This is a genomic window from Paenibacillus montanisoli (genome assembly GCF_003268025.1).
GTDB lineage: Bacteria > Bacillota > Bacilli > Paenibacillales > Paenibacillaceae > Paenibacillus_Z > Paenibacillus_Z montanisoli.
Window position 1 is genome coordinate 1 of the sequence record NZ_QLUW01000004.1, and the last position, 230686, is coordinate 230686.

Below are 230686 nucleotides of genomic sequence, written 5' to 3' on the forward strand. Positions count from 1 at the left end.
GCCTGCGCGCGCTTTACGCCCAATAATTCCGGACAACGCTTGCCCCCTACGTATTACCGCGGCTGCTGGCACGTAGTTAGCCGGGGCTTTCTTCTCAGGTACCGTCATTCCAAGGGCAGTTACTCCCTTGGCTGTTCTTCCCTGGCAACAGAGCTTTACGATCCGAAGACCTTCATCACTCACGCGGCGTTGCTCCGTCAGACTTTCGTCCATTGCGGAAGATTCCCTACTGCTGCCTCCCGTAGGAGTCTGGGCCGTGTCTCAGTCCCAGTGTGGCCGATCACCCTCTCAGGTCGGCTATGCATCGTCGCCTTGGTGAGCCGTTACCTCACCAACTAGCTAATGCACCGCAGGCCCATCTGTAAGTGACAGCTTGCACCGTCTTTCCCAGTCCGATCATGCGATCAGGCTGCGTATCCGGTATTAGCATTCGTTTCCGAATGTTATCCCGGTCTTACAGGCAGGTTGCCTACGTGTTACTCACCCGTCCGCCGCTAACCTTCCCCGAAGGGAAGATCCGCTCGACTTGCATGTATTAGGCACGCCGCCAGCGTTCGTCCTGAGCCAGGATCAAACTCTCCATAAAAGTGATCCGAAGATCATTTATGAATTCGCTTGTTAGCTCATTCAAAAACTAGCTTGTTTTAAAACCTTTTGACAGGTCGCTCATTGTTCAGTTTTCAAGGAACAAATTCAGTTCTTTTTCCATCCGGCTTGCGGCCGGAATTAGAATATATCATAGTTCGAAACCGAATTGCAAGCATTATTTTTTAACTTGTTTTTCGTTTCGACCACCGCGTCCTTGCTGCTCTCAGCGGCGGAATTAGAATATACCATGGTTCGACACGATATGGCAAGCCTTATTTCAAAAAAACTTTCGAACCGCCAGAAAGAGGCGCCAAAGACGCCCCCATTTCAGCTATTGTGCTCTATAACGTTGAATGAGATCGAGTTTTAGCTGCCATGCTTCGACACTGCTGTTCACGCGGTACATCTCCGGATTGAGCTTGCGAAGGTACTGCGGCCAAAATAATCGCAACTGCTCCTCATGATACTGTCTGATCTCCGCCAAGCTTGGCAGCGTATAGACCAGCTCGCCTGCTTGAAAGATCGGCTGCAGCAGGGGCACGGCCTTATAATCCGTGATTACTTTATGAATATAAGGATGCAGCGGATCATGCAGCTTAATCGCTTCGCCGCGCCGAACGGCTTCATCATGCCGAAGAGCGATATAATCGCCGTCAGCCATACCGGTTGCGCGGTTCACGATGCGATAGACCTCTTTGACGCCGGGCATGCTTACCTTCTCGGGATTGCCGGATATTTTGATCACGGGGACGAGCTCCCCATCCTTCTCGCGGGCGACAAGCTTATATACGCCGCCAAGAGAAGGCTGGTCGCCGGCGGTAATGAGCTGCGTGCCTACGCCCCAGACATCGATTTTTGCCCCTTGCGCCTTGAGATTGAAAATGATGTTCTCATCCAAATCGTTTGAAGCGACAATTTGCACATAAGGTAGGCCCGCTTCATCGAGCATCGCCCGGGTTCGCTGCGATAAATAAGCCAGGTCGCCGCTATCGAGCCGGATCGCGTTCATCCGCTTACCCTGTTGTTCAAGCATGTGCCCGATTCGAATGGCATTCGGCACACCGCTTCGCAGCGTATCGTAAGTGTCCACCAGCAGCGTCACTTGATCCGGAAGCACCTCCGCATACTTGCGGAAGGCTTCCTCTTCCGTATCATGCCCCTGCACCCAAGCATGCGCGTGCGTGCCTTTGGTCGGGATGCCGAACAGCATGCCGGCCCGCAGATTGGAGGTCGCATGGAAGCCCGCAATATAGGATGCGCGCGCGCCCCAAACCGCAGCATCCGCTTCCTGCGCGCGTCTCGTGCCGAACTCCAGCAGCGCGTCGCTGCCGGCGACCTGCTTAATGCGCGACGCTTTGGTAGCGATCAACGTTTGATAGTTCACGAAGTTGAGCATAGCCGTTTCGATCAACTGCGCCTCGAACACCCGCGCTTCCACGCGAATCAAAGGCTCATTCGGAAAAACGATCGTCCCTTCGGGCACGGCTGCCAGATCGCCGGTAAATCGAAAGCGGCGCAGCTCCTGCAGAAACGCTTCGTTATACTGCTCCTCCTGCTCGCTCAAATAAGCGATTTCCTCCTCCCCGAACCGGAGATTGCGGATATAGTCGACAACACGCTCCAATCCGGCAGCCACCGCATAGCCGTTGCCGAACGGAAGCTTGCGGAAGAACAGCTCGAATACCGCTTTCTCGTTCATCGAGCCGTTCATCCAGTGCGCATACATCATGTTGATTTGATACTTATCCGTATGAAGCGCCAAATTGCCGCAGCTCATGCGCGCTCACTCCTTCCACCAATCATCATAGACCGTAACCGGACCGCGGCGTTTATGCTCCGTCAGTTTGTATCGCGCCTCGATTTTGCCGCTTAACTCCGCCGGAACCGTCTGGCCTTCCAAATAATCGTCCAGTTGCACATAGCTCATGCCAAGCGCCTCCTCATCGGGAATGCCGGGCTTCAAGTCCTCCAAATCCGCCGTCGGTTTCTTCGTATAAAGATGTTCCGGACAGCCCAGCTCGATTAGCATCGAACGCCCTTGCCGCTTGTTCAAGCCATAAATCGGCACTAAATCGCAAGCCCCGTCCCCATGCTTTGTATAGAAGCCGGTGACCGCTTCCGCCGCATGATCCGTACCCAGCACAAGCAGGCCGTAATGGGCCGCCAGATCGTACTGCGCCTTCATCCGCTCCCGCGCTTTCACATTCCCTTTATGAAAATCGCCCAGCTTCTCGCCCGTCGCTTCCTCAAACGCCGCAACAGACGCATCAACGGATGCTTTTATATTAATCGTAACTGTGCGAGTAGGTTCGATAAACCGGAGAGCGTCCTGGCAGTCGTCTTCGTCCCGCTGCACGCCATAAGGCAGCCGAACGGCAACAAACATCGCCCGGTTCGACTCGTCATGCTCGGCATTCCACTCATTCACGGCCAACTGCGCAAGCTTGCCGGCCAAGGTGGAATCTTGACCGCCCGAGATGCCGAGCACGAAGCCTTTAGACCGCGTATGCTGCATGTACGCTTTCATGAAATCGACGCGCCGGCGAATTTCCTCCCCAGCGTCAATGGCCGGCTTTACTTTGAGCTCGGCGATGATTCTCTTTTGCATCAGATCGTCCATCCTGCATCCATCTCCTTATATTGTGATTGGCTGATCGTCGATTCTCAGTTCCGCTCCGAGCGACCGCTGAAAATGCTGAAGCGCCCACTCATGTCCTTGCGGATTAAAAGAAGCAGCGCAGTCCGCATGCACGACGATTCGAAAGCCTCGATTGTATGCGTCAACCGCCGTATGCAGTACGCAAATATCGGTACAAACGCCAACCAGGTGAATCTCCTGCACGGCTCTCATTCGAAGCTGCAAATCCAGATCGGTTCCGGCAAAGGCGCTGTATCTCGTTTTGTCCATCCAATAGATGCGCTCTTTCTCCGCCTCGTAAACCTCGCTAAGCTTGCCGTACAGCTCACGCCCTGACGTCCCCCGAATATTGTGCGGAGGAAACAGCTTATGCTCGGGGTGAAGCGCATCCTGCTCGTCATGCACATCGACAGCCATCACGACAAAATCGCCCTGCTTCACGAATTGCCGCGTTACGGCCGCTATACGGTCCTCGATCGCGATGGCCGGCTGCCCTACCGGCAACCGGCCCTCTACGAAATCAAACGTGTAATCGATGACGACCAATGCTTTCATCTTTTCCACCTTCCTTAAATGAATTCAAGTTTTATATTATGTCATTACGACAATATCAACAGCGATAAAGAATGCCTAGCTGTAAATGGACAGCTGAGGCGAAAAGCCGGTAAAACGATAGAGCTGCGCGGCCCGCTGGGAATACCGGCTGGACATCTTCAATTCGCCGCGCGAATCCCGGACTTCTTCAATAATGCCTTTGCGGCTTCGGGTCGACGTGATCTTGCGGATGAAGTTCCGCTCCACGAATTCGGGAACGACGGTCTCGATGACCTGGTACAGCTCGCCGATCGTAAACTCCTCGGGAAGAAACGCTCGCGCAATAGTCGTTGTCAGCATGCTGTGCCGAATGTGCTTCAGCGCATCATGCAGAATCTGCCTGTGGTCAAAAGCAAGCTCCATCTCCAACGCCTCCTGGACCGGAAACAGCCGGACGTCAGCGGCATCATCGGCGGCTCTGCGACTCGCGAGCGTATCCTCATGAACGAGCGCGCAGAACGCATGCGAGATCATCCATCCCCGAGGATCCCGCCCCGGCTCGCTGTAGGCATTGAAATATTCAATGTGTACGTTCTCGACGCCGGTTTCTTCTTGCAGCTCCCGTTTGGCGCTGGCTAGCAAAGTTTCCGTTTCTTTTGAAAAACCGCCAGGCAGTGCCCACTGACCGGCAAACGGCCAGCTTTTGCGCTGTATGAGCAGTACCTCCAGCCTTCGGGAGGGAAGCGACTTTTTCGACGTATTCCGCTCCGTTGATGTAATCGTGAAAATAACGATGTCAGCAGGCGCGCCATCGGGCGTTCGGTAGTTTCGGGGGGAGTAGTTGGCAGCTGTTTCTGCATCGAAATTAGGTTCGGTCATAACGTCTACACCTGCTTTGAATTTCTCATACTGTCATTATGACATTATTAAAATCATTGTCAAGGGGGGAGAGGCCCAGATTATGCAATACCGCATTGAGGGCAAGTATGGTACTATAGCGTTTGGCAAAATCAGTTTATTCATTACACCAGGAGGTCTTCCACCGTTGTCCAACATCATTCAAGTCCATGAAAGGCCATCGCTTGCGGCCAGTATCCCGCTCAGTCTGCAGCATTTGTTCGCTATGTTCGGTTCGACCGTGCTCGTACCGATACTGTTCAAGGTTGATCCTGCAACGATTCTATTGATGAACGGAATCGGGACGCTTATCTATCTTCTCATTACGAAATTTAAAATCCCTGCTTATCTGGGCTCGAGCTTCGCTTTCCTTTCGCCTGTATTCGTAGTGCTCGGATCAGAAGGCGGGGGCTATTCGGCTGCGCTAGGCGGCTTCATTGTGGTCGGTGTCATCTTCACGCTTGTTGCCTTGCTGATCAAGCTGGCCGGTACCCGCTGGATCGACGTCGTGTTTCCGCCGGCAGCCATGGGCGCCATTGTCGCCGTAATCGGGCTGGAGCTGGTGCCGGTTGCCGCGCAAATGGCAGGCTTGATTGCGAAACCCGGCGCGCCGGCGGATTGGTCGCCCGACGGGGCGACCATCGCCGTTTCGATCGTGACGCTGAGCATTGGGGTCGTGGGCTCTGTGTTGTTCCGCGGCTTCCTTAAAGTCATTCCGATTCTGATTGCCATCGTCGTCGGTTATGCGCTTGCGTCGATCCTCGGATTGGTCGCAGTGAAAGAGGCCATCAGCGCAGCCGCGTGGTTTCAATCGCCGACTTTCTACTCGCCGACATTCGACTGGTCCAGCATCGCCATTATCGCGCCTGCTGCGCTGGTAGTCATCGCCGAGCATATCGGCCACTTGATCGTAACCGGAAACATCGTCGAGAAGGATCTCACGAAGGATCCGGGCTTAAGCCGATCGCTCCTTGGCAACGGCGTTTCGACGGTACTGTCCGGTTTCGTCGGTTCCACGCCGAATACGACGTACGGCGAGAACATCGGCGTCATGGCCATTAGCCGCGTGTATTCCGTCTGGGTTATCGGCGGGGCGGCGGTCATCGCGATCGTGCTGTCGTTCATCGGCAAGCTGTCCGCCTTGATTCAAACGATTCCAGAGGCCGTTATGGGCGGCGTTTCTCTGCTGCTCTTCGGCGTTATTGCCGCTTCCGGTATACGCATGCTGGTGGAAACGAAGGTGGACTACTCCAAGCCGGCCAACCTGATGCTGACGACTGTTGTGCTCGTCATTGGATTGAGCGGCGCCGCATTGAAGTTCGGCAATTTCGAGCTGAAGGGTATGGCGCTTGCGACCGTTTCCGCGATTGTGCTGAGCTTGTTCTTGAAGCTTATTGAAGTGTTCCGATTATCATCGGAAGAATAAATACAAAGGGCGTCCCGATATTGGGACGCCCTTTGTGTTTTGGGGAAGCTTAACGGACATGGATGTCCGTTAGAGACATTTATTCGCCATTATGAATTTTTAACGGACATGGATGTCCGTTAGGGCCGGAGAGCCTACTCGCCGGTAAACCGCGGCGGCCGTTTCTCACGGAATGCGGCGAGCGCTTCCAGCCGGTCCTTCGTCGGAATGACCGCTTCGTAGGCTTCCGTTTCAAGCTCAAGGCCCGCATTGAGGTCTGCCGCATCCAAGCCCCGATCGATCGCCAGCTTAGCTTGATAGACTGCTAGCGGCGCATTGGCCAGCAGCTCTTCCGCCATCCGCCCGGTAAACTCGCGCAGCTGCTCCGGATTCTCGGCCACTCCGTTCACTAGGCCGAGTTCAAACGCTTGCCCCGCCGTAATCCTGCGCGCGGTCAGGATCAGCTCCTTCGCCCGCGCGGGGCCGATGAGCCGCGGCAGCCGCTGCGTTCCGCCGGCGCCGGGGATGATGCCGAGGCTCACCTCGGTCAGCCCCAGCTTCGCGCCCAGGACGGCGTAGCGGAAGTCGCAGCACAGCGCCAGCTCCAGTCCGCCGCCGAAGGCCAGACCGTTTATCGCGGCGATCGTCGGCTGCGGCAGCCGTTCGAGCGCGGAGAACACGGCCTTGCTCCATTCGAGGCGCTGCCGGATTTGCTGCGGATCGGTCAGCATGCTGCGTTCCTTCAAGTCGGCGCCGGCGCAGAACGCGCGCCCCTCGCCTTCCACGATGACGACGCGGATGCCCCTCGGATCGGCGGCAATGGCGCGCAGCACTTCCTCCAGCGCGGCGAGCATCCCGCCGTTGATCGCATTGAGGCTCTCCGGCCGATGGAGCCGGATGTAGCCGATGTGGTCCCGCTGCTCCCAGCGAACGGGCTCCTCTTTCATCGCCGTCATGCCGTTCCCTCCCGCTATACCGGATAGACCGGGTGCTTCCGGTCCGTGAACGTGACGTTTTTGGACGTGTAGGCATCGAACCGTTTGATTAACTCCCTCCGCAAGGAATGAGCGGGCACGATCCCGTCTATCACCATATCGGAGGCCAGCTGATAGAGGTCGATATCCTGGCGATATTCCTCGCGCTTGGCGGCGATAAATTCGCTTCGCTCCGGCTCGGGCAGCTCCGCGATCTTGTTCGCGTAGACGGCATTGATCGCCGCTTCCGGCCCCATGACGGCAATTTGCGCGGAGGGCAGCGCGAGGCAGCAGTCCGGCTCGAATGCCGGTCCGCCCATGGCATAGAGTCCCGCACCGTACGCTTTGCGGACGATGACGGATATTTTCGGCACGGTCGCTTCGGAGACGGCGGCGATCATCTTGGCCCCGTGCCGGATAATGCCGGCCTGCTCCACCGCGGTGCCGACCATAAAGCCCGGCACGTCGGCAAGAAACAGCAGCGGGATATGGAACGCATCGCAAAGGCTGATGAACTTGGCCGCTTTGTCCGCGGAATCGTGGAACAGGATGCCGCCCTTCGTCTTCGGCTGATTGGCGATAATGCCGACGGGTTGCCCGCCGAGCCGAGCCAAGCCCGTAATCAGCTCGCGCGCGAACAGCCGCTTGATTTCGAAGAAGGAGTTCTCGTCGATCAAGCCGTCGATGAGCTGATACATATCAAACGACGTATATTGATCGCTCGGTATAATGGCATCCAGCGGCACGCGCTGATCGGCAGGCGGACGCGGCTCTCGGGAAGGCGGCGGCGAAGCGTAGTTCGCGGGAAAATAGGCCAAATACTGCCTCGCCAGCGCAATCGCTTCCTCTTCGCTCTTCGCGAGCACATCGCCGCAGCCGGAGACGGAGCAGTGCATCCGAGCGCCGCCGAGCTGCTCCAGCGTCGCCTTCTCGCCCGTCACCATCTCTACGATCCGCGGCGATCCCAGGTACATGGAGGCATTGCCGTCTACCATTATGACAATATCGCAAAATGCCGGGATATACGCCCCGCCAGCGGCGGAGGGGCCAAACAGCAGGCAGACCTGCGGGATTTTGCCCGACAGCTTGACTTCATTGTAGAAAATCCGCCCCGCCCCGCGCCTCCCTGGATACATCAGCGCCTGATCGGTAATGCGCGCTCCCGCCGAATCGACGAGATAGAGCAGCGGGATCCGAAGCTTATCGGCCGTTTCCTGCATGCGGATGATTTTCTCGACCGTCTTCGCTCCCCATGAGCCGGCCTTCACGGTCGAATCGTTGGCGATGACGCCGACCGTCACGCCATGGATGCGGCCAATGGCCGTCACGACGCCGTCGGCCGGCAGTCCATATTCCGTGCAGTTCGCGAACATCGCGTCCTCAAGCTCGAAATCCGGATCGAAGAGCAGCTTCAGCCGGTCACGGACGAACAACTTCCCCTGCTCCTTGTTCTTCGCATGGTATTTGGAGGCGCCGCCCTGTTTGATCTCCTCGATCTGCTCCTGCAGCCTATCCATCGCCGGCTCGCGTTCACGCTCCATAATCTAAGCAGCTCCCCTCCTAAGCTAACAGCCGATTTGGGCGGCGATGACGATGCGCTGGATTTCCGAAGTGCCCTCGCCGATCTCCAGCAGCTTGGCATCGCGCATGTAACGCTCCACCTCGTATTCCTTCATATAGCCATAGCCGCCATGGATTTGGACCGCTTGATCGCACACCCTCATGCACATTTCCGTCGCGTACAGCTTCGCCATCGCCGCCTCTTTCTTGAACGGCCTCCCTTGATCCTTCAGCCAAGCGGCTTTGTAAACCATGTTCCGGGCCAACTCGATCCCCAAAGCCATGTCCGCCAGCTTGAACTGGATCGCCTGAAACGCGCTCAGCGTTCGCCCGAACTGCTTGCGCTGCTTGGCGTAGCGCAGCGACTTGTCGTACGCGCCTTGAGCGATGCCGACGCCCATGGCGCCGATGCCGATCCGGCCGCCGTCAAGCACGGCGAGAAATTGCTTGAAGCCGTTTCCTTCCGTGCCAAGCAAATGCTCCTGCGGCACCGCCACTTGATCGAGCACAAGCTCGGTCGTGTTGGAGGCGTGAAGCCCCATTTTCTCGTAGCTGCAATTCACCGTGAAGCCGGGCGCATCCGTCGGCACGATAAACGCGCTGATGCCGCCCGTTCCCTTCGATCGGTCGGTGACTGCGGTAAGCGCGAGATGCTTCGCGTAGCTGGCGTTCGTGATGAAGCATTTCGATCCGCTGATGATCCATTGATCGCCGGAGCGCACCGCCGTCGTTCGGGTGCCGCCTGCGTCCGAGCCGGCATCCGGCTCCGTCAAACCGAACGCGCCAAGTGATTCCCCCCGGCAGATCGGCGTTAGGAAGGCAGCCTTCTGCTCCTCCGTGCCGAACAGCGAGAGCGGCGCTCCCCCTAGGGACACATGCGCAGAATACGTAATGCCTGTCGAGGCGCATACCCGGCTCAGTTCTTCCACCGCAATTGCGAAGCTGACCGTATCCGCCCCGCCCCCGCCGTACTCCTCAGGGAAAGGCAATCCCATCAGGCCAAGCTTGGCAAGCTTCTCGAACACCTCCGCCGGAAACGCGCCGGTACGGTCCCGCTCGATCGCCCCGGGGGCCACCTCCTCATCGGCAAAATCCCTGACCAAATCCCGAATCATCGCCTGCTCCGCCGTTAAATCGAAGTTCATCGCAAGCAACTCCTCTTCTGCTTAAGTCGTGGTGCGCGGACCGGGTTCGCCTACCCGCCCAATGTAGCTCACTACGTGCGCTTCTTTTAACTAGAACCGCTGATTCCGCCCAATGTAGCTCCCTACATGCGCTTCTTTCAGCCAAAACCGCGAATTTCGCTTAATGTAGCTCACTACGTGCGCTTCTTTTAGCCAAAACCGCGGATTTCCGCCCAATGTAGCTCACTACGTGCGCTTCTTTTAGCCAAAACCGTAAATTCCCGCCAATGTAGCTCACTACGTGCGCTTCTTTTAGCCAAAACCGCGGATTTCGCCCAATGTAGCTCACTACGTGCGCTTCTTTTAGCCAAAACCGTAAATTCCCGTCAATGTAGCTCCCTACATGCGCTTCTTTCAGCTAAAACCGCGAATTTCGGCCGATGTAGCTCACTACATACGCTTCTTTTAACTAGAACCGCCACGGATTACATCCGTCCCACCAGCTTCCCCTTCATCGCCTTCACCAACATCGGCCCCGTCATCGGCGCCATCGTCGATTTCAATTTCCAGCCGCATCAAATTCGCCCCATAGCACTTGCCCAAATTGTCCATGCGAAGCGTAGCCGATCCGCCTCCGCCCAGCGCCGCCCGGCACACAAAGTTCATTGCGAGCAGGCCCGGCAGCTCGTAGCGGATCACTTCCCCCTCCACCATTCCGGTAAAATGCAGCTTCACCCGTTCAGCGGTCAGCTCTCTCAGCAGCGCGTCATAGATCCCTTCGTTCGGCGCAAATACGGCGATATTGACCGAGTTGCCTTTGTCGCCGGATCGGGCCTGAACAAGATGGCGCAGCTGCACACGCTTGGTTTTGCGGTTACTCATGGCTGCTGCACCTCCGAAACCGTCACTTGCACGCGGCTCTCGATCAGCCCGCGCGGAACGAGAGAGGACCACATGCCGAGCAGCTCGCGCGGCTTCATCAGCCCGAGAAAGGCTCCCATCGCAGGGGGGCCGCTAAGCATTAGCGGCGGAACGAGCCGGCCAAGCCGGGCTGCTTCGTCCTTGCTCTTCGTTCGCACCGCGATGCGCAAATAAACTTCGTTGAGCGTCTCCTCATCAGGCAGCTTCGCAAGCGGGCCATGCAGGGAATTATAGCCTAGGTAATCGGTGCGTATATCGTCGTACAGGAGGCCGCCCCGCTCCATCTGCTTGCGAATAATCCGGTCCGCCGCCTGGGCTTTCGCCAGCGCATCCGGCCACGAATAGCCCCAAATAGCCTGCCCGAGCCAGCCGTCCGAATAGCCCATGACGACCTTCAGCGTCTCCGGCCTCGGCTTGCCCTTAGCACCTGAGACATGCACCCGGTTTGAGCCTGCGTCCTGCAAACGCACCTCCGTCAGATCGAGCACCACGTCGGGCGTTACATAGGCGGCAGGATCATGGATTTCATACAGCAGCTGCTCTTTTACCGTATGGACGGAAACTAGCCCGCCGGTGCCCTCCGCCTTCGTCACGATGAACGTTCCGTCCTCGCAAACCTCCGCGATCGGAAACCCGATCTCTTCCAGCGACTCGACCTGCTGCCAATCGCCGCTATAATTGCCGCCGGACGCTTGCCCGGAGCACTCCAGCAAATGCCCCATCAATACGCCCTGCGCCAGCCGCCCCCAGTCGTCCGGCTGTATGCCGAACTCATGAATCAGCGGCGCCAGGAAGAGCGCCGAATCCGTCGTGCGTCCCGTAAGAATGACGTCCGCTCCTTGGCTCAGAGCATTTACGATCGGCCCCGCCCCCAGATAGGCATTGGCGAACACGATTCGCTCTTCGATCTCGCCGATCGACCGGCCGTCTTCCATATGTCGAAGCGCTGCCCCTTGCTCGATCAATTCCGGTATGTCCGCTCGAACGTCATCCCCCGTTACGACAGCGATCCTCAGTCCCGTCAGCCCCAGCTCCCGGGCAATCCGCTCCGTTTCCCTCATCGCCCCAAGCGGATTCATCCCACCCGCATTCGTAATGATGCGGATGCCCTTCTCCCGCGCAATCGGAAGCAGCTTCCTCATCGCAGCTCCAATGTCCGCAGCGTAGCCCCGGGCAGCATCGCGCTGCCGGTCCTTCTGCAGAATAGCGAGCGTCAGCTCCGCAAGGCTGTCGAAGCACAGGTACTGCACCTGCCCTCTTCGGGCCGTCTCCAAAGCGGGCAGAACGGAATCGCCGTAAAATCCTTGACCCGCTCCAATCCTTATCGTTTTCATGCAAACCTCCTTTCAGGCGAGGCCGGTGAGCAGAAAGCGCGTCATAGTACAATTGTATGGTCCTGGAAAGTGAGCTAGACGTGAGCTTTTGCCGGGCAGCAAAAAAGCCCCCCGCATCCCGGGAGGCTTCATCCTTCATGGTTGACTATTCATTTACGTTTTCGGCATACTTCTTGAAATTATCCATAATGGCCTGCCAGCCAGCCCGCTGCATATCCACGGCATTCGTCGATTCCGCCTCGAACGTTTCGATGACTTTCGTCGCGCTGCCTTCGCTAACGAACTTGATTTGAACTTCTCTCCCGTCGCCGAGCGTATACGCGATCGCCTCATTGGCTTTCACTTCATCGTATACCCCGCCAAAGTCAAATCCAAAGCTGCCGTCCTTCGCTTCCATTCTGGAGGAGAATTTACCGCCGACGCGCAGATCATTCTCGGCATGCGGCGTATGCCAGTCGTCGGAAGCGCTGTTCCAGAGCTTGATATGCTTCGGCTCTGTCCAGTATTCCCATACTTTCTCAACGGGCGCTTGCACGGTTGCTTCTACAGTTACTCTTTCAGAACCTGTTGCCACTTGACGATCAGCCTCTTTTCCGTAAATTTAGATTTAACCAATTTCAAGCATATTCTACCAGAACGGTTGTCCCCGCTCAACCACCGAAGGACCTTAGGCATGAATCTTAACAATTGTACCGGTCGGTACCGTATTGTACAGCCATTCCACATCCTTGTTCAGCATCCGGATGCATCCGGCGCTGGCATTGGTGCCGATGGATGCGGGCGCATTCGTGCCGTGAATCCCGTAAGTCCTGCCTTGGGTATTCGGAACGTTAAGCCCTAGCCACCGGCTGCCTAACGGATTTTTCGGATCACCGCCGGGAATGTCTTTGGCCGTATACCAGGGATTCTTGATCTTCGTTATGATTTCGAAGCTTCCGGTCGGCGTTTGCCCTTTGCGCTTGCCGCTGGCAATGTCGAAGCTTTTCGCTAGCTTTCCGCCGGATCGGACATAGAGTTTATTTTTCGTTATATCGATTTCAATCGAAAATGGCTTGGATGGAAGTGCCGAAGCAATCGTCACTTCTTTACCGGGACTATCTTCCAAGACAACATAAAACGGATTGGGAATACGCAAAACTTGCCCCGCTTTGATCGCCCCCGGCGTTTCCTGAATCTCGTTGTAACGCGCGATTGCCTGCTGATAGTCTATGGACTTAAAGTATTTGGCCGATAAGCTATACAGCGTATCCCCTGCATGAACGACATGACGCTGCTCCCCGGAAGGAATCGGAACGATTAGCGCCATGCCGATTTTCAAACCCGTATTGGGGTCCGATATCCCGTTATACTCCATTAGCGCATTCTTATATTGGCTTCGATTGAAGTAGCGGTTTGTAATCGCAAACAACGTATCGCCGGCGTTGACCGTATAGTGATCCAAAATCAGCGGATTTTTCAGTTTCAATACAGCTCCCGCTTTCAGGCTTGCCTTCGGGACCCATCCGTTTAAGCGCGCGACCCGCTCGTAATCCCCGGTCAAATAGTACTTCTTCGCGATGCTGTATAACGTATCTCCTGATTTAATGCTGTACGTAATACTGATGGAGCTCTTGTTATCCTCCTTGGCGCTCAGAGGATTAGGACAACTCAATAGTAAAACCAATAATGCTGCGATACTTAAGACCCACTTCGACTGCATACCCAACGATGATCACCCTTCTGTCTGTATAAATTGCGGCTCAGAGATTCGTCGCCATTCGTCAGGAATCCTTCTTTTCCAGCATCGGGAATAGTAAAATAATCCAATTGTAGGAGAGAAAGAAAAAAACCCGCTCTAGGCGGGTTCTTGGGTACCAAGCAGTTTGGCATATGCGCATCGTCATGCAGCAGGGTGAAAGTCCCGGTTACGCGTTAATGAACCGGCTGGGACAGTTTGCGCAGCTTGCGCTCAAACTCGACGAGAGAGGCAGCCGCGGCGCCGCAGCCCCAGTCAAAAATCGTAAACTCGCCGAGGCCCTCGACAGCCGTACCGTCGTGATGATTGAAGTTTTCCATATGGAAACCATAGTCGTTCTCGTCAAACTGCGGATGCACGCGCTCGTACTTCGCTTTCACTTCCGGGTTGAGCGGGCAGTACATCATGTAGAACGAGGCTCTCATCGCCCAGAGCGCTCTGGCTCTGTAATCGGTCCGGCCGGTCAGGCGATAATAGTCGAGATACGTTAAAGCGAACAAGCTCTGTCTTGCGTCATTCCACTCGTCATCGGAGGTCATGACGCCGAAGCCGCCGACAGTCGGTACCGGGAAGAAAGCCGGCTGCCAAATTTGCTGATAAAGCGACGCCTCGGCCAGCACCTGCTCGCCCGCATCAAGCCATTTTGCGATGCCGGTCGTTTCATATAGATCCTTAAAGGCCTCCGATGTCCAATACAAACCGAAATTACACTGGTTATACAGCCCGCTTCGCGCATCAAGAACGCCGTACTGCTTGCCTTCCCACTGTCTCGAGCAGGACCAATAGGTTTCGAAATCCTCCCATCGCCCTTTCTGGACGACATCGCGGAGCACCATTTCGGCCGCGCGCTCTGCGGCAGCGATATAGCGGGGATCCGGTTCGATTTGATTCAATAAGCAAAGCAGCATGATATGCATCGAAGACTCCGGACTTTCCAGCAAGTACGGGGAGACCTCCGACGTGATCGGGTTCACCCATGCCGGAAAACCGCCGCTTTCCAGTTGAAGCGATAACAAGCGGTTCACGTATTGGCGGACAAATGGCAGGATCCTCTCGTCCGCGCGTACGTCGCGGTGCCACTTGAGCAGCCAGTAACATGTCCAAGAGGCGTCCAGCAAATGGACGAATGGATCGTGTCCCTCAGGGCGGCGCGGACCTGACATGTACCAGCGTCCGGTTTCCCAGCTGTTATCTTCGCCTGCCTGGAAATAACCCGGGAACAGCCCGTCCGCTTGCGGCGCGCTAAGCGCGAAGTTCAGCGCTTTCTCCGACTTCCGAACCCAATCCTCACGTCCGTTGCTGCGACCCCACTGAGCATAGCCGTATGCGGTGCGAAGGCCGCAGAACCACGCTTGATTCCATAAGCTCTTCGGCTCCCGCCATTGGTCTTCTTCGCCAAGACCAGGCTTCTGCCGGGCGCGAACGATAAAGACGACCCCGCCGACCTCTTCCCCGTCCAGCGCGAATTGCTGCCACGTCACGTCCTGCCACCGGTCCAGCGCCCAGCCGTACGCATATTCGGCATAAGGCTTGAGCGTTTCCACCGTCTGCAGAGCATCGCCGACCGTCATACGCTCTTCGGCGAAAGTCTCCCATAGAAACTGCTCTACGAAGCGGTAATCCATTGCTCTGGCATCAGCTTGTTTCGTCCACTCGATGAGATAGAAGCGGACAAACAGGGGATCCGCCAGGACAGTCGGCGACGGCGTCAGCTTATGGTACACATGTCCTGTTTCTTCGTATTTGCATAAACCGTACATCAACGAGTGATCATCTAACGTGTAGTCCATCATATGCGGGATCAGGCGATCCGTCTCGAGCACGGCAATGTCCGGCACAAGCGCCGTCATCCGTTCCGCGTTCTCGAAGATGATGGCCGGCGAACGGAACATTTTATCCCCGATGGCCATATCGTCCTTAGGCGCAAGCTGCGGCTTCCAAACGCAGGTTTGGTCCGCCCCCACAGGCATCATCAGCTGTATGCCGCTTACTGCAGCTTCGGCATGCTTTGGCGCAATGCTGATTTCGGCCTCATGGCACGTACTGACTCCCGTTGAACGGTCTGCGGAATATCTGATGCAAACAGCCACTGTCACATCGGGCAGGTCTGCTGTATAACGTTTTTTCGAAACCTCGTCCGAGTCAACAAGCTGAAGCGGATAGCTCTTCCATTCATTCTGCGTGAACCACTTGATTGTCCATTCTTGCTTGAGCCAGCTTGCCATCGTTGAAGTCATCCTCTCGCTGATTATCTTACTCTAGTGCGGATTATATCATGAATACGCTTACAATATGAAGGAGATAGCTGTAAAAGCTATCGATTACCATTAACATCTTACATGCTTGCGTTTAAAACCAATCTGCCCTTTATCAATGGCTTTCTGAATATTCGGGGAAGAGTGGATGGTCTTCTTGCCCTGTTGGACTTCTACCGGGCCTACCGCCTTGGCGATCTCGACCGCTTTATCATGGAGCGGCAAATAGGATACCGCCACGGTGGTGATGAAGTTATTCATCGAATACTTCGCTCGTTCGGGAGCATCATGAATCGTATTTTTCACCCGTTCAAGCATACCTGCAAGTTTGTCTTTGGAAAATTCATTATCCTTGCGGTTACCCAAAAGCCAGCAGTAACAGCTCCAGCCCGCCGACATCTTCAGATCCTCACCGCTTGCGATCCATTTATCCGCAACGTCTTGCGCGATATCCGCTTCGGCCAAGGTCACCGAAACCACGAAATCGGAAATCATATAGAAATAGGCTGCATCGATCCAACGATCAAAATCCGCTGCCGTCATCGCTTTGGGATCCGCAATGATACCGGCAAAATACATCGCATCATAATTCCCGGTAGCATAAAGCTCCTCTGCCAGCTGCTGATTGATTTTGGTTTTCTTGAAAATCGGCTTCATCTCGCCCGTAGCCACGCCAAAAAGCGGTTCGTGCGCCCCGTTGGAGACATACATTTTCTTGAGTCGTTCCTTGCCGAGCCCTTCCAGCTCCTGCATAACGGCTTCTGCGTTCATGGTTTTACACTTCCTTCTACTTGGTCTCTATTCAATCAATCTGCCCAAATTCGATGAATGCTAGGCATTTCCTTAACGAAAGATAGATGAAAAACATCCGGGTTGGACATCGACTCCCACTCCCTAAACCCAATACGGTCATCAAAATGCTTAAGCAGGAGGGAGATCAGGTTTCCATGGGAAACGAGCGCAATGTTGTTGTGCTTGCTATTCAGGGCTTCTCTTACTACGCCGATGGCACGATTCATCGCGGCGTTGCTAGACTCCCCGCCTTCATAGCGTAAGTCCAGGTCATCGAATGTGTTAAGCAGCATGTCGCGCCAGTCCGGATGGTTGTCAGCCAATAAGACCCGCTCCGTTAATCGTTCATCCAACATGATGTCCACGCCAAGCTTCTCCGCTAGCGGTGCTAGGGTTCGGCAAGCTCGTTCGAAAGGGCTTGCGATGATCGAATCGATGTTTTTATCCGCGAGGAAATCCGCAAGCTTCTCCGCCTGCAGTACGCCTGCAGCGGTTAGCGGAGCATCGGGTGCTTGTCCTTCCGCTTTGCAATGCCGCACCACATAGAGGTTTTTCATGTACGGGTTCCTCCTTCTGCTCGAACAACACTTCTCTCAGAACCTATCATATCATCATGCGGCGATACAAAAAAAGAGAAGACCTGTCGCCTCGGCCTCCCCCTTCTAACGATCCGCTTGCTTCCCTACTACTCGCCAACGGTCTGACGGTCAGGCGCGGAATAGGCAATGATCATCCTGCACGGCTCCCAGCTGGTGGTTGTCGCATTATGCGGGACGCCGCGCGGAATGCGGAGCATCATCCCCGGCTTCAGATGGTACGTTTCGTCGCCTAACGTATGATCGCATTCGCCGGAAAGCACGAAAATCACTTCCTCGCAATTCGGATGGATGTGTCTCGGATTGGACTGTCCCGCATGAATATAAACCATGCCGAACGTCATTTCGGCATCCGGGTCGATATCGCGGCCGCACAGCCATTGAATGGTCCCCCACTCTTGCTCGAACAATCGAGCCGGATCTTGTTCGGACAGATCTGTTATCGTAGCCATTTTGCTCATTCTCCCCATAATCGGATTTTAGTTGGCGTTGATGACGGCCTTTTCGCCTTCCGGCGTGCTGCGGTACGCTTCGAAGAGCTTCATGATCTCGAGCGAATCCTCAAGCGTCCCTTTCTGCGGCGGCCGGCCTGCTAGAATGCTCTCGCAGAAATGAAGCACCTCCGGCACATAGCCCAGCAGGAAAATGTTCTTGTTGTACAGCTGCCCTAACGAAAACTCCGGTTCCCAATGCAGCGGAGCCGCTGCATCGTCGACCAAATACGTCGGTGTTCTTCCGTAGCCCCCGCGGCTCGCTTGACGGTAGTAGGTCAAGTTGACCCCGTTATCGACCACGACGTTGCAGCCGCTGCCGACAACCTCCAGCCGCTCCAGCGGGCTGCTGCCGGATATGCCGGCCGTCATATGCATCGTACCTACCGCTCCGGACGCAAATCGGAAGTTCGTGACCGATCCGCCGTTGAACGGCTCGCTTTCGAAGCTCATGGTGGCAACCTTGCCCATTAAATAATGGATAATTGCGGCAGGATGGTAGATATGATCGAGAAAACCGGTCAGTCTTCTTAAGTCCTTGCGCTCCGCGAGCGGCGGAATGTTCTGCGGATAACGGATGTAGAGCGATGATGGCGTGCCGAACTCCGGCGAGCTAATAATCTCTTTTACTTTGGCGATTGCCGGGAAGAATACTTTTTTCAGCCCTGTCATTACATAGCGGTTATGTTCCCGGCTCGCATTTATTAACTGCTCTACTTCGCCAACGCTTGCAGCCGTCGGCTTTTCCATCCAGACATGGACGCCTTGGCGCAGCGCTTCAAGGGCGATATCCGTCGCCTGTACCCGGCCGTCCGGATGATAGGAGGTGACGATGAACACGGCTTCGGGCTTCTCTTTCTCCAGCATTTCGCGATAGTCGGTATAGGCGGATTTCGCCCCGAACTGTCTCGCATAGGTCGCGGCTCGTTCGCCGTTGACGTCGCAAATCGCCGCCAAATCGACCGGCGCATATTGAAAGGTCGGGTACACATTGCGGAACGAGTGTCCGCCGGCGCCGATAAAGCAAACCTTCAGTTTGCGATCGTACTCGAAATTGTATTTGATATGCTGATGCTCCAAGCTGTTTACCTCCCCGCTCGATTTTCAACACGTTTCATTTTATTCAACTTAGTTGAACCACATTCATTATATCGTGCCGCTTTCCTCGTCGGCAATCGCTTTTTACGCTAGACAACAAAAAAAGTTAGACAGCAGATGCTGTCTAACTCCGATTGCAGAGAAGCCCACCATCGTTTTAACAGTCGGGCTTGTCGGCTTCTATATGGTTAGCGTGTGCGCGGAAGCATGAGAGAGCGCCTCCGGACTCGCGATTGCTCCCTAACTCTCCGTTTTCGATTGCGTAAACAAGGATATATATTTGACCTCCGGCGTGATCGGAGATAACGAATGCTTCTCGATCGCGTCAAAATACAAACTGTCCCCAGGCCCTAACTTATATTCCGAAGCGCCGACGGTATAGCGCATTTCGCCTTCCAGAACAAAAATAAACTCTTCGCCGTGGTGGCTGAAGCTTTTCCGATGATCCTCTTCGCCCTTCCTGGCCACGAACAGATACGGCTGCATCAGCTTCTCTCCGCGCTCGACGGCGAACGCATGAAACGAGTAGCCTTTTTCCGTTTTCACCAACTGGTTGTGACTCTTATCCTGCGGCGTATAAATCGTTCCCGACCGTTGCTCATCATCCAGCAAAATGGACACCTTGGTGCCGAGCGCATCCGCGATTTTCACCAGCGTAGCGATGGGAGGAATGGTTTTGCCGTTTTCGATTTTCGAGAGCAAGCTCTTGGAGAACCCGCATACTTCGGCGATTTCCGCAATCTTCCGATTCTGATCCAATCGCAACTTCTTGATTTTGTCCCCTAGCTCCATGGTTGTTCAATCCCCTATACTCGCATTCAACTTTGTTTATTATAGATAAACAAGGTCGATTGTACAAGGAATACTCTTAACTCGTTTCTTGAGCGAGTGCTTTCGTTTCATGAACTGTACCAAATGGATGCTCGGGCGGGGCATAGATAACGTAAACTTTAAGAGGGCGGTTGCCTGTATTGGTTACATTGTGCCATTTTCCAGCAGGGATCATAATTGCATAGTCATCGTACGCCATGACTTGAAAATCCAATTTATCTCTGCTATCGCCCATTTGAACAAGCCCTTGGCCTTCTTCAATCCGTATGAACTGATCCGTCGTCGGATGGACTTCCAAACCTATGTCTTCGCCAGCATGAATACTCATCAAAGTGACTTGAAAATGTTTACCCGTCCATAAAGCGGTGCGGTAATTGTTGTTTTGCTTGGCTGCTTGGTGAATATTCACTACAAATGGACTTGTTCCGTAATCTTGCAACGTGATGTTTCTATACGGATTATAGTTGTGACTATTCCAGTCGTAGTAGCGGGGATTCCAATCATAACTCCATATGTTATTCCAGTGGCATTGCATTGGATAATGCCATTGATGATAGCATGAATTAGGATACATACTCATGCACCTCTCATTGATTTTTATTAATAACCATTTATCCTATGCAACTGCCTAGTGACAGGTAAGCAAAATGGGCAATCGTCCACATAACGAAAAACACCCCCTATAGTTTTCATCGGTTAAACACCAGGGTGGTGTTTTTCCAATGTCCACTATAAGGGGTGCACTGCATCAAGCCTGACTATCTATTCGTACTGCCGTTTATAGCTCCTGCTTCTTCAGCAAACGCGCCAGCACCGCCGCCGCCTGGGCACGCGTCGCGCGGCTGTCCGGCGAGAAGCTGCCGTTCGGCATGCCTTGCAGCAGACCGGTCTGCACGGTCAGCGCGACAGCGTCCTTCGCCCAGCTGTGGATGCGGGCGCTGTCCTTGAACTCGAGCAGCACGCTGCGATCAGGCGCTTCCGTCCCTTCCGGATTCAGAAGCCGATAGGCTCGGCTAAGCAGCAGCGCCATTTCCTCTCGGGTGATCGGCCGCTGCGGCGCAAAGTGCTTCGCGTCGACGCCGCTTACCAGGCCGAGCGCAACGGCCGTCCGAACGTCCTTCTCGTACCACGCGCCCGGTTCGACATCCGCGAACACGGAATCGGATGGCGCATGGTTCGGCTTCATGCCGATCGCACGCGTGAGCATCGCGGTGAATTCCGCGCGGGTCACCTCGTTCTCCGGACGGAATTCGAACGGCGTCACGCCGTTCACCAGCAAGCGTTCCGACATCCAGTCGATGTCCGGCTTCGCCCAGTGGCTGGCCGTATCCTTAAAGCGGTTCTGGAAGCGGATCGCCGCATAAACGCCAGGGGTGCTCATGTCAAACTGAAGCCCCTTGCCGCCGGCAACCTTAGCGCCGCCCGCAAACAACCATTGTCCAGTGGCAGGGTCATACCGGTATACCTTCGGCATGGACCCAGCCGACGAAGCGTCCAAAGTGCCTGTAAAGACGCCTTCGATGCCTTTCTTCTTGCCGAACGTCACCGGAACGGCGCTTCCGCCGCTGACCGTCTCGACCGTGACGCTCGCCGTTCCGAACGACATCAGCGTCCATTCACGGTTTAGCAGCTGGACGGACGTCTCCGCCTCCTTGCTAAGCCCTTGCGTCAGCACGATCGACATGCGCAGCATTGCGCCGTCCGCGGGCTTCGCCGTCGGCATGGCCGCCGGATCCAGCGTCACATTCAACCCGTTCAGCCGGAGACTTATGACCGCTTTGGCCTCGGCCAGCATGCCGGCCAGCTCCGCCGGGAACTGCAGCGCCGCCTCGTCCGCCGTTTCCTTCACATCAACGAAGAGCGTCCGGAGCGCGCCATTGCCTGCAGCCTTGTCAAGCGCCGTCACAATCGCGTCCTTGCTGAGCGCAACGGACACCGACATGCCGCCTTGACCGTTCGGCTTCCGCACGAAGAGTGCCCGCCCGGTCAGATCAAGCGGATCCCCTCCTGTTGCCGGAGGCTTCGGGTTTGGATCCGGCGGCGTGTTGCCGCCGTCCGTTTCGCTCGTATACTCGGCATGAATCGTATACGTTCGTGCCGGCGCCCCGCTCAAGACGACCGTAACCCGCACAAGATTATCCTCAGGAATCGTAATCGTCTGAGCCAGCCCGCTTACAGCCGGCGCTCCGTTGATCAACAGCGCGGCATTCGCATCCGCCGCCGTCGGCGTCACCGTCAGCGTCTTCGTTCCCGTCGGCAGCTTCACGCAGTAGACCAGCACCTCGGGGTTAAACGGCGAACACAGCGCATACTGCCCCACCGTCAGACCGGACAGCCGTGGATTGCCCGCCGGAGCCAGGCTTACGGTCGCCTCTACGGAGCCGTTGCCCGCCAGGTCCTTTACCGCACCGGCCGGCAGCGTCAACGCTGCGGCGCTAGTGATCTCGCCGTCCAGCGTCAGCAGCAGTTCCCGCGGCGCCGAACCGTCCCGGTTCACTTCCGCGACAGCCGAACGGACGAAGCCCGCCTGGCCGTTCAAGGCCAGCTTCGCGGTATCCGCTTCCGTCAGCGAGGCCACCGGTTCATTGAAGGCGATCCGGATGATGCGGCCGCCGCTCTCGAGGCGAACCGATGCCACCGCAGGTCCTGTCGTATCAAGCGCTTCGGCAATAAAGTTCAACGGCGTCGAGGCATCGGCGAGCGTCATTTTCACGCCGGCATAGCTAGTCATGTAAATGCTGTTCGCCTGCACCGTGTACGAGCCGCCTGCCGTCAGCGGCTGCTTCGTCGTCAGCCGGATCGTCCGCGCCAGCTGAACATCCGGGTTCGCGGCGCTCGGCTCCTTGCCGATCCAGGTCAGCGTCGATTCAAGGACACGACCTTCCGCATCCATTAGCGTGACCGCTTCATCCTTCAGTTCGACCGCTTCCAGGTAACGCGTAAATGTAAGGTCTACATAGCTGCTTTCGCCAGCATAGCCCTTCACCGTCTCGATCCGTGGCGCTGCCCGCGTCACGAGACCCGCGTTCACTTCCGTCCGCGGCGGCGGTACGTCGAGCTCCGCGCTGGAAGCCGTCTCGTACCCATCCTTCATCCAGACGACCTTCCACTTGCCCGGCGGCACATCCCAGCCGTATTTGCCCTCGGCGTCCGTCCGCTGCGGATTCACCTGGTCATACTCGTCTGCGTTCCATACCTTCCAGTCGCCCTTGAGCGGGTCTTTCATCATGACCGTCGCCGTCACGTCCGAAATCGGGTTGCTCTTCACCGCTTCGTACACATAGCCGCTCGGATCGTAAATCCACTTCGGCTTGGCAACCTTCTTGCCGCGCTTGCGCATCTGATTCGTATAGTAGTCCGAATCGGAATCGTCGTTGCACTGGTTGTAGCCCGTGCCGATCGCATCGATCTGCTCGTCGACGTAGTTGTCGATTTTATCCTCGATCACGTCGGTTGCATAGCCGGCGATGATGGCCGGCGCTCCCGTCAGCGCCATTGCGCCGGTCCATGCGCCGAGCGCGGTTTTCGCGACCTCGCCGACGACTAGCGACGCCAGCGCCTTCCCGCCCTGCTTCACCGTGGTAGGCAGCTCCGAGAGGCAATCCATGCCGCTCGTCTCGACGTTATACATGATCTTGTTGACCTTGCCGGCGAAGCCCATGTAATTGTCCCGCTGCTCCTCGAACTCGCCCTTGTATTCGTCGATCTGATCTTTCACTTCGTCCACATCGGACTTGATCTCCATAAAGTACTCTGCCGTATGGCCCCAGTCTCCCGCCTTGGCCGGACGGCCAAGCTTGGCGGCGATGCGGCTAGAGGAGACGAGACCGGCGGAGACAGGGAACGTATCGGCAACCAGGTTACTCGGCATGTAGCCCTGAATCGTAATGCCGAGCGACTTCGGCTGTTCGACGATATCGAACCGTTTTTGAATGGCCGGTACGCCCGATTTCGCGGCGAGCGCCTTCTCCGCTTCCGTTGGCTGGTAAGTCGAGTTCGGGTTCAGCTTCAGCGTAATCGACATCCGCTTGCCCCCGAGCGATGGGAAGCGCAGCACTACCGTACCGGTGAACACGCCGTCCACCGTTTCGAAGTCCGTCTTGGAGACGATCTCGAAATCCCGCATCGAAACCGGCAGCGAAGCGCGGAACTGCTCGAGGTCCAGCCGCTCCCCGTCATACTCTTTCTCCGGCTGCTTCACGTCGTAATCGACCCAGATGCCGCCCAGCGCGTCGCGCGTTGTCGGCACCGTCACCCGGAACAGGTCTCCTGACCGCACGGCCGTAACCGGCTCGCCCTCCTGGCCTTCCAGGTAGACGCGGACATTCTCCACGTCATCCGGCTTCGAGAACTCGAAGTCCATGAGGAATGGGTCCCCCGGATGAACGGAATAGACGAAATCGTTCGCGTCCTTGCCCGATTCCATCATCACCCACTTGCCGGCCGGAGCCTGCGCCATCGCCATCCGCAGCAGTTCGGGGCCGTTCAGGTCGTACTGGACGTACGCCTTGTCGCTGCGCAGCGCTATGCCGTTCGAAGTCGCCTCGGCCCAAAGCGCGTGATAGCCGGAGTCGCCAAGATCGATCAGTGTCACTTCCGCTTCCCAGGTGCCCGCCGCGTTCGCCGTCGCTCCGCCGATGCGCACGTCCGAATCGTACAGCACCAGCGCGCTGCCCGCCGGCGCATAGCCGCTCAGCACCGTCTTCCGCTCCGGATTTCCCAGCCGGCTTGGAGCGTCCAGCGTCACCCGCGGCGTATCCAAGTATGCCGTACCCAGCGTCTCCTCGACATTCACCGTCCCTAGCTTCGCCTTGATACGGGCGGACGCGGCTGCCGTCTGCTTCTCATAGGCTTCCGACACTTGCAGCTTGTAGGTGACCACGCCGCCCTGGTCCTTGGCCAGATTGCCGACCGGCACGCGCAGCGCGCCTCCCTCGATAACAGCCGCGCCGACACCGCCCGTTACCGCCAGGCTGCCCTGGCCGTCCCCGACAACCGTCATTCCTTCCGGAATGTCGAGCACCAGCATGGCGTTCTCCGCCGTCTCCTCGTTCGTGTTCCGGTAGCCGGCCCGCAGCGTCAACGTCCCGCCTGGCGTGACTCGCGACGACTGCGCCGAGAAGAAGTTGCCTTTCTTATTGGTAAAATACCGGGACGGACTGAACGCGATCGTCCCGATGTTTTTGATTTGATTTTCCTCGATCGTGAATTCCGCCGTTGCATATTCATACCGGGTCCGGTAGTCCGCGCCCTCCGAGCTGCGGCTGAACTCGATCCGGTACGTGCCGCCTTCCGGCACGTTGATGTTGAACGGATCCGTCCGGAAGCTGTCGTTCCAAACATTGTCCACGTACGACTGCTGTCCGTCCGGCTTAATTTGATAAATCTCAGCGCTGTAATACATGTCCGCGCGGCGCTCCACCTTTCCCTGTACGCGCGCGCCCTTCTCCTCCAGCCTGATTTCTGCCGTCGCGTTCGAATGTTCGTCGAGCGTCACGCTCTTGCACTGGCTGACATAGGCGTAGATCGCTCCTGACACGCACACGCTTACGGGCGTACCCGGTCCGCCGGCGACATTGAACGCATTCGAGTAATACGAGCTCATCCAGCCGAATTTCGATTCGACGCGGGTAAGGAACGCTTCGTTCGCCAGGTTGAGCGGTCCCAGCCAATCGGTGTCGAGCGCTTTCTTGTAAACTTCAAGCTTGACAACGCCCGTGTCCGGTCGCTTCACCGGAATGTCGAGGCTCGCCGTCGCGCCTGAAGGGACGGTCACATTTACCTGGCCCGAGCTGTATAGATCCGACGAGAGCGTCGCTTCGATAACGGCATTACCGGCGAACAGCTCCATCCGGACCCTGCCGTCCAAGCTGGTGACCGCATTCGTTACGACCGGCCTTCCCTTATATGTCTGCGTTGCCGAGACGTACGCGTTGAACAGCGGCTTGCCGTCAGGGTCCTTGACGGTCAGCTCGAGCGTTCCTCGCTCAGGCGACGCCAGCGGCACGCGGAGCACGTTTACGCCGCCTGCGAGCGTCTTCGTCAGGACCGCATCCGGCGCCAGCTCGTAATAGAGATTGCCGAGCTCCAGTTCCGCCGTCACGGCCTGGCCCCGCAGCAGTCCTTCATGCGTATACGTGACGCCATCCGCGTTCGTCGTCGTCGCCAGCAGCAGATTGCGGTCGGCGTCGTATAGCGATACCGGCACATTCGCCACCGGGGCTCCATTCGCATCCACCGTCAGGACGCGGACCTGCGCCGGGACCACGACATCCAATGAGACCTCTGTCGTACGGCCGGCCCTAACCGTCAGCCCCTCGAGCCGGCCCATTTCATATTGATAATCCGGCGTCCGTAGCTCCACCACGTAGTCATCACCCGGAAACAGCCCGTCGAAAACAGCGCTATCGCCATTCTCTCCGTCTTCGCCGAGCACAACCGTCTGATTGCGGCTCTGACTGCCATAGACGCTAAGGATAGCCCCGGCCAGCTCCTCCTTCGACGCCCCGGCGAAGGTAACCGACAGCGCGCCGCCGACCGGTACGGGCAGCCCATCCGCTTTCTCCTCGGCCGTCGTGCCGTCCGACCTCTTCTGCTTCAGCGTAATGTCGGTCAGTTCCGTCGCGTTTGCGGGCAGCTTGAAAGATCCGGTAAACGATCCCTTCATTCCCGCAGACTCGGTCAGAACAACCGCTGCGGTCTTCGGAGTGATCGTGCCGGCCACGTCTTCCTTGTAAGCGAGCTCGACCTGAGCCTCAACGCCCGAAGTCCCAGTGGCCTTCAGGTCAATCGCGCTCTCCGGCTTCAACGGTCCGCCCGCGTCGGTCCGATCGCCGCTCCAGAGCAGGATGAGCGGCAAATCTTCCGGCGGCGGATTCTCGCCTCCCGTATCATTCGGCTCCCAAGTGTAGGACGGACCGTCAAGCGTCCAGTGGTAATTCGCGTCGATGGCCTCGACCTGGAACAGATCGCTTATTCCTTCAGCCCTCACCTGCCCGGTTAGGGTCACCGAAGGCGATGCGCCACCGGCCGGAACGTAGCGAACCGGCACGCCGTTCTTGTAAAGCGCGTATCCCTCTGCGCCGGCAACGGTCGGCCAGCCGAGCGTGATCTGATCCGCGCCTGCGTTCGACGCTTGCAGCGCGCTTCCGGACGGCCAAACCGGCATGGTGCCGGTCGAGGCGATAAAATAATCCGGCATCGCGATTTGATGGCCGCCGATGTCCTCTTGCGACATGCCATAGAAGCTTACGGTCCCCGAATCGCTAACGGACGGCCGCTTCAAGGACGGGATTAGCGTGACCGCCGCGCCCGGCACCTCCAGCTTCGCGTTCTGCAGTCCCTGACTGTCCGCAACGTACACCGCCGTTTCCTCGCTCACGTCGTCTCCCGTCCCGACGGTAACCTCCGTCTCATAGGCGACGTAGGCGCCGTTCGGACTGATAGACGGATAGAGGCTGTTACGTTCCTGCTCCCCGCCGTTCGGCAGGCGCGAAACGCGGCTGTAGCTATCCGACGTCCGGTCATAGACGTAAATATCGTCTTGGCCGTTGGCGTCGCCATCCGCAAGATCGTCGCGGTAGGTCGTGAATGCCATGTACCGGCCGTCCGCGCTCAGAGCAGGCGTATAGCCTTGCGTAATGCGCTGAAGCGCGCTGCCTGCCACATTGTAGAGGTATAGGCTCTCGGTGCCGATGTAATCCTCCAGATCCGTCAACTTCGCTGTGGAAACAAAGGCAATCGTGCCGCCGTCCGCGCTGATGACCGGGTCGAAGCTTTCGTCGTTCCAGCCTGCTTCCAGCGGTACGCTGATCCGCCGCAGCTTGTCGCCGGATGCTTCGCGATCGAAGAGATAGACGTCCCGCTTCCCGTCGTTATCGCCGGATACAAGACCGTCCGCCGCCGTATCGAACGCGACGTAACGGCCGTTCGCGCTGACCGATACCGTATTGGCGTTGAACGAACCAAAGCCGCTGGCGGCACTCGTCCCGTTCACCGTTTCCAGCGTGTCGGTCGTCCGGTCATACAAGTAGACCTTGACGGCCGGACTCACAAGGCTCTCGCCGTAGCTGTAGACGACATAACGGGCGTCCGGCGTCATGTCGAAGTGGTGCACCCAGCCGGTTGCATCCGGCGTCTTGACCGTGAGCAGCTCTCCCGTGCGCCGATCATGGAGTTGAACCACGGTACGTCCAGTATCATCTTGCATGATGTAGCTCATGTAGGCCAAGTACCGTTCGTCCGCGCTTAGCTTGGATACCGGTCGTTGGCTTGCCGCGTACATCAAGCTCAGGAAGCCCCGGCTCAGCTTGCCGAGCACGGTCCAGGAAGGCGGCGCGGCGGCTGCCTGGATGCCGGCTGCTTCGTTGACCGCCGAGACGATGTCGACGGACCCGGGATCCGAGGTTTCCTCTGTCGCGGCCGCCGCCGGCAGCGCCGACGTCACGAGCAGCAACAGCGCCAGCAGCATGGCCAGCTTACTGCGAAGGAACAGCATTGCGCTTGCGAATTTCATAGAATCACTACGCTCCCGAATATGTATTTTGAAAAAAGTCCCAAAAATGATTATACATACCGTAGCACTCTATGTTTGTCGAATTTTGATGTCGAATGACGAATATTTATAGCTTGCGGCAGTAGACGGGGATTAATCGAAGGGCTTGCGGCATACGGCGGCACGCTGCTTAGGCATAAGAAAAGCACAACCATTTGGATGTGCTTTTAAATGAAACTTTATTGAGACTTGTCCACCGCTAAATCGAGAGATAAACATCAATAGCGAAAGCCAGTGCTGCCGGATTAAACGAGGGCGGACTAATAGAATAGTTAACGGCTGCGAACGATACGACAAGCTGAAAGGTATGTCCGTTACGTGAAGCAGGAACGGATGTACTGAATTGAGAATAGTAGCGAACATTTAGCCAGTTAAAGGGTACATCATCGACAACTCCGGTATTCGGATCTAATAATCCATCGGTAAGATTGCCTGCGGGAGTGAGGGACGTAAATAAGTCCCCGCTAGTATTATCGAAAAGGTCGATCTGTACGTCATGTGCATTATCGCAAAATACTGTTAAATTTAAAACAACCTGATTGTCAGTGTTCAATCCGAAAACGCTGGGTGAAACAGCGAAAAAAAGGAGTTGGGGAGTGGTAGTAGACGAGCCCCAAACATAGGATGGAGGCGCCTTCGTAAAGCTGCCGCTATTATCGTTCGCGTACGGCAGCAATCGCGGCCATTGTGCCGCAACACGCCCCACGTCGGTTGCTAAGGTACCCGAATTGGCTCTTGCATTGGCAATTGCCGTTGCTCTATCCGTTGCTACGAAAGTCGTAGAGTTGCTGCTAATAATTCTCGTTCTTTCTAACATAGTCAATTTAAGTCACCTCCTTGATGCTTGATCCTTTATTGTATGACTTTTGTATCAAGGAGGGACGGGCTCCTGGGTTAGATTTTTTATAAAAGAAAAAGGAGATCTCTGAAAAGATCCCCTCTTGAAGCAAACGTTTAAACCCTTAGCGACCCACGGAACCCTCTAGCCGCATAGTAGGACTCTGCTCCATTGTGGTACACGAAGACAGTGTCATAGCGACGATCGCAAAAGATGGCTCCGCCGAGTTTTCGAATGCTAGCGGGCGTTTTCACCCAGCTCGACGTTTTCAAATCGAAGTTTCCAAGGTTCTGCAGCTCCCGGTATTGGTCTTCCGTTAAAAGGTCAATACCCATGTCGAATGCCATCTCCACCGCATTGTTTTGCGGCTTATGTTCTTTCCTCGACTCCAGCGCTTCACGGTCGTAACAAAGACTTCTGCGGCCCTTAGGACTTTCCGCTGAACAATCGTAAAACACGTACTCGTCCGCTTCGTTGTCAAGACCAATGACATCCGGTTCGCCGCCGGTACTCTCCATTTCATTCAGCGACCATAATTTTTCCGGTTTAGCTGCTTCGAGCTTTGCTTGTACGTTAGCCCATTTAAGGCCATCATGGCGGTTCATGTTTTTCTCAAAACGAGCTTTCAATGTTTTAAGCAGTCCTTCTCGTTGTTCCGGAGATAACTCCTTTTTACTGCTGATGGGACTCGTTGTCATCATCATTTCTCCCTTCAAATAGGCTTGCTCCTAGTGAGCAACACACATCTTCTCTCTCCGTTTCAGACAATATCATCCCAATTATAGCGCAAAGTGAGGGGGAATAAAAAAGCCCTTCCTTGTTAAAGGAGGGCATGGCAATTGGTCATTGGTGCAGTGTCGCTCGCGTTCAAATAAAACCGGTTTCTCAGCCACGAGGTGCCTGTAAAGCATCTCATTCGCTTCTTCCGCCGGTTTCTCAGCCAAGAGGTGCCCGTGGAGCACCTCTTTCACTTCTTCCGCCGGTTTCTCAGCCAAGAGGTGCCCGTGGAGCACCTCTTTAGCTTCTCCCGCCGATTTCTCAGCCAAGAGGTGCCCGTGGAGCACCTCTTTCGCTTCTCCCGCCGAAAATTCCGTCGTCATCAGTTTTCCATATCAGCGGGATCTTCGCCGATGAGCTATTATGCTCACCTTCACGGCCGACCGAAAACCGTAAACTCCCATACGCCGATACGCATCCCCCGCGGTGCGGCAATGATGAACAGCCGGGCAAAGCGGGCCCGCTTCGGTCCCCAAGTGTCATACACGATATGCTGGTCGATCGTATTATCGGATTTATCAATTAGGGTGAACCATTCTACCCCATCGATCGAACCTTCGATCCTGTATGGATACGGACCGGGTGCGATCCCCGCATCATAATCCAGCCCTCTGTCGGCAAACAGTGTGCGTGCTGAATAAACCTCGTATTCACGTCCCAGGTCAACGCGGATCCACTGCGCTGTACGCGAATCGGCCGCTTCCCACCACGTACGGATATAGTTATCGATCGCATATACCGGCTCATGACCGGGCGCATAGCTGGAGGCCTTAACCGACCACCGCGCTGTCTGTAATTGCTAGTTTTAGGGTCATCCTTTTGCAGGATGGCCCTTTCTTTGATCTCGCTTGTTCAACTATCGTTCTAGAGGAAATAGAACAAATTTAACGAATAGATATTTTTGGTAATATAACCAAGCTAAAGGAGCTGTGAATTTTGGCTTTTAAAGATGCGACCAGAAAAGGGAAATTTGAATTAACGTTCCCAGTACGTCTAGTATCCGATGTTAAAAAGTCTCAGGAATGGTTTCGCGATGTGTTGAAATGTAACGATATTAGCGGGTGGGGCCATGCTACAAGGGAAGGCATGGGGATTATTTTATTACAGGCTGCTTCACCGGAGGATATTCGTCCAAACACTGTGCCGAAGAAGCACTCCGATTATCCTACAGAATGGGATGGCCCGGATTATGGTTGGGATTCGTTGATTTACGTGAAGTGGGAAAACCTGGATTACATTGTCGAGGAAGTTCGCAGTAACGGCGGTAAAATCGCGATTGAACCTTTTGAGTACTCGCACGGAGGCCATACTTACAAGAAAGCTCATATTTCTGACCTGGACGGATACAACATGGTTTTAAGCGCGAGGCGTCTTCAGACAGACGAACAAATGAATCACGATCAAGAATCTATATTTAAAAAGACGTATCAAGTACGTCTTGTCTCCGATTTGAAGAAGTCAATGGAATGGTACAGCAATGTATTAGGATGCGATGAGGTGAACAACTGGGGATATGCAAGACGCGGCGAAATGGAAGTGATTTTACAGCAGGCAGTATCACCGCATGATGTACGACCCAATGCCCTTTCCGCAAAAATTAAAGGCATCCCCAATACGTGGGAAGGCCCGGATGAACCCTGGGATACTTTCGTTCATACGCCATGGGAAGATGTGGCTCTTATCGTTGATGAGGTACGAGGAAAAGGCGGTACGATTGGAATGGAACCAACTGAAAGTTCAGAGGATGGCTGGGACTTTGTAAATGCACAAATTTTAGATCCAGACGGGTATAGCATTATTCTTGGAGGAATGAGAAGAAGTAATATCTCCTAAGTAATGAACTGCACGTTAGCTTAAAAACGGTTCAAGCAATCCCATGCCGCTCAACACGCTTTAACAGGCTCCTGCACGTTTTACCCCAAAAAACTTGCCATTACTTGTGGTACGGTTCTCCGCGCTGTCTGTAACGGCAAGTTTTAGAGCCATCCTCACGGGATGGCTCTTTCTTTATCTCTCTTATTCAATCATCGTTATCCAGTAGGTATCGAGCTGTACTGCGGACCATCATTTCCCGTCGTACGAAGCCGTACTTCTCATAGAGTCCATGCGCGTCTCGTGTACCGAGATAAATAGACGTATGGCGAATGCGAGGATGGTCGACCAAAACAGCCATCATCCATTTGCCGAGTCCTTTTCCGCGATATCCGGAGTCAACGATCACGTCGCACATCCAGGAAAAGGTTGCTCCATCCGTTACAATCCGCATGAAACCTACTTGAAGCCCGTCCGCGCTGTAAACTCCAAAACAAAGCGATTCTTTCCAGCTTTTCATGATGGTTTCTTCCGACCGTTCCGCGGCCCAATAACTGCTCTTCAATAATGCAATGATCATATCCGGCTGCAGCTCTTCCACACTGTCACTGATTCTGTAAGGCAGGCTATCATGAATCCACTCCATCTGTATACCTCCTATAGTTCACCATTCGTAATGCGTATAGTATAATGGTAACAGTTGGAAGTGGATAATGAATTATTTAGCGACTATACCCATACAGATTAGGGTGGAAAAATGACTAAATACGAGAATGTGAAGGACGATCTGAAACAACAGATTAACAGCGGGTCGATCAAGCCGGGCGGTAAATTACCGTCCATCCGAGAGCTTAGTGAACATTGGAAGTGCAGTAAAAACACCGTAATCCGAGCCATCGATGAATTGGAAAAAGAACACCTGATTTACTCGGTACCGAAGAGTGGCCACTACGTTATTGTTCGTTCCTCCAAGTCTGAGGATCGGCCGGGAGGGCGAATTGATTTTGCCGTGGCTGCTCCGGATCCTGGTATTATCCCCTATGATGAAATTCAGCACGGGTTGAACCGAGCGGTACAGCTATACGGAGATCGCCTCTTTACATACGGCGATCCGCTCGGATTTCCATCTCTACGAGAGGCTATATCCCAGCACCTGGCGTCTTCTCAAATTTTTGCTGGACCCGAACGAATCTGCGTCGTCTCCGGCGCCCAACAAGCTCTTCACTTGCTTGCCTCCATGCCATTCCCGAATGGGAAATCGGCGATCTTGGTCGAACAGCCCTGCTATGCCGGAATGTTGAAATTAATGAGCCTCCTCGGGGTAACCGCAATCGGAATTGCTCGAACGGAATCAGGCCTTGACCTTGATGAACTGGAACGGCATTTTCGGAACAATTCCATTAAGTTTTTTTATACGGTCCCCCGATACCACAACCCGCTCGGAACCAGCTTGTCACGTCGGGAGAAAGAAGCAATCGCATCCATGGCGGAGAAATACGATGTGTATATCGTGGAGGACGACTATCTCGCAGACTTGGAAACGGACAGCAAAGCCGATCCCATTTGCAGCTATGATTATTCGGGCCGCGTCATCTACATCCGAAGCTTTTCCAAAATAATGCTGCCCGGCCTGCGACTCGGTGCCGCTGTACTACCCGAAGCCTTAACCACTTTGTTCCGTATGTACAAATCGTCGTGCGATTTAGGCACAGCCGCCCTTTCGCAAGCCGCTTTGGAGATTCATCTGGGCAGCGGATTGTTTCAGCGCCACGCCGCCATGATGAGAGAACGCTATGGCATTCGAATGAAGGCTCTGCAGCAGGCATGCAGCCGCTATTTGAACGAGGGTTTTCGTCTAAGCAAATCAACCGGCGGTATATTTGCGCAACTCGAGCTGCCTCATCATCTGGCGGCAGAGGAGCTGGCCGCGGCCCTTCGTCAGAAGGACGTGCATGTTTTTCCTACGATGCATTGCTACCTTCCTAGTGTGGAAAGCGCGAACAGCTGGCGCCTCAGCATTATTCGCACGAATGAACAAGAGATTGAGGACGGCATCCGGATCGTTCGCCAGACGGCCGACGAGCTAATGAGCCAAAGAAGTACAATCAAATTCAGCCGATCAGCCATTACTTGGATTTAGAAGTCGTCGCTAAAGCCCCGCAAGGAATCCTGCAAAAACTTGCCGTTACTTGTGATACGGTTCAGCATATCATTCTAAAGGCGAAATTCTATAATCATCAACTAATTTTTATTTCGTTTGTTAACTTCAATCGCAATGAACTCCGGCAAATAATTGGGGGTACATCCCTTTGATACCATTTCATCTTTATAAAGACCCGTTTTCTCACCAAGTTTAATACAACGTGCTCGATTCTTTTGATCATAAACGCCAATCCAGCCTACGGTGAAATTCATAGCCCATTGAACTTCCGGTTCTTCCTGCGTAATATTAGCTTCAATCGCAGATAGTAAGTCTGCGTTGTTATCAGGCGGTGTTTGTCCAGTCCATCTCAATCGCGCTTTATAATACCAGAAGGCTCGCCTTTGAAGAGCATAAGGACTATTTTCCCATAACTCCATCAATGCAATTCTCTTCTTGTCTTTGGTGAGCTGATTAGCCATTAACCAATCCATTAAGTTATTTCGCTCATCAAATGTGTGAATCTGCATATCCTTATCAAGCGTATTTAGCACATCTTGTGAAAGAAGGTTTTTGTCCATAATTAAGATTGCCAATAGTCTGGGCAAAAACTCTTCGGTTGACCAAAGTTCCATAGCTAGTTCGTGATTTGTATTAATGTCCTTTGCGATTTTTCGTAAATCGCCTAGCTTAGTTTTACTATTGATCTGTGATAGAATGTTTTCTGCTTTTGAAGAGCGTTTCATTTCTGTACTTTTATTCTTATTCATTTGAAACAACTCCTTTATTTAAAGCACTGGTTCATATATGTCCTTGGCGCGATATATCAATAACTTAATTTCGTTATAAGTCTTATTGCATACAATGCTGTTCATAGTGATAACCTCTTTATTGTTACATGGGTCTACAAATTCTGCTCGATTACTCCCATTACCGGATCGAAGGTCAGCATCTTAGTCCCGATCTTATCAATGAAGAAGCGATCATGGCTTACCGTAATGACGGCGCCGGGGAAGTGAATCAGAGCTTGCTCCATGACCTGAATGCTCGTGAGATCCAGATGGTTGGTGGGCTCGTCCAAGATGATAACTGCCGCACCCGATAAAAGACACTTCGCCAGCGCCACTCGAGCCTTCTGGCCACCGGACAGATGGCCGATCTTCTTGCTCAGATCTGCCTCCGAGAATTGCAGCATAGACAGGAACTTATTCACCTTTTTACGCGGAGCATCCAGTCCCAATCCATATGTATTCACCGCGTGGCTGACAGTATCCTTCGGATCAAGCTCTTCCCACATTCTGTTGAAGTAAGCGTAGCTAACGGATTTCTCCCATATAACCTCTCCGGACTCCGGATTCTCCTGCCCGGTAAGCGCCTTTATGAGCGTGGATTTCCCGCTTCCGTTCGGTCCCACGATGACTAAGCGATCTTCCTTCTGAATATCGAAGCTAACGTTCTCGAAGATCTGCCGCCCCTCATAGGTTTGTCCGATCTGCTTCACTTCGCATAGCTTGTCCGGGAAACGCAGTTTCTCATAGATATCAGTAATCAGCACGTTAACGGGATGAGGCTCGATCCGCTTCTTATTATCCGCCAGCTTGCGCGAGAGGCGGTCCTTGGCGCCAGACTTCCTGCTCGCACGGTCGTCGATCGCCTCGGATTCCATGAGAAGCAGCTCTTCTTCCCACTCGAACTGCCGGTCCAGCTCCTTTTTGCGCATTTTCTTCTTACGGATGTAGTCGGTGTAGTTGCCTTCATATTCTTGAAAATGATAGTTCTCGATCTCGATTGTACGCGTAACAACTTTATCGATAAATTGCCGATCATGCGACACCAGAATCATGGCGCCTTTGAATCGGTACAGCCACTGCTCCAGCCACGAGATGCCTTCTATATCTAAGTAATTTGTCGGTTCGTCGAGTAGAACGACGTCGGGTAGCTCGATTAACATCTTCGCGAGCGCCGCGCGGTTACGCCATCCTCCGGACAACTCATCAATCGGCTGATTGCGAGATCGATCGTTAAACCCTAGCTTCGTAAGCACCGTGTTTATCTCGACAGACACGTTCCAGCCATCGAGATGATCCATTTGCTCGAATAGCTCCGCCTGCCTCTCCAGCAGCCTGTCCATTTCGCTATCGTCGGTTACCATCCCCAGCTTATCTCCAACCTCTTGCAGCTCACGTTCAATAAGGGCAACCTGCTCGAAGCATGCTTCCAGTTCTTGCTGGACGGACAGGCTCCCTCTTAGTTCCGAGAATTGAGAGAAATACCCGAGTCTCACATTCGGATCTATCTCTACCTTGCCAGATGTCGGCTCTTCTTGGCCCATGATGAGCTTAAATACCGTCGACTTGCCGGCGCCATTCCGTCCGATTAGGCCGATGCGTTCCCCTTGCATAACGCGAAAATAAATATCTCGAAAGATCATGGACTCTTCGTACTTCTTTGTGACATTCTCCAAACGTATTACGCTCATGGCAATCACCCATTTCTGATTTCAACGCTCTAGCGTGATTATACCATTCCCTTCTTACGAATTCTCCTCGAGAGTGATCTCCATTAAAGAGCTTGCACTTTAGCTTCAACTACTGTAGTATGAGAGACCTAACCAACGTTAAAGACCAATATGCTTTGTTATTCTATCGCGGGGTGGAGCAGCCCGGTAGCTCGTCGGGCTCATAACCCGAAGGCCGCAGGTTCAAATCCTGCCCCCGCAACCAACTTACAATTCCAAATCGGTACTAATATAAGAATGCCTTTAACCCGCAGAATGCGGATTAAAGGCATTTTTCTTGGTTCTCTTTGCTTATCTCAAAAGTTCGCCCTACTTGTGATAAGGTTCCCCGCGTATGATCTTAAACTATTCTTGACAAGAAAGTATACCGATAAAATGTAAAAAGCCGCAACCACGCGGCTTCTTAAGCATATATGTTCTTGTCATCCGACAATCAAATTAATGGTCTCGCGGTGCCATTTACTTTACTGCACCTTTCGAATTTCAATACAGCAGAGTAATATCAGGGCGAAAAAAGTTTCCAATGCCCTTCGGAAACAACTTCGACTGCTCCGTCGATCACTTTGATGGCGGTCTGATCATCAATCGCATATGCCGGCCCCTGCATCCCAGCGGCCCATCTCTCTGCAGCAGCCATTGTGTTATGCGGCAGCATCACGTGATCCAGATGCGGAAACATTGCAAAATCAACCAGTCCCAGTGTTTCATCGCCACCGTTTGGTGGAGTCCAGCCAACGAAGAATTCCCCAATGTTAGGTGCCATCACCATACTCCCGGCGCTCATTCCCACATAGACTGCCCGCAGCGACGGCAACAGGTTTGCCAGCCCTGATTGCCGCATCCAGTGGCACAGGTAGAGGGCGTCGCCGCCCGCCACAAGCAGGACGTCCGTCTCTCGGACCAGCGGCAACCAGCGGTCTTCGTCTATGCTTGGCAGCGCTGTGAGCTCCAACACGCCGACGGACTTCCAGCCCAGGTCGACCATGGGATTCTCTTCTTTCCCGCTGATGAACTGCCAGGCTTTGACGCCGGGGCCGACCCAGGGGTGCCCGTACATCGCGGTGGGGATGCACAGGGCGTTGGAGTCGGCGATCGGCTTGCCCAGCATGTCAATCAGCGCGTCGTGTATGCTTTTGTTATTTATGCCTGCAGATGTAAGCAGAAATTTCATAACTCCACTCCTTTGTGTGCGTCTGTCGTTTATTCCTTTAGACTTTCCAAACGAGGGCCGGTCGTCTAAGCTTAATCAAAACGCGGTTTTCTGCCGTTGAGATTCAGGAGTGCATGGGGTGGCATGGCGGTTTTTGCCATGACGGGGTTCACATACACATAAGCAGATATTACAATATTTTAACCATCTCATGCCCGATTTCTTCAAACACGATATATTCGTGCGGAATATTCATTGAATTTAGATATAAATGTAAAATCTCATTATCGCAAAACAATACATCAGCCGTTCCGACATGAATTTTTATATGTAACTTAGCGCGTATTTTTTCCGCGTTTTGACTTATCTCATATAACAAATTGTTTTCTTCTAAATACCTCTCTTCTCTCATCATATTTTCATATAACTCGGCGGCTTTTTCCGGCGCTTCCCCCACACCGTGGTAATCTTTGTGATAATAATGGTGGTATGTGCCTGCGTAGGCAGTCACCGAAGCAAACAGTTCGGGATATTTAACAGCATAATAAAACGCCATTCCGCCACCCATTGAAAAGCCAGAAACCGATCTGTTTTCACGAGTCGCGTTCGTCCTGTATTCACGGTCGATATGCGGTATCCACTCGTTAATAATCATAGATTCAACGGGCAGATTCTCAAAATCTTCGATAACCGGGGAATTATTCGGGAAAACGGTAATCGATTCCCTGTTTGAATATACCATTTCCAATGTCCATATATCGCTTGTTTCGTTGCCCGTCCACCCGTGAAGATGGTAGGCGACTGGGTATTTTTTGCCGCTTTTTTCATAATCAGGCGGAAGATAGATATTATAACCGATTTCGTGACCGAACAGCTCGCTATAAAATGTTTTATGGGTAACATTTTGAGGTGATTCTGTTGGTGGATTTATATAATTCATTTTATTTTTGCTCCTCGCTTATTAAAAATTGCCACGTCCGTGATTTAACTAAATGTTTGTATTCGAGTTTAGATGGGTTATTCCTTTTAACCTGCCCGTTAGCGGAATAGGCCACCGTATAATCGGCAGCCTTTTCTTCATTGTGCTATCGTACCCGTTAGTTGAATCACTTACCTCCAGTCAAAAAATTAGGATGATAGTACCAAATAAATTCAAGCCAAGGTGGCGCTATGTCAGTAAAATGTCCCCAACTCCCAGGCAAGTCCCCAGGATAATTACTTTTTATCTCAGAAAAATAGGCTAGTACAAACTGTTCCTTTATTAAGCTGTTCATGATCCTACTCAACGATTGCGTATACTCTCTTGGCTCTTGAATTTTTTCTGGGGATTTTAAACGATCATAGACCCAATCTTGATCTGGATAAGATGTGAGTGTTTCATCTTTATACGGATTTTTTAATATATAACCACTACCATTCCAGTCCTCATGTGAAAGTCCAGAGAAGAATGGATTAGCGCACATTAGATGATAAAATCCGCCTTTTTTTATAATTCGAGATATTTCATGAAAAACAACTCGTGAGTCTGGAACAAATGTAAGAGAGTATGGCTGCCATACTACATCAAATGATTGATTTGAGAAGCAAGATAAATCGCGCATATCACCTTGAAAAACATTAACATCAACTCCATAATGCTCAGCAGCCGCCTTATCTCGCTCTAATTGAGTATGTGAAATATCCAGAACTGAGACATTAGCTCCCAACAAAGCGAATGCCGCTGATTGCTGTCCACCTCCACTTGCCAAACAAAGAACGTTCTTTCCTGTCAGTTCATCCTTGATGCCCATTCGATCTAGACCTAAATAATCACGCGCGGACTCTTTATTAAGATCAAGATAAGGACGAGCGAAAAGAGCATCTGATTTTGCCAACGACTCCCATCTTGCATGATTATATAAATACACTTCATCTTTCAAATCCATAACCCCTTATCTATTTTATTTAAAGTTAATTGAGAGAATTTTATGCCTTTGATAACTGGTAGCCGCCACCATTTATACTTCCATAGATTGGGACTCTGTTTGTTTATTAAAGTTACGCGGAGATTTTTATTTATTTACAAAAACTGATTTCTGTACGATTTCTTTTGAAGTAACCTGCCCATTAGCTGAACAGGCCGCCAATTACTTCGGCAGCCTGTTGTCGTCATGCTATTGTACCCGTTAGTTCAGCGATTACGGTTGCCATATTTCCAATTTATTCCCATCTGGATCGCAAAAACTAAAATTTGGTCCACAAGGTCTGTTTTCCGGAATTTCGCTTACGATGTTCACTCCATTTCTCTTGAAACGATCGTACATTTCTTGAATACGGGGAGTAATGAAGCAAGCTAAGGGTTGTCGAGTCTCACCATCGTCAAATGTAAAACCGAAACTCCCTGCTGCTTGTTTTGCCCCCATAAGGAACAAAGCTGGCACTACTTCCCTGATTCCGGCAGAGTGGAAGTTTCCATTCTGATCGGGAAACTCCAAGATAGCTATTTCCATCCCAGGTTTAACTGGATTGTTGGGATTTGTGTTTTGACACCCTAAATTTTTTTGATACCATTTAGCAGACTCGTAAACATTACTCACGGGAATATAAATACACGTAATGCCTGTTATGTCCTCCAGTCTTTCCTCCACTTTGATTTCCTCATTCGATTGCATAACCCATTTCTCCCTTCTCATTTAACATTAATCTTTAGAATTTGAGATTTGTGACTTACAGTTATTTTGATGCCACATGATGTTGCAAACCTGACTTACTGAGAAAATAATCTATTAATAATTTCGTTTCTGTAATCACATTATCCTGCCCGTTAGCTGCGAAGGGCTGCCCAGCGGCAGCCCTTCAACATTGTGATATCGTGCCCGTTAGCGTAATATCATTACTTCCCCGAAATGCCTCGGCAGACCGAGGGCGTATGCCCGATGCGTGAGTATGGTGTTATCTGAAGGAGCACGCATCCTTGAAATACTCAAGGGTTTCCATAAATATATTTGATTTTTTCTGCTTCTATTAATTTGATATTAAAGCGCTTTGATAAGTATCTACCTAAGCTCTTTCCGCTGTGTCTATAATAATTATCAATTTGTATCTTTGAATTATCTTTAAGATATAAATAATAAAAATCTTCCTTATCAGACTTGATGGTTATATGGATTTGTCCTGCTTTCTTTACTGTGATTGCTTCAATGTATTTAATATTATTTATGTCTATCTCAATAGTCTTAATAAAAAAAGAATACTTGATAAGCCTCCCTTCAGAAATGCTAAAAAAAGTTGAAAATAGATATGTTAAAAATGTGAGTAACAGCACCAGAACAACTACTGAAGAAGTAAAGCTCAGATATTGAAACCCAAAAATAATAAAAATAATAATTCCAAACGAGAGTATTATTGATGATTGCGTTCGTTTGAATTTCACAGATCTTCTGCCTTTCTCAATTTATCGACTTTTTGCTCTTTCAAGATAACGTTCTTATTTACGAACTTTGTAAATTCGTGATGCCTTTGGTATTCGCGAAGTAACTACGCAATCTTTTCCGTATGCGCAACTGGCCGCCGATTAATCGGCAGCCTGTTCTTCATTGAGCTAACGTGTTCAGCGTCATCTGATGTACCGCGCTTCCTTTTAACTATAACCAGATGATTTCATAGTTATTTGTAATATATTTTAAACCAATCTTCTAAGTCTTTACTAATTATTTATAATACTCCCCTGATGGACCATGCAATTCATTCCCACCAGTTGAAGTGCTACCAAATACCAGTTCTACGGTGGTCGCGTCCTTGAATACTATCTTCCCCTCTTCAACTGTTGCGTAACTTGTATCTGGATCAAATGGTTTCAATTCCGCGTTTTTAAGAATGTTGATTATTGTGTATGTTTCTTCTTGTGTTAAGCTCACAGGACTAACAAAACCAATTGTAATTTTCTGCACTTCACCCGCGGAAAGCTTTTCTTTGAATGTGTCGGGCCACTCACTTCTAGCATTTCCTCCTATGGAACAGCTTGAAATCATGATTACGAAACCAACAATAACAAAAACAATACCGACAATTCGTTGAATAGTTAATGCCAATTCAGAGGGGCTAGCGTCTTTAAATTGCCATCCTACTGATACATACCATGCTGCATATGGCCATACAGCCATAATTAAACCAATTACCAGAACGAAAAAGCCAACCATACTAGGCGCCCATATTTTTTATATGAAGTTATACGTTACCAACAACTATTAGTTTCTGGGTACCATATAGGATTTTTTCTTCGTTGAAGTGTGCGCGCCATGTTGTTAATGCTCACGGAGCAGTTGTCTATAAACTTACGCCAATCAAATAGAGCCGGACGAAATGGGGACGTGCATCATGCACGTCCCCACTTCGCTTATCCTCTATTTCCAATTATCGCGCGTGTTCAAATAATCCCTGATATGCTGAATGAATTCTTTCGCTCTAATTTGCGTAGTATGTCTCTCCCTCACCATTCTGTATCCGCGTTCCGTAATGGCATTTCTTTCTTCCTCGTGTTGTAAATAATAGAGCGCCTTTTCCAGATAATTATCGCCATTGATTTCAACAAACGTTACTCCATCAATAAACCCTAGATCCTCCAACTCTTTCGATCCGCTTGCCAACAATAGCGTTTTGCTTGCCGGCACTTCGAAATATTTGGCAATGGGAAATTGATAGCAGGAATCATCCGTAAAAAACATTTTAGCCTTATTGATTGCCATCGAAAAATATTTCCCAACCCGTGTTTGTGCCTCTTCTTCCTCCTCGTAATTCCGGTATCCTGGATGTTCATAATGAACAAAACCCGGGTACCCTTTCATCTCCCTGGCTATTTTATCCCTTAGTGGATACGTCTCTTCATGTATGGCACCCATTAACAAAAAGTCGATTTCTTTGTTCTGCTGATAGTCTTGAAACTCTTCTATATCCACATAATTAGGAAGCCACCGGAATTTATGGAGCAATTCTGGATAAAATCCTTTAAAAGCATCTCTATAGAAAGAAAAAACTAAATCAATATGATTTTCATGAACAAACCGGCGAAATATATCTTGCTCCCTTTGAATGTCCCAAAACAAAATCCCTTTGGGTATTTTGACATCTTTTAAGCCATGCAATGGCTTATTCCATAAAACGTCATCAAAGAAAATAAAATCAGGGGTGAGATTCAGGCTATTTATCACATCATTTATATGTGTCTCTTCTTCTAGAAAAAGCACCTCCACATCATGCTGCTTCATCACTTCCTGTTTGAAAAACTCACTATACCGAATGACATTCTTCCGGCGATCGAAAGTAGAATATAGAATTTTTAGTTTGCGCACACGATCCCCCCTCTAACGTTTGATAATATGATATGTAATTTCCATAGAGCGCTTCTATGCTTTTAACTGCATGGAAGCAAAATAGACTTAACTCCAAAACCGAGTAAAAAGAAAATAAACCTCCCTGTACGGGGAGGTTTTCATACATACGGCTACCTTTAATCTTACTTACAAGCAATGAACAGGACTCCACATGTGTCGCTTGAATGATCAACAAAAGCCTACATGATTACAATGTAAAATTCTGAGTTAAAGTCTTCCCAGCCGTAACATCTACTGACTGATTCAATGTTTTCCCTGTATCCGTTTCAACCTGAAGTGTAAAAACACCTGCTGGGGCATTCAAATGATAGGAACCATCGGCATTCACATAAATTCTATTAACCATGTTGCCTTTGTCATCCAGTACCTTTATGGATACATATTGTGCCTCGACACCATCCGAATACGAGATTCGACCGGCAATCGTTCCGCCTAAACTTAACGTTAGATCAACTTGTACCGGTGTCCCAGAATTAACTGTGAGATTCGACTTTGAACCAAATAAATACCCTTGTTCCGCTATAATTAAAGGATATGTACGCGTCTCTCTGACGTTAACCTCATAATGACCATTGGAATCTGTAAATGATCCATAATAACCTCCTTCGTCAAAAAGCCGCAAATCTACTCCTTGTACCGCTTCCCCGTTTGTTCCGTACACGGTTCCTACCACTTTAGGTTGAGAAGTCTCCCCTGTACTTGAGGTAATCCTGAAATCTTGGATATCGTGATCCGTAACGGTTATATCTGCGGTAGCAAGCGGGCTATTCTGATTGCCGATCAGGATCGTATAGGAACCAGGAGCTAAACCTCCCATCGCAAAAGAACCGTCACTTGCCGTAGGCTGCCAATACCCACCTACATTATGAGGATCCCGCAATAAAACCGGTTGATTATTTATTGGTTCTCCGGAATTATCTAATACCCGGCCGCTAACCGTATATGTAGGAACAGCTAGTTTAACTACAAGCCCGGTAGTATCACTACCGGATACCGTAACCTGTTTCGGAGCATCGATAGCGTATTCAGGGAAATAAAAATTGATCGTATACGTGCCATCCGGAATATTATCAAATGAAAACTGTCCGATACTTGCATCATCAGTCGAACGGGGGTAATGCTTCCCGCTTTGGTCAATTAATTCGATGCCGGAGAAGAAAGGTTTATTGTTACTATCAACCATAGATCCACTTACCTTATGTCCCACATTCGATTGAAGCTGCTGAATTTGAGATTGCAATGCAGCAACTTGCGTCTCTAAATTCGAGATCTGGCTTTGTTGATTTGTTGTCAGCTGTTCCAAAGAAGAGATTTTTTCATCTCGAGAAGCGATTGTTTGCTTAACGTCAGATACATCATGTTGCAAAGAAGTCACTAAGGAAGTTAATGATGAGATTTGATTGTTTTGTTGATTCTCATTGTCTTTTAAGGTTGAAATATCTGTCTCACTCGATACGACAGATTGTTTGAGACTAGCAAACCAATTTTCAAGCTCGGCAAGCCTTTGAGGGATCCCTTTGCTAGAATTGTCGTTACTTGAATCAGCGAAACTATTTGCTACAAACAAAAACAGGCCTAGCAAAACCACTGTTGCTACTACTAGTAGTTTCTTCTGTTTCATACCATTTGCTCCTCCCATATTATTAACGCCGATGGAGATCTTATCATAATTGGTATAATATAACAAGATAAAAAATGTCAAAAAAAAGCGTCTCTTCTTCAAGAAGTCTGCTCCTTTTCTCAACATTTGTTATAATGTTTACACTTGTTTGCCGTCTGCAATATCACACCTACAATTTGGCTTCAAATTGCTCAAATCGGTGGGTTTTATTTTTTTATAATTAAACCCCCTCTGCATTCGCAGAGAGGGTCAACCACCGTTGCTTCTCTTTTTATTATACGAGGCGATTCAGAGCGTCTGACGAAAAAAGTAAACGGGGCAGCTCACGCCGCCCCGTCCCTATGCTTTTCGATGTATACCGCAGCTTCTGCGATCTTCGCCGCGCTGTATTGTTCTTCGCCTTCTTGCGGGCGACCGATGATGAACGCATCGACGTTATGAATAATCCGGTGCGCGTAAAGGTACGCTTGCACGTCGCGATTCTTGAAGCCGATTTCGACCAACGCCGCAACGTTGCGCAAGTATTCCGCCGCCTTCTCGTTGTCGATTATGTCGGCCATACGAAGGTATACTTCTGGTTGGTTCGTAAGTCGTTCGTCGAACGTGTAGTCAAGAACGGCTTGATAGTTTGGCGCACTCTTGGCGAAAGCGCCGTGATTGTAAGACGCAAGGGTTTCGTCAAACTTGGAATGAACGTACCGCAAAGCCTTCGCCACTTCTTCGGGCGTAGATAGGGCGCTATTGATTGCCTTCGCCCGGTCAGCTTGCGGCAACAATGCAACCGACGATTCCTCGCCGTTATACAAAACCTTTTGTCCGTTAATGCTATTGTATCGCTTGAAGTCAAATTCGAAGTTGTTAAGCGTGTATTTGTTCGGAAGGACGGTCGGCGTTACTCGCGTCGCTTCTGCCTCCGCTACGGCCTTCGGGTTTACGATGCTATCGAAATACGAAATCCCGGTGCATACGGCGCCGCACGTAAGCGTGAAAGCGGCCGTAATCGCGATCGTGTAGATTTTCCAAGTTTTCATAAATTACGCCCCTTCCAAGTTGTCGTCAAACCCAAAATTCACAATCGATAAGCTCAAGGTTCGCCTTACATCATATTTGCCCATCCTACTCGCCCCTATTGTCAGGAATCTGCTTTTCATATTCGTTCCACGTAATTAAAAAGCGTCCAAGAGTAAAAACCGTTTGCTTACGTCCATCGGGCGCCTTAGATTCGGCGATAATCCGAATATGCTCGTTTTCCCGTGGTATCATCGTTTATCGTCCTTCCCGAAGGTAATGTGAGCCCGACGCCGTTTGTCGTACAGGGAAAGCGCCGGGCGACGTCGCGCCCCTTCCGAAAGCCACGAACAATCTAATAGTACCACAAAATTTCAAGATGCTGGAAGATAGTAATTTCGACGAAGAAATTCAATAATGGACATTATTAAGAATGAAAAAAACACCAACCAAGATCCAAATATAACTGGAATCCTGGTTGGTGTTTTTCAAATGAATACGGTATGAACACCTTGAGAATCCGTACCGCTTCAGATCGGTTTACTGAACCATTAGAGGACGAACCAAAGCCTGCTTGATGCTGAGTTCGAGCGGCGAATACTCCGCCGGATTCTGCCTGCGGAGATTCAAACGTTTCTTCAGCGGCGTTGCCCGATTACACATAAAACGAGGCACGCCCGAATGATTCTGTGAAGCGGAATGGTAGAGCATGGGATGGCAGAGATAGACGTCGCCTGCGCTTGCCGGAGTCTCGACAACGCGCAGATGCGTGCCGAACTCGTCCACGTGCGTCCGGTTCATGAATCGTTCGATCCGGCTGCCTTCCTGCAGCCGCTCTTTCCCGCGAACGGCCGTCAGCTCTGCCAGCCAAGGATGCTCCCGGTTGGTAATTTCGATCGCCTCGTCAAGCATCGGTCCATCATTGTATTTCTCCAGGAATCGCGCAACGATCCGATGCGAACCCTCTGCAACCAGCGTGCTGCCGCCGCGAGGGCCGATATCCGAGAACACGCAGAGCGGAAGCAGTCCCTGCTCCGGGCTGTCGACATAATGCGGACGCTGCATGCCGTCCCAATGCCAGCCGTCCGTCGGAACGTCCCACTCCTTATCGGCGCCGGCCGAGAAGTTGATCGGCCACCAGCCCCACTGCGTAATCTGGTCATTCCGGTCATAAACAGCGTACTCCTTCCAACGGCCGACACCGATAAGATCCTCGATCGCATCCGCAAAACGCTGCGTATTGCACGCCTGGAAGACTTCACCGGTGAATTGTTCTTTCAGATGCACCATCGCCTGCGTCCAAGTGGACTTATCTTCCTTCAGAATGCCCTGCTCCTCCACCTTGGACCACAGAAACTTCTGTGCCTCCAGCGCATTTTGGCGAGGAAATGCTTCTTCAACCCTTACATAGCCCAGCTCGATAAATTGCTCGATATCGGATTTCGACAACACCTTTGGCATCCTTCCCATTCCTTCCACATCACAAATCTTTCATAAGCTCCTTCGTAAACTGCTCCAGCAGCTTCGTCCGTTTCAATAACACTTCGAAAGATCCATCGTCGCCTGTCAATGCGATAAACTCCCCCTTGGCTTCGATGATCTCTATAAACTGGTCGAACGGATCCATCGAACGAAGCTGACTCCTTTTCAGTTTGGATGTATGTCGATCATGCGATAGATAGTCCACCAGGAAGGCGCGCTTTACCCACTCCGCATGTTCATAAAGGATCCCTTCATGTGACTTCAGCTCGACCCATTGGTCCGGTTTCTCCGGCCCTGGCGTTTTACTTTGAATAAGCTCTAGAAACTTCTGCATCAGCGCAATGAGCGAATCCCTATTCCGGAGAAGACCTTGATTGGAGGTGATATTCTCTTGACTTACCGCATGAGCATAAGCTTCCGCGTAGGCATGCTCCAACCAAGGATTATATCTTGCGAGAGCAAAGCGAACGCTCCTCGGACTTGCCCAGCCTACGAACTTTTTGTGAATCCCGTTTTTGTTCTCTAGAAACACAATGGCTCTCATTCCGGTTTGGCGTTCAAAAATGACGGACATGAGAAACAGTCGCGAAGTTAACCACTTCTTCTCGTTTGAGAATTCGACAGCCATAAAATCCAATTGATCCGTTTCCAATATTCGCGTAATAAACTCCCCTACATAGCTGTTATCAATAATCGAATAACTGGCTTCACTTCGCAAATCAAGCATACTGTCTCTGTCCTGCCATTCAGGAGGACTGTCCTTGGGTCCTAATCCGATTCCGACCCCGCCGAACGGTGTGTTGATTTCGATCGAGTCAATGCGTCTCAGAAACCCTTTTATTTTTTCCTTTAATTGCATATTGTCACTCATTGTACGTCCCTCCATCTCCAATGCTTTTTCGAAACAGAGAACCTATACCTACAATAGAGTGAAGCATAAAAAAAGACTGTCGAATCAAATCGACAGTCCTGAAAAAGCTTGAAGCCAACCGCCTCTCGCTTACTTACCCTTGGCTACATCTGCATCGTAGATAACGCGACGTGAAACGGAAACAGCTCCGCCGTCATGACGCTTTCGGCGACGGCCGGATCCTGCCGCATGAAGCCGCGAGCCTCGTCGAGATTTGCAGATTTAAACACAACGATCCCGAACGTCGTTTCATCGACCGGGGACGTTCTCCCTGCCATGATCAACGCGCCTTGCTCCAGATGCTGCTTCAAATACTGAAAATGCCTGCCTACGACCGCCCTAGTTTCGTCCGTCCAATTCTCCTCGCGATGCAAGGAAGGAACTAGTCGAAGCACGTAGATGAATTGCTGTTGTTCCATGAAACTACTCTCCCTCTCCCGATAATCTGCGCTCCCCTATTAAACCGGCCTGATCAAGCCTTGTTTAGCTTCTTCCCTAGCATCAATCTCAGCATGAGCAGCAAGACCGGCAGGCCGAACGCAATCGGAAGCGCGATCCGCGGCCAGTAATTCTCCAGGTAGTCGATAGCGCGAAAATGATCATCCACGATCCAGTACCCAAAGCAGCCCAGAATAACGCTGACGATCGGGATCATCGCTTTGTTGCTTTTCAGTCCGGCGATTTTGGCCGCGCTGATTGAGGTGGCATAGATGCAAAACATCACCTCGAACAGGACCGGGATGGAGTACAAGGCGATCATAATCATCTCGTACCGCTGAAGGAAGTGGCCCATATGCGCATTGCGGGCCAGCTTCATGCAGGAGACCGTATACTGGCTCGTCACTTCCGCCGACAAGACGGCGCCTTCGAGAATGGGCCAGATCATGGTGAGCAGTCCGCTGGCCGCGATGCCGATCATGCCGTTTTTGCCGCCGGTCTTGTCCGCGTTCTTCACCGATGGCAGGACTACAGCCGCCAGCATCGTTGCGAGCGCCCAGTCCGCGTCGAAATTCAGGCTCGCCGCAAAGGTACGGGGAAACCCGTTCTCCATCACGGGCAGCAGATTCCTAATATCGAACTCATTGGTGGAGCCCATGATGATCAGCACATTCAGCAAAAATATAAACAGCAGCCCCACAAGCGCCAGCCGCGCCATCACCTCCAGCCCGTAGAAGCAGCCGAGCAAGCCGACCAGCAGAGGGGCAACGATGAAGAGATAGAGCGGCGCCTCCGGGAGAAAATACTCCTGCAAATGATAGACGAAGGTGATCATAATCGGTCCAAATCCCGCCAGGAAGAACAGAAAGATGATAAGGGCTATGACTTTGGCGATCCATTTGCCCAATAATCGTTCACTCAGCGCCATGAAATCAAGATTAGGCGTTTTGCGAATGGCCACGTACGTGATGTACATCACCGCAACCCCTTGCAGCGTCCCGAGGAGCGTAGCCAGCCACATATCCTGGCCGACCGCCCGCGCAATGACGCCTTGCGTCACGCCGATCGCCTTGACGAAGATGAGATTGACGATCATCGCAATGAACATGCCGCTCGTGATTTGAACTCTTGTCGTCTGCTGGTTTGTCATCGGATCTCCGTCCCTACTGATTTGAGCACGCCACTCTTAATGGTGGCTTCGACCTCCACGTCGATCTTGGCGTCCGAGAAGGTCCGGTTCCAATCCCGCTTCAATACGCGCCATTCTTCCGGATACTTATTCCGAAACACGTCGCCGAGCTTGAGAAAATCGGAGTGGTACCGATGCTGCGCCTTGTCGATCACGCTGTCTATATTGGATTTCAGCCGCTGCTCCAGCTTCTCCTCTGCATCCTGGCGTATCCCTTCGTCGAGATGAATGGCGCAGCCGCTTTCGACAATGTCCGCTTCGGTGGTCAGCCGTACGCCAAACTTCGGCTCCTTATTCGCATACGACGGCGTCACCTTCAGACGCGCGCGCTTGAATTCAATGGACATGACACCGTCGTTATTAGGGCATTTAACGACCTCAATGCCGCTCCCCAGCTTTTCCAGGAAGAACAGGAGGCCGCGCGCTTCCTTCACGCTGAGCCAGCCAACCATTTTGTCGCCGAGAAACGCCGCCGCTCCTCCCAGCTCCACCTGCTTCAGCGAGCCATGCTCTTCGGGCTTTTTATTGGAAATCCCTCTAGGCTTGAGCTGAACCCGGGCTAGAACCGGCTCGGTCGAGCTGCTTAGAAAGGCTTCTTCCAGGTTCATCATATCGCTGGCCGGCGCACGGCCCACCACGTGATTGTTTTGGAATAGCCGGTCAACCGCTTCACCGGGCACGACCTCAAGACCGGTAATGGTGGAGACGACCTGGTCCGGCAGGTCCGGCGTGACCGCCACCCGCGTATTCATGCGAAGCTCATGGTTGCGCGTGAAGAAATCGACCATATCCTTGATGCCCTTCCTGGCATAATCCTCGTCCATGACGATCAAAAAGTTGTGCGCCCAGTAGACGCGGCGGGAAGAGACGCGCCCTAGATTGCGGATCGCATCGAAGATCGACGTCCCTTCCGCGCTGATCGAGTAAATCGGCTGGCCGGTTCCGCCCGACGGCGCTCCGGTCTGTCCACGCGCATCCGCCGGCCGGATGATTTGAGCGGAAACCTTGATCGTACCGGGTTTATCCCCGAGACCCAGTCCGACCGCCGTTACGATCGCAAGCTCGTTAATTTGGCGCAAGCCAAAACAGGAGGTCTGAGACAGCAGTATGATCAACGTTATAACAAGTCCCGCAGCTCGTTTCATGACCGGCTTAACCTCCTTTTCGCGTTTGCTGCGTTGGCATCTGCTGCTCTCCCATTCGCTTCGTGTCCTGGGCAAATTCCGGCCGGTCATTCATCATCCAGATCGGCATTCGCAGCAGCATGTCGCGCTGATCGGACGGTCGAAACGGACTGGCCGGCGCCATATACGATTCGCCGAAGGAGCGAATCGACAGGGCGTGCAGCATCAGCGCGAAGAATACCGTGGCAAAACCCAATAATCCGAAGGTCCCGGATGCGATGAGCAGCGGGAACCGGAAGATCCGAAGCGCCAGCGACGAGGAATAGCTCGGAATGGCGAAGGACGAAATCTCCGTAATCGCCACGACGATGACCATGAACGGCGAGACGAGACCCGCCGCAACCGCAGCTTGGCCGATAATGAGCGAGCCTACGATGCTGACGGCTTGTCCGATCGGTTTGGGCATCCGCAGGCCCGCTTCCCGCATCAGCTCAAAAGCAATCTCCAGCATAATGGCCTCGAGCAGCACCGGAAAGGGCACCACCTCACGCCCGGACGCGATCGTGAGCGCGAGCGAAGTCGGAATCATCTCATGATGGAAAGAGACCAGCATGACATAGATGGATGGCAGCACCAAGCTGATAATTAGCGCCAAATATCGTACGCAGCGAAAAAAGGACCCGACCCAGTAGCGGTTATAGTAATCGTCCGGCGCCTGGATGAATTGCCAGAAGAACGTCGGCACGATCAAGACAACCGGCGTATTGTCGATGAAGATGGCTACACGCCCCTCAAGCAGCGCGGATGCAACCTTATCCGGCCTCTCCGTGCTTTGCACCGTATTAAACGGGGACAGCGGCGCGTCTTCGATGAGCTCCTCGATATAGCCGCTCTCTAGAATCGCGTCGATCTTAATGCGCTTCAGCCGCCGTTTGACTTCTTCGACGAGGCCTTCTTTGACGAGGTCCTGGATATAGGCGATGTTGATATCGGTCTGCGTCCGCGTGCCGACGACCGTCGCATCGAAACGCAGCAGCGGATCCTTGATCCGCCTGCGCACATGCGCGGTATTGGTGCGGATGCTCTCCGTGAAGCCATCCCGCGGCCCGCGAACGTTATTTTCCGAGGAGGGCTCCTCGATGCTCCGATCCTTCCAGCCTTTGGAGCTGACCAGGATCGCCTCATCCAGGCCTTGAATCAGGACAAGCGTATCGCCGGATACGATGCCGGCAATCCCGTCGCGGACCTGGCGGCACGGTTTGGCGGATGCGTTAACCATCAGCGTAGTGCAGATCTCCTCCGCCGTCGGCATAGCTGCCGGATCGCGATGGAGGTCGCTGCCGAATACGATGAGCGCCTTCAGGATCGCCTCGATGATCGAGGTATCCGCCAGCCCGTCCACGAAGCAGCATACGCCGGGATACTCGGAGCTGCCGCATAGCTTCAGCTCGCGCTGCTGCATATCGGCGCTTTTCCCAAGAATTTGGTCGAGCACCGCGGCATTATCGGCTAGCTGCGGCGTGAAAGAAGCCGCCAATTGCTCCTGTAATTTCTCCTGTGCAGTCGACATCTTCGCCTTCCCCCCTTTCTCCTGCCGGTATAGACGGAATAACGTTGGCTTACACTAACAACTAATTAAGGCGGTTACTCGCCATGGCAAAGGAGCCCGGCCGGCATGGATTTTTATCATTCCTGGATCTATCAAAAGGTGATCAACACCGAATGGTTTATGTGGATCATTGTGTATTTGGTCCTTGGCATCAGCATTCTGTCACCGGTATTGGTGTGGTATTTTATTAATGGGAAGAAGTTCATTAAACAGTACTTCGAGCATCGGAAGCAGCGGCAGCAAACTGGAAATTCGACTTGAAGTAAAAATGGATCCAAATTCCAACATGCATCAGGTAGGTTTTCCCAAGGCGGGGAATGTTATGCGAGAAGGAAGGCCCAAGCGCCTAAGGCGCCCCGAGTCTTTTCGAGTAAAAATCCTATTTTTCGCTAACACATGGATGCCTTCGAACATATACTAAATTGGAAAATGCTCTTCTTAATGAAAGTTCTTTAACCAACCGGTCATTGACAGCAAAGGATATAATGAGTAAAGTTATAATCAGCTTAGTTTCCGGTCATCCGGAAAGCGGGGAAACCAATCTTTTGGGGCGAATCGGTCGATTGCCAGGCCGTAGGGAACCATCTATCCCGAGTCCGTCAGCTAACCTCGTAGGCTATGGATGGGTCATGTGTTTGAGTTTGAATTGCACATTAATGACCCTTAATCAGGGTCTTTTTCTGTCTTTAGAAGGCCCTAGCATGAATGCGAGAAGGTTGTTCTCGTTTCATGCAGTGGGTCTTTTTTTATTCTTCTTTCAGGGTGAAGGGCGGTTTCCGGCAGCGGCATCGATGTGAAACATACCTTAGGGAGGGATTGAATTGGCGAAGCGGAAGGATAGGATGGATACGGGACAGCTCACTGCCGGAACGCAGGCGGAACGGGACCAATTCGAGCAGTATGCAGAGAAGTGCGTGTTATGGAATGAATACTATTTAAATTTGATCGATTGGAGCGATCCTCACGATCCCATTCAAAAGCTGATTCTGCCAAATGGGGATGAGCTTAATATGATGGATCGGATCTGGGCCGCAGTGAATGAATTTCCGAATGGAGCCGAGATCAACCGCGGGGGAGATTGTTTCCGAATCCGATTGTCCAGCGATGAGGCGCTAACGGATTCCGAAATCGAGGCCGGGCTGCAGCAAATCGCAGCGAATTCGGAAATCAGCAGCGTGATGCTGACAGGCGAGGACGGCCTGACGCTAACGACACCGAAGCTGCGAGACATTTTGACGAAAGCCAGTGAAATCGACCATGTACGGATCATCCGTTTCGGTTCCAGGATGCCCGTCATGAACCCTATGCGCATCTATGAAGACGAAGACCTCCTCGAAACCATTAAGCAGCATTCCTCGTCGGAGAAACGAATCTACGTCATGGCCCACATCAATCACCCGCGCGAGTTAACGGCCGAAGCCAAGCGCGGCTTTACCGCACTGCAGCAAGCAGGAGCCGTTGTCGTGAATCAAACCCCCGTTCTCAAAGGCATTAATGATGATCCCGATGTACTAAGCGATCTGCTCGATCAATTATCGTGGGCCGGCGTGACGCCCTATGATCTCTTCATTCACAGACCGGAAGCGGATAATAGCGACTCTGGGCTGCCTCTTTCCGAAGCGTACCGCATCGTAGAACAAGCCAAAGCACGCACGTCCGGTTTGGGGAAGCGAGTACGGCTGTCCATGAGCCATCCATCCGGCAAAATCGAGATTGTGGCGATCAAGGACGGTAAAGCTTATTTGAAATATCTCCGGTCCGGACATATGCTAACGATCGATTGTCCAGAGGAGGCATCCTGGTTTGACGATCTGCCTGATCATGAGCAGGATTGGAATCAGCCGGAGAAGGAAGCAGGCTCGAATGCATCGGCAGATGTGCCGGAACCGAAAACCTGGCAGCAAACGCGATCGACTTGGCATGTTATTCATGATTGATGCGCCTGCGTTCAGACAAACATGAAAAAAGCGCCCTCGAAGAGGAGCGCTTTTCGTTTCGTTAATTGAGCTCCCACCACCGCTGCGTCCTCTCTCTCAAAGATGCTCGCTGCCTTCTTTCCGACGAGTTTTCTATGGGAGCCGCGTGGTGCAATCCCCTTCTGCTCATTTCCGTTTTGATCATCAATAAGAAACTAAGCCCAAAAATCCCTACCCAACTTAGCCCAAAAAGGACAACCACTTGTCCGATGCCCATCTCCAATGTCCTCGATGAGATAATCGTAACCGCACTTGAGAGAATGACGGAGAGACATAAGGCATTATTTTTAAGGCGATTGAGCGGGAGAAGGATCACATTCTTACTCATCAGGCATATCCCCTTCTCTAAGAATCTTCCAACCACATGGAGTTAATGATTCGACAATTTCCAGCATAATCCTTCTTACCCTTGTCGGTTTGTGGCTAAAACAGTATTTGTTCGTTTATAGAAGAAAAGAGCTGCAGGATAATCCCGGCAGCTCCTTAAAATTTCACATTCAATTAAACATCAAATATCCAGTCCGGCTTTACTTTGTAATGAGGGTACTAAGTGATGAACGAAATGAATTGTTGTTCCATCCTTTTGTCCTAGTGTAATAACTTCAAAACTACTCTTTGATGTCAATCCATTTTACATTTACCTTTGTATTTGGGTAGTATTTTAATATTTTAAAATTTTGGCTAACAGTTGTAGCTTGTGGCAGGTAGAAAAACAAAAACTTCTCAACATCATTTGGATTTATATTAATACCATTCTCTCCGTTTAATTTATTTCCATGTTCAAGGGATTGAATTTCGTTTTTCAATTTTGAATTATTTCGTTCATTTGTAGCAGCGAATATTTCGCATGCAATCTGCTTCAATTTTCCGCTTGCATCTGTAAAGGGCGTACTATATAAATCTAACCCCTTACTTTGAGCTAGGTTACAGGTAAAGTAAATATCTCTACTAAAAGGAGCAAACATTTGATACAACTCAAGACATGCTTTGAACGTGATAATATAACCAAACACATGATTTACTATTTCGTAGATACTAATATCCTCATCTTTTGTAGAGTAAGGAATATTACTGAATTTCCCGAACTTCAACACTTCCATTAGTCGGTATTCAGTATTATTGTTGTTATCCATTTGATTTATTAATTCTGTGTATATGACTTTCAAATAAGTGTGAAGTTCTTTCAAACAACTTTCTGCATGGGCCTTACTTTGAATTACTTTTACTGGCATCACGTGCTCCCCATTTTCCTCTAATTATTTTTGATTAATAATATAATTACAGGTGCTAGTTTATACAGCGGAGGTTTCTTCTAATTGTATTTATGGAATTTGTTGTATATGGCGGTATAAAAGTCTCATTCTTTTTCCCAGGGAATGGAGCTGCTATAAAATCTCTTTTTACAATGACGTCTTCCGCTAAAATAGGTACTGTTGTGTTACTTTGTTTCAAAACAGGGGTTAATGGTATCTCCCTATGTAAGTAATGAAACCCTACTTCTCCTAATGTTATAATCAGGTCCGGTTTACAAAAGTTAATTTCGCTCACCAAAAGTTCTTTCGATTCTTTTACGTTCAAATTTAATAGATCTTTTTGAAACCCATAAACATATGAGTCATCCCTAAGTGTTTTCCTCTTCTGCTCACTGATAAATTGTTTAAATTTCATTGTATCCCTAGGATATACCTTCCTGGCATCCGTAACGAATGCAAAATCTAAATCAATTCCACATTCGATTAAGTAATTCTTTGCCATTCCCCAACTTGCAAATCTCTCTAATCGGTTATTATGAATATAATTATTGTATGAATTAGTATCCATTACGCTCTCATTCATTAAATTCATGTAGAATGCTATACTCCCAGCATCTTCTGAAAGAGAATCCTGGGAAATTATGAACACTCTTGTTCCTTTATCAAGAGTAAAATACTTTTTTCCCCACCAAGGCAAATCAGCTCCAAGTCTATCAGATTCATCTTTCTGATTCTGTAATAAAAATTCAATTTCATGAGCATAATGATTCTCACTATGGGTTCTTTGGAAAACCCTTAATGCAGTATTATCGATGAATCGTTTTTTGGGATAAATAGCATAATTAGAATAAACTTGCGCCAACTCTAATATCGCTTCTTTTCTATTCAATCTCATACCCCTCTTCCGATTCGAGATGTAGATATCAACTGGTCATCTTAATGATCGCGAAATACATCATACCCGTTCCTTTACTAACCGTTCTTTCAACATGCTAAGACTACCATCAATGTTTGACACATCCACAAAAAATAAGTTTACTTTTGTTTCAACAAAGTTTTCGTCATACGACTCAAAACTAATAGCAACATTCTTTACTTCTTCGTTTACCGGATATAATAGCCATATTTCTGGGGTTTTGTATTTCTTAGAGTAAGCGTACATCTGATACATGTCGGCTTGTGCTATACCGTAATTCTGTCGAGAATTATTAGTCAAAAACTTCCATTTTGTATCGATAATTATCTTACTGCCATCATCACGAGTAATGACAATATCAGGCCTCAAAGCAAATTGCCTTGGAGTATCAAATAAATAAAATCCTTTATCTTGCGTTGATACTTCCCATGCTAAATCTGCCAATACTCTCTTTAAGTTCTGGGCTACATAGGCCTCGAATACTTTCTCCATCGGAAACAGAAGTGCTCTTGCGGTTGTATCTCCAGAAAATGTCGTAAAGCTCTGATTCAATAAGAAAACTTTGGACCATCGCATCAACTGCTCGTAAACCTTTGTTTTTCTGTCAATTATTACTCGAGAAATATCTTTAATATAATTTGTAGATGTTTCAATTATTTCAAAGCTGGAAAGCTGTTGACTTATTTCTTTAATATTAGCTGCACTTCCGGATACTTGTTGTAGCTTCAATAGTGTCGATTTAATCAATCGATTTTCTGGTCGGTTTACACCGAATTCATCATAGCCCACGTAGAATCGTTCTTTATGCACCAAATTCTCCTTAAGATGCTCCCGAACGATCAATTTTCCTTTATAGAAATTCAAATTGTCTTCAACCGGCAAATAGGATGAACGTATTCCTTTCCTGATAAGTTCACGTACTTCCTGGATATACATATTGATAAAAATCTCATAAAGGTTCATCCGGTCCACTTTCAAATTTGCATCATTGAACACTTTACTTTGAAATTCCTTCATACTTCGGAGCATTCTAAGAAATATACGTTTTGTATCATCCATCTCATGATAAGATATCTTGGGAAGGATCTGGAGTTGGAAGCCACTTTTCGTTTGAATTAATCCAACATAATTCTTCGCCTGGATGACCTTGCCAACATTGCGTCGCACACCAATTTTCAAGAAATCCACAGCTGCGGCTTCCTGGGTATCGTTATATGCTAAAATTAAATTTTCCAATTCAGTAAAGATTTCTTCATTTATGTACTTAAAAGCAGCATCTATCTCATAATCCGTATTGCAAGTTATGGACTCAAACTCACGAACCTCTAACAACCTGTCCATCTTTTCACCATACTCTAATAGATTTGTTTATAGCTTTCTGCATTATAAAAAGCAGCTTTCTGGATCGTATATTTCTTTTCTGGCAGGTCAATATCCGGATTACCTTTGAACACATTCTTCACTTTAATATCTGTATCAAGAACAAACTTGTGTGCACGATCCGCTTTTGCATTATCCCCAAGCACAAATTGGATCTTACTGTAGTCCTCATAGAAATATTCCTGAAGGAGTGGAACAATCGAATTCATAAAAATGCCGGCTAGATTCATTAATGAAGGATCCTTTTTTAAAGAAGTAAAATAGGAATGGCCAATTGTATGCTCTCGATCAAATAGAGATTCAATTCTTTCATTTATCGTTTCTAACATCTTTGCAACTTGGACTCCTTCGACCTCAATGATCCCCAACTTTGTAAGCACATTTACATTGGGCATCATTTCAATAAACGTAAACCTTCTTCTTAAAGCAGTATCCAACAACGCAATCGATCGGTCTGCAGTATTCATTGTGCCAAGGAGGTAAACATTGTTGGGAACGCCGAATTTGTCCCCTGTATATGGTAAAGTCGTCGTCGTCGGTTCTGCCCCACCGATTCTCTTTGTTGGTTCGATTAGTGTAATTAGCTCACCGAATATTTTTGATATATTTCCCCTGTTTATCTCATCAATAATAAAAACGCGAGGCACATCAGTGCGAGGCACATCAGTTAGATTAGTATATTCATTATCCTTTTCTTCTTTTACTTGTTCACAGAATTTCTTGAAGACTCCGTCCGCATATACGTATCTTAAGTCTGACATTGAGTCGTCATTTGGTGATTTTATTACTGGCTTTATTCCTTCAATAAATTCCTCATAACCATATGACTGATGGAACGTGGTAAAGGCAATTCTCCCTTCTTTTTTCAATTGCTCATATCGATCTAGAACCTGTTTATAAGGTAAACTCTCTAAATTTGCAAGACTTTCTTTATCACATATTGCGACTGCGTACAGCACTGTGTTGTAGGTTTTACCGGTACCAGGTGGACCGTACAAAATTTGATTTTTTGGGAACTCCAACGAGAACACTTCCTTGCGTGGGATATGGTTAGTAATTCCGATATTTCGCTTTATTTCATTTATTAAGTTATCGCTTTCGTCCTCTTTTAGGATTAGTCTTGTAGATACACCTTCTTGTAATCTTCCCTCTAACTCTTGAAACATCTCTTCATCAATCTTTACTTTGATAAATTCTTTTTCTCTCCATATTCTAAGTTTTAGAATTAACGCTTGGCCATCAAGTCCATACTCTTTACACTTCTTTGCTATTTTGTTTAACGACTCTTTACTCGGCATCTCACGATAAGTTCGGATATTTCTAACCTTAACATCACCTTTATTAATATTCGGTAACCCATCCTCTAATTTAAATAAACTATTAGAATCCTCATTCTCAATAAAATATTGGTTATCTTTGAAATAAGCACGTTTAAAATGAATTTCATTATTTTTCATGAGTTCTTTTATTATCTTTCCAAGCTCAATTGCTTGCTTAAGTTCTGTTATATTTTCTGTAGTAAATGGCTTTCCTAGATAAGCATCTAGCTTGATAATTTCCTCAATAAATTCAAATGGCAGCATAAAAGATGCATCTGGGTTACGTCCATGAGTATATCTGTACCCCATAGCTGGGTGTTCAAATATTTCTGTTACTGTTCCCCTGTGTGTTATCATAGGGAATCCAGTAATTCTTCCTCTTAATACAGGATCTTTAATATTATTTTTTATTTTCGCTCCGGCAATTATATAAACAACGTCTCCAATATTTTCATTAATATCAATATTATTTTTTCGCTGATATTCAGTCTTACTAGCCAAAGATCTAGGCCAATAAAATGTTCCTGTTTTAATAAATGGTTCAAATTCCTCTATTGTGTTAGAAAAAATAGCAAATTCTCTCACCTAAGCCCTTCCTCCTCAACTTATGATACATAATGTATCATAACATGAATAACACTATTTATATAGATCCCATTACTAACAGAAAAAAGAACTGACTCCACTCAGTATTGGAATCAGTTCCTATTAGATGTTAGGTCTAAAAGTCTTCTGCCTTTAATCATTGCTGTTACGCTTTAGTCCTAACTACAGTACTTTGCCCGAATGTTTGGCTGATGATGCCTTCAACGATCTTTGCTGCACTACTTTATCTAGATAGCGAGTGAATTTGGAAGAGCCGCTGTAAGTTAAGTACAACCATTCCAACGCCCTCGTCATGCCGATGTAGAACAGGGAAACCTCTCTTTCCTCTACCTCTTCATATGAAAAAGGTATATTCTCCACATTCATAATAAATACAGCTTGGAAATCAAGTCCTTTTGCACTATCTATAGTAGAAATCTTTATTGTATCTTCATTACGGATAAAATTCCTTTTCGTCTCGGCATTTTCAGTTATCCATGTGAAGGGTAATTCGTGATTCTTTAAGCTTTCCTTAATCGCATCAATATAGGAGGTACGATAGTTATTCTTAACGCGATACAGAATAGCAATATCTTGCAATGGCATGTTTTTCTCGTGCCGCAGGAACGTTATTGACTCTGATACAAAGTTCATTTCTTCTTGAAAGTTGCGAAATTTCCTGATGATTGGATCAGGTCCTTTTCGCTTAGTTGATTGCGGTGGAATGATCTCAACACCATCAATAGAGCCCTCTTGAATCTTATTCTTTAGACTGGAATGCTCTTGGTAAAAGTCCCAGGCAAATTGTACAATTTGTGCTGTATTTCTGTAATTAATCGTTAGAATTTTAGATCGCCCTCTGAAATCAAGGCCAATATCTTGAGCCAGGCTGATTTTTCTTTTGAAAATGCTCTGCGCACGATCTTCAACCAGTAGCAGCGATTGAGTATCTGGATTTAAGCAAGCACTTAGCAGTTTAAGCCAGTCCGGTTCAAAATCCTGTCCCTCGTCAATCAATATCGCATCATATGAAGGAAGAATTGCTTCACCCTTACTTATTTTATCTAATATGATTGGTATCTCGTTGTCTTTCATGTGTAAGTTATTCCTCAGCCATTCATGAAAGTTAAACACTTGAACTTTGGAATTCGCTAGAGATGGAGTAGGACCTAACAAGTCCAATAAGTCGTCCGGCTCGCTCATCATCCGATCAATCATTTGCTTCAGATTCCGAGATAACGGAATTCCGAAACAGAGAACAAGAATCTTCCAATCTGGATGGGCTTTGGCAAGAAGCTTGGTACGGCTAGCAAGAACTAATGTTTTCCCGCTTCCTGCAACACCTCGGATAAGTCGATGCTTATCCCCTACTTGTTTTGCCATATTTTCTTGGTGTAGATCCATCGTTTTGATATTATGCAAGGAGAGAAGAAGGTGGTCTTGGTGTTGGATCGGAGGTTTAAATTCTGCACTAATTCTAACTTCTGGAAATAAGTGATACCGAATGGCTTGAATATCCTCATTCGTTAATATCGTATTTTGGCGTTTCCAAATAGTAAACATACCATGGATTTTCTCAAGAAGAATTTCTGGTGAGAATCCTTCTTCAACTGGATCTACTTCATCTTTACAAAGCACAAACTGAGGTTCAATCACTTGGTACAAACTATGCTTTATAAAGTCTCTCTGTTTTAGGCGAGTAAATACAGTACCGAACCCATATGGAAACTTTAAATTGGAACCGGATTCTTGAATAAGATTCTTATCTTTCTTTAAGTGGTTTTCAATAACACGAGCGTTGTCCTTCGCTTGCTTAAATGGACTTTTCACTTTTATTAACTCACCATTCGTGTTTCGCAATGCCCACTCATCATGATTTATTTGATAGAGTGTACTCTTGGTGTAATCCTTTACTTCAAGAATGACCAAGCCGAGGTCAGGCCCAATAATAACAAAGTCCGGTCTTTTCCCCCGAATTTCAGGCTCATAGTAGACAATGTAATCACTTGGTAAATGGTCTTTGAGACTTTCAAATACCATACGTTCACCGACAGTCGCATTTCTAGGGATTGTTTCAGGCACCATATAAGCCATAATCTCTATCTCCCAGTAAATTATACCTACTATGGCCTATTATACTACTTGTTGTGTCAAAAGTGTATACATATTGTAGCGAAAATTCATATTTTCGCTACAATATTTCTTTTTAGTCGATTTACGGTCACCTACATGTCTAACCTTGCAAATACAAATAGAACCGTGTTAACTACACGGTTCTTCAATCAGCCTCAATCTTACAGATCATGTAATTCTCGAATACGCAGTACAGTACTCGGACGACGCTGTTAACGTCAACGACAATCGTTACTCTCTCTAATTAATATTTTCTTAGATTATATTGGAACATAAATTCTCTTCAAAGGAATTAACGCCTGCTTATCTACTGGCATTTTATCGTACCACTCATTTATCAACTCAACTATCCCTGACAAATCCAGCAACTTAACTCCATTATGTAAAGCTGAAGCCTTTGCGGCGGCAGTGAATCCACCAGTTGATACAAACAAACTGCTTGCTCCATGTGGATTGGCACCCAGAAGCTGTTGTACTTCTGGACCACCACTCGCTGCATGACGATGCTTTACCTGTACCTTGATAATCGGTGTTTCAAACCCGAAAGCATCTTTATGTGCCAAAATATCGACTCCACCATCAGGCCCTTTCGGACTGACAGTAACTTGGTATCCCATTGCTTGAAGTAACCCTGCAACTAAATCTTGCATTTGCCATGGATCAAGGCGATCTACTAGATCCTCGATCATTGTCTTTGCTCGTTCAATGAAATCCTGATAATTTACGGCTTCTGTTTCTTCTGGTGTATCATCCACTTTTGGAACAGTGACTCCACCGAGTAAGCCAAGAAGTTCTTGTCCCCAATCATCAACTCTGAATACTGTCAGAATTCCCCCTAGAGAGTTCTTAGCTCCTTGTGACAGTAAATCCCTTGATATCTTCTTCGACTCCCATGACACCGATATGACATTAGGATAATATGGATCGATTATATCTGGTTGATACTGATGTATTTTAGTTACCGTCCCAATCAAATACTCTCTCGTTTCCTTCGAATAGGTAATGACACGATCATTCACCTCGATTTCGCGATAGAACCTCCAGACTTGACCTGCCCACGAAAGGCGAGTGCCTGGTTTCTCTTCTGCATACACTAAATGAGCTTTATCAATTAGCTTATCTCTCGATGAGAATTGCTTAGGATCACCAAGATCAGCCCAGCCAATTGAAGCTACCTGTTTTAACTGCCATTTTGGAATCAATTCATTGTTATCTCCTGCGCGTACCATCCACCATTTGCTCAACATATTCACCCCGCAATAGATATTCAGCTTATACTTATTGCTTTGACATTAAGCATACCCATGTGTAAAATAATAGAGTTTTCCATTATTCAGCTTCTGTAGTGGCTTCAACTTTACTACCTAAATCAAGCTGCTCATGATAAAGCTCAACCCACTTTTCACATTATCATTACCATTGATGGTGGATTTCGTATTCTGCCTCTTTAAGCAGCCTGTCCCTTTCTTGGTCCAACAAAGCCCGAACTCATTTACTGACCGGATCATATTTTGCTGCCTCCTCAACGTGAAATATGTAACGCGTCTCTAACTTTATCGTTTCCTCATTTTCCACCGCTATGACACGAACATCAGCTAGATGAGTGAAGTCATCTGCATCTTTGTCGTCAGGGCAATTATTATCGCCGTGAATGGATGCTTCACAAAAGTTCCATCCATCCTCTGTAACTCCGCCACCTACATCAAAAATCTGAATATTCGTCCAGTTTCGCATAACTGTTCTCCCCTCTACTTTTGCTGTAGCATTCATCAATTTCCGAAACAATCTATTTGGCAGCTCGGCTTATTTAGTAGTATTTATCTATTATAAATCTTTCTAGTTGATTATTTTGCCGAAATATGTCGTTCTTTACACTCTGTATTTCAAGGAATTTAGGTTAAAATTTGAAGTGATGTCTCAAACAATCTACTTTGAAAAAATGTCCTCTAAATGGATCGCTAAAGATAGAGGAGAAGAAATAACTATATCGAATATTCACTATACAATCGCTAGTCTTGGAGGCCTATTTCATGTGGAATCTCAGGAATCATGAAACATATCTTGAATACATCATGAGAAGAGCTTTAATAAAAAATGATTTTCGATTTGCTGATCAAGTGTACACCCAAACAGATGTGGGACACTACATTTATGATTTTGTTATCTATGGGAAGTACTGCACAATTATTGTTGAATGTGATGGTCCTCACCATAAGTTAATTTCACAAGAAACAAAGGATGCAATCAGGGACCTCTGGTCAGTAACACATGGATTTCAAACTGTCTTACGATTTTCTGAAGAACAGATCAGAAATCAAATGAATGATTGTATACTGCACATAAGAAATAACATCGATCTTTATGATAAGGTACTTATGAATAGCGGAAAAAGACCTTATCCAGCACCTTTACAACGACCTGTTCATGACTTGAAAAGAAGAATAAGGAGACCATTGACAGTAAAAGCACAGTCAGACTTCTTTGATGGTAATTACGAATTCATAAAGCCTTATATAAAAAAGCAGGTCCCAATACCTCGTAATTATAAAAATACCATTGAACAAAATATTAGCACTAATTTTCCCTGCAACAATCCTCCAGTGAACCAACAATCAATTATTGAGTTAAGACGAAAAGAGATCAATTCACTTACTAAAGAATATAAGAACACCCCAAAGAAACCTAAAATTTTTATAGATCATTTACCTGCAGTCGATCAGGAGTATTTTAATGTTCTTCAAACATTAAGCACTAATGATAAAAAAATTATGTACTTTATCATATCGAACACTTCAAAAGATGGCGTTTCACTTTATTTCGGCACTAAACAATCACTATTGCCACTTCTGGAACTTAATCTTCTCGTATTCAACAGTTCATATCGACCATCGTCTAAAGGTGAATTAAGTTTATTCGTACTCCCCCAAGCCCCTTACTTGCTGCGTGAAATAATAAGATATGCGAAATAAACTTCACTGACATTAACAATTCTCTTTTATCTAGCGTTGAATTATACTTACTCTGGATTTCAATCGCCATCCATTATGAGGACAAGCCAAATGTTACTCCTTGCAGCATTTCGGATAAAACAAAAAGAACGTTTCAATGTACTCCTTGAATGAGTTTATCTTGAATTAAACAGAAAACAACTCTGCATCTTTTATGACATGTCGTACAACCTCGTCTGTTGTTTTATAGAGTGACATCAGAAGAATTACAAACAATATATTCAAGTAAAAAATTTAGTAATCTTCACTATTGGGTTACAGCAGTTTTGCTACTCTAGTACTCGGTGTAATTAGTGGTAGATGCACTGGTTAAAAAGTAGATACTTCTGCTCCTCAACCAACAACCAAAATTCGCGAACCAATACCATCTGACGAACGTGTCGTAACTAGAGATTTAATGAAAATAGATGGGATATGACACATATAGAGGACGCGAAAAGAGGCTTCGAGCAAGTTCGGAGAACTTAGTCGAAGCCTTAGATTAGCTAGTCCTAAAGCCTAGGGACTAGTGTATATTGATTAGCTCCTTTTGAGGGAACAACATTAAAGAGGGTTTGTTCACGTTCTGGAAATTTCACCGCATATGTAATAGGCACTCCCGAATTGCTAGTTAATCCTTTGATCGTAACAACACTTGGTACAGGAACAGAGTAAGCTGCCACATTGCTATTTAAGACATGCACTTCTCTGATAACCTTACCATCAACCAAAATCTGCACCTCGTTGTTTGTATTTCCTTTAAAATCCCAAATCAACATACGCGCCGTACCGTTTCCCTCAAATTCACTTACTTCGAAGTCTCGGGAATCGATTTTCACATCCGTTTCTGTCGTAAAGCCGGATTCGATCGATGTACTGACTCGATTTTTTATTTCAGCGGCACCTGTTTCTTGGCTTGTAGTACCTACTGTAAATATACTCAAAATGATAAATAGAATCGCTAAAACTCCGAAGGCACTGCGGAATTTCTTTTCCCCGATGAATAGTTCCTCTTCCTGTTCCTTAGCAGGGAGTTGTTCAACTGGCTTTATTCTGGGTTGAATCGCTGTGCTATCTTTTGATTCAGTACGTGAATAATCTTGCAAACTCTCTCCTACTTTCATATAAACATTTTTGTGCTGATTGGGTTCTTTCTGTACCAGTAGGACATAAATAACCGCGCCACAATCAAGCTTACAATCATGAAGATGATTGCAATTGGCTTTGAAATGATTTCATTCTCAGCCCATAGATTCATGAAAAAAACTCCGAATGCAAGGCCGGTCAAGCTAATGAATAGCATCTGCGAGAGAGGCCACAAAACAGGAAACTTTCCATATATTTTCCGAAAAGCAGAAACCCTCATGGATAAGTACAATGTCAAACTTATCATAATCAAGAAAATAAAATATACATTCTCTTTTGGCGCCTCATGTTGAATGATTGCAATGATTTCTGAAACCGCCATAATAGGGCTGATCAACAGAAATAATAACGCTATGCAGAAAATCGGAGTGAAGGCGACCAAGAGAATGAATTGGATGATTTTTTTTATCATACTCTCTCGTCTCCTTTCGCACCTCTAATGTCTTGGGCGTCAATGAACGTCAGCTCTTCAAGCGATGCATCGAGTTTCCCCGAGTAACGGATCGCATGGTTTCTTATCGCTTCTTCACACAAGTTACGAGCAAAACGACCGTTTCCGCTATCCTCTCTCCCAGTGTTATTTACGAATACCTCGAGCATGCCTCCTTCCGCCCGTTTTGAAGCTTTGTATCCCTTACTTTGTAATATCAACCTACTGATTTCTAACAATTCCAATGCGCTGTAATCCGCAAACGTAATGATATTAGGGAAACGAGAGCGTAATCCAGGATTCACGCTTAGGAAAGCTTCCATATCTTCATCATACCCAGCAACGATGACAACGAGCTCATCCTTATGATCCTCCATCGCTTTCACTAGCATATCGATTGATTCTTTACCAAACGAGTCGCTTGCAAGGCTGTATGCTTCATCGATAAACAGCACGCCTCCGAGCGCACGGTCAATCACTTCTTTTGTTTTCAAAGCCGTCTGACCCACGAAACCAGCAACAAGACCAGCCCGATCGGTTTCGACAACTTTATCTGTTTTCACTACACTCAGTTCTTTTAACCGCTTTGCAATAATGCGAGCAATCGTTGTTTTCCCAGTTCCCGGATTGCCCTTGAACACCATATGTAGGCTTTGGCGTCCCATATCAGACAAGCCTAACGCCTTGCGGCGGTTATTCATCTCAATCTGAGCAGACAAGCTATTTACAAATGTTTTGACCTCATCTAGCCCAACAATTTTATCTAGCTCTTCGAATGCCGGCCGTTCTTCTTTGCGATCGAGTTCGAAATCATAGCTCGTGAGTAAGGTAAGCTCAGCATTGGATAGTTCGATTTGATCGGCAATTCGGACGGCCTGTCTTCGAATCGCATTCTCAATCGTATTGCGGACGAGGCGGCCATTACCACCATCTTTTCTGCCGGCAATTTGTTTGGTTTTATACCATTCGTTTAACGACGTTTGAATCCCGTCCTCTAAATGGAAGCCTTTTGATTGAACCATGATCTCAGTCATACGTACCGTTTCTTCAGCTGAATAATCGGGAAACTCTAGTTGTAACGGGAAGCGTGAGGCAAGTCCAGGATTTACACTTAGAAATTCCCTCATCTCATCCGTATAACCGGCTAAAACTACAATCAGGTTATCTTTATGGATTTCAATTAATCGAACGAGTTCATGAATAGCCTCCTCGCCAACGCCTCCATTATTCTTATCAACCAGGGCATACGCTTCGTCAATAAACAGCACACCGCCCAGTGCTGACTCCACAACTTCTTTCGTTTTTTCTGCGGTTTGCCCTACATAGCCGGAGACCAGCTCAGTCCGGCCGACTTCAACTAAATGTCCTTTTTTAATGACTTCGAGATTCTTCAACATTTGTGCTACGTATCTGGCAATGGTTGTTTTTCCGGTACCTGGGTTTCCTGTGAATATCATGTTCAAGCTTTGCTCTGTCTTCACCTTGATTCCGGCTTCTATTCGTCGTTTGTTGACAAGGATTTGTTTTTCCAACGTTCGAAGGAAGGTTTTCACATTCCCGAGACCAACAATGCCGTTTAAATGTTCTTCAAGATTGAACGGCTGCTCCTTGACGATGCCAAAGTCTTCTTTTGTTAACAAATTTAAATCTGCGATCTCATCGCCTGTCTTTTCGACCAGACGTGCAGATTGCTTTCGGATCGCTTCTTCAAACAAATTACGAATCAAACGGCCGTTACCGCTGTCATTTCTTCCAGGAACCTGCTTCTTCGCAAATAGTAAAACTAAGTCTTCCTTCGCAGATTCATCGATGACATACCCTCTTTGTTTGACCATCATCTTACAGATCTCAAACATTTCATCCGGGGAATAGTCAGGAAACTCCACTTGAAACGGGAATCGGGATGGCAGCCCTGGATTCGACTTTTGGAAGTCTTTCATTTCATTGGTATAGCCAGCCAAAATAACAACCATATCTTCGCGATGGTCCTCCATTCCTTTGACTAGCGTATCAATGGCCTCTTGTCCGAAAGGATCATTTTTAGTACGGGATAAGGTGTAAGCTTCGTCGATAAATAGTACACCACCAATCGCATCCCTAATCTTAGCATTCGTTTTGGGTGCTGTAGAACCCACATATTCTCCTACTAAATCTTGTCTTGCAGTTTCGATTAGCTGACCTTTAGACAGGATACCCATAACTTTTAATAAACGTCCTATCAACCTGGCAACCGTCGTCTTACCTGTTCCGGGATTTCCTGAGAAGATCATATGCAAGGTTAAATGTTGATCCTTTTGCCCGGCATTTTTTCGCATTGATTGTATCTTTACCGTATCCATTAACTCTTTAACAAATACTTTAACATTCTCTAATCCTGTTAAATCATTTAGCTCCTTAAGCAGTTCTTCAAGCGATTCATCCTCTTGGATCGTTAATACTTGAACCGGTTGATGATTTATTATCACTGTGAGCCTATGTTCTGCCACCAGCAATTCAATCTGCTCACCTTGTTTAATTTCTAATCTCGCCCGTAAATCCATCAGCTTAGCTAACAATTTGTCTTCGATCCATTCATGAAGAATGGTTCCATACCGGTTGGACCGCTGGGCATGCGATGCCAAGAATGCGACTACCTCATCTGAATATAAAACTGATACTTGAGCATTCGATTGCAGTTGATTGTTTAATCTATGAAACAATTGCTTTGCTATTTGCCCTAAAGTATTCAATGATAACGGTTGAGTCAGTATCACAGCATCAATTTCCGATCGGATGTCAGAAGGCATCTTACTTAATGCATCTTGTTCGTTTGAAACGGACTCATCGATTGAAAATACTAAAAAGTGATCTGTTCCCTCGACTGTGATCCCCGCTTCTGTACGGAAATATCCCTTCTTTACCAAATCCGAAACATAGCTAAGGATTTCATTCTGTGCCTTATGAACCCCTTTCAAACAGACTGTACCGATTCCAAATTCAAACGCAGCCGCGCAATCAGAAATAAAGTTTGTATGTACTTCTCGTTCATTATAAGAAGACAGATCGATTTCGATAACTTTGCGATATGGAATGAGACGCTGCTGGTATAATTGTTCAATCAACAAGGAAAGACCTCCTATCTTTCCTGTACCTTCTGGACCAGCCAATAAAATCGTTTGTTGGATGACCCCTTTTCTGCGAGACAGAAAGGCTCGTTTGTAAGCAGTTGTTAAGCCCTCAATAAAGTCATTTTGATCTAATAATTCTCTACTTAAAGATTGAATCACCTTATCAAATACTTCGTCGATATTGTTAACATTCGAATTTGCACGTAACTGCTGCAAACCTCTTTTCGTGTCCGTCACTACCTCTTTTATACTCGCAGTCACTAGAGGACTGGCAGCACGGCTTGAAATTGTTGTCATATTCCTTGCGGCCGTCGAGGCTCCTTGCGATCTTGAAGGCAGACTGGAATGTACAGTCCCAGCGGTGATTCTCTTCTTTTTACTTCGGAATCCATGTTGTTTAACATAATCAATTATTTGTACTTCAGGTAAAACAATCCGTAACCATCTTTGAAATGACGACATGATTTCTCTCCTTAGGCTCAAGCACAATTACTTGAATTCATTCCAATTCTTGATTCTGCAAAAATAACTAAATACCTGCTACGCTAGACCCATAAACCGAAGTAAAACTTGAAGCTTCGAACATGTTCTGAGAAATATTCCATAAAATAAGTAAAATATTTCAATAACAGATGGTTGTTCCTTCTCCATCTGAGATACGAGCAACTAGCTCAGTATAACAGCCATATCGACTTCGAGAGTAGCTTAAGGCTTACTTCAACTCGGATTATAAGGCGAACAAACAAACGGCCCGAACTGATAGATCTCAGTTCGGGCCGTTCTATGTGACCGGCCAGCGGATTCCAAGGCAACCGCTTCAAGCATTGTATTTCCGATTTGCACAGCCTCTCCTATCAATTATAACACTAGAACAGAGTGACAACCGATTAACTGGATGCCTGTCACTCTTGTAATAATATACTACATACCTTTATATTCACTTTTGTCTGCATCAGGGAATACCTTTTCCCACAAATTAAATGTTCTGAACAATTTTCTATCGCCTTTATGATGGAGATGAACTTTTTCATATCCATACTCATTACCTTCTCTATGTCTTACTCGATTATTTCTCTTACTAATAATCCTACCTGATCTTGTAATTTCATAAACCTCTTCGTAACCCTCTATCGCTCTTCTCTCTTCATTCACGACTAGTAGCCCCCTTCTTCTAAATCCTTTACAATTTCGCTATCATTTCTTACTTCATATTGATTTCATATTGCTAACCCTTAAATATATACCTACATTTCGGATACCCACTACATCCTTTAAACTTTCCATACCTTCCTGAACGTTCAACAAGTTCATTCCCGCACTTTGGGCAAACATTTTTCGAAACCATCTCTCTTTTTGTAGAAGCTACTTCTTTAATTGCCCTTACATGCTCTTTGTTTACACCTTTACCTACAATCTGGCTTGATTTTATAACTTCTACAATATGTTCTACTTGTCCCCTGTTAAGAAGAACTTTATTATACTTCTCAATAGTTCGAACAAGTTTCGATGCGTACACAACTTCTTCAGAAGTCTTAACTTTTAGTTCAGCCCTCCCACTGAAGCTAACAATCCCAAAGAGAGGTAGGTTACTGTTTTCAGGAAAAAGCGAAGCAATGGCTTGAATATGACCATAATTCTGGCGAAGAGGATTAAATAGTTTTTCTTTGCGCTTATAGATGACCTGTGTCCAGTATTCTGAACGTTCATCACCTACAATCCAACCACGATAATTCTTCGTTTCAATTACAATAACCCCATAAATTGAAACAACAATATGGTCAATCTGTGTAGTTCTGCCTAAGGCTGATGGCAGTGTTACATTATGTATTGTTATGTATTTTGATTCATCAAGCTTATTTAATTTGTGTATGACTGATTTCTCGCCAATTATTCCTTTGAGCTTTGGTGATTTACTAATGATAACTAAGATTACTATTAGCAAAGCTACTATATAAATCATTTTCAAATCCGCCTCCACTGCTCAAAATTTTTACCTGCGATAAACTCCGCAAATTGAACTATCCACATTGGTAAAATCATCATTCGATAAATTAACCCTTACTCAACTTCTGTAATAATTTCAACTTTACTAGCCAAATCGACCTGCTGGTGATTAAGCTCAACCTTTACTCGACCTTGTCGACGCTGTTCACGCCAACGGCGAATAGCTTCCTCGGTTTCAAGCCTCAACTCGGCGATTTCCCCTGCCAGGTCGAAGATGTATTTGGACGTCAGTAATAGCGAATAAATACCATGTCCACCAGGAATAATAGGATTCTCCCGCTTTATCCAGCGTTCAACAGTGAACTTCACGTAGAGCTTGTCCTCTGTACCTACTCTCGCCGGTATTTCCGTAATTTCATGCCTTTTAAGCACTTTCCAGTCTTTGATTCGTCCAAACCAGTGAACACCAGATCCTTTAGCCTGAGACTCGAACTGTTTTACTGATTGATACAGAGCGACGTACTCTAAGTGAGAGAGAGCGGTATGATCCGTCAAATTCTCAAGTGGCACATGATAGAAACCAAATCTCAGTGCTTCGTCCAATTGCTCAACTCTACGCATCGATCCAACAAGCATATTTCGGCCACTCAATTGATTTTTGTAATAGGTCTTCGTACCGCTTGGGCGGGTTGCCCGTTCATATGACTTCTCTGGGCTATCTGAGATAATTTCGTCCAGAAAAGCTTCCATTAACTTCGTTGCATTCGGCAAGAATGGGAACGCACCTACATTCACCAGCTGAATGCTTTTATAAAATCGATGCTCCTTGAACTGTTCCTCATTGTGGTATGGAAAAAGTACATACGCTCCGAACATACTCCGCTCAAGCCCATCCCCACGATCTTCTTCGCAAACAATCGCGTCTCGGTAACGATGCATCGTATTGATATCCGATTCCTCTGGCCCGGGTGTCTTGTAATTGCGGTTGTAAGGCGTCCCTTCGTACGCAGGATCTAGCCGATACTTGGCATCAAAAACATATTTGTAAACCGTCTTGGAATCATTCTTCTTAAGCGTCAAAACATTATCTGGTCGCTGAGCAACTGTAGGCGTCTCCTCCCCCTGTGGCAGTGTATTGTAAAATAGCGTGAACTCCTCGCCATTCTTAGGGTTACGATAGACCACCTTTGCCTTCTGCGTCTTATCTAGCGTGACAAAGATGCCCGTTCGATTCACTTTAATAATATCTTGCTTCAGTAGCTCGTATTTACGGCTAAGCAGATCGTGGATTTTTAAGAAACACCAATACTCATAGAGCTGCGCCAAATCCTTCATGGACAAGTGGAACAGATCACTCTGTATGGATAATCCTTTCATCAACATGAGATAGTTGCGATACACATCACGATACCCCGGTGCCATTTGCAGTACGAGCGTGATCGAAAGCTGCCTCATGTCTTTGACCTGTAAAAAGTCCAACCCGAACAGCCTCTGCAATTGAGATTGCATATCTGTGAGTTGCCTGGATAAGTGAGGATCAAGAAGCTTCCCCTTCTCAGTTAAACGTTGCTTTAATGCTTTTAGCTTCTGCGCAATCCGCAGTAGTACCCATCTAACAAACCGATTTTCATTCGTATCATAGTCCACGTAACGCTTCGTCTCTAGCAAATGACTCGGATTGTAGCGCTGCCCATGAATGGACACGATACCTCGATTAACCTGCACAAGATGATGCGGATGCTTGCTAAGAAACTGGATATTCTTCTTATCCGGCTTTCTAACTTGCCCAGAAGTTACGATCCGATTCTCCACCTGATGCTTAGAATGAGGAGCAAACTGGATCCGTTCCACAGCTTGAATCAACTGACTAAAGACATGCTTCAATATGGAGAAAAACTCCGTCAAACTCTGGTTTTTTGTCTCTCTAAGGCCAGTCAAATTATATGTCTTTCTTAGAAAATCAAACGAAAGATTATAGATCTGCTGATTCACATCATTCAAAATCATCTGATAATCACGCTTATAGTCCATTTTTACAGGGAAGATTTCAAGCTGCAGCGAAAGCAACGTCTTCCCGTGCATGCGTAGTTCCAGGTCGGTTAATCCTACTTCATTCTGGAAGTTGAGCAAGCCGGAGAGTATCCATCCTCTTCCTAATGGCTTCACCGCTTGCCGGATGTTCATGTTCTCGTGGAAAAAGCTAATAGGCACATCTACTTTTTTCTCTAGGACAAACTCATAAGGTTGCGTTTCAAAGAATAGCGGATAAGCCGGCTCTCCAGTCTGCCAATCTACTAACCTTTGAGATTCCGGGTTGAACACATGTAAGTTTTCGATCACCAGAACACCCGGTGTAGAAGAAATCAGAAGCTGTGCAGGAATAAGCTGCTGCTCATCATTACGATGAAGCTTCAATGAATCTACAGTCGGATGAAATGGTTTTCCGTGTATGTAGAGATTGAATAAATTCGTCTCAATACGAAGCAGCTCGATGCTTCGATTAGGAGAGCCAATATGAGGTAAATCCATCTTCCTCTAACCTCCGGAGCATGAATGCCAGCTTCCGCGCACTAAGCGGGTATTTTGCTTCTTTCTCTTGTTCATTCGACTGTCTCTTCGTATACAACTCCGATGCATCATCCATTAAGTCATTAATGGGTAGCGTTCTACCAAGTGCTTCTTGTAGGAGCTGGAGTAGCACTCGTTTGACCGACGAGCTGCTGCCTTGAACGCGAGGCAGGATCTTTTGTAGTAACTGCAAATCAAAGGCCTGATTTTCGCTCATTAAATCGTATTGCTCGTTGTAAATCATATAGAAGCTTACGGCATCTCGAATTCGGAAGCCTACATGAGAGTGAACCTGTTCCAGAATCTCGTTTATTCTGACCAATTGCATGGTTACCCGACGTATTAGCTCCTGATTAGGTTCATAAGCATCAATCAACTGGAGGTAGTCGCTTCGCAAGAAAGAGTTCGGTACAAGTAACGGAGGTATCTCCGCCGAGTATCCAACTGGAAACTGCTCAAGATTGATATAGTTGAATTCGATGGTATTGGCGCGATCGAGCACCTTCTTGCTAAAAGGATGTGTCGTCTCATCCATGTTCACTGTGCCTATGATATATACGTTATCCGGTAGCGCTAACCTACCATAGGTTGGTTGATCCTCAGAAGTCAGACTTTCGTTTTGAATGAGTGGCACCGTGACAATTCGGTCATCTTTCCATTCTTGGGTTTCGATGACACTGAGCAAGTCACTGAAGTAATGCTCTACACGAGCAAGGTTCATTTCATCCAAGCAAATGAAGTACGGTTTGTTTTGATTGCTTTCCTTGGATGCTTCGACTAACACTTCTGCTAACAGTCCGGGTCGGAAGGTACCTGTTAAATCTTTATAACCAAGCAAATCCGACGGGTCGCTCCAATCCGGGCGTACTGGAATAAGATTAAATTGCCGATTCGAGCTAGTTGCCCCTAGTGCCTCCGCAAAGAGCTTGACTAATTTGGTTTTCCCCGTCCCCGAGACTCCGGCTAAGATTACAAAAGGTTTACTCTTGAGCGATAGATAGAAATTTTCGATTAGGTCTTGAGGAAAATGAAACCCTTTGCTTTCGATGTACACTTTTATATAATTGACCCGCTCCGCAACCGATCGTTCGTCCACCGGTTCCACCTCTTCAATGATATATGTAAACTCATCCTTAACTTTGCGAACATACTCAAGCTCTTCCAGCCAGCTCAACATAAACCGGGCTCGGTTCTCCTGGGTTACTGCCCCCCACTTGTTGTCCATCCCCATACTAGTAGTAAACGGCGATTTGAACGACTCTAGCTTGAAGGTGCCGAGCTCTTTTGCAATTGAGATCCCTAAAAGGATGCCTTTAATTAATCTAGTCGCTTGCGTGTTTTGTTCATTCGATGAGAAAAGCGCCCTTAAAAGGTGGACCTGTCCCTTGCTTAGCATCCAGGTCTCATCGCCAAGCGTCTGGTCGTATTCAATACCTTTTACCGTTAGGGAGTATTCATTATCTTCAATTGAGACTAAGCCTAGCTCTTGTAGCGCTCGCCCAATATGCTGAATCCGTTCCTTGGGATATTTAACTTCATCTCCGGACTTTAGCACAACTGTTTGATTTGAGATCAGCTCATCTAAAGAGACATAGCGTTCCTGATGCTTCCCTAGATAACGAATGATCCCATTCCCTAGATACAGATGAGCAATCGTGTAAGCAAACACGGGCTGCTCGATTTGTTGCTGATGCTGTTTTTCAAGCGCTTGGTCCGCGTATATTTTGTAATTGTCGACTACATTTCTCAGATCCTCAAGCAGCTTTTCATCGTCTGGAATATGGTTACGATCGTAACGAATCGAAGCAATAATCGCAGCTTGGTAGTCGTCACCCAACCCAGGTATATGCTCATCAATTTGCATATTTTTAAGTGGCAAGTAGCTCCGCATTTCATCAGACTTCTGCTTGAAATATTGATAGGCACCTTTTCTTCTGTGCAATCTAATAGGCTCGGTGACCCCATGTGCTAAAGTCAGATATACCGCGCTCATATCTTCGGAGAGTAGGTAAACGATATATTCACCACTTTGAATCGAAACATTGAGTCGTTTATCTAATATTGCAATCCACGGTACTCCAACCCAATTTCCTTGGCCAATGGAGCCTTGCACCTTGTAGTCCTGACCGATAAACTCCTGAGATTGAATAAAGGCGGGAATTTCCTGCCTAACAAGGGTGCCTACAGGATGACCACCGAAACCTTGAGTTTTGTAGTCTAAATAATTGTTTAGTAGCTGGTCGAACGAAGCTTTCAGCGAAAATGGAGACTTCGTCGGTAGCTCTTCGTTGTATCTTTCTAGCTCGGACTCAGCATACTCCATGAGCTCAGAAAGACATTGCTCATTTAATAACGGCCATATATGAGGCTTAAATGTTATTGTCTCTGAATTCGCATCTAAAATAGATTTTAGTGCCTCGATAGGTGTTTGTAGAAGGGATTTGGTTTGAGCTAAAGTGAACTCTTCCCAACTCGGGGCTACTTTCTGCGGTGGAGAATCAACAGCAGCACCTACTCTTATGGCGTTCCGGAAATAAGACAAAAACCGCTCAGCAATGGAGTTGAGCGGTAGGAACTGAAGTTTGGTCTGTTGGTACTCGTCCAGAATGGATAGGGTCAAGACCATTTTGTAGGATTTTTGTTTTACTCGAAATATTGAAGCCAGTTCAACTGGGAGTGTCATATCGTATCTCTCCATATCGGATTTTGACAGTACAGCAAGTGTCCCGATTAAAGTTCGATAGAGTAGGTTTAAAGTCCTTCTACAACCTCAAATATTCTTCATTTTCATACCCAAAGACCAGTGTTGTTCGACATCCCAATTGTTACATTTAGTGATCCTTGTAGCAAAGAATCCATTATCATTAGGCAAGATGTTTAACCAAATCCATTAGATAATTTCTGAATAACAATGGAATAGCACTTGTTTTCAAAGAGGTTATTCCCCTTCGCCGCTCGAAAGAATACCCATATCAGAAAGTCCTCCGTATTCACTCCAGTAGCTGTATCTATTATTCAAAAATTCTTTTCTCGCTTCAGATGTATGCCTCATGTGCAATATTGCTTCTTGGAAACCTTTAGCCGAAACAAGTTCTTTTGCACAATCCGGACGATATCTAAATGTAGGAGGAATATTCTTGATCCAGTACTCTTTATTCCGCACTTGGCTCGATGTAAATTCATAATAATCTCTAATTGGTCGAAGTCTATCAAAGGACATAATATCGATGTTATCTTTTCTAACGGCAGCTCTTTTCCCTCTCAAAAGTTCATTAGTCTCATACTCATCTCTTCTTCCATATACCAAAAGAAACTGTGGTTTAAAATCTCTTTCTCTCAATGATTGGGGAATGTTAAAAAAGTCAAAAAATAAAAGCTGATTTGTTGGCTTATTTAGTATCGTCTGCCATTCATATATCTGTCCGATAGCTTGCGAAAATTCAGCCCTCATATCTCCACCTTTTGTGTACATAACTTTTGCTGGCTTTTCGATTTCAATAAAAACCGGTGTAAAAGTAAGGCTGTCATTTGCTAACCATAGAAAATCTGGGGACCTTTTAAAAGGGCCTCCAATTTGTGGTTGTGAGATTAAAGTATGCATATGTGGATAATGGCCAGATTGTCCAAAGAGTTCTAGTGCACCGGGAACATATGACGGATTTTCCTCAAAAAATAGTTGAAAAGCTGCCTCGTTATCACTGGATGATTCAAGTAATTTATAATATTCTTGTATAGAAACTTTTTCGTATTCTTCCCAAACAATCTCTTTAGGTGGATCTTTTATAAATTCATATTTTTTTGTGAATACCAAACCTAAACACCTCCCGGATTGCTTCCTCCATTGAATCGAAATTATACCGTGTATATAACATTACTAAGTCGCGCAATGATAAACAAAAGAATCACCAAGAACTATGCGTGATATTAAGTGTTATAGAGACCGGCCTTCAGGAATCGTTTGTTCCTTGAAAAAGCAGTCGATATACTTAGGAAACAGATAACATAATAGATCTATTTCCGCTTAATATTCACGTTGGAAATAGGCTCGATGCTCAAAAATTCTGGGTTTTCCATATTCTCACGCACTGCTCCTTAAGCTTACTTATTATATCATCTAATTTGCCTTCATCCTTCTTGAAGCCGCGCTGATCTTTATCGCAAGATTTACAATACTCATGGCTAACCTTATTTACCTTACCGCATGAGCATGTCCACTTATCTGCGTCTACGACGGATCTGGTCGCAAACTCCGCTTGGATCGTTTGAACAAGCTTTTCCAACTTCCAGTAATCATCGGCGTAATATTTACGTTTATCTCCCGCAAGTATAGAGACGCAAGTCTTCTTAACCTGCTCGTTTCCTGTAGCAAATACGTGATCGATATGATCATAATTAACGAGCTTTAATTCCTTGATGAACTTTATATTAACATTGACATCTTCGGCTGACTTCAATTTCGAATAGAAAAACGCAGTGACAGCAGGCTCGGGAATTTGTGAGAAATATTGCATCGTATTCGATGCAGTCATACCAGATTCATAGTATTGCATATTAGACAAGTAGTATTTGTATACTTCTTCCATCAATTCCGGCACGCTATTTGTGGTCAAATACGCCCATTTATTCTCGACCTGCGCATAGTTATGCTTCACGACATGGATAGTTTTCAGCCGAGTATACTCCAATTGGCACTTCTCCAAAGTTACTTCATTCTCGTATTTAACTTCATTGCCCTTGTAATCCGGTATATATGCAGCAGTGCCAGTTGCCGTTACCATAAACATTTGCTTGCCTTTACCGGAAATTTCATCATGATCAAGGGATATTCCAACTATCGCATTAGCTCCTACTTTGATCGCTTCGTCGGTTAGTTGATCGAGTACCTCATCGTAGATGCTTTTAAGCTGGTTCTGATACGAAGCCGACCTCCCGCCAAAAAAGTCTGTAAAATCAGCAAACAAATCAAATAATATGCCTGTACCTGTGTAGCAGGCCCAGCAGCAATTGCCCTAACTGGTGTTGACGTCTATAATGACATTAAAAAATATGATGGATGGGAAGCAGCAGGTGCTGCTGGGATTTCAATCGGTGGAGCATTAACTGCTGGAGTGGCAGGGGCGCTACTTGCTACCGCTGCACCTGCGGTGGTTGTAATTGCTGGCGGTGTGGTAATTGGACTTGGTGTCTCATATGGAGCAAATAAGTTGAAAGTCTATCTGTTCGATTAGAAGGGAGATGATTAGGAATTATTACATTTTATGAGAACCTACCGTTACCACTATATTTAATTCTATCGATCGGTTTAGGTTCATTATTAATAGCATTCTTTATCTACAGAAGATCAAAGTACCCGATTCTCTTCGTGGTTGGTATGGTTTTTATTAGCTTGACATCTATCCTATCAGGGATAGTGAGATTATGTAATGAATACACTTTATTAAATCGACAATTGGAGTGGGTTGATAAGTTGCCCTTCATTGGTTTAATTGGTATTCCATTACTCGGTATCGGAGCTTATCAACAATCAAGCCACGATCCTGAAAAAAGAAAGTTAATTGTAAGGTTAGGTGCTTTGTTTCTTTTTGTAATAATATTTTTGGGGATAATTATATTAATTGCACTTATGAAACGTAAGTAAAGAAACTTATCTACCTTAGAGCCACATGCGAGTGTAACAACTCCATGTGGTTTTCTTTTTACTCCAGTACCTTTATAGAGATCAGATTCAATAGAAAAACCGTCCGAGATGGACGGTTATGGTTCTTCGACGAGATCGATGCCGATAATGTCGCGAATGTCTGTAATATCAAGTGCTTCGGCTATCTTCTCTATATGCTGAAAGTTGATGTTCTGGCGTTTGGAGTTTGTCAACCGAATCTATCGGCAGTATGGGAAATGGGAAGTCAGTTACAATCCTGAGCAAAGTGACGGGCTCTGCGGCTCCTTATATCCCTAATTCGCTTTACGGTTTTAACCAAATACCACCGCTACCATCATACTTTCTTTCAAAAGCTATTAACGGATTAAGATCATCGGCTTGTACAAGGAAAGCTACATATCAAAAAATAAATAAATGTGTCAGAAAGGGAGCCGGAAATGTAATCGGCTTCTTTTTTCTATGTATAGCAAGAAGGTCGAACTAAAATTTCGACTTTGGGCAGCTTATTATCCCGGTCATAGATGGGATTAAACTGATTTACAGACATATGTATAAAATCCGACTTTTACGAACATGTGTTACGTCTTCTGGGCGAACGGCGACACGCGAATATTTTTTTTGGACGTATTCTCCTTCATGTGCGGATTGATTATCATGGAAAATTTATCTATTGAATAAATCTTGGTTGAATAAAGTCAATGTACGGCGAAGTTATATAAGGGTCGAACTCAATACTCAATTTTAGAACCCTAGTAACATCAATATCAATGTTTTCAATTTCTGATGCATTAGAGGAAATAGTTGGACTGGAGTACAGTACCTCTCCATCCCCATAAATCTTTATGATTCCAAGTTTTTCACTATTCTTACCTTTCCAATATGAGTCAGGCATTAATCCCGCTTGGAATCTTTTATATTGACCATCAAGTAAATACTCTCCCGAAGCTGGATTGTAAGTGTTTAATTGCATACTTTTGCTATAGGTTTGATTCATTATTGTCGTAAAGTTACCACTATCTTTAATAAGAGTATTAAAAGAACCTGATGTAGAATGTGGCTGTAAGTCAGTTAAATAGGTTAATTTCCCTTCAGGCATCTTACCAACATAGATACTACTTGTCTTACCTTCCCAAGTAACTTTTTCTCCAAGAGATTCGCTAACGAATCTGAGAGGTACGTATGTAGTTCCTTTATACACGAATCCTTGTTGGTCTTCAGGCGGATTTATTTGTAATCCATCGAAGAAATACTTCAATGGAAGTGTTGTTATCTCCAGAATTGTTTTATTTGCTGCCAACACTGTAGTCCCTCCAAATAGAGTTGCACCAACCAGAACTCCCGCAATAAATTGTCTTGATTTTTTCAGCATCGTTAGAGTTGTCTCCCATCTTTTGTCATGGTTCGTTTTACCTAAACTGTATAATAAGCTTAAGTTTATCTTGTGTCCAGTTAAAAAATGGGGCGAGAAGTTTCTAATGTATCGTATTAGTCCGACAGCAAAACAGCGTACAAAACAGCGTACCTAGAGGTCCCAGGTACGCGATTTTCGACTAATTTATTTATGTTGGTTAAATGGGTAAAATTTATACTTTTGAATCATTGGGTCCATATAAATGTTACACACCATAACTAAATTGGATGTTCCCTGTTGTAAAGAACCTTTCCATACGTAATCTTCCACAATAGCTTCTGTGCTATATTGAATTACATCGCCTTCAACCGTGTAGTGCGTTTGTTTACGGGTCGATAGAAAATATCCATTTGGTCGTTTCATGAGTCTTGGTTTCTGTTGTTGGATTAGGTTTTCAATGGAAGGATTCTCCCAAAATGGAATTGATTCATAGACTAAGATCCCATTTGGATAAAACCGCAGTACCTTTCCATCGTCATAATATAAACCATCAAAGCGAAGGTGAGGATGTTTCACAGGTTTCACCGGTTTTATCCACTTTCGCTTAGCTTCTACATACAACATTAGAAACCATAACCCGATGAGAAGCAATATAACTGGAATAGTCCAGATCCAGTGTTGTTTAATAAACTTAAACAATGAAACCGACACAACAATGAGAACGATAACAGCGGCAATCCCCAAGCATCTTCCAAGTATTCCGTTACCTATTTTAGTAGCTCCGAAAAACAGTAGCAGAGCCACTAAGATCAATAAAATAAACATCCTGCTCCTCCTAGAAGTAATTGTATTAGCTGACGTACATATACATCGGCCATCTCTATTCAATAGTTTACAAGAACTTGGTGCTAAGGTCGTGAAGAAAGAATTAAAGGCAGCCATGATTTCAGCTGCCTTTAACATTCATTTATACCATTCGTATCAAATTCATTATTGCTGATATCCAAACCAAAACAATCCATATAAGGTGAAACGGAGATACCTTCCGCCCGAAACCCTAAGACGATACATAGAATAATAACAATGATAATACCCATTCCACGCATAAAGGAGACCTATCTTCGATCGAATTTCATTCAGAACAGAAATTCATGCACTCGCTTTAATAATAAGCGTAGTGCAGTCGTTCTCCAGCATGTATTCTGCCTCTTCAATGATGTGCTCCAGTTTCGCAATCAACTGATCAGCGCTGCCCGTATTGAGTGCATTCAGGACAAGGATAAACGCCTCAGCTTTTTGGATCACTTCTAACGGATTACTAATCGGCTTGTGTTCGTAGTAGAAAACATCGTCAATGAATTTAGGTATGGAGTGATATAACCCTCTAGCTTCTTTGATTTTATCACCAAAATCAAATCTCTTTTTATTAATCGTTTTAATGACCTCTGCATGGATAAAGAGCGGCGATGAATCCATCCCATCAGGCGGTATAACAGCTGCAATAACATAGATCAGGTACAAAATAAAGGTCCACCATCCCGTCAACGTCAGCTCATCCGACCAAATAAACGGTTTATCATTGAAGGCGAAGATGCAGTATTTCCCCACAATGTAGACGGCCGCCATTTTGATAATGATAAAGAGTGGCGTGCGCAGTATGTTTTTAACGATGGTCATTGGTTACTTCACCTTCCTGCTAACGATTGAATTCCTGGTGTTCTTTCTTTCGCGACTTTTTTTTGGAAATAGATGTATAACGCTCATCTTTGTTGGTGGAGGCCGACTCTAATAATAAAAGCAGCCCTGTCCGAAGAAAATGTATGTCCACCATTCGATAGTTCTGGTAAAATTATGGTGCTGACTACCATAGGATGTGAGACGGCAGAATGAAGATCACACGAGATTCATTCGAAATCACGCCGCGAGCAATCGGGGTAATTCTCAGATTCGCAGCGTGGGCAATTCGCTCCCTTTTATAGGGGGCTCTTTGCTCATCTAAAATTATGACTGGAGGCGACTATAATTAAATACAACAAAGCGATCAACTTTAGCAAATTACCGAAAGCATACGTCCCTAAGATCAAAATCTTTAAAATGTTATGGATGTTCCACCAGTACGACGTAGATCCCTTTCCTTCCGTTCCACACGGTCACAGCATAGAGCCTATGAATAGATATAAGTTAGATGTCAATACCGGTGAGGTCTACGATAACAACCGAAAAGTTGTTGGAAGGGCAGACCGTAAGGAACTAAGGCTATTAAAATCAGACAGAAAATTCAAGGCTTTAGCTGCAAGAGCAAGGGAGTTTCACCTGTCCGGCTTAAAAAAAGAGAAGCATGTTGCATTTGCACAGAAGAGCAAACAATTTGTATTCATGCTTTCTTGCAGATTCAGTGAGTCACAGTAAGCCATTGCAATAAAATGTTTGGGAAGTTCTTGTCTTTGACAAGAACTTGGCATCGCAACACTGCAAGGGATCTCTATGAATATGTTATTTCACTGATGAATCTCTCAAGCCATTTTCTCGGACCTTCATTCTTTCTTGGTAGAGGATGATAAAACAAATGCTCGTGATCGCCAGAGAGACCACAGATATGATCTGGGAGAGCGCCTAAAGCTTGAATGGCAAGTGACTTGAGACGTCTATCAACGCCCCATGCAACCACAGTTGGTTTGCTATCGATCGTATGTATGAGATTGAAAAGCTCTGTATTTCTGACACCTGAGAAAATGCTTAAGTACCGATCGTTTATAATTAGAAATTTTTTGATAAATGAATCGCTTACTGTGTCGCGCAAGTCACCAAGATTTAGGACACGAGCATAGTTCCAACCATAATGATGCATGAGCCTCATTACTTGATATTGGGTTTTATCAGGTTTAGCCATGGTAATGGGGGTTTGCCTGATTAGTTGATCCAAACGTGGATGAGTACGTCGATAGATAGGGCCATCAAAAGAATTATCGATGGCCTCAAGGGAGACCGAGTCTCCGGGGTTTTGCATAATTATAAAGGCATCGGGGCTCTGATTATCAATATCCAAGTTTCTACTGAATATGTCTAAACAGCTTCTGCACAAAGCATTCTTCCCGTTCTGGTACCCGATCTGGTAAAACCGCCCTTTAGCAGCATATTGGCGTTTTAGTTTATTGGAGTCAATGAACATAGGTGCCTCCTCTTATTTATTTCGAGTTCACTAAAAAACATATGCTGCTGCTGAACTTAATACCTTGGTGTTCTACATGTTGTAAACGTACCTGCTTCCCCTTCTACTCCCCCAGTTTAATTCATAGTATTTAATTACTTACGTTTCTATAGAAGCATCCAAGAACTTAAATGCAACCACTTTGGCTTTCTCAAAGCTAATGATTTTCTTGCCATCTGCATCATGCCAATGGGATTGACGCTTGAAATATACGCCGACCCCCCGCCCGCGCCAAAATGTCGCCATAGTAAATCTAGTAAATCACTCCGTATTCTCCACATAAGAATCTATGAACCCTGACCTAAATGCGTAATTCGGCATATTCTTCGAGCCGAATTCAACGGTTCCGAAAATCGTTGAAATTTGATCATTTGTAGGTAGATCCCCGCAATCATCAGCACCCCAGCAATAATTGTCAAACGATCTAGAGCTTAATATTTTTGCAGCGGCCGCCCTACGTTCGTCCACGTTTTGACCAGATAATTCGTAACCTTCAGCAGCGGCTCTCCCCCAAAGTCTACCCGTTTTATATGCTCTTTCCGCAATATCTTCATACTTATTCTGGCGCATTTCGTAATTGGCTGATGAATCATATAATGCATCGATCTTTGGTGCAACGTTAATAACCCATGAGAGCACTTGAAACCCGCCTAGAATTGTTAAAATCACAATAGACCACGTTTTTATCGTTGATTTCAACTACGCACACTCCTTATCAAGATCTACTTCCTTTTAATGACACCGAGAGCCTGCCTTTCAAGACTCATTCAAACATAAAGTTTGTAAATTCATCAATCAAGCCAATGTGGTACACTTTCACGCCTCCTTATGTGATCATGGACGAGCTTTTCGGAAATCGGAATAATCCCCGTTTTTGAAGTGCTCATCTTTGGTAGTATGTAGAATCATGCTAGTATCCTCCATATTTGCACTTAGGACTATAGACATATGATAGCATCGACTCTAGCACCATTACCAGATTTTAACTCAATAAAGTTTTAGTCCCCCCAACAATTCCGCTCCGATGAACTATCTATCCGTCTGGGAAATACACCATCCCATACTAGGCATAATAACTCCCTCGTATCCATCGTAAAGTCTCACCTTTTTTCGGACAGGAGTCCCCTGCCACTCATAGAGCTTCTGCACCCCTTCTTACAAATGAGCTCCAAGAGCATGATCCGGATTATTCACAGCTTCAGCTGCTGCTCGGGTGGTTGCGGTGTCTTCCTTTCGGACGCAAAAAAAAACAGTCCAGCGCGTGTAGCTGGCCAGTTTTTAGAGTGCTGCCTGCAATTCGTTGAGCATGAGCGCATACGCAGCTTTTTAGGCTCGGCCGTCGCCTCCTCTTTTTTCGTTTCGTACGCCGCTTATCAGCCGCCTCTTTACTCATCGTTAGTCTGAAGTGTGCCGATCCGACCTTGTGCGTGCTGAACAATAGTTTTGTCGGTGGAGGCCGACTCTAATAATAAAAGCCCTGTCCAAAGAACAGGGCCACCTTTTCCGGCAGCGAAATCCGCGTATCTCAATCTATGACTTATTACGATTTGCCCAATCGCTTCAAACTTTTCTGAATATCTTTTAGCTCCTTATCCCATTTTTTATTTCGTGGGACACGTACTCCAATATCAAGCTTTATAATTCGCTTTGACTTCGCACCCGCCTCTTGGCTTTTCCATAAACGCATAGTAATCCCTACCTAACTAAACTCTTTTAGTTCAGTCATGCCCTATTATAATAAGGATATACGCGAAAATAGAAAGAGCCCTACGAATTCGTGGGCTCCACCTCAATTACTTCTTCATATGGAGAAAAACGCTGCTTTTCTTCAAGTCTTCCATAGGCTTTATGAGTTGCGCAATTTCTCGATCCAATTTACTAACCGACGGTACTCGAACACCAATGGAGTGTTTAACGATTACCTTGGATTTTTCAGTATCACGTTTATTAAACAATCCCATGACTAAGCACCTCCAGCAATCTCTTTATCTACTATTATACCATATTCTCTCTTCAATATATTATGAAAACCTCGCAACTTAACAGCAGAAATAACGAATTCCAAATATACCTCCAACGTTTTAGCAATGATTGTTATTTCAGTTTCATCTATATCTACTTCTCTGAAATGCAGGCAAATGACACCGCCGAGAAACGCATCAGTATGCAGATCGCCTTGAGGTTGCATTGGATAACCAAATACCGATGTGTATTTGCGTTTCAAATCTGGCTTAAAATCATACTCTTGCTGGGCTTCTCTACTTTCTACATCTGGTACCCATGCAGATTTCCCTTCTTTCAGTATCTTTCCTGCGAATCTCTCCCCATACGCTATTTCTTTGGCCAAATCACTGTTCGACAAGTTTAATTGACCACCAATTCGGAGCTGTAAATCATCATCTAATATCATGATGGTTGCTGACTTAATATAGCTTTGGATTGGTTTCGTCGTAGATATCTCTTTCAAGATCCGATCAAGTACTATTTGGATGTGGGAGCGAGGGTCGTTTGGTTTTAGGACTGAATCAGTCAGAAACTCGATCGTACGGTTCATAGATTCGTAAGTCTCGTTTGGAAATTCTGATAGCTCTCTCAACCGAGTGACAATGCTATTCAATCTTTGGGTTAACTCTTCTGTTTCTCGTATTTTTTGCCGTATGTACTCATCTGCTTGATTTTGAACAAAGAGATCTAAGTCAGCGCTATACTGTCTAGCTTTTTCAATCGAATAAAAGTGATTGCGAAGTACGCCTTTTGAGTTTGCAAACCATATCGGGATCACATGCGTTGATGTAATGTTACGAAGGGTCTTCTCGAATAGAAAACGTAATAATAGCCAGCCTCCGAACACATATATGAGAAATTGAACGTTAGATATGGTAACGAAGTCAAATTTCGGTTTCCAGATCTGCACGACCTGTTCGAAGGAAAATAAAATCAGGATCACCATTAACGGAAAATTTATGAAATCGAGAATTGCTAAAATGAAATTAACGATCCATTTTATAGTGATGGATTGCCAGGACTCAGTTAGCCGGTGCAAAAACCGATTATATCTACCATCAGAAAGCATGTCTTGTAATTCTTCTTCATTCTGAGCCACAACAACATCCTCCGCCCTTTTAAAATCAGCACCTATTATATCAAAATGGCCGTTGCCTCACATCAACAATTTACCAGAGTCATTTCAGGATTATCGATTTTCATGCGAATTCATTTCTGCTTATTATTGCAGGTATCCTCATTCATACAGATGAACGCAGAAACAAATCTATCGTCACCCTCCAAGTAATCGGCACGTCCCATCACCGCCAAGCATTTTGGGCAATTTGGGCTTGGCATAGGCGTTTGGAGCATGGAACCTGCTCTCCTATTGCTTTTAACTGGAATGCAATCCGCAGCTACTTGCTTCGTTACGAAGCTGTAGATTAAGCGGTACACCTTGCCGTCCAAGGCAAACTGCCATCCGTAAAAGGTCGGTGGATTGTCCAGATCTACATAAAAGGCGGCTTCATGTCTCTGGTCCCTTTAACATCCGGCCTCGTTTGCCGGTCTAGCCCAAGCGGCGATGAGCGGATCATTTAAGGTCTTGCCTGTGGACGAGCAGTTCGCCGCCGCTGGCGATTTGCGTGGAGCGTATGGGGAGCTTTCAAGGAGCTAAACATCCGTGTAACGTAGCCGTCATAGCCGATTGGCCGCATGAGGTTCTTTCCGTGCAAGGGTCTGCCCGGAGGGCCAGCGTTCTCGAAAGAGATAAACTGCCCTTGCAGGGGAAGGTTCTTATGTGGCTGGCTTGAATGACGGATGCGTTACACTCTAGGATGTTTTGATTGAAACGCGACCCATTCGCGCAGCGCTACCCGCCGGCAATAGCACTACGATGGCCACCGGCTATTTTGATCTTGGTTTTTGCTTCTTGGCATGATGTCGAAGCGATAGCGGAGTCATGATGCCGGCTTTTGAGAAGCGTTTGCATGATTGGAGCGCAAGCGGAAATGATGGCATGCGCAGTCTTACGGGGATCTCTTCCTAGAAGGTTTGAGGTGAGACTCGCCGGCCGGAGGCAGCCAACATTGCAATTCCAGCTTGGCTACCAGAGGCCACCATTGAATCCGAGGACACCGCGTTTTTGCGGTGTCTACCTTGCATTTGGACATCGCTCAAAAAAAACAGGAGCATGCTTCCCAGCATGCTCCTGTTTTTTTATGGCTTCTGCGTATCCTTGCTAGGGGGCAGAGTATTATCACACGACATGTTGTATTGAGCGGAGATGGTCTTACCATAGCCCTGGGTTGCAAATCCAAAGCCGTTTCTCGTTTCAATTGCGTGATTCACCGTATAGCCTAAAATCAGCCATACCAGAGCCTTGAAAATAAGTTTAGCAAGAACCTCCTTGAAATCGCGTGCTTTTGATTTCTTGTTATTCATAGTTTATGTACCTCAGTGCCACCCGCAGGATACTAAGTCATTTCTGACGCCCACGAGGACTCCCTCCCTCCGCCCACCGTTGGAAAACGGTATAATTGCATTTTTCGAAGCGTCTTAATAATCCTTCTAATAATTTTGCAGAAATGCAATTTTTTTATTAAGTCATAAACCGAACGAGGGGCCAAAACATCGACCCCAGCTTGGCAGCCAGAGGCCACCATTTGAATCCGAGGACACCGCAAGTCCCCAACGGTGTCTTCCTAGCCTTTGATCAAGCTTTTCCGCGCCACCGGGTACCCCTTTTTGCAGAGCTGCAGGCGGCGCAAAAAAATTCGGAATGGAACAGTCAGGGTGTCTTTCCATGGCTGGTCGCTTCCGAATTTGAGGGTGGTGGGGTTTCGCGGCAAAAAAAAGCTCAACCTAATTTAGGCTGAGCAGCGCGATCCGTTTATTTAGGAGCTAGTATTTCACTTTCAAAACTGCCGATTCCTTATTACGAAATCAGCGGTTCAGTTCCCACTTGTTATCTCTGCAGTGAAGCCTTACAATTAAATCAAACACTATTCACATTGGACCGCTGAGTTCGCACCTCAGGCTGGTCTCTTTTTTTGTTCCGGACATATCTCTTTGAACTTACACAGCTGGCATTTATTATATCCGGGGTTTGTTTGAAAAAATTCCGCTGGTAACGGTATATTTTGGTCTTTGTCTCTCAAGAAGTCCTTCATATTTGTAATACTGTGCGATATCCAACTATTCAAATACGAAACCTCTTCCTCGATGACAGATGAAACAATGGACTCATTCGTAAGCAGGTAATCGGCCCGTACTCGAATGTCTTCTAACGGAATATTATATCTGCAATGAGCGTACAAAGCATAAAGCTTAAACTGTATCTCATCACCAGCATTCCGTTTACCGGTCTTCCAATCTACAATAACGAAATTCCCGTTACTTTGACGGTAAAGTAAGTCGGGTTTGATGTAAACAGGGACACCATCGAACTGCATTGTTCCAAGTTGTTCAACCTCTAGGATCTCAAAGTTCGAAGTCATTAAATCCTTCACAGTGGGGCTGGCAAACAGGTTGGTGATGCAGGTAGACATCCGATCGACAATATCGTTGTATGCGGGGCTCAGCTTCGAGAAAAGGTATGCGCGTTTTGTAATATCGGTCGAAGATCTAAAGTCACTGTCGTAGTAAACTTCATGTAGCATTGAAAAGGCCTTTGGGTTTACAAGCCATTCATGCGATTTGAAGATGGATTTCTTTATTGCTTCAAGAAGAACATGTTTCGATTTCGCGATTAAGTCAATTGGGTCAAGGATGTTCTTCTTTGTTACAATTGATCCACAAATGTCATGGACAACCTCACCAGCTAACAGGTGAAGATTCGTTAACCCTTTTAATCGTTTAATTCGCAGCTGATCCATGTTCTTGTCTGTCATGGCATAGTACTGGAAGTAATACTGTCGCGGACAAGCATTAAATATCTCATCGCGTGTCTTCGACCACGAAAAACACCCCACTGGCATCACCCCTCGATATTCAAATATGGCCAGGTTCGAAGATTTCAGAACGGTAGATCACTTTCGTCAATTTCAATCGCTTCGTCGGCTTTCGTTGCTTCATTAACTTCGTCAATAAAGACGCGGTACAGGTTATACTTGCCCAAGTATCCGCTTATTTCAACGAGCTCTCCTACATAAGCTCCATATTCTTCATGATGAAAAATCTGATATGATCTAACATTCAACCCTTTCATTTGTTCCAGCTTACGTAAGCGTAGAATTTCATCGAGTACGGGTTCAGAAGGATGATCCAGCCTATATCTGCGATAGTGTCCACCTTCATTAAGCAAATACGATGGAAATTCTAAACCGGCACGCTCTGAGACATATTTGTCTGTACAATCGTAGCCTAGATGACACAGCTTCTGTAGATATGAGCTACCTTCTTTCTCTACCCATGCAAACATTTCCTCTTCCCACACACTTTCCAACTTAAGTCGGTTTGCCTCTTCTTCAATCTCTCGTTGTTCCTTGGCCAACTTTTCAGCTTTTTCATTTGCATGAATGCTATCACAGCGCTTCTCGTGCCAAGCCAGAAACTTTTCTATATATTCCATCGCGTTCCCACTATGGATGGACAAGTCTTCAATTCCTGCATCCTTATCGACGAAGAATACGTCTTCACCATCCAAATACAGCTCTAACTCATCAACAGCAGCTGCAAGGTTGATTACTTTTCTTTGGTAATCTCTGGTGATTAGGGATTTGAATTTAGCGACTGCGTCAATGACTTGTTCCCGCAAATTAATTGGGATAGCCGATAATGTTGTTTCGAATGAACCGGTCTTTGGAGCGTCTTTTCCCGTTTCAACTAAGTGCTCGCGAAGGCGCTTACTGCTTACGGCGTATTCGATTTTAATAATCAAATCGGTCCCCTTCCCTCCATTTTGTTTGTAATCCATGACACGGTAAAGGTTCACAACCCAACCGCTGGATATTTTTTTACCTTCGAGTTCTTCAGCAGCTATTTTTTGAACGTATACCGTAGACATACCCAAGATATCTGCTGCTTCTTTTGCCGAAATCGGCTCATAATCTCGATTTTCAGGGAGCGGCGGGTATATGATCCGTTTGATGGTACTGCCTAGTGTAGTGTTCCAGAACTCTGCTGGAACCGTAAAATCTGCGCCCTCCAGCGTTTTCGGAACGAACGAGTTCAAAAACAGCATTTCAAGCAACCAGCGACAATCCCTTTTCAACTCCAATTTTTGTGTAGATGTGGAACGATACTTATTGTTCAATGCCGCGTCAAAAACCGCCTTGACTTTGCTTTTAAACACAGACGACCCAGATTCGAAATCTACATTGCTGACGTCAATGTTGAGTTCGTAAAGCTGCCGCTTCAGATTGGATACCAATGCTTCCCATGATTCGCTTACGGCGCTATCAACATCCTCTGGGTGAATTTCATCATTAACCGTATCGATTCCCTCGATGTCCTTCATCTCACAAACCTCCTCTTAGCGATTTCAAACGCTTGTTAGTGATTACAAAATGATAATAAACCACCAGTGAGGTAAAGTCAATATCGAATTAGCTATCACAAATTATAGTTTGCAATAACAATGCAGGACTGACTTTGGACTCGAAGACACCTCCGCGGAAGGAGCTGTGTCTTCCATGCCGTTGCTTGTTAAACTCGGGTTTTACGCCAACGGGAATTTGCAGAGCTGCCGGCGATGTAAAAAAAAATCGGAATGGAACAGTCAGGGTGTTTTTCCCTGGCTGGACGCTTCCGAATTTACGGGGTGTTGGGGTTTCGTGGCCAAGACGGTCTATATCATTGGAATCGGAATTGCCAACTGATAAACAGCATCATCAATTCAATCCCTGTAATCGCGGTCAATAGATACGCTATTTCGATTCACGGCATAATTGATGTCCTGAAGCAGTCCATCCAAGGTCTCGGATCGTCGCTGAAGCAGATCGTTCTCCCAAACAATGATAATTTGATACCCGGCAGCCCGCAGATTCTCTAGCTTAATTTCATCTCGCGCTGCGAACTTAATTTGTTGAGGATACACCTTCTTCGTTACGCCGTAGATATCAGGATTGACATGCCAATAATCACCGAATGCCTCGACAATGAGATTTGCGGAAGAGATAAAAAAATCACAGATATAATTACCAATGATCATCTGTGGAACAAACTCTATCTCCTTCTCAGTCAGGTATTCCAATACGGCTTTTTCAATCCAGGTATCCTTCTTTTTTATCGCCCCTAAGAAACAGATTCTGGAGCAATACTTTTTGAATTTATTACTTTCTTCATTCGTCATACTTCTGATTGGGACGGGAAACGGCTCATTACAATGCGGGCACGTATTATAAAACACGTTCTCTATTTCGTGTCGCTGAAATTCTCTTCGGAGTACAGTCAGCTTAATTTTCAATCGTGCTGCTATCTCTTTCCTTAACAGCCGATCGTATTGAAGGAGTTTAATCAAGGTTTCCTTAGAAACCTTTCGAATGAATGACCCCCTAATCCTGTCAAAGAACGCATCCATCCGCCCTTCTGCATGCAACACTTTTAGATTCTTGGATTTTAAGGCATTCGTACATGCCTCCGAACAAGCTCTCTTATATTTGCGCGGTTTGCTTGGATCAGCCTCATCGGCATACTCGACCTCAAACCATTTTCCGCAATCATCGTTTTTGCACACCGTAAAGAACCGACCCCTCCTCTCTTTGTGACTCCGTTTGAATCCGAGTCTGCGGCATTCGTCGCTGCAGTATTTTACAAAAGCCTTTGTCCCTTCTCTTGTCTGAGCTAGACCATCAACGGGAAAAGGTTCTTCGCAAGTCCAGCAGTCATTTGTATAAAGCACTTTCTTTTCTTTAAAGTGCTTTTTCACGGCATCACTTTTTTTTCGTAAATCAATACCAAATTTCTTACACCAATAATCAATATTCTTGTGGCCAACACCGCAGAGTTTAGCAATCTCATGTAGAGACAGCCCTTCAACCAAATACTTCTGGCGCAGCCAGATGGGATCTTTATATTGGGTATCAGCCACTTTATCGTCCTCCACGAAAATACCATTTCCCTCTATTCTAGTTGGCAGCTGCTGTAAAAAATGTCGCATTAAGCTGGCGAAATGGAGCGTCATAACGACGTTGAATGTGGGTCTTGGCAGTTTTCTATCGGCCGGAGGCTTGAGTCTGTGAAGGATCAAGCTCGTCAGCTACGGCTGCCAGGCTTTCTTCATGATTAAGGCCCCGCTCTAAAGGATAGCACCATATGCCGGCTCATCTCCAAGATTGATGCAGATACACTATATTTTTGAACTTCGAGGGTGATCCAGTTTACCTTCTACCAACTTGGAAACAATTATTGCTAGGAAGGATCATAGCTTCCTAATATGGGGAGGAATCATTCATGGAGTCATTGCCTTGGGAAAAACATTACATCGAGTACGGGATGTTCAAGATATGGACGAATTATGATAGGGCAAGAAACGTAATTGTGATCCATCATTCTCAAGATGGGTGCGGATACACCCCAGATGCACACAACGGCAGACCGGGACGTTTGAAAGGCTTAAATGCAATGGGACCGATGGGAGCGTGGCATAGTTCGTATTGGGGTGCGAATGACCCCGATGAATGTTATGACCCTGACCTTGAAGATGATGTATATGTTGCGTACGGGATTCGTCCGATAGACGTATACCATTGCACTCATTGTCTTGAAAAGGAACATGACAGAAAATACGAGGAAGCTATGGCCTCAAGAGTCTTAGAAGTCGAAGGTTACTTCAAAGGAAACCGATCGAATATCATTCCCTTTCCCCGTCTGGGATGGGATTGAATACGTCAGATCGCAGCCATTCAGCCCCTACGCATACTTATTGTTACACAGTGTTGTACGATTGTTAAGGTGATCTGAACATGAAAAGGGCACTACCCAATAAAGGTGGTGCCCTTTCTTCATTACGAGCCATCTTGGCGGTTTTGTTCTATTCAACGATTTTCAGTGCGTGGATGTCGCAAATGGTAGCTGGATTCGCTGTCGGATAAGCGATCTTCTTGCCTTTCAGGTAGCTGTTGATCTCTTCAAGTTGGAATGCTACTCGGTCTGTGTGCTCTTCGTCAGCAGCATAGCCAAGAATCTTGTAGACTTCAAGAATTTCCCCGCGGTATACGGCTGCCAGATCCTGCTGATTGTAGAGCCGGCCTTGATCCATCTTCCAGGCTTTGCGTACGCGCTCCTTCAGACCTTCCTTCGAATTGGGAACTTCGTTCACTTTGATAATGACCATCCCCAACACACTCCTTCTCAGCGGTTATTTTTCACTTACTTTCGATATTCTTTTGACTTATTTTACCTACTGTATATGAAAGCCTACTTTCTGGAAAGTGTTTCCTCATCAAGACAAGAATCTATAGCGAATGTTAAAAACCACATCTTTTATGTGTTTTTTTCGACACTTTAAAAATCGAACTTCATTTGCTCTTCATTTGGAATTGGTGGAGGTTCTTTTGGTTTGTGATTATCACTATTATGTCGATTCACCTTCAGCAATTTCTTCTGTTCTATATATTCCTGTTGCTCAAGTTTGAATTTCTTTGTGGCAAACCATGGTGGTAAACCACCCGGAAATAAATTGCGCTCAAGTTGCTGCCGATCCAGACGCTCTAATTTTCTATAAGCCGACCAGATGGTGTCTTCATTCCGATTCAACCGAATTAGTGGACTAACTTGAACTTTACCTTTCAGGTAACTTTTCAAGTGCTCTGCTTCATCTTGCATAAGGCTTAGCAGATCCATTGAGTTAACTGGTTCGTATCCATACAGCAATAGTAGTTTTTCAATTTCTCGTTCTTGTTGGTAAGTGATATACAATTTTCTACCTGGATGAAATTCATCCCTTCTGGCCATTCGTTCTGCCTCAAGAGTTCGTTCCTTTTCCGCTTGCTGCCGTATGTTCTCATTCAGAGCTTCTGCTTCTCGCTCTTCTTCTTGGCGAATTCTCTCTTGTTCAGCATGTCGTTGTTCTTCTTCCAAACGAGTACGTTGTTCTTCAGCGATCCGCTCTAGTTCTATGCGACGAAGTTCTTGCTCTGCTAACTCTTTTTCCTCCGCTTCTTCCCTCTGCCTTATAAAATTCAAACGAGCCTGACGTTGCGCGTTCCAAGTCTCTTGTATGAGCAGGATTGGATTCAATGCAAGGTAAGCGTCGGCACCTTCCAGTTTACCTTTCTCGAAATCGATGACAGTATGATCGATATCAACTCCATGCTCACCGCCATCAGTAAAGTTATGCTGGCCCTCGTCCCCTCCGAAGAAATTACCTTGATGTCCCTTCATAGTTATTTCTTCTTCCAATTCAATAAGAGGAGTTAATTCTAGGGTCGGTACGATATCTTTATCCGCAATTCGTGTAATTTTGTAGAGTTCGTCTTGGGGGGTCCAATTATGCCCCTGCATGAATGCAGCCATACGCTTGTCCTCATTGACTGGATCTCTTCGAATAAGAAAAACATTTCCTTGATGATTTAAGCCAAGCACGTAGCCATATTCATTCATAATCAGCATAAACGCTCTACTGTCTTTACCCGTTACAACGAATGGGTTTTCTTCACCAGCTGCTATCGGTACTCGAACCGTCGTGTTTTTTTCCAGATCAATAACATCATGAAACGTTCCAGCATAAGACTCGAAAAAATCATCTAATAAAAGTACCCAAGCCGTAGGCACATCTTCTGATCGATAGACATTTACACGTTTTGCAACAGTTGCAGGATAGATATTAGATGCTTGTACCTCTACAACAAGCCGGAGCATACTCCTCTCTCCATTCCCTACAAATGCAGCAACGTCAGCTCGAACTTTCTTGCCATTGATGGTGTGACGATGCTCTTCTCGAACAACATAGCCAGCCTCATGCAGTTTTGTAAAAAGGTACTTTTTCGTCAGAGCATGAGCTAAGGACTCACTGTCATGACAAGCTTCATCATTTTTATGATAAAAATAGGAGCTTTTACTACCGATCACTGCGGATCCATCAGGACGGATTTTTCGATAACCCTGGTTATAGTACATCCGAGAATTACAAATTGGACACTCCAAATTTATTTGCTCTCTTTTACTTCGAAGGAGCTTAATTTCATTGTCAGAGATGGTTAGACAATCCAATTGAACACTTTCTTGATCCTCAAAGGCATGGATCTTGCCAGTAGGAAAATCTTGCTGCCAATTCAAATAAGGGCTGAAGTAAGCAAATTGTGGCATTGAGTGTCTCCTTACTAAATTATGATTTGCGAATTACCTTTACAGATTGTTAACTGCATCCGCATACCTATTGACCTCTTCCTAATTATACCATTACTACTATCTGCCGTGTTTCTTTAAAAAGAGTTAATCTGCGTGGGATTGTAATCATGTTCCAGCAAGGGCTTGCCCGGAGGGACAGCGTTCTCTCTTGCACGGTAAGGTTCCGTGTGGCTGGCTAAGATGACTGATGCGAAACAGATTCGGATGTGCGGTGAAAACCCGCCTCAGGAGCACCACGCGCCTGCGCCGGCAACCTCCTGCACTGGCCAGCGGCTACTCTTTCTTTCTCTTCTGACTTTCCGTGTCACCGGATCCCCCTTGCAGCGCAAAAAGATTCAGAATGGAACAACCAGCGGTCTCCTGGTTGGTCGCTTCTGAATTTGCGGGGTGGTGGGGTTTCACGGCAGTAGGGCGGTTAAAGTCATCGGCATGGATTGTATAAAAGCAAAAAGGTTATGGAAGTCAATGAGTACTAAACGGAAACACCTACAAGAGCCGGGCATAAATAAACGTGGACCTAGGCGAAGAATTAGTAGACGGCGGAAGAAGCCACAATCCAGAAGACGGCTACAATAGCTCAAAACAGTAAAAAAATCTGTCCCTTCACGGCGCCTTTCGTGAGGGACAGATCCTTCTACAGTCTATGATACGGCTACATAAGAAGACTATCTATCTGTTTGATCTACCTTGTTCTGAACGCATAAGTATCGCTAATTGAGCGAATTCGTGTCTAAAAGCAGGCAGATTCTCAGGGTAAAATCTTGAGACAATCAGCAATGCTGACTTCCATAAGTAATTCTGAGCCATTCTTAAGATGGTAGCTGGATTTTCATATGTTCGAATTGGTCTAAGAAAACCCTCACCGTCAATGTGCTCAAGCGATTTAATTGCATTCAACGAATGGGTTTCAAGCGAGTACATAAAGTAGAGCAAATCATATTCAGCTTGCATGTCCACCTTCGTCGCAAGCTTACGAATGGATCGTGGTCCGTTGTACAGTGAGAACCAGTTTACTTTTCCTTGTCTGTGTCTCTCCAAGTCATTCCATTTACGATTAATACCTTGCATCCATGATGAATTCAGTTTAACTTTCACTCGCCGTAATTCTTCTTCTACTTGATCATGATCAATAGATGAATCATCGCCCAGGAAATCGACTACGACTCGTCCAATATCCGTTGTGGGAAGCAGCCTTTCCAAGATATCCTTCTTAGACCTTAACCAGCCTACATAATAGCATTTAGCTCTTCGCTCGGTATCACCTTGTATAAGGTAAGCCAAGCAAACGGTATTTTCAAAAAGATCCCGCAAAATGGATTGCGCAGCATGCTCAGCACCTTGCTCAATAGTCACAAAGATTGCGTCCGCTTTCTCAATGGCTTTACGAAAGAGTAGCGCGCTAGTAATGGTTTCAGTAGGTACAGTTTGACCGTCAAATCGATAAATAATTTCATCGCACTTATCGATGCTGTTGTTTATTAATTCCCCGAGCTTATCTAATTCTTGCTTCGCTTCTCCATTCAAAATATGACGCTCTAGCCCCATTGAAACCCCCTCCAATTCTCTAGTAATTTCACCCTATCATACAGTCATAATGGGAAATCCCGGCCGGAGGCAGCTAAATTCGCGATTCCAGTTTTGCTGACGGAGGCTACTCTGAATCCGAGGGCATCGCCCCTGCAGTGATTGTCTCACTTTCAATCTTCTATAAGTATCTTCTAAAAGCCTCCAGATTTACAGGGTGAAAGTATTACAAACTTAAATGGACTGTACTTAGATCTGTCGCAGGCTGCCAAAATTCCGACTTGGCGGCCAGAGGCATTCTTGAATCCGAAGATATCGCCCCTGTAACGATGTCTTCCTCCGAGTATGTATGGCGTTTCTGCATGCTTAGAGGCGCTTGTTTACTTGACTAGCCCAACTGAACGAGCTGGGGGATAAAATCCAAATTTTTCATTGGATAGTTGCCAACTCTTCGCATATAATAGGAGAACAAATGTTCCTATGTAAGTGATTTGGATGTCCATCTACTCCAAGCTACCGAACAACGTAAATTTGAGGAAGCCGGCTTCTGGACGTGGATCGTAGAAGACAAATAGAGCAAGAACTTAAGCTAAATTCAAATCGTTCTGAAATAGTTACGCCTGAAAAACTAAAGGACTTTTCCCATACGATTATAAACCTAGTCACAGTAAAAGCTAGTAACAATTCAGATCAAATAAGCGTTAAGGACATTGAATTGTTCTTTTACACTCCCGATTCACCACATCACATTGAAAGAGGAGATCTCTTACGAGATCCCCTCAAACTCACCGTTACATCTATGTTTTTTACATTATTGTTTCCTAACAAGTAGTGAACAGCACTCCACATGCACCGTGTGCGGAAACATATCCACCGGCTGCACCTCAATCGTCCGATAGCCGCCATCCTCCAGCACGCGTAGGTCACGGGCTAGTGTCGACGGATTACACGACACATAAATCACCCGCTCCGGTCGCATCGCCAAGATCGTCTCAAGCAGTGCTTCGTCGCAGCCTTTGCGTGGCGGATCAACAACGATCACATCCGCCACGATTCCTTCTTTGCGCCAGCGCGGGATGACAACTTCGGCTGGACCGGCCTCGAAGGAGGCATTCTCGATGCTGTTCAACGCCGCGTTACGCTCCGCATCCGCGATAGCCTCCGGCACTATCTCAACACCGTAGACATGGCCAGCCTTGCGCGCCAAGAACAACGAAATCGTCCCAATGCCGCAATAGGCATCAATCACTCGCTCATTCCCCGTCAAAGCAGCATACTCTACCGCCTTGCAGTACAACTCCACCGTTTGTACAGGGTTCACCTGGTAGAACGAACGTGCCGAGATCGCGAAACGGATGCCGTCGAGTTCATCGTAGATGACCTCGCTGCCCCACAGCACGCGGGTCACGTCGCCGAAGATAACATTGGTATTGCGCTTATTCACGTTTTGCACAATACTCTTCACATTCGGCACTGCCTCGCGAATCCGCTCAACCCAGCGATCCACCTGCGGGATTCGATCCCCGTTTGTGATCAGCACGATCATTGCTTCACCGGATACAAAGCCGACACGCGTCATAACATGACGCAGTAACCCGCGGCCTGTCTCCTCGTTGTAGGCCGTAATATCGAGCTCGCGGCCAATCTCCTTCACTCGCGCCACGATCTCGTCATTATGCGAGTGCTGAATCATGCACTCGTCCATATCAATAATGCGATGGCTCCCCCGCGCATAGAAGCCGCCAACAAGGCGCTCCGCCGACACCAAACCATCGCCGTCCCCGCCTGTCGCCACAGCGGCCATGCCCATCGGCACGGCTGCCTTGTTCCGATAGCGCCAAGGCTCGTCCATCCCGATCGTCGGGTGGACGACAATTCCCTCATCGCCCGGTCCCGCTGCAACCCGTAGCTTCCCGATCCGCTCCAAATTGTCCACCACATGCTGCCGCTTCCAAGACAGCTGTGCCTCATAGCTCAAGTGCTGCAGCTGGCAGCCGCCGCACTGCTTATAGATCGCGCACGGCGCATCAACGCGGTCCTCACTCTCAACCAGCAGCTCCTGCAGCTTCGCGTAACCATACGTCTTCTTCACCTTCAGCACCTTCGCGCGGACGCGCTCGCCGGGAAGGGCTCCCTGTATAAAAAGGGTAAAGCCGTCGACACGGCCTACCCCTTCGCCTTCATGCGTCAAGCCGACAATGTCGACGGTGACTTCTTCATTTTTGCTTACCGGTACTTGCAGCTTGTTGCTCATTGTTCTTAACCCGCTCCGTTTTCCTCAGTTCAGTTGTCACGCCTAAACCTATTTATAAGTTGAATTGCCGGCTTCGTCCACGATAATGTCCAGATGCGACGGCAGCACCTTGAACGTGCATGGCAGCGTCCCGCCATACTCCCCGTCCAGGTTCAGCTGCACGTAGTCCGGCGTCGTCACCACGAGCTCGCTCGTGCGGAAATGCACCACGTGCGGATCGTTCAGATGCTCGCCGCGCAGCGCCAGCGACGCCAGGCGGATGAACTCGCCGAGGTTGCACTTCTTCAAGACGACGACGTCGAACAGGCCGTCGCTCAAGCTTGCCTCCGGGGCCAGCTTCTCGAAGCCGCCGACGGAGTTGCTGTTACAGATGAGGAACAGCATGATCTCCTCATGGATCTCGCCGATTTCCTTAGCCTGGAGCCGCAGCTCGGTTGGCCGCAGGCGGGTCATTTTCTCAAGGCCCTTCATATAATAGGCCAGCTGCCCGATCATCGTCTTCAGCTTGCTCGGCACCTCGTAGGTCAGCTCCGTCAAGGAGCCGCCGCCGGCAATGTTGATAAAATACCGATTATTCGCCCGTCCCAAATCGATCGGCCGCGTGTACTGCTGGGTGATGAGATCGCACGCGTACTCCCAGTGCTTCGGAATGCCGAGCGCCCGGGCAAAATCATTCGTCGTCCCCAGCGGCAAAATCCCGAGCGGCGGCCGCACGTCCTTCTCCGCCAAGCCGTTGATCACTTCATACAGCGTGCCGTCGCCGCCCGCCGCGATAATCAAATCAAAGCCGCGGTCCGCAGCATCCGCCGCCGCGATCGTCGCATCGCCTTCGCTCGCCGTCGCATGGCAGCTCGTCTCGATGCCGCCGCGTTCCAGTCGCTGCAGGATATCCGGCAGCCGCCGCTTGATTTCCTCCCGCCCGGACGTCGGGTTATAAATCAGTCTCGCCCTCTTAATCGTCAACTAGACCACCTCCGGCACCTTCAGCCCGGGCCGTGTACGGCAGCGCCTTCCGCGCATCCGTCAACACGGCAGCCGGCTTACTGCTGCCCGTATCTTCTCTCGTGTTCACTATCCTCTACTATACACCTAAATGGCAAACTTCCCAAATGTGAACGCCCAGTTTATTCCAAAATTTAACCAAAGCTGTTACGAGGAAGTGAACGAAGATAGCCAGCACCCGACCTGACGCTCCATCCAGCGGACGATACACGGATGCGGCAGCAGCGCGCGGCCGTTGTACCGGTAGTCGAGACCTTCAAGCCGCCCCGGAATGACGGTACGCGTAAAATAGCCCTCGCTCAAAAACAGCGGCACCACGATGAAGACGTCGCCCGGGTACCGCCGCTGCAGCGCGCGCAGCCGGCAAGCCGCCTGGTTGGGCAGCAGCATCGCGATGTCCGCGCCGGCGAACCCGCCGAGCTCGCGCACCCGCTCCGCGAGCTGCGTCATGCCGCTGCGCCAGCGGCCGTGAAACACCGCTTCGCGCGAGCCGTGCGCGACGAGCAGCAGCCGCTCCCGCGCGGGCTCCGCCGACAGCGAAGCGATATTGCCGAGCAGCAGCTCCGCAATATCCGCGTCGTCGTCGATCGGCAAGCCGAACCGCACGCGCGTGCCGGCGCCGATGCGAAACGGCGCCAGCTCGCCGCTACGCGCCGCCGACACCGGAGCCACGCCGAACGCCTGCGCAATGTCGTCCACATGCGTGCTCCCGGACGACACAAAAAGCGGAAGGACGTAAAGCTCCGTCACCCCTTCCGCTTCGAGTCGATCTATGCCGTCCTGAATCAGACGTCCTTCTACGATTTCAAGAAAAGCCGATACAACCGGCACCACGGCGTCCAACTTGACCGCCGCGACCGCTTCATCCACAAGCTTCACCCAGCCCGCTTCACGCGAGCCGTGGCTGATCACCAACACGCCAGGCTTCATGGCGTTAGCGCCCCGAGCGCTCCAGCGCCATTTTGTACCCGTCGTTGCCGTAGTTGAGGCACCGCTTCACGCGCGAAATCGTCGCCGTGCTCGCGCCGGTCTCTGCTTCAATCTGATTATATGTCGCACCCTTGCCAAGCATGCGCGCCACTTCAAGCCGCTGGGACAGCGACTGGATCTCGTTCACCGTGCACAAATCATCGAAGAATATATAGCACTCTTCCACGGACTTCAGCGTCAAAATCGCCTCGAACAGTTGGTCGATCGCCTTGTCATTCAGCTTCTTCAGTTGCATCTCCCGCTCACTCCTACATGAATTGTAAACTAATTGTAGTCCTTTCTCTCTCATTATTCAAGCATCACCGTTGCGGCGCTTTACAGAATAGAAGAACAAGTAAACCCTCGCCCATCAGCCGCTGTCCCCCTGCATTAGCCCGAATTATTTGCAAAAAGCGGGCATTCGTCCAATCCGTATGTTTGCCTATCCCATAGACTGTTATATAAAAAGCCAAAAAAGGTTGTGATCTGCGTGAAATATCGCTACGATCCGTCCGTCAGAAACTACGAGCAGCCAAACGGCGGGCAAGGTCAAGGCCTGCAGCATGAACGTCAGCGCCAAAATCCAAATCAAAGCCAAAGCCCCTTCCCGGGCATTCCGGATCCGTTTCAAAGCATCAACAAGAGCGTCGGGCTGAACAAAAGCATCGGCCTCAGCAAAACGCCGGTTCCGTTCTCTTCGGGGGATTTCTCAAACGGCGTTACGCCATCCATCACGATCCAGCCGGCATCCGGCCAGCAGATCATTCCGCTGCCAGAGTCGGACGGCAATCTCCCAAACGTGACCGTGATTGAACCTGCGGCGAAGTCCGATTCCAAAGGCGGCTTCAATCTGGCCAACAGCTTAAACGACCTGAAAGGCGTCGTCGATCGGCTAGGCGGCATCGACGGCATCGTTACCACGATGGCCAAGGTGCAGAAGGTGGTCGGAAGCATTACGCAGATGGCCCCGCTCATCAAGGTGCTTGCGACGTCCTTGAAACCGGAGAAGAAAGGCGCCATCGCCAACGATGACGATGACGCGCCGAAACGCCGCAAGAGGAAGCGCACGGGCTCTGCCAAAGGAAAAGGAGCCGGCGTCACGCCGGGCGGCCAGCGGAAGCGAAAGCGCAAACCTACAAGGCCCATACTCCCTCCCGAGTGAGGGCAGCAATCGGCCGGAAGCCGCACCACTGCGGCCTTCGGCCGATTTTCGCATGCCCTCGCCAGCCGACTCAAGGCAAATCTTCATAAAGAAAACGCTTAAATTAGGTAAAAAGCACCATTCTCTCGACAAATGATCATGATAGAATAGTACTCTGTGCACGGGCACAAATTGCGCTTATATTGCACCATACACTAAGGCCAGAGAGGGACAACAACGTCATGAGAGGATCTATTCGATTCAAGCTAGTGCTGATTAATTCGATTATTTTGCTTCTGTTCGGCGCCTCAACGATGTTCATGGTCTATTCCAAAATCAAAGCCAGCAACGAGCAAAGCATGCAGCAAGAGCTTCACTCGCTGAGCTACCTGCTCGGCAGACTGGTTAGCGTATCGGACGTCAGCTATATCCTCACGAATCCGAGCTCGTCCAATCCAACGGCGCTCGCCATGACCGGGGAAATGAATGACCTGATCAAAGAATCCAATTCCGGCATTGCCAATCTGTATCTGGTCAGCACCAAGGACGGCAAGTTATATATTCCGACGATGAGCACGTCTATGATCACGGATACGATGACGTACGGGTCCGAATACACCGGCGGCAGCGAAATCTTTACGAAGGCGGTGCAAGCGGCCTTCGAAACCAAGAGCATTCAAACAACGGACGTCTATACCAGCTCTACCGGCGAATGGAAGAGCAGCTTCTACCCGGTTCTAGACAACGATAAAGTAGTGGCCCTCTATGCGATCGATTTCGACGTCTCCAAAACCAACGAGAAAGCTTGGCAGGAGACGGTCAGCGTGGTGGGCATCATTCTGATTTTCCTGATCGCGTCAGCCGTGATCATGTTCATTGTCCTCACTCGCATGGTCAAGCCGATCCTGACGCTCGCGAACGCCTCCCGCCGCATCGCCGAAGGCGACTTGTCCGCTCAGCAAGTCGACGTCCGGACGAAGGACGAGATCGGCACGCTCGCGGCTAATTTCAACGCGATGACGGCTAATTTGCGCACGCTCATCCACCACGTCAAGCTGAACGCGGAGCAGGTCGCGGCATCGGCCGAGGAGCTGACGGCAAGCGCCGAACAAACGAGCCGGGCGACGGACCATATTACGAAATCCGTGCAGGAAATGGCGGTCAGCTCGGACAAGCAGGTCGCCAGTGTCGATCAAGGCGCCAAGGCGATCCATGACATGTCGAGCGGGGTGCAGCAAATCGCGGCCAGCGCCAGCCACGTCACGCACATCGCCGCGCAGGCGAACCAATCCGCAGGCCAGGGCAACGTCATCGTGCGGCAAGCCGTAGAACGGATGAACGGGCTGAACGGGACGGTCAGCGGCTTGACGCAATCGGTGCAGGAGCTCGGCGATCGCTCCTCGCAGATCGGCCAATTCGTCGAGGTCATCACCTCCATCTCGTCGCAGACCAATCTGCTTGCGCTGAACGCGGCCATCGAAGCCGCGCGGGCAGGCGAGCACGGACGCGGCTTCGGCGTCGTAGCCGGCGAGATCCGCAAGCTATCGGAGCAGACGACCGAATCCGCCGCGCAGATTGCCGAGGTCGTGGCCATCATCCAGGAGGAAATGACCACAACGCTCCGTACGATGAACCGGGTCAACGCGGAGGTAGTGGATGGCATCGAGGTCGTGACGATGGCGGGCCAATCGTTCGAAGGGATTCAAGGCGCCATCGCCCAGGTCGCGTCTCAAATCAAGGAAGTGTCGACCGCTTCCCAAGACATGTCCGAAGGCGCCTCCCAAATCGTGCAAACGATCGATGCCGTGGCCGGCGCCGCGGAATCCGCGGCTGCGGAAACGCAGAACGTATCGGCCGCTTCGGAGGAGCAGCTGGCCTCCATGCAAGAAATTACGGCATCCGCTACGTATCTCGCCAAGATGGCCGAAGAGCTGCAGGAATTGGTCATGAAATACAAAGTTTAGTCGAATGAAAATCACGAAAAACCCCCAATCCGACACGCTTTTCGCGTGGCGTGATGGGGGATTTTTTTCGTTTTGTTCACCCAATTAATCCCAACATATCCAACGATTCTCCTGTATAATATGGAGTAGAACCTGCCACAGTCAACGGCCAACCACGACCACTTAGGAGCGATGGGTATTGAAGAGCGTTCGCCAGCTGCTCAACGATTTGCAGCAAAAACGATTTGTAGGGCGGGACAAGGAGCTTGCCCTCATGACCCAAGAGCTGGAGAACAACGAAGCGGCTTGGCGTCTGCATCATTTTCACGGGCCTGGCGGAATCGGCAAGAGCGCATTGCTCCGCGCTTTCGAGCGGACGCTTCAAGGGGAAGACATCGTCATCTATGTAAATGTGCGTTCCTTCGAGCATCCCGTGCACTTCGCGGATGCCCTTCAGGACGAGCTGCACCGGTACCCGTCCATTCCGCAAGCTTCAACGGATCTTCATCTTCATGCTCCAATCGGCGTTGCCGAGGCGGATCGGCTGAATCGCCTGGCGGACCAGCGCGGCAGGCTGGTGCTGATGCTCGACGGCATTGACCGGGGAGGTCCCATCGCAGCATGGCTTCGAGACCACTGGCTTCCACAATTGACCACTCGCATCAAAGTATTCACCGCCGGCCGATACCCCTTGAACGAGGAATGGATATCCGCCGCCGGATGGATCGGCATGATCCGCAACATAAGACTCTCCCCGCTCACGAAATTCGATATCGACCGCTATACCGCTATTATCGGCATTGAAGACCAAGCGCTCCGCGATTGGGTAAAGCTGTTCTCCGGCGGCATTCCGCTCGCGCTTTCCTTGGCTTGCGAATCGATCCTGCAGCACGGCGCCCAATCCTTTCTGGCCGGGACGCAAATGACGACCATTATCGCGATGATGGACCGCACGCTATTCGAGGATGGCCAGCAGCCCGCGATGGTGAAACGGCTTCTATCCGCGGCCTCGCTGATTTGGTGGTTCGATCAAGACTTGCTGGAAGAGATGCTTGGCGAGACGATCATGCGCAGCGAAATGTGCGAATTTTGCAGCCTGCCCTACGTGATGCCCTTCGGTCCCGGAGGCTACAGCATCCTCGACGGCGTGCGCAGATGGATGAACGACGAGCTGGTCCGGCGCGCCCCCGACACCTGCCTTCAATATAAGAAGCGTGCGCTGCGGGCGGTCGAACGAAGATGGCGGATGCTGGAGGAGGGCGATTCGGAGAGCAAAAAGCGGATGCTCCGCCTTCAGAAGCTGTATTTGCTTTCGGATTCGTTTATGCAAAGCAATCATTTCGCCGGCGATGGCGACGGCTTCGACATCCAGCAAGCGACCGAAACCGACCTCCATGCGGTCATCGCGATTTATGAGCGCTCCATGACGAAGCTACCGCCGTATCTGCCTGACGATACCGGCCAGCAAGCCTACATCCATGCAATCTGGAGGCAGGATCCCGGCTCCATTCGGGTCGTGAAGCACCGGGGATTGCCGGTCGGATTTTATGCCTTTATCCAGCTGAATGAAGACGTAAGAGCCATTATGGCCGATAATAACGCGCTGCGCGGCTACTTTGAGCAAAGCCCGGCTGATCCGGACGGGAACGAGTATATGTTCTGGCTGCTCGGAACCGTCATTGAATACGATCCGGACGTAATCGGACTGCTCATCCGCGACATGCTCGGCATGCAGCTGACGGGCCGTATCGTATTTACGTCGATTCCGGTCGTCGGCCCGATCGAATCGATCTGCCGGCTCGGGTTCGAACGGCTGCCTTGGGCCGATTACCGCTCCCCCGGAGGGCTGCATTACAAGGCCGCCCGCATCGACCTGCGCGGCGACGATTTCTTTCACCGCATTCCCTCGCGCGAGCTCGATAGGGAAAGCGAAAGCGCCCCTGAGCGCTTCCCTCTGCTTGCGAAGAAGCCGGAGCCTCTCGTGCAACCAGCCGTGCCGGACCGCTGCCAGCTAGTGAAGCTGATGCTGGAAAATTATCATCGGCTTAACCGCGAACATGCTTTGTTAAGCCTAATTAGCAACATGTTGCCCGGCCAAGCAACCGGCGAGCCAAAGGAACGGTTTGCAGCTCGCATCACCGAAGTCGTGGCCCAATTCCTTGCGGCGCAAGTCGAAGGCAAACAGCAGGAGCAGCTGCAAGCGCGGATCCTGCGCCTGTTCTATCTCGAGCGGATCGGCAGCCATGAGATGGTCGCTTCACGGCTCAGCATGCCGATGACGACTTATTACCGCCATTTGAAGAAAGGCACCCGCAAGCTCGCCGACCATGTTTTCGATCAGCTAACCGCGGGCTTGTAGAACCCATCTGCCACACCTAACAGCATGTACATAAAAAAGGCTGAAAGTCTCCGCAAGCGCACACGATCGTGCTGCTTGAGGGCCTTTCAGCCTTTTGCTGTTTCTAGATAAACAATGCGATCAACTGGTAAAGCAAAGCCGCGAGCACTGCCGTAATCGGAATCGTGATGATCCACGACATGATGATACGTCCTGCCAAGTCCCATTTGACAGCCGAGAAGCGCTTCGCGCTGCCGACGCCGAGAATGGAGGAAGTGATGACATGCGTCGTACTGACTGGCAGATGCGTCATCGTTGCCGTCAGGATGACGGTTGCCGACGTGATGTCCGCCGCGAAGCCGTTGATCGGCTCGATTTTGAAAATTTTCGTCCCCATCGTCTTGATGATTTTCCATCCCCCGATTGAGGTACCGAGCGCCATGGCCGTTGCTGCCGAGAGCTTGACCCATAACGGGATATAATCCGTGGTGTCCTGGATCTCCGCCGCCACGAGCGCGAACGTGATGATCCCCATCGCTTTCTGGGCATCGTTCGTACCATGCGTGAACGATTGGAACGCCGCCGTCAAGATCTGTCCGGAACGGAACCCTTTGTTAATCTGATGCGGATTGGCCTTGGCAAAAATCTGCTTCAAGATCCACATCACGATGAAACCACCAGCAAATGCGATGAGCGGCGAAAAAATAAGTGCCTTCAGAATATCGATAAACCCTTTTGAATTAATCGCATCAAAGCCCGCCGAGCTGACGACCGCGCCTGTAAGCGCGCCGATCAGAGCATGGGAGGACGAAGACGGGATCCCGAACCACCATGTGAGCAGGTTCCAGGCAATCGCGCCGATGAGCGTCGCCACGACGACCTGCAAGCCGTGGTCCAAGTTGGCCGGATTGGCGATTTTGCCCCCGATCGTCTTTGCAACGCCCGTAAACATGACCGCCCCGACGAAGTTCATCAGCGAAGCGAGAATGATCGCCATCCGCGGCGACAAGGCCCGCGTGGACACGGACGTCGCAATCGCGTTGGCCGTATCGTGGAACCCGTTAATAAAGTCAAAAGCCAGTGCTAGAAAGATGACTATGCCGACCCAAATGTAAATGTCCATGACTGCTCGTCCCGCTCCTTAGCTATTGCGCATAATGATCGTTTCGAGTGTGTCTGCGACATCCTCGCAGTAGTCGGTCGTTTGCTCCAGTCGCTCGTAAATCTCTTTGCGCTTGATCAGCTCGATCGGATCCGTCACGTTCGCGAACAGGCTCTTCACGCTGACGCGAAGCAGGTCATCCGCTTGGTTCTCCAGCTCGTTGATATGGATCGCCGGCTCGCGCATCGCCAGCAGCTTCTTCTCGGAGAGCAGATAGATCGCTTTCTTGATTTGCTGCGCGCAACGGAGAATGTTCTCGGCGAACAGCGTGACATACTCGTCCGGCTGCGTAATATTGTACATTTCAAAGCGGGATGCGCATGCTTCGATGCCATCGAGCACATCATCAAGTGACGTCGTAAGCTTCATGATGTCTTCTCGCTCGATCGGCGTAATGAATGTCTTGTTCAACTCGGTCAGAATCGTATGTACGTGGCGGTCGCATTTGCTTTCGTACTCTTTCATTGATTTCGCGAACTGCCCAGCGTCTTTAATTTTGGAAACGTTTTGCTCGAAGAAGAGCACGCCCTCCAAAATCGTATCCGCCATGGATTCCAGCGTTGTAAAAAACACATCGTTCTTTCTCTTAAACATAACTATCCCCTTCGCCACCGCGGTATTTGCGTTACGGTAAATTAATACAATTGTCACTTGAAACGACAATATCTTAACATAGTTTACAAAACAATTGTTAAGGGATTGTAAAGGTTTTATGACTTATTTCACTTTTTTCATTCACAATTGCGCTTCCAAGTCTGCCGTGCACTTCTATTGTTTTCATGCGCATCCGATTTTAATCGCTAACAGGCAAAAAAAAGAAACCGGACAACCGCCGGTTTCCCTGATTTACAGCTTCTCAGCCACTATGGTGAACGTCTTCGGAATGCCCTTGTCGAACACATCGGACGAGCCGTTCGGCAGCTCCTCGAGCAGCTTGATGCATAGCCCGCCGCCCGCAACCGCGGTCACGATCTCGCCCAGCGTCCAGTTGCGCAGCAGCACTTTCGGCACCTCGCCGCCCTGCTCCACCGTAAACTTGGCGAAGGCGACCTCCTTCTCCTCCAGCTCGCTGCTGAAATAGTCGCCTGTCACCTTATGCTTGCGAATGTTCGCCGTCGTGCCGCGCGAGGAGATCAGCTTCGTCGATACCGGATGGAAGTCCTGCAGCACCAGCTTCCCGCCTTGGCGCAGCAGTCCGCGCACCACCTCGAAGAGCGGCGCGAGATCGAGAAAATAATGCAAAATCCCAAACTCCATGTACACGATATCATAGGAGCCGTCGAGCACGCCGGAAGGAAGCTTCAGCACATCCGCCACGATATACGTCAGCGGAACGCCCGCCTCGGCGGCTAGCTCCCGCGCATACCGCTCGTTCTCCTGCGAAAAATCGATCACCGTCGCGTCGGCGCCGAGCAGCGCAAGCGCGACCGCCTTATTCCCGTTCGAGCCAAGCAGATTGACGATCCGCTTCCCGCTCACTTCGCCCATATGCTCAAGAGCCGTGCCGACGCGCTTCGCCGGCGCAGCTTTGATTTTGGCAGCCGCTTCAGCCGGGGTGCCGAAGCGCTGCAGCCAAGCGCCGTACGCGCCGGTGTTCCAGGATTGTTCATTTTGCTTCGTTGTCGGTTCCACTGCTGCCAATCCTCCACTTACCGTCTAATCACTCCATTATATGCCGAGCTTCACATGCCCCGCAATCGTTGGCGTCATCGGAACGATGTGATAATACGTTTGACCGGGTACGAACGGCAGCTCCTGCCCGTCCTTCATAATCCGAATCACGCCGTCGCTGCTCCGTTCCCAAGTGCAGTCGATCTTCTTGCCCTTCTGGACCAGCATGGCCGGACCGCCGCTCTCGAGATCGATTTCCAGCCTGCCATAATCGTCGTATGTCTTATGCTTAGCGCCGATCACGACCAAATTCGCTGCCGTCAGCTGCTTCTCCGTCGTCAGATCGGTATGCGGCTTGCCGTTAATGAAGCGCTCATAGAGACCCATTGCCTCGTTATAGGTATAAGAGAGCTTGTAATCCTTCAGCAGAAAATGAATCTCGACCTCCGAGGCATCGTTGCCTGCCGAGGTAGCACCCGTCTCCGACCAAGGATACGCCGGAATATCGACGGTATCCGCGTATTTCTTCTTCGCCGCGCCTGCGCGAAGCTTCTCCAGATTGGAGTAGAGGTTATGCGGCGCCTTGCGGAACGACTCACGGTAGAAGTAAGCGCCCGCGTTCGAGATTTCGTCCAGATAATCTTTGTCCTGATGCTGCAAAATATCGTAGCCCTGCTGGCTGGCGCCGGCATGCGCGAGCACCGCATGGTAGGCTTCGCCGATCCGAATCAGATAAGGCCGGTTGCTGCGGATCGGACCGATCGGCTGCGTGGACGTCGTGCTTTGGAAAATCGCGACGAGCCGCGTGATGCCGCCCTCCGCTAGTACCTCCCAGACGACGTCGGCATTGGGCAGCCCCGACTGCGGGCGCGCCGCCGCGAAGTTGTTGACCATTACCGCGATCGGACGCTGCGTGGATTCGCTGTCCAGCGGCAGGCCGGTCAGCGGCGCAATATATTGAGGCGGATCAACGGCCGGCGGATCAATGGGTTCCGTATCGGTCGGCGTATCCGGAGGCGTGGTATTCTCCGGAGCCGGTTCGGTAACCGGGGCGGTCGTTTCGGCACTATTTTTATTTTTGTCATTGCAGCCTATGAGCAGGACGCTTGTTAAGAGCAGCACGACTGCGGCTAGCACGAACGTCAAGCGAAATGGAGACCGTTGTTTAACATCCTTCATCATCGAGCCCACCTTTTGTAGAATTTGAGGGAACGTTAACCATACCTTATTAAACCACATGTACGGCGGTATTGTCTGCCGCCCTAGGTAGGAACCGGCTTTGGAGGCCGGCGCGATGAACATCGCAGGGAAAGCAGAAACGGATCGACGACGCTCCCGCTGCGCCGGATCCGCATAATTTCGCCTAACTTTTGGCATACTAGTGCTATCTCTCTTTATGTTTAGGAGGCTAACTATGCCTGCTTTTATCGATTGGGTGACGGATCATTGGTTCTCCAGCCTTATTATAGTGCTGGCTATTATCGCGATTGCTTACGTAGCCAAAAATCACAAGTCGCTGTTTTATAAGGAATAGCCTTGCATGATCAATAACCCGGTCGGCGCCGCCGATCGGGTTATTTCGTCTGCTCTGTTGGCTGTTGCGCGCCAAGCAGCGGAATCGCGATTGTCACGGAAGTGCCTTCGCCGACCGTGCTCTCCAGCCGGAAGGTGCCGCCGTGCAGCTCGACGATTTCTTTGCAAATGGCAAGGCCAAGTCCGCTCCCGGACCGCTGGCTCGAGCCTTTGTAGAATTTCTCCGTTACGTGGGGCAAATCCTCAGGCGGAATGCCGATGCCCGTATCGGCGATTCGTATCGCCGCGAAGCCATCCTCTTGATCGGCCGTAACGGTAATCGTCCCGTCTCTCGGCGTAAATTTCAACGCGTTATCCAGTACGTTGATGAACACCTGCTTCATCCGGTTCGCATCGATTTTGGCGATCAGCGGTTTGTCCCCGCTTTTGCCTGCTATCGTGACCGATTCGCGCTGCCCCCTCGCTTCAAACTGACACAGCGTCTCCATGACCGGCTTGCGGATATCCAGCGCCTCGGGATGAAGCACGATGCTCTTGGCATAGAGCTTCGAGAAATCGAGCAGATCCTCCACGAGCCCCGCGAGCCGCTCCGTTTCCCGGTCGATGATCGCCAGACCGAGATTCAGCTCTTCCACATCGGCAGGATCGCCGGATGCCAGCGTTTCGCTCCAGCCTTTAATCGAGGTAAGCGGCGTGCGCAGCTCGTGCGAGATGGAAGAGATGAAATCCTCCTTCAGCTTCTCCCGCCGCGTCAGCTCCGACGCCATCGTGTTCAACGTTTCCGCCAGCCGTCCGATCTCATCGCGATCCTGCAGCGCGGCGCGGCGCGACCAGTCGCCTTCGGCCATCTTCTCGGCAACCCGCGTCAGGTTGCGGATCGGATTAGCGATCCGGTTCGCGATCAGTACGCTCATCGCGAAGAAGAGCAGCACGACCGCGCCGCCGACAAGCAGCGTAATCCAGAGCACGCTGCGCACCGTCGCGTCGACTTCCTTCAGCGAGGCGGTGTAGCGGAACATCGCGACGACGCGCTGTTCTTGCTTGACCGGCAGCGTAACCGCCGCGATCCGCTCGCCCGTCAGCGGGTCCTTGCCCCGCCAGACCCCTTTCTCGCCTTGGATCGCCCGTCTTACATCAGGCGTATCCGCCAGCTTGCCTCCGCCGCCTAGACCGTCGCTGTCGACGACGACGGCGCCTGAGCCGTCCAGAAGCTGGAGATACGGGGTGCCGACGGACATATTTTGCAGCATGTATCTGGCCTTCTCCCGGAGCGGTTCATAGGCGATCATGCGGTTGTGCAGGGCAGCTGCCGTCTCCGCGCGCTGCAGGACGGAGCCGACTGCGCTGCTGTAATAATAGTTCCAAACGAGGGTCACGAACATCGAACCGAGCGTAACGACGACAAGCACGATAAGAATGCCGTAGCTCCAGACGATGCGTGTGCGCAGGCTTTTCATTGCTCGTCGCTCCGTTTCCAGCGGTAGCCGTAGCCCCAGAGCGTCTCGATATGGCGCGGATCGGAAGGGTTCCGCTCAAGCTTCTGCCGAATGCGCCGGATGTTGACGTCCACGATCTTCAAATCCCCGACATAGTGCCGCCCCCACACCGCATCCAATATATCGTCGCGGCTTAAGCCCTCTCCCTCCCGCTCTATGAGCAGCTTCACAAGCGTCCACTCCGTCGGCGTCAGCACGATCTCTGCGCCGTCCTTCCACAGTCTGCGCTCCGCCGAAGACAGGCGGAACGGTCCGGAACGCAGCTCGCCGCGCCGCGTGGCGGACGCGTCGGCGCTTGCCGCGGCGTCGTCGAACCCGCCTGCGGCGTTCGCGCCGGCGCTGCCGCCGTTCCCGTCTTGAGGAACGGTGCCTGCATGGCCAGCCGCTCCCGAGGCGTTCGCTCCGGCCATGCCGGTGGTTCCGCCTTCTCCCGCGGCGGCAGTGCCCATTGCTTCTTCGCCAAGCGGCAGCATGCGCCGCTTCAACGCGTTCAGCCGGGCCACGAGCTCGCCCGGACTGAACGGCTTCTGCACGTAATCATCGGCGCCGAGCTCCAAGCCGCGGATTTTATCCTCTTCCTGCGACTTCGCCGTCAGCATGACGATGCCCATGCGCGGAAACTCCCGGCGCAGCTGCTCGCACACGTCGAACCCGCTGATGCCGGGCAGCATCACGTCCAGCAGCGCTACGTCAAAAGGCGGGGAGGCTTCCCGCGCCAGCGCCAAGGCGGTTTCCCCGTCCTCGGCCTCCGTTACCTCCATGCCGCCCCTTTTCAGATTAATGCGGACAAATCCGCGAATTGCCTCTTCATCCTCCACGATCAAAATCCGCAAGCAAAGGTCCCTCCTTCACGTCCTATTCCCCCGGCAGCAGCTTGAATAACCGTTTCATCTCGGCTTCATCCGGAGGAAATACGCCTTTGACGGAAGCTTCACGCTCGCCATCCGCTTCCTCCTTCGCAGGCCAGTCCCGCCACACGGCGACATAGACCAGCCCGCTCCCGCTGGCAAGCAGCTCATATCGCCGCCCCTCCTCTTGAAACAGCTGCTCCTTCTCGCTCCAGTCCGCAACCGGGATAACGCGCAGCGCCAAAATCTCTTCCCGCTTGTTCGTCTCCTCGACATAACGGTCTAACGCGACGTCATCGGCGCCGCCGTCCGTCAACTTTCTAAACGTATAGTCCGACCACGACATCGGAAGCTGCAGCTCATAGGAACGATAGGCATCGACATAGCGCTCGCCTACAACATCGAAGCCACCGTTGCCGTTCCACTGCTTATGCTGCTCGATCCATAGCAAATCGCTGTACGCGATCCCTTGCGATTGCCCGGGCGCTTCGCGCAGCGTATGAAGCTCCAAGATCCCGTCTCCGTTGTCGTCGCCGCTTAATTGTACGTTGGCATTGATCTGCACCTTATCATCGCCCGAAACCTCCGGCGGATAAATGGGGACGAGCTCCTCGGCTTGCCAAGCGAGCATCGTCGTTGTCGAAGCATCTGCCCCGATAGCCGCATCCGCCAGTACGCCGTAGCGGTTCTGAGCGATTTTGCCTAGCTTGACCTGCAAATATTCGTTCACCGACCCGTCCAGCATGGTCGAGGCTATTTTGCCCAATTGATCTCCTTGAAAACGATAGATGCCGATCGACGCCGTCAACTCCTGGCGCTGCAGCTGAATCAAGGCAAGCTCGGCGTCGCCGTCCCCGTCCGCATCGCCCGAACCCATCGTATCATAAGGCAGCTCCGACAGCGGTTTAGGAGGCTCCATGATTTGCGCAGCCGAGTCGATATGATAGAGCGTCAGCATATGCTGCGGCTCGCCGAACTGGTTCCAACCGATCAAGAGCTCCGGCTTTCCGTCCCGGTCCAGGTCGCCCGTTCGCAGTACATCCACGCCATAGTTGGACGATTCGGCAAACGTAAACCATTGCTCCCAGCCCCCATCCGCGCCGCGAAGCACCATCACATGCTCCGCGCCGCCTTCATCCGAGTAAACGACAAAAGCCTCCCGTTTCCCGTCGCCGTCCGCATCCATCCGGATCACGGCCGAATTCGCGGGCTCCTTCATCGCGAGCGAAAGCTTCGCTCTTGGAGGCAGCAGCTCGCGGACCGCGGAAGCCAGCGCGGCGTTTTCCGGCGTGGAACGCGGATTCAGCAGCAGATCGGCCGGCGTCGCCGTAATCTGGCATCCGGACAGAACCAGCAAGCTCAACAGAAGAGCGGTTCGTTTTATCCATTGTCGTTCGTCCATTCTCGCGCTCCTTCCGCACCGCTGGTCCTACTTGTTCTTCGCAGCCGGTTTCCCGCTTGACTTGGCGGCCAGCAGTTCGCTCACGGTAACGAAGGTGTAGCCTTTACTCTGCAAATCTTCAATGATCAGAGGAAGCAGCTGAACCGTGTTATTCACATATTTATTCCCAAAGGAATGCATCAAAATAATACCGCCATTTCGCGTATTCTTGCTCACGTTGGCCCTCATCTGCGAAACGGAGCTGCCTTCCCAATCCCGCGTATCGACCGTCCAGCCGATCAGCTCGCGGTGGTTTTGCTTTACGATATCCTTCAACTGCGGCGAAACGGCGCCGTACGGCGCGCGCACCAAACGGGGGACATAGCCGATCTGTTTGTCGATTAGCATATCCGTCCATTTAATCTGCTCTACTATTTTGCCGCTGTCAAGCTTAGTTAAATTCTTATGAGCGTAACTATGATTGCCGATCTCGCTGCCTTCGCGGCTGATGCGTTGCATCACCTTCGCATGGCGCTTCACTTGTAGGCCAACCGTGAAAAAGGTCGCACGGATTTTCTTCGCCTTCAAAATATCCAAAATCGCCGGCGTAAACCGGTCATCCGGCCCGTCGTCGAACGTCAGCGCAACCAGCTTCGCGCCTTTCTTTACCGAGTACGCCGCTGCCGGCTCCGTCGGCAGATCGAGTGCGGCCGGCTTCACCGGCGGCTGCTTCGCCGCCGATTCGGCTTTCGAAGCCGAACTTGTGCCCGCCCCATTTGCAGGTTTAGGGACTCCTTCGGCACTGTCAACTTTGCTCGTATCGGATGGCTTCTTCTCCGAAGCCGTATTCGTTTTCGCATCCGCTCCGGTAGCCTGACTACCCGCCGGATTAGTTTTTGCGGCCGCTCCCGCTTCTTTACCATTCACCGCTCCGGATCCTTCGGCCGCCTTCTCGGCCGATGCCCCTTGCCCAGCCGCCGAACCAGCTCCATCGTCTGGCCTCCCCGCCGCGGCTCCGGATCCATCCGCCGGCTTCTCGGCCGATACCGCTTCCCCAGCCGCTGCTCCGGCACTATTGGCCGTCTTCACGGCTGATACCGCTCTCCCAGCCGCCGTTCTGGCACCATTAGCCGACTTCTTGGCCAAAGCCACTTGCCATGTCACCGCACCGGTTTCACTGCCCGACTGCCCGGCTGATACCGACTGCCCGGCAACTGCTGCCAGGCCACCAGCCGCGCTCCTTTTTGCATCCATGCTCGCCCCGCCTTCTGCGTGCTTCCAGCCCGGTGAAGCTGCCGTCTCCGCTTCATGGCCGCGAGCTGCCTCCCGCTCGATTGGAGCGGCTAATCGAAGCTGAACCGATGCAACGGTCCGCACCGATAACCGAGGCTCCTCAGTCCCGCAGCCGGCGAGCAGCCCTGTTATAAGGATGGCTGCCATCAAGGCGGCTGTATATTTCTTTTGCCCTACTCCCAGTTTAGCCCGCATACCGCTATCCCCTCACAGCACCGGTTTTCAAACTACTTCTTCTTTCACTCTCCCAATACCTCTATGCTAATAGAATCAGGCGATCGAGTAGTTACAAAGAAGTAACACCGGGGCCGAGAAAGGCCGGCGTAGGCAAAACAAAAACCCCACGTTTAACCGTGGGGTTCCATACAAAAAGCCTATTTCAGCGCTTTCGCTGCAATATCCGTCCGGCAGTGCATGCCGTCAAAATGAATCGCGCTCACCGCTTCATACGCCTTCGCGCGCGCTTCCGCGATATCGCTGCCGCGGCCGACGATGCCAAGCACGCGTCCGCCGTTCGTCACGATTTCACCGCCGTCTGCCAGCGCCGTACCGGCATGGAACACCAGCGCGCCTTGCGCTTTTGCAGCCTCCAGTCCAGTGATGACACGGCCTTTCGGGTACGAAGCCGGGTAGCCTTCGGATGCGGCGATGACGCATACCGCTGCCTCGTCGCTCCACTCGATGTCTAGCTGCCCGAGGCGGCCGTTCATCGATGCGAGGATGATGTCAAGCAGATCGGTCTTCAGACGAGGAAGCACGACCTGCGTCTCCGGATCGCCCATCCGAGCGTTGAACTCGATTGTTTTCGGACCGTCCTTCGTGATCATCAGCCCTGCGAAAAGAACGCCGCGGAACGGACGGCCTTCGCTAACCATGGCGCGAGCCGTCGGCTTGATGATGTTCTCAATCGCGTCTTCCACGATCGCCGGATCAATGTGAGGCAGCGGGGAGTAGGTGCCCATGCCGCCGGTGTTCGGGCCTTTATCGTTGTCGAATACAGGCTTGTGGTCTTGAGCCGGTACCATCGCGCGCACCGTTTCGCCGTCAACGAATGCTAGGATGGACATTTCTTGTCCAGCCAGGAATTCTTCGATGACGACGCGTCCGCCGGATTCGCCGAACACTTTGCCGACCATCATGCCATGGAGCGCTTCCTCGGCTTCTTCCATCGTTGCCGCAACGGTAACGCCTTTGCCTGCCGCAAGGCCATCCGCTTTCACGACGATCGGCAGCTCCTGCTGGCGCAGGTAAGCCAGGGCCGACTCGTAATCGGTGAACGTCTCGTATTTGGCCGTCGGAATCTCGTACTTCTTCAGCAGGTTTTTCATGAAAATCTTGCTGCCTTCGATTTCCGCCGCATTCTTGCGAGGGCCGTAAACCGGAATATTGTGCGCCTCGAACGCGTCGACGATGCCTTCCGCAAGCGGATCGTCCGGACCTACGACTACGAGATCCACTTCGTTGTCGATGGCGAACTGAATGAGATCGCTGAACCGGTTAACCGGAATCGGCACGCATTCCGCCAGCTCTGCGATACCCGCGTTGCCGGGTGCACAAAAGATTTTGCTAACTTTATCGCTCTTGTTCAGCGACCAGACGATGGCATGCTCACGCCCGCCGCCGCCGATAACCATAATCCGCAAAGGAAGCCCTCCCCGTCCTAGTGTTTAAAATGACGGACGCCCGTCAGCACCATCGCAATATTGTTCGCGTTCGCAACCGCGATGGACTCTTCGTCCTTGATCGAACCGCCCGGCTGGATGACGGCCGTTATGCCTGCTTTTGCCGCAAGCTCCAGCGTGTCGCCCATAGGGAAGAACGCATCGGATGCGAGCACCGCGCCTTTTGCCTTCTCGCCTGCTTGCTCGATGGCGATGCGCGCTGCGCCGACGCGGTTCATTTGACCTGCGCCTACGCCGACCGTCATGTCGTCTGCCGACAGCAGGATCGCGTTCGACTTCACATGCTTGACGACCTTCCAGCCGAACAGCAGCTGCTTAAGCTCTTCTTCGGTCGGCTTGCGGTTTGTCACGACCTTGATGTCCTCTTCCGTCAGGCTGTGCACGTCACTCTCTTGCACCAGCATGCCGCCGTCAACGCTAGTCACGAGCCACTCCGGCTTGCGCTCGCCTGCCGCTTGGATCTCGCCCAGCTTCATGAGGCGGATATTCTTCTTCTTCGTCAGCACTTCCAGCGCTTCAGGCGTGAAGTCCGGCGCAATAACGATCTCGAGGAAAATCTCGCTCAGCAGCTTCGCCGTCTCTTCGCCGATCGTGCGGTTCGCCGCTACGATGCCGCCGAAGATGGAGGTAGGGTCGGCTGCGTATGCTTTTTTGTACGCTTCGTGGATGTCGCTGCCGATGCCCACGCCGCAAGGGTTCATATGCTTCACCGCGACGACGGCCGGCTCGTTGAATTCCTTCACGATAGCGAGTGCCGCATTCGCGTCATTGATGTTGTTGTAGGAAAGCTCCTTGCCATGCAGCTGCTCCGCAGTTGTGATGTTGCCGGCGGATGCGAGCGGCTTGCGGTAAAACGCCGCTTTTTGGTGCGGGTTCTCGCCATAGCGCAGATCTTGCACTTTCTCGTACGTTACGGTGTAGCTCTCTGGAAGCGGATTGCCTTGCAGCTTCGAAAGGTAGTCCGAGATCAGCGCGTCGTATGCGCCGGTGTGGCGGAATACTTTGGCTGCCAGCTGTTTGCGAGTATCCAGCGTCGTGTCGCCGCTTGCTTTGATTTCGTCCAGAACGGATTGATAATCTGCTGCGTCTACGACGACCGTCACGAATGCGTGGTTTTTCGCCGCCGAACGAAGCATCGTCGGGCCGCCGATATCGATGTTCTCGATCGCGTCTTCGTACGTGACATCCGGCTTCGCAATCGTCGCCGCAAAAGGATACAGGTTAACGACCACCAGATCGATATAGTCAAGACCTAGCTCCTGCATCGCTTTCTGATGCTCTTCGTCATCGCGAACCGCGAGCAGGCCGCTGTGCACCGCCGGGTGCAGCGTCTTTACGCGTCCGTCGAGAATTTCCGGGAAGCCCGTCACATCGGAGATGCCGATGACCGGCACGCCTTCTTTTTCCAACAGGCTCGCCGTGCCGCCCGTCGAAATAATTTGCACGCCAAGGCCGGCCAGCGCCCGCGAAAATTCCACAATCCCCGTCTTATCCGATACGCTAATAAGTGCTCTGCGAATGCTCAAAATAGAACCTCCTAAAAGTTATTGCGCTCCCCTGCGAGTTACGCGCTCTATCCTGTTTTCTTTACCTTCCTTTAAGTGCAGCCAATGTAGTGCTCCAGCAGCTCCTCTTTGACTCGTTCATCCAAAATTCCGCCAATGTAGTGCTCCAGCAGCTCCTCTTTGACTCGTTCAGCCAAAGTTCCGCCAATGTGGTGCTCTAGGGGCTCCTCTTTGACTCGTTCTGCCAAAGTTCCGCCAATGTAGCGCTCTAGGAGCTCTTCTTTGACTCGTTCTGCCAAAGTTCCGCCAATGTAGCGCTCCAGGGGCTCCTCTTTGACTCGTTCTGCCAAAGTTCCGCCAATGTAGTGCTCTAGGGGCTCCTCTTTGACTCGTTCTGCCAAAGTTCCGCCAATGTAGTGCTCTAGGGGCTCCTCTTTAACTCGTTCTGCCAAAGTTCCGCCAATGTAGCGCTCTAGGAGCTCCTCTTTGACTCGTTCTGCCAAAGTTCCGCCAATGTAGCGCTCCAGGGGCTCCTCTTTGACTCGTTCAGCCAATGTGTCGAGCGTGCAGCTGATCCGCCACTGGATCTAGTGGCAACAGCTGCTCGTTACTTCACAACAACCCGCCGGCCGTCCAGCTGAACGGCCCCGGCTGCGATCCGCGACACGACCCACGGGAGCAGCTCCTGCTCCGCCGCATGAATGCGTGGCGCAAGCGTCTCCTCCGTGTCATCGTCCGCAATCTCGACGGCGCGCTGCGCGATGATCGGCCCGCTATCGAGGCCGCCGTCGACGTAGTGAACGGTGACCCCCGTCACCTTCACGCCGTACTCCAGCGCCTGCCGGATGCCGTTCACGCCCGGAAAAGCCGGCAGCAACGACGGATGCACGTTGATCATCCGGCCGTAGAACGGCTCCACGAGTAGCGGAGTGATGATCCGCATGTACCCCGCGAGCACGATCAAATCCACCTCTCGCCTGCGGAGCTCCGCCAAGATTTCCGTCTCGTACGTTTCGCGGGACGAATACTCGCGCGGACGAAACGTAAACACATCGACGCCAGCTTCGCGTGCGCGTTCAACCACAGGCGCCTCAGGCTTGTCACAAACAAGAAGCTCGAGGCTTGCGCCCTCGAGCCTTTGTTGTTTTGCCGCATCCGCGAGCGCCCCGAAGTTCGAGCCGAAGCCCGAGGCAAACACGGCGACGCGCATGCCGGCCATTAAACGTCCGCTCCCGTAAAGGTCACAATACGGCTACCTTCCGTTACTTTACCGATGATGTAAGCATCTTCGCCCAGCTCGCGTGCAATGCGCAGCGCTTCCTCGGCTTGTTCGGCTGGAACAACGACGACCATGCCCACACCCATGTTGAATGTCGTGAACATGTCGCGGTTCGTGATCGAGCCTTTTTCCTGCATCAGCTTAAAGATCGGTTGAATCGGCCAGGAACCATATGCGATTTCAACGTTGACGCCTTCCGGCAGAACGCGCGGAATATTTTCGATGAAGCCGCCGCCCGTGATGTGCGCCATCCCTTTAACCTGTACTTGCTTGATCAGCTCAAGCACGGATTTCACGTAAATCTTGGTCGGCTCGATGATGACATCGCCGAGCTTCTTGCCGCCAAGCTCCGGCAGCTCCGAATCCAGGCTATAGCCAGCCGTATCAAGCAGCAAACGGCGAACCAGCGAGTAGCCGTTGCTGTGGATGCCGCTCGAAGCGAGGCCAAGCACGACATCGCCAGGGGCAATCGTTTTGCCGTCGATGATCTTCTTCTTGTCGACGATGCCGACCGTAAAGCCCGCGATATCGTACTCATCGCCTTGGTACATGCCGGGCATTTCAGCCGTTTCGCCGCCGATCAGCGCACAGCCGGACTGCACGCAGCCGTCGGAGATGCCTTTGACGATCGCTTCGATTTTCTCAGGCTCGACTTTGCCGCAAGCCAAGTAATCGAGGAAGAACAGCGGCTCCGCGCCTTGAACGATAATATCGTTCACGCACATCGCAACCGCGTCGATCCCGATCGTATCGTGCTTGTCCATCGCAAAAGCGACCTTCAGCTTCGTGCCCACGCCGTCCGTGCCCGATACCAAAACCGGCTCCTCGTACTTGTCTTTATTCAACCCGAACAGGCCGCCGAAGCCGCCAAGATCCGTCAGCACTTCCGGACGGAACGTCTTCTTTACGTGCTTCTTCATCCGTTCGACCGCTTCGTTGCCCGCCGCGATGTCAACTCCGGCTTGTTTATAAGCTTCTGACACGATTGTCACTCCTTATATTTATAAATCATGCTGTTCAAGTAGGTAGGTGCCCCGGTGACCGGAGAGTCGATATGGAGTCGGAACAGCGTCAGCGGTCGCCTTTGTAGATGGATTTCCAACCTATACAGGTTAGAAATTCAAAGAAATCCATCTACAACAGCGAGTGGAGACCCATATCGACCGCAGGTCACGAACTTAGCACCGGACTAGCACGAACAGCTCTTCTCCGAAGCCGGATCGACCGGCGTCGGATAATCATTATCGAAGCATGCGAGGCACATGCCCCGGTTGTATTCGCCGTCGTTGCCGCCAACGGCTTCAATAAAGCCATCATGGCTTAGAAATACCAACGAATCCGCGTTTATCGCCTTGCGGATCTCTTCCACGGACTTCTGCGAAGCGATCAGCTCCTTGCGGTCAGGCGTGTCGATGCCGTAGTAGCAAGGATTCATGAACGGCGGCGAGGTGATGCACACATGAACCTCGGTCGCGCCCGCTTCGCGAAGCAGGTTCACGATGCGAAGGCTCGTCGTTCCGCGCACGATGGAGTCGTCGATCATAACGACGCGTTTACCTTCGACCACTTTGCGAACCGCGGAAAGCTTCATTTTAACGCCTTTCTCGCGCAGCTCCTGCGATGGCTGGATGAACGTACGGCCCGTGTACTTGTTCTTGATCAGTCCAAGCTCGTAAGGGATGCCCGTCTGCTCCGCATAGCCGATTGCCGCGGAAATGCTGGAATCCGGCACGCCGGTTACGACATCCGCGTCGAAGAACGCTTCTAATGCCAGCTGTCGGCCCATGCGCTTGCGCGCCGAGTGCAGGTTGATGCCGTTAATGTCGCTGTCCGGTCGAGCAAAATAAATATATTCCATCGCGCACGTCGCGCGGCGCTCCATCTTCTCGAAACGGTCTTCCCTCAGACCGTTCTTGTCGAGGATGAGCAGCTCGCCCGGCTGTACGTCTCGTACGTACTCCGCGCCGCATGTTTCCAGAGCGCATGTCTCGGAAGCGAACACGTAGCCATCGCCCAGTTTGCCCATGACTAGCGGGCGCAAACCGTGGCCGTCGGAAGCGACAAGCAGCTTATCGTTCGTCATGATAAGGAAAGCAAATCCGCCGATAATCCGCTGCAGCGCATCCTTCGCCGCGTTGACGAAATCTTTGCTCGAGCGCGCGATCAGATGAGCGATAACTTCCGTATCGCTCGTCGTTTGGAAGATCGAGCCTTGGCTCTCCAGCTCCTTGCGGATCGCTGGAGCGTTCACGATGTTTCCGTTTGTCGCCACAGCCAAGTCGCCGTCACGGTATTTGAAGATAAGCGGCTGCGCGTTCGCGAGCTTGCTTTCTCCTGCGGTCGAGTAACGCACATGTCCAATGATACGGTCGCCCGGAAGGCCTTCCAGCTTCGACTGGTCGAACACTTCCTTCACGAGACCCATGCCGCGGTGATACGTGAATTTGCCGTTTTCCGATTCCACTGCTGCCATTCCGGCGCTCTCTTCCCCGCGGTGCTGCAGCGCATGGAGGCCATAGTAGCCGAGGGAGCAGGCATCCGGGATGCCAAACACCCCGAATACCCCGCACTCTTCGCGCAATTTATCGAAAATATCGTCACGGCCGATGCCTTCGTTATAGTGATTGCCAGTCCACAGCTTCGGCAGCTGCTTTATTTCATCAGACATGGAATCGCATCCTTCCAGACCTTCTCCAATTGATCAACCGGTGCGTTAATGCCCGGCTTGCCGTTCACGTTTACGACCAAACCGCTGCTGCGGACTACGCCGATAGCCGCGTTCGGAACGCCTTGCTCCGTCAAATACTTCTGCAGTGCTTCCGCTTGCTCCGGTTTAGCCGACAGCAAAATACGGGATTGCGACTCGCTGAACAGCGCAGCGTCCGGACGCAGGTCAGTCGCAACGTTCGCTTCAGCGCCAAGCTTGCCGCTGATTGCGGATTCCGCAAGCGCAACCGCCAGACCGCCTTCGGAAAGGTCATGCGCCGAAGCGACAAGGCCTTCGCGGATCGCGCCGAGCACGCCGTTCAGAAGCGTCTTCTCTGTTGCAAGGTCGATTTGCGGCGGACGGCCTTCGCTCTTGCCGTGCAGCACGTATTGCAGCTCGCTGCCGCCTAGCTCATGCTTCGTTTCGCCGGCGAGAATAATAACGTCGCCCTCTGCTTTAAAACCTTGCGTAGTAATATGGTCAACGTCGTGCACGAGACCCACCATGCCGATAACCGGCGTCGGGTAAATCGCGCCCTTCGCGTTCTCGTTGTACAAGCTGACGTTACCGCCGATGACCGGCGTATCGAGCGTGCGGCAAGCTTCGGAAATGCCGTCAGCCGCTTTCTCGATTTGCCAGAACACTTCCGGTTTCTCCGGGTTGCCGAAGTTCAGGTTATCCGTAATCGCAAGCGGTTCAGCGCCGGAGCAAACGATGTTGCGCGCTGCTTCCGCTACCGCGATACGTCCGCCAACCTCTGGATCAAGGTACACGTAACGGCCATTGCAGTCCGTTGTCATCGCCAGCGCTTTGCGCGTGCCGCGAATCGTAACGACCGCAGCGTCGGAGCCCGGTTGAACCGCCGTGCTTGTCCGAACCATGTAGTCGTATTGGTTGTAAACCCACTCTTTGCTTGCAACCGTCGGCGAAGCCAGCACTTGCTTCAGCGCGCCCGTCAAATCCGTTACTTCCGGATAGGCTGCCGTGTCGATCGCTGCGTTTGCCGCATAGTAAGCAGGCTCTGAGGATGGCTTGTCGTACATTGGGCACTCGTCAACGAGCGCTTTTACCGGCATGTTCGCCACTTCTTCGCCTTGGTGGAACAGACGCAGACGGCCGTCATCCGTTACTTTGCCAACCTTCACGCAGATAATGCCCCAACGGTCAAAAATCTCCTGCGCTTGCGCTTCATGCTGCGGTTCTACGACGAACAGCATGCGCTCCTGCGACTCGGACAGCATCATTTCGTATGGCGTCATGCCTTCTTCGCGCTGAGGCACCTCGTCGAGGTACAGCTCCAAGCCGTTGCCGGCTTTGGACGCCATCTCCGCGCTGGAGCAAGTGAGGCCTGCCGCGCCCATATCTTGAATACCGACAACGATGCCGGCATTAATCAGTTCAAGCGTTGCTTCCATAACGAGCTTCTCCATGAACGGATCGCCTACTTGGACAGCCGTACGCTTCTCTTCGGATTCCTCGGACAATTCAACCGATGCGAACGTCGCGCCGTGAATGCCGTCGCGGCCGGTTGCCGGTCCAACGTAGAAAACAGGGTTGCCTACGCCTTTGGCTACGCCGCGCTGGATTTTATCATGATCGATAAGGCCTACGCACATGGCGTTAACAAGCGGATTGCCTTCGTAGCTTTCGTCGAACATGACTTCGCCCGCGACCGTTGGGATACCGATACAGTTCCCGTAACCCGCGATGCCGCCAACTACGTGCTCGAACAAATATTTGACGCGCGCATTTTCAAGGTTGCCGAAGCGCAGGCTGTTCAGCAGCGCAACCGGACGAGCGCCCATAGAGAAAATGTCGCGGATAATGCCGCCGACGCCTGTAGCTGCGCCTTGGTACGGCTCAACCGCGGACGGATGGTTATGCGATTCGATTTTGAACACGACCGCTTGGTTGTCGCCGATGTCGACGATGCCCGCGCCTTCGCCTGGACCCATCAAAACCTTAGGGCCGGTGATCGGGAACTTCTTTAGAATCTTCTTCGAGTTCTTATAGGAGCAGTGCTCCGACCACATGACGCTGAATACGCCAATCTCCGTATAATTCGGCTTACGTCCGAGGAAGCCGCAAACCAGTTCATATTCGTAATCCGTTACTCCGAATTGCGTATAAATGCGTTGATCCGCAATTTGTTCCGCTGTCGGCTCCTTAGCTGTTAACTGCTGCGCCATTCTTTTCCCTCCACGCGTTCAAAATCGAAGTAAACATCCGTTTGCCGTCCTCCGAGCCGAGTAGCTGATCCACAGCGCGCTCCGGATGCGGCATCATGCCGACGACGTTGCCGCGCTCGTTGCTGATGCCGGCGATATTGTCCACGGAACCGTTCGGGTTGGTGTTGCCCGCGTAACGGAACACGATTTGATTGTTTGCTTTCAGCTGCGCGAGCGTCTCGTCGTCGCAGTAGTAGTTGCCTTCGCCGTGAGCGATCGGAATATTGATGATTTCGCCTTCGTTGTACTCGCTGGTGAAGGCCGTATTGTTGTTTGCGACTTCAAGCTGCGTTTGATCGCAGATGAATTTCATGCCGTTGTTGCGGCGCAGCGCGCCTGGCAGGAGGCCTGCTTCCGTGAGGATCTGGAAGCCGTTGCAGATGCCGAGAATGAATTTGCCTTCTTCGGCCGCTTTCACCACTTCGTTCATGACCGGCGCAAAACGGGCAATCGCGCCGCAGCGCAGGTAATCGCCGTAAGAGAAGCCGCCCGGCACGAGAATGGCGTCATAGCCGGAAAGGTCGGTCGTCGTGTGCCATACGTAGTCAACCTTTTGGCCGATCGTATCTTCTACTGCCTTGTAGCAGTCAATGTCGCAGTTGGAGCCTGGAAAAACGAGTACCGCAAACTTCATCGTTTATCCCTCCAATTCGAAACGGTAGTCTTCCACTACGGTGTTAGCCAGCAGCTTCTCGCACATTGCCGTCAAACGCGCTTCCGCTTCCGCGCGGTCGGATGTATTGAGGTTCAGCTCCAGATACTTGCCGATGCGGACTTTGCCGACTTCTTCGAAGCCCATCGTGTGCAGCGCGCCTTGAACGGCGCTGCCTTGCGGGTCTAGTACGTTTTGCTTGATGGTTACGTAAACTTTAGCCTTCATTGGTGGGGGTCGCCTCCTGCGAAATGGTTGTTTTTGTAGGGATGGGAGTGTTTCGCAAAACGCGGATGTGTCGGCCTTCGTCGCTGTTGAACTTCGGGAAACTTGAACGAATCTCCTGCGGAGGTTTCCCAAGTTCAAAGGCGAGCGCTTGCGCTCTACGGCTCGACAACCCGCTTATTTGCTTCACCCATCCTGGGTGAAAAGCAAAACATTAACTGCATGATGCTCTTGGGGAGCATCATGGGCTGCGCTTGCGGGGCGGGTTGCCATCGCTGCACGAGCCCGGTTTATGTGATGCGGACCATCTGTGCTTGGCCCGCGTGTTGTTTTTGGAGTGAGCGGTAACCGTTACCGCTCTTCCCGGCGTTTACGCCGGTTTTCCGCTCATGTGCGGTAACCGTTACCGCTCTTGCGCCGTTTCTGCCGGTTTTCCGCTCATGTGCGGTAACCGTTACCGCTCTTCGCGGCATTTCCGTCGGTTTTCCGCTCATGTGCGGTAACCGTTACCGCTCTTCCCGGCTTCTTGCCGCTAGGCGTGGGATTGCTTAAACCAAATCTTCGCCGGTCAGCGCTTTGTAGATCGCCAGGTAGCGATTGGTCGTTTCGTCTACGACGGATTGCGGCAGCGGAGCCGGTTTGCTTTCGCGGTCCCAGTCGGAGCCGAGCAGGTACGTGCGCACCGGTTCCTTGTCCATGCTGTCGATTTCGATGTCGAAGGCGTAGTTCTCTTTCGCCCAGAAACGCGAGGAATCCGGGGTGAAGATTTCGTCGATCAGAATGACTTTACCGTCGATCAGGCCGAATTCGAATTTGCAATCCGCTAGAATAATGCCGCGCTCTTCACAGAAGTTGCGGGCAAATTCGTAGAGCGCGATGCTCTTGTCCCGCAGCTCCTCGGCCAGCTCGGCGCCGACCATTTCCTGCATGCGCTCGAACGGGATGTCTTCGTCGTGGCCGACGTCGTTCTTCGCAGCCGGCGTGAACAGCGGCGCCGGGAAGCGCTCGTTCTTGCGCAGGCCTGCCGGCAGCTCGATGCCGTTAATTGCCGATGTTTTCACATATTGTCTCCAACCGCCGCCTGTGATATAGCCTCGGACGACGCACTCGATATCGATGCGCTCGGCTTTCTTGGAAACCATGATCCGGTTCTTCAACAGTTCCGGCTCGGTGACGAGATCCCCCAGCTTGTACACATCGGTGTGCACGATGTGGTTGGGCATCATGCCGGCCGTTTGCTCGAACCAGAACGCCGACAGGCGGTTCAATACATTGCCCTTCTCCGGCACCGCCGGGTCAAGCACGTAGTCAAACGCGCTGATCCGGTCCGTTACGACGATCAAATAATGCTCGCCCAGATCGTAAAGCTCGCGCACTTTTCCTTTATACAGCAGCGGGGCTTTGACATATTCCACAGCCGTGGACAACGCTTGCGTCATTGCTCTCTCTCCTTCTTTTCAAGGGATTGGGTTTGATCTTTACAAGTGGTGACGGAGCAGGAGAAAACAGTCTGAAGAAGCGGTAGCGTTCGCCTTTGTACCCGAGTTTCAACCTATTGTCGCTTATGGTTAAAAGAAACTCAGGGTACAACAGCGATCGGAAGACGTTTTCTCATGCGCAGTCATGCTTTTATATCAACTCAAGCCGCTTGAAAATCGTATCCACATGCTTGAGATGCCAAGCCGGGTTGAACGCATCCGCGATTTCTTCAGGCGACAGGTGCGCCGTGATTTCCGGCGTCGCTTCGATGATGTCGCGGAATTGGCGCTGCTCTTCCCACGCCTGCATCGCGCGAGGCTGTACCGTGTCGTATGCTTGCTCGCGGCTGAGGCCTTTATCGATCAGCTTCGTCATGACGCGGCCGGAGAACGGCACGCCGAACGTGCGCTGCATGTTGCGTTTCATATTTTCAGGGAATACCTGCAGGTTCTTGATGATGTTGCCCAGACGATTCAGCATGTAGTTCAGCAGCATCGTCGAGTCCGGAAGGATGACGCGCTCAGCCGACGAATGGCTGATATCGCGTTCATGCCACAGCGTAACGTTCTCGTACGCCGTCAGCATGTGGCCGCGGATCACGCGGGACAGGCCGGAAATGTTCTCGCAGCCGATCGGGTTGCGCTTGTGCGGCATTGCCGACGAGCCCTTTTGGCCTTTTGCGAACGGCTCTTCGACTTCGCGGAATTCGCTCTTCTGCAGAGCGCGGATTTCCGTAGCGAATTTATCGAGCGATGTTGCGATCAGCGCAAGCGTGCCTACATACTCGGCGTGACGGTCGCGCTGCAGTGTTTGGGTCGAGATCGGCGCAGGCGTGATGCCAAGCTTCTTGCAAGTGAATTCTTCTACGAACGGATCGATGTTGGCGTATGTGCCTACCGCACCGGAGATTTTGCCGAATTGGACGCCGTTCGCCGCGTGGCGGAAACGTTCCAGGTTACGCTTCATCTCTTCGTACCAGAGAGCCAGCTTCAGACCGAACGTCGTCGGCTCCGCATGAACGCCATGCGTACGGCCCATCATCGCCGTATCTTTATAAACAACCGCTTGACCGCGCAAAATATCAATGAAATTTACAATGTCCTTCTCGAGAATTTCATTCGCTTGACGAAGCAGATAACCCATCGCCGTGTCTACCACGTCGGTAGACGTCAGGCCGTAGTGCACCCATTTACGCTCTGGACCTACCGTTTCGGATACCGCGCGCGTGAACGCGATTACGTCATGGCGCGTTTCCAGCTCGATCTCGTTGATGCGGTCGATGCTGAAGGTCGCTTTCTCGCGCAGCGCCGCGACATCCTCCCGAGGGATAATGCCAAGCTCTACCCAAGCCTCGCATGCGCAAAGCTCAACCTCGAGCCAAGCCTTGAATTTATTCTCTTCCGTCCAAATCGCTCTCATTTCCGGTCTGCTGTAACGATCCAACATAATATTTAAACCCTCCAAATATTCGTTTCGGAAATCCACGCCAGCGCCTGCTCCACATCTGCTGCAAGCACGTTTACATGGCCCATCTTCCGTTTATGTTTGGCTTCATGTTTCCCATATAAATGAATTTTAGGCGCGACGCCCAAACGTTCTGCGTTTTCATCCTTGCGCTCCATCAGCCCCAGCAGCGGCTCGACATGCTCGCCAAGCACGTTCACCATGACAACCGGCGTCAGCAGTGCCGTGTCGCCAAGCGGCAAGCCGCATACGGCGCGCACATGCTGCTCGAACTGCGAGGTCCGGCATGCCTCCATCGTATAGTGGCCGCTGTTATGCGGACGCGGCGCAAGCTCGTTCACGAACAGCTCGCCGTCCTCCGTCAGGAACAACTCCACCGCGATCAGACCGACGACGCCAAGCCCCTCGGCAATCTTCGCTGCCAGCACCTCCGCTTCACGCTGCAGTTCTTCCTCCATGCGCGCTGGCACGATCGACAGATGCAAAATATTATCCACGTGGATGTTCTCCGCCGCCGGAAACGTCCGAATCTCGCCCTGCGGGCTTCTGGCCGCGATGACCGAAAGCTCCTTCCGGAAGCGGATGAATTGCTCCACGACCAGCTCCGTTCCGGCACGGCTCAGCGTCTCGAACGCTTCTCCGATCTCGGCCTCGCTGCGGATCACCCATTGGCCTTTGCCGTCATAGCCGCCCATGGCGGTCTTCAGCACGCAAGGCAGGCCGAAGCGGCTTACCGCTTCGCGAAGCTCATCCGCGCTGCGCACTTCCGCGTAAGGCGCAACCTTCACGCCTGCCGCTTCGATGGCACGCTTCTCGCGCAGCCGATGCTGCGTCGTATAGAGCAGCTCGCTGCCTTGCGGCACGTACGATTCCTCCATCAGCATCGCCGCAACGCCGGCGTCGACGTTCTCGAACTCGTACGTGATGACGTCGGCGCGCCGGGCTAGCTCGCGAGCCGCTTCGCGGTCGTCATAGGCGGCGACGATCTGGCTCGAGACCTGCCCGCACGGCGCATCCGGCGTCGGATCGAGCGCCACGAACCGGTAACCCATCGCGCTGCCGGCATTCGCCATCATCCGGCCTAACTGGCCGCCGCCCAAAATTCCGACCGTCGAACCCGGCAGAATGACCTTCGCTTCTTTAGCCGTTCCGCCGCTCATAGCGTCTCACTGCTTTCGAGCACTTCCCGCTCAATCCGTTCGCGGCGCGCCTGCACGCGCGCTTGCACGTCCGGATCGAATGCGCCAAGCATCTGCGCCGCAAGCAATCCCGCATTCGTGCCGCCCGCATTGCCGATCGCAACGGTTGCAACCGGAATGCCCCCAGGCATCTGCACGATCGAAAGCAGTGAATCAAGACCGTTCAAATTCGACGACTTCACAGGTACGCCAATAACCGGCAGGATCGTCTTCGCGGCGACCATGCCGGGCAGGTGAGCAGCTCCGCCCGCGCCCGCGATAATAACCTTCAAGCCGCGTTCCGCTGCCGTTTCCGCGTATTGGAACATGAGATCCGGCGTCCGATGCGCCGATACAACCTTCTTCTCGTACGGAATTTGCAACTCGTCCAGAACGTCGCAGGCAAGCTTCATTGTCTCCCAATCCGACTTGCTGCCCATGATGACGCCCACTTTTGCTGACATCTGCTGATTACCACCTTTGATCAAGGAATATAACTGCCATTGCCACAAAAAAAGTCCCTCAGCGCATGCTCCAATCAATCTGGATGGCTTCGGGACTTACAAGACCAGCAAGGAAGGTTGTCCATCCAGCCCGAATGACTGCCAAATTGAGGCAGGGGCGGCAAAAGACAACATCAGGCTGCCCCTTCAAGGGGCAACCTGGTTCTTCGACTGCATGGGCTCGTAGTCCGAAAATTAAGGTTCTCGGGTAGATACTCTCGGGCCTGATCCCCAAGGATATACGAGTCTTGCGCGGCAAGTATTTTGTCGTTAATAAGCTACCCCTAGTTTATCAATCCTGATATGGAATGTCAACGAAAAAACACGAACATTAAATTATAGTTAACGGTTATAGTTCGTGTTTTCGGCCACAATCGCAATTTTCGTCAAAATTTTTGTCTAATTTGTGATCATGTTGGTTGCTTGGCCCAGTCAAGCCAAAGGCTTCCGCCCGATGCACACCGCCGCAAATTTCGATTGACTAACGAGTCAACCAGGATTACAATCACATTGACTCATCGGTCAATCGAATTCATTAACCCTCTAAAGGAGGCCAAAAGAGTGAAACCCATCGTGGAATTAAAACAGCTGACGAAAACATACGGCAAAAGCCGCGGCATAACGGATATCTCCTTCTCCATCGAGGAAGGAGAGGTGTTCGGCTTTATCGGACCGAACGGCGCAGGCAAAAGCACCACCATCCGGACGCTGCTCAATTTTGTCTTTCCGACATCGGGCAGCGCCTCGATTCTCGGCTTGAACATTACGAAGGACGCCAAAGAAATCCGCAAGCATGTAGGGTATTTGCCGTCAGAGGTCTTTTACTATGACGACATGAAGGTCATCGATCTGTTGAATTACTCGGCAGCCTTCTATGGCGGAAAAAATACGGCCCGCATCGCCAAGCTCGCTGAACGGCTGGATCTGGATACCTCGCGCAAAATCGAGGATCTCTCCTTCGGCAACCGGAAGAAGGTCGGCATCGTACAGGCAATGCTTCATGAGCCGAAGCTGCTCATCCTGGACGAACCGACCGGCGGCCTCGATCCGCTTATGCAGCATACGTTCTTCGAGCTGCTGAAAGAAGAGCGCGAGAAAGGCACGACGATCTTTTTCTCCTCCCATATTCTTGGCGAGGTGCAGAAAATGTGCGACCGGGTCGCGATTATCAAGGACGGTTCGCTCATCAAAGTGGAATCCGTCGAACAGCTGCTCAAGAACAACCTGAAGAACATTACGTTAACGGTTATCCGCCCTGATGAGTTTAGGCTCCCACAATTAAGCGGCATTATTAAACAGGAAACGGCCGGATCGCATGTGAAGCTGCTTTATGGCGGCGATATGAAACAACTTGTGCAGGGATTGGCGGAATGCGCTTTTACCGATATTTTGATCGAGGAGCCGTCGCTCGAGGAAGTATTCATGCACTATTACGAGAAAAAATAAGGAGGCAGCGCCATGCTTCTCGGAAGAGAGTTTAGACGAAACCTGAAAGGCCTCGTCATTTGGAGTATTATAATGGCCGGCATCATTCTCATGTACTTAAGCATTTATCCGGAATTCGCCAAGTCGCAGCAAGGCATGGAAGAAATGATGAACACGCTGCCGGAAGGCATGAAGAAAGCGTTTGGAATGGACCGGCTGAGCATGGGCTCCTTGCTCGGATTTTACGGCATCGAGATTCACCTGATGACAACGCTGCTCGGCAGCATTTTCGCTTCGCTGCTAGCATCGAACATCGTAGCCAAGGAGCAGCATGAGAAAACGATCGAGTTTCTGCTCTCGAAGCCGATTACGCGTTCATCGATTATCACGCAGAAGCTGGCCGCCGTCGTCATTAACGTGCTGCTTTTCAATGTCGTCATCGTCGCGGCAAGCCTGCTCGGCTTTCAATTCTCGAAGGATAACGATGTCTCGCTGGAGACGTTCTTCCTGCTGGAGTCTGCCGTCCTGCTTATGCATCTGACGTTCGCTAGCGTCTCCTTCCTGTTCTCGGCGATGCTGAAACGCACGCGTTCCGTCGTATCCATGTCGCTTGGCCTCGTGTTCATTACGTATTTCTTCAGCATTATCTCGGGCGTATCCGATCACTTGACATGGCTTAAATATGTAAGCCCCTTTAAGTATGCCGAAGCGGCGGCGATCATATCCGACCGGTACTTCGATCCGCTGTACATCTCAATTATGGGTGCGGTTATCGTCTGTTGCGCATTGTTCGCTTATTGGTATTATAGTAAAAAAAACATCACCGTTTAGTTAAGCGGCGAACTGAGGTGCGAGCTGTGTATCCCGCTTTCGCGAAGCTGCCTGAAGAGAAGCAGGAGCTGATCATGAATATTTGCATCGAGGAGTTTGCCAAGAACGGCTATACCAACACCTCCACGGATACCATTACTGCCCGGGCAGGCATATCCAAAGGCATTCTGTTCCATTATTTCAAGAGCAAAAAAAATCTGTACCTCGCCGTCGTCCAGCACGCGATGGACATCCTGGTGGAGAAAACCTTCGCCGAGGTGGCTGCGATCGAAGCCGCCGATTTCTTTGAGCGCATCAAGGAAATGGTGCTTGCAAAGCAGCGGGTGACGCTGAAGTATTTTCACGAGACCTCGCTGGTTCAGCGCGTCATCAGCCATCCGCCGAAAGCCTTGGAGGCGGAGGTCGAGAAACTGATCGCCGATTATCAGAAGAAGTTTACGACGCCCGTCATGCTTAAATCCATCTATCGTGCCGAGCTGCTGGACGCCGCGCCGCTGCGCGAAGGGTTAAGTGTCGAGCAGGTATTCAACCACGTCGCTTTCGTCTTGAATGCCTTGTCGAACAAGTATTTGCAGCTGCACAAAGCACAAGCTCGTCCATCCGCGGCAATGGAGAAAGAACTGCTCCAAGAAATCGATTCGTTTATCGATATGCTCAAATACGGCGTATACCGGCAGTCTGAATAAGGGGATAAAAAAAGAGGACCGCGCTCCTGGCGCCGTCCTCTTTTCTATATTAACCCTGGCTGCCGATAAATGCGTAACGCGCGACAATGAGGATCGCGAGCACCCACATGAGCCAGTGCACTTTGTAGCTGCCTTTTTTGCCGGACAGGTTCGCTACCGTTGCAAGCACGACGTACGAAACGATACCGAACGAAATGCCGTTTGCAATGTTATACGTGAATGGCATCATCGCAACCGTCAAGAAGGACGGGACTGCGTACACCATGTCTTGGAAGTCGATTTCTTTGATCGATTGAACCATCAGTACGCCGACGACGATCAGAGCCGCTGCCGTTGCCGAGCCCGGGATAAGCGAGATCAGCGGCCACAGGAACAGCGCTGCCAGGAACGCCACGCCCGTTGTTACCGCGGTTAGACCCGTACGGCCGCCTTGCGCGATACCTGCGGAGCTTTCTACGTACGCGGTTACCGTACTTGTGCCGAGCATTGCGCCGCCGCTTACGCCGACCGCATCGACAAGCATCGCTTTGCCGACAAGCTTCTTGCCCTTCTCAGGGTCTTTCATATAGCCTGCGCGGTTCGCCGTGCCGACGAGCGTGCCGAATGTGTCGAACAATTCAACGAACGTGAACGTTGCGATCACGGAGATCAAGCCGGCGTCAATAACGCCTTTGAAGTCGAAGTCAAAGAAGTTGCCTTTGCTGAAATCCGGGCTCCACGTTTGACCTTCCAGCGCTGCTTTTACGTTAACGTCGCCGGTAAGGATCGCAATGATCGTGACGGCAAGAATGCCGAACAGGATGGCGCCAGGCACGCGAAGCACCATCAGAACCGCGATCAACAGTACGCCAAGCAGCGTCAGGTACACGCTTGAGTTTTCCAGGCTGCCCATGTGGAATACCGTTTCGAAGCCGAGAACGTCCGTAAATACGCCTTTCGGAATGTCCGTCACCGTATTTTCAACGCCGACCGTCATGATGCCGCTGTTTTTCAAGCCGATAATCGTGATGAACAACCCGATACCGACCGTGATTGCATGTTTCAAGCTGTCCGGAACCGCGGTAATAAGCAATTGACGAACTTGCGTAATCGTCAGGATGAAGAAGATAATACCGGAAATAAATACGGCCGTCAGCGCCATCGAAGGCGAAATCGGCGTGTCCGTCGCTTTGGACGCAAGCACCGTTGCCGCGAAGTACGCGTTAAGACCCATCCCTGGCGCAAGCGCAACCGGGAAGTTTGCGAACAAGCCCATCGCGATCGTGAAAATACCGCCGGCTAGAGCCGTTGCCAAAAATACCGAATACCCATCGAGTCCCGCTGTTCCGAGAATACCCGGATTGACGGCCAAAATGTAGGCCATCGTCATGAATGTTGTAAGGCCCGCCATGATTTCTGTCCTTACATTTGTTCCGTGTTCCTTCAACCGAAAGAAACGCTCCATTTTTTAAAATACCCTCCCAAAAAAATGTTTTCAGAACAAACTGAAGCCCAGAAAAAAATGCCGATCGACTGATCGATCGGCATTTGACTCTAGGCTCCACGCAAAACAGGACAAGTACGCGCAAATAGACAATACGCGCGATTGCAAGTCCTGCTTCTCGTAGACAGGTCATTACGGTGACCGGTAGAGACTCCCAAGCCGATTCTTGAGATTATACGAAAAGGTATGCAGTTATTGTTTGTGTGATTGATTACGTGAACAATAATAGCTAGGAAAACCTGACACTGTCAATGGGAAACCATTACATAAATGTTAAGCCACTCGTGTCGCAGCAGACCGTAAAGATACATATCATGTTTTTGCCGTCACGATCGATAAATTCCCGATATGCCCCTTCTTTCTGAAACCCAACCTTCTCATACAATGCAATGGCAGATGTATTATAACCAAATACGGTTAATTGAACACGGTGCAGGTTCAGTTCATGAAAGGCGAACCGCAGCACTAAGTTCAAGGCTTCGGCTCCGTATCCTTTTCGCCTGTTTTGGTTGTGCGCGATGGCAATGGACACGCCGCTTACCCGGTTGCTCCACATAATGCCGTCTAATTCGACATAGCCGACTAACTCGTTTGTTTCATTGGCTCGAATACCGAACGTATACGTCGTGTTAGAACGATTGCTTTGCTCCAGCCAGTCAGCGATCTGTCTCTCCGATCTCGGAAAAGCCGGGACGGCGTCCAAGGCTCTCAAGAAATCAACATCTTGATGCCATTTTGTCAGGACCGGCAGATCTTCATTGCCAAGAGGAACTAGCGCTACGTGCGTTCCCTTCAAAAAATCATTTGCCAGCATGATTTCCATCTCCCGTTTGTCAGTAAAAAGACTCCCTTCATTTGCTGCGCAACGCAGAAAAAGGGAGTCTTTTTGGCATGATTATCGTTTAAACTATTCCCACTCGATGGTTGCCGGTGGCTTGGACGTTACGTCGTAAACGATCCGGTTGACGTTCTCGACTTCGTTGACGATCCGCACCGAGATTTTTTCCAAAACGTCCCACGGAATACGCGCCCAGTCGGCGGTCATGCCGTCGATGGACGTTACCGCGCGGATGCCGACCGTGTACGAGTACGTACGCGCATCGCCCATGACGCCGACGCTCTTCATGTTCGGCAGCGCCGTGAAGTATTGCCAGATTTCGCGGTCGAGGCCGGCTTTCGCGATCTCATCGCGAAGAATCGCATCGGATTCGCGGACGATCTTCAGCTTCTCTTCCGTCACTTCGCCAAGCACGCGGATCGCAAGACCCGGACCCGGGAACGGCTGACGCCATACGATAGCCGCTGGCAAGCCGCACTCTTCGCCGACTTTGCGCACTTCGTCCTTGAACAGCGCTTTAAGCGGCTCGACAAGCTTGAATTTAATGTCTTCCGGCAAGCCGCCGACATTGTGATGCGACTTGATCGTCTGCGCCGTAGCGGTACCGCTCTCCACGATATCCGTATAAAGCGTGCCCTGCGCGAGGAATTCGAAATCGTCGAATTTCGCGGATTCCTCCTGGAACACGTAGATAAATTCGTTGCCGATGATTTTACGCTTCTGCTCCGGATCGTCGACGCCATTCAGCTTTCCGAGGAAGCGCTCGCTGGCATCGATTTTGACCACTTTCATATCGAACTTGCCGACGAACGTTTCCATGACGCTCTCCGCTTCGCCTTTGCGCAGCAGGCCGTGGTCGATGAACATGCAAGTCAGCTGGTCGCCGATTGCCTTGTGCAGCAGGATGGCCACAACGGAGGAATCGACGCCGCCGGACAAGGCGCAAAGCACTTTGCCGCTGCCGACTTGCTGGCGGATATCGCGGATCGTATCGTCGATGAACGTGCTCATGCTCCAATTGCCTTCGCAGCCGCAAACGTTGTACAGGAAGTTGCGGATCATTTCGTTGCCCTGCACGGAGTGGCGCACTTCCGGATGGAATTGCACCGCGTACAATTTGCGCTCCCCATGGCTCATCGCCGCAATCGGCGCATGCTCCGTGCTCGCATCGACGCGGAAGCCTTTCGGCAATTCCACGACGTGGTCGCCGTGGCTCATCCACACCGTTTGGTTGCTCGGCAAATCTTTCACGAGCTCGCTGCCCGCGATGAAGTCCACATCGGCTTTGCCGTATTCGCGCTTGCCCGCGCGCTCAACCTTGCCTTCGAGCTGGTGCGCGATCAGCTGCATGCCGTAGCAAATGCCGAAGATCGGCAAGCCGAGGTCATATATCGCAGGATCTACGTGCGGCGCCTTCTCCTCATACACGCTTGCCGGTCCTCCCGAGAACACGATGCCTTTCGGCTGTAGTTCGCGGATCCGTTCCACCGACGTATTGTATGGCAGCAATTCGCTGTATACGCCCAAATCCCGGATACGTCTTGCAATCAACTGGTTGTACTGACCGCCGAAATCGAGAACGACGATCATTTCATTTGGCTTGTTCACTTTTTGTCAAAGCCTCCCTCAAATCATTGTGTCAATTATATATAGGCGGTATGGGACAGTCAAGGCGCGAAGAGTACTGCTGAATGTGCCAATTGTGTGGCGGCGGCGCAGCCGTTTTATTGCTCGGGAAATTAGGCTTGAGAAGACAATTCAGTGAATAGGTTTTTATGTGATGAATGATTGGCACTTTTATTATTCCTTCCCTATTTACTTGGTTATTTACTTCTTGGAGCATAAAATGAGTACGGTTGGTCATTTTGAACCGATCAAATAGACCGTAGAAACCCCGCCAATTCCCAATTGGCGGGGTTTAGTTTAGTTTTCGCGCGACCGGAGGCCCGCGACGAGCGTCGTCATTTGCTGCAGCGACGGCCGATCTTGCCATTGCGCGCCATAGCGCGCCGCTTCATCCCAGCGCACAAACTCAGCGACTAGCTGCGCGGTTTCCGGCGGGAGGCCCGGCAGCGCCTCCGCCGCGAATTCGCGCGCGGTGCGGTGCAGCGGCTTCGCGCCGCAGCGGTTGTACAGCTCGCGCCAGCAGGCATCCGCGAGCTGGAGGAAGTGCCCGCGGGCCGCGGTATGCCGGCCCGCTTGAAGCGCGCTGCCGTAGTGTCGCAGCGCGCTTCCGAACGCGAAGCGTTCGCGCCTGCGCCGCGCCGCCGCCATGGCGAGCCCCGCGGCGGCTGTGGCGCCCGCGGCTAGCGAAGCCATGGCCCACGGCTCCGCGGCCATGGCTTCGCGCGCCGCTTGCGCGAGGGCGTGCGCTCCGCGCTGCGCGGCATCGGCGGCTTGCTGCGCCGCCGCCTGCAGCTTCGTTTCCAGGCGCCCCGCCAGCGCGCGGGCGCCGCCAGCCTCAGCGCCGGCTGCGCCATCAGCGTCCGCGGCCGCTGGCTTCGCGCCGTCGCCTGCCGAAGCAGGCGACGACGCATCGCCGGCGGCACCGCTGCCCGGTGCCGCAAACCCCGGCGTCGGCTCAAAGGCTACCCAGCCGACCCCCGGGAAAAACACCTCCACCCACGCGTGCGCATCGCTTGCGCGAACAGTGTACAGTCCCGCTCCGCCCGCCGTGCCTTCCGCGGGTTCGCCAGGCGCAAAACCTTTCACGTAGCGCGCGGGAATCCCTTGCGTCCGGAGCATCACCGCCATCGCCGAGGCGAAATGTACGCAGTAGCCCTGCCGTTGGCGGAACAGGAAGTCGTCGACGAAATCCTCCCCTCTCGCCGGGATCGATGACTGCAGGGTATATGCATAGTGACTGCGCAAATACGAAGCGATGGCCTGCACCTGATCATAGCGGTTCACGGGAGAACCCGCTTTCGCGATAATGTCCGCGGCCAGATCCCCGACCCGAGCCGGCAGCCCTGCCGGCAGCTGAGTGTAGGCATCAGCCAGCGCTACTGTTTCGACATACTTGCTGGAAACTGCCTTTTCCGCCGCATCCGTCCCCAACCGGCTCTCCGGCGATCTGTCCATTGCCGTACCGTCACCCTGTTCAACCACGCTCGACGGATCCGTCACAGAACGCGCAACACCCGTACTCTCTCCTGCCGAACCTTCGTCCTTCCCTTCACCGCTCGTCCCCATGGAGCTTATGCCCGAACCTGTCTCCGAACCCGCTCCTGCCGTTCTTCCGCTCTCCTCTTCGCTGCCCTCACCTGTACCGGTGTTCGTCTCCGAACCATCGGCGTCCGAACTCGTCCTTGTCGTTTCCTCTTCCCTATCTTCGCCGCCTGCAACCGGCTCCACCGCCGAAGACGCCTTGCGCAGCTCATCCAGCGCCAGCTCCGGTATCTCGGCCGCTACCGTGTAGCTCAGCACCCGGTCATTTTCGCCGGCGGGGAAAAGCGCTCCGGTCGCCGCATCCCGCCGATAGGCGGATTTCGTCTCTCCGCCGGCTCCGCTTAGCGTCCGGATCGCCGTAACCTTCGCTTCCGCGCCGCCCGACAACAGCGGCCATCCTGCTGCCGGATGAGCAGCCGTGATCGTCTGCACGAGCAAGCGCGCGTCCTCCTCAGCCTCGTATGCCGATACGTTCAACGTCAGCCAATCATGCGCTTCCTGCTCCCAGCCTGTGCCGGTATAAACCGATTTGCTTTCGCCGCGCAAATAGGTCGCCTCCTTCGAGGCAACCGTGAATAACACGGTGTGATCCTGCGAGAGAGACCCGCCAAGAACCCGATCATCCAGCCCATAGCCGGTGACCCCTGCATTGCCGAGCCCTTCCGCGGCCATCGCTTCCTCCGCTGCGGTCATTGTACCGCGAGGTCCCGCTCCACTCTGATGGTCCTTCAGCTTTTGCTGACCCCAATCGATCGCTTCCGCAGCCCAAGGCGCCGGTTCGGCCGGTGTCTGCTTGGCTAGCCCCCACACCGACCCGATGCCTGCCGCCATAATCACCACAGCCAGCCATGCCGCGCCATTCCACCAGTTGACGGACCAACCCGCCACATCGCTTTTGCGGTCAGCCGCCTGGAACAGTCCGTTCATCCCAAGCAGACGCTCCATGCGGGGCACCGTAACGAGCGCGCTCAGCAACAGTCCCTCCGCGCACGCGCGCAGCAGGTTCGGAAACACCTGCAGCCCTAGGAACCCGTACAGCAGCAGCAAATAAACCGCCGTCAGCGCGGTCAGCCCAAGCCCCCATTGCCGCAGCCAGACCAAGGACTGCACCGCCAGCGCCATCATGCCGAGACCGCAGACGAGCAGGAGCGTTCGCACCTCGCCTCCCAGCATCATTTTACCCTGCATGATTTGATCGAGATCATGCGCAAGCGAACCCAGCAGACCGGAAAACGCGCTCTGACCAGGCGGATACTGCGAACGGAACAATACAAGCACGGTCCCCACCGTGACGCATCCGTTCAGCAAGATCGAAACCCAAGTCGGGGGCACGAACAATCCGACCGCCAAGAATAACCCGACCGCCACAAGCAGCGGTTCCACATGATACAGCTCCGTATAGACTTGCAGCTGTTTGAGAGGAAGCAGCCACTCCGCGATCAGCCCGAACAACAGCAAGCTTGTGACCGTCCGCCGCGACAGGAGCTGAAAAAAAGACAACCCCGCCCGTTCCTGCTCCCGCTTCGAAAGCTGCCCGCTCCCTGTTCCTGCTCCCGCGCCTGGGCTAACTGCTTGCCGTGCTGACATGGATGACGCCCCTTTCCCCGTCTACGGTCATGTTCGAATCTGCTACTTCCGGGACTTGGTTCCGGTAAGCCTGCGGAACAGGCAGCGACTTGACGAGACAGCCCGTGCCTTGGAGCCGCTTGCTCCAGCCGGCATCTGACGGCTTGGCTTCAGTTGCTTTTTGAGAGAGCAGCAAAACTAACCTCACACCCCGCACGGCAGCGAGTTTAGCGCTGTAAACCACATAATCCGCAGCCGGTTCCGGCTCCGCAGACGCCGCCTTCCCAGCCTTCATTTCCGCCGCCAAACAAACGAGCGCCGCGCCGCGGGACATCCCCGCCACCACATCGGATACCAGCTGCGGGAGCGGCTCTCCGGTCAGACTCCACTGCAAGCGGGCCAGCTGTTCCTCCGCCGCAAGCAGGTCCGCCCTCTCACCGGCACGGACCTTTTGCTCCTTCCGCCCGTCTGCGCCGTTCGTCAGCAGCAGCACGTTTTTGCCTTCACGTACCGCCTGTCCGATTAGAAGCGCTGCTCGTCCCACATGGGCATCGAAAAGCCGTTCGTCGCCGCCGTAAGCGGATGCCGTCGTTTCCAGCAGCACGATGAGCTGACCGGCTTCCTCCGCATTGCTCACTCGCGTCTGCATGCCGAGCCCTCTGGCCATGGCCCGCCAATCAACCCGCCTCGGGGAATCGCCTGGCATGTACGTCCGCACGTCCGGACCCGCGCCGCTTCGGCTTGCCCGCGCGGCCGCCGTGATCATCTGCCCGCCGATTGCGGCGATCGGCTGCCGTTCGCTGCTGGTTGAACCGGGGCGAAAGCCCGGTAAATCCGAGAAGGACTCGCCGGCAGGAGCCTTCGCGTGTACGAGTGCTTTCCCCGCGCAGACGACCTCGAACGTACGGACCGTCAGCCCCAGCATATCGCCAACCGTAACCTGCACCGTTCCAAAATCCAGCTCGCCGCGCCTCAGTCCCTTCACCGTATACGTGAGCTGGAACGCACGCTTTAACCCGGGCAGAAAAGCATGCCGGGCCATGACCCTTTTCCCGTCGCGCGCCGCCGAAACCGGCACAACCTCATCGCTCACTCCTACCCACATGAAGGGTACCGGCCTGCTGAACCGAAGCTTCAGCTGTACCTCCATCTCGCCGCCGTCGAATAACCGCCCCGCTTCCTTGACGGACCGTTTAACGGACAACTTCCCGACCGCAAAGTACGGAAAAATCAAACAACCAATCGAAACCGCGGCCAATACCGTGGCGAGCAGCCACTCCACCGCCCCGCCCCGCGCATACAGCGCAGCTAAGCTGGCGCCCAGCAGCAAAATAACCATCGCCTTGGCGAAATAACGGCTGCGCAGCTTCGATCGCTCCGCCGCTCGCCGGCTAGGCGCCGCAAGACCTGCCTGTCCCGTTTGCATCGCTTCGGCTTTCCCTGCCTGCCCCGCCTGCTTTCTCTCATTCCGCTTCATCGCCGCCGCCCGCCGTCGCCTGACGGTACCGGAATCGGCTGCGACGACAATATGCCGCCAAGCACGGACGTGGCGGTTTTTCCGCGCACCAGCGCCTCGTCGCGCACAAGCAGCCGGTGCGCAAGTACCGGCTCGGCCGTCTGCTTCAGATCATCCGGCACGACAAAACGCCGTCCCCCGACATACGCAGTCGCCTGCGCTGCTCGCACCCAATCGAGTGTCGCGCGCGGACTGGCTCCGAGCAGCAGCTCTTGCGCGTTTCGGGTCGCGTCGGCAATATGAACCGCGTAGGCCATCAGGGCCGGATGGACATGCACGGACAGCGCGTCCCGCTGCATCCGCAGCCACTCCTCCGGAATGATGACCGGACGCAGCGACTCCGGCTGCAGCCGCTGTGCGGTTTTCCCCTCCAGCATGGCGATCTCGTCCTCCGGCGCAGGGTAGCCGATCGACAGCCGCATCATGAAGCGGTCAAGCTGCGCTTCCGGCAGCGGGTACGTACCGTCGTCGCGCAGCGGGTTTTGCGTCGCGAGCAGCATAAACGGCCTCGGCAGCGGCCTCGTTTCCCCGTCCGCAGACACGCTCCGCTCCTCCATCGCCTCGAGCAGCGCGGATTGCGTGCGGGGCGGCGTCCGGTTGATCTCGTCGGCGAGCACGACATTCGCCATCAAGGGGCCCTGCCGAAAAACAAGCTCGCCCCGCTTCCCGTCCCATACCATGCCGCCAACCACGTCGGCAGGCTGCATATCCGATGTAAATTGAATGCGGCGGAATTCGCCTCCCATCACCCGGGCGATCGCGCGCACGAGAAGCGTTTTGCCGACTCCGGGCACGTCCTCCAGCAGCACATGACCGCCTGCCAGCAGGGCGCTGAACACTTGCGACACCACCTCGCTCTTGCCAAGCAGCACGCTGTTCACCCTCGACATCATGAGCTGCAGCGATTGCTGCGCCGCCTCCGGCCACATATCCTGCTTATGCATATCCTCCATCTCGGCTAACCTGGGGCTGTACGTCTCCGCCATTTGCTTCGGTATCATTTGCGCTTCATCTCCTACTCTTTCAACCTATGAATTCCATAGTTGATAGTTTCGCCAGACAAAGCCATGTTTACACCTCCGCCGCGCAACATTCCCCGCAGCATTGCGGCATAATGTGCGGTACCTGTTACCTCTCTTCCCTGTCATTTTCGCTAAATGCGTACCATGTGCGGTACCTGTTACCTCTCTTCCTGTCATTTTCGCCAAATGCGCTCCATGTGCGGTACCTGTTACCTCTCTTCCTGTCATTTTCGCCAAATGCGCTCCATGTGCGGTACCTGTTACCTCTCTTCCTGTCATTTACGCTAAATGCGCTCCATGTGCGGTACCTGTTACCTCTCATTGCTCCTACCTTTGAAGCTACTCATAGACGAAAAGCCTCCGTTTCCGCCGAAACAGTAGTTCGCAAGGCTAAATTTACGCGGGTAGGCGACGGAAAGCGCGAAAGAGGTGCTCTACAAGCTCCTCTTGACCTCAATACCGCCGGAAGTCGCCAATTTGGTGCTCCACAAGCTCCTCTTGACCGCAGAACCGTCGGATGTTGCCAATGTGGTGCTCTACAAGCACCTCTCAGCTGCAAAACCGACGGAAGTCGCCAATGTGGTGCTCCACAAGCTCCTCTTGACCTCAAAACCGCCAGAGGTTTCCAATGTAGTGCTCCACAAGCACCTCATTGACCTCAAATCCGACGGAAGTCGCCAATGTGGTGCTCCACAAGCTCCTCTTGACCTCAAATCCGACGGAAGTCATCCAATGTGGTGCTCCACAAGCTCCTCTTTACCGCAAAACCGCCGGATGTCATCCAATGTGGTGCTCCACAAGCACCTCTTGACCTCAAAACCGACGGATGTTATCCAATGTGGTACTTCACAAGCACCTCTTGACCTCAAATCCGACGGAAAACCGCCGTTGCCGCCGAAAGAGGTGCTTCCAGCACCGCTTTCAGGCAACAAAAAAGGACCCCTTGATAACCAAGGAGTCCTCACTTCTCCAATTCCAGCTACAGCGCCTGCACCGCAGCCAGCACCTCGCTTACATGCCCCTTCACGCGCAAATTGCGCCATTCCCGCACAAGCTTGCCTTTCTCGTCGATGAGAAAGGTCGAGCGGACAAGTCCCATATACTCGCGGCCGTAGAGCTTCTTCATCTGCCACACGCCGTAAAGCTCGCACACACGGTGCTCCGGGTCGGCTAGCAGCTCATAGGGCAGCTCGTATTTCTCCGCGAAGCGCTCATGCGTCTTGACATCGTCGATGCTGATTCCGAGCACGACCGTATTATAGGCGCCGAAGGCCGCATACGAATCGCGAAAATCGCACGACTCCTGCGTGCATGCCGGCGTCAAATCCTTCGGATAGAAGAAGATGACGACCTTCTTGCCCGCAAATTGACTTAGGCTGACTTCCCGGCCGCCTAAGGACGGCAGGGTAAAGTCGGGCGCTTTTTTGCCTACGATTGCTTTTGCTTTAATCGCTCTTGCCATGTTCGACTTCCTCCTCGATTAAGATCCGGCGCCCCGGTACCGCTTCACGCCATGATTCCAGATCGTAAGGCCGATCGCGAGCACGACGGCACCGACCACCGGCGTCAGCAGCGCAAGCGACGACAAGCCCTCATGATCCTTATCCAGGAAATAGGAAGCCGGAATCACGCCCACGAACGCGAAAGGAAGCAGCCACGTCAGCAGGAAACGGATGATTTTATTATAGATGTTGACCGGGTAACGCCCATAGTTCGAAATATTGTACATCAGCGGCAAAATGCCCGTTGGCGCATCCGAGTAGAACGAGATTGCCGTCAGCGAAGTAAACAATCCCGCATAGATCAGCACCGAGCCGACCGTGAACACAGCCATCATCAAGACATCCATCAGATTGAACGCGAGCCCGAGGTCCCCCCAGCTAATCACCATGATGATGAGTCCGACAAGCGAGCCGAACAGGGACGGCGGGTCGAGATTTTCGAGCAGCACCTGGTACAGGTTGTAGGCCGGCCGCGTCAGCACGCGATCCATTTCGCCTTTCACGATATAGCGCTCGCTAAAATTCCAAATATTGAAGAACGCCCCGAAAAGCCCGGCCGGGACCATGAAATAACCATAGACGAAGATAACCTCCGCCTCCGACCAGCCGCCGAGCGAAGGCGTATGCTGGAACACGATCAGAATGAAGATGAGATTGATCCCTTGAAACAGAAGATCGGATAAGAGCTCCACCCAGAAATCCGCCCGGTAGGTCAGCTTTGTTTTCGCATAGTTCTTGATATATTCCATTGCAAGCGACCAGTAAAACACCGCCATCACCCTCCTTGCACGAACAGCCTGGTCCTTGCCTGACGCCATACCCATGCGATCGGGATGATCAAGACGAAGAACCAGATCAGTTGAATGCCGAATACTTGCCACACCTCATCGCCGGACGTACGGCCCGTGAACACGGAGCTTGGCAGATACGTAATCGCCTGAAAAGGCAGCCATTTCATCGTCACGGCAAGCCAGCCCGGGAAGAACGAAATCGGCACGATAACGCCGGAGAACAGGTCGACGACGACGCGCTTCATGCGCAGCATACCTTCGTTGTTTTCCACGAAGAAGGCGAACAAGCCGACGAGCATGTTGATCTGGGTGTTGATCAAGAAGCTGAACAGCAGCATGACGACATAGATGCCCCACACGCCCGGATCGGTCGGCAGCTTCACCGGGAAGATCAGACAGACGATAGCGAGGCCCGGCCCCATGAACAGCAGCAGGCGGAACAGCCCTTCGCCGAACCCCTGCATCAACTTCACGAACAAATAATTATAGGGCCGTATGAATTGAATGGCGACGCTGCCGTCCCGGATTTCGTTTGCGATTTCGCGATCCAGGTTATTGAAGTAAAAGGCCCTCGCCATCCAGGAGACCGCCACATAGGTCGTCATTTGGGCCAGCGTGAATCCGGCCAACAGCTTCTGCTCGCCGTAAATCGCTTCCCACAGAAAATAATAAGCTCCGATATTGATCGTATATATAACAATGCCGCTGTAATAGTTCACGCGGTAAGCGAGCATCATGAGAAACCGGATACGGATAAGATCGAGATAAGCGCTTGTCATTACGGCTTCTTCACCTCTTCGGAGGCTGCGGCTACCGGCACTTCGCTGGCGGCGTCGACGGACTCTGCCGACTGCGCGCTCAGCTTCTCGGCCGCTTCGCTCGAAGCCGAGCCGGACTGGTAAATTTCACGGACGATATCATCGGTGTTCGTCTCCATGATCTTGATATCGCGGATGTCCGCTCTGCTGCCAACGACGCGGGCAAGCGCATCCGATACGTTCACCTCGTTCGGCAGCCACATCGTAGCGGTCAGCTCGTTATCGATGGTCCAGTTCACGCCGTGAAGGCCCTCGGTCAACTGTATCAGCACATTCAGCGGCGGCAGCTCGCCGAATTGGAACTGCAGCTCGCGGCCCTTGCTCCATCTGGACTTCAGCTCATCCAAGCCGCCGTCATAAATAATCCGCCCGTCATCCAGCATGATCACGCGGGAGCATAGCGCTTCGATGTCTTGCAGGTCATGCGTTGTGAGCAGGATGGTCGTCCCATGCTCGCGGTTGATCTTTTTCAAAAACTCCCGGATTTCCGTCTTCACGACGATATCCAGACCGATGGTCGGCTCATCGAGGAACAAAATCGACGGATTGTGCAGCAGTGACGCAACAAGCTCGCAGCGCATCCGCTGTCCGAGACTTAGCTTTCTTACGGGACGGTTAAGCAAGTCACCGAGATGCAGGCGTTCCACCAATTCATCAAGCCGGGCACGAAACTCCGCTTCCGGTACCCGGTACACTTTGCGAAGCAGCTGAAACGACTCAATGACGCCGATGTCCCACCACAGCTGACTGCGCTGGCCGAATACGACGCCGATTCCGCGCACGAACTTTTCCCGCTCTTTGTAAGGAACGAAGCCGTTTACTTTGATCTGACCTGAAGTCGGCACCAGAATGCCCGTCAGCATTTTGATCGTCGTCGATTTTCCCGCGCCGTTCTCGCCTATATAGCCGCAAATTTCGCCCTTCGGGATTTGAAAGGTGATATCTTTCACGGCCGTAATTTGGTTGTATTCCCGTTTGAACAGATCCTTGATCGCGCCGCCTAGTCCTTCTCGGTTTTTCTGCACCTGAAACTGTTTCCGCAAATCTCTTACATCTATCGCCAACATGGAATGTGCCAAGCTCCTCTCCTCGTGCTTTCATTCGACATTTCCTGGGGAATAACTTCCTTATTCGTTTCTATCAGATAAAACTTGCTTCTCTACGACAAACCATTTTATAATTTTATGATATGTAATGCTATAGTGAATTTATCATCCATGGTCACTCATCCCTACTCGATCGTAAGCTTAGTAGGCCTCATACCCTTATTTCCGAGCCGGATTGAGTTTCCTCATCCGCAGCCGGACCTATTACAAGGAGGAACAGAACGCAATGGCACGTTCACAACAACATAATAAAAAGAAAAAGCCGTGGAAATGGGCACTCTTAGGTGTAGCCGTCGCGGCAGCCGCAGTGATCGGATTTTTCGTTTACCAAGGCGTCGGCGTCTATAATGGTCTTGAAGACTTCAGCAAACCGCAGGAAGAATCCCGTTTCGGACAATTCGAACAGGTCGAAGCCGAGAAGCCGCCGGAGTGGGAAGGCACCGAACGCGTCAACATCCTCGTCATGGGCGGCGACAACCGCGGCCTCAAGAAGAGCGAAACCGCACGTTCCGACTCCATGATGGTACTGTCGGTCGATCCGTTGACGAAGAAGGCGCACGTGTTCTCCGTGCTGCGAGATACGTACGTGGAGATTGAAGGGCACGGCGAAGGCCGAATCAATACGGCTTTGGCGCTCGGCGGCCCGAACTTGGCGATGAAGACGATCGGCGGCCTGCTTGGCCTCGATATCCAGTATTATGTGTATACGGACTTTGAAGGATTCAAATCGCTTATCGACGCGATCGGCGGCATCCAGAATTTCGAAGTCGAGAAAAACATGAACTATGTCGATAATGCTGACGGCAACCGCTATGACATTCACTTGAAGAAGGGCATTCAAGATTTGGACGGAACTAAGGCGCTGCAATACGTCCGCTTCCGCCACGATGCGATGAGCGACTTCACCCGCACCGAACGCCAGCGCAAGCTGCTGGACGCCGTAGCGGAGAAGATGAAGAGCGGATGGAACCTTCTGAAAATGAAAAAAATCGTGGACAGCATCCAGCCTTATGTAGAATCCAACATTGAAGTTTCCGATATGCTCAAGCTCGCGCAGCTTGGCGTTCAGACTCACATTGCCGGCCAAGCTCAAGTGCCTCCTATGGAACTGATCGGCGATAAGAAAGAGGGCGGCGCGTCCGTACTGGCGGTAAGCGACGAATCCGATCTTCTGCAATTTATTCAGGATGAGCTTTTGAAGGACACGACCGTCCCTGCAGTCGCGGGCGGCACCGATTCGACCGGCGGCACCGGCACGAATTCGAATACTGCAGGTACTGGCGATAACAACAACTCCGGTACGAATGCGAGCGGGAATACCGCTAACGGCAGCAAATAAAGACTGGCAAGAGGGTGGATGAACCAAACCGGTTCGTTCACCCTCTCTTTGTTGTGCTGGCATCGGATTCGGGGGTACAATAAGGTATTCGTGTTTAAGCATCGCCTAATTTTGAGGAGGTTCCACCATGTCCATTCAACGTCCGCGCTCGGAGCAGCTGTATGCCGAAGCGCTTGAACATATCGTCGGCGGCGTCAACAGCCCTTCCCGTTCGTTTAAAGCGGTTGGCGGCGGGGCGCCGGTCTTTATGAAACGCGCGCAAGGCGCGCATTTCTGGGATGTCGACGACCATCGCTACATCGATTATTTATGCGCCTACGGCCCGATCATTACGGGTCACGCGCATCCGCATATTACGGAAGCGATCACCTGCGCCGCCGCAAACGGCACGCTGTACGGCACGCCGACGGAGTTTGAGATTCTGCTGGCCCGCATGTTGAAGGAAGCGATCCCGTCCATGGACAAGGTCCGGTTCGTCAACTCCGGCACCGAAGCCGTCATGACGACGATCCGCGTTGCCCGCGCCTATACGAAACGCAGCAAAATCATCAAATTCGCCGGCTGCTACCACGGCCATTCCGATTTGGTGCTCGTTGCGGCCGGCTCCGGCCCTTCCACGCTCGGCATTCCCGACAGCGCCGGCGTGCCGGGCAGCATCGCCAGCGAAGTCATAACCGTCCCGTTCAATGACCTGGACGGCTTGCGGGTAGCGCTCGAAACCTTCGGGAACGACGTTGCCGCTGTCATGGTCGAACCGATCGTCGGCAATTTCGGCATGGTGATGCCGAAGCCGGGCTTCCTGGAAGGGCTGTGCAAGATGGCCCGCGAAGCCGGGGCTCTCGTCATTTACGATGAAGTCATCAGCGCCTTCCGCTTCCATTACGGCAGCGCGCAAACCTACAGCGCCTTCTCGGATCATGCCGCGATCGAGCCGGATCTGACGGCGCTCGGCAAAATCATCGGCGGCGGTCTGCCGATCGGCGCTTACGGCGGACGCAAGCAGGTAATGGACCAGGTAGCGCCGCTCGGTCCTGCTTATCAGGCCGGCACGATGGCAGGCAACCCGGCGTCCATCTCGGCAGGCATCGCCTGCCTGGAGGTGCTCCGTGAGCCGGGCGTTTACGAGCGCATGGATGCGCAGGCCGCAAGGCTGGCAGACGCGCTGCAAGCGTCGGCGGACAAGAACGGCATTCCGCTGACCATCAACCGGATCCGCGGCTCCTTCTCCGCCCATTTCTGCGATCATCCCGTCACGAATTACGACGAAGCGCAGGATACGGACGGTGAGCGGTTCGGCCAATTTTTCCGCCTCATGCTGGATCAAGGCATCTGCCTTGCGCCGTCCAAGTACGAAGCGTGGTTCCTGACCACCGCGCATACCGATGAAGACATTGACGCTACGATAGCTGCGGCCGAGAACGCTTTTGCCGCTATGGTGCGGTGAGAATGAATAGCTTAGGAAACATCCGCTGCACGGGCTGATCACGGTTCCGGTCGCTGTTGTACTCAGATTTCCGTGAATTTCAACCTAGAGGGTGAAATCTGAGTACAAAGGATGAATGATTTGCGCGGCTAGCGCCATGCAAATCATTCATCCGAGGCAATCGACCACTAACGTTTCTCCACCATGATCGCCCGCTCCGCTCCTGTTCCACGCTATTTTTTATTTAAACAAAAAAGGCAGAGCCGGATGCCCATCATCCGGCTCTTCTTCGATTTCCCATACATTATCTACTATGTCATGACAGCAACCACAACTACGATAATCACCGGAATGGCGATCAACGCCGCAAACGCCAGCCAGCCTGCCGGCCTGCCAAAATTAATCGTCCACCCGATGCCATACTTCTTCGGCACAAATACCGCCGGGTCTTGCGGGTTATAGTAGATGCCGCCGGCTAGCCAGCGTCCTTCGCCGTTGTCCCCCTCTTGCGAAAGGCCGAGGCGCTTCACAATCAGAACCAGTGCCGCGGTCGCCGCAATGATGAAGATGAACAGCGTTATCGTTACCGCCATAATCAGCTCCCGCGGCCAGCCATACAGCGTCGTTGCTTGTACCATGCTGAAATAGACGATCAGAGCAAGAGACAGTCCATAGAGAAAGACGCTGTTTACATAGCGGAAATAGCGGAACTGCCGCTTTTTCTCGTCCGTCATCTCCGCTCCCGCGCCTTGCTCGGCCTGTTTTACGACGAAGCTCGCCCCCATGAGCACCGCCAGCAGAAACAGCTGAATGAGGTTGAACAGAAACACCGTTCCCCAGCTCTTCTCCGCATAGCGGTCGGGGCGAAAAGCAATATCGTAATGCACGGCAAGCTCCGCCGGTATTCGCTCCCACATTAGCGAAGCGGCAATCGACGACACCGCTATGAGCGCAGCCTGAAGGATATACCAGCGGGCCGAAATCGATTCTTTCTGCCTTGCCATCGTCATTCCAGCGAATCTCCCATCCTCGTTAAATCGCTCCGGTAAATGCTGATGCACGCTTTGCTGAATTCCGCTTCCGACATCCCTCTCGCTCTTCCCTCGACCGCCAGTATGCGCAGCTGCTTCGTTAGCCGGTCCAAATACCCTTCCGTCACGCGCGGCATCTCGCTTGGCGCCGGTACGAGCACGCCTAGCCTGCCGTCATAGCGCTCCTGCAAAAAACCTTCATCCATTAGCATATTGTAAGCTTTATGAACAATCGTCGATTTGACGCGCAAAGCGGAAGCCAGCTTTTTTGCCGAAGGCAGCGTCTTGCCCGGCTTCAGCGAGCCAGAAGCGACGCCCGCTATGATCTGGTGCGCAATCTGTTCGTGTAGCGGTATATCTCCGTATACATCCAGCTCTATAAACATGCTGCCCGCCTCCCCCATATGAAAGCATAGTCTACGCTATCATATGCAAAAGAACGCCTCTTCTCCCATCTTCGTTAGACGGTTGCAGAGGCGTTTCTTCTTCAGCTGTTTGATTCCGCTTGCTGGAGCGCGTTCAAGAACTCGTCATGAATGCGGCCGTTCGAGGCTGCGACATGGCGCACGCCCAGATCGTACGGGCTTCCTTTAACATCCGTTACGCGGCCGCCGGATTCTTCAATGAGCAGCGAGCCCGCCGCTATATCCCACGCGTTCAGCCCGATCTCCCAGAACCCGCTAAGCCGGCCGGCCGCGACATAAGCCAAATGCAGCGCCGCGGATCCGCCGGAGCGGACGTTCCGCACCTGCGGCACGAGAGCTTGCAGCCCTTTCATATTGAGCGGCAGCGCAAAAGTCTGATCGGCCGGGAAGCCGGTTGCGATCAAACTATCGCGCAGCGCTTCCTCTTGCGATACGTTCATGCGGCGCCCGCGCACGTACGCGCCCTTGCCTTTCTCCGCGACGAACAGTTCATCCCGGATCGGGTCATATACCACCCCGACGATGACCTCGCCTCTATGGGCGAGCGCGATCGATACCGAGAAGAACGGGAAGCTGTGCACGAAATTCGTCGTACCGTCGAGCGGGTCGACGATCCACAAATATTCCGCGTCCCTCACGCTTTGCAGCGCCCGGTCCGACGCCTCCGGCCCCGGCTGCACGCCTTCTTCCCCCAGAAACGAATGGTGAGGAAAATGCGTCATCACCAGGTTGCGAATCATCGCCTCCGCGCCTTTGTCCACTTCCGTGACAAGGTCCTGCGCGGAATATTTTAACGACAGGCTTGTATGGTTGCCAAGCTTCGTCTTTATCCATTCTCCAGCCTTGGCCGCGCAATTGATCGCGACCGCGGTAAAGCTCTTGCCTCCGATAACCTGCTCACTCATGGATCAACCACGCCACTTTCGTATGAGTTCATTTAAAACCTCTTCGTACTTTACGATATCTTGCGGACAAAGTTTCGCTACCTGCGAAATCGTAACAAATTAGACTTATCCTATTTTACTCTATATCGCTATAGGTTTACCACTTTTTGCTGAAGCAAAAAGGCGATCTCCTACAGGAGAGACCGCCTTCATGATCCGCACTCTTTTCAATCGTTCTATCTATGCCCCAACGATGTTATATCCGTTATCAACGTAAATAATCTCGCCCGTAATTCCGCGGGACAGATGGCTCATCAAGAACATCGCCGTATCGCCCACTTCTGCCGCATCGGTCGTTTTGCGAAGCGGCGACTTCTCTTCCACTTGGCGCAAAATGGAGTTGAAATCCTTGATCCCCTTGGCAGCCAGCGTCCGGATCGGACCGGCCGAGATGGCGTTAACGCGAATGTTATACTGTCCAAGATCCGCTGCCAGATAACGAACCGACGCTTCCAGCGCCGCCTTGGCCACGCCCATGACATTGTAGTTGCGAAGCGCGCGCTCGGCGCCGAGGTAAGTCATCGTCATGATGCTTCCGCCTTCCGTCATCAGCGGATAGATGCGCTGCGCTACAGCCGTCAGCGAGTAAGCGCTAATGTCTTGCGCAAGCGCGTAGCCCGCACGGGACGTATCGACGAACATGCCGTCAAGCTCTTCCGATTTCGCGAACGCGATGCTGTGTACCAGGCCGTGCAGCACGCCGAACGATTCTTTCAATTGGCCGGCAAGCGAATCGATATCCGCATCGTCCGTAACGTTGCACTTCAAGAACTGCGAGCCCGGAATCGTCTCCGCCAGCTTGCGCACCCGTTCCTCCACGCGCTCGTTCTCATATGTAAAAGCTAGACGAGCCCCTTGAGCCGCCAGCGACTGGGCAATCGCCCAAGCAATGCTCCGATCATTCGCTACACCCATGACAAGCACATTTTTACCCGCTAATAATCCGTTCATCGTTTCACGATCCTCTCCAAGTTTTGGTGTGATCCATGATGGTTGACTAGGGTGTCCGTATTGAGACCATATCTGAAATGATAGCGCTTCCTTAACCAAAAATAACCCAAGGGAAGGAAAAGATCAAGCTTTTCCTGTCCCTCAGGTTATCTCTATGCTGCCGCCGTCGATGACACGGATTCCCGCACCTTCCGCCTCTAGCCGGCGCATGTCCGCCATCAGCTGCAGCAGCGCCGCATCTTTCTGCTTCGCCTCGATCATGACGTCGAGCCGGTCGGTCGAACCGGCGATCTCGCGCAGAAACCGCAGCAGCGGCCCGACCTCGACCAGATCGGCATGGCCGCGAGGATCTCTCTCGCTCTTCGGACTCGACACATGCAGCTTCGGAGGCAGCGCAAGCGGCTGCCCGTCCGGGCCTGTCCAGGTGCGCAGAATGCGCGGCCACAGATCGCCGTAGAGCGTGCCGTCCGTCTCGCCGCCGTCATTGACGGCATGATGGTGAATATCGAGCACCATGGGTACGTGGACCGCTTCGGCTGCGCCGAGCGTTTCGCGGACCGTAAACGTTTTATCGTCATTTTCCAATGTAATCCGATTGCGCAGCCGCGGCTCCAGCTCCCTGAACTGGCGCACAAACCGCTCCGCCGAGCCGGCTTTATCCCCGTATGCGCCGCCGACATGGATATTGCACTTGGCAGCCGATTCGTCCAGCCCCATATGCTCCAGCATCGTTACGTGATAGGTCAAGTCCTCCTTGGACTTGGCCAGCACCTCCGGGCGAGGCGTGCTGAACACGCAGAAATGATCGGGATGGAAGGAGAGCCGCATCCCCTTCTCCTTCGCATACCGGCCGATCTCGGCCATGGCTTCCTCGAGCGGCGGATACGGATTCCAGCCTTTCAGCGCATCGTGCGTCGCAAGCGGGATGACCTTCGATGTCATGCGGTAGACGAAGACATCGTGATGGACGCAGTGCTTCATCAGGCGGAGCGTCGTGCGCAGGTTATCCTCCGCGATCCGCTCCAGCCTGCGGAGCGCCGCCTCGCGGTCGTCCAGCTTGGAAAATGTCGCATACGTCATCGTCCGCGACGGAGAAGCGTTCTCCAGCATGACGCTCATGGCCACGAAGCCGAAGCGGACAATCATGCCTGCTCTCCGAAGAACATTTCGTACGCAAGCGCCGTCTGCACGCGCGCCTCTTCCTCCGTCAGCTTCCGGACAAGCTCCATCTCCACTTCCGTCACTTCTTCGCCTTGAAAATTAATTTCCGCGATCGATACGAGAATTTTCACGATGGCGATCGCTTCGTTATCCGGCGTGTACGCGATGACCTTCTGGCCGGTCGGGAAGACGCGGAAGCCGCTCTTGACCATTTTGCCGCGGCCGTATTCCAGCAGCTCGTACAGCTCCTGCTTCGACTTGAACTTGCATACGGAGTTAAACTCGGTTTGGAATCCCATGAACAAACCTCCCTGAAATTAGTATCCTTCTGCTAACCGGACAAGCCGCGTGCGAAAAAAAACGGGGAAACCGGCGCTACGCCGGGTTTCCACCGCTGTAATCGATCAGCTGCTTATCGGCATGGCGCTCGATCGCGAGCGCGATCAGCGTGTCGAGCAGTTCGGCGTACGACACGCCGCTTTCCTTCCACATCAGCGGATACATGCTGTACGGCGTGAAGCCCGGCATCGTGTTCACTTCGTTGATGAACAGCTGACCATCCTCCTTGCGCAGGAAGAAGTCGACGCGCGAGAGGCCTGATCCGTCGATCGCCTGGAACGCGCGCAACGCCATTTCGCGGACTGATTCCGACACTTCGGCCGAAATGTTCGCCGGGATGTGCATCATCGACTTCCCGTCGATGTACTTCGCTTTATAGTCATAGAACTCGCTCGAAGACGTAATTTCTCCAACCACCGAAGCGCGAGGCTCGTCGTTGCCAAGAACGCTAACTTCGATTTCGCGCGCATCGATGAACTCTTCGACGATGACCTTGCGGTCGAAGTGAAGCGCGTAATCGACGGCCGCGATAAGCTCATCTCGATTGCGGGCTTTGGAGATCCCTACGCTCGAGCCGAGATTCGCCGGCTTAATGAAGCATGGGTAGCCGAGCGCGACTTCGATTTCCATAATGTAATAGTCAGAATCCTTCAGCCACTGCGTGCGGTTGAAATAACGGAACAGGCATTGCGGCAGCCCTTCCTGCGCAAATACCTTCTTCATCGTGATTTTATCCATCCCGACCGCCGAAGCCAGAACGCCCGCTCCGACATAAGGGATATTCGCCATCTCGAGCAGCCCTTGGATGGTGCCGTCCTCACCGAACGTACCGTGCAGCAGCGGGAATACGACGTCAATCTGAGCATCGTCCACGCCTTCAACGGGCTGAGCGGAAGATAAGGCAGAAATGGTCACCTCGGCCGGCAGCGAAGAAATCGAAGCCGCTGCCGGGTCCTCCGCTTGCGCGCCGAAAACAGGCATCAACGCGTCGGTGCCGATAATCGCGTCATCGCCGGCCAGCCGCAGCTGCTCTAGGCCGCTTGGCGGCGCAAGCAGCGTATCGCCTGCGCGCCACTCGCCTTCTTTTGAAATATAGAAAGGTTTAATTTCGTATTGGGTGTAGTCAAAAGCTTTCATGACCGCTAGAGCGGTTTGCAATGAGACTTCGTGCTCGCCCGAGCGTCCCCCGTAAACAAGTCCTACGCGCACTTTCTCCCCCATAATTCAATCCTCCGGTTATGTTAAAATTCCCACGCTTATGGGTCGCCATACTAGCCTTGGTTCGAAGCGCACTTAAAACTCATCCGCAAGATGAAAAAAACGGTATTTCGTTTGCTCCGTCCATGCGTAGGAATCCTGATAATCCCAGTAGCGGTGACGGCTTGCAACCGTATTGGCATTCACAAGCGGCATGCCGGCAGCGTCGAATGCAGTAACAATCGTGCTGTGCTGGAAGCGGTTATCGCCGCTCCAGTCATAAGTGATCACATCGCCAAGGGCAAGCTGATCGGCGGATTCGACTACCGTCGCTCTCAGAGAAGAGCCGCGAGGAGCCGACAAATAATTCTTCAGCGCATTGGATACAGCCCAGCTGTAGCTCCAATTTTCTCGTTTGCCGCTGAAGCCGCGATACCACCAGCCCGAATCCCTTTTACCAGTATAGTTCATCGGTGCGCTGCCTGCAAAGATACATTGGGAGACGTAGTTCGTGCAATTCACCTCGAAATTTTCGTAAGCCGGGTTAGGTTCGTTCCACCAGCGGTCGGCGTAAGCGGCGGCCAAATCCCGCCGATAACGGACGCCGGCGCGGCTATGTTTTAAAAACGGCAAAACATCATAATTTATATAAGGTATGGACTGCTGCTTGCTCCCTTCGGAAGCCTCATGTTCCTGCATTAGCTCTGCGGCCATAGCGGCATCGGACAAGCTGTAGCGCGGACGGCGCTCCAAGACGATCGGCTCGACGCGGGAGATAATATAGCCGTCCCCCTCTGCGCTAAGCCAGAGCCGTTCCCGGTCGCAGCGCTCTTCCGTGTAAGTGCGGCCGTTATGGTCGATGGTTCGTTTGATGCGAAGCTCAATCAGCACCGCAACCTCCGACTTCGAGCCCGACTCGCTGATGCGGATCAGCTCGGCGTTCGTTTCGCTGCGCGACGGCAATGCGCCCCGGAGCAGCTCCTGCTCTCGCAGCCGGTCAAGCCGCTGTGCAAACCGGTTCAAATGATCCTCGTCGCGGATAATCTCTTCGAAAGGCGGCGCGTATCGGTCAATTTCAGCCTGATTGTACAGCTTCACATACCGGTGCACGGCAGCCTTCCAGCCTTTCTGCTGATCCTGCTGCGCCTGCGGAGCTGCTGACGACGATTGAGACGCAGACCCGTTGCTGCGGCTCGGCTTTCCCGCGCTTCTCGTTCCCGCTCCCGACAGCGTGGCCCGGCTTTGCACCGTTCCTTTTCCAAGGCTTGCTCCTTTGTTGGTTCCGACCCTTATTCGCGTTCGCGGCACGCTTCATCCCTCCCAGTGTACGCCATAACCCGATAAAGTTGGTTCATTATATGAGCAGGCGGGCGAATTCATGTAAAATGGGCGAAACATCTTCCCCATAAGGTGATATTTGCACTTTCTAAATGAGCGAAAAACCGCTATACTTAGGGTATCAAATGTTTTTTGAAATCGTGTTTCACACAGTGAAACCACAACAAGATTATGGATGCCAAGGAGGCGCGAAGTGCAATGACTAAGCAAAACGATTATTCCGTTCGCGAATCGCTTGAAGTCGGCGGTAAGTCTTACGCTTACTACCGTCTGGGCGGGCTGGAAGAGCAAGGCCTGGGTAAGATCTCGAAGCTCCCTTTCTCCATTAAGGTGCTTCTTGAAGCAGCCGTTCGTCAATTCGACGGCCGCGCAATTACGAAAGATCACGTCAAGCAGCTGACAACATGGGCTGACGGCCGTGAAGACAAAGAAATTCCATTCATCCCTGCGCGTATCGTTCTGCAGGACTTCACCGGCGTACCGGTTGTCGTAGACCTTGCGGCAATGCGCGACACCGTGAAGAAATCGGGCGGCGACCCGAAGCAAATCAACCCGCTCGTACCGGTTGACCTGGTTATCGACCACTCGGTCATGGTCGACACGTTCGGTACGCCTGATGCGCTTGAGTACAACACGAACATCGAGTTCAAACGCAACATGGAGCGCTACCGTTTCCTTCGCTGGGCGCAAACGGCATTCGAGAACTTCCGTGCCGTTCCGCCGGGCACAGGTATCGTTCACCAAGTTAACCTGGAGTACCTGGCATCCGTTGCCGCAACGAAAACAACGGACGGCGAAACCGTCGTGTACCCGGATTCCCTGGTAGGTACGGACTCCCACACAACAATGATCAACGGTCTTGGCGTAGTCGGCTGGGGCGTTGGCGGCATCGAAGCGGAAGCAGGCATGCTCGGACAGCCGCTTTACTTCGTTACTCCTGAAGTTATCGGCTTCCGCCTGACAGGCAGCCTGGCTGAAGGCGCGACTGCAACTGACCTTGCGCTGACGGTAACGCAATTGCTGCGCAAGAAGGGCGTAGTCGGCAAATTCGTAGAGTTCTTCGGTCCTGGTTTGTCCAACATCAGCCTGGCTGACCGTGCAACGGTAGCGAACATGGCTCCGGAGTACGGCGCAACCGTCGGTTTCTTCCCGGTTGACAGCGAAACCTTGAACTTCATGCGCGCTACCGGCCGCGAAGAAGAGCAAATCGCACTTGTAGAAGCTTACTATAAAGCACAAGGCATGTTCCGCACCGACGATACGCCGGAGCCTACGTTCTCCGATATCGTTGAGCTGGATCTGTCCACAATCGTTCCATCCCTCGCAGGTCCGAAGCGTCCGCAAGACCGCGTTGAGCTGACTTCCATGAAGGAAGCGTTCAACAGCATCATTCGCACGCCGATCGACAAAGGCGGCTACGGTCTGGACGACAGCAAGATCGAAGAAGTCGTTGAAGTGAATCACGCGAACGGCGAAGTGAGCAAAATGGGCACAGGCGCCGTTGTCATCGCGGCAATCACGTCCTGTACGAACACGTCCAACCCAAGCGTTATGCTCGGCGCTGCGCTGGTTGCGAAGAAAGCGGTCGAGCGCGGCCTGAAGAAGCCGGCTTACGTGAAGAGCTCCCTGACGCCGGGTTCCCTGGTCGTTACCGAGTACCTGAAGAAAGCTAACCTGCTGGAATCGCTTGAAGCGCTTGGCTTCCACGTTGCAGGCTACGGCTGCGCAACTTGTATCGGCAACTCCGGTCCGCTTCCGGATGAAGTCAGCAAAGCGATCGCCGATAACGATATGACGGTTGCGGCTGTACTGTCCGGTAACCGTAACTTCGAAGGCCGCGTTCACGCGCAAGTTAAAGCCAACTATCTGGCATCGCCGCCGCTGGTTGTCGCTTACGCGCTGGCAGGCACAGTGAACATCGACCTGTCCTCCGATCCAATCGGCTACGACAGCAGCAACCAGCCGGTATACCTGAAGGACATCTGGCCGACATCCAAAGAAATCGCCGATACGATCGCTCAAGCGATGAGCCCGGAGATGTTCCGCGCGAAATACGAGAACGTATTTACGCAAAACGAGCGTTGGAACGCGATCGACGTACCGACCGGCGAAAGCTACGAGTGGGATGACAAGTCCACTTATATTCAAAATCCGCCATTCTTCGAAGGCCTCGGCTCCGAAGTGGGCGACATTGCCGATATCAAAGGCGCTAACGTGCTTGCGCTGCTTGGCGATTCCGTAACGACGGACCACATCTCGCCAGCGGGCAACATCAAGGCTGACAGCCCGGCCGGCGAATACTTGATCGAGCATGGCGTGGATCGGGTAGACTTCAACTCTTACGGCTCCCGCCGCGGTAACCATGAAGTCATGATGCGCGGCACATTCGCCAACATCCGTATCCGTAACCAAGTGGCTCCGGGCACAGAAGGCGGCGTAACGACTTACTTGCCGAACGGAGAAGTAATGTCGATCTACGACGCATCCATGAAGTATCAAGAAGACGGCAAAAACCTTGTCGTTATCGCAGGCAAAGAGTACGGTACGGGCAGCTCCCGCGACTGGGCGGCGAAAGGCACGTTCCTGCTCGGCGTCAAAGCCGTTATCGCGGAAAGCTTCGAGCGTATCCACCGTTCCAACCTGGTCGGCATGGGCGTGCTTCCGCTGCAGTTCCAACCGGGCGAAAGCTGGAAGACGCTGAACATTACAGGCCGCGAAACATTCGATATCGTGGGTCTGAGCAACGATGTAACGCCTGGTCAAACGGTTCAAGTCGCCGCTACGCGCGAAGACGGTACAACGTTTGAATTCTCGGCGATCGTACGTCTTGACTCGATGGTTGACGTGGATTACTACCGCAACAGCGGTATCCTGCAAACCGTTCTTCGTCAAATGATCGCAGCGAACAACAAATAATCGATCCATGCAAAACGGGTCCGCTCCTCCTTGAGCGGACCCGTTTTTTGTTGATGTATCATAAGACATGCTCCGAGCTTCGGCTTGAGCTTCCTTAAGCTCCGGTGCGTGTTCATGAGATTCTTCTTCTGACGCTCGGCAGGGCAGCGGATGTTCGTGATCTTGCCTCGCGTATACGGCTTTACTGTGACATCGAAACTCAGAAACCGTCTATCATATCGTCCGTGTCCGCTGCCAGCACCGACAACGGCAGGACAATCGCATTGCAGCTTTGTTGTTCTTGCAAAGGCACTCCATCGATTCAACTTGCGGCATGTGCGTAGGTCCATCATCAAGCTATATTGAAACTGAAGGGCTGACGTAGAGGTTCTCAAGCCTTCCGCATACCTCTCACGTCCGATTCCTTCAACGGAATTGACTATTTCATAGTACGGGGAACTCCCCTTAGCGCCCGGCCCGATGTCCGGCCAACTGACGCGCGTACCGCCTTTTCGGGTGCTGGGCGGCCGATTGAAGGTTTTTGCCGGCATCCGGCACGTGGAGCGTGCTCCACAACGATCGTTTTACGGAAACGGTTCGGTCGAGCGGCGGCTTATGGAGCCGACTAGAATCGCTCTTCCGATTCGCTATCCTGTACTATTGTATTTATATGTCACTCGTTTGCTTGTGCGGCTGTCCCTCAAGGCGCATGTTTTGCGCAAAGGGTAATTATTGCATGAAAAAAGTCGAGCTTGGCTAGGCTGCTGCCTGCAAGCTCGACTTTTTCATTTCAGCATGACGCCAAGCCGGCGCGCCGCTTCGATGACGGCGGGCGCTTGGCTGCGCATGATTTCCGGCGTCAGCCGGTTGGCCGGTCCGGACACGGACAGCGCCGCCACCAGCTTACCCGTACGGGAGAAGACCGGCGCCGCGACGGCGGCCGCTCCCTGCTCGCGTTCCTCCACGCTCATCGCATAGCCAAGCCGCTGCCACTCCGCCATCTGCTCCTGGAATTGCTGCCGGTCAAAGGATGGCGGCCAAGAAGCATCCTGCAGCAGCTCCTCGCGTTTGGCCGCTTCCTCGAACGCGATCAGCACTTTGCTGGATGCGCCTACGTACAGCGGCAATCTCACACCGATCGGAGCCACCCGGCGAATGGCCTGTATGCTCTGCACGGCCTGGATCCGAATCCGCTCGTTGCCGTCCCGCAGATAGAGGCTGACGGTCTCGCCCAGCATATCGCGCAGCCGCTCCATCTCCGGCAGCCCGATCACGGCAGGGTCGTCGGCGCCTGACATATTCGCCGACAGCTCCCAAATGCGCAGCCCCAGCTTGTAGCGGTCAGAAGCCGCATCGCGGACGATAAAGCCCCGCTCCTCGAGCGTAGCCAGCATCCGATGGACCGTACTCTTATGCAGACCGACGCTGTCGGCTAGCTCGGTCATCGCCCACTCTTTCTTCTTCGTAAAGCAAAGCAATATATCGAGCGCCCGTTCTACGGCGCGAACCGTTGATTTTCCATCCTCAGCCATTGTCGATTGGCCCCTCCCTAAAGTTTCATAGAGTGAAACTTGGTTACAGCTAGTATACCGTAATGAGGGCTTCCTGGTAAAGCATTCCCTGTTTATTCGCCTTATTTTACAGCCATGTTACAGGACCCTAACAATACGTCGACATACGTTGACAGGCCGCCGCTCACGCCATACGATAGGAACATAGCACTATTTTAAAGCGCTTACAAGCGGTTGTCCGCTTCACCATAATCTTTCAAATAAGGGGGCTTCCACCATGAGTACAACAACGATGACATCTGCACTGCCGGCAGCCGGAGGCCTCACGCCCAGTCTGCTTCCCCCGATCCTTCCCGCGCCGCAAGTCCCTGAACGGTCGCTTGCCGGTACGCGCCGCAAGCATGCAGCGCTTGCCGTTCTATCGGCGCTGGCCGCATTGATGCTGTTCTCCGTGCTCGCCTTTCACGGCTATGTCGCATGGGTCATCGCGCATCCTTATGTGCCGGCGCTCTATTCCAATCCGCAAACGGCGCAAGGCCTAGCTTACAGCGATGTATCCTTCCCGAGCAAGAGCGGACACACAACCGTTCATGGCTGGTACATCCCTGCGGCCGCAGTTGCCGGCTCCGATGCGCAATCCGCCCGGACCGTCGTCTTTAGCCATGGCTACGGGGCCAACCGCGAGGAAACGTGGGTGCCGATGTATGAGCTTGCCGCCCTGCTGAACCGGCTGCATTACAATGTGTTCATGTTTGATTACGGCTACGCTTCATCCGGCGTACGCTCGCCTGCGACCGGCGGGATGGAAGAATCCCAGCAGCTGCTCGCCGCCGTCAGCTACGCCAGATCGCAAGGCGCCGACGAGGTCGTCGTATGGGGCTTCTCCATGGGAGCCGGCACTGCCCTGCAGGCTGCGCTGCAAACCGATGCAACGGACCGGATCGATGCGATGCTGCTCGACAGCCTATTCCTGCCTAGCTCGGAATCGCTCTTCAACAATGTAAGCCAATATATGGACCTGCCAAAATACCCGTCGCTTCCGATCATTGAATGGATGCTGCCTTTCTTTACGGGCGTACACTTCAATCAGCTTCCGGTAGAACGCGTTCTGCAAACGACCTACGAAATGCCGCTCTTCATTATGCATGGTACCGATGACGCGATCGCCTCGGTCGACACCGCCAAGCAGGTGGCCGCCGGGCAGTTTAATTCGCTTTCGCGCGAGTGGATCGTCGAGGGCGGCCAACACGAAATGCTGTTCCGCTCGCGTCCGAAGGAGTATATCCAGCGTGCCGCCTTGTTCCTCAGCCAAGTGGATGCCGCCCGTAATTCCGCCGCTGCCGCGTAACAACAAATAAAGCTCCTCTGCAGGATGCCGCCGGTTCAAGCGGCCTGCCAGAGGAGCTTATTTATTACTGCTTCAGGAGCGATAGAAACTCCGAACGAAGAGCCGCGCTGGTGCGGAAATCGCCGCGTACAGCCGACGTGACCGTCTTGCTGCCCGGCTTCTTCACGCCTCGCGCGCACATGCACAAATGCTCGCCCTCCACGACGACCATCACGCCGTGCGGCTGCAGCACCTCATCCATAATATCGGCGATCTGCGACGTGATGCGCTCCTGCACTTGAAGGCGGCGCGTCACCGCTTCGACCAAACGCGCCAGCTTGCTGAGGCCGGCGATCTTGCCGCTCGGTATGTACCCGATATGCGCTTTCCCGAAGAATGGCGCCATATGGTGCTCGCACTGGCTGTAGTACACGATGTCCCGGACGATGACCAGCTCTTCGTGCTGCTCGTCGAACGTGACGCCAAGCACCTCGCGAGGATCAACCTCGTAGCCGGCGAAAATTTCCTCGTACATTCGCGTAACGCGGGCCGGCGTTTCCAATAGCCCTTCTCGCTCGACGTTCTCGCCGATAAGCGCGAGAATTTCGCGGATATGGTGCTCTATCTTCTCCCGATTCGTTGAAACGGCTGAATTGACGTAATCCTTCTTTCCCGCCATCGTAGCAGCCTCTCCTTTCCCGACAACCGTAGTAGGGCGCAGAACTATCTCCGCTTCCCCGGTCCCTTCATAAATTGCTGGTTCTTCATCATTTGCTGCGCCTTCTGCATTTGTTGGTTATTCATATTGTAGCCCATTTGCTTCGCCATCTTCTTCAGCATTTCCGGATCATTCTGCATCTTCTCCAGCTGCTTGCGCAAGTAGTATACGCCGACGAAGAAGCCGCCGACGGCGCCGACGATGAGCGTAATGATCGAAATAATGACCGTCCACATAGACATGCAATCTCACCTTGTCCTTATTTGTAATTATATTGCAACTTATCATAGCATGAGGGACCGTCTGTTCGCAAACCATGCGAGCGTCAAAAAACAAAGACCCCGTCCGTTTGGACAAGGTCTTTCATCGTTCAAAACTAAGCCGTCGTTTCAAATCAGACCGTCGATGCCGAAATAGACGATTTTGGCGGACCCCCGTTTCGTGAATTCGAGCTCTAGGACTGCGCGGCCGCGATCGTCGTAACGGATACTGACGCCCTCTTGCGTCCAGTGCTCCCGTGAAGGAGCCGATTCCGTGACGTACGTATAGGTTCCGGCCTCGTTCGAGAACGCGACGATCGCTCCCCGTCCGTTCGCGCGGTTAATCTTTTCATAAATCTCGGGACTGCCGCCCGGACTGCCGACGATGACCGGATACGCCTCGGTTATGTCATCCCGTACTTTTTTGTAGCCCGACAGCAGCTCCCCGATCAAATGCACGCCGGAATCGGAGACGGACAGCAGGTCGCCCCAAATGCCGTTCTGTCCTAGAATGAGCGACGCGACGTTCACGATTTGCGAATCCTCGGGATCGTCAGGCAGGTAGTGGGTGAGAAACAAGACGGACGGAATCCATTTGTCGAACGTAAGCGGAGTCCGGCATATCCATGGACGGGCCGCGCCCGGATAGACGAAAATATTGATCCATTTGTCCTCGGGACAAGGGATGTCGTAGTTATGGTAATAAGGACCGTTATTGATTAGAAAATACTTCCCGGAAGACAAAAAGCCGAGCCCGACGTAACGATGTCCCTCCGTAATGTCAAAATCGACGATCGCCTCCGGACAGACGGAGCACAGCCGATCGACGATGTCGGACATCGCCCTGCCGATCGAGAAGGCGTAGCAATCCGCTCTTTCCTCATCGCTGTTGGCCTCGGTGCCGTGATGATGGGATGGATCGGAGCAGCCGTACTGCCCGATGGCGTCCCACTTGAAATAGGTCACGCCGAGCTCTCGGACAAGCCGAATCAATTCATCGGCGAATACTTCCTTGTACTCGCTGACTAAACACATTTTGTAGCTTTTCTCGGTTTCCCATATTTCGCGGGGCTCGTTCTTGCGACCCTGCCACGAAATAATGGACGACTCGCTGCCTTGGAGAATCCGGCTCGTAATGCCCGCGGCAAGCGGGTCGAACCATAGCCCGAGCTTCATGCCGCAGCTGTCGAGCTTCTCTTTTACGCTCTTCAGCCCGTCGCTGAACCGCTGCCTATTCGCTTCCCAATCTCCCGTTTTCACGTACCAGCCTGTATCGATGACGAACACCTCGATGCCCATCCGATGCGCGACGTCGATTTCCGCCAAAATGCGTTCTTCCTTCATCGAGTCCAAATACGTTTTACCGTTCCAAAACTTGTTCCGCTCCTGGAAAGCCCACGTGTTGTAGTAGATGTACGGCTTCCGGCTCTCCGCGTTAGGACTCATCGCATGCAAAACAAAGGAGCGGTAATGCCTCGCAAGCGTCTTTTCATCGCCCTCGATCAGAGCGGCCTGCAGCCAAATCGTTTCGTATTGCCGGCCCCCGCCGATTGGCTGCCCCGTGTAGTAGTTCCCCTTTACCGCTTCCAGTCTGGCATGGCCGCCAGGCTCCAGTTGATACGCAACGTATGCATCCGGTACTTGGGAGCCGTGCTCGTAAGCCGTAAGGATGGCGTGGCCGTCGGACGTTTCTCCAACAAGAATGGGCCCCATCGGGCAAAGCCGGTTCTCGAATGCGCTATCGCGCACCTCGTGTTCCGCGAGAACGAAGCTGTGAAGGAGCTCGTTGAATTCCGATAAACGGACTTCCGTTACCTTCGATGCTTCCTCGAACGAGACAGCCATATACGAAAGCTTGTCTTTGCCGCTCGTCTTGCTAAGGCGGCTGTCAGCATTGGCGCTGCTGATCCTGTATTTGAAACGGAGGACCGGATTGTCGTCGGCTACGCGAACGGTAAGCTGCAACAGGTATCCATCGCTGTCGCTGCCCGCGAAGACATGCTCCGCAACGCCTGGGGAAATCATTGTAGGTCCGTTTGCGTGAGCTAACCGAATGCCGGCAAACGCGCGGACTTTCCCGTCGATTTCAAACGAGGGCGCCTCGATGCCGAGCGTCTTTCCCGTCGATACCAGCTGAATGCCCCATAGAGCGCCGTTGTCTGCTGTTTCTCCGTCCGTAAGCAATCGAAAGAAACGATTTTGTAGTTGTACCTGCATTATTTTCGCATACCTCCATACGGTCGCATCGGAATCATTTCAGCTTCATTCTAGCCGATATGCGATAGAGGAGACATAACATATCTTCGGACAAATATAGTATAATTTCTCCTAGTCAACTTACTAGCGAAATGGGGCTGCGAACTTATTGGCTATTAACATTTATTATTCCTCGAGTATTGGCCAACAGGACCTGGAGGTTATCGAAATCGGCACGCAGCGCTGCGATCCCGGATATCAGGTCGGTCCGTCCGTCCGCGATTTTTATATCCTGCACTACATTCATAGCGGTCAAGGGATGCTGGAAACGGACGGGCAGGAGTACCCGGTGCGGGAAGGCCAGCTATTCCTTGTGTTTCCGCATCGCATTGCGAAATACGCCGCAAACCGCGCTCATCCTTGGCAATACAGCTGGATCGGCTTTCAAGGATGCTTGGCCGAACGGCTGCTGGCCGAGGCGGGTTTTTCCTTCCGCCATCCGGTTGTTGACGGCCGGCAGGAGCGGATCGATACCCTTTTCCGTCATCTATGGCCGGCTCAGCTTCAAGCTAAAGGGACCGAATCGATCTTAACCGGAAGCTTATACAGCTTGCTCGGCGAGCTCGCCGCATTGAACGCGGAAGCCGGAAACGGCGATGCCGTTCAAGATTCGGAGCTGTATACGACCCGCGCCGCAGCCTTTATCACGACCCATTACGCCAGCAAAATCGGCTTGAACGACATCGCCCGCCACGTCGGCTTGGACAGTAAATATCTATGCCGGCTGTTCAATCTGCACCTGCAAACGTCTCCTTACCGCTATCTCATGGACGTGCGCATGCATAACGCCTGCCGGCTCATGAAGCATCCGGAGCTCAGCATCTCCGATATTTCGCGCTCCGTCGGGTATCAAGATCCGTTATTGTTTTCAAGGATGTTCAAGAAGGCTAAGGGCATGTCGCCTGCGGCTTACAGGAAGACGATCGACCGGCAGCAGGCTTGATCGAAAATAAAAGACGCTCCCCCATCTTCCGGGAGAGCGTCTTTCACATGCACAATCGTTTATCCTAACACCTGCTCGATAAAGACCGTCGTGTGCTTCGCCAAATCAATCTCCCGGCTGCCCACGCTGTCACTCGACTCTCGCTCCAATACCCGCACGATCGGCCGGCTAGGCAATCCCCGGTGCTGGCCGACGACAATGCCCGTCTCCTTCGTCGTCAGTCTGACGGAAATGCCGTTCGGATAAATGGAGACGATGCGCATAAACTGCTTCAGCACCTCATGATCGAGACGGGTGCCCGACATCGCCATCAGCTGCTCGCACGCCTCATGCGGCAGCACCGGGGTACCGTCCGGACCGCTGTGCTGGAGCAAATTCTCGTACGTGTTGGCGACCGCCACGATACGGGAGTACAAATGAATCTGATCGCCGTACAAGCCGCGCGGCGCGCCGGTACCGTCAATATGCTCGTGATGCTGGAAAGCCACGTGCGCGATGAGCAAGCTGAATTCCCGTTTCGCCTTCAGCAGCTCGAAGCCTTTCCGCATATGGCTTTTCGGTTCGGCGTCTTCGCCGCCCGCATCCGGTGCGCTCTTGCCGATATCATGCAGCAGCGCGCCGATCGCAAGCTCCTTCAGCTGCACCTGATTCAGATGCAAGCTCACGCCGATCAGAGCCGATATCATGCAGACGTTCATCGCGTGAATATATTCCGCGTTGTCTCTTGTCCGGATTTCATTCAGGTGCACGAGCACCTCGCGGTTGCTCAAGACATCATACAAGAGATCCTCGATCGCAAGGCTGATGGAACGGGAATTCAGGTCTTTGCCGGAGCGGAGCGCATCCATCGTCTCGGACATTTGCCGGATGATGGAGATCTTCGTTTCCTCCGACAGAATTTCATCCTGCTCATCCACTCGGGGCATGCTCGCGTTTTTAATATACACATTAGTTACGCCGATGCGCTTCAAGGTACTGATCATAAATACGGTCAACTGTACATTCGCGGAAAGCAGCACCGTTCCATTGACCGCATAAATCGTCTTTCCGAGAATGTCGCCCGGCTCCACCCGTTCCATGTCGACATATTTCATGCTGTCAAGTCAACCTCTTCCCCTTTATGTCGAAGCCGCTAAGCTCGAGAGGGCGCCCATGATCGCCTCCCGGACCGTTTCATCCTGCTCGCGCAGCTGCGCCGCGCGAAGAGCCTCCGCAGCCGCCTCGCCGCCAATGCGGCCAAGCGACCATGCGGCCGTCGCGCGGAGCTCGAAGCGCGTATCGCCGTGCAGCACCTCCGCGAGATCCGGGATTGCGCTTGCATCCTTGAAATTGCCTAGCGCGATGACCGCGTTGCGCTGGATCGGCTTGCGTCCGCGCCACGCCGAGGAGCTTGCGCCGTATTGCTCCTTGAAGGCCCGATTGCCCATCGTCAGCAGCGGAACGAGCAGCGGCTTCACCTTCTCGTTGTCAGGCATGAGCTCGGGATGATGCGTCGCGTTCTTGCCCTTGTTCTCCGGGCATACGATCTGGCATGTGTCGCACCCGTACAGCCGGTTGCCGATCTTTCGCATCAGTTCGTCCGATACGATGCCCTTCGTCTGCGTGACGAAGGAAATGCAGCGCTGCGAATTCAGCTGTCCCGGACCGACAAGCGCGTCTGTCGGACAAGCGTCGATGCAGGCCGTGCAGCTGCCGCAGCTTTCCGTCACCGGCGCATCCGGCGGCAGCGGCAAATTCGTGATCATCTCGCCGAGGTACACCCAGGAGCCCCATTCCGGCGTAATGATGGAGCAATTGCTGCCGATCCAGCCGATGCCCGCACGCTCCGCCACGGCGCGGTCCGAGAGCGCGCCCGTATCCACCATGCCGAGGAAGCGCCCCTCCGGAACGCGCTCCTGCAGCCAGGCCTCAAGCCGCCTCAGCCGCTCGCGCAGGACGCCGTGATAGTCCTCGCCCCATGCAGAGCGGGACAGTATGCCGCGTCTAGCGCCTGGCTCCGACTTCGGCGGGTCTTGAAGCTTCGACGGATAAGCAACCGCTATGGCGATGATGGACTTCGGATCCTCGAACAGCAGCGAAGGCTCCGTTCTCTTCGCGAGATCCGGCTCTTCGAAACCCGACTCGTAGCCCAGCTCCCGATGGCGCTCCAGCCGCTTCCTAAGTTCGGTGAACGGTGCCGCGGAAGCGATTCCGATTTTGTCTATGCCAAGGCTCGCCGCAGCGTCCTTCATCTCGGCTTTTAACTGTTCCCAGTCGATCTTGTTCATGATTGTTCACTTCCAACTACAAATCGTTTAACTTCGCGATTGGCCAAAGGATGAAATCCGCCCGGCCCATAATCAGCTCCCGCGGCACGGAATGAAACGAGCGGCTGTCGCGGCTCGCATTCTGATGCCGGTTGTCTCCCATGACGAAGTAATGCCCGGCCGCAATTTTATCCGGACCGTAATCCAAATCCTCGATGTCCGTATCCGTATACGGCTCTACGACAAGCTCCCCGTTGCGGTAAAGCTGCCCTTGGCGGATCTCGATCGTGTCGCCCGGCATCCCGACGATCCGTTTCACCAGAAATTCCTTCCGCTCCGCTTCTTGCGAGGGATCCTTCAAGATGACCACGTCACTCAGCTCGGGTGTGCCGACCATGTAGGAAATCTTGTTCACGAACAGCCATTCCTTCTCGTACAAGGTCGGCTCCATGGATTGTCCTTCAACCGTCGAAAGGTTGAAAACAAAATAATGCATGCAGAAGACGACGATGACGGCGATCGCCAGCGTGCGCCCCCAATCGCGCAGCTCTTCGGCCCAAGGAGGCAGCGGCTTCGATTCCTTTCGTGATGCCTCCGTTTTCGCTTTCGGCGCTTTCCTCGAAGAGCCTGTCCGTTTGCGCGGTCCGAATTCCGCACGCTCCGCCTGCTGCGAAGCTTCCGCTCCCGAACCTGAATTGACGTTCATGTGCGCTACACCTCGCCCATTTGTTTGTACCACGCTTCAAAATAAGCCATAACCAGGGCATCATTGAACGGAGCTTGTCCGTGCTCGATCCGCTTCAGCAGCGCATGAAGCCCCTCCATTACTTTTCGGTTAACTTCCTCCGAATAATGATAGGCAACTTTATGCAGCTCATATTCTTCCTGATCCACGACTTGCGCCTTCCCTCCTCGGGGCAAGATAACGTCAAGGTCGTAATCGATGTAGGTGAGTACGTCATTCTTGAAGAAAAGCGGGGAAGCCACGTTGCAGTAGTAGCGGACGCCGTGATCCTCGAGCAAGCCGACCACGTTGAACCACTCGCCGGGGATAAAGAAGGAAACAGCCGGCACCCGGCTGATCCACTGCTTGCCGTCCGCTTCTTGAATCGGGGTTTGGCGGTTAATGAACACATGCATCGATTCCGCGGCATGCTCGCTCGCCAGCAGCTCCGCCGGCACCTGCCAGTTTTCCAGCCACATCCGGTGCAGATGGCCGTTATTTTTGAAGCTCTTGATAACACAAGGACGGTACGTTGTCATAAGCGTAAAACTCCTGTGAGGTACGTTCTTATTATAAGAAAAGCATATCTGTTCGCCAAAATCAATGACGCTGCAGATATGCTTGTCCAGAAATACATATTTATTAGTGCGCTTGTCGATGAACGGATTAACCCGCGACAATGCTAAGTTTTTGAAAGGATCGGAAAAAGTCGGTCGTGGCATAGCCGAGTGATTCATAAAGCGATAGAATCGGCTCGTTATGTTCGTCAGCCGTCACCATGATTTTCGTTACATGCCGCTGCTCGAACCTTCCGCGAAGCGAGCGGATCAATTCTTTGCCAAGCCCGCGGCGTTGATAATTCGGATGCACGGCAATTCGGTAGTAGTACCCTCTGCCTCTGTCGATCGTCCCGATAATGATGCCTGCGATCTCGTTATCGACCTCAGCAACCAAGACGAGCTCGCTGTCCCATGACAGCTGGCGGCCAAATGCCTCCATCGTCTGTTCGTAGCACTCTTGTGACAACACAGTCTCCAGCAGTTCCGTAACGGGCCGATAATCAGCTAATTGGAAGGATCTAACGTCCATAACTTTAAGCTCCTCTTCAAACGCAGTATGGAAATTCGGCAGTGCGCATTCTTTAGGTAAAATTAATAATACGACAAAAAAGGTCGAAATCCTTCTTAAATCTTTAAAAATCCTTAAAAAAGTTGAAAAAACTGCAGATTTCTATTGAAAACGCTTTAAATTAAGCGTTTTCATATCAAGTTCTATTTTACTATATGTCCATATTGCTACGTAATGCACTGATTTTCTCATGAAAACAACTCCGGTAACGTCGTTACCGGAGTTCGTTCTTCCAAATCGCTCATATTCTCTTCAAACAATAGCGGAGTGCATCGCGCCAAGGTCTTAGGTCCTCCAACCCTGCCCTGTCGATCGCGGCATGGCTCATCACTGAATAAGCCGGTCTGGCTGCCGGGCGAGGATATTCCGCCGTTGAGCACGGGTCAACCTTAACGGCGGTGATCCCGGATTCCAGCACGATCGCCTTGGCAAACTCATGCCACGAGCAGCTGCCGCTGTTGCATACGTGGTAGATGCCGTATTTTTCGGTCTGCACTAGCCTGACCAGAAACTCGGCCAAGTCCAGCGTATACGTCGGAGAGCCGATCTGATCGCTTACGACGGTCAGCCGGTCCCGTTCGCGGGCCAGCTTTAAGATTGTTTTGACAAAGTTAGCGCCATACGGTCCATAAACCCAAGAGGTCCGAACGATGTAGCAGCGGTCCAGCAATGCCTGTACCTCCCGCTCCCCCGCCAGCTTCGTTTGACCGTATACCGTTTGCGGATTGGGCTGTTCATCTACGTCATAGGGTTTGCCGCCCTTGCCGTCAAATACATAATCGGTGCTGATGTAACAAAGCTTCGCGCCGAACGCCCTCGCCGCCAAAGCGACGTTTCGCGTCCCGAGCGCATTGATCCGGTATGCTTCGTCCGCATCCGTCTCGGCTTTGTCCACGGCCGTGTAGGCCGCGCAGTGAATGACCGCGTTCGGGCGATGCGCCTCCATTGCCGCGCGGCATTGTTCCGGATTCGTGATGTCCAGCTCGTTTCGTCCAAGGCCGATGATCCGTACGTCCTCTTGAACCTTCAAATGAACGAGCTCCCTGCCGAGCTGGCCCCCCGCGCCTGTCACAAGGATGCTCAACGCGCTCTCTGCCGTCATGGGCAATCGCCTAAATAAGCCCCTGAGCGGATGCGCTCCATCCAGTCTTGTTGGTTCAAGTACCATTGTATCGTCGCCCGGATGCCCGACTCATAGTCATAGTTCGGCTTCCAGCCCAGCTCGTTCCGAATCTTGTCTGCATCGATGGCGTAGCGCCGGTCATGCCCGGGGCGATCCTTCACAAAAGAAATCAGCGATTCCGGCCGGCCCAGCTCCCGAAGGATGGTCGATACCACTTGCAGGTTGCTGCGCTCGTTATTACCGCCGATATTGTAGACCTCGCCGGGCCGTCCCCCATGCAGCACCAGATCGATGGCACGGCAGTGATCCTCGACGTAGAGCCAGTCGCGCACATGAAGTCCGTCACCGTAAACCGGCAGCGGCTGGCCTGCAAGTGCTTTTTGAATCATGACGGGAATCAGCTTCTCCGGAAACTGGTAAGGACCGTAGTTGTTGGAGCAGCGCGTCACATTGATATCCATGCCGAACGTTTCATGATAAGCGCGGGCGATCAAATCTCCTCCGGCCTTGCTGGCGGAATAGGGGCTATTCGGCGCTAGCGGTGTAGATTCGGAGAACAAGCCCGTTGCGCCAAGCGTCCCGTACACCTCGTCCGTCGATACTTGCACGAATTTTGCGGTGCCGTATCGTTTAGCCAAATCAAGCAGCGTTTGCGTACCGAGCACGTTCGTTCTGACGAATATATCCGGTTGGGCGATGCTGCGGTCGACATGCGATTCTGCGGCGAAATTGACGACGGCGTCGATGCCCCCTGCGAACACGGCCTCCAATGCGGCACGGTCGGCAATATCCGCTTGAATGAACGCATAATTCGGATGATCCGAAAGCGACGCTACATTATTTAAATTGCCGGCATACGTAAGAGCATCCACGTTTATGATGGAATAGCCGGGATGCTGCGATGCCATATAGTGGATAAAGTTGCTGCCGATAAATCCGGCCCCGCCGGTCACCAATAGTCTCACCGGTCTAATTCACCTCCGTAGGTAAAATGATGCTCCGCCCTCGAAAGGGGAGGATGGTTCCGGTCTTTATCCGACAGAATGGGATGGGATATCGGCCAATCGATCGCAAGCTGCGGATCGTTCCAGGCAATGCCGCGGTCGTGCTCAGGGGAATATAGCGCGTCTACTTTATACTGGACTTCGCAATTCGGCACTAGGGTACAGAAACCATGAGCGAAGCCCTGCGGCACGAGCAGCTGCCTTTTGTTCGCCGCGCTTAAGATAAAGCCCTGCCACATGCCGCAGGTCGGCGACCCGGCGCGAAGATCCACGACCACATCGTAGATTGCGCCTGCGGTTACGCGGACGAGCTTCGTCTGCGCCTTTGGATTCAGCTGATAATGCAGGCCTCGCAGCACGCCGGCTTCAGCGGAAAGGGAATGATTATCCTGCACGAACATATGGTGAATGCCGTGCTTCGCGAACAGCTCCTGATTGTAGCTTTCCATAAAAAAGCCCCGATGGTCGCCATGGACCGCCGCCTCGACTAGCAGAACATCCTTCAACTTGGTCTTCGAAATGTTCATAGCGTCTCCTTATCTAGTGGACTCGAACGATTCAACTCGTACTCTTATATATATACGAAGGCTTCCGTCATTGCTTGTATGCGTACGCCGATTTGCTGAAAATAGACGCGCCGTTTCATTTTCCATGAATTACAAGACCGTGATTTGTCCATGCTAGAAGGTGTTCTTGGCGGTAGGCAGCAGTCGTTACTTTACAAACATTTTTGTTGATTTATTGTCCGAGAACGAGGATAATGGAAAAGGAAAACGATACATATTATAGGAGGTTTTTGATCAATGGCACACCAACTGCCCGCTTTGCCTTATGCAAACAATGCGCTTGAGCCGCATATCGATGAAACGACGATGATGATTCACCACGACCGTCATCATAACGCTTACGTAACGAACCTTAACGCTGCTCTGGAGTCCGCTTCTGAGCTGCAAAGCAAATCCGTTGAAGATCTGATCGCAGATCTGAACAGCGTACCTGAAGCGATCCGCACAGCTGTCCGCAACAACGGCGGCGGCCACGCAAACCACTCCCTGTTCTGGGAAACAATCGGACCAAACGCTGGCGGCGCGCCTACAGGCGCTCTTGCTGACGCGATTGAAAGCGAGCTGGGCGGCTTCGAACAATTCAAAGCTGACTTTGCTAAAGCAGCAACAACTCGCTTCGGCAGCGGCTGGGCTTTCCTTGCACTGAGCAAAGACGGCAAGCTGAAAGTATACAGCCTCCCGAACCAAGACAGCCCGATCATGGAAGGCGAAACGCCTCTTCTCGGCCTGGACGTATGGGAGCACGCGTACTACCTGAAATACCAAAACAAGCGCCCTGATTACATTGCAGCGTTCTGGAACGTTGTAAACTGGGCAGAAGTTGGCAAACGCTACGACGCAGCGAAATAATAAGCTGCTTTCGAGAAAGGCCTTCGCACCTGAGGTGCGGAGGTCTTTTTTTTGTGCGATTCATCCATTTTTTATATGTATACCGCTGGAGACGAGGATAGTCATAAGCCCGGGAATTTAACACCACCTAGGCTATAGCCGCATACACTGAACCGAGACATTTACCTAACCATGCTTTCGGTAAAGGAGATCGATACATGAGTACTTACGCGTATATTCCCGGTGCGCCTGAAGGCTACACGTCCGATTGCGGCTGCGGCGGACCTCGTGCGCTGCCGCGCGGAATGATGCCTGGCGGCGGCATGATGCCGGGTGGCGGCATGATGCCGGGCGGCGGCATGATGCCGGGCATGCCTGGCGGACCAGGTGGCGGCATGATGCCGGGCGGCGGCATGATGCCGGGCATGCCTGGCGGACCAGGTGGCGGCATGATGCCGGGCATGCCTGGCGGACCAGGTGGCGGCATGATGCCGGGCATGCCTGGCGGGCCGGGTGGTCCGGGGATGTTCCCTCCAGGACCAGGCGGACCGGGTGGTCCGGGGATGTTCCCTCCAGGGCCGGGCGGACCAGGCGGACCGGGTGGTCCAGGTGGCCCGGGGATGTTCCCTCCAGGGCCGGGATTCCCTCCTCCGCCGTTCCCAGGACCGGGGCCAGGACCAGGGCCATTCCCTCCTCCGCCTCCGCCATTCCCTGGACCAGGGCCGTTCCCACCTCCGCCATTCCCGGGACCGTTCCCGATTCCGCTCCCGATTCCAATTCCAATTCCAGGGCCAGGGCCGTTCCCTCACCCGTTCCCTCGCTTTGTACGGGTGGTCATTAACGGAGGCGCCTTCTTCCCTTGGGTGACGAATGTTTATAATGTAAGGCATTTCCCAGGCATGAACATTGCGCAGGCGCTTGCCGGAACAGGTGTCGTTCGATTTGGCCCTCGCGGCCGCATCGTTTCCGTCAGTGGCGTAGCCGTAGTCGGCAGCGTCGATACGATCCTTCGTCTCAACGGCCGCCGCATTCCGGAATCGCTGTTGTACCTGCCGGTTCAAATCAACGATACCGTCGGCCTCGAGCTCATCGTCAGACCTGTCGGCTTCCCGCGTAACGATGATCCGTTCCAACTGAACCCTGATCAAATCGAGAACAACTACGAGCAGCTTCAGCTCCTCGAACTGGAAAATCAACAAGGCTAACCGCCGAAAAGCCCACAGTCATAGACTGTGGGCTTTCATTTGATGTAGCTATGATGAACGTAAAAACAGCCCCGTATCTGCATCACATCGTAGGCTAAAAATGGAGAGCTCCAAAGCAAAATGGTTGTCATTAATTCGGTATGTCACAAGATTCGTCGGTTTAGATATCTCCAAAAAAATTTCTGCACAGTCGCAGATGCAGGTCGAGTGCTTCCTCACTACTACGATTCAATTGCGCACACACCTGTCGCTGGTTGAAAACTAATTAAAGAGTTAAGTCCTGCGAATTCACCGGCATTTTGTTACGAAACTGGTCCTACTGGTTACGAAACATACAGTTGGATCGAATCCATCGGAGTGAGCTGCACTGTCATTACAACTTCACTTATCCTGAAGAGGTCTGGTGACCCTATCAAAACGGATCGGCGGGATACTGAGAAGCTAGCCCGTCTGTTTCGTGCAGACGAGCTGACCTCTGTCCATGTCCCTTCGCGTGATGACGAGGCTTTGCGTGACTTGGTTCATGCCCGTGAAGCAGCGAAAGAAGATGCAAATCGTTCCCGCCTACGGATGTTCAAGTTTTTCTCTTGCGTCATCAGTTTCATCCACCAGAGACCATCAATCGCCGCTGGACGAAAAAATACCGAGTTTGGCTTGCCTCACTCACCTTCGAACACGAAGCCATGCAAGTCGTGTTTACGGAAATGCTGCATGCCTAGAAGAGATCGAGAAAATCGTATGAGTCGGTTGGAGAACGCACTTTTGCAACAAGCCACAACAGGCGCAAAGCTTCCGTTATCCAGCTGCTCCAAACTCTACCGCGGTGTCGCTCGTCTTACAGCCATCACCATAGTCGCAGAAATCGGCACGTTTGCGCGGTTTCGTTCGCCAGCGCAACTGGTCGCCTATTTAGGTTTGGTTTCGCGAGAATATTCGTCCGGGCAAACTACGCGGCGAGGTTCCATGCCCCCCACTAGCCCAATTAAATAGAAACTCAGTAATCGATAAATAGGAACTTTCGCTAATCTCGATATTTTTAGAAAAACAATAAATATTTTACAATTTCTTAAAAACTTATTACCTAAAATCTTAAAAACTTAGAAGTATCCTTGTAATGCCAACAGACTTCCAACGGGTAGCCTAGCTCTTTAATTCAAGTTGTTAAATTACTCTTTTCTTCGATGAAAAAAATGTATACAACTATAGAGATTCATGCTGCTTACCGGAATAACACTTCGTTAAGGAGAATCATTGTGAAGATTAAGTCGAGAAAACCAATAATAGTGGCAGTATTAGGAGCATTAGTTTGGATAGGTGGAGCAGTTCTAAGTGGACTATATTACTTTAATTATTATGTAGAGGAGCTTAAAAGTTTTTATGGGGACCCTAGTCCTGTACCACTCTTTATTTATATGTTCCTATCTTTTATAGGTTTCCTAGTAGCTATCATTTCTATCGCTGTATGCTTTTTCTCATCGAAAAAGTAAGGAGTGAGCTTGCCTCATGGTACATCAACTATTTTGGCAGGTTTGCTTATATTGTTATTAGTTCTTTTTTTTTGAAAAAAAGTTAGTTGGGACCAAACAAGATGACGGCTACCCAACCTCAACTGCACAAAATGATTATTGTACACACCCTGACAAAATGAAGAAAGCTATCATAACTGCATCTACTGTCGCTGCAATCGCAATTGGTTACATTCGGTTTGTTAGCCTCGCCGCTCGAAAAAACTAGACCTGCGGCTAATTTACATAGCCATCCAATCGGAAGTAAGATGAACCTAAGCTCAGCTCCGCAGCGGCAGCTACCAATAAAAAAGGAGGGGCCTCGATGCCCGAGCGCAACCGACCTGTCCGATTGGCGATTGTCTGTTTAACGGCCTTATTCGCTGTAAGTATTGCCATTCAAATCTATATAGCCGGCATGGCTGTTTTTATCGATGCCGCACATTGGAAAGACCACACGAACTTCGTTCACATCATCGAGTTGATGCCGATCGCCATCTTCATCCTGTCCTTTTTTGGCCGCGCACGCGGTACAGTTCGGTGGCTCCCGCTAGCGATGTTCGGGCTCATCATCCTGCAATACGCAACGGCGCATTTGAACGCGAAGCTGCCTTATTTCTCGGCGCTTCATCCCCTTATCGCAGTCATTCTCTTATGGATGTCCCTTTACACCCTTAAGCATGCCTATCGCTTGTGGCGCGGATAGCGCACGATTTTGAATAATAAAACAAAGAGAAGCCGCGCAAAGGGCGTTCACGCCCGATGCACGGCTTCCTTTTTCCACTTAGATCACTTCACCTGCAGCGTGTAGCTTACCGTAATCGGTCTGCCTTCTCTTGCGAATTGCCCCCATACCTTATAGACGCCGGCCTTCGGAAACACGGCGTGGAATACAGCCTCCGGGCCTGCCGCGTCGGCGTTATCGGGATGCACGTGGATATACTGCTCGGCATCGCCGCTAATGATTACAACATGCCCGGCCGCGCCCAAGTACGGTTCCAAATCGCGCACCGGCGTTTTCGTCGCCGCATCCGAAATATGGAATGCAAGCGTCGTCTCTTCACCCGCGGCGAGGCGGCCATGCGACAGCGTAACAATCTCATGCCCGGTCGATTTCGTTAATGCCTTGTCCACGGTCAGCGGCTTCTGCTCCTTCTCCCCGCCTAGCTCGATCGTTTGTTTTGAAACGACCGTGCCGCTGCCCTCCGGCTGATATTCCGCGAACAGCCTGTATTCTCCGCCAAACGGAAACTTCGTACTGACCGTGAAAATGCCTTCGCCGTCGAAATCGGGATGGATATGGTTAAAATAGGACAAGTCTTTGCTCACGACTATCAAATGCAGCAGCTTCTCGTGAAGGACCGCAAATTTCGTGATCGGCTCGCCGTCCGCGCCATGAGCCATAAACCGAATTCGGGTTGCCGCCTTTGCCTGCGGCTGTTCGGGATTCATCTGCCACATCGCTTGCACATCGCCGGAAGCGGCTTGATGCTCGTGATGATGATGTCCGCTTGCAGGTTCAGGGTCCGTTACGGCCTTGCTGGTGGTTACCGCTTTCGTACACGCGCTTAATCCTACGATCCCTGCAAGCAGCACCGCGATTGCTGCCATTCGTTTCATTCCGCTCACCTCTTTGAAAAATCATGCCATCCCTCTATATTCCACAAAATGGCATGCTTCATACCCGAGGCGCGTTTAATAGGTCAGCGCGACCGATTTGTTCACATAAGTAGGATCCTTTAAGACGCGAATCAAAAAATGCGCCACATCGGCACGGGAAATCCGTCCTTTCCCCTTAGGCACTCCAAGCCTCGCCTCAAGATAGAGCCCCCTCCTCCGTCCGTTCGTCAGCTGAAGCGGACGGGCAATCGTCCACTGCAGCCCGCTATCGGCCAGCGCAACAGCGGCTCGGCGATGTTCGGCCAGCACGCGGCGCAGCAGTAGTTGTACGATGAACCCGGCGGCACCGGGAAGCTCGTTATCGATGCCCGCTGAGGCGACATAACCGATCCGCTCGACGCCATGGCGCTTCATTCCGGCGATCAAATTACGGGCCATGTCCGAAAGCGCCGCTCCACCGCGAAGCCCGCTCGCGCCAAGACAGGACAAGACGGCGTCCTGTCCTTCGATCGCCATGCTGACCGCTTCTATGTCCCGCGCGTCGCCCTTCATAATCCGGAGAGCGCCTCCTTGGTATTGGCCGGCATTCAGCTTCCGCGGCGAACGGACAAAGGCCGTCACGGTATGCCCCTGCTCCAGCGCTTGCCGAACGACCTCCTGCCCGGTACGCCCGCTAGCGCCAAACACGACGATCTTCATGTTCCAGCACTCCCTTTCTGCCGAACGTTTTTTGGCTATTGACTTTTTCCCTTATTTATAATAATTTTAATTTAGAATTAATTCTTATTTAGTAAAAAGCATGATTATTTCGACTGGCGCTTCGGCAAAATAGATGGGTATCCCTGGTGAACGAGCCAATATTGGCCGTGGCGTCAGCACCTCGCCTCGAAGATCATGCAGGACCGGGCACGCGCAAATGCGGCCAAATCACCGGGCGTTCCAAGACCAAGCACGAGTTTATGCATGCGGCGACGAGTCTGGAATGCAGCCTCGGCATAAGCGGCAAATCAAGCCGCGGAAATGTAATTTGTATATCCTATTATGAAGGAGCTGTTCGAGATGACGACGAACCTGCAAACCATTTTAAACAAACAAATCGCCACGTGGAGCGTGCTTTACGTCAAGCTTCACAATTATCACTGGTACGTAAAAGGCAACCAGTTTTTCACCTTGCACACGAAATTCCAGGAGCTCTACGAAGAAGCTACGCTTCACGTGGATGAAATCGCCGAGCGCCTGCTCGCCGTCGGCGGCCAGCCTGTCGCGACTATGGCCGAGTACATCGAGCTCTCCAGCGTGAAGGAAGCAACGGGACGCGAATCGGCGGTCGAGATGGTCGATGCCATCGTAGCGGACTTCACAATTGTAGCCGGCGAGCTGAAGGAAGGCATGGAAATGGCGCAATCCGCCGGCGACGAAACATCGGGCGATATGCTGCTCGCCATCCACAGCTCGCTTGAGAAGCATATTTGGATGCTTAAAGCGTTCAACGGCCGGTAAATTAGGCGTGGCTGAAAAAAAAGACACCTCATGCTTACGGCGAGCATCCACGCTCCCGAAGCATAAGGTGTCTTTTTTCGTTTATCGCTTCTTGTTCGCCGCAATTTGCTCGGCCAGCTCGTTCAAGTACGTCCAGCGGTCCATCAGATGCTCCAGCTTCGCTTCAAGCTCCTGCTGCTCCCGCAGCAGATCCTGAAGCGTGGCGGAGTCGCTGCTCGACGCTTCCATCTTCGCTTGCACAGAAGCAAGCGCCGCTTCCGCTTTCTCGATATCGGAGTCGATCGACTCAAACTCTTTCTGCTCTTTGTAGGACATCTTCGTCGGCCCGGCCGGCTGCTCGAATGCGGATTTGTTCCCGGCTGTCTCTTCAGGCGCACCAGCAGGCTTACGCTCCACGCCTGCGTCTGCAGCCCCTGCGGAACGCACGCCGTGCTCTGCCGCATAGGCCTGATAGTCCGAGAAGTTGCCGACATGCTGCACGATAGTGCCGTCGCCTTCAAAGGCGAAAATCCGCTCAGCCGTCCGGTCAAGGAAATACCGGTCATGGGAAACCGTGATCACGACGCCCGGGAAGTCGTCCAGATAATCCTCCAGCACGGTCAGCGTCGTAATGTCCAAATCGTTCGTCGGCTCGTCGAGCAGCAGCACGTTCGGCGCTTCCATCAGTACGCGCAGCAGCTGCAGCCGCCGCTTCTCGCCGCCGGAGAGCTTCGCGATCGGCGTCCATTGCTGCGCAGGCGGGAATAGAAACCGCTCCAGCATCTGCGCCGCGGTGACCGTCGTTCCATCCCCGGTCGTCACCCGCTCCGCGCTTTCGCGGATATAATCGATGACGCGCATCGTCTCATCCATCTCCTCGCGTTCCTGCGAGAAGACGCCCAGCTTCACGGTCGGGCCGAGCCGTACTTCGCCCGCATCCGGCTCAAGCTTGCCGGCGATCAGCTTAAGCAGCGTCGACTTGCCTAGGCCGTTGCGGCCAACGATGCCGACGCGATCCTCCGGCACCGCGATGTAATTGAAATCACGGATGACGGTCCGTCCCTCGAAGGACTTGGTCAATCCCTCGATCTCGATAATTTTCTTCCCGAGCCGCGTCGACGCGACCGAAACCTCCAGCTTCCCGCCTGCCTTCTCCGGCGCCGCGGCCTGCAGCTCCTCGAAGCGCTTAATCCGCGCCTGCTGCTTCGTCGTCCTCGCTTGCGCGCCTCTGCGCATCCAAGCGAGCTCATTGCGCAGCAGGTTCTTTCGCTTCGCCTCCGATGCCGCCTCCCGTTCCTCGCGGTCAAGCTTCAATTCCAGAAATTTGCTGTAATTCGCCGTATAGAAATACGCCTTTCCTTTATCGAGCTCCAGCGTCCGGTTGCTGACCCTGTCGAGGAAATACCGGTCATGCGTAATCATGAGCAGCGCGCCCTTGCGCTTCTGCAGCATCCCTTCGAGCCAAGCGACCGATTCGTTGTCGATATGGTTCGTCGGCTCATCGAGCAGCAGCACGTCGGCCGGCTGGATGAGCGCGGCCGCCATGGCGACGCGCTTGCGCTGGCCGCCCGAGAGAACGCCGAGCTTCGCGCCGTAGTCGGCGATGCCGAGCTTGGAGAGCGCAATCTTTGCCTCGCTCTCAATGCCCCACGCGTCCAGCTCGTCCATGCGCTGGTTCGCGCGAACCAGCTTTTCCTGCAGCGCCGCGTCGCCGGGCTTCAGCTCCAACGCCTGCAGCGCCTCTTCGTACGCGCGCACCGCCGCCATCTGCGGCGAATCGCCGCCGAGCACATGGGCAAGCGCCGTCTGCTCGGGATCGAACTGCGGATCCTGCGCGAGCATCCGCACCGTGGCGCCGCCTGCAACAAGAATAGAGCCCGAATCAGGGGGCTCTAGACCTGCAACGACTTGTAGAAACGTAGATTTACCGGTGCCGTTAACGCCGATAATCCCGATTTTGTCGCCCATTTCCACGCCGAACGACACATCTTCAAACAATATTTTTTCACCGTAGCTCTTCGAAATATGATCAACCGTCAATACGTGCATCTCGTCATTCCCGCCTAACGTTAGTGGATCGCAAAACGCAGCCGCGTTCTGCGCCTCGAGAAACCGGCCACGCCTCCAACGGGCGCAGGTTCCGTTTCTTCGTATCTCCTAACTTTAAACGATGAACTAAGCTTCGATCAAATCTTTCTTCGCGAAATCGCCCACAGCCTGCTCCGCCTTCAGCGCGATGGCCGCCATCGTGCGCACCGCTTCCACCGGGTAGCTGCCCGAAGCCGTTTCGCCGGAGAGCATCACCGCATCCGTGCCGTCCCACACGGCATTGGCCACGTCGCAAGCCTCAGCGCGCGTCGGACGCGGGTTGCTTTGCATCGAATCGAGCATCTGCGTTGCCGTGATAACGAATTTGCCTGCGCGGTTGCACGCGGCGATCATCCGTTTCTGAGCCATCGGCACTTCTTCGATCGGAATTTCGACGCCAAGGTCGCCCCGCGCTACCATGATGCCTTCCGAAGCGTCCACGATTGCGGCCAGCTCGTCGAGACCTTCCTGGTTTTCGATCTTCGAAATGATTTGAATGTGGCTCGCGCCTTTCTCGGCCAGCAGTCCCTTCACCTCAAGCACGTCCTCCGCCCGGCGGACGAACGACATGGCGATCATATCGACGCCGTTCTCGATCCCAAAGGCGATATGCAGCTTGTCCTTCTCCGTCACGCCCGGCAGGCTGGTGCGGATGCCCGGCAAATTAACGCCTTTGCGCGACTTGATAATGCCGCCGTTCAAAATGACGCAGACCACTTCGCTGCCTTCGATGCGAACAACCTCCAGCTCGATCAAACCGTCGTCGATCATAATGCGCGAACCAACCTTAACATCCTTCGCCAAGTCATAGGACACGGAGATCCGCGATGCCGTACCGACGATCGGCTCGGTCGTCAGCGTCAGAAAATCGCCGCTTCTCAGCATGTAGGATGATTCCTGCAGCATTCCTGTCCGGATTTCCGGACCTTTAATGTCCAGCATAAAGGAAACCGGTACATTCAGCTTGCTCGCCGCCGCCCGAACGGCCAAAATCCGCTGACGATGATCATCCAGCTCCCCATGCGCCAAGTTCAGTCTCGCTATATTCATGCCTGCTTTCAGCATGCCCTCCAGCATCTCCGCCGACATACAAGCAGGTCCCATCGTGCATACAATCGCTGTTTTCTTCATGCCGCTCACTCCCAGGTCTAGATTCATTCTGTTGCTCCTATTGTAAAAGAACAATTGCGCGAGTAGGTAGGACTATAGTACAGTGGTTGTAAAATAGTACGTTCAATGTTCGGGAGCGAGCGACAGCCTATGTTTCATATTTTCGACATCAAACAAGAGCGCGGCATCCTTCAAGGGGATCGGCGGACGCTCGGCATGGACAGCTATACGCTGGTTTGGGTGCGCTTCGGCCAGACCAGCTACGCCTTCTCGGGCCAAACGATCAGCTGCCGCAAAAACGATCTGCTGCTCATACCGGCCGGCGTTCCCGCCGCTGAGATGCGCGGCACCGGAAGCATCCGTGAAAGCGTGACGGTACGCTTCAGTCCGGCCGATATTTCTACGATGCAGCTGCTGCCGATCTTATCGCGCCGGGCGCCGCTGCGCTGGGTGACGCATATGCCGGAGCTGCTGCTGGAGAAGCTGCTTTATATCGTGGAACAATGGAGCGATCGCGACCGCTACTTCTCGATCATGTGCTCGGCGCTGCTGACCGAGCTGCTCGTCACGATCAGCCGGGAATATGACGAGGGCGAGAAAGCGCCGTCCTCCATTCAGCACATCGAGCGGATGAAGCGCTATATCGAGGACCATTACAGGAGCAAAATAACAAAGCTTGAGCTAGGCGACTGCATCGGCGTCAGCCCCAACTACGCCGCCTCGCTGTTCAGCAAAGTCACCGGCCTGACCATTAGCGAATACGTCCACCGCAGACGGATGAAGACGGCCCACTACCTGCTGCGCCACTCCCAGCTAACCGTGCAGGACATCTCCGAACATCTCGGTTACAGCGATCCGTCGTACTTCAACCGCATCTTCAAACGTATTATTGGCAAGCTGCCGTCGGACCTGATTGCGGAACGCACGCTGCTCGAGTGAGCTTGCCGCTGGAGTTCGTTAGTCCGATGCGGTGGCGTGAGCAAAGCCGCCAAGGACAGCCAAGTTATCGAGCGGCAGCATGCCCTCCAAAAAAAAAGGCCGCCAAGTCATCCTTGGCGGCCTTCCTTACCTATTACTTCACCCACTCCGTGCGCGGAGAGTCGAAATCGACCATATGGTCCGCCGTCGGGGAGAGCGGGATCGCCAGCATGCGCATCGCGTCCATCGGGCGAAGCATCGAGCGCAGCTCGTAGGGCGTCTTCTTCCCGCGTTCCAGCCAATCGCCGATATGCTCCTGCTCCAGTATCGCCGGCATCAGCGGCTGGTACGGAGATACATGCGAGTTAGCCTCCGTCATCAGCATCGTGCACGTGCGCATCTCATCGCCGGAAGCCGGGCGGAATACATCGTAGAGCCCGGCAATCGCGAAGATGCCGCTTCGCATCGCGAGCTTCATTTTGTGAACCTCTTTGCCAATCGTACGCGTCACATAGAACCCGCTGCAGGGAATGATGCAGCGCTGCTTCTGTACGATGCGGTCATAAATCGGCTTGTCGAACAGCCCCGCGCTGTCCATCCGCACGGAATCGCGCGCCCAATACGGCACCATCCCCCACCGAAACTCATCCAAAATCCGTCCGTTCTTTGACTCGAAAATCGCCGAAACCGAATCCGTCGGGTTAACCTCATACCGGTTAGAAAAATGGAACAGTACATTGTCGAGCTTGAACCGCTCCGTCAGCTCCGAGGCCTGGGCGGTAATCGATATCGATTGACACATGGGAAACACCTCCATCTATTTCGGCTATTATTACCTGTTTAGCCAAAATCATGTGCGGCGCCGGCAGATCCGTTTATCCGTTATAATAGATAGCAACATGAGGAGGGCTGAGCATCCATGCGTGAACGCGCAGAAGAATCGAATAAACACCAGCAGAAGTTTTCCAAAGGAGAACGGCTGCTTCCGTTCTCGTCCCTGTTCCAAACGGATGGAGAGTCCCACGAGCCCCCTATTTTCATCAACCGCGTACGCGAATCGTTCGAGCTGCTCATGCACGCGCATGATTTTATCGAAATTTGCATGGTGACCGAGGGTACCGGCGTTCATTATATCGGCAAAGACCAAGTGCCCGTATCGCGAGGCGATCTGTTCTTCATTCCGGTCGGCGTCTCCCACGTCTTCCGTCCCAAATCGGCTAACAAAGGCCGGCCGCTCATGATGTACAATTGCACCCTGCCCGCCCGGCAGATGGACAAGCTTCTTCAAGCGCTGCCCGCAGGGCTTCAAATCGCCGAAGCGCTTCAAGGACTGAACGATGCCGGGCAATGGCTCCATATCCGGGACCGCAACGAGGAAGGCAGGCATCTCTTCCATAAGCTGCATGACGAGTTCACGTCCCGCAAGCCCGGGTATGCCGCCAGCCTATGCGCCGCGACGATCGAGCTGCTCGTTCTGGTCTACCGCAGATGGCTTGAGGACAAGCAGCGGCCGCAGCCGGAAGAGCCGCCTCATCAGACGACCCGAGCTTCCGCCTCCTTGCAGCACATCATCGAACAGATCGATGCCGAATGCACGGCGGAGCTGCATGTGGCCGATATGGCTGCGCGGCTAGGCATAAGCGAGCGGCATTTTCAGCGCAGCTTCAAGAAGGCGACGGGCATGACGTTTCTGGACTATGTACAGAGCGCGCGGATCGATCTGAGCTGCAAGCTCCTGCTTGGCAGCGACGATAAAATCAACGAAATTGCCGCGCGTGCGGGCTACTCGGACATGAAGTTTTTTCACGAGCTGTTCAAGAAAAAAACCGGCGTTACCCCGCGGCAATACCGGCTCTCCCCCAATTAGCGTCACGTTTTGGTCAAAATGGCTGCCTCTCCGTCCTTAATCGCCACCGTATGTTCGAATTGAGCGCCGATCGAGCCGTCCATCGTCCTCGCCGTCCAGCCGTCCTGTTCGATGCTGAAGTCCGGGTTGCCTATGACGAAGATCGGCTCGATCGTAATCACCATCCCTGGGGCAAGCTTCTTGCCCTTGCCCGGCTTGCCTGTATGGTGAACCTGCGGATCCTCATGCATCCTCCTTCCGATGCCGTGTCCGATAAACGCATCGACGACGGCGTAACCTTCCGCTTCCGCGACCTGCTGCACCGCATGGCCGATATCTCCGATCCGCTTGCCTGCCCTCGCCTGCGCGATCCCTTGATAGAGGGCATGCTTCGTCGCGTTCATGAGCCGCTCAAGCTCGGGACTGACCTTGCCCACCGCATACGTCCAAGCCGAATCCGCCATCCAGCCGTTCAACTCCGCAACCATATCGATCGTCACGATTTCCCCTTCCCGCAGCGGTACATCCCGCGGAAATCCATGGCAGACCACGTCGCCGGCCGAAGCGCATGTCGCGAATGGATAGCCTTTATAACCCTTCTGGGCCGGCTTCGCCCCGTGGCTGCGCATATACTCTTCGGCAAAACGATCGATCTCAAGCGTCGTCGCGCCAGGACGCAGCCGCTTGGCAATCTCCGCATGGCAGCCCGCGACTATCCGCCCGGCTTTGCGAATAAGCCGCAGCTGCTCGTCGGTCTTGTAATGAATCACAAGGCATCCCTCCGGTGAAAACAAAAAAACCTTGTCCCTATCGTTCCGGGCAAGGTTTCATAGTTTTTCTTATTAGCTGACCGACGATCGAAGTCTTCCCATTTCATGCTCGACGAGCATCGTTAGTTCCTCCTCATATCCGCCGGTAATCCGGTACTTGCGGATATAGTCTCGTACGAACTTGCGGGAATCCTTCGGCTGAAAAATCCGAGTTAGTTCCTTGAGGCTTTCTTTGACTTCATTATGGCTGCGTTTCGCCATGAAATCCCCTCCCTAGCATCGGTTGGTGGTCCAAACAAAATCGATACGAGAACGCGCGCGGCGGAACTTGAACCGCGGCTGGCACTTCACTTGGAGTCCTAACGACATCCGCCTTGAAGCAGGTGAATCCATGAGGGTAGACAGAAGCTTGAAATCAAATTGTCTCATTTATCTTTCAATTATAACATTTTAAATTCTTAGAAAAAAGCGAACAGCGCAAATTTTTACATAACTTTTAATTCTTGTCGTCCTCTGACGACTGTCCGGCAGCTGCCGACTCCTCCGCTGATTGGCGCAGATCTTCATTCGCCTGGTCGGTTGGATGCGGGCGCGATGACGGCGTGGTGGTTGACCAAGCACTGTTCTTATATACGCGTAAATAGGCGACAACGCCTACGACGGCAACAATGACGCCAAACAAAATGACCGTATTCGTCATCCATGGACTAACCACTTTATTCGCCCCCTCACCCTGTTGAGCTCCCGGATATGCTAATTATAGGGGATAGGGATAACGCTTTCAATGTCATGGACTGCCTCATCGAAATTGTAACATGTTACAGTTAAGTTACTCTGCGGAACGTTCCGCTCCCCCATGCGAGCAGCTCACCTTTATTATCGACAATACGGCCCTGCATTGTGAGGGTTCGTCTCGATTTGTGGATGAGCAGCGCTTCGCAGCGGATTTCTCCCAGGCCGGCGCTCTGCAAGTAGTGAACGTTCAGCTGCGTCGTGACGGTCTTCTCGCCGGGACAATCGAGAATGACGACCAGCCCCATGGCATTATCCAGAAGGGACGCCAGCACGCCGCCATGCACGATACGGGCGAGGTTCAAATGCTCCGGCCGCACCTGCAGCGACACGATAGCCTTTCCCCGCTCCGCATGCGCAAGCTCGCAGCCGAGGTAGCCCCAGAACGTCGGCTTCGCCGCCTCGGCAAGCGCCTCCAGCTCCGCAAACGGGTCACTCCGGCGCTCCGGGCCCGTTTCCGCTTCCTTCTCGTGCATTCGCTTCTTCCTCCTCCTGCAGCTTGCGCCGCAGCACCTTACCGATCATCGTCATGGGCAGCTCGGTACGGAATTCATACTGATGCGGCACTTTGAATACGGCCAGACGGTCTCGGCACCACCGGTCAAGCTGCATGGCGGACAAATTGACGTCCTTGCGCAGCACGACGAACGCTTTGACCGTCTCGCCCCGGTAAGGGTCTTTAACGCCGATAACGGCGGCATGGTGGACGCCGGGGTGCTCGTAAAGCACCTCCTCCACCTCGCGCGGATAAATATTGAAGCCGCCCGCGATGATAATGTCCTTAATCCGGTCGACGATGGCGAAGAAGCCGTCCTCATCCATCTTCGCCAAGTCCCCGGTACGCAGCCAGCCATCGGTAAGCGCGGCCGCCGTTGCCTCCGGCTTGTTCCAATAGCCCTGCATCACCTGCGGGCCGCGGATCAGCAGTTCGCCGACCTCCCCGGGCATGAGCGTCTCGCCTGTCGACATATCGACGACTTTGGCCTCCGTACCCGGCAGCGGAACGCCGATGGTGCCGATTTTGCGCTTCGCCCAGATCGGGTTCGTATGCGTAACCGGCGAAGCCTCCGTCAGCCCGTACCCTTCGATCAGCCGGCCGCCGGATAGAGACTCGAATTGGGTTTGCACTTCAAGCGGCAGCGGCGACGAGCCGCTGACGCACACTTTGATTGAAGAGAGATCGTATTTCTTCACGTCGGGATGGTTAAGCACGGCGATGTACATCGTAGGCGCGCCGGGAAACACGCTCGGCTTCTGCTTGCGGATCGTCTGCAGCACGGTACCGACTTCAAAGCGGGGAAGCAAAATAAGCGTCCCGCCCTTCATGATGGACAAGTTCATGAGCACCGTCAGCCCGAACACATGAAAGAGCGGCAAGGCGGCTAGGAACCGCTCTTTCCCCTCCTCCATCCGGTAAAACCAAGCCGCGCACTGTGCCGTGTTCGCGACCAGATTGCGGTGCGACAGCATGACGCCTTTCGCAACGCCCGTCGTGCCGCCGGTATACTGCAGCAAGGCGGTAGCCTCGGGATCGGCCTTATGCTCTGCGGGAAGCTTCGGCGCCTTGGACATAAAGGCGGTATAACGTGTAACGCCGAACTTACCGTGCGGAATGGGCGGAGGAAGCTGTCCGTCGCGCCGCTGCTTGATCGGGAAGAGAAGGTTTTTCGGAAAAGGGAGGGCATCTTGGATAGAGGTGACGATAACGGTGCGCAGATTGGGCAAAGGGCCTTCTTCGGGGATTTCTCCCCGGACCCGTGCTAGACGGGGATACAGCAGATCAAGGGTGACGATGGCGGACGCGCCGCTGTCCTTCAGCTGATGCTCCAGCTCCCGCTCCACGTAGAGCGGGTTCGTCATGACCACGATCGAGCCAGCAAGCAGAACGCCGAAATAGGCAATAACCGTTTGCGGGCAGTTCGGCAGCATAATGGCGACGCGGTCGCCCTTGCCGATGCCTGCCGCTTGCAAGCCGGCCGCCATCCGTTGGGCGGCGGCCAGCAATTCGCGGTAGGATGTCTTTTTGCCGTAAAAGAACAGGGCTTCATGGTTAGGATACTTGGCAGCGGTTTGTAGCAGCAGTTCGCTTAGGCTTAAGTCCGGAATTTCCACATCAGGCACAACCTCGCCGGGGTAGCAGCGAAGCCAAAGCCGCTCTTGCGGTTGTTCCATAGTTGTCACGCTCCCCCTACAACGTGTACTGCTGGCTGCGGATGACGCGTGCGGCAATGCCGCGTTTCAGGGCGATCGTATCGACAAGCGGCGAGCGTGTCAGCTTCTTCAGAACGGAGAGCTGGGTTTGCAGGGCATCCCCTTCCTCCAATGCGGCTAGCGTCGTTTTGGCGTACCGTTCGATCCGCTCCATCGCTTCCTGCACGAAGACGACCGTCATGGCGATGGCGTTTTGCGTTTCGGCGGACACTGTCGAACCGCCTCGCAGCAGCATTTTGCGCGTGCGCAGATTGGCGCTTTCCATCGCGAACACTTGAATCATCATATCGGCTAGCTGGCACAGCACCTCTTGCTGCTGCTCCAGCGCCAGACCGTATTTTTGCACGGCCAGGCCGCCGACGGCGAGGAAGATTTTCTTGGCCTGTTGGATGCGGTACGTTTCCTTGCTGAGCGGCTCGTCGAAGGATGGCAGCGGCATCGGCTGAAGCAGCTCCGCCTGCAGGGCGCGCGCCTTGCGCAGCAGCGGCAGCTCGCCCTTGAGCGCCTTTTTCATTAGCGTCCCGGGGATGAGCATCCGGTTGATTTCGTTCGTCCCTTCGAATATCCGGTTAATGCGGGAGTCGCGGTAGATCCGCTCCACCTTGTATTCCTTGATGTAGCCGTAGCCGCCGTGGATTTGCACGCCTTCGTCCGCCACGTAATCCAGCACTTCCGTGGCAAACACCTTATTGATCGAGCATTCCAGCGCATACTCGGAAATCGCCTTGGCCGCAATCGCCCCCGCATCCGCCCCGGATCCTGCGCCTGCCTCGGTTTCCCGCAGCATCTCGTCGATCCAGCCCGCCGTGCGGTACACCATGCTCTCCAGCACGTACGTGGCGATATTCATATCCGCCAGCTTCGCGCCGATTAGCGGAAACGACGAAATCGCCCGGCCGAACTGCTTGCGCGTGTTGGCGTATTTGGCCGTCAGCCCGATCGTTTCCTTCGCGCCTCCGACGCAGCCGGCCGCCAGCTTGAAGCGCCCGATATTCAAGATGTTGAAGGCGATCAGATGGCCCTTGCCGACCTCGCCCAGCACGTTCGCGGCCGGAACCGGCGTATCGTCGAAGAAGATCGCGCAGGTCGAAGAGCCTTTTATGCCCATCTTGTGCTCCTCCGGCCCGATGCTGAAACCCGGCGAGCCCCGTTCCACGATGAAGGCGGTAAAATGGTCCCCGTTCACTTTCGCGTAGACGATGAACAAATCGGCAAATCCGGAGTTCGTGATATACAGCTTGGAACCGTTCAAAATATAATGCGTACCGTCCGGCGTCAGCCTCGCCGTGGTGCGGGCGCCGAGCGCATCGGAGCCGGAAGCGGGCTCCGTTAGGCAGTAAGCGGCGATTTTTTGGCCGGTTGCCAGGTCGGGCAAGTACTTCTCCTTCTGGGCCTGCGAGCCGAAGAAGACGATCGGCAGCGTGCCGATGCCGACATGCGCGCCGACGGAGAGCGCGAAGGACGATGCCTCGGCGAACGTCTCCGCAAGCAGCGTCGAGCTGACTTTGTCGAGCCCGAGCCCGCCGTAGGCCTCCGGCACGTCAGCGCCGAGCAGGCCCAGCTCGCCTGCCTTGCGCAGCAGTTCTACCGTCAGCTTGTAATCGAGCGCTTCGATCGCGGCGTCGCGGGGCAGGATTTCGCCCGCAACGAACGCGCGCGCCGCATCTGCGATCATTCGCTGCTCGTCGGTGAAATCCTCCGGGGTGACGACCGCGCCCGGCGCCATATCCTCCACGACAAACCTGCCGCCCCATCGATTGTTTTGCGCCATCTGTCGTTCACTCCTTTCATACCTGCTGCTTGCCGCGGTTGTTGAGCGCGGCGTGTGCTAATGTAGAGCTCTGGGGGCTCCTCTTGGCTGCTTCAAGCCCAAGTTCCGACAATGTAGCGCCCTGGGAGCTCCTCTTGGCCTCTTTGAGCTCAAGTTTCGATGTAGAGCTCTGGGAGCTCCTCTTGGCCTCCTTGAGCTCAAGTTTCGACAATGTAGAGCTCTGGGAGCTCCTCTTGGCTGCTTCAAGCTCAAGTTCCGGCAATGTAGCGCTCTGGGAGCTCCTCTTGGCTGCTTCAAGCTCAAGTTCCGGCAATGTAGCGCTATGGGAGCTCCTCTTGGCTGCTTTAAGCTCAAGTTTCGACAATGTAGCGCCCTGGGAGCTCCTCTTGGCTGCTTTAAGCTCAAGTTCCGACGATGTAGCGCCCTGGGGGCTCCTCTTGGCTGCTTTAAGCTCAAGTTCCGGCAATGTAGCGTCCTAGGAGCTCCTCTTGGCTGCTTCAAGCTCAAGTTCCGGCAATGCAGCGCCCTGGGAGCTCCTAAACGCTCATGGCATAACGTCGATTACGCCGGCCGCGCCCATGCCGCCGCCGATGCACATGGAGACGACGCCGGTCCCGCCGCCGCGGCGCTTCAACTCATGAATGAGCGAGACGGTCAGCTTCGTGCCGGTACAGCCGAGCGGATGACCTAGCGCGATAGCGCCGCCGTTCACGTTGACGCGCGCCGGATCGAGGCCGAGCTGGTCAATGATCGGCAGGCACTGCGCGGCGAACGCTTCGTTGATTTCGAACGCCTCCACCTGCTCCTTCGTAATGCCCGCGCGTGCCAGCGCCTTCGGTATCGCCTCGATCGGGCCGATGCCCATCACTTCAGGCGCAACGCCGGCCACGCTGTAAGCCCGGAATACGGCAAGGGGCTTGACGCCCAGCTGCTCGGCGCGGGCACGGCTCATGACGACAACCGCCGCAGCGCCGTCGCTCATCTGCGAGGTGTTGCCCGCCGTAACCGTCCCTTCCCGCGCGAAGGACGGCTTCAGCTTCGCCAGCACCTCGGGCGTCGTATCCGGCCGAACCCCTTCGTCGTGGTCAAACACGAAGCTGCGAGCCCATGGCCGCCCGTTATCGTCGACCCCTTCGCGCTGCACATGCAGCGGCACGATTTCGTCGCGGAAACGGCCTTCCGCCTGCGCTTTCGCCGCTTTGCGGTGGCTCTCCGCCGCGAATGCGTCCTGCGCCTCGCGGCTGATGCCGTAGCGGCGGGCCACTTCCTCGGCGGTGTGGCCCATGCCCATATACACTTCCGGCATCGCGTCGGCAATGCCGGGATGAGGCGAAAGCTTGAAGCCGGTCATCGGGACATGGCTCATGCTTTCGACCCCTCCGGCGAGCACGACTTCCGCTTCGCCAAGCCGGATCCGCTCCGCCGCATAGGCAATCGACTGCAGGCCGGAGGAGCAAAACCGGTTAACGGTGACGGCCGGCGTCGTCACCGGAAAGCCCGCATACAGCGTCATGATGCGGGCAAAGTTGAGTCCTTGTTCGCCTTCGGGCATAGCGCAGCCGATTATGACGTCCTGCACGTCCCCGTAAGACAGCCCAGGGACGCGATCCACCGCGGCGCGCAGCACGGCGCGGCCCAAATCCTCGGCTCTCGTATCCGCCAGGCTCCCTTTCTTCGCCTTGCCGACAGCCGTTCGTACCGCCGACACAATGACGGCGTCGAACGGATCGTTCGCATTCAACATTGGCGGTCACCTCCTTCAATGTACGGCTCTCGAAGCCTAGTTTCGAAGCGGCTTGCCCGTCGAGAGCATATGCCGCATCCTCGCTTGCGTCAGCGGCTCGCCGCACAAGCTGAGGAACGCTTCGCGTTCCAAATCGAGCAGATACTGCTCGCTTACCTCCGCGCCAGGCGACGCGTCCCCGCCGGCAATCACATGCGCGAGCTTGCGGCCGATGAGCACGTCATGCTCGCTCACCTGCCCCCCGCGGCGCATCGCGTCGACGGCCAGCTGCAGCACGGCGCGGCCTTCCCGCCCCGCGACGCGGATGCGGGCTCCTGAAGGCTGCGGCACGTAGCCCGCGCGATCCAGCTCCAGCACGCTCCGCTTCGCTTCCGCGACGCGGCTCTCGCCGCGGATGATGACGCGGTCCTGCGGCCGCATCAAGCCGATCCGCTGCACGTCATAGCCGCTGCCCGACGTTTTCCCCATCGCGATCGTCTCGAAGAGCGCGTTCACATGCGGCTGCAAATCGCCGGCTCCCGCGCGCGCCGCCGCCATCACGGCCGCTTCCTTACAGCCGCCCCCTGCGGGAATGAGGCCGACGCCGGTTTCGACGAGCCCGAAGTATGTCTCCGCGGAGAATATAATTTGATCCGCCGGCAAGCAAGCTTCCACGCCGCCGCCGAGCGTCATCCGGTGCGGCGCGGCCACAACCGGCCGGTCGAGCCGCTTAAGCAGCAGCATGCTGTTTTGGAACTGGCGGATGATGTCGTCCACTTCATCGAAATCGCCGTTTTGCGCTTCCATCAGCAGCATCATGAGATTGGCGCCGACGCAGAAGTGGCGTCCCTCGTTCGCAATAACAAGGCCGCGCCAATTCCGGCTGACCTCTTCCGCGCTCTGGCGGATCGCCGTCAAGATATCGCCGCCGATCGCATTGTTCGGCGAATGGAACATCAAGCACGCCACCTCGTCGCCCAAATCAAGCAGGGACGCGCCGGAATTGCCGAGAATCGTTTTCCCGGCGCGCTTCAGCGCCGCTAACGAAATAACGCCCTCCTCTTCCTCCAACGGCCGATACTCGCCGCCGTTCACATAGAACCGCAGCTGCCCCTCTTCCTTGTAAAACCCGGTATTCCCCGCCGCCAGCCATGCCTCGACCCATGCCGGAATGTCGTCCCCTTCCGCGCGCATCCGCTGCACCGAGCGCTCCAACCCGATCGCGTCCCACAGCTCGAACGGGCCAAGCTCCCAATTGAAGCCCCAAACAAGCGCCCGGTCAATATCGCTGACCGTATCCGCGATCACACCGATTTGGCGCGCGGCGTAAAGCAGCACCGTCTTCAGCGAATGCCAGGCGAACTGCGCGTAGCGGTCCTTCGTATCGGTAAAGAGCAGCGCTTTCGCTTTGCCCGCCGCCCCCTTGGCCGCCTTAGCCGCTTCGATGACCGGCGAAGCGACGTTCGCCCTAGGCGCATACGTCATCGTATCGAGCTGCAGCGTCTCGATGTCGCTGCCGCCGCCGGGCCGTTTGATTTTGCGGTAAAAGCCCGCGCCGGCCTTCTCGCCGATCCAACCGCGCGCGACGAGCGCTTCAAGCTCCGGCGGCCGCGCGAACGCCGCCTGATCGATGGCATCTCCGCTACGCTCCCGCACATTGTCCACCACATGCAGCAGCGTATCGAGCCCGACCAAATCGAGCATGCGGAACGTGGCCGTCTTTGGCCGTCCCATCGCAGGCCCCGTGAGCGCATCCACCTCGTCGACGTTCAGCCCGAATTGCTTCATGGCCGCGATCGTCGTCAGCATGCCGTACGTACCGATCCGGTTCGCGATGAAGTTCGGCGTGTCCTTGGCGATGACGACCCCTTTGCCGAGCTGCAGCTCGCAAATGCGCTTAAGCCGCTCCATGACGGCAGGCTTCGTATCCGGCCCCGCCACAAGCTCAACCAGCTTCATATGACGAGGTGGGTTAAAGAAATGCGCAGCGGCAAAATAGCTCCGGAACGCTTCGCTCCGCCCTTCCGCCATCGCGGCAACCGACAAGCCGGACGTGTTCGTCGAAATGAGCGTCCCCGGCTTCAACACCGACTCGACGCTCGCGAACACCGCCCGCTTCACGTCTAGCCGCTCCACCACCGCTTCGACAATCCACTCTACGCCGGCCAGCTTAGCAAGGTCATCCTCCAAATTTCCTGCCGTGATCCGCTGCGCAAAGGCCGCGTCATATAAGGCCGGCGGCTGCTGCCCCGCCAGCTTGGCGATGCTGCCCGCCGCAAGCCGGTTGCGGACGCTCTTATCCTGCAGCGTCAGGCCGGCGCGGCTTTCCTGCTCGGTCAGCGAAGCAGGCACCACGTCAAGCAGTAGCACGCTGATGCCGGCATTGGCCAGATGAGCGGCGATGCCCGCTCCCATGACACCCGACCCAATGACCGCCGCGCGGCGGATTGGCGTCGGCTGTGAAGCTCTAACTCCCACACAATTCCCCCCTTTTAACTGGATACGCTGGCTTCCGGTTTGCCGAAAACACTTTCCGCGAGCAGCTCCGCCACGTCACGCGCCCGTACGGTTTCCTCCGCTCCCAGCTGCTTGATGCCGTCCTCCATCATGGTCAAGCAGTACGGGCATGCCGAGCCGATGACGGTCGGCGACGTTTCAAGCGCTTGGGAGGCGCGCGCCTCATTCACCCGCATCCCGCTTCGCTCCTCCATCCACATGAGCCCGCCGCCGGCGCCGCAGCACATGCCGTTTTCACGGTTGCGCTCCATCTCTACTAGATTGAGACCAGGAATCGCCGCGAGCAGCTGGCGGGGCGCGTCATAGATGCCGTTATACCGGCCCAAGTAGCAGGAATCGTGATAGACGATCCGTTCCTTCACCGAATGGGCAGGCCGCAGCAGTCCCTGCGCCACAAGGCGCGCAAGCATCGTCGTATGGTGCTCGACGGTAACGGAACGAGGGAGACCGAAGTCGCCGTATTCATGCTTCAGCGAGTTGAACGTATGCGGACAAATGGTGACGATATGGCGGATGCCGTAGCGCTGGAGCGTCTCGACGTTGTCGCGGCACAGCGTCTGGAACAGCAGCTCGTTGCCCATGCGCCGCGCGGTGTCGCCGGAGTTCTTCTCCTCGCCGCCCAGCACGGCGAAAGGAATGCCGGCCTCCTGCAGCAGCCGGACGAACGCGAACAGCACCTTGCGGCTGCGCTGATCATAAGCCCCCATCGTGCCGGCCCACAGCAGCAGCTCCGGCTGCTCGTTCCGGCGCACCGCCTCTTGCATCGTAAGCACGGGCTTCGCGGCCGGGGTTGCTTCGTAAGCCTTCAGCCAAGCCGCGCGCTCGGCCCGCGGCAGCCCCCACGGATTGCCCTGCCGCTCGATATTGTTCATCGCGCGCTGCCCCTCCGCCGGAATGCGGCCTTCCATCAGGACGAGGTAGCGTCGCATATCGATGATTTTGTCCACGTGCTCGTTGCCGACGGGACACTGATCCTCGCAGTTGCGGCAGGTGGTGCACGACCACAGCTCGGATTCCGTCATGACGCCGCCGATGAGCGCCACATCCGATACCGGCGTATCTTCATGCACGTTCCATGCCTGACGCTGCACGGTCATCGTCGGTTCGATGGTGGTTTTAGCCCCGTAAGCTGCCGCTCCTCCGCCGCTTTGAACCCATACCGGCGAAGCGTCGGCCATCATGTGCGCACTCGTCTGCAGTTTGGCGGTATCCCGGCTAAGGGAAGGCACCCACGGCGACTTGGATGTAATCGCGGCGCCCTTCTCCGTCAAATGATCGCGCAGCTTGATGATGAGATGCATCGGAGATAACAGCTTGCCGGTGTTCGACGCGGGACAGACATTCGTGCAGCGCCCGCATTCGACGCATGCGTACAGATCGAGCAGCTGTTTGGACGTGAACTGCTCCACCTCGCCGACGCCGAACGATTCCGCCTCTTCGTCCTCGAGATCGAGCGGCTCCAACCGGCCCGGAGGCGTCCGGCGGCGAAGCCACAGATTCACGGGAGCCGTCATAATGTGAAAATGCTTCGACTGCGGCACATAAACGAGAAAAGACAGCAGCACCGCATAGTGCAGCCACCAGAACAGCTCGTAGCACACGCCGGCCGCGGCTTGCGTGATTCCGGCGCCGTGCAGCGCCTCCGCAATCGCCGAGGAAACCGGTGCATAGCTGACGTAGAGCGAGCCGCCAGCCGCTTCGAAGGCGTGCAGCCGCTCGAACGCCTGCGTGAAGAGGACGGTCAGCATGATGCCGCCGATAAACCAGAGGACCAAGGATGGCTTCCAGCCCCGTTTAAGCCGACGCAGCCGTTCGACATACCGCCGGAAGCCGCCGTATAGAATGGCGAGCAGCACGAGCAGCACCGTAATCTCCTGCGACAGAACGAACGCATGATAGGCCGGAAACGGCAGCGCCGATCCGGCGATCCCCTTCCAGATAATATCCACCGCTCCGAATTGCAGGACGATGAACCCGTAGAAGATGACGAGGTGCATCAATCCGCTGCGAATGTCCTTCAGCAGCTTGCGGTGGCCGAACACTTGAAACGCAAAATCCCAGCCCCGGCGGGTCTGCTCGTTCCCGGTCGCTGCCGATGCCAGCGCGGCCGTCGTCGAGAAGGAGGAAAGCGACAGCATTTCCTCGCGGTTGTCGTTTTCGGGATCGGACGGATCGTGGGTCTGAGGCGAGGAAGGCCGGCCCGTATCGCTGCTTCGGCCCATGCGTATGTACCCGATTCGTCTCTTCACAACGACATAGAAGCACCACAGCGCCGTACCCGTCATCCCTGCAAAAAGCAGCCAGCGCACCAGCGCCGCCAGCGGATGCGCACTTAAAAACCCCACAAGGATCCCTCCTTTTCTGGAATCGCGGAGTGATTCAGTATATGTCCCCATGAACGGTAACATGCGGAAAGCGCGGCCGCGCGGGCGCTTGCCGCGGTCTATTTCAAGGGCCAAGTTCATAAGGTAACACTGGGCGGAGCACGCATAGGAGGCTTAGTTTATCGTATTCGGACGCGGCTGGGCGGTATGACTGCAAGGCGGCAAATCCGAACGATCGGGAGGTGTTTGGTACCGATGCAGATTGCAGTACTGATGAAGCAAACCTTCGATACGGAGGAAAAAATCGAGCTCGTTGGCGGAGCGGTAGCCGAGCATAGCGTGAAATACATCATTAATCCTTACGACGAATACGCGCTGGAGGAAGCGCTTCGGCTGCGGGAGGCGCACGGCGGCAGCGTCACCGTGATCTCGTGCGGGCCGGGGCGCGCGGTCGAGGCGCTTCGCACGGGGCTTGCGATGGGGGCGGATGAAGCGGTGCTGATCGCCGAGGACGGACTCGCGGGCAACGATCGCGCCATCGCTGCTGCTCTGGCCGCCGCCGTGAAATCGCTGCAGCCCGATCTCTTGCTGGCCGGGCTATTCGCCGTTGACCGCGGCGCGGGCAGCGTCGCGCTGCAGGCGGCCGAGCTGCTCGGATTGCCGCATGCGTCAGCTGCTCTGAAGCTGGAGATACGGGATGGCGCCGGCGGCGGAGGGCGCACCGCTGTCGTCGAGCGCGATACGGAGTGGGGCGTAGAGACGGTGGAGGTGCCCCTCCCTGCGCTCGTCACTGCGCAGCAGGGGCTGAACGAGCCGCGCTACCCGTCGCTGCCGGGCATTATGAAAGCGAAGCGCAAGCCGCTGCGGGAAGTGACGGCGGCGGAACTGGGTCTCTCCGCGGACGATCTGGCGCCGCGGACGGAGCGCGTGGCGCTGCTCGCGCCGCCGGTGCGCGCCGCCGGCCGCAAGCTCGCCGGCACGCCGGGCGAGCAAGCCGCGCAGCTGGCGGAGCTGCTGCAGCGCGAGGCGAAGCTGTTTTGAGCGAAATCGATCCCGTAGAGTTGGAGGTATAGAGCGATGAGCGATCAATCGAAACGAACGGCACTCGTGTATGCCGAGTGCGCGGAGGGCAAGCTGCGGCGCGTGGCGCTGGAAGCGCTCGGCGCCGCGAGGCGGCTCGCCGGCGACGGCGGCAGCGTGCACGCCGTCCTCGCCGGCGGCGGCTCGGCGGCAAGCCCCGCGCTGGCCGCAGCCGCCGCGGAGCTTGCCGCCAGGGGGGCCGGGGTCGTCCATGTCATCGACGACCCGGCCCTGGCGGGCTTTGCGCCAGAGGCGTACGCCGCCGCCATCGGCGCTGCCGTTGCCGCGGTGCAGCCGAGCATCATCGTGCTCGGCCACACCGCTGCGGGGCGCGAGCTCGCGCCCCGCGTGGCCGCCGCCTTGAAAGGCGGCCACATCGCGGATGTGACCGCCATCCAGGTGCCGGAGGATGGCGGCGCAGACGCGATCTTGACCCGCCCGCTCTACGCCGGAAAGGCGTTCGAGCAGCGGCGGCTGCTCCCCGGGGCATCGTGCGTCATCACGGTGCGCCCGAACAACCTGCCCGTCGCGGAGCCGGTCGAAGCCGGCAGCGAGGGCAAGGTCGCGGCGCTAGCCTACGCCGCGCCGCCGTTATGGACCACCGTCCGCGATGTCGTGCGCAAGGCTAGCGGACGGGTCGATCTCGCCGAGGCCGATATTATCGTCTCCGGCGGCAGAGGCGTGCGCAGCGCTGACGGCTTCGCGCCCCTGGAGGCGCTGGCGAAGGTGCTCGGCGGCGCGGTCGGCGCCTCCCGCGGCGCCTGCGATGCCGGCTATTGCGATTATGCGCTGCAAATCGGCCAGACCGGCAAGACCGTCACGCCGAAGCTCTACATCGCTTGCGGCATCAGCGGCGCTATCCAGCATCTGGCCGGCATGAGCCAGTCCCGCGTCATCGTCGCCATCAACAAAGACCCCGATGCCCCTATCTTCGGCGTCGCCGATTACGGCATCGTCGGGGACTTGTTCGAAGTCGTGCCGCTCCTCACCGCGGAGTTCGAACGGATACTGGCAACCCCCGGCAGCTGACGCGGCTCTCTCGGGCAACAACAAAAAGACCGAAGCGGAATCGCTTCGGTCAGGCTAGGTTGACTGAGCTCAGACTTGCTTGACGATTTCTATCGAGGAATCATCTACATCTCGAATGAGTTCGAAAATCGAAATTGCCTCATGCTACCGCGCATAAGCTTAACGGTTGCCACGCACGCTATTTAGCCACAAATGACCCTAATAAAATTCTAACGGTTCTCAGAGACGCTATTTGGCGATTCGGACAACGAATTCTTCCGATTTGAGCCAAATAACCCCACTGGCGACCGTTAGATGATAAAAAGGGTAATTTTTGCGCCAATAAGCATTGGAGTATCCGTTAAAATATGCAGCCTCTCTCTCATGCTGTCGTGCACATGCTAACCATATAGAAGCGCGGGATTCTCAGCAATCTGACCGAAGCGATTCCGCTTCGGTCTTCTTCCTTTTTCCGCACTCTCTTCTATCTCTTATCGTAATTAGCGTTTCTTGAAATCGATCTCCAGAAACCGCGCAACCTCCGGAATCCATCTGTTCTCGACAAAATCGACATGCACCGGATGCGCGTTGTACGTATCATAGTCTTCCTGGCTGTCGAAGACCATGGAGAAGCCGTAGTCGTAGTCGTTCTTCGCGCTCACTTGCTTGAACGCGCTAAACTCCTTCACAACCGGAATCGACGTCAAGAGACGTTCGCCGTCGTTCAAGAACTGCTCGGCTGCAGCCGACCCTTGCCCGTGCTTCAAATCAAAAATCACCATGTGCTGAATGCTCGTTTTATTCATAGTATTGCGCCTCCTAGTATCATTATTAATCTTGCGTATTTCGCCACATTGATCCATTGAATCGCTAACTCCACAACCGATCGAAGCCAACAAGCTCTTCATCGCGAAACGTCATCCGGTACACGTCCGGCATCGTCGTTCTCTTCCAGAAATCGAATCCGCCGTACCGTGAATCAAACGCATGCAAAATCATGCACATGATGTTGCCATGCGTCCCAACCGCAACCGATTGTCCCCCATACGCTTGAAGTAGCCTCTTCACTACCTGAACCGCCCGCTGCTGCGCTTCTCTGAACGACTCCCCGCCGGGCAGCGCCGCCTTGTGGTCGGCGAAGGAACGCTCGATCGCATCCAAAAAACCGCCGCTTGCGAACGCGACCTCATCGCCGTGAAGCTTCCGCTCCCTCAGCTCCTCGAACTGCATGACCGGCAAGCCTCGCTCCGCCGCAATGCCTTCTACCGTCAACAACGCTCTGGCATAGGGACTTGATACGACCTCGTCAATGCGCGTGTCCCGCAAAAGCTCCGTCACCCGAAGCACATCCTCCTGCCCCTTCGGGGACAGGCCTCGCGTACGATCTTTCCCTGGCGAATACGAGGACTCGGCATGCCTGATCATATATAACCGCGTTGCCATCCCTCACCTCATTCCACATTCCCATGCCATCCATTATAATCCATCCTGCCGCGTGGACAAGAGATCCTGCATACCTATACAGACAAAAAAGGCATCCTCCCAAGCGGGAAGACACCTAAATATCAATATGATCGACAGCTTTTTGCTTTCTTCTTCGAACCCAGATCGCGATTATAATCATCGCAATGATCGAAGCGTAGAACGTTACCTCCATGTCGTGCTGGGCATCCCAAATGTCGCCTTGAGCGCCGAGAAACGTCTCGCCCTTTTTCTTAGGCGCGACGAAAACGACGTACATCTCGCCGATTTCATAGATCGCCGAGTAGCCAAGAAGCAGCCATGGCGTTAGGAGATAGGCCCAGATTTTGCGGATGCCCGCCGCTTTGATCAGCACTTCCAGCTGCGGCAAGCCGAGCAGCAGCCCAAACATGAAATGAACGACGCGGTCGTAATGGTTCCGTTTGAAATCGAACCAATGCTTCATAAGCTCATCCAAAGGCGTAACGCCATACGCGTAATGCGCCCCGAACGTCTGCAGCATGAGGAACAGAATGATGAACGTATACGACAAGTTGCTGAAGCGGAAATAGCGATAGAGAATAATAAGGCCGACCGCGGTCAGGAGGGTCAAAATATTTTCCATCCACCAGTCAAATACGCTTACCGGATAGATCGCAAGCAGCACCCACACAATGATAAAAACAATGATATTGGCCTGAAGCCAGTGATTCGATCGGAACGGCATGGCCGCCAGCCTCCTTTCACGCCTGCATCTTCATGGTTACCATTCCTTGATTAATTATCCTAGTCTTGCCCGTTGACATTTGTCCGGCATGAGGGTATAACAAGGATAATAATCGATCTTGAAATTCGTTGATGGGAACACGCGCATCTTGCAATAGGCATTCTCCAGAGAGTCGGCGCACGCTGAAAGCCGACGTTTGCCCGCATTTGCCGCATCCTCCCGAAGAAGCCGTGCCGAAGCCGCAAGGGTCAGTAAGCACGGACGGAATCCGCCGTTACACGGAGCGCGTATGATGGTACGTGACAAAGAGCCGCTTGTCCCTCTCAAACGGACGGGAAAGCGGAAGTAGGGTGGTATCGCGAGATGAATCTCGTCCCTTGTGGGGCGGGATTTTTTGCATTTTTATAGATCGAAAATCTGGATCAAAAGGAGCTGCGGAAGATCATGGGAACTGAGTGGAACGCAAGCGGAACCATATCCGTCGGGTTGACGGAAATCGCGCAAGCGCAAATGCATATCAAGGAAGTGGCGGCGCGCACCCCCCTGCAGCTGAACCGGGTGCTATCCGAGCGCTACGGCTGCAGCGTATATTTGAAACGGGAGGATTTGCAAGTTGTCCGTTCCTTTAAGCTGCGCGGCGCCTACCATCTCATTAAATCTCTGCCCGAGGAGCGGCTTTGGCGGGGCGTTGTATGCGCAAGCGCAGGCAATCACGCGCAAGGCGTCGCTTATTCGTGCCACACGCTAGGTATTCCGGGCAAAATCTATATGCCCAGCACGACGCCGCGGCAGAAAGTCAACCAAGTTGCCTTCTTCGGCGGTTCCGACGTTGAAGTTATTTTGACCGGCGACACGTTCGACGATGCGTTCAACGAAGCTCTTGCCGCAAGCCGCAAGGACGATCTAGCGTTCATCCATCCGTTTGACGATCCCAAAATCATTGCCGGCAACGGCACGATCGGCAAAGAAATCATGGAAGCCATCGATGCCGCGCCCGATTTCGTCTTCGTGACGATTGGCGGCGGCGGTCTGGCCGCCGGCGTCAGCGCATATGTGAAGGCCGTCTCGCCAAGGACGAAGCTGATCGGTATCGAACCGGAAGGCGCCGCGTCGATGCGCGCTGCCCTCGATGCCGGCGAGGTGCTTACGTTGGAGAGCATCGACAAGTTTGTCGACGGGGCTGCCGTCAAGCGCGTCGGCGAGCTGACGTTTCGGATGTGCCGCGACATGCTCGACGATATTATTCTCGTTCCGGAGGGCAAAGCCTGTACCGCGCTTCTCGATCTGTATAACGAGAACGCCATCGTTGTCGAGCCGGCCGGGGTGCTGCCGATTGCGGCGCTTGATCTGTACCGCGACCAAATCGCCGGCAAAACCGTCGTGTGCGTCATCAGCGGCGGCAATAACGACGTCGACCGGATGCAGGAAATCAAGGAGCGTTCGCTCGTCTTTGAAGGGCTGAAGCATTATTTTATGGTCAACTTCCCCCAGCGGGCCGGCGCCTTGCGCGAATTTCTCGACGAGGTACTCGGTCCGGATGACGATATCACGCGCTTCGAATATACGAAGAAGCACAACAAAGATAACGGTCCGGCGCTCGTAGGCATCGAGCTGAAGAACCGGCAGGATTACGAGCCGCTCGTAGCGCGCATGCGCAGGAAAGGGCTCCATTTCCTCGAGCTGAACAAAGATCCCGTTTTGTTTAACTTACTGATCTGATTCGCGCTTCTCTTACTTAGCCTGGCTGTTCCTTTTCGGAATGGACAGGCTTTTTTGTTGGACTTCCGCCGATGAAGCCGACACTTTTGGGCAACCCTAAGAAGTGCTTGCCGCAGGGCTTTACTTGGATTTTTGTTCCAGCACGCTTATAATAAAGTAGACATCTGCCAGCTGGTAATAGCCCTCTAAATTTGCCTGTCAAAGGGGATGCGACATCATTTCTACTCGTCTATTCGGCCGGGAAGTGATCCTATTCTCGGTCATTCTGTTTTTCGTCGAATTCGTCCGCGGTGCGGCTTTGATCAGCTTCATTCCGATTTTCGGGGAAAAGACGCTTGGCTTGTCGCTCGATATTATCGGCATCGCCATCACGGCCCATTACTTGACGGATACCGCGCTCAAGATGGCGATCGGTTATTTGCTGGACCGTTTCTCGATCCGGTTTGTCGTGCATGCCGGTCTGCTCGCGTCGCTCGTCGGCATTTTCCTCCTCCAATTCGCCTATCAGCCATGGCTGTTTATTACGGCTGCCGCCTTATACGGCGTCGGCATCTCGCCGATCTGGATCGTTTGCCTGACCAAAGTATCCGAGGATCGCCGGGCCATGCAGATGGGCTTTCTCTATACGATATGGTTCGTCGGCATTGGCTCGGGCCCGATCGTCACCAACATTTTGCTCGATTACAGTACGCCGGTAACCTATTATCTGCTGCTCGGCCTTGCGCTGCTGTGCTGGGTGCTGTCGCTGTTTATTACGAACCGCAAATCATCCGGGGCAACTTCTTCGTTACCTTTGCGCGAGCAGTTCGTAATACTAAAGGATCGTCTACGGCATATGCGTCTGCTGCTGCCTGGAATGGTACTCCAAACCATGGGAGCCGGAATGCTTGTTCCGATTCTGCCCAGCTTTGCCGAGCATAAACTAGGAATGACCGGCGCTCAATATTCCTTGCTTTTGCTGGCAGGCGGCGCCTGTACGGTCATCGGCCTCATTCCGCTTGGCCGTCTGTCCGATATTCTTGGCGGCAAGAAATGGTTTCTCGTCCTCGGTTTCGGCTTGATCGGCGCCTCCTTGTACTTGCTGTCGCTGGCGCCGCCGATGTGGCAGTGCATCGTTTTGACCGCCATCCTAGGTTTGTCATATGCCACGCTGCTGCCGGCCTGGAATGCGCTGCTTGCCAATTATGTTCCGCCCAAACAACAGGGGCTTGGCTGGGGCATCTTCTCCACCGTCGAAGGCATCGGGGGAATGATCGGCCCCGTCGTTGGCGGCTCGCTCGCCACTTGGCAAGGGCAATCCGCCGTGCTATGGTATAGCGGGATTATGTATGCGGTGATCGGCTTCTTCTACATTTGGTTTCCATTCCGTGCGTTTAAGGACAACAGCCACGGCAATACGTGATGAAAGCAAGGTGAATTACACGGAATGAACTTATTTCAAGATTTGCTTGCACCTTTAAAGGAAATGGACCTCGAGCACCTGCAGCGAACGCTGGAAAGCTACAAAGCTTACGGTCCGCTGCCGGGCATTCTATTGCCGCTTGCGGAATCGTTCCTTCCCATTCTGCCGCTGCTTGTGTTCGTTGCGGCGAATGCCAATATTTACGGGCTCTGGCTTGGTTCTTTCTATTCGTGGATTGGCGTTTGCGGCGGATCGCTGCTCGTATTCTGGCTCTCGCGCAAGCTTGGCGGGCGGTTTAGCGGCTGGATTCGCCGCCGTTTCCCGAAGGCTTCCAAGCTGCTGGTCTTTATCGAACGCCGGGGCTTCACGCCAATCTTCCTTTTCGCGTGCTTCCCGTTCTCCCCATCTGCCATCATAAACGTCGTATCCGGCCTTAGCGGCATTTCCTTCGGTTCCTTCGCGCTTGCGATTCTGCTTGGCAAAGCAGTCATGATTCTCAGCGTGTCGCTGCTCAGCTTTAACATCGGCGATCTGACGGAACAGCCTTGGCGCATTTTGCTGATCATCGTACTGCTCGTGGTCATGTGGTTCGGCGGCAAGAAGCTGGAGTCGCGCTATCATTTGAAATAATCGGGGGTCCGGCCTTACCATGATGAATATCATCGCAACAAGCATCGTCCTTGTGCTGGCAGCCGGACTTGTTGCCGCCATGATCTTCTTGATCCGGCTGTCCACGGACGATTCAGGCCGGCATCCGGAGATCAAGCAATTCGTGGAAGCGCTGTTCGGCGGCACCTCTTCCCCTCTGCAGTCTCCTGCCCAAGCGCAAAGTGAAAGCGCTGCAGCCCTTTCGACGGAACCGTCCGAGGACTTCGATGAGACATGTCCGGCCTGCGGCGATCCCGTTATGCATAGGCACCGGGAATGCCCTTCGTGCGGGCTGCGGCTCATGTAGCCGGCTCCCTCACGCACATAGTTTCCTTCCCCCTGTGGCAAACTGATAAAGGATTTACATGTCGAGTAACGATCAGGAGGCCAATACTATGTCACAAGAACAACCGTCCCACTTGCAGGTTAAAGCGAGCAAGGCACAGGCGAAGGCGGACCGGACAGGCGTCGGCAAAGCTGAGGCGAGCGCCATGCAGTCTAAAGCCGATCATGCCGCTTATCCGAAGCACGGGCTGTAGTCGTTAGAGGGTGACATCGTCAGGAGGAGAACGTTATTATGAGCGAAGAAAAAAACCATTTTCAAATGGATCCGATGTCCGGCGAGCCGGTTGAAGTAGAGGGCGTTTATACAAACGAGTGGGGCCGCGAGGAGAAACTGGACCGCGGTGACGTGTTCCCGGCCGATCCTCAGATGGGCACGACGGAATGGGAGCTCACCCAGCTCAATATCGATAATCATTCCACCGGCGAAACCGATCCCCGGCTCGTGCCGAAGAAGAAAGCAACTGCCCACGAAGCGCACCTCCAACATCCGAAGCGGCATAAGAAGACCCATGAGACTGAATAGCGCCGCTTAAACAAGAAGAAACCTGCATGCCGCCTAGACCGCGGCTTTACAGGTTTCTTTCTTTAGAACGTTTAAACGCCCTTGCCCGCCTGGCATTCGGAATGCTTCGTCCGGCCGGGCCGCAAGGGCGTTTCCTATTAGGATCAGTCCGCGGTTGCATCCCGCTGCTGCACTTGCTCCGACACCCGCTCCAGCCGGCGCAGATGGTAGGCATATTCCAGCATGGCGGAAGCAACGAATACAAGCCGTTTATGTTCATCGGGATCATCGCGCAAGTAATCGGTCAGCTGGTTAATCAGCCGGGCTTCCCGTTCTTCCTCGGGCTCGATTTCGGCGGTAGGCTTCATTTTGCCTGCGATTTTCAGCAAAATTTGCTCGTGGTACTTGGTCAGCTCCTCGATTTGGCTGTCAAACCTTTGGGCCCATGCCTCCGCACCGGGTGCGGAGAAATAGTGCTCCTCCACCACCTCTAGCAGATCCACGCCCTGATGCAGCGCCTTGATGAGATGCTTGGATAGGATCAGCTGCCGCGCGCGAATCTGTTTACGCTGAGGCAGCAGCGAGCGCTCTTCCTCGAACAGCAGGTACGCCTCATCCAGCTTGCGAAGCGTGCCCTCAAGCTTCTCTTTCTCCTTACGGTGTACGTCTTCCTTCATCTCATTGGAGATCGCCATGCGAAGCAGCAGCGACAGCTGCGTGTACGCTTCCTGAACCTGTGCGGTAAACAGTTTGCGCGGACGCGGCGGAATGACTAGGATATTCACCGCGAAGGCGGCAGCCATACCCGTCAGTACCATCAGGAAGCGCTCCACGGCGAACAGCCAGCCCTGCTCGTTCGCTTCCATCACCGCCACGACGGTAACTAACGTCAGGCCGATCGTATTTTCCATGCGCAGCCGAATGCTGATTAAGATAATAATGATACAGACCAAGCCGACCGCAATCGGCGTATGCCCGAAGAGCCGGACTGCGGCAAGGGCAACCACGGCACCAAGTACGTTAGTCTGCAATTGATCCGTGACCTGCTGCCAGGACCGCGAGATGGACGGTTGAATCGTAAAGATCGAAGCGACTGCCGCGATAATCGGGGATGGAAATCCAAGCAAATTGCTCAGATAGATGGCCAGCGCTACCGCAAGGCCGGTCTTCAAAACGCGCGCTCCGATTGTCATGCCGCAGCACTCCCCTTCCTTTTCCGCGCTCTCGATACCGCTAGATGCCGCAAGAACGGCGAATCCTGAATGGGTGTACTAGTTTCTTCCATTTCTATGTATTCGCCTCCTTCCCTATTATAGCCGATTCCGTAGCAAAAAGAAGTTTCCAGCTCTGTCCGTCCCCTTTATAATGAGCACATCAGAGGAGGAGTCAGCATCATGTGGATTTTTGCCGTTAACGAGAAATCCGGCGGCGGCCGGGGGAAAAAGGTATGGAGGCGCGTGGAAGCCGAGCTTGTAAAACGCGGAGTTCCTTATCGAGCGGTCATGGCTGGATCACCCGAGGAGGCAGATGCGGAAATTCGTTGGCTGATCGCCGCATTCGCGGAACACGGCGGCTCTGCGGAGGCGGCGGACTCGTTGGCAGAGACGGAAGGGGCGGGGGCCGCCACCCAGCCTCGCACCGGAGTGAAAGCGGTCTGCGTGATCGGCGGGGATGGAACGATTCACAGCGTACTGCCGGCTTTGGTTGACAGCGGCGTGCCGCTTGGCATCATTCCATCGGGCTCCGGCAACGATTCCGCCCGCGCCTTCGGGGTCCCGGCGAAGCCGCTTGATGCGCTCGCGCGCATTCTCGCCGGCCATGCCATGCCGGTCGATCTCATTCTGCTGCGCAGCGCCAAAGCAGCGCATGGCGGCGGAACGGCGGCGGAACGCCCCGTCCTGACCGCGCTTGCCGTCGGCTTCGACGCCGCAATCGCCGATGCGGTCAACCGGTCGGCTCACAAGACACTCTGCAACTTGCTTGGCGTCGGCTCCGTTGCTTACTTGATCGGCCTCCTGCAAATCCTGCTGACTTACCGGCAGCGACAGCTCACGGTGACAGTGGACGGCACGCCTCACCGCTTCGAACGCGGCTGGATGGCGGCGGTGTGCAGCGTGCCGGCCTACGGAGGCGGCCTGCGCATCTGCCCGAACGCCTCGCCGACTGACGGCCTGCTCGACGTGTGCGTCGTCCACACGTGCACGCCGCTGCAGCTGCTGCGCTTGTTCCCTACGCTGCTAAGCGGAACCCATACACGGCTGCCGTACGTGAAGATGCTGCGCGGCAGACCCGTTTCCGTCGCGGCCGAGCCGCAAGCCGGTACGGATGCCCTCGCTATCTACGGCGACGGCGAGCCGGTCGGCGAAGCCCCGCTATACGCAGAATCAGCCGGCCACCGCCTCTTATTGCTTAGTGCGGTAACCGGCTGATTTAATCCAGAGCGCATCCTGACTGCCTTAGTCATGATGCGTTTTCGTCGTCGTGGCGTAGCCGCTGGATCGGAGTCACCTTGCTCCAAGCCTGCACATCCGTCACTTCGATAGGCTCCTGATACGGCAAAATAATATCAAACGTCGTGCCTTCGCCCACGCGGCTGTTCACTTCGATGCTGCCCTGGTGATTATCGACGATTTTATAGGTGACCATGAGGCCAAGCCCCGTCCCCTTCTCCTTCGTCGTATAGAACGGCTGTCCGATCTTGGACAGCTGCTCCTCCGGAATGCCCGGACCGCGGTCGGCGATCCGCGCAATGATCCGCGACTGGTCCCGCATACAGGTGACGGTAATGGTGCCACCGTCCTGCATCACCTCGATGGCGTTCTTAAGCACGTTGATGAAGACCTGCTTGAGCTGATTCTCAACGCCCCGTACCCACAACGTTTCCTCGCTGAAATGCGATTCAATCTCGATGCTGTGCAAAATCGCCTGCGTCTCCAGCAGCGTGATCGTATCCCTCATGATCGTTCGGATGTCTTTATAAGCCATCTCGTAAATTTGCGGCTTGGACAGCATCAGCAGCTCGCTGACGATCGATTCGATCCGGTTGAGCTCCGATTTCATGATGTCGTAGTAGTTTTTACTATTGCCGCGTCCCGAGGCAATGAGCTGAAGGAATCCCTTCAATGAGGTCAGCGGATTGCGAATCTCATGTGCGATGCCCGCCGCCAGCTGGCCTGCAACGTACAGCTTCTCGGAATTGATGAGCAGCTCCTCGTTCTTCTTCCGTTCCGAGATATCGCGAATAATGACTTGAAACACCGACTTCCCCGACAGCTTCGTGCTTGTCTCAATGACCTCCGTATGGAGCGGCTTTCCTTGAACCGTATACCAATCGAGCTCGATCGGGCTTTGCCTCGCCCGCTGCTTCGTCACCTGGAGCATCCGCTTCATCAGCGTATGATATTTGGGCTGCAGAAATTGGTAGACCGGCTTGCCGAGCATATCGCTTTCATCGTCCGCTTCAAACATATGCAGGCCGGAACGGTTGATGTATTCCCATTTCTCGTCATGAATGATCGCAATCATGTCGATCGATGTTTCGACCAGCAGCTTATACCGCTCATTCATAGCCGTATAGCGGCGATCCACATAGCGGGCGACCAAGCTGAAGACGAAGATGACGAGCGTGGCAAGACCGAGCACGATCGAGAGCAGCTTCATGTAATCGTTTAGCCGGTCTGCCGTGAGCACCACCGAGTAGATAACCGTGACCATTTCCAGCCCGATCAGCTGCATGATGATGCCCGTGAAGCCGAGCAGCAAGCCCGCAAGCAGGATATAACCGTTCTTACGCTCGAAAATATAGAAAGAACAGGCCGTTCCAAAATAGCTAAAAAGGAAGCCTATGCACGCAAGGCTAATATCGATGCTGTATTCCTCGATTTGCGTGCTAAGCAAGGTGGAGTAGATCAACGAGCCTGTCCCAAGCGCCATCAACAGACTGCTGCCTAGTAAACGAACCGCGTGCGGCGCCCGGGAGCCAAGCAGCCTGAACGATCCGTAGGCGCTTGCCATAATGCCGAACAGCTTGACGATAATGGTCCAATCGAGCATGATCATGGAGTTCGACGTCAACAAAATGATAAAATGGCTTACCCAAAGGCCGAGACCATAAACAAGCGCTCCGCTAAGCAGCCAGTATTGGCGCATGATGCGCAACATTTGGAGATGACCGATCATGCTGTACATGGTGATGGACGCAAACAAATTGATAGCAAGCGCCAGCGCCAGCAGCATCCACTTCTCGCCTATCATTAGCTCGCTCATTATGACTCTCCGATAACGATAGATTTTTGGTAAATTAGGGCTTGAGAATTGGAATTCGACAGATTTCCAAATTATCCTTTTTTCCGCGACAGGAAAGTGACGGAATTGCCAGATGACGACAGCAAGGCTGTTGAATCGCCTCAAGGTGCGTTATAATATTGCATGTAAAGGAGAGGACTACATATGGTTAAAATTTTAAAAGAGTTCAAAGAATTCGCCGTCCGCGGCAACGTGCTCGATCTAGCCGTCGGGGTCATCATCGGCGGCGCGTTCGGCAAAATCGTCACCTCGCTCGTCAACGACATCATCATGCCGCCGATCAGCAAGCTTCTCGGCAATGTGAATTTGGTCGATAAGTTTTTCATTCTATCCGAACTCAAAGCGGATCAAGCGACGCCATCGACATTGGCCGAAGCCCAGAAAGCATCCATATCCGTTCTCGCCTACGGCAATTTCCTGAACGTCATCCTGGATTTCACCATCGTTGCGTTCTGTATCTTCCTGATCGTGAAGGGTGCCAACACGCTAAGACGGCTAGGTAATCCGGAGCCGGTGAAGGCGCCTGAAGAGCCTACGGAAAAGACATGCCCATACTGCTTGTCCAAAATTCCGATCAAAGCGACCCGCTGCGGCCACTGCACCTCCCACCTGCGCGACGAGCCGGCCGAGCTGCAGGAAGGCTTGTCCTAGCCGATGGCAGGCGAAGAACGCTTCGATTACTACGATGAGGCCGGCACATGGCTCGGGTCTGCCCCGCGCAGCGAGGTGCATGCCCGCGGGCTCTGGCACCGCTCCATCCATTGCTGGCTGGTGCGCCGCGAAGGCGAACGCAAGCTTGTGCTGTTTCAGCGGCGCAGCACGGACAAGGATACGTTTCCGGGCTACTATGACATTACCGCCGCCGGTCATCTGACGGCGGGAGAAACGATGCGGGAGGCAGCCCGCGAAATCGAAGAAGAGCTCGGCGTACCGGTTCCGTTCGAGACGTTGATTCCGCTTGGCGAAGCGCGCCATGAAGCGACCGGCTTCGCCAAGGGAGCCGCATTTATCGACCGCGAGATCAGCGGGGTGTTCGGCTTTGTTTACGACGCGCCGCTCGCTTCGTTAACCCTGCAAGCGGAGGAAGTGGCCGGGGTGTACGAAGCCGACTTAAGCGTGATGATCGCGCTGTTTGACGGAGAGCGGGATCACGCAGCGGCGGCCGGTTTCCGGCTTGATGCAGGCCGCCATCCGGTTGCATCCGAGATTCAAGTGAAGGCTTCTGAGTTCGTGACGAGGCCTTCAAGCTACTATTCCGGCGTGTTCCGCGCGTTGCTGCTCCACTTGTAAGCAGCAGCGCCGTGCCGCTTGTATTGACGCCGCGCCGCATATGGCGCGGCGTTTCGCTTATATGCCCCCGCTTCGTGCCGAGGCCGGACTTGGAATACCGCGGCGGCGTGCTGGCTACCGCCCCTCTTCCTCCCCCGATGCTTTTCTGGCTTATGGCGCGCTCCCAGTTTTTATACCAGTTATCGAGCATCCCGTGAATTTGATAGAAGATCGTGCTTTGCGGCGCAGAATCGAAGTCGTTCATGATCTCCTCGCCGTACAATTTTGCTGATTCTTGGTGCAAGCATCCGTGCAAGTTCGAGCCCTCGATGAATAAGCCGAGCTGATCCAGCGTAGCAAACGATTGCGGATTATTGAGAATGCGTGCTTCCGCCGATTTATTCCAACAGCGCGAATTTCGAATCGCTTCCGGTACGCTTTCCCATGGCGCGACAAGCTGCGGATCATAGCCCTGCTGGTGGTACCATTGCAGCGCTTTATTGATGAAGTATCTGTGAAACTGCATAAAGAGCGCGCCATACCCTGCGGGCAGCTGCGACGGGTGATCGTGGTGGTTGGCGTGATGCCATTGCAAATGCTCTTGCAGCAGCGATGCGGGAAAATTCGGAATTACCGGCATACATGTCCCTCCTATACCAACGTCTATTTCCAGTTAGTTTATGCCGCCGCATAAGGAGGGGTTCATAGCAAAAACAGGCCGTCTCACCGAAGTGAAACAGCCTGTTGCAGAGGAAGACGGTTCGCCAATTCAAATCAGAAGGTGTTGCAATTGCCCATGGATACGCAAATGTCGAAGGTAATCCGCACGTCGCAGCATTCTCCGAATGTGCACGCGATACGAACGCATGCAAAACGGCCTTGGTGGAAGAAACAGACTACATGACAGTTTTCCCCGATCAGGTCTTCTACGACCTTGCGGTTTCTGCAGCGGATAGCCCGAACGAGTCTGGCCGCTTGCTCAGGCGAACGAAGCTGACAGAACAAATCCGCTAGATCTTGACCTGCCTCTTGGATTCCCTCTACAGCGCCATCGCGTCTTTTGCAGCAGTGGCTCCGGCTGCTGCGGTGCATGTCGTTCGACACGCGCGCGCTGCTGCGATTTTTTTTCTGAACCTTTTGCACACTCTTCACTTGTAATTTAATTGACACCTGGTTTCCTCCTTTCAACGAACTACAGTAATCTATGAAAGGAGGGTTATTCTGGTATAAGACAAGATACCTGCGTCAATCGCATAACCTGAAAGCCGCATTTCTTGCGTGAGCGCGAGCCTTCCATGATTATCGTCCACGAATTCAAGCCGTTTTTATGTCATGGGGGTACATTTGGCGATCAATTTGATTACTTCACAGATGGCTTATTAGCTATGCGTCGCCCCGCATTTTCGGCATTTTGACCATCGATCAAGTCCGTACCACTTTCTCCGATGGAACAATTTGCACCATAGATTCACCGTTCAAACCCTCCATCCTATGCGGCATTCTCAAAGTGTACAGCCCACCTCATGAATTGCATGGTGTGGGCTGTTTGATGTCAATTAGCATCATAATTCAATTCGATTGCCTCACCGTTGCTCCAATCCGGCAGACTAGGCGTTTCTGCACGTTTGGCGGTAGATATAGTAATGATAGCTTTCTTCATTGCAACATCTCCTTTTTACCAAGTTTCGAAACTTGCAACGTGATCTTGTACACCGGTGTTTGTTTTAGTTTGTTGAGTTTTAATCAACTTTTTTCTTAAAAAAAATATCATCCGTCAGCTGATGCAGGTCTACGCCGAATTTAGAAGCAATTGCTGGGAGGTGCTTCGCCTTCAACTCATTCTCGCCCGATTCGATTCTTGAATACCCGCCAGGCGTGTTGAGCCCAAGCGCTTTGGCCATTTCTTTCAAAGTTAGCTTATTAGCAATTCTCATGATCCGAAGATTCTCGTAATTGATCACCAAACGAACGCCACCCCTCCGAAAAAATTGAGCTTAAATCAAATAATAACTTAATAATATTTGACGCATAATCAACTGTCAACGTAAATATTGCTTTTTAATCAAGTCAATATTAAATCCATCTCGTTGATGGTATGATATTTGATGAATAATCAAAATTTGAAGAGGTGGACTATGTCCCTCGGTACTCGTCTAAAAGAACTTCGTCGAGCAAAAAAATTAACGCAAAAGGAAGTTGCTAATCGTCTTGAAATAGATAATACGACGATCTCAAAATGGGAAGCTGACGTATATGAACCGAACACTGTTACCTTAGTTAAATTGGCCACTCTTTATGAAACGAGCGTGGATCAATTACTTGGCCGCGTACCATCAATCGACTATCAGAGAATGTTGAATAACCCCGCTCTTAAAGACCAATCCGCCGGCTATGAAGCGCCTGTCACTGGCCGCGTCCTCTATGGTGGTTCAGAACATTACACCGAGGAAGAACTTGCAATTGCTGACGCCGCTGCTAGAGCTGCTGTGGAGGCTTATCGCAAAGGGAAGGCAAGAGCACAGAAAAATGATCAATAAATGCAAAATCCCCCCTGCCTTTAGGGGGCTCCTGAATATTCTAACGGATGCTCCAGTGCTTATTTGCGCAAAAATACCCCTTCTTAAAATCTAACGGTCGCCAGAGGGGTTACTTGGCCCAAATCGGAAGAATTCGCTGCCCCAATCGCCAAATAGCGGTTCTGAGAACCGTTAGCCTTTCAAAAGAGCCATTTGAGGCTAAATAGCGTGCGTGGCAACCGTTAGCTATGCTCGCCAGCATGAGGCAATTTCGATTCACGAAGTCATTCATGATGTGGATGATTCCACGTTAGAAATCGACAAACAAGCCTGATGTCAGTCAAGCATCGGACTCGCGATTGATCCTTATTACTTTTCGACAGCCTGAGCCCCCTAACTTTAGGGGCTATTCTCTTTTCAAGAGGAGAATAACAAAAAAGCGCGGTCCCGAAATCTCGGAAACCGCGACGTTATTGGCTTTCAGTGGTGCTGGTGAAGGGAATTGAACCCCCGGCCTACGCATTACGAGTGCGTTGCTCTACCCCTGAGCTACACCAGCATATGTCACTATATCCCGTCTGCAAGGCGGTGACTTTTTTAATATACTGCATCATTTTACTATAGTCAATCCTCATTCGACCCCGCTTAGCAAGGACAAGTTTCCCCCCGCGATTGGACGCGGGGGACATGTCTATCGGGCCGTATCAGCCGCTGGATTCCGAAGTCGTCGCCACGCTTGGAGGCATTAGCGGCAGCCGCAGCGTAAACCTGCTTCCCTCGCCTTTGCGGCTCTCCAGGGACAGCGTTCCGCCAAGCAGTCTTGCCAGCTGCAGGCTGATCGACAAGCCCAGCCCCGTACCGCCGTAGTTGCGGTTAATGGAGCCGTCTTCCTGCTGGAACGCTTCGAAGATCAGCTTCTGCTTCTCCATTTCAATGCCGATGCCCGTGTCGATGATCGAGAAGGTGATTCGCTGCGGCGATACCGATACGATGCGTCCCGCCGACCGGCCCCAAGACACCGGATTCCAGTTTCGGAGCGTGCGCTTCTTCAACGCCGCCGGCTCAAGCGGCACGCCTCCATCAAGCTTGACAACCAGCTTCACGGAGCCCGACTCCGTAAATTTGAAAGCATTCACGAGCAAATTGCGCAAGATTTGATTGAGCCGCAGCGGATCGGTTTGCATCGCATCCGGCACATGAGGGGCGATTTCGGTCTCAAACAGCAGCTTCTTCTGCCCCGCAACCGGCAAGAACTGCTGATGCAGCGTCTGGACAAGCTCCTCGATGGAGAGCGGCTCGATGTTAATATCCATTTTTCCGGCTTCCACCTTGGAGAGGTCCAAAATATCGTTAATGAGCTGCAGCAGGTCGTTCCCGGCTCCGTTGATAAGATCCGCATAGCGGACATCCTCAGCGCTGTACCGGTTCTCATCGCTTTCCTGCATGAGCTGCGACAGCAAAATAATGCTGTTCAGCGGCGTCTTCAGCTCGTGCGACATATTCGCCAGAAACTCCGATTTATACTTATTCGCAAGCAGCAGCTCACGCGCCTTCTCCTCGACATCGCGTTTCGCTTCGCGAAGCTCGCGCGTCTGCCGGCGCAGCAGCATGTTGATGTTGCGAAGCTCGTCCACTCGCAGCTGCTCCTTCTGAAAGTCGCTGACGATAAACATAAGCAGCGCGCTCAGCAGGATCCGCAGCGGCAGCGAATATATGCCGTATTCAAGCAAGTACGTGCCGACTGGCATCAGCTTCATAGCGAGCAGCGTCAGCGTCACAAACAAGGTATATAATATATTTACGGCAAGCACTGTGATGATGCTTTTCCACAAGAACCGCCACGGCTTCCAGCGCAGCCAGCTGCTCAGCCACGTACATGCAAGGCCGATCAAGATCATGACCAGACACTCCGAGACCGCCGCCCCATCGAAATCAAAGAACAACCGTCCGATCCCGATGCCAAGGCCAATCAGCGTAATAACGGCCGGTCTCGGAAACACGAGTACGGCGATCATCAGCGGGGCAATGCGCAGATCAAGCAAATGCAGATCGCCTGTCCGAGGACCGAATAGCATCGCGCACCATCCGCCAAGGATGAACATCGTGACCGTAAGGCTATATTTGACGCGATTAGTCGCGTATTGGAAGAGGTAGCGATACCATAAATCAAACATATAGGCAAGTGCAATAAGCAAGCTAATGTTGGCGAACAATGCTTTTGCATTCGTCAAAACGTGATCCCCGCCTTCCGGTTACTGGGTATTACCCTGATTTTGGGATTATGACGCAGACATGGATTAATATTGTACCGCATCGCAAATAATACCATTACTTGCGCAGCTTCGCACCGCGTACGAATTGCCGCGGTACGAAGCCGCATCAACGCATAGATATTTCCGCACTGCTAAGCAGTCGCCCCGCATGCGAACCGCCGGGGTGCGAAGCCGCCTTATCATGGCGAAATTTGGTTGAATTTGTTAGAAAAGGGTAAGTAAAACAAACATTAGTTTCATTCTGATTTTATAAGAGACTAAAAAATATGGATTACAATGTGGTTACAAAAGTAAACGGAGGCGCATACCGATGACAAAAGTCATTACCTTCAAAAATCGTTCCGTTCCAGTCCACTACCCGTCCGAGCAACTGTCTTATATAGAACTCCTGCACAATAAGCTGTTGGAAATGGAATACAACTTTGATTTCCGTAAAAAATGGAAACGAATCAAGTCGGTCGAAATGATCCGCGACGTCGCTATTTTACAATATACCGACGGCACGAAGCTATACCTCGAAGTGTGCTAGCTAAAAGCACAAAATGCCTGGTTCTATACTCGTACGAAGAAGGGCAGTCCGCCAGCAAGTCAGCATCCTTCACTCGAATGCGTCTTGCGTGCAGACTGCCCTTTATTTTTTCCGTTACACGGACTCCAACGTTACCGGAAGCGCACCGATAGCCTCTTCTTTCATCGGCTTCCCCAGCAGGTAGCCTTGGTAGCAGTCGCAGCCCCATTGTTTTAACAACGCTAACTGCTCCGCAGACTCCACGCCCTCGGCAACGACCTGAAAGCCAAGCTCATGTACGAGCGCAATCATCGATCTTACGATCGCAGTCTCCGCGTGCTGTTCACCAATGTGCTGGACGAACGATCGATCGATCTTCAGCGTATGCAGCGGCAGTCTCCGCAAATAAGTTAGCGAGGCGTACCCCACCCCGAAGTCATCCAGCGCGATTCGAATACCCATCTCCCTCAGCTGCTCCAATACGTTATAGATCCGCTTGCCCGAATCAATCAGGATGCTCTCGGTAATTTCGATTTCCAGGCACTCTGCCGGCATCGACGTTTCGATCAGAATGCGCTGCAGCGCCTCCACAAAATCATTCGCAGCCAGCTGGAGCGGGGATAGATTGACGGAAACGATCAGATCCATATGTCCCTTATCCCTTACCCTGCCCCACATGCCGCAAACCTCACGGATCACCCACTCGCCAATCTCTACGATTTGGCCGCCTTGCTCTGCAAGCGGAATAAACTCTGCCGGCAGGATGAGACCAAGCTGCGGGTGCTGCCAGCGCAGCAATGCCTCGAAGCCTCTGAGCCTCCCCTCAGCCTCGTACACCGGCTGGTAGTAGAGCATTAGCTCATTGTCCGCAGGCGCGCTGCGAAGCAGCGTTCTAAGCTCCTCCGTACGGTGGAGCTGAGCTGCATCTTCCTCGGTATATATGGCTACCTGGTTGCCTCCTGCCGCCTTCGCCTGCTGCAGCGCCGTATCGGCATGCCGCATAATCCTCTCCGCCGTATCGCCGTCCGCGGGATAGCTGCTGACGCCGATGCTGCAGTAAGGAAAGAGCAGCTGTCCGCGTACAGGCAGTAAATCCGCCACCGAATGCTGGAGCTCTTTAATGAGCATCTCCGCTTCCTCCGAAGCTGCTTCCAGCTTGTAAATCCGAAACAACAGAAACGTATTGCCGCTCAACCGATAGGCGGAGGCCGACCAATGGCTCAGTTCGCATAGCCGGCCTGCCATCTGGCGAAGCGCCTCGTCGCCGAAGGCTGTCCCTTTCGTTTCGTTGATGACATAGAAGCGGTCCATATCGACAAGCGCTGCCAGCACCCCTCTGCCGCAGCTTCTTGCGAGCGAGATCGCTCTGGCGAGCATGGCGAAAGCAGCCTTGCGTCCCGGCAAGCCTGTTAACGGATCGTAGACCTGCTCTGCCGGTATGCTTCCGCGGCGGTACATGCCATCTCGCTGCGCGGTTGTATCGAGGTTTTCCATTAATACCTCTCCCCCTTTCGGCCCATTCATGATTCAACCAATCTCGATATAGGTATAATTCCTCACAATTCCACTAGGAAATAAGTATGACATACGCATTGTTAGATTATAACAATTAAATGCGCAACAAAAAAGCCCTCTGATTAAGAGAGGACTTAGGATAATAATGATTAGTTCGGAGATTCCACTTCGGTCACATACTTATATCCGACGCCCCAGACGGTTCGGATGTAGTGTGGCTCCTTCGGGTTCTTCTCGACTTTTCGTCTTAAATTCACGATATGTACATCGACGGCCCGATCCGTTACAAAGGAATCAAAGCCTCGAATGGCATTTATTAATTCTTCACGGCTATACACTTTACCGGGATACGTAAGGAAGAGCTTCATCAATTCAAATTCTGAAAATGTCGTTTCGACCAGCGTGCCGCGCACAAGCAGCCGCCGCCGCTCCAAATCGAGTTGAATCGACGCTTCCGAATGATCGTCCTCAGCCTGATGGTTCAAACCGCCGGAAGTAGCGACAGCCAGCTTCGCCCTGCGGATCAGCGCCTCTACGCGGGCACTCATTTCATGCATGCTGAAGGGCTTGCATAAGTAATCGTCCGCTCCTGCGCGCAACGCTCGAACCCGCTCCGACACCTCGGATTTCATGGAAATGATCATGATCGGTACCGGGGAATGCTGGCGAATTCGTTGGCACAGCTCCGTTCCGTACCAGTCAGGAAGCATTAGATCCAATAAAACGACATCCGGCAAAAATTGCTCCAGCAGCTTCAAGCCTTGTGCACCGGATGCAGCCTGTTGTATTTCATAGCCCTCTTCAGACATGTACATGGACAGCATATCGCTCATCATCACATCATCTTCGATAACCAATATCTTGTACATGCGTTCTTCACCTCGTGAAGGATTCAAAAATCGACAAAACTCCTTATTATTTTAGTATATAATAGGAATATTTTCCATAGACAATAGTAGATTATAGATAGATCGGTAATTATTGTTAATTTATGTAATGAACGCCGACTGATGAATAGAATAGCAATTGAGATTTTGTATTAGGAATTCTGCTGCGCTTGCAGCTGCTGGATCCGATATATGTAGTAATGCTTGGAGCAATAGCCTTTGCTAACCGACGTCTTCTCGCATTTCACCCACTTGCAAACGGTCGGCTCCGCGGGTTGGCGGACCTTCGTCACAACCGGATCACCGTGACGGCGCCAGCGCTGATGGTGCATGGAGCACATCTTCTTCGCTTTGACCGGCTTGCTGCATTCTTGAATCATACAATTTCGCTGCATTTCATTTCGCCCTCTCGATGTAAGTACATAGATGCAAGACTATGTATTATTATGAGTGAAAGAGCTTCATTTGAAAAGTTCTCTTCATTGCACTTTCTTCGGAAAATCTGAAGCCTCACTTACGTCATACAGCATCCCCTAAAGAGCGAATAATAAAAAAATTTATAAATAATCATAGGAACTTATAAATAACCAGTTGAAAATTCAGTTAGCCGCTCTTATACTGTTCTATAAACTAGCTCTAAGACGATTGAGAGGGATAGCCAAGTGACACTATTGACCGCTATATTTCATACCATTAAAACGCCGCTTGCAGTTGTTGTCGGCCGGGGTGACGGCATGCGGTTTAACAGCGCGAACAAGGCCTTCTCCAATCTGGTCGGCTGCTCGGAGGCAGAGCTTGCCGGAATGCCGCCAAGCAGATTGTTCGCTTCCTGGAATAACGATGGCTTACATACTTCGATCCATTCCGAAACCGTGCTGCTTGAACGGCCAAAGCCCGAGGATTCGCAGCGGTTGCTGCTCACTTGGGAGCCTGTTAAGGATGCGGAAGAGCCAGCTTACTTGCTCACTGCAGAAGACATCACGGCTAAGACCTGGATTGACACGATGGCCAAGTCCAAGAAGGTGCTGTTCTCCGGAATACTAAACGACAAGTATGTAATTGAGCGCTACTATCAGCATGATTCCGCACCGCTTTTCGATCGGTTATACCGCATCGAGCAAGAGTCGCTCCACATGTTCTTCCATAATCCGGACCGCGAGCGTCTCGTCCATGCCCTGGAGCAAGCCGCGCTTCACCGCCGTACGGACCGCATCGTGGTCCAAACCAAAATGGCGGCCAACACGGCTCAGCTTGAGCTGCATATCACGTTCCGCCCATTTTATAACGGCGATGGCGAAATCAAGCACTTCGGCTTTGTCGTGACGGATATCCAGACCATTTCCGAAGCCGTCGATCCATCGGTCACTTTGAAGGTGCTGATGGCGCGCAGCTATATGTCGGCGCAGCAGCTGTCGCTGGAAACCGGCATCTCGCTGCAAACGATCTCCAAGCTCCGGAACGGCAAGATCGGCAAACCGCAGCGTCAAACCGCGCTCTTGATCGCATCCAAATTAAATGTGACGCCTCAAGATATATGGCCATAGTAAGTACAGTGAAACTTATTCGTTCTTTAGTTATAAAATAGGCCGTCTCCGCAAGTAGCTCGTTCTACTTGAAGGGACGGCCTATTTTTTCGTATTCCTATTACTGCGCCTCTGCCTGCTTTTGCACCAGCTTCAAGCTCCTGCTGTTCGCCGCAATCTCCTGGAAAAACTCCGCATCCGTTGAAACGACACGCAGCCACGCTTTGACGCAACCTGGATCGAAGTGGACGCCGCTTCCCTGGATGATAATCACCATAGCTTCATCATGCGACATGGCCTGCCGATAGGAGCGCGAGGACGTCAGCGCATCATAGACATCGGCAATGGCCGTTATACGGGCGAGCAGCGGGATGCTTTCCCCCTTTAGCCGGTCCGGGTATCCCGTGCCGTCCCACTTCTCGTGATGGGACCGGATGACGGACAGCTCGTCTTTGAGAAACCCCAGCCGCTTGCACATGTCATAGCCCGACAACGGGTGCTTTTCGATAATAAACCTCTCTTCCGGCGTCAGCTTCCCTTCCTTATTCAGGATCGAATCAGGCACCTTCAACTTGCCGACATCGTGCACGACGCCTCCCTGCGCGATGGCGCGCAGCTGATGTTTTGTCAGCTTGAGCTCCTCGCCCAAGCGAAGAGCATACAGCGCCACCCGATTGTTATGGCCGGCCGTATACGCATCTCGCGCTTCCGTCGCCATTATGAGCGCCTGAACGCTTGGCGTTTTGCAGGCTTCAAGCCAAGCCCGCGGGTCGGACCGAAATAGAACTTTCAGCGAATTGCTGAAGGAGCCCTGCACGAAATACTGTTTGAGGAGGCCGGCAAGCATGACGGCCATCGAGAACAACAGCAGAACATGGTACAGCCACCAGCTCAGCTTCCACTGCGTGCCCATAATGATAATGTATTGAGCGGCGATAATGAGACCGATGCTGTAGACCATCGCTTTCTGAAGCGGAAATCCGGCCGTGCGGTAAGACTGCCAGTAGCGGTACATCGTCATCAAACAGATCAGGCAAGTAACGGAAGCGGCAATCCATTTATACGGATCCATTGTCAATGGAAGCTGATCGATTAAATGGGGCTGCTGCAAGCACAATACGAATACGCCCCCCAACAGCGCGAGCCATCCCGGAATGAGCCATATCCGGAATCTGGAGAGCAGCCGAATGACGATATGATCGGTCGAGACCGATGACAGGAACAGCCAGGCGGATGTGACGAGTACGCTGAGCTGCGCCAGCACGCTCGGCAAATGTCCGGCATGGATGAGAAAGCCCGGCGTCGTCAACCCGTGAAGGACGAACATACCGGCCAGCGAGACATAAGCAAGCGACATGAACCCGACTTTAATGTTGCGCAGCCGGTGGCCGGCAAAGCCGACTGCGATCGCAGCCACAATGGCCAGTGCCGCTACGAGCGTCACGATCTGGAAGTGCCCTTCCGGAGATTGAACCGTCATATCCAAGGCGCTGGCGGAGCGCATCCCTTCGAACAATAAGATTGGCAGGATAACGCCAAGAATCGGTCCGACAGCGGATTTTTCTTTCATCTGCATGAATTAAAGCCCCTCTACTTAGATCTGCCTTCTAGGATAAAGCCGTTCTAATCGCCAACTTGAATCGTTGTAAACATGCCGCCGGCCGGCAGCGTGAAGTTATTGGAATTATGATGCGGAATATGGCAATGAAACGGCCAGCGTCCCGGATTCCAAGCATCAAACTGCACATCGCGCGTTTCTCCCGGCGCCACGAACACCGTGCTTTTGCGCAGCCTGTTCCAAGGGGGAATCTCGTTGCCGTCATATGCGGTTTCCAGCATCTGCACGCCATGCAGGTGCATGGGATGCCCTTGCATGCCCAAATTGGCCAGGCGAATCCGTATGCAGTCCCCACGCCGTACGTAAAGCGGCGACGTATTCGGGAAGCAGCGTCCGTTCATGGTAAAAAAATTAAATCCGTCCGACAGCGGATCGACGGCATAAATGCCCGGTCGCAACTCGCCTTTAGGCAAGCCTGTCAAATGAAACTCCTGCAGCATGTAGGCGAAGTCTTTGGCGGTATGCCGCTCATGGCGGTTCGTTATGATGAGCAGCCCGCCAAGCCCCATCATCTCTTGACGGATCGTTTCATAATGACTGTGATACATATGGGTACCGGGGGGATTGACGATGCGAAACCGATAATCCAATCCGTAACCCGGCTCGATCAGCGGCGAGGGTTCGAACGGCGGTACGCCGTCCATGGCGTTCGGCACATCAAGTCCGTGCCAATGCACGGTGGTCGGCTCCGGCAGCCGGTTAATGACCCGGATTTGAACCATGTCCCCGGTCTCAACGACAATGGTCGGCCCCGGGATCGAGCCGTTATATCCATAACCTTGCATAAATAGTCCCGGGAGCAGCTCCTGTTGAACCACACCGGCAACCAGCTCAAAGCATTTGACCCCATTTTCAATCCGATAGGGCAGCAGCGGCAAATCCGGCGATTCTACCATGAGCATCTCCCCCTGTTCATAAACAACGAAGTTTATGCGAGGATTCGCTATTCTATGAGTTCTTCTTAATAGGTAAATTTTCCTTCTTTCAACATATCGGTTTATCTGCACGTAAAATGTAGTTCCCTAGCCGCAAAATAAAAGAGCCCCGCCTGCTCTTTAAGCAAACGGAGCCCTATGGTCCGAATTATCTGGCGCCGACCGTCAAATCGCCCGAGCCTGTATGAATATGCAGCTGGGTTGCACCGCTTCCGAAGGTCAGGACATCGCGGTCATCCCCATCCGTCATGCGCTCTCCTCCATCCCACTCGTTATCCAGGCTTCCGGAGCCGGAGCTGTACGTCATGCGCGCCGATGACGGCTGCTCCTCGGTCAGAATCGACACGTCGCCGCTGCCGGTCTCCAGCTCGGCGGCATGCTCCAGCGTTTTCTGAGCGAGCTCGATATCGCCGCTGTTCGTTTCGATTTTCAGCTCCGCTGCCGTATCAGCCAGCTCGACGTCGCCGCTGCCGACATCGACCGTCAACAGCTTTGCTTTCAAGCCATCCACAGTAATGTCGCCCGAGTTGGCATCCGCTTTAATTTGATCGTCGGCGGATACATCCGTAAAGCCGAGATTGCCGCTGCCGACCGAGACCTCGATTGATTGCGCCTGCAGCTGAGCGAGCTTCATATCGCCCGAACCGGTCTTCATCGTTATGCGATCCGTGAGAATCTGCGAGAATTCGACATCGCCGCTTCCCGCATCCAGCGTCAGCTTGCGGTACTGCTGCTGCGGCAGCTCCAGTCGCAAATCCAGATTGCGGATGTTGATGCCGATCGTGAACCCGACCTCGTCCTGCACCGTTACGCGCAGCACCTTGCCTTCCGTTTGAAGCTGAAGCTTCAGCTTATCGCGGTATCTCTTGCTCGCCCGGCCCGTCAGCTCCGCCTTCACTTGATCACCGGTGCCAGGAACGACCGTAAGGTCCATGCTGCCGACGTCCAGCGCAATCTCTTCAATGCCGCCCCCAGGTACCGACTGCTCCTGCGCGACCTTCTCCGCTCCGAAAGAGAATGCCCCGTCTCCCCTGAACGTGCCGAACGCGCCGATTAATCCAATGAAGAGTAGTATAAGTGCAACTATGATCCAGTTTCTCATCCTTTTTTCACCCTCATCACTCTGGAATTGAATTTCAAATAGCGCAATGTCATTTTCGCAACGGCCCGCGTCAGCCAGTGCGCGCCGGCACCGATCAGCATGCCCAGCGCGATCAGCACCATCGCGAGAAACGCGCCTTGCAGCATCGTGATGCCGCCGCCATACAAGCCTTCATAAATCGCCATGACAGACGATAGCCCGACTCCGACGGCGGTCGCCCATAATGCAAGCAGTACGCCAAGAAGCGCGATATAAGGCCCAAGCACGAATACGAGATTGAAGAAGCCCAGGCTGACTGCTGCGAGCACCGCACGGGAGACCAGCGTGATGCTGCCGCTCTTGTTCTCGGCCTGGCCGACGCGGTAGTTCAGCAGCAGTTCTTTCGCGATCAGCCTGGGATCGCCCAGCTCATGAGCAGCTTCCGCCTCCGATCGCCCATGCTCGGCCGCCATGCGGAAATGTTCCTCATAGTCGTACATCCACTCTCTGCGCAGATGCTCCGGCACAGGCGACAGCAGCTCCCACAGCTGCCCTAAATATTGCTCTCTGATCATCGTTCGACACCTTCCTTAATCAGTTCGTCTACGGCGACGGAGAAGGTCCGCCATTCGCGGACGAGCTCCATCAGATGCGTATGCCCTTTAGGCGTCAGCTTGTAATACTTGCGCGGCGGCCCTTCAGAAGACTCCTTCAGATAGGTCGAAAAATAACCCTCCTGCGTCAGCCGGCTCAACAACGGATATACGCTGCCGACAGCGACCTCGAACTTGGAGGACATCGTCACTGCCAGTTCGTAGCCGTACCTGTCCTCCCACGCGGTCAATGCAAGCACGCACAAATCGAGCACGCCTTTCTTAAACTGCACATTCATAAGTCAGCGCTCCTATACCATATCGTTAGGTATTCATTATTGCTTAATAGCTGGTCAAAAAAAATAGCTCTTCGGCTATAGTATATCGCTCACTATTCATTTATGCAATATAGTGTTTTCGAAAATAGGCGGACTTATACGTTGGCGTCTAAAATCGCTTTAGTACACTGCCGCAATATGGTATGCTAGTTCGCATAGTTTGACATTTTTTTCGGGGAGGCCTCCTTCATGAGTGCTAATCGCTATGAAGTAAAGCAATCTGTAGATACGTACACGCTGTACACGTTGAGGGATTCGGTTACGAATTCCTCCGTCACGATTTGCCCTGAGCGCGGCGCCATCGCAACGAGCTGCGTGATTGGCGGCGAGGAGCTGTTTTATCTCGATCGGGCGACGTTCCTCGACCCGGAGGCGAATATCCGCGGCGGCAACCCCATCCTGTTCCCGATTTGCGGCCAGCTGCCGGGCGGGGAGTATGAGTGGGAGGGCACGGCATACCGGATGCGCAATCACGGCGTTGCCCGCAACCGTGCATGGGAGGTCGTTTCCTACGCGGCCGATGCCGGTGAAGCAGCATTGACGGTGCGCCTGTGCAGCAGCGAGGATACGCGCGCCGAGTTTCCGTGGGATTTTGAGCTGCTGTTTACCTATGCGCTCGTTGACGGAGCCTTGCAGATTCGCCAGACTTACCGCAACCTGTCGAATTCGGCGATGCCGATCTACGCGGGTTTCCACCCGTATTTCCGTTCCGAATCGAAGGATTTGAAGTACGGGACGGATGCGACCCGCTACTTGGATTACAATGACAACGAAGTGAAAGCCATGGACGGTGCCGTGCCGCTAAGCGGTTTGAAGGAGTCCGTTGCCCTGCTGGATGCGAAAGCGCGCTACATTTCGTTCCCGGGCCCAGGTGGCCGCGGAACGGTCACGATGTCCTATAGCGATGCGTTCAAGTATGTGGTGCTGTGGCAGGTGAGCGGCTCTCCGTTCGTCTGCATTGAGCCGTGGATGGCGCTGACGGGCGAGCTCGTCCGCAAGGAGGAGCTGCCGCTGCTGGAGGGCGGCTCGCACCTGGAGCTGTCGCTAACGATCGGGTATTCGAGGGAGTAGCGTCCACATAGAAGGGCCGGTCATTCTTGAATGACCGGCCCTTCTTACACTCTTTAACTAATATCCAACCCTGTGCGGTAACCGTTACCTCTCTCGGCCACGATTCCGCTTGTTTCGCGCACATGTACGGTAACCGTTACCTCTCTCGGCCTCGATTCCGCTGCTTTCGCGCACATGTGCGGTAACTGTTGCCTCACATGCTTCTCTGGATCTGGTAGCAGGCGATGATCTGACGCTCGAATCGGCCCTTGCGGACGACGCAGCGGTCGGCGATGGCGAAGCCTGCCTCGGCGATATCATCGTCGATCAACTCCGTCGTGACGAGGATGACACGCTCGGCCAGCCGGCCGGCGCTGCGCAGCATCGCAAGACGCTCTGCCGATGGCAGCTTCGAGCACAAATTGTAGGGCAGATCGATAATCGCTGCATCGAAGGGTCGCGGGTCTCCTGCCGCTGCCGCAGACTGATTCTGCGGCGCGACGACACCTCCCGGCGGTCCGGCGAACATTGCCGGATCGAGCTTCGTCATGTCCCTCAGCTTGACGACATCCGGCATGCCGAAGCGAGCGAGATTGATGCGGGCTCCTTTCAAGGCGAGCGGATTGATATCAAAGCCGACGATTGAGATGCCCATCGAAAGCGCCTCGATCAACACCGTTCCAATGCCGCAGCAAGGGTCGATAATCCGCAAATCGGTCGTCGGCGCGGCAATATTGACAACCGCCCGGGCGACGCGCGTGCTTAGCGCGGTCGAATACGGCTGAGGCTTATCGTTATGCTTCAGCCACACCGCCTCGCTCTGCTCGTACTCCCCGAACAGAAAGCGACCGCCGGCAAAGGCTGCGCCAAGCCAAATGTCGGGCCGACGCATCTCCGCCTTCCCCACGATCCGCCAGCCAATCTCCCTCTCGATCGCACGCTGGCGATCAAAGTCGAATCCCCCCTTGACGCCATTGCTATCGCTTGCGTCCTCCCCAGAACTCACGCGTCCTCCAACGAACGTGACCTTGAACGTCCGCCCCTCCAGCCGGACCGCATCCGCAGCCTGCTCGGCAATGCCTGCGGGATCGTTCGCTTCGAGCCGAATCGTGAGCTTCCCCCGTATAA

Annotated in this window: 197 protein-coding genes, 2 tRNA genes, 1 rRNA gene, 4 pseudogenes and 3 riboswitches (1 of these 207 cut by a window edge); of the genes and pseudogenes, 43 read left to right on the forward strand and 161 right to left on the reverse strand. The window is 52.5% G+C overall.

Features of this window, described 5'->3' with window-relative positions; translation table 11 throughout:
• The 5 genes from DL346_RS19705 to DL346_RS19725 form a co-directional block, all read right to left on the reverse strand.
• Positions 1-586, reverse strand: a 16S ribosomal RNA gene (locus DL346_RS19705); the annotation flags it as partial.
• Between the two features lie 333 nt (positions 587-919).
• Complete coding sequence (locus tag DL346_RS19710; RefSeq protein WP_112884106.1) at positions 920-2365, reverse strand: nicotinate phosphoribosyltransferase; 1446 nt, start codon at positions 2363-2365, stop codon at positions 920-922.
• Positions 2366-2371: 6 nt separating this feature from the next.
• The gene (gene nadE, locus DL346_RS19715; RefSeq protein ID WP_112884107.1) at positions 2372-3208 is read right to left on the reverse strand and encodes an ammonia-dependent NAD(+) synthetase; all 837 of its coding nucleotides are present in this window, start codon (positions 3206-3208) and stop codon (positions 2372-2374) included.
• 15 nt (positions 3209-3223) lie between these two features.
• Positions 3224-3781, reverse strand: coding sequence for a cysteine hydrolase family protein (locus DL346_RS19720; protein WP_112884108.1), 558 nt, complete (start codon positions 3779-3781; stop codon positions 3224-3226).
• Positions 3782-3856: 75 nt separating this feature from the next.
• The gene (locus DL346_RS19725) at positions 3857-4639 is read right to left on the reverse strand and encodes an NUDIX hydrolase (RefSeq protein ID WP_112884109.1); all 783 of its coding nucleotides are present in this window, start codon (positions 4637-4639) and stop codon (positions 3857-3859) included.
• A 166-nt stretch (positions 4640-4805) separates the two neighbouring features.
• Between DL346_RS19725 and uraA the strand changes: the two genes are divergently transcribed.
• A complete protein-coding gene (gene uraA, locus DL346_RS19730) occupies positions 4806-6083 on the forward strand; it encodes a uracil permease (protein WP_112884110.1) in 1278 nt (425 codons plus the stop codon).
• Positions 6084-6217: 134 nt separating this feature from the next.
• Here the strand turns inward: uraA and DL346_RS19735 are convergent, their stop codons facing one another.
• From DL346_RS19735 to DL346_RS29920, 19 genes and pseudogenes are all read right to left on the reverse strand, one after another.
• Entirely contained in the window at positions 6218-7009 is a 792-nt protein-coding gene (locus DL346_RS19735; protein WP_112884629.1) for an enoyl-CoA hydratase-related protein, read from the reverse strand.
• A gap of 23 nt (positions 7010-7032) precedes the next feature.
• Positions 7033-8577 (reverse strand): acyl-CoA carboxylase subunit beta, encoded by a 1545-nt coding sequence (locus DL346_RS19740; protein WP_206098561.1) that lies wholly within the window; start codon positions 8575-8577, stop codon positions 7033-7035.
• Between the two features lie 24 nt (positions 8578-8601).
• On the reverse strand, positions 8602-9741 hold the full coding sequence (locus DL346_RS19745; RefSeq protein ID WP_112884111.1) for an acyl-CoA dehydrogenase: 1140 nt from the start codon (positions 9739-9741) through the stop codon (positions 8602-8604).
• A gap of 444 nt (positions 9742-10185) precedes the next feature.
• On the reverse strand, positions 10186-10602 hold the full coding sequence (locus tag DL346_RS19750; RefSeq protein WP_206098562.1) for an AtuA-related protein: 417 nt from the start codon (positions 10600-10602) through the stop codon (positions 10186-10188).
• Positions 10599-11975: an acyclic terpene utilization AtuA family protein gene (locus tag DL346_RS19755; protein ID WP_112884112.1), complete on the reverse strand. Its 1377-nt coding sequence runs from the start codon at positions 11973-11975 to the stop codon at positions 10599-10601. Before DL346_RS19755 ends, DL346_RS19750 begins: the two co-directional genes overlap by 4 nt.
• Positions 11976-12120: 145 nt before the next feature.
• Positions 12121-12549 (reverse strand): SRPBCC family protein, encoded by a 429-nt coding sequence (locus DL346_RS19760; RefSeq protein ID WP_112884113.1) that lies wholly within the window; start codon positions 12547-12549, stop codon positions 12121-12123.
• 93 nt (positions 12550-12642) lie between these two features.
• A complete protein-coding gene (locus tag DL346_RS19765; protein ID WP_240633361.1) occupies positions 12643-13674 on the reverse strand; it encodes a LysM peptidoglycan-binding domain-containing protein in 1032 nt (343 codons plus the stop codon).
• A gap of 212 nt (positions 13675-13886) precedes the next feature.
• Entirely contained in the window at positions 13887-15935 is a 2049-nt protein-coding gene (locus DL346_RS19770) for a hypothetical protein (RefSeq protein WP_112884115.1), read from the reverse strand.
• Between the two features lie 102 nt (positions 15936-16037).
• Complete coding sequence (locus DL346_RS19775; RefSeq protein WP_112884116.1) at positions 16038-16736, reverse strand: DNA alkylation repair protein; 699 nt, start codon at positions 16734-16736, stop codon at positions 16038-16040.
• A gap of 35 nt (positions 16737-16771) precedes the next feature.
• Positions 16772-17314: a histidine phosphatase family protein gene (locus tag DL346_RS19780; RefSeq protein WP_112884117.1), complete on the reverse strand. Its 543-nt coding sequence runs from the start codon at positions 17312-17314 to the stop codon at positions 16772-16774.
• 128 nt (positions 17315-17442) lie between these two features.
• Complete coding sequence (locus DL346_RS19785; RefSeq protein WP_112884118.1) at positions 17443-17805, reverse strand: cupin domain-containing protein; 363 nt, start codon at positions 17803-17805, stop codon at positions 17443-17445.
• A gap of 27 nt (positions 17806-17832) precedes the next feature.
• Positions 17833-18924: a Gfo/Idh/MocA family protein gene (locus DL346_RS19790; protein ID WP_112884119.1), complete on the reverse strand. Its 1092-nt coding sequence runs from the start codon at positions 18922-18924 to the stop codon at positions 17833-17835.
• Between the two features lie 258 nt (positions 18925-19182).
• Positions 19183-19734, reverse strand: coding sequence for a helix-turn-helix domain-containing protein (locus DL346_RS19795; protein WP_112884120.1), 552 nt, complete (start codon positions 19732-19734; stop codon positions 19183-19185).
• Between the two features lie 76 nt (positions 19735-19810).
• Entirely contained in the window at positions 19811-20347 is a 537-nt protein-coding gene (locus tag DL346_RS19800; RefSeq protein WP_112884121.1) for a cupin domain-containing protein, read from the reverse strand.
• Between the two features lie 204 nt (positions 20348-20551).
• Positions 20552-28288, reverse strand: a complete 7737-nt coding sequence (locus tag DL346_RS19805; protein WP_112884122.1) for an S-layer homology domain-containing protein — start codon at positions 28286-28288, stop codon at positions 20552-20554.
• Between the two features lie 238 nt (positions 28289-28526).
• Positions 28527-29150 carry a hypothetical protein gene (locus tag DL346_RS19810; RefSeq protein WP_112884123.1) on the reverse strand — a complete coding sequence of 208 codons (624 nt, stop codon included), beginning with the start codon at positions 29148-29150 and terminating at the stop codon, positions 28527-28529.
• Between the two features lie 131 nt (positions 29151-29281).
• Positions 29282-29866, reverse strand: coding sequence for a DUF4256 domain-containing protein (locus DL346_RS19815; protein WP_112884631.1), 585 nt, complete (start codon positions 29864-29866; stop codon positions 29282-29284).
• Positions 29867-29944: 78 nt separating this feature from the next.
• Positions 29945-30265, reverse strand: coding sequence for a hypothetical protein (locus DL346_RS19820; RefSeq protein WP_133257542.1), 321 nt, complete (start codon positions 30263-30265; stop codon positions 29945-29947).
• Positions 30266-30315: 50 nt separating this feature from the next.
• Positions 30316-30705, reverse strand: a pseudogene (locus DL346_RS29920) (discoidin domain-containing protein); the annotation flags it as partial.
• 173 nt (positions 30706-30878) lie between these two features.
• Here DL346_RS29920 and DL346_RS19830 point away from each other — a divergent pair.
• Complete coding sequence (locus DL346_RS19830; RefSeq protein ID WP_112884126.1) at positions 30879-31775, forward strand: VOC family protein; 897 nt, start codon at positions 30879-30881, stop codon at positions 31773-31775.
• 187 nt (positions 31776-31962) lie between these two features.
• Here the strand turns inward: DL346_RS19830 and DL346_RS19835 are convergent, their stop codons facing one another.
• Positions 31963-32400 (reverse strand): GNAT family N-acetyltransferase, encoded by a 438-nt coding sequence (locus DL346_RS19835; protein ID WP_112884127.1) that lies wholly within the window; start codon positions 32398-32400, stop codon positions 31963-31965.
• A gap of 111 nt (positions 32401-32511) precedes the next feature.
• Here DL346_RS19835 and DL346_RS19840 point away from each other — a divergent pair, with 111 nt between their 5' ends.
• The gene (locus tag DL346_RS19840; protein ID WP_112884128.1) at positions 32512-33894 is read left to right on the forward strand and encodes an aminotransferase-like domain-containing protein; all 1383 of its coding nucleotides are present in this window, start codon (positions 32512-32514) and stop codon (positions 33892-33894) included.
• A gap of 101 nt (positions 33895-33995) precedes the next feature.
• On the opposite strand, the gene DL346_RS19845 is transcribed toward DL346_RS19840, so the two are convergent.
• Positions 33996-34664, reverse strand: a complete 669-nt coding sequence (locus DL346_RS19845; RefSeq protein ID WP_112884129.1) for a DNA alkylation repair protein — start codon at positions 34662-34664, stop codon at positions 33996-33998.
• Positions 34665-34798: 134 nt separating this feature from the next.
• Positions 34799-36373: an ABC-F family ATP-binding cassette domain-containing protein gene (locus DL346_RS19850; protein WP_112884130.1), complete on the reverse strand. Its 1575-nt coding sequence runs from the start codon at positions 36371-36373 to the stop codon at positions 34799-34801.
• 167 nt (positions 36374-36540) lie between these two features.
• Here DL346_RS19850 and DL346_RS19855 point away from each other — a divergent pair.
• Positions 36541-36617, forward strand: a tRNA-Met gene (locus DL346_RS19855).
• A 297-nt stretch (positions 36618-36914) separates the two neighbouring features.
• On the opposite strand, the gene DL346_RS19860 is transcribed toward DL346_RS19855, so the two are convergent.
• From DL346_RS19860 to DL346_RS19930, 15 genes are all read right to left on the reverse strand, one after another.
• The gene (locus DL346_RS19860; protein WP_112884131.1) at positions 36915-37583 is read right to left on the reverse strand and encodes a Type 1 glutamine amidotransferase-like domain-containing protein; all 669 of its coding nucleotides are present in this window, start codon (positions 37581-37583) and stop codon (positions 36915-36917) included.
• 169 nt (positions 37584-37752) lie between these two features.
• On the reverse strand, positions 37753-38502 hold the full coding sequence (locus DL346_RS19865) for an alpha/beta hydrolase (protein ID WP_112884132.1): 750 nt from the start codon (positions 38500-38502) through the stop codon (positions 37753-37755).
• Between the two features lie 166 nt (positions 38503-38668).
• Entirely contained in the window at positions 38669-39481 is an 813-nt protein-coding gene (locus DL346_RS19870; RefSeq protein ID WP_165822587.1) for a class I SAM-dependent methyltransferase, read from the reverse strand.
• Positions 39482-39739: 258 nt separating this feature from the next.
• Positions 39740-40213, reverse strand: a complete 474-nt coding sequence (locus tag DL346_RS19875) for a VOC family protein (RefSeq protein ID WP_165822588.1) — start codon at positions 40211-40213, stop codon at positions 39740-39742.
• A gap of 311 nt (positions 40214-40524) precedes the next feature.
• Positions 40525-40974 carry a hypothetical protein gene (locus tag DL346_RS19880; RefSeq protein ID WP_112884135.1) on the reverse strand — a complete coding sequence of 150 codons (450 nt, stop codon included), beginning with the start codon at positions 40972-40974 and terminating at the stop codon, positions 40525-40527.
• 277 nt (positions 40975-41251) lie between these two features.
• Positions 41252-41740, reverse strand: a complete 489-nt coding sequence (locus DL346_RS19885; RefSeq protein WP_112884136.1) for a DUF6199 family natural product biosynthesis protein — start codon at positions 41738-41740, stop codon at positions 41252-41254.
• A 204-nt stretch (positions 41741-41944) separates the two neighbouring features.
• Entirely contained in the window at positions 41945-42889 is a 945-nt protein-coding gene (locus DL346_RS19890; RefSeq protein WP_112884137.1) for a glycosyltransferase family protein, read from the reverse strand.
• 229 nt (positions 42890-43118) lie between these two features.
• Entirely contained in the window at positions 43119-44654 is a 1536-nt protein-coding gene (locus DL346_RS19895) for a carboxypeptidase-like regulatory domain-containing protein (protein ID WP_165822589.1), read from the reverse strand.
• A gap of 221 nt (positions 44655-44875) precedes the next feature.
• The gene (locus DL346_RS19900; protein ID WP_112884139.1) at positions 44876-45583 is read right to left on the reverse strand and encodes a hypothetical protein; all 708 of its coding nucleotides are present in this window, start codon (positions 45581-45583) and stop codon (positions 44876-44878) included.
• Positions 45584-46100: 517 nt separating this feature from the next.
• Complete coding sequence (locus DL346_RS19905; RefSeq protein ID WP_165822590.1) at positions 46101-47009, reverse strand: phytanoyl-CoA dioxygenase family protein; 909 nt, start codon at positions 47007-47009, stop codon at positions 46101-46103.
• Positions 47010-47040: 31 nt separating this feature from the next.
• A complete protein-coding gene (locus DL346_RS19910; protein WP_112884141.1) occupies positions 47041-47913 on the reverse strand; it encodes a hypothetical protein in 873 nt (290 codons plus the stop codon).
• A 143-nt stretch (positions 47914-48056) separates the two neighbouring features.
• Positions 48057-48371 carry a YciI family protein gene (locus DL346_RS19915; RefSeq protein ID WP_112884142.1) on the reverse strand — a complete coding sequence of 105 codons (315 nt, stop codon included), beginning with the start codon at positions 48369-48371 and terminating at the stop codon, positions 48057-48059.
• 53 nt (positions 48372-48424) lie between these two features.
• The gene (locus tag DL346_RS19920; RefSeq protein WP_112884143.1) at positions 48425-49540 is read right to left on the reverse strand and encodes a GerAB/ArcD/ProY family transporter; all 1116 of its coding nucleotides are present in this window, start codon (positions 49538-49540) and stop codon (positions 48425-48427) included.
• A complete protein-coding gene (locus DL346_RS19925) occupies positions 49537-50724 on the reverse strand; it encodes a Ger(x)C family spore germination protein (protein ID WP_112884144.1) in 1188 nt (395 codons plus the stop codon). The genes DL346_RS19920 and DL346_RS19925 overlap by 4 nt, the downstream gene beginning before the upstream one ends.
• Before the next feature lie 7 nt (positions 50725-50731).
• A complete protein-coding gene (locus tag DL346_RS19930; protein ID WP_112884145.1) occupies positions 50732-52273 on the reverse strand; it encodes a spore germination protein in 1542 nt (513 codons plus the stop codon).
• 105 nt (positions 52274-52378) lie between these two features.
• Here DL346_RS19930 and DL346_RS19935 point away from each other — a divergent pair, with 105 nt between their 5' ends.
• The gene (locus DL346_RS19935) at positions 52379-52573 is read left to right on the forward strand and encodes a hypothetical protein (protein WP_112884146.1); all 195 of its coding nucleotides are present in this window, start codon (positions 52379-52381) and stop codon (positions 52571-52573) included.
• A gap of 232 nt (positions 52574-52805) precedes the next feature.
• A riboswitch (cyclic di-AMP (ydaO/yuaA leader) is annotated at positions 52806-52945 on the forward strand.
• A gap of 188 nt (positions 52946-53133) precedes the next feature.
• Positions 53134-54249: a KamA family radical SAM protein gene (locus DL346_RS19940; RefSeq protein WP_240633322.1), complete on the forward strand. Its 1116-nt coding sequence runs from the start codon at positions 53134-53136 to the stop codon at positions 54247-54249.
• A 647-nt stretch (positions 54250-54896) separates the two neighbouring features.
• On the opposite strand, the gene DL346_RS19950 is transcribed toward DL346_RS19940, so the two are convergent.
• From DL346_RS19950 to DL346_RS19980, 7 genes are all read right to left on the reverse strand, one after another.
• Positions 54897-55520, reverse strand: coding sequence for a hypothetical protein (locus tag DL346_RS19950; protein WP_112884148.1), 624 nt, complete (start codon positions 55518-55520; stop codon positions 54897-54899).
• 55 nt (positions 55521-55575) lie between these two features.
• On the reverse strand, positions 55576-56430 hold the full coding sequence (locus DL346_RS19955; protein WP_112884149.1) for a hypothetical protein: 855 nt from the start codon (positions 56428-56430) through the stop codon (positions 55576-55578).
• A 66-nt stretch (positions 56431-56496) separates the two neighbouring features.
• Complete coding sequence (locus DL346_RS19960; protein WP_112884150.1) at positions 56497-57798, reverse strand: McrC family protein; 1302 nt, start codon at positions 57796-57798, stop codon at positions 56497-56499.
• Between the two features lie 14 nt (positions 57799-57812).
• A complete protein-coding gene (locus DL346_RS19965; protein ID WP_240633323.1) occupies positions 57813-59741 on the reverse strand; it encodes an McrB family protein in 1929 nt (642 codons plus the stop codon).
• A gap of 183 nt (positions 59742-59924) precedes the next feature.
• A complete protein-coding gene (locus DL346_RS19970; RefSeq protein ID WP_112884151.1) occupies positions 59925-61835 on the reverse strand; it encodes a 3'-5' exonuclease in 1911 nt (636 codons plus the stop codon).
• Between the two features lie 299 nt (positions 61836-62134).
• Positions 62135-63118, reverse strand: a complete 984-nt coding sequence (locus DL346_RS19975; RefSeq protein ID WP_112884634.1) for a restriction endonuclease — start codon at positions 63116-63118, stop codon at positions 62135-62137.
• A 244-nt stretch (positions 63119-63362) separates the two neighbouring features.
• Positions 63363-63608, reverse strand: a complete 246-nt coding sequence (locus DL346_RS19980; RefSeq protein WP_112884152.1) for a hypothetical protein — start codon at positions 63606-63608, stop codon at positions 63363-63365.
• A 296-nt stretch (positions 63609-63904) separates the two neighbouring features.
• Between DL346_RS19980 and DL346_RS19985 the strand changes: the two genes are divergently transcribed.
• Entirely contained in the window at positions 63905-64843 is a 939-nt protein-coding gene (locus DL346_RS19985; protein ID WP_112884153.1) for an endonuclease domain-containing protein, read from the forward strand.
• A 530-nt stretch (positions 64844-65373) separates the two neighbouring features.
• Here DL346_RS19985 and DL346_RS19990 read toward each other — a convergent pair.
• The 20 genes and pseudogenes from DL346_RS19990 to DL346_RS20095 form a co-directional block, all read right to left on the reverse strand.
• The gene (locus DL346_RS19990) at positions 65374-65967 is read right to left on the reverse strand and encodes a hypothetical protein (RefSeq protein ID WP_112884154.1); all 594 of its coding nucleotides are present in this window, start codon (positions 65965-65967) and stop codon (positions 65374-65376) included.
• Between the two features lie 14 nt (positions 65968-65981).
• Positions 65982-66419, reverse strand: a complete 438-nt coding sequence (locus tag DL346_RS19995) for a hypothetical protein (RefSeq protein ID WP_112884155.1) — start codon at positions 66417-66419, stop codon at positions 65982-65984.
• Positions 66416-70006 (reverse strand): AAA family ATPase, encoded by a 3591-nt coding sequence (locus tag DL346_RS20000; RefSeq protein WP_112884156.1) that lies wholly within the window; start codon positions 70004-70006, stop codon positions 66416-66418. The genes DL346_RS19995 and DL346_RS20000 overlap by 4 nt, the downstream gene beginning before the upstream one ends.
• A gap of 459 nt (positions 70007-70465) precedes the next feature.
• Positions 70466-70696, reverse strand: a complete 231-nt coding sequence (locus DL346_RS20005) for an NUMOD4 domain-containing protein (protein WP_112884157.1) — start codon at positions 70694-70696, stop codon at positions 70466-70468.
• A 73-nt stretch (positions 70697-70769) separates the two neighbouring features.
• On the reverse strand, positions 70770-71504 hold the full coding sequence (locus DL346_RS20010) for an NERD domain-containing protein (RefSeq protein WP_112884158.1): 735 nt from the start codon (positions 71502-71504) through the stop codon (positions 70770-70772).
• 98 nt (positions 71505-71602) lie between these two features.
• Positions 71603-74017, reverse strand: a complete 2415-nt coding sequence (locus DL346_RS20015; RefSeq protein WP_112884159.1) for a restriction endonuclease-like protein — start codon at positions 74015-74017, stop codon at positions 71603-71605.
• On the reverse strand, positions 73989-76739 hold the full coding sequence (locus tag DL346_RS20020; RefSeq protein ID WP_165822591.1) for an MrcB family domain-containing protein: 2751 nt from the start codon (positions 76737-76739) through the stop codon (positions 73989-73991). The genes DL346_RS20015 and DL346_RS20020 overlap by 29 nt, the downstream gene beginning before the upstream one ends.
• 255 nt (positions 76740-76994) lie before the next feature.
• The gene (locus DL346_RS20025; protein ID WP_165822592.1) at positions 76995-77867 is read right to left on the reverse strand and encodes a Shedu anti-phage system protein SduA domain-containing protein; all 873 of its coding nucleotides are present in this window, start codon (positions 77865-77867) and stop codon (positions 76995-76997) included.
• 241 nt (positions 77868-78108) lie between these two features.
• Positions 78109-79032: pseudogene (locus DL346_RS20030) on the reverse strand (heavy metal-binding domain-containing protein); the annotation flags it as partial.
• Positions 79033-79810: 778 nt separating this feature from the next.
• Positions 79811-79927, reverse strand: a pseudogene (locus tag DL346_RS29560) (helix-turn-helix domain-containing protein); the annotation flags it as partial.
• A gap of 455 nt (positions 79928-80382) precedes the next feature.
• Positions 80383-81084: a stalk domain-containing protein gene (locus tag DL346_RS20040; protein WP_112884163.1), complete on the reverse strand. Its 702-nt coding sequence runs from the start codon at positions 81082-81084 to the stop codon at positions 80383-80385.
• A 186-nt stretch (positions 81085-81270) separates the two neighbouring features.
• Positions 81271-81891, reverse strand: coding sequence for a hypothetical protein (locus DL346_RS20045; RefSeq protein WP_112884164.1), 621 nt, complete (start codon positions 81889-81891; stop codon positions 81271-81273).
• Positions 81892-82215: 324 nt separating this feature from the next.
• Entirely contained in the window at positions 82216-82743 is a 528-nt protein-coding gene (locus tag DL346_RS20050; RefSeq protein ID WP_112884165.1) for a hypothetical protein, read from the reverse strand.
• 805 nt (positions 82744-83548) lie between these two features.
• Positions 83549-84235 (reverse strand): hypothetical protein, encoded by a 687-nt coding sequence (locus tag DL346_RS20060; RefSeq protein WP_112884167.1) that lies wholly within the window; start codon positions 84233-84235, stop codon positions 83549-83551.
• Positions 84236-84535: 300 nt separating this feature from the next.
• On the reverse strand, positions 84536-84973 hold the full coding sequence (locus tag DL346_RS20065) for a hypothetical protein (RefSeq protein WP_112884168.1): 438 nt from the start codon (positions 84971-84973) through the stop codon (positions 84536-84538).
• A gap of 1264 nt (positions 84974-86237) precedes the next feature.
• Positions 86238-87377, reverse strand: coding sequence for a GAF domain-containing protein (locus DL346_RS20070; protein WP_112884169.1), 1140 nt, complete (start codon positions 87375-87377; stop codon positions 86238-86240).
• A 1100-nt stretch (positions 87378-88477) separates the two neighbouring features.
• On the reverse strand, positions 88478-88702 hold the full coding sequence (locus DL346_RS20075) for a hypothetical protein (protein ID WP_112884170.1): 225 nt from the start codon (positions 88700-88702) through the stop codon (positions 88478-88480).
• A 590-nt stretch (positions 88703-89292) separates the two neighbouring features.
• On the reverse strand, positions 89293-90237 hold the full coding sequence (locus DL346_RS20080) for a PD-(D/E)XK nuclease family protein (RefSeq protein WP_112884171.1): 945 nt from the start codon (positions 90235-90237) through the stop codon (positions 89293-89295).
• A gap of 38 nt (positions 90238-90275) precedes the next feature.
• The gene (locus DL346_RS20085; RefSeq protein WP_112884172.1) at positions 90276-91718 is read right to left on the reverse strand and encodes a hypothetical protein; all 1443 of its coding nucleotides are present in this window, start codon (positions 91716-91718) and stop codon (positions 90276-90278) included.
• A 378-nt stretch (positions 91719-92096) separates the two neighbouring features.
• The gene (locus DL346_RS20095) at positions 92097-93290 is read right to left on the reverse strand and encodes an endonuclease domain-containing protein (protein WP_165822595.1); all 1194 of its coding nucleotides are present in this window, start codon (positions 93288-93290) and stop codon (positions 92097-92099) included.
• Between the two features lie 362 nt (positions 93291-93652).
• Here DL346_RS20095 and DL346_RS20100 point away from each other — a divergent pair, with 362 nt between their 5' ends.
• A complete protein-coding gene (locus tag DL346_RS20100) occupies positions 93653-94084 on the forward strand; it encodes a hypothetical protein (protein WP_112884175.1) in 432 nt (143 codons plus the stop codon).
• A 148-nt stretch (positions 94085-94232) separates the two neighbouring features.
• Here DL346_RS20100 and DL346_RS20105 read toward each other — a convergent pair whose 3' ends face one another.
• The 7 genes from DL346_RS20105 to DL346_RS20135 all read right to left on the reverse strand — a co-directional run bounded on the left by DL346_RS20105 (position 94233) and on the right by DL346_RS20135 (position 102555).
• Complete coding sequence (locus DL346_RS20105) at positions 94233-94535, reverse strand: hypothetical protein (RefSeq protein ID WP_112884176.1); 303 nt, start codon at positions 94533-94535, stop codon at positions 94233-94235.
• Positions 94536-94705: 170 nt separating this feature from the next.
• Positions 94706-96508 (reverse strand): competence protein CoiA family protein, encoded by a 1803-nt coding sequence (locus DL346_RS20110; protein ID WP_112884177.1) that lies wholly within the window; start codon positions 96506-96508, stop codon positions 94706-94708.
• A 711-nt stretch (positions 96509-97219) separates the two neighbouring features.
• On the reverse strand, positions 97220-98095 hold the full coding sequence (locus DL346_RS20115) for a DUF5677 domain-containing protein (protein WP_112884178.1): 876 nt from the start codon (positions 98093-98095) through the stop codon (positions 97220-97222).
• 790 nt (positions 98096-98885) lie between these two features.
• Positions 98886-100328, reverse strand: a complete 1443-nt coding sequence (rlmD, locus tag DL346_RS20120; protein ID WP_112884179.1) for a 23S rRNA (uracil(1939)-C(5))-methyltransferase RlmD — start codon at positions 100326-100328, stop codon at positions 98886-98888.
• Between the two features lie 48 nt (positions 100329-100376).
• Positions 100377-101291 (reverse strand): diacylglycerol kinase, encoded by a 915-nt coding sequence (locus DL346_RS20125; protein WP_112884180.1) that lies wholly within the window; start codon positions 101289-101291, stop codon positions 100377-100379.
• Between the two features lie 186 nt (positions 101292-101477).
• Positions 101478-102260 (reverse strand): sirohydrochlorin chelatase, encoded by a 783-nt coding sequence (locus DL346_RS20130; RefSeq protein WP_112884181.1) that lies wholly within the window; start codon positions 102258-102260, stop codon positions 101478-101480.
• 4 nt (positions 102261-102264) lie between these two features.
• Positions 102265-102555, reverse strand: a complete 291-nt coding sequence (locus tag DL346_RS20135; RefSeq protein ID WP_112884182.1) for a YerC/YecD family TrpR-related protein — start codon at positions 102553-102555, stop codon at positions 102265-102267.
• Positions 102556-102789: 234 nt separating this feature from the next.
• Between DL346_RS20135 and DL346_RS20140 the strand changes: the two genes are divergently transcribed.
• The 3 genes from DL346_RS20140 (at position 102790) to DL346_RS20150 (ending at position 107742) form a co-directional block, all read left to right on the forward strand.
• Positions 102790-103461, forward strand: a complete 672-nt coding sequence (locus DL346_RS20140; protein ID WP_112884183.1) for a hypothetical protein — start codon at positions 102790-102792, stop codon at positions 103459-103461.
• A 221-nt stretch (positions 103462-103682) separates the two neighbouring features.
• Entirely contained in the window at positions 103683-105404 is a 1722-nt protein-coding gene (locus DL346_RS20145; RefSeq protein ID WP_112884184.1) for a methyl-accepting chemotaxis protein, read from the forward strand.
• A 178-nt stretch (positions 105405-105582) separates the two neighbouring features.
• A complete protein-coding gene (locus DL346_RS20150) occupies positions 105583-107742 on the forward strand; it encodes an ATP-binding protein (protein WP_112884185.1) in 2160 nt (719 codons plus the stop codon).
• Between the two features lie 103 nt (positions 107743-107845).
• Here DL346_RS20150 and DL346_RS20155 read toward each other — a convergent pair whose 3' ends face one another.
• The 22 genes from DL346_RS20155 to purE form a co-directional block, all read right to left on the reverse strand.
• Positions 107846-108844 (reverse strand): inorganic phosphate transporter, encoded by a 999-nt coding sequence (locus DL346_RS20155; protein WP_112884186.1) that lies wholly within the window; start codon positions 108842-108844, stop codon positions 107846-107848.
• Positions 108845-108862: 18 nt separating this feature from the next.
• Entirely contained in the window at positions 108863-109477 is a 615-nt protein-coding gene (locus DL346_RS20160; protein WP_112884187.1) for a DUF47 domain-containing protein, read from the reverse strand.
• A gap of 252 nt (positions 109478-109729) precedes the next feature.
• Positions 109730-110515 carry a class I SAM-dependent methyltransferase gene (locus DL346_RS20165; RefSeq protein WP_112884188.1) on the reverse strand — a complete coding sequence of 262 codons (786 nt, stop codon included), beginning with the start codon at positions 110513-110515 and terminating at the stop codon, positions 109730-109732.
• Between the two features lie 36 nt (positions 110516-110551).
• Positions 110552-111676 carry a DUF3048 domain-containing protein gene (locus DL346_RS20170; RefSeq protein ID WP_240633324.1) on the reverse strand — a complete coding sequence of 375 codons (1125 nt, stop codon included), beginning with the start codon at positions 111674-111676 and terminating at the stop codon, positions 110552-110554.
• 392 nt (positions 111677-112068) lie between these two features.
• Complete coding sequence (locus tag DL346_RS20175; protein ID WP_112884189.1) at positions 112069-113484, reverse strand: sensor histidine kinase; 1416 nt, start codon at positions 113482-113484, stop codon at positions 112069-112071.
• Entirely contained in the window at positions 113481-114356 is an 876-nt protein-coding gene (locus tag DL346_RS29565; RefSeq protein WP_240633325.1) for a response regulator transcription factor, read from the reverse strand. Before DL346_RS29565 ends, DL346_RS20175 begins: the two co-directional genes overlap by 4 nt.
• A gap of 22 nt (positions 114357-114378) precedes the next feature.
• Positions 114379-115773, reverse strand: coding sequence for an FG-GAP repeat domain-containing protein (locus tag DL346_RS20195; RefSeq protein ID WP_112884190.1), 1395 nt, complete (start codon positions 115771-115773; stop codon positions 114379-114381).
• Positions 115774-115800: 27 nt separating this feature from the next.
• Positions 115801-117240 carry a polysaccharide deacetylase family protein gene (locus DL346_RS20200; protein ID WP_112884191.1) on the reverse strand — a complete coding sequence of 480 codons (1440 nt, stop codon included), beginning with the start codon at positions 117238-117240 and terminating at the stop codon, positions 115801-115803.
• A 179-nt stretch (positions 117241-117419) separates the two neighbouring features.
• Positions 117420-118688: a phosphoribosylamine--glycine ligase gene (gene purD, locus DL346_RS20205; protein ID WP_112884192.1), complete on the reverse strand. Its 1269-nt coding sequence runs from the start codon at positions 118686-118688 to the stop codon at positions 117420-117422.
• Positions 118689-118705: 17 nt separating this feature from the next.
• Positions 118706-120253 (reverse strand): bifunctional phosphoribosylaminoimidazolecarboxamide formyltransferase/IMP cyclohydrolase, encoded by a 1548-nt coding sequence (gene purH / locus DL346_RS20210; RefSeq protein WP_112884193.1) that lies wholly within the window; start codon positions 120251-120253, stop codon positions 118706-118708.
• 71 nt (positions 120254-120324) lie between these two features.
• Positions 120325-120786 (reverse strand): hypothetical protein, encoded by a 462-nt coding sequence (locus tag DL346_RS20215; protein WP_133257544.1) that lies wholly within the window; start codon positions 120784-120786, stop codon positions 120325-120327.
• Positions 120787-120839: 53 nt separating this feature from the next.
• A complete protein-coding gene (gene purN, locus DL346_RS20220; RefSeq protein ID WP_112884195.1) occupies positions 120840-121451 on the reverse strand; it encodes a phosphoribosylglycinamide formyltransferase in 612 nt (203 codons plus the stop codon).
• Complete coding sequence (gene purM, locus DL346_RS20225) at positions 121451-122494, reverse strand: phosphoribosylformylglycinamidine cyclo-ligase (RefSeq protein ID WP_112884196.1); 1044 nt, start codon at positions 122492-122494, stop codon at positions 121451-121453. The genes purN and purM overlap by 1 nt, the downstream gene beginning before the upstream one ends.
• Positions 122495-122700: 206 nt before the next feature.
• The gene (purF, locus tag DL346_RS20230) at positions 122701-124179 is read right to left on the reverse strand and encodes an amidophosphoribosyltransferase (RefSeq protein WP_112884197.1); all 1479 of its coding nucleotides are present in this window, start codon (positions 124177-124179) and stop codon (positions 122701-122703) included.
• Positions 124164-126407: a phosphoribosylformylglycinamidine synthase subunit PurL gene (gene purL / locus DL346_RS20235; RefSeq protein ID WP_112884198.1), complete on the reverse strand. Its 2244-nt coding sequence runs from the start codon at positions 126405-126407 to the stop codon at positions 124164-124166. The genes purF and purL overlap by 16 nt, the downstream gene beginning before the upstream one ends.
• The gene (gene purQ, locus DL346_RS20240; protein WP_112884199.1) at positions 126385-127080 is read right to left on the reverse strand and encodes a phosphoribosylformylglycinamidine synthase subunit PurQ; all 696 of its coding nucleotides are present in this window, start codon (positions 127078-127080) and stop codon (positions 126385-126387) included. Before purQ ends, purL begins: the two co-directional genes overlap by 23 nt.
• A gap of 3 nt (positions 127081-127083) precedes the next feature.
• Positions 127084-127326, reverse strand: a complete 243-nt coding sequence (gene purS / locus DL346_RS20245; protein WP_112884200.1) for a phosphoribosylformylglycinamidine synthase subunit PurS — start codon at positions 127324-127326, stop codon at positions 127084-127086.
• A gap of 287 nt (positions 127327-127613) precedes the next feature.
• The gene (locus tag DL346_RS20250) at positions 127614-127817 is read right to left on the reverse strand and encodes a hypothetical protein (protein ID WP_112884201.1); all 204 of its coding nucleotides are present in this window, start codon (positions 127815-127817) and stop codon (positions 127614-127616) included.
• A gap of 54 nt (positions 127818-127871) precedes the next feature.
• On the reverse strand, positions 127872-128762 hold the full coding sequence (locus DL346_RS20255) for a phosphoribosylaminoimidazolesuccinocarboxamide synthase (protein ID WP_112884202.1): 891 nt from the start codon (positions 128760-128762) through the stop codon (positions 127872-127874).
• A gap of 190 nt (positions 128763-128952) precedes the next feature.
• Positions 128953-130248: an adenylosuccinate lyase gene (gene purB / locus DL346_RS20260; RefSeq protein WP_112884203.1), complete on the reverse strand. Its 1296-nt coding sequence runs from the start codon at positions 130246-130248 to the stop codon at positions 128953-128955.
• A gap of 5 nt (positions 130249-130253) precedes the next feature.
• A complete protein-coding gene (purK, locus tag DL346_RS20265; RefSeq protein ID WP_112884204.1) occupies positions 130254-131426 on the reverse strand; it encodes a 5-(carboxyamino)imidazole ribonucleotide synthase in 1173 nt (390 codons plus the stop codon).
• Positions 131423-131908, reverse strand: coding sequence for a 5-(carboxyamino)imidazole ribonucleotide mutase (gene purE, locus DL346_RS20270; RefSeq protein ID WP_112884205.1), 486 nt, complete (start codon positions 131906-131908; stop codon positions 131423-131425). The genes purK and purE overlap by 4 nt, the downstream gene beginning before the upstream one ends.
• Positions 131909-132111: 203 nt before the next feature.
• Positions 132112-132212: riboswitch (purine riboswitch) on the reverse strand.
• Between the two features lie 296 nt (positions 132213-132508).
• Here purE and DL346_RS20275 point away from each other — a divergent pair.
• From DL346_RS20275 to DL346_RS20285, 3 genes are read left to right on the forward strand one after another with little or no spacing between them, the layout of a single operon-like run.
• Positions 132509-133393: an ABC transporter ATP-binding protein gene (locus DL346_RS20275; RefSeq protein WP_112884206.1), complete on the forward strand. Its 885-nt coding sequence runs from the start codon at positions 132509-132511 to the stop codon at positions 133391-133393.
• A gap of 12 nt (positions 133394-133405) precedes the next feature.
• Complete coding sequence (locus DL346_RS20280) at positions 133406-134203, forward strand: ABC transporter permease subunit (RefSeq protein ID WP_112884207.1); 798 nt, start codon at positions 133406-133408, stop codon at positions 134201-134203.
• Positions 134204-134220: 17 nt separating this feature from the next.
• On the forward strand, positions 134221-134889 hold the full coding sequence (locus DL346_RS20285; RefSeq protein WP_133257545.1) for a TetR/AcrR family transcriptional regulator: 669 nt from the start codon (positions 134221-134223) through the stop codon (positions 134887-134889).
• A gap of 49 nt (positions 134890-134938) precedes the next feature.
• On the opposite strand, the gene DL346_RS20290 is transcribed toward DL346_RS20285, so the two are convergent.
• The 10 genes from DL346_RS20290 to DL346_RS20335 form a co-directional block, all read right to left on the reverse strand.
• Positions 134939-136333 carry an NCS2 family permease gene (locus DL346_RS20290; RefSeq protein WP_112884209.1) on the reverse strand — a complete coding sequence of 465 codons (1395 nt, stop codon included), beginning with the start codon at positions 136331-136333 and terminating at the stop codon, positions 134939-134941.
• A gap of 140 nt (positions 136334-136473) precedes the next feature.
• Positions 136474-136572, reverse strand: a riboswitch (purine riboswitch).
• Between the two features lie 62 nt (positions 136573-136634).
• Entirely contained in the window at positions 136635-137186 is a 552-nt protein-coding gene (locus DL346_RS20295) for a GNAT family N-acetyltransferase (protein ID WP_240633327.1), read from the reverse strand.
• Between the two features lie 93 nt (positions 137187-137279).
• Positions 137280-138818 carry a glutamine-hydrolyzing GMP synthase gene (gene guaA / locus DL346_RS20300; RefSeq protein ID WP_112884210.1) on the reverse strand — a complete coding sequence of 513 codons (1539 nt, stop codon included), beginning with the start codon at positions 138816-138818 and terminating at the stop codon, positions 137280-137282.
• A 315-nt stretch (positions 138819-139133) separates the two neighbouring features.
• A complete protein-coding gene (locus tag DL346_RS20305; protein WP_240633328.1) occupies positions 139134-141965 on the reverse strand; it encodes a transglutaminase-like domain-containing protein in 2832 nt (943 codons plus the stop codon).
• The gene (locus tag DL346_RS20310) at positions 141943-143421 is read right to left on the reverse strand and encodes a DUF58 domain-containing protein (RefSeq protein ID WP_112884211.1); all 1479 of its coding nucleotides are present in this window, start codon (positions 143419-143421) and stop codon (positions 141943-141945) included. The genes DL346_RS20305 and DL346_RS20310 overlap by 23 nt, the downstream gene beginning before the upstream one ends.
• A complete protein-coding gene (locus DL346_RS20315; RefSeq protein ID WP_338066319.1) occupies positions 143418-144461 on the reverse strand; it encodes an AAA family ATPase in 1044 nt (347 codons plus the stop codon). The genes DL346_RS20310 and DL346_RS20315 overlap by 4 nt, the downstream gene beginning before the upstream one ends.
• Positions 144462-145461: 1000 nt before the next feature.
• Positions 145462-145944 carry a thioredoxin-dependent thiol peroxidase gene (bcp, locus tag DL346_RS20320; protein WP_112884212.1) on the reverse strand — a complete coding sequence of 161 codons (483 nt, stop codon included), beginning with the start codon at positions 145942-145944 and terminating at the stop codon, positions 145462-145464.
• An 18-nt stretch (positions 145945-145962) separates the two neighbouring features.
• Positions 145963-146754 (reverse strand): ABC transporter permease, encoded by a 792-nt coding sequence (locus DL346_RS20325; RefSeq protein WP_112884640.1) that lies wholly within the window; start codon positions 146752-146754, stop codon positions 145963-145965.
• A gap of 5 nt (positions 146755-146759) precedes the next feature.
• Positions 146760-147554, reverse strand: coding sequence for an ABC transporter permease (locus DL346_RS20330; protein WP_112884213.1), 795 nt, complete (start codon positions 147552-147554; stop codon positions 146760-146762).
• The gene (locus DL346_RS20335; RefSeq protein ID WP_112884214.1) at positions 147554-148660 is read right to left on the reverse strand and encodes an ABC transporter ATP-binding protein; all 1107 of its coding nucleotides are present in this window, start codon (positions 148658-148660) and stop codon (positions 147554-147556) included. The genes DL346_RS20330 and DL346_RS20335 overlap by 1 nt, the downstream gene beginning before the upstream one ends.
• A gap of 265 nt (positions 148661-148925) precedes the next feature.
• On the opposite strand from DL346_RS20335, the gene DL346_RS20340 reads away from it, so the two are divergent.
• Positions 148926-150038 carry an LCP family protein gene (locus DL346_RS20340; protein WP_112884215.1) on the forward strand — a complete coding sequence of 371 codons (1113 nt, stop codon included), beginning with the start codon at positions 148926-148928 and terminating at the stop codon, positions 150036-150038.
• 127 nt (positions 150039-150165) lie between these two features.
• Positions 150166-151482 carry a glutamate-1-semialdehyde 2,1-aminomutase gene (locus DL346_RS20345; RefSeq protein ID WP_112884216.1) on the forward strand — a complete coding sequence of 439 codons (1317 nt, stop codon included), beginning with the start codon at positions 150166-150168 and terminating at the stop codon, positions 151480-151482.
• Between the two features lie 290 nt (positions 151483-151772).
• Here the strand turns inward: DL346_RS20345 and DL346_RS20350 are convergent, their stop codons facing one another.
• The 8 genes from DL346_RS20350 to DL346_RS20385 all read right to left on the reverse strand — a co-directional run bounded on the left by DL346_RS20350 (position 151773) and on the right by DL346_RS20385 (position 158817).
• Positions 151773-152471, reverse strand: a complete 699-nt coding sequence (locus DL346_RS20350; RefSeq protein ID WP_112884217.1) for a DUF5808 domain-containing protein — start codon at positions 152469-152471, stop codon at positions 151773-151775.
• Positions 152468-152878, reverse strand: coding sequence for a GntR family transcriptional regulator (locus DL346_RS20355; RefSeq protein WP_165822596.1), 411 nt, complete (start codon positions 152876-152878; stop codon positions 152468-152470). The genes DL346_RS20350 and DL346_RS20355 overlap by 4 nt, the downstream gene beginning before the upstream one ends.
• Before the next feature lie 101 nt (positions 152879-152979).
• Positions 152980-153822 (reverse strand): inositol monophosphatase family protein, encoded by an 843-nt coding sequence (locus DL346_RS20360; RefSeq protein WP_112884219.1) that lies wholly within the window; start codon positions 153820-153822, stop codon positions 152980-152982.
• 219 nt (positions 153823-154041) lie between these two features.
• The gene (gene fabI / locus DL346_RS20365; RefSeq protein WP_112884220.1) at positions 154042-154812 is read right to left on the reverse strand and encodes an enoyl-ACP reductase FabI; all 771 of its coding nucleotides are present in this window, start codon (positions 154810-154812) and stop codon (positions 154042-154044) included.
• A 141-nt stretch (positions 154813-154953) separates the two neighbouring features.
• Positions 154954-155958 carry a UV DNA damage repair endonuclease UvsE gene (uvsE, locus tag DL346_RS20370; protein ID WP_112884221.1) on the reverse strand — a complete coding sequence of 335 codons (1005 nt, stop codon included), beginning with the start codon at positions 155956-155958 and terminating at the stop codon, positions 154954-154956.
• On the reverse strand, positions 155955-156272 hold the full coding sequence (locus tag DL346_RS20375; protein ID WP_112884222.1) for a hypothetical protein: 318 nt from the start codon (positions 156270-156272) through the stop codon (positions 155955-155957). The genes uvsE and DL346_RS20375 overlap by 4 nt, the downstream gene beginning before the upstream one ends.
• A 76-nt stretch (positions 156273-156348) precedes the next feature.
• Positions 156349-157533, reverse strand: a complete 1185-nt coding sequence (locus DL346_RS20380) for a D-alanine--D-alanine ligase (protein WP_112884223.1) — start codon at positions 157531-157533, stop codon at positions 156349-156351.
• 72 nt (positions 157534-157605) lie between these two features.
• Positions 157606-158817: an amidase domain-containing protein gene (locus tag DL346_RS20385; protein ID WP_240633329.1), complete on the reverse strand. Its 1212-nt coding sequence runs from the start codon at positions 158815-158817 to the stop codon at positions 157606-157608.
• Positions 158818-159045: 228 nt separating this feature from the next.
• Here DL346_RS20385 and acnA point away from each other — a divergent pair, with 228 nt between their 5' ends.
• Both acnA and DL346_RS28810 read left to right on the forward strand, forming a co-directional pair.
• Entirely contained in the window at positions 159046-161763 is a 2718-nt protein-coding gene (gene acnA / locus DL346_RS20390; RefSeq protein ID WP_112884224.1) for an aconitate hydratase AcnA, read from the forward strand.
• 459 nt (positions 161764-162222) lie between these two features.
• The gene (locus tag DL346_RS28810) at positions 162223-162471 is read left to right on the forward strand and encodes a hypothetical protein (RefSeq protein ID WP_133257546.1); all 249 of its coding nucleotides are present in this window, start codon (positions 162223-162225) and stop codon (positions 162469-162471) included.
• 56 nt (positions 162472-162527) lie between these two features.
• On the opposite strand, the gene DL346_RS20395 is transcribed toward DL346_RS28810, so the two are convergent.
• The gene (locus DL346_RS20395) at positions 162528-163274 is read right to left on the reverse strand and encodes an IclR family transcriptional regulator (RefSeq protein WP_112884225.1); all 747 of its coding nucleotides are present in this window, start codon (positions 163272-163274) and stop codon (positions 162528-162530) included.
• Positions 163275-163530: 256 nt separating this feature from the next.
• On the opposite strand from DL346_RS20395, the gene DL346_RS20400 reads away from it, so the two are divergent.
• Positions 163531-164601 carry an alpha/beta hydrolase gene (locus tag DL346_RS20400; RefSeq protein WP_112884226.1) on the forward strand — a complete coding sequence of 357 codons (1071 nt, stop codon included), beginning with the start codon at positions 163531-163533 and terminating at the stop codon, positions 164599-164601.
• Between the two features lie 64 nt (positions 164602-164665).
• Here DL346_RS20400 and folE read toward each other — a convergent pair whose 3' ends face one another.
• From folE to DL346_RS20415, 3 genes are all read right to left on the reverse strand, one after another.
• A complete protein-coding gene (gene folE, locus DL346_RS20405; RefSeq protein ID WP_112884227.1) occupies positions 164666-165259 on the reverse strand; it encodes a GTP cyclohydrolase I FolE in 594 nt (197 codons plus the stop codon).
• A 44-nt stretch (positions 165260-165303) separates the two neighbouring features.
• Positions 165304-165534, reverse strand: coding sequence for a YneF family protein (locus tag DL346_RS20410; RefSeq protein WP_112884228.1), 231 nt, complete (start codon positions 165532-165534; stop codon positions 165304-165306).
• Between the two features lie 153 nt (positions 165535-165687).
• Positions 165688-167775 (reverse strand): alpha-galactosidase, encoded by a 2088-nt coding sequence (locus tag DL346_RS20415; RefSeq protein WP_112884229.1) that lies wholly within the window; start codon positions 167773-167775, stop codon positions 165688-165690.
• A 148-nt stretch (positions 167776-167923) separates the two neighbouring features.
• On the opposite strand from DL346_RS20415, the gene DL346_RS20420 reads away from it, so the two are divergent.
• Positions 167924-168757 (forward strand): AraC family transcriptional regulator, encoded by an 834-nt coding sequence (locus DL346_RS20420; protein WP_112884230.1) that lies wholly within the window; start codon positions 167924-167926, stop codon positions 168755-168757.
• Between the two features lie 59 nt (positions 168758-168816).
• Here DL346_RS20420 and DL346_RS20425 read toward each other — a convergent pair whose 3' ends face one another.
• The 8 genes from DL346_RS20425 to rfbC form a co-directional block, all read right to left on the reverse strand.
• Positions 168817-169851 (reverse strand): HD-GYP domain-containing protein, encoded by a 1035-nt coding sequence (locus DL346_RS20425; protein WP_112884231.1) that lies wholly within the window; start codon positions 169849-169851, stop codon positions 168817-168819.
• Positions 169852-169875: 24 nt separating this feature from the next.
• On the reverse strand, positions 169876-171024 hold the full coding sequence (gene queG / locus DL346_RS20430; RefSeq protein WP_112884232.1) for a tRNA epoxyqueuosine(34) reductase QueG: 1149 nt from the start codon (positions 171022-171024) through the stop codon (positions 169876-169878).
• Between the two features lie 16 nt (positions 171025-171040).
• The gene (gene lepB, locus DL346_RS20435; protein WP_112884233.1) at positions 171041-171709 is read right to left on the reverse strand and encodes a signal peptidase I; all 669 of its coding nucleotides are present in this window, start codon (positions 171707-171709) and stop codon (positions 171041-171043) included.
• 5 nt (positions 171710-171714) lie between these two features.
• Positions 171715-172266, reverse strand: coding sequence for a DUF402 domain-containing protein (locus DL346_RS20440; protein ID WP_112884234.1), 552 nt, complete (start codon positions 172264-172266; stop codon positions 171715-171717).
• 127 nt (positions 172267-172393) lie between these two features.
• Positions 172394-172816 (reverse strand): GNAT family N-acetyltransferase, encoded by a 423-nt coding sequence (locus tag DL346_RS20445; protein ID WP_112884235.1) that lies wholly within the window; start codon positions 172814-172816, stop codon positions 172394-172396.
• 280 nt (positions 172817-173096) lie between these two features.
• Positions 173097-173957 (reverse strand): dTDP-4-dehydrorhamnose reductase, encoded by an 861-nt coding sequence (gene rfbD / locus DL346_RS20450; RefSeq protein ID WP_240633331.1) that lies wholly within the window; start codon positions 173955-173957, stop codon positions 173097-173099.
• Entirely contained in the window at positions 173954-174943 is a 990-nt protein-coding gene (rfbB, locus tag DL346_RS20455; protein WP_112884236.1) for a dTDP-glucose 4,6-dehydratase, read from the reverse strand. Before rfbB ends, rfbD begins: the two co-directional genes overlap by 4 nt.
• The gene (rfbC, locus tag DL346_RS20460; RefSeq protein ID WP_112884237.1) at positions 174940-175509 is read right to left on the reverse strand and encodes a dTDP-4-dehydrorhamnose 3,5-epimerase; all 570 of its coding nucleotides are present in this window, start codon (positions 175507-175509) and stop codon (positions 174940-174942) included. Before rfbC ends, rfbB begins: the two co-directional genes overlap by 4 nt.
• Before the next feature lie 276 nt (positions 175510-175785).
• Here rfbC and DL346_RS20465 point away from each other — a divergent pair, with 276 nt between their 5' ends.
• From DL346_RS20465 to DL346_RS20480, 4 genes are all read left to right on the forward strand, one after another.
• Complete coding sequence (locus DL346_RS20465) at positions 175786-176397, forward strand: superoxide dismutase (protein ID WP_112884238.1); 612 nt, start codon at positions 175786-175788, stop codon at positions 176395-176397.
• 197 nt (positions 176398-176594) lie between these two features.
• A complete protein-coding gene (locus DL346_RS29320; RefSeq protein ID WP_206098563.1) occupies positions 176595-177581 on the forward strand; it encodes a hypothetical protein in 987 nt (328 codons plus the stop codon).
• Between the two features lie 738 nt (positions 177582-178319).
• Positions 178320-178571, forward strand: a complete 252-nt coding sequence (locus DL346_RS29980; protein ID WP_476739441.1) for a transposase — start codon at positions 178320-178322, stop codon at positions 178569-178571.
• Between the two features lie 840 nt (positions 178572-179411).
• Positions 179412-179792, forward strand: coding sequence for a DUF6220 domain-containing protein (locus DL346_RS20480; protein ID WP_112884240.1), 381 nt, complete (start codon positions 179412-179414; stop codon positions 179790-179792).
• Between the two features lie 83 nt (positions 179793-179875).
• Here DL346_RS20480 and DL346_RS20485 read toward each other — a convergent pair whose 3' ends face one another.
• Together DL346_RS20485 and DL346_RS20490 are read right to left on the reverse strand one after the other, a co-directional pair.
• Positions 179876-180706 carry a hypothetical protein gene (locus DL346_RS20485; protein WP_112884241.1) on the reverse strand — a complete coding sequence of 277 codons (831 nt, stop codon included), beginning with the start codon at positions 180704-180706 and terminating at the stop codon, positions 179876-179878.
• Positions 180707-180781: 75 nt separating this feature from the next.
• Entirely contained in the window at positions 180782-181405 is a 624-nt protein-coding gene (locus tag DL346_RS20490; protein WP_112884242.1) for an NAD(P)-dependent oxidoreductase, read from the reverse strand.
• A gap of 360 nt (positions 181406-181765) precedes the next feature.
• On the opposite strand from DL346_RS20490, the gene DL346_RS20495 reads away from it, so the two are divergent.
• Positions 181766-182206 carry a Dps family protein gene (locus DL346_RS20495; RefSeq protein WP_112884243.1) on the forward strand — a complete coding sequence of 147 codons (441 nt, stop codon included), beginning with the start codon at positions 181766-181768 and terminating at the stop codon, positions 182204-182206.
• Positions 182207-182287: 81 nt separating this feature from the next.
• Here the strand turns inward: DL346_RS20495 and DL346_RS20500 are convergent, their stop codons facing one another.
• Together DL346_RS20500 and pyk are read right to left on the reverse strand one after the other, a co-directional pair.
• Positions 182288-184234 carry an ABC-F family ATP-binding cassette domain-containing protein gene (locus tag DL346_RS20500; RefSeq protein WP_112884244.1) on the reverse strand — a complete coding sequence of 649 codons (1947 nt, stop codon included), beginning with the start codon at positions 184232-184234 and terminating at the stop codon, positions 182288-182290.
• A gap of 165 nt (positions 184235-184399) precedes the next feature.
• Positions 184400-185404: pseudogene (gene pyk, locus DL346_RS20505) on the reverse strand (pyruvate kinase); the annotation flags it as partial.
• A 129-nt stretch (positions 185405-185533) separates the two neighbouring features.
• Here pyk and DL346_RS20510 point away from each other — a divergent pair.
• On the forward strand, positions 185534-186322 hold the full coding sequence (locus tag DL346_RS20510) for an AraC family transcriptional regulator (protein WP_165822598.1): 789 nt from the start codon (positions 185534-185536) through the stop codon (positions 186320-186322).
• A 133-nt stretch (positions 186323-186455) separates the two neighbouring features.
• Here the strand turns inward: DL346_RS20510 and DL346_RS20515 are convergent, their stop codons facing one another.
• Positions 186456-187103, reverse strand: a complete 648-nt coding sequence (locus DL346_RS20515; protein ID WP_165822599.1) for an SOS response-associated peptidase — start codon at positions 187101-187103, stop codon at positions 186456-186458.
• Positions 187104-187220: 117 nt separating this feature from the next.
• Between DL346_RS20515 and DL346_RS20520 the strand changes: the two genes are divergently transcribed.
• Positions 187221-188168 (forward strand): AraC family transcriptional regulator, encoded by a 948-nt coding sequence (locus tag DL346_RS20520; RefSeq protein WP_112884247.1) that lies wholly within the window; start codon positions 187221-187223, stop codon positions 188166-188168.
• A gap of 2 nt (positions 188169-188170) precedes the next feature.
• Here the strand turns inward: DL346_RS20520 and map are convergent, their stop codons facing one another.
• From map to DL346_RS20570, 10 genes are all read right to left on the reverse strand, one after another.
• Positions 188171-188917 (reverse strand): type I methionyl aminopeptidase, encoded by a 747-nt coding sequence (map, locus tag DL346_RS20525; RefSeq protein WP_112884248.1) that lies wholly within the window; start codon positions 188915-188917, stop codon positions 188171-188173.
• 72 nt (positions 188918-188989) lie between these two features.
• Entirely contained in the window at positions 188990-189178 is a 189-nt protein-coding gene (locus tag DL346_RS20530; protein WP_112884249.1) for a hypothetical protein, read from the reverse strand.
• A gap of 235 nt (positions 189179-189413) precedes the next feature.
• Entirely contained in the window at positions 189414-189632 is a 219-nt protein-coding gene (locus tag DL346_RS20535; protein ID WP_133257547.1) for a hypothetical protein, read from the reverse strand.
• 109 nt (positions 189633-189741) lie between these two features.
• Positions 189742-190185 (reverse strand): PaaI family thioesterase, encoded by a 444-nt coding sequence (locus DL346_RS20540; protein ID WP_112884251.1) that lies wholly within the window; start codon positions 190183-190185, stop codon positions 189742-189744.
• Positions 190142-191881 carry a long-chain-fatty-acid--CoA ligase gene (locus DL346_RS20545; RefSeq protein WP_112884252.1) on the reverse strand — a complete coding sequence of 580 codons (1740 nt, stop codon included), beginning with the start codon at positions 191879-191881 and terminating at the stop codon, positions 190142-190144. The genes DL346_RS20540 and DL346_RS20545 overlap by 44 nt, the downstream gene beginning before the upstream one ends.
• Positions 191882-191897: 16 nt before the next feature.
• Complete coding sequence (locus DL346_RS20550; protein ID WP_112884253.1) at positions 191898-193691, reverse strand: acyl-CoA dehydrogenase family protein; 1794 nt, start codon at positions 193689-193691, stop codon at positions 191898-191900.
• Between the two features lie 16 nt (positions 193692-193707).
• Positions 193708-194157, reverse strand: a complete 450-nt coding sequence (locus tag DL346_RS20555) for a hypothetical protein (RefSeq protein ID WP_112884254.1) — start codon at positions 194155-194157, stop codon at positions 193708-193710.
• Between the two features lie 78 nt (positions 194158-194235).
• Positions 194236-195435 carry an acetyl-CoA C-acyltransferase gene (locus tag DL346_RS20560; RefSeq protein ID WP_112884255.1) on the reverse strand — a complete coding sequence of 400 codons (1200 nt, stop codon included), beginning with the start codon at positions 195433-195435 and terminating at the stop codon, positions 194236-194238.
• A 36-nt stretch (positions 195436-195471) separates the two neighbouring features.
• Complete coding sequence (locus DL346_RS20565) at positions 195472-197892, reverse strand: 3-hydroxyacyl-CoA dehydrogenase/enoyl-CoA hydratase family protein (RefSeq protein WP_276311572.1); 2421 nt, start codon at positions 197890-197892, stop codon at positions 195472-195474.
• Between the two features lie 14 nt (positions 197893-197906).
• On the reverse strand, positions 197907-200216 hold the full coding sequence (locus tag DL346_RS20570) for a (Fe-S)-binding protein (protein WP_420849593.1): 2310 nt from the start codon (positions 200214-200216) through the stop codon (positions 197907-197909).
• Positions 200217-200510: 294 nt separating this feature from the next.
• Between DL346_RS20570 and DL346_RS20575 the strand changes: the two genes are divergently transcribed.
• Both DL346_RS20575 and DL346_RS20580 read left to right on the forward strand, forming a co-directional pair.
• Positions 200511-201296: an electron transfer flavoprotein subunit beta/FixA family protein gene (locus DL346_RS20575; protein WP_112884256.1), complete on the forward strand. Its 786-nt coding sequence runs from the start codon at positions 200511-200513 to the stop codon at positions 201294-201296.
• Positions 201297-201332: 36 nt separating this feature from the next.
• Complete coding sequence (locus DL346_RS20580) at positions 201333-202364, forward strand: electron transfer flavoprotein subunit alpha/FixB family protein (RefSeq protein WP_112884257.1); 1032 nt, start codon at positions 201333-201335, stop codon at positions 202362-202364.
• Positions 202365-202843: 479 nt separating this feature from the next.
• Here the strand turns inward: DL346_RS20580 and DL346_RS20585 are convergent, their stop codons facing one another.
• From DL346_RS20585 to DL346_RS20595, 3 genes are all read right to left on the reverse strand, one after another.
• Positions 202844-203149 carry a Dabb family protein gene (locus DL346_RS20585; protein ID WP_112884258.1) on the reverse strand — a complete coding sequence of 102 codons (306 nt, stop codon included), beginning with the start codon at positions 203147-203149 and terminating at the stop codon, positions 202844-202846.
• A gap of 64 nt (positions 203150-203213) precedes the next feature.
• Entirely contained in the window at positions 203214-203786 is a 573-nt protein-coding gene (locus tag DL346_RS20590) for a histidine phosphatase family protein (protein WP_240633332.1), read from the reverse strand.
• A gap of 115 nt (positions 203787-203901) precedes the next feature.
• Positions 203902-204531 (reverse strand): DUF2238 domain-containing protein, encoded by a 630-nt coding sequence (locus DL346_RS20595; RefSeq protein WP_112884259.1) that lies wholly within the window; start codon positions 204529-204531, stop codon positions 203902-203904.
• 444 nt (positions 204532-204975) lie between these two features.
• On the opposite strand from DL346_RS20595, the gene ilvA reads away from it, so the two are divergent.
• The 6 genes from ilvA (at position 204976) to DL346_RS20620 (ending at position 209168) form a co-directional block, all read left to right on the forward strand.
• Positions 204976-206250, forward strand: a complete 1275-nt coding sequence (gene ilvA, locus DL346_RS20600) for a threonine ammonia-lyase IlvA (protein WP_112884260.1) — start codon at positions 204976-204978, stop codon at positions 206248-206250.
• 244 nt (positions 206251-206494) lie between these two features.
• Positions 206495-207652, forward strand: coding sequence for an MFS transporter (locus tag DL346_RS20605; RefSeq protein WP_240633334.1), 1158 nt, complete (start codon positions 206495-206497; stop codon positions 207650-207652).
• A gap of 24 nt (positions 207653-207676) precedes the next feature.
• Positions 207677-208282: a TVP38/TMEM64 family protein gene (locus DL346_RS20610; protein ID WP_112884262.1), complete on the forward strand. Its 606-nt coding sequence runs from the start codon at positions 207677-207679 to the stop codon at positions 208280-208282.
• 19 nt (positions 208283-208301) lie between these two features.
• A complete protein-coding gene (locus DL346_RS20615) occupies positions 208302-208607 on the forward strand; it encodes a hypothetical protein (RefSeq protein ID WP_112884263.1) in 306 nt (101 codons plus the stop codon).
• An 88-nt stretch (positions 208608-208695) separates the two neighbouring features.
• The gene (locus tag DL346_RS29160; protein WP_165822600.1) at positions 208696-208839 is read left to right on the forward strand and encodes a hypothetical protein; all 144 of its coding nucleotides are present in this window, start codon (positions 208696-208698) and stop codon (positions 208837-208839) included.
• Between the two features lie 38 nt (positions 208840-208877).
• A complete protein-coding gene (locus DL346_RS20620; protein ID WP_112884264.1) occupies positions 208878-209168 on the forward strand; it encodes a transposase in 291 nt (96 codons plus the stop codon).
• Positions 209169-209311: 143 nt separating this feature from the next.
• Here the strand turns inward: DL346_RS20620 and DL346_RS20625 are convergent, their stop codons facing one another.
• Entirely contained in the window at positions 209312-210340 is a 1029-nt protein-coding gene (locus tag DL346_RS20625; RefSeq protein WP_112884265.1) for an FUSC family protein, read from the reverse strand.
• Positions 210341-210541: 201 nt separating this feature from the next.
• On the opposite strand from DL346_RS20625, the gene DL346_RS20630 reads away from it, so the two are divergent.
• Positions 210542-211576, forward strand: a complete 1035-nt coding sequence (locus DL346_RS20630) for a diacylglycerol/lipid kinase family protein (RefSeq protein ID WP_112884266.1) — start codon at positions 210542-210544, stop codon at positions 211574-211576.
• A gap of 31 nt (positions 211577-211607) precedes the next feature.
• Here the strand turns inward: DL346_RS20630 and DL346_RS20635 are convergent, their stop codons facing one another.
• Positions 211608-213413 carry an ATP-binding protein gene (locus DL346_RS20635; RefSeq protein WP_112884267.1) on the reverse strand — a complete coding sequence of 602 codons (1806 nt, stop codon included), beginning with the start codon at positions 213411-213413 and terminating at the stop codon, positions 211608-211610.
• Positions 213414-213596: 183 nt separating this feature from the next.
• Between DL346_RS20635 and mscL the strand changes: the two genes are divergently transcribed.
• The 3 genes from mscL to DL346_RS28815 all read left to right on the forward strand — a co-directional run bounded on the left by mscL (position 213597) and on the right by DL346_RS28815 (position 215415).
• Positions 213597-214103, forward strand: a complete 507-nt coding sequence (gene mscL / locus DL346_RS20640) for a large conductance mechanosensitive channel protein MscL (protein ID WP_112884268.1) — start codon at positions 213597-213599, stop codon at positions 214101-214103.
• Between the two features lie 3 nt (positions 214104-214106).
• Entirely contained in the window at positions 214107-214742 is a 636-nt protein-coding gene (locus DL346_RS20645; protein WP_112884269.1) for an NUDIX hydrolase, read from the forward strand.
• Positions 214743-215085: 343 nt separating this feature from the next.
• Positions 215086-215415, forward strand: a complete 330-nt coding sequence (locus DL346_RS28815) for a hypothetical protein (RefSeq protein WP_133257548.1) — start codon at positions 215086-215088, stop codon at positions 215413-215415.
• Between the two features lie 80 nt (positions 215416-215495).
• Here the strand turns inward: DL346_RS28815 and DL346_RS20650 are convergent, their stop codons facing one another.
• Complete coding sequence (locus DL346_RS20650; RefSeq protein WP_112884270.1) at positions 215496-215891, reverse strand: hypothetical protein; 396 nt, start codon at positions 215889-215891, stop codon at positions 215496-215498.
• Between the two features lie 569 nt (positions 215892-216460).
• Positions 216461-216682: a helix-turn-helix domain-containing protein gene (locus tag DL346_RS20655; protein ID WP_276311578.1), complete on the reverse strand. Its 222-nt coding sequence runs from the start codon at positions 216680-216682 to the stop codon at positions 216461-216463.
• 174 nt (positions 216683-216856) lie between these two features.
• On the opposite strand from DL346_RS20655, the gene DL346_RS20660 reads away from it, so the two are divergent.
• Entirely contained in the window at positions 216857-217258 is a 402-nt protein-coding gene (locus tag DL346_RS20660) for a helix-turn-helix domain-containing protein (RefSeq protein ID WP_165822601.1), read from the forward strand.
• A 463-nt stretch (positions 217259-217721) separates the two neighbouring features.
• Here the strand turns inward: DL346_RS20660 and DL346_RS20665 are convergent.
• Positions 217722-217796: transfer RNA gene (locus DL346_RS20665), tRNA-Thr, on the reverse strand.
• 145 nt (positions 217797-217941) lie between these two features.
• Positions 217942-219468: a sensor histidine kinase gene (locus tag DL346_RS20670; protein WP_112884272.1), complete on the reverse strand. Its 1527-nt coding sequence runs from the start codon at positions 219466-219468 to the stop codon at positions 217942-217944.
• Between the two features lie 352 nt (positions 219469-219820).
• On the opposite strand from DL346_RS20670, the gene DL346_RS20675 reads away from it, so the two are divergent.
• Complete coding sequence (locus DL346_RS20675; protein ID WP_112884273.1) at positions 219821-220039, forward strand: hypothetical protein; 219 nt, start codon at positions 219821-219823, stop codon at positions 220037-220039.
• Positions 220040-220153: 114 nt separating this feature from the next.
• Here the strand turns inward: DL346_RS20675 and DL346_RS20680 are convergent, their stop codons facing one another.
• From DL346_RS20680 to DL346_RS20690, 3 genes are all read right to left on the reverse strand, one after another.
• Positions 220154-221512 carry a putative bifunctional diguanylate cyclase/phosphodiesterase gene (locus tag DL346_RS20680; protein ID WP_165822602.1) on the reverse strand — a complete coding sequence of 453 codons (1359 nt, stop codon included), beginning with the start codon at positions 221510-221512 and terminating at the stop codon, positions 220154-220156.
• A gap of 170 nt (positions 221513-221682) precedes the next feature.
• Positions 221683-222402, reverse strand: coding sequence for a response regulator transcription factor (locus DL346_RS20685; RefSeq protein WP_112884275.1), 720 nt, complete (start codon positions 222400-222402; stop codon positions 221683-221685).
• A gap of 170 nt (positions 222403-222572) precedes the next feature.
• The gene (locus tag DL346_RS20690) at positions 222573-222815 is read right to left on the reverse strand and encodes a hypothetical protein (RefSeq protein WP_112884276.1); all 243 of its coding nucleotides are present in this window, start codon (positions 222813-222815) and stop codon (positions 222573-222575) included.
• A 267-nt stretch (positions 222816-223082) separates the two neighbouring features.
• Between DL346_RS20690 and DL346_RS20695 the strand changes: the two genes are divergently transcribed.
• Complete coding sequence (locus DL346_RS20695; RefSeq protein ID WP_112884277.1) at positions 223083-223964, forward strand: helix-turn-helix domain-containing protein; 882 nt, start codon at positions 223083-223085, stop codon at positions 223962-223964.
• A 100-nt stretch (positions 223965-224064) separates the two neighbouring features.
• Here the strand turns inward: DL346_RS20695 and DL346_RS20700 are convergent, their stop codons facing one another.
• From DL346_RS20700 to DL346_RS20720, 5 genes are all read right to left on the reverse strand, one after another.
• Positions 224065-225519 carry an HD-GYP domain-containing protein gene (locus DL346_RS20700; RefSeq protein WP_112884278.1) on the reverse strand — a complete coding sequence of 485 codons (1455 nt, stop codon included), beginning with the start codon at positions 225517-225519 and terminating at the stop codon, positions 224065-224067.
• Between the two features lie 47 nt (positions 225520-225566).
• Positions 225567-226457 (reverse strand): multicopper oxidase family protein, encoded by an 891-nt coding sequence (locus tag DL346_RS20705; RefSeq protein ID WP_112884279.1) that lies wholly within the window; start codon positions 226455-226457, stop codon positions 225567-225569.
• Positions 226458-226644: 187 nt separating this feature from the next.
• A complete protein-coding gene (locus DL346_RS20710) occupies positions 226645-227598 on the reverse strand; it encodes a DUF4097 family beta strand repeat-containing protein (RefSeq protein ID WP_112884280.1) in 954 nt (317 codons plus the stop codon).
• Complete coding sequence (locus DL346_RS20715) at positions 227595-228152, reverse strand: HAAS signaling domain-containing protein (protein WP_112884281.1); 558 nt, start codon at positions 228150-228152, stop codon at positions 227595-227597. The genes DL346_RS20710 and DL346_RS20715 overlap by 4 nt, the downstream gene beginning before the upstream one ends.
• Positions 228149-228469, reverse strand: a complete 321-nt coding sequence (locus tag DL346_RS20720) for a PadR family transcriptional regulator (RefSeq protein ID WP_112884282.1) — start codon at positions 228467-228469, stop codon at positions 228149-228151. Before DL346_RS20720 ends, DL346_RS20715 begins: the two co-directional genes overlap by 4 nt.
• A gap of 228 nt (positions 228470-228697) precedes the next feature.
• On the opposite strand from DL346_RS20720, the gene DL346_RS20725 reads away from it, so the two are divergent.
• The gene (locus tag DL346_RS20725) at positions 228698-229579 is read left to right on the forward strand and encodes an aldose epimerase family protein (protein ID WP_112884283.1); all 882 of its coding nucleotides are present in this window, start codon (positions 228698-228700) and stop codon (positions 229577-229579) included.
• A 193-nt stretch (positions 229580-229772) separates the two neighbouring features.
• On the opposite strand, the gene DL346_RS20730 is transcribed toward DL346_RS20725, so the two are convergent.
• Positions 229773-230686, reverse strand: the 3' portion of a protein-coding gene (locus DL346_RS20730; protein WP_240633335.1) for a TRM11 family SAM-dependent methyltransferase. It continues 85 nt past the right edge of the window; the window shows 914 of its 999 coding nt (coding positions 86-999); its start codon lies off the right edge, out of view; it ends in the stop codon at positions 229773-229775.

Coding starts and splice junctions, on each gene's coding strand:
- DL346_RS19710 (WP_112884106.1), bottom strand. CDS start 2,365: ATGAGCTGCGGCAATTTGGCGCTTCATACGGATAAGTATCAAATCAAC.
- nadE (WP_112884107.1), bottom strand. CDS start 3,208: ATGGACGATCTGATGCAAAAGAGAATCATCGCCGAGCTCAAAGTAAAG.
- DL346_RS19720 (WP_112884108.1), bottom strand. CDS start 3,781: ATGAAAGCATTGGTCGTCATCGATTACACGTTTGATTTCGTAGAGGGC.
- DL346_RS19725 (WP_112884109.1), bottom strand. CDS start 4,639: ATGACCGAACCTAATTTCGATGCAGAAACAGCTGCCAACTACTCCCCC.
- DL346_RS19735 (WP_112884629.1), bottom strand. CDS start 7,009: ATGAAAGAGGAGCCCGTTCGCTGGGAGCAGCGGGACCACATCGGCTAC.
- DL346_RS19740 (WP_206098561.1), bottom strand. CDS start 8,577: ATGGAGCGTGAACGCGAGCCGGCGATGGATAGGCTGCAGGAGCAGATC.
- DL346_RS19745 (WP_112884111.1), bottom strand. CDS start 9,741: ATGAACTTCGATTTAACGGCGGAGCAGGCGATGATTCGGGATTTGGTC.
- DL346_RS19750 (WP_206098562.1), bottom strand. CDS start 10,602: ATGAGTAACCGCAAAACCAAGCGTGTGCAGCTGCGCCATCTTGTTCAG.
- DL346_RS19755 (WP_112884112.1), bottom strand. CDS start 11,975: ATGAAAACGATAAGGATTGGAGCGGGTCAAGGATTTTACGGCGATTCC.
- DL346_RS19765 (WP_240633361.1), bottom strand. CDS start 13,674: ATGCAGTCGAAGTGGGTCTTAAGTATCGCAGCATTATTGGTTTTACTA.
- DL346_RS19770 (WP_112884115.1), bottom strand. CDS start 15,935: ATGGCAAGCTGGCTCAAGCAAGAATGGACAATCAAGTGGTTCACGCAG.
- DL346_RS19775 (WP_112884116.1), bottom strand. CDS start 16,736: ATGAACGCAGAAGCCGTTATGCAGGAGCTGGAAGGGCTCGGCAAGGAA.
- DL346_RS19780 (WP_112884117.1), bottom strand. CDS start 17,314: ATGAAAAACCTCTATGTGGTGCGGCATTGCAAAGCGGAAGGACAAGCA.
- DL346_RS19785 (WP_112884118.1), bottom strand. CDS start 17,805: ATGGCTACGATAACAGATCTGTCCGAACAAGATCCGGCTCGATTGTTC.
- DL346_RS19795 (WP_112884120.1), bottom strand. CDS start 19,734: ATGGAGCTAGGGGACAAAATCAAGAAGTTGCGATTGGATCAGAATCGG.
- DL346_RS19800 (WP_112884121.1), bottom strand. CDS start 20,347: ATGTATCCTAATTCATGCTATCATCAATGGCATTATCCAATGCAATGC.
- DL346_RS19805 (WP_112884122.1), bottom strand. CDS start 28,288: ATGAAATTCGCAAGCGCAATGCTGTTCCTTCGCAGTAAGCTGGCCATG.
- DL346_RS19815 (WP_112884631.1), bottom strand. CDS start 29,866: ATGATGACAACGAGTCCCATCAGCAGTAAAAAGGAGTTATCTCCGGAA.
- DL346_RS19820 (WP_133257542.1), bottom strand. CDS start 30,265: ATGACGACGGAATTTTCGGCGGGAGAAGCGAAAGAGGTGCTCCACGGG.
- DL346_RS19835 (WP_112884127.1), bottom strand. CDS start 32,400: ATGGAGTGGATTCATGATAGCCTGCCTTACAGAATCAGTGACAGTGTG.
- DL346_RS19840 (WP_112884128.1), top strand. CDS start 32,512: ATGACTAAATACGAGAATGTGAAGGACGATCTGAAACAACAGATTAAC.
- DL346_RS19845 (WP_112884129.1), bottom strand. CDS start 34,664: ATGAATAAGAATAAAAGTACAGAAATGAAACGCTCTTCAAAAGCAGAA.
- DL346_RS19850 (WP_112884130.1), bottom strand. CDS start 36,373: ATGAGCGTAATACGTTTGGAGAATGTCACAAAGAAGTACGAAGAGTCC.
- DL346_RS19860 (WP_112884131.1), bottom strand. CDS start 37,583: ATGAAATTTCTGCTTACATCTGCAGGCATAAATAACAAAAGCATACAC.
- DL346_RS19865 (WP_112884132.1), bottom strand. CDS start 38,502: ATGAATTATATAAATCCACCAACAGAATCACCTCAAAATGTTACCCAT.
- DL346_RS19875 (WP_165822588.1), bottom strand. CDS start 40,213: ATGCAATCGAATGAGGAAATCAAAGTGGAGGAAAGACTGGAGGACATA.
- DL346_RS19885 (WP_112884136.1), bottom strand. CDS start 41,740: ATGGTTGGCTTTTTCGTTCTGGTAATTGGTTTAATTATGGCTGTATGG.
- DL346_RS19900 (WP_112884139.1), bottom strand. CDS start 45,583: ATGAAAACTTGGAAAATCTACACGATCGCGATTACGGCCGCTTTCACG.
- DL346_RS19910 (WP_112884141.1), bottom strand. CDS start 47,913: ATGAGTGACAATATGCAATTAAAGGAAAAAATAAAAGGGTTTCTGAGA.
- DL346_RS19915 (WP_112884142.1), bottom strand. CDS start 48,371: ATGGAACAACAGCAATTCATCTACGTGCTTCGACTAGTTCCTTCCTTG.
- DL346_RS19920 (WP_112884143.1), bottom strand. CDS start 49,540: ATGACAAACCAGCAGACGACAAGAGTTCAAATCACGAGCGGCATGTTC.
- DL346_RS19925 (WP_112884144.1), bottom strand. CDS start 50,724: ATGAAACGAGCTGCGGGACTTGTTATAACGTTGATCATACTGCTGTCT.
- DL346_RS19930 (WP_112884145.1), bottom strand. CDS start 52,273: ATGTCGACTGCACAGGAGAAATTACAGGAGCAATTGGCGGCTTCTTTC.
- DL346_RS19935 (WP_112884146.1), top strand. CDS start 52,379: ATGGATTTTTATCATTCCTGGATCTATCAAAAGGTGATCAACACCGAA.
- DL346_RS19950 (WP_112884148.1), bottom strand. CDS start 55,520: ATGCCAGTAAAAGTAATTCAAAGTAAGGCCCATGCAGAAAGTTGTTTG.
- DL346_RS19960 (WP_112884150.1), bottom strand. CDS start 57,798: ATGGACAGGTTGTTAGAGGTTCGTGAGTTTGAGTCCATAACTTGCAAT.
- DL346_RS19970 (WP_112884151.1), bottom strand. CDS start 61,835: ATGGCTTATATGGTGCCTGAAACAATCCCTAGAAATGCGACTGTCGGT.
- DL346_RS19980 (WP_112884152.1), bottom strand. CDS start 63,608: ATGCGAAACTGGACGAATATTCAGATTTTTGATGTAGGTGGCGGAGTT.
- DL346_RS19985 (WP_112884153.1), top strand. CDS start 63,905: ATGTGGAATCTCAGGAATCATGAAACATATCTTGAATACATCATGAGA.
- DL346_RS19995 (WP_112884155.1), bottom strand. CDS start 66,419: ATGATAAAAAAAATCATCCAATTCATTCTCTTGGTCGCCTTCACTCCG.
- DL346_RS20000 (WP_112884156.1), bottom strand. CDS start 70,006: ATGTCGTCATTTCAAAGATGGTTACGGATTGTTTTACCTGAAGTACAA.
- DL346_RS20010 (WP_112884158.1), bottom strand. CDS start 71,504: ATGATTTATATAGTAGCTTTGCTAATAGTAATCTTAGTTATCATTAGT.
- DL346_RS20015 (WP_112884159.1), bottom strand. CDS start 74,017: ATGGATTTACCTCATATTGGCTCTCCTAATCGAAGCATCGAGCTGCTT.
- DL346_RS20020 (WP_165822591.1), bottom strand. CDS start 76,739: ATGACACTCCCAGTTGAACTGGCTTCAATATTTCGAGTAAAACAAAAA.
- DL346_RS20040 (WP_112884163.1), bottom strand. CDS start 81,084: ATGCTGAAAAAATCAAGACAATTTATTGCGGGAGTTCTGGTTGGTGCA.
- DL346_RS20045 (WP_112884164.1), bottom strand. CDS start 81,891: ATGTTTATTTTATTGATCTTAGTGGCTCTGCTACTGTTTTTCGGAGCT.
- DL346_RS20050 (WP_112884165.1), bottom strand. CDS start 82,743: ATGACCATCGTTAAAAACATACTGCGCACGCCACTCTTTATCATTATC.
- DL346_RS20060 (WP_112884167.1), bottom strand. CDS start 84,235: ATGTTCATTGACTCCAATAAACTAAAACGCCAATATGCTGCTAAAGGG.
- DL346_RS20075 (WP_112884170.1), bottom strand. CDS start 88,702: ATGAATAACAAGAAATCAAAAGCACGCGATTTCAAGGAGGTTCTTGCT.
- DL346_RS20080 (WP_112884171.1), bottom strand. CDS start 90,237: ATGCCAGTGGGGTGTTTTTCGTGGTCGAAGACACGCGATGAGATATTT.
- DL346_RS20085 (WP_112884172.1), bottom strand. CDS start 91,718: ATGAAGGACATCGAGGGAATCGATACGGTTAATGATGAAATTCACCCA.
- DL346_RS20100 (WP_112884175.1), top strand. CDS start 93,653: ATGGAGTCATTGCCTTGGGAAAAACATTACATCGAGTACGGGATGTTC.
- DL346_RS20105 (WP_112884176.1), bottom strand. CDS start 94,535: ATGGTCATTATCAAAGTGAACGAAGTTCCCAATTCGAAGGAAGGTCTG.
- DL346_RS20110 (WP_112884177.1), bottom strand. CDS start 96,508: ATGCCACAATTTGCTTACTTCAGCCCTTATTTGAATTGGCAGCAAGAT.
- DL346_RS20115 (WP_112884178.1), bottom strand. CDS start 98,095: ATGGGGCTAGAGCGTCATATTTTGAATGGAGAAGCGAAGCAAGAATTA.
- rlmD (WP_112884179.1), bottom strand. CDS start 100,328: ATGAGCAACAAGCTGCAAGTACCGGTAAGCAAAAATGAAGAAGTCACC.
- DL346_RS20130 (WP_112884181.1), bottom strand. CDS start 102,260: ATGAAGCCTGGCGTGTTGGTGATCAGCCACGGCTCGCGTGAAGCGGGC.
- DL346_RS20135 (WP_112884182.1), bottom strand. CDS start 102,555: ATGCAACTGAAGAAGCTGAATGACAAGGCGATCGACCAACTGTTCGAG.
- DL346_RS20145 (WP_112884184.1), top strand. CDS start 103,683: ATGAGAGGATCTATTCGATTCAAGCTAGTGCTGATTAATTCGATTATT.
- DL346_RS20155 (WP_112884186.1), bottom strand. CDS start 108,844: ATGGACATTTACATTTGGGTCGGCATAGTCATCTTTCTAGCACTGGCT.
- DL346_RS20160 (WP_112884187.1), bottom strand. CDS start 109,477: ATGTTTAAGAGAAAGAACGATGTGTTTTTTACAACGCTGGAATCCATG.
- DL346_RS20170 (WP_240633324.1), bottom strand. CDS start 111,676: ATGATGAAGGATGTTAAACAACGGTCTCCATTTCGCTTGACGTTCGTG.
- DL346_RS20175 (WP_112884189.1), bottom strand. CDS start 113,484: ATGAAAAGCCTGCGCACACGCATCGTCTGGAGCTACGGCATTCTTATC.
- DL346_RS20195 (WP_112884190.1), bottom strand. CDS start 115,773: ATGGACGAACGACAATGGATAAAACGAACCGCTCTTCTGTTGAGCTTG.
- DL346_RS20200 (WP_112884191.1), bottom strand. CDS start 117,240: ATGCGGGCTAAACTGGGAGTAGGGCAAAAGAAATATACAGCCGCCTTG.
- purN (WP_112884195.1), bottom strand. CDS start 121,451: ATGGCCGGCATGCGCGTCGCCGTGTTTGCCTCGGGCTTCGGCTCGAAC.
- purF (WP_112884197.1), bottom strand. CDS start 124,179: ATGTCTGATGAAATAAAGCAGCTGCCGAAGCTGTGGACTGGCAATCAC.
- purL (WP_112884198.1), bottom strand. CDS start 126,407: ATGGCGCAGCAGTTAACAGCTAAGGAGCCGACAGCGGAACAAATTGCG.
- purQ (WP_112884199.1), bottom strand. CDS start 127,080: ATGAAGTTTGCGGTACTCGTTTTTCCAGGCTCCAACTGCGACATTGAC.
- purS (WP_112884200.1), bottom strand. CDS start 127,326: ATGAAGGCTAAAGTTTACGTAACCATCAAGCAAAACGTACTAGACCCG.
- DL346_RS20250 (WP_112884201.1), bottom strand. CDS start 127,817: ATGAGCGGAAAACCGACGGAAATGCCGCGAAGAGCGGTAACGGTTACC.
- DL346_RS20255 (WP_112884202.1), bottom strand. CDS start 128,762: ATGACGCAAGCGTTGTCCACGGCTGTGGAATATGTCAAAGCCCCGCTG.
- purB (WP_112884203.1), bottom strand. CDS start 130,248: ATGTTGGATCGTTACAGCAGACCGGAAATGAGAGCGATTTGGACGGAA.
- purK (WP_112884204.1), bottom strand. CDS start 131,426: ATGAGCGGCGGAACGGCTAAAGAAGCGAAGGTCATTCTGCCGGGTTCG.
- purE (WP_112884205.1), bottom strand. CDS start 131,908: ATGTCAGCAAAAGTGGGCGTCATCATGGGCAGCAAGTCGGATTGGGAG.
- DL346_RS20280 (WP_112884207.1), top strand. CDS start 133,406: ATGCTTCTCGGAAGAGAGTTTAGACGAAACCTGAAAGGCCTCGTCATT.
- DL346_RS20290 (WP_112884209.1), bottom strand. CDS start 136,333: ATGGAGCGTTTCTTTCGGTTGAAGGAACACGGAACAAATGTAAGGACA.
- DL346_RS20295 (WP_240633327.1), bottom strand. CDS start 137,186: ATGCTGGCAAATGATTTTTTGAAGGGAACGCACGTAGCGCTAGTTCCT.
- DL346_RS20305 (WP_240633328.1), bottom strand. CDS start 141,965: ATGTCAGCACGGCAAGCAGTTAGCCCAGGCGCGGGAGCAGGAACAGGG.
- DL346_RS20310 (WP_112884211.1), bottom strand. CDS start 143,421: ATGAAGCGGAATGAGAGAAAGCAGGCGGGGCAGGCAGGGAAAGCCGAA.
- DL346_RS20315 (WP_338066319.1), bottom strand. CDS start 144,461: ATGATACCGAAGCAAATGGCGGAGACGTACAGCCCCAGGTTAGCCGAG.
- bcp (WP_112884212.1), bottom strand. CDS start 145,944: ATGGCAAGAGCGATTAAAGCAAAAGCAATCGTAGGCAAAAAAGCGCCC.
- DL346_RS20330 (WP_112884213.1), bottom strand. CDS start 147,554: ATGACAAGCGCTTATCTCGATCTTATCCGTATCCGGTTTCTCATGATG.
- DL346_RS20335 (WP_112884214.1), bottom strand. CDS start 148,660: ATGTTGGCGATAGATGTAAGAGATTTGCGGAAACAGTTTCAGGTGCAG.
- DL346_RS20340 (WP_112884215.1), top strand. CDS start 148,926: ATGGCACGTTCACAACAACATAATAAAAAGAAAAAGCCGTGGAAATGG.
- DL346_RS20345 (WP_112884216.1), top strand. CDS start 150,166: ATGTCCATTCAACGTCCGCGCTCGGAGCAGCTGTATGCCGAAGCGCTT.
- DL346_RS20350 (WP_112884217.1), bottom strand. CDS start 152,471: ATGACGATGGCAAGGCAGAAAGAATCGATTTCGGCCCGCTGGTATATC.
- DL346_RS20355 (WP_165822596.1), bottom strand. CDS start 152,878: ATGTTTATAGAGCTGGATGTATACGGAGATATACCGCTACACGAACAG.
- DL346_RS20360 (WP_112884219.1), bottom strand. CDS start 153,822: ATGAGTGAGCAGGTTATCGGAGGCAAGAGCTTTACCGCGGTCGCGATC.
- fabI (WP_112884220.1), bottom strand. CDS start 154,812: ATGAACGGATTATTAGCGGGTAAAAATGTGCTTGTCATGGGTGTAGCG.
- uvsE (WP_112884221.1), bottom strand. CDS start 155,958: ATGATTGTCCGCTTCGGCTTCGTGGCCATGAGCGTCATGCTGGAGAAC.
- DL346_RS20375 (WP_112884222.1), bottom strand. CDS start 156,272: ATGGGATTCCAAACCGAGTTTAACTCCGTATGCAAGTTCAAGTCGAAG.
- DL346_RS20380 (WP_112884223.1), bottom strand. CDS start 157,533: ATGGGGGAGAAAGTGCGCGTAGGACTTGTTTACGGGGGACGCTCGGGC.
- acnA (WP_112884224.1), top strand. CDS start 159,046: ATGACTAAGCAAAACGATTATTCCGTTCGCGAATCGCTTGAAGTCGGC.
- DL346_RS28810 (WP_133257546.1), top strand. CDS start 162,223: ATGTCCGGCCAACTGACGCGCGTACCGCCTTTTCGGGTGCTGGGCGGC.
- DL346_RS20395 (WP_112884225.1), bottom strand. CDS start 163,274: ATGGCTGAGGATGGAAAATCAACGGTTCGCGCCGTAGAACGGGCGCTC.
- DL346_RS20400 (WP_112884226.1), top strand. CDS start 163,531: ATGAGTACAACAACGATGACATCTGCACTGCCGGCAGCCGGAGGCCTC.
- folE (WP_112884227.1), bottom strand. CDS start 165,259: ATGGCGGGAAAGAAGGATTACGTCAATTCAGCCGTTTCAACGAATCGG.
- DL346_RS20410 (WP_112884228.1), bottom strand. CDS start 165,534: ATGTGGACGGTCATTATTTCGATCATTACGCTCATCGTCGGCGCCGTC.
- DL346_RS20415 (WP_112884229.1), bottom strand. CDS start 167,775: ATGCAGGTACAACTACAAAATCGTTTCTTTCGATTGCTTACGGACGGA.
- DL346_RS20425 (WP_112884231.1), bottom strand. CDS start 169,851: ATGAAATATGTCGACATGGAACGGGTGGAGCCGGGCGACATTCTCGGA.
- queG (WP_112884232.1), bottom strand. CDS start 171,024: ATGAACAAGATCGACTGGGAACAGTTAAAAGCCGAGATGAAGGACGCT.
- lepB (WP_112884233.1), bottom strand. CDS start 171,709: ATGAACGTCAATTCAGGTTCGGGAGCGGAAGCTTCGCAGCAGGCGGAG.
- DL346_RS20440 (WP_112884234.1), bottom strand. CDS start 172,266: ATGACAACGTACCGTCCTTGTGTTATCAAGAGCTTCAAAAATAACGGC.
- DL346_RS20445 (WP_112884235.1), bottom strand. CDS start 172,816: ATGGACGTTAGATCCTTCCAATTAGCTGATTATCGGCCCGTTACGGAA.
- rfbD (WP_240633331.1), bottom strand. CDS start 173,957: ATGACGGCAGAGAGCGCGTTGAGCATCCTTGTGACAGGCGCGGGGGGC.
- rfbC (WP_112884237.1), bottom strand. CDS start 175,509: ATGAACATTTCGAAGACCAAGTTGAAGGATGTTCTGCTAGTCGAGGCG.
- DL346_RS20465 (WP_112884238.1), top strand. CDS start 175,786: ATGGCACACCAACTGCCCGCTTTGCCTTATGCAAACAATGCGCTTGAG.
- DL346_RS29320 (WP_206098563.1), top strand. CDS start 176,595: ATGAGTACTTACGCGTATATTCCCGGTGCGCCTGAAGGCTACACGTCC.
- DL346_RS29980 (WP_476739441.1), top strand. CDS start 178,320: ATGAGTCGGTTGGAGAACGCACTTTTGCAACAAGCCACAACAGGCGCA.
- DL346_RS20480 (WP_112884240.1), top strand. CDS start 179,412: ATGCCCGAGCGCAACCGACCTGTCCGATTGGCGATTGTCTGTTTAACG.
- DL346_RS20485 (WP_112884241.1), bottom strand. CDS start 180,706: ATGAAACGAATGGCAGCAATCGCGGTGCTGCTTGCAGGGATCGTAGGA.
- DL346_RS20490 (WP_112884242.1), bottom strand. CDS start 181,405: ATGAAGATCGTCGTGTTTGGCGCTAGCGGGCGTACCGGGCAGGAGGTC.
- DL346_RS20495 (WP_112884243.1), top strand. CDS start 181,766: ATGACGACGAACCTGCAAACCATTTTAAACAAACAAATCGCCACGTGG.
- DL346_RS20500 (WP_112884244.1), bottom strand. CDS start 184,234: ATGCACGTATTGACGGTTGATCATATTTCGAAGAGCTACGGTGAAAAA.
- DL346_RS20510 (WP_165822598.1), top strand. CDS start 185,534: ATGTTTCATATTTTCGACATCAAACAAGAGCGCGGCATCCTTCAAGGG.
- DL346_RS20515 (WP_165822599.1), bottom strand. CDS start 187,103: ATGTGTCAATCGATATCGATTACCGCCCAGGCCTCGGAGCTGACGGAG.
- DL346_RS20520 (WP_112884247.1), top strand. CDS start 187,221: ATGCGTGAACGCGCAGAAGAATCGAATAAACACCAGCAGAAGTTTTCC.
- DL346_RS20530 (WP_112884249.1), bottom strand. CDS start 189,178: ATGGCGAAACGCAGCCATAATGAAGTCAAAGAAAGCCTCAAGGAACTA.
- DL346_RS20540 (WP_112884251.1), bottom strand. CDS start 190,185: ATGCACGAGAAGGAAGCGGAAACGGGCCCGGAGCGCCGGAGTGACCCG.
- DL346_RS20545 (WP_112884252.1), bottom strand. CDS start 191,881: ATGGAACAACCGCAAGAGCGGCTTTGGCTTCGCTGCTACCCCGGCGAG.
- DL346_RS20550 (WP_112884253.1), bottom strand. CDS start 193,691: ATGGCGCAAAACAATCGATGGGGCGGCAGGTTTGTCGTGGAGGATATG.
- DL346_RS20560 (WP_112884255.1), bottom strand. CDS start 195,435: ATGTTGAATGCGAACGATCCGTTCGACGCCGTCATTGTGTCGGCGGTA.
- DL346_RS20570 (WP_420849593.1), bottom strand. CDS start 200,216: ATGACGGGTACGGCGCTGTGGTGCTTCTATGTCGTTGTGAAGAGACGA.
- DL346_RS20575 (WP_112884256.1), top strand. CDS start 200,511: ATGCAGATTGCAGTACTGATGAAGCAAACCTTCGATACGGAGGAAAAA.
- DL346_RS20580 (WP_112884257.1), top strand. CDS start 201,333: ATGAGCGATCAATCGAAACGAACGGCACTCGTGTATGCCGAGTGCGCG.
- DL346_RS20585 (WP_112884258.1), bottom strand. CDS start 203,149: ATGAATAAAACGAGCATTCAGCACATGGTGATTTTTGATTTGAAGCAC.
- DL346_RS20590 (WP_240633332.1), bottom strand. CDS start 203,786: ATGGCAACGCGGTTATATATGATCAGGCATGCCGAGTCCTCGTATTCG.
- DL346_RS20595 (WP_112884259.1), bottom strand. CDS start 204,531: ATGCCGTTCCGATCGAATCACTGGCTTCAGGCCAATATCATTGTTTTT.
- ilvA (WP_112884260.1), top strand. CDS start 204,976: ATGGGAACTGAGTGGAACGCAAGCGGAACCATATCCGTCGGGTTGACG.
- DL346_RS20610 (WP_112884262.1), top strand. CDS start 207,677: ATGAACTTATTTCAAGATTTGCTTGCACCTTTAAAGGAAATGGACCTC.
- DL346_RS20615 (WP_112884263.1), top strand. CDS start 208,302: ATGATGAATATCATCGCAACAAGCATCGTCCTTGTGCTGGCAGCCGGA.
- DL346_RS29160 (WP_165822600.1), top strand. CDS start 208,696: ATGTCACAAGAACAACCGTCCCACTTGCAGGTTAAAGCGAGCAAGGCA.
- DL346_RS20620 (WP_112884264.1), top strand. CDS start 208,878: ATGAGCGAAGAAAAAAACCATTTTCAAATGGATCCGATGTCCGGCGAG.
- DL346_RS20625 (WP_112884265.1), bottom strand. CDS start 210,340: ATGACAATCGGAGCGCGCGTTTTGAAGACCGGCCTTGCGGTAGCGCTG.
- DL346_RS20630 (WP_112884266.1), top strand. CDS start 210,542: ATGTGGATTTTTGCCGTTAACGAGAAATCCGGCGGCGGCCGGGGGAAA.
- DL346_RS20635 (WP_112884267.1), bottom strand. CDS start 213,413: ATGAGCGAGCTAATGATAGGCGAGAAGTGGATGCTGCTGGCGCTGGCG.
- mscL (WP_112884268.1), top strand. CDS start 213,597: ATGGTTAAAATTTTAAAAGAGTTCAAAGAATTCGCCGTCCGCGGCAAC.
- DL346_RS20645 (WP_112884269.1), top strand. CDS start 214,107: ATGGCAGGCGAAGAACGCTTCGATTACTACGATGAGGCCGGCACATGG.
- DL346_RS20660 (WP_165822601.1), top strand. CDS start 216,857: ATGTCCCTCGGTACTCGTCTAAAAGAACTTCGTCGAGCAAAAAAATTA.
- DL346_RS20675 (WP_112884273.1), top strand. CDS start 219,821: ATGACAAAAGTCATTACCTTCAAAAATCGTTCCGTTCCAGTCCACTAC.
- DL346_RS20680 (WP_165822602.1), bottom strand. CDS start 221,512: ATGGAAAACCTCGATACAACCGCGCAGCGAGATGGCATGTACCGCCGC.
- DL346_RS20685 (WP_112884275.1), bottom strand. CDS start 222,402: ATGTACAAGATATTGGTTATCGAAGATGATGTGATGATGAGCGATATG.
- DL346_RS20690 (WP_112884276.1), bottom strand. CDS start 222,815: ATGCAGCGAAATTGTATGATTCAAGAATGCAGCAAGCCGGTCAAAGCG.
- DL346_RS20700 (WP_112884278.1), bottom strand. CDS start 225,519: ATGCAGATGAAAGAAAAATCCGCTGTCGGACCGATTCTTGGCGTTATC.
- DL346_RS20705 (WP_112884279.1), bottom strand. CDS start 226,457: ATGGTAGAATCGCCGGATTTGCCGCTGCTGCCCTATCGGATTGAAAAT.
- DL346_RS20710 (WP_112884280.1), bottom strand. CDS start 227,598: ATGAGAAACTGGATCATAGTTGCACTTATACTACTCTTCATTGGATTA.
- DL346_RS20715 (WP_112884281.1), bottom strand. CDS start 228,152: ATGATCAGAGAGCAATATTTAGGGCAGCTGTGGGAGCTGCTGTCGCCT.
- DL346_RS20720 (WP_112884282.1), bottom strand. CDS start 228,469: ATGAATGTGCAGTTTAAGAAAGGCGTGCTCGATTTGTGCGTGCTTGCA.
- DL346_RS20725 (WP_112884283.1), top strand. CDS start 228,698: ATGAGTGCTAATCGCTATGAAGTAAAGCAATCTGTAGATACGTACACG.